The 230686-nt window shown below is 34.3% G+C and carries 197 protein-coding genes and 1 tRNA gene (1 of these 198 cut by a window edge); 132 read left to right on the forward strand and 66 right to left on the reverse strand.

What is annotated here, in order from left to right:
- Window positions 1-827: 827 nt before the first annotated feature.
- Together IWX80_RS00005 and IWX80_RS00010 are read right to left on the reverse strand one after the other, a co-directional pair.
- Entirely contained in the window at window positions 828-1400 is a 573-nt protein-coding gene (locus IWX80_RS00005; protein ID WP_196851628.1) for a DNA polymerase ligase N-terminal domain-containing protein, read from the reverse strand.
- Between the two features lie 48 nt (window positions 1401-1448).
- Window positions 1449-1814 (reverse strand): hypothetical protein, encoded by a 366-nt coding sequence (locus tag IWX80_RS00010; protein ID WP_196851629.1) that lies wholly within the window; start codon window positions 1812-1814, stop codon window positions 1449-1451.
- Between the two features lie 163 nt (window positions 1815-1977).
- On the opposite strand from IWX80_RS00010, the gene IWX80_RS00015 reads away from it, so the two are divergent.
- From IWX80_RS00015 to IWX80_RS00045, 7 genes are all read left to right on the forward strand, one after another.
- Window positions 1978-2238 (forward strand): heavy-metal-associated domain-containing protein, encoded by a 261-nt coding sequence (locus IWX80_RS00015; RefSeq protein ID WP_196851630.1) that lies wholly within the window; start codon window positions 1978-1980, stop codon window positions 2236-2238.
- 96 nt (window positions 2239-2334) lie between these two features.
- Window positions 2335-2718 (forward strand): hypothetical protein, encoded by a 384-nt coding sequence (locus tag IWX80_RS00020; protein WP_196851631.1) that lies wholly within the window; start codon window positions 2335-2337, stop codon window positions 2716-2718.
- A gap of 84 nt (window positions 2719-2802) precedes the next feature.
- Window positions 2803-3135, forward strand: a complete 333-nt coding sequence (locus tag IWX80_RS00025) for an ArsR/SmtB family transcription factor (RefSeq protein WP_196851632.1) — start codon at window positions 2803-2805, stop codon at window positions 3133-3135.
- A 19-nt stretch (window positions 3136-3154) separates the two neighbouring features.
- Entirely contained in the window at window positions 3155-3625 is a 471-nt protein-coding gene (locus tag IWX80_RS00030; protein WP_196851633.1) for a DUF6428 family protein, read from the forward strand.
- A gap of 15 nt (window positions 3626-3640) precedes the next feature.
- Window positions 3641-4273, forward strand: coding sequence for an arsenate-mycothiol transferase ArsC (locus IWX80_RS00035; protein WP_196851634.1), 633 nt, complete (start codon window positions 3641-3643; stop codon window positions 4271-4273).
- A gap of 2 nt (window positions 4274-4275) precedes the next feature.
- On the forward strand, window positions 4276-5328 hold the full coding sequence (gene arsB / locus IWX80_RS00040) for an ACR3 family arsenite efflux transporter (RefSeq protein WP_196851635.1): 1053 nt from the start codon (window positions 4276-4278) through the stop codon (window positions 5326-5328).
- A gap of 7 nt (window positions 5329-5335) precedes the next feature.
- Window positions 5336-6394 carry an ArsO family NAD(P)H-dependent flavin-containing monooxygenase gene (locus IWX80_RS00045; protein WP_196851636.1) on the forward strand — a complete coding sequence of 353 codons (1059 nt, stop codon included), beginning with the start codon at window positions 5336-5338 and terminating at the stop codon, window positions 6392-6394.
- A 46-nt stretch (window positions 6395-6440) separates the two neighbouring features.
- Here IWX80_RS00045 and IWX80_RS00050 read toward each other — a convergent pair whose 3' ends face one another.
- Window positions 6441-7736 carry a TIGR00341 family protein gene (locus IWX80_RS00050; protein WP_196851637.1) on the reverse strand — a complete coding sequence of 432 codons (1296 nt, stop codon included), beginning with the start codon at window positions 7734-7736 and terminating at the stop codon, window positions 6441-6443.
- Between the two features lie 426 nt (window positions 7737-8162).
- Here IWX80_RS00050 and IWX80_RS00055 point away from each other — a divergent pair, with 426 nt between their 5' ends.
- Both IWX80_RS00055 and IWX80_RS00060 read left to right on the forward strand, forming a co-directional pair.
- Window positions 8163-11150 (forward strand): SusC/RagA family TonB-linked outer membrane protein, encoded by a 2988-nt coding sequence (locus IWX80_RS00055; protein ID WP_196851638.1) that lies wholly within the window; start codon window positions 8163-8165, stop codon window positions 11148-11150.
- Between the two features lie 11 nt (window positions 11151-11161).
- Complete coding sequence (locus IWX80_RS00060) at window positions 11162-12553, forward strand: RagB/SusD family nutrient uptake outer membrane protein (protein WP_196851639.1); 1392 nt, start codon at window positions 11162-11164, stop codon at window positions 12551-12553.
- Between the two features lie 87 nt (window positions 12554-12640).
- Here IWX80_RS00060 and IWX80_RS00065 read toward each other — a convergent pair whose 3' ends face one another.
- Complete coding sequence (locus IWX80_RS00065; protein ID WP_196851640.1) at window positions 12641-13603, reverse strand: arginase; 963 nt, start codon at window positions 13601-13603, stop codon at window positions 12641-12643.
- Window positions 13603-14886, reverse strand: a complete 1284-nt coding sequence (gene rocD / locus IWX80_RS00070) for an ornithine--oxo-acid transaminase (RefSeq protein WP_196851641.1) — start codon at window positions 14884-14886, stop codon at window positions 13603-13605. The genes IWX80_RS00065 and rocD overlap by 1 nt, the downstream gene beginning before the upstream one ends.
- A 233-nt stretch (window positions 14887-15119) precedes the next feature.
- Between rocD and IWX80_RS00075 the strand changes: the two genes are divergently transcribed.
- The 6 genes from IWX80_RS00075 to IWX80_RS00100 all read left to right on the forward strand — a co-directional run bounded on the left by IWX80_RS00075 (window position 15120) and on the right by IWX80_RS00100 (window position 21698).
- Window positions 15120-15572 (forward strand): Lrp/AsnC family transcriptional regulator, encoded by a 453-nt coding sequence (locus tag IWX80_RS00075; RefSeq protein WP_196851642.1) that lies wholly within the window; start codon window positions 15120-15122, stop codon window positions 15570-15572.
- A 42-nt stretch (window positions 15573-15614) separates the two neighbouring features.
- Window positions 15615-16478, forward strand: coding sequence for a cyanophycinase (locus IWX80_RS00080; protein WP_196851643.1), 864 nt, complete (start codon window positions 15615-15617; stop codon window positions 16476-16478).
- 2 nt (window positions 16479-16480) lie between these two features.
- Window positions 16481-18682 carry a penicillin acylase family protein gene (locus IWX80_RS00085; RefSeq protein WP_334682169.1) on the forward strand — a complete coding sequence of 734 codons (2202 nt, stop codon included), beginning with the start codon at window positions 16481-16483 and terminating at the stop codon, window positions 18680-18682.
- A gap of 112 nt (window positions 18683-18794) precedes the next feature.
- Complete coding sequence (locus IWX80_RS00090) at window positions 18795-19565, forward strand: dienelactone hydrolase family protein (RefSeq protein WP_196851644.1); 771 nt, start codon at window positions 18795-18797, stop codon at window positions 19563-19565.
- 101 nt (window positions 19566-19666) lie between these two features.
- Window positions 19667-20680: a DUF3667 domain-containing protein gene (locus tag IWX80_RS00095; RefSeq protein ID WP_196851645.1), complete on the forward strand. Its 1014-nt coding sequence runs from the start codon at window positions 19667-19669 to the stop codon at window positions 20678-20680.
- A gap of 4 nt (window positions 20681-20684) precedes the next feature.
- Window positions 20685-21698 (forward strand): M28 family metallopeptidase, encoded by a 1014-nt coding sequence (locus IWX80_RS00100; protein ID WP_196851646.1) that lies wholly within the window; start codon window positions 20685-20687, stop codon window positions 21696-21698.
- Between the two features lie 188 nt (window positions 21699-21886).
- On the opposite strand, the gene IWX80_RS00105 is transcribed toward IWX80_RS00100, so the two are convergent.
- From IWX80_RS00105 to IWX80_RS00125, 5 genes are all read right to left on the reverse strand, one after another.
- Window positions 21887-23083 (reverse strand): PAS domain-containing sensor histidine kinase, encoded by a 1197-nt coding sequence (locus IWX80_RS00105; RefSeq protein ID WP_196851647.1) that lies wholly within the window; start codon window positions 23081-23083, stop codon window positions 21887-21889.
- 307 nt (window positions 23084-23390) lie between these two features.
- A tRNA-His gene (locus IWX80_RS00110) sits at window positions 23391-23466 on the reverse strand.
- 74 nt (window positions 23467-23540) lie between these two features.
- Complete coding sequence (bshB1, locus tag IWX80_RS00115) at window positions 23541-24257, reverse strand: bacillithiol biosynthesis deacetylase BshB1 (RefSeq protein WP_196851648.1); 717 nt, start codon at window positions 24255-24257, stop codon at window positions 23541-23543.
- Window positions 24258-24302: 45 nt separating this feature from the next.
- Complete coding sequence (locus IWX80_RS00120) at window positions 24303-25373, reverse strand: isochorismate synthase (protein ID WP_196851649.1); 1071 nt, start codon at window positions 25371-25373, stop codon at window positions 24303-24305.
- A gap of 125 nt (window positions 25374-25498) precedes the next feature.
- The gene (locus tag IWX80_RS00125) at window positions 25499-25936 is read right to left on the reverse strand and encodes a PaaI family thioesterase (RefSeq protein WP_196851650.1); all 438 of its coding nucleotides are present in this window, start codon (window positions 25934-25936) and stop codon (window positions 25499-25501) included.
- 115 nt (window positions 25937-26051) lie between these two features.
- On the opposite strand from IWX80_RS00125, the gene IWX80_RS00130 reads away from it, so the two are divergent.
- The 6 genes from IWX80_RS00130 (at window position 26052) to IWX80_RS00155 (ending at window position 39239) form a co-directional block, all read left to right on the forward strand.
- Window positions 26052-27578, forward strand: a complete 1527-nt coding sequence (locus IWX80_RS00130; RefSeq protein WP_196851651.1) for a hypothetical protein — start codon at window positions 26052-26054, stop codon at window positions 27576-27578.
- Window positions 27579-27736: 158 nt separating this feature from the next.
- On the forward strand, window positions 27737-29575 hold the full coding sequence (locus tag IWX80_RS00135; protein ID WP_196851652.1) for an endonuclease: 1839 nt from the start codon (window positions 27737-27739) through the stop codon (window positions 29573-29575).
- A gap of 294 nt (window positions 29576-29869) precedes the next feature.
- Window positions 29870-32425, forward strand: coding sequence for an endonuclease (locus IWX80_RS00140; protein WP_196851653.1), 2556 nt, complete (start codon window positions 29870-29872; stop codon window positions 32423-32425).
- A 92-nt stretch (window positions 32426-32517) separates the two neighbouring features.
- Window positions 32518-36192: a phosphoribosylformylglycinamidine synthase gene (purL, locus tag IWX80_RS00145; protein ID WP_196851654.1), complete on the forward strand. Its 3675-nt coding sequence runs from the start codon at window positions 32518-32520 to the stop codon at window positions 36190-36192.
- Between the two features lie 197 nt (window positions 36193-36389).
- On the forward strand, window positions 36390-38165 hold the full coding sequence (locus IWX80_RS00150; RefSeq protein WP_196851655.1) for an AMP-dependent synthetase/ligase: 1776 nt from the start codon (window positions 36390-36392) through the stop codon (window positions 38163-38165).
- A gap of 21 nt (window positions 38166-38186) precedes the next feature.
- A complete protein-coding gene (locus tag IWX80_RS00155) occupies window positions 38187-39239 on the forward strand; it encodes a proline iminopeptidase-family hydrolase (protein WP_196851656.1) in 1053 nt (350 codons plus the stop codon).
- Between the two features lie 84 nt (window positions 39240-39323).
- Here IWX80_RS00155 and IWX80_RS00160 read toward each other — a convergent pair whose 3' ends face one another.
- Genes IWX80_RS00160 through IWX80_RS00170 form a run of 3 tightly spaced genes read right to left on the reverse strand, consistent with a single transcriptional unit; the run spans window position 39324 to window position 43093 of the window.
- Window positions 39324-41366, reverse strand: a complete 2043-nt coding sequence (locus tag IWX80_RS00160; RefSeq protein WP_196851657.1) for a DUF3732 domain-containing protein — start codon at window positions 41364-41366, stop codon at window positions 39324-39326.
- 3 nt (window positions 41367-41369) lie between these two features.
- Window positions 41370-41867, reverse strand: coding sequence for a three component ABC system middle component (locus IWX80_RS00165; RefSeq protein ID WP_196851658.1), 498 nt, complete (start codon window positions 41865-41867; stop codon window positions 41370-41372).
- Between the two features lie 2 nt (window positions 41868-41869).
- Window positions 41870-43093, reverse strand: coding sequence for an ABC-three component system protein (locus IWX80_RS00170; protein WP_196851659.1), 1224 nt, complete (start codon window positions 43091-43093; stop codon window positions 41870-41872).
- Between the two features lie 389 nt (window positions 43094-43482).
- Here IWX80_RS00170 and IWX80_RS00175 point away from each other — a divergent pair, with 389 nt between their 5' ends.
- The 5 genes from IWX80_RS00175 (at window position 43483) to IWX80_RS00195 (ending at window position 50004) form a co-directional block, all read left to right on the forward strand.
- A complete protein-coding gene (locus IWX80_RS00175) occupies window positions 43483-43992 on the forward strand; it encodes a MarR family winged helix-turn-helix transcriptional regulator (RefSeq protein WP_196851660.1) in 510 nt (169 codons plus the stop codon).
- Window positions 43993-44034: 42 nt separating this feature from the next.
- Entirely contained in the window at window positions 44035-46425 is a 2391-nt protein-coding gene (locus IWX80_RS00180; protein ID WP_196851661.1) for a 3-hydroxyacyl-CoA dehydrogenase/enoyl-CoA hydratase family protein, read from the forward strand.
- 62 nt (window positions 46426-46487) lie between these two features.
- Window positions 46488-46844, forward strand: coding sequence for a four helix bundle protein (locus IWX80_RS00185; protein ID WP_196851662.1), 357 nt, complete (start codon window positions 46488-46490; stop codon window positions 46842-46844).
- Between the two features lie 107 nt (window positions 46845-46951).
- Entirely contained in the window at window positions 46952-48133 is a 1182-nt protein-coding gene (locus tag IWX80_RS00190) for an acetyl-CoA C-acyltransferase (RefSeq protein ID WP_113667108.1), read from the forward strand.
- 65 nt (window positions 48134-48198) lie between these two features.
- The gene (locus tag IWX80_RS00195; protein WP_196851663.1) at window positions 48199-50004 is read left to right on the forward strand and encodes an acyl-CoA dehydrogenase family protein; all 1806 of its coding nucleotides are present in this window, start codon (window positions 48199-48201) and stop codon (window positions 50002-50004) included.
- Between the two features lie 84 nt (window positions 50005-50088).
- Here IWX80_RS00195 and IWX80_RS00200 read toward each other — a convergent pair whose 3' ends face one another.
- Window positions 50089-50517, reverse strand: coding sequence for an META domain-containing protein (locus IWX80_RS00200; protein ID WP_196851664.1), 429 nt, complete (start codon window positions 50515-50517; stop codon window positions 50089-50091).
- Between the two features lie 54 nt (window positions 50518-50571).
- Window positions 50572-51519, reverse strand: a complete 948-nt coding sequence (locus tag IWX80_RS00205; RefSeq protein ID WP_113633620.1) for a YihY/virulence factor BrkB family protein — start codon at window positions 51517-51519, stop codon at window positions 50572-50574.
- A 435-nt stretch (window positions 51520-51954) separates the two neighbouring features.
- On the opposite strand from IWX80_RS00205, the gene IWX80_RS00210 reads away from it, so the two are divergent.
- Both IWX80_RS00210 and IWX80_RS00215 read left to right on the forward strand, forming a co-directional pair.
- On the forward strand, window positions 51955-52599 hold the full coding sequence (locus IWX80_RS00210) for a superoxide dismutase (protein ID WP_334682285.1): 645 nt from the start codon (window positions 51955-51957) through the stop codon (window positions 52597-52599).
- A gap of 226 nt (window positions 52600-52825) precedes the next feature.
- A complete protein-coding gene (locus tag IWX80_RS00215; RefSeq protein ID WP_196851666.1) occupies window positions 52826-54025 on the forward strand; it encodes an LETM1-related biofilm-associated protein in 1200 nt (399 codons plus the stop codon).
- Between the two features lie 171 nt (window positions 54026-54196).
- Here the strand turns inward: IWX80_RS00215 and rho are convergent, their stop codons facing one another.
- Entirely contained in the window at window positions 54197-55966 is a 1770-nt protein-coding gene (rho, locus tag IWX80_RS00220) for a transcription termination factor Rho (protein ID WP_196851667.1), read from the reverse strand.
- A 182-nt stretch (window positions 55967-56148) separates the two neighbouring features.
- Between rho and IWX80_RS00225 the strand changes: the two genes are divergently transcribed.
- The 3 genes from IWX80_RS00225 (at window position 56149) to IWX80_RS00235 (ending at window position 59196) form a co-directional block, all read left to right on the forward strand.
- On the forward strand, window positions 56149-56562 hold the full coding sequence (locus IWX80_RS00225) for a DUF4293 family protein (protein WP_196851668.1): 414 nt from the start codon (window positions 56149-56151) through the stop codon (window positions 56560-56562).
- A 166-nt stretch (window positions 56563-56728) separates the two neighbouring features.
- Window positions 56729-57391 carry a response regulator gene (locus IWX80_RS00230; protein ID WP_113633284.1) on the forward strand — a complete coding sequence of 221 codons (663 nt, stop codon included), beginning with the start codon at window positions 56729-56731 and terminating at the stop codon, window positions 57389-57391.
- A gap of 77 nt (window positions 57392-57468) precedes the next feature.
- Window positions 57469-59196, forward strand: a complete 1728-nt coding sequence (locus IWX80_RS00235) for a tetratricopeptide repeat-containing sensor histidine kinase (RefSeq protein ID WP_196851669.1) — start codon at window positions 57469-57471, stop codon at window positions 59194-59196.
- Here the strand turns inward: IWX80_RS00235 and IWX80_RS00240 are convergent.
- Entirely contained in the window at window positions 59171-59668 is a 498-nt protein-coding gene (locus IWX80_RS00240) for a metallophosphoesterase family protein (protein WP_196851670.1), read from the reverse strand. The two genes, IWX80_RS00235 and IWX80_RS00240, sit on opposite strands and share 26 nt — an antisense overlap.
- A 246-nt stretch (window positions 59669-59914) precedes the next feature.
- Between IWX80_RS00240 and truA the strand changes: the two genes are divergently transcribed.
- From truA to IWX80_RS00305, 13 genes are all read left to right on the forward strand, one after another.
- Entirely contained in the window at window positions 59915-60649 is a 735-nt protein-coding gene (gene truA, locus IWX80_RS00245) for a tRNA pseudouridine(38-40) synthase TruA (protein ID WP_196851671.1), read from the forward strand.
- A 63-nt stretch (window positions 60650-60712) separates the two neighbouring features.
- On the forward strand, window positions 60713-62467 hold the full coding sequence (locus tag IWX80_RS00250) for an ABC transporter ATP-binding protein (RefSeq protein ID WP_196851672.1): 1755 nt from the start codon (window positions 60713-60715) through the stop codon (window positions 62465-62467).
- 406 nt (window positions 62468-62873) lie between these two features.
- Window positions 62874-64262, forward strand: a complete 1389-nt coding sequence (lpdA, locus tag IWX80_RS00255) for a dihydrolipoyl dehydrogenase (protein ID WP_196851673.1) — start codon at window positions 62874-62876, stop codon at window positions 64260-64262.
- 240 nt (window positions 64263-64502) lie between these two features.
- Complete coding sequence (locus tag IWX80_RS00260) at window positions 64503-65288, forward strand: hypothetical protein (RefSeq protein ID WP_196851674.1); 786 nt, start codon at window positions 64503-64505, stop codon at window positions 65286-65288.
- Between the two features lie 316 nt (window positions 65289-65604).
- On the forward strand, window positions 65605-66441 hold the full coding sequence (locus IWX80_RS00265) for a serine O-acetyltransferase (RefSeq protein ID WP_196851675.1): 837 nt from the start codon (window positions 65605-65607) through the stop codon (window positions 66439-66441).
- Window positions 66442-66446: 5 nt separating this feature from the next.
- Window positions 66447-67361, forward strand: a complete 915-nt coding sequence (gene cysK, locus IWX80_RS00270; RefSeq protein WP_196851676.1) for a cysteine synthase A — start codon at window positions 66447-66449, stop codon at window positions 67359-67361.
- Between the two features lie 417 nt (window positions 67362-67778).
- Window positions 67779-69629, forward strand: coding sequence for an AIPR family protein (locus IWX80_RS00275; protein ID WP_196851677.1), 1851 nt, complete (start codon window positions 67779-67781; stop codon window positions 69627-69629).
- Window positions 69630-69831: 202 nt separating this feature from the next.
- Window positions 69832-70290 (forward strand): SRPBCC domain-containing protein, encoded by a 459-nt coding sequence (locus tag IWX80_RS00280; RefSeq protein ID WP_196851678.1) that lies wholly within the window; start codon window positions 69832-69834, stop codon window positions 70288-70290.
- A gap of 410 nt (window positions 70291-70700) precedes the next feature.
- The gene (locus IWX80_RS00285; RefSeq protein ID WP_121364846.1) at window positions 70701-71285 is read left to right on the forward strand and encodes a fasciclin domain-containing protein; all 585 of its coding nucleotides are present in this window, start codon (window positions 70701-70703) and stop codon (window positions 71283-71285) included.
- A 356-nt stretch (window positions 71286-71641) separates the two neighbouring features.
- A complete protein-coding gene (locus IWX80_RS00290; protein ID WP_196851679.1) occupies window positions 71642-72316 on the forward strand; it encodes a hypothetical protein in 675 nt (224 codons plus the stop codon).
- A gap of 169 nt (window positions 72317-72485) precedes the next feature.
- On the forward strand, window positions 72486-72932 hold the full coding sequence (locus tag IWX80_RS00295) for an endo-arabinase (protein WP_196851680.1): 447 nt from the start codon (window positions 72486-72488) through the stop codon (window positions 72930-72932).
- A gap of 92 nt (window positions 72933-73024) precedes the next feature.
- Complete coding sequence (locus IWX80_RS00300) at window positions 73025-73423, forward strand: hypothetical protein (RefSeq protein ID WP_196851681.1); 399 nt, start codon at window positions 73025-73027, stop codon at window positions 73421-73423.
- Window positions 73424-73493: 70 nt separating this feature from the next.
- The gene (locus tag IWX80_RS00305; RefSeq protein WP_334682170.1) at window positions 73494-74366 is read left to right on the forward strand and encodes an HAEPLYID family protein; all 873 of its coding nucleotides are present in this window, start codon (window positions 73494-73496) and stop codon (window positions 74364-74366) included.
- A 129-nt stretch (window positions 74367-74495) separates the two neighbouring features.
- On the opposite strand, the gene IWX80_RS00310 is transcribed toward IWX80_RS00305, so the two are convergent.
- The 6 genes from IWX80_RS00310 to IWX80_RS00335 form a co-directional block, all read right to left on the reverse strand.
- Entirely contained in the window at window positions 74496-74861 is a 366-nt protein-coding gene (locus IWX80_RS00310) for a response regulator transcription factor (RefSeq protein ID WP_196851682.1), read from the reverse strand.
- A 153-nt stretch (window positions 74862-75014) separates the two neighbouring features.
- Window positions 75015-77366, reverse strand: a complete 2352-nt coding sequence (locus IWX80_RS00315) for a response regulator (RefSeq protein WP_196851683.1) — start codon at window positions 77364-77366, stop codon at window positions 75015-75017.
- A 9-nt stretch (window positions 77367-77375) separates the two neighbouring features.
- Entirely contained in the window at window positions 77376-77798 is a 423-nt protein-coding gene (locus IWX80_RS00320) for a response regulator (protein ID WP_196851684.1), read from the reverse strand.
- 21 nt (window positions 77799-77819) lie between these two features.
- Window positions 77820-78230, reverse strand: a complete 411-nt coding sequence (locus tag IWX80_RS00325) for a response regulator (protein WP_113633301.1) — start codon at window positions 78228-78230, stop codon at window positions 77820-77822.
- Window positions 78231-78234: 4 nt separating this feature from the next.
- On the reverse strand, window positions 78235-78963 hold the full coding sequence (locus IWX80_RS00330) for a sensor histidine kinase (protein WP_196851685.1): 729 nt from the start codon (window positions 78961-78963) through the stop codon (window positions 78235-78237).
- 6 nt (window positions 78964-78969) lie between these two features.
- Complete coding sequence (locus tag IWX80_RS00335; RefSeq protein WP_196851686.1) at window positions 78970-81288, reverse strand: PAS domain S-box protein; 2319 nt, start codon at window positions 81286-81288, stop codon at window positions 78970-78972.
- 688 nt (window positions 81289-81976) lie between these two features.
- Here IWX80_RS00335 and ppsA point away from each other — a divergent pair.
- The 26 genes from ppsA to IWX80_RS00465 all read left to right on the forward strand — a co-directional run bounded on the left by ppsA (window position 81977) and on the right by IWX80_RS00465 (window position 111036).
- Window positions 81977-84397, forward strand: a complete 2421-nt coding sequence (ppsA, locus tag IWX80_RS00340; RefSeq protein ID WP_196851687.1) for a phosphoenolpyruvate synthase — start codon at window positions 81977-81979, stop codon at window positions 84395-84397.
- A gap of 12 nt (window positions 84398-84409) precedes the next feature.
- A complete protein-coding gene (locus IWX80_RS00345; protein WP_196851688.1) occupies window positions 84410-85165 on the forward strand; it encodes an SDR family oxidoreductase in 756 nt (251 codons plus the stop codon).
- Window positions 85166-85195: 30 nt separating this feature from the next.
- Window positions 85196-85654 (forward strand): OsmC family protein, encoded by a 459-nt coding sequence (locus tag IWX80_RS00350; protein ID WP_196851689.1) that lies wholly within the window; start codon window positions 85196-85198, stop codon window positions 85652-85654.
- Window positions 85655-85711: 57 nt separating this feature from the next.
- Complete coding sequence (gene acsA / locus IWX80_RS00355) at window positions 85712-87445, forward strand: acetate--CoA ligase (protein ID WP_196851690.1); 1734 nt, start codon at window positions 85712-85714, stop codon at window positions 87443-87445.
- A 46-nt stretch (window positions 87446-87491) separates the two neighbouring features.
- Window positions 87492-89009, forward strand: coding sequence for a Do family serine endopeptidase (locus IWX80_RS00360; RefSeq protein ID WP_196851691.1), 1518 nt, complete (start codon window positions 87492-87494; stop codon window positions 89007-89009).
- Between the two features lie 11 nt (window positions 89010-89020).
- A complete protein-coding gene (gene pdhA, locus IWX80_RS00365) occupies window positions 89021-90016 on the forward strand; it encodes a pyruvate dehydrogenase (acetyl-transferring) E1 component subunit alpha (protein ID WP_196851692.1) in 996 nt (331 codons plus the stop codon).
- Between the two features lie 12 nt (window positions 90017-90028).
- On the forward strand, window positions 90029-90289 hold the full coding sequence (locus tag IWX80_RS00370) for a zinc ribbon domain-containing protein (protein WP_196851693.1): 261 nt from the start codon (window positions 90029-90031) through the stop codon (window positions 90287-90289).
- 148 nt (window positions 90290-90437) lie between these two features.
- Complete coding sequence (locus IWX80_RS00375) at window positions 90438-90710, forward strand: zinc ribbon domain-containing protein (RefSeq protein ID WP_196851694.1); 273 nt, start codon at window positions 90438-90440, stop codon at window positions 90708-90710.
- A gap of 19 nt (window positions 90711-90729) precedes the next feature.
- On the forward strand, window positions 90730-91728 hold the full coding sequence (locus IWX80_RS00380) for an alpha-ketoacid dehydrogenase subunit beta (RefSeq protein WP_196851695.1): 999 nt from the start codon (window positions 90730-90732) through the stop codon (window positions 91726-91728).
- Window positions 91721-92890 (forward strand): dihydrolipoamide acetyltransferase family protein, encoded by a 1170-nt coding sequence (locus IWX80_RS00385; RefSeq protein ID WP_196851696.1) that lies wholly within the window; start codon window positions 91721-91723, stop codon window positions 92888-92890. Before IWX80_RS00380 ends, IWX80_RS00385 begins: the two co-directional genes overlap by 8 nt.
- Window positions 92887-93132 carry an acyl carrier protein gene (locus IWX80_RS00390; protein ID WP_196851697.1) on the forward strand — a complete coding sequence of 82 codons (246 nt, stop codon included), beginning with the start codon at window positions 92887-92889 and terminating at the stop codon, window positions 93130-93132. The genes IWX80_RS00385 and IWX80_RS00390 overlap by 4 nt, the downstream gene beginning before the upstream one ends.
- 1 nt (window position 93133) lies before the next feature.
- A complete protein-coding gene (locus tag IWX80_RS00395) occupies window positions 93134-94123 on the forward strand; it encodes an NAD(P)-dependent oxidoreductase (protein ID WP_196851698.1) in 990 nt (329 codons plus the stop codon).
- Window positions 94124-94202: 79 nt separating this feature from the next.
- Window positions 94203-95306: a site-2 protease family protein gene (locus IWX80_RS00400; RefSeq protein WP_196851699.1), complete on the forward strand. Its 1104-nt coding sequence runs from the start codon at window positions 94203-94205 to the stop codon at window positions 95304-95306.
- The gene (locus IWX80_RS00405) at window positions 95293-96447 is read left to right on the forward strand and encodes a phospholipase D-like domain-containing protein (protein WP_196851700.1); all 1155 of its coding nucleotides are present in this window, start codon (window positions 95293-95295) and stop codon (window positions 96445-96447) included. Before IWX80_RS00400 ends, IWX80_RS00405 begins: the two co-directional genes overlap by 14 nt.
- A gap of 494 nt (window positions 96448-96941) precedes the next feature.
- Complete coding sequence (locus IWX80_RS00410) at window positions 96942-98003, forward strand: reverse transcriptase domain-containing protein (protein WP_196851701.1); 1062 nt, start codon at window positions 96942-96944, stop codon at window positions 98001-98003.
- Window positions 98004-98220: 217 nt separating this feature from the next.
- The gene (locus tag IWX80_RS00415; protein ID WP_196851702.1) at window positions 98221-98793 is read left to right on the forward strand and encodes a YceI family protein; all 573 of its coding nucleotides are present in this window, start codon (window positions 98221-98223) and stop codon (window positions 98791-98793) included.
- 75 nt (window positions 98794-98868) lie between these two features.
- On the forward strand, window positions 98869-99789 hold the full coding sequence (locus IWX80_RS00420; RefSeq protein WP_196851703.1) for a DnaJ C-terminal domain-containing protein: 921 nt from the start codon (window positions 98869-98871) through the stop codon (window positions 99787-99789).
- A 2-nt stretch (window positions 99790-99791) separates the two neighbouring features.
- Complete coding sequence (locus IWX80_RS00425) at window positions 99792-100079, forward strand: chaperone modulator CbpM (protein ID WP_334682171.1); 288 nt, start codon at window positions 99792-99794, stop codon at window positions 100077-100079.
- 157 nt (window positions 100080-100236) lie between these two features.
- A complete protein-coding gene (locus IWX80_RS00430; RefSeq protein WP_196851705.1) occupies window positions 100237-101070 on the forward strand; it encodes a universal stress protein in 834 nt (277 codons plus the stop codon).
- Window positions 101071-101217: 147 nt separating this feature from the next.
- The gene (locus IWX80_RS00435) at window positions 101218-102216 is read left to right on the forward strand and encodes a sodium:calcium antiporter (RefSeq protein ID WP_196851706.1); all 999 of its coding nucleotides are present in this window, start codon (window positions 101218-101220) and stop codon (window positions 102214-102216) included.
- Window positions 102217-102228: 12 nt separating this feature from the next.
- Window positions 102229-104811 carry a cation-translocating P-type ATPase gene (locus tag IWX80_RS00440; RefSeq protein ID WP_196851707.1) on the forward strand — a complete coding sequence of 861 codons (2583 nt, stop codon included), beginning with the start codon at window positions 102229-102231 and terminating at the stop codon, window positions 104809-104811.
- 315 nt (window positions 104812-105126) lie between these two features.
- Window positions 105127-105909: an MlaE family ABC transporter permease gene (locus tag IWX80_RS00445; RefSeq protein ID WP_113633317.1), complete on the forward strand. Its 783-nt coding sequence runs from the start codon at window positions 105127-105129 to the stop codon at window positions 105907-105909.
- Window positions 105910-105914: 5 nt separating this feature from the next.
- Window positions 105915-106667, forward strand: coding sequence for an ABC transporter ATP-binding protein (locus IWX80_RS00450; RefSeq protein ID WP_121364987.1), 753 nt, complete (start codon window positions 105915-105917; stop codon window positions 106665-106667).
- Between the two features lie 9 nt (window positions 106668-106676).
- Window positions 106677-107669, forward strand: a complete 993-nt coding sequence (locus IWX80_RS00455) for an MlaD family protein (protein WP_196851708.1) — start codon at window positions 106677-106679, stop codon at window positions 107667-107669.
- A 50-nt stretch (window positions 107670-107719) separates the two neighbouring features.
- A complete protein-coding gene (locus IWX80_RS00460; protein WP_196851709.1) occupies window positions 107720-108757 on the forward strand; it encodes a pesticidal protein Cry7Aa in 1038 nt (345 codons plus the stop codon).
- An 11-nt stretch (window positions 108758-108768) separates the two neighbouring features.
- Entirely contained in the window at window positions 108769-111036 is a 2268-nt protein-coding gene (locus IWX80_RS00465) for a glycosyltransferase (RefSeq protein WP_196851710.1), read from the forward strand.
- Window positions 111037-111071: 35 nt separating this feature from the next.
- Here the strand turns inward: IWX80_RS00465 and IWX80_RS00470 are convergent, their stop codons facing one another.
- Window positions 111072-112196 (reverse strand): cysteine desulfurase family protein, encoded by a 1125-nt coding sequence (locus tag IWX80_RS00470; protein WP_196851711.1) that lies wholly within the window; start codon window positions 112194-112196, stop codon window positions 111072-111074.
- Window positions 112197-112215: 19 nt separating this feature from the next.
- Window positions 112216-113133, reverse strand: a complete 918-nt coding sequence (locus IWX80_RS00475; RefSeq protein WP_196851712.1) for an EamA family transporter — start codon at window positions 113131-113133, stop codon at window positions 112216-112218.
- A 196-nt stretch (window positions 113134-113329) separates the two neighbouring features.
- Here IWX80_RS00475 and IWX80_RS00480 point away from each other — a divergent pair, with 196 nt between their 5' ends.
- Window positions 113330-114274, forward strand: coding sequence for a hypothetical protein (locus tag IWX80_RS00480; RefSeq protein WP_196851713.1), 945 nt, complete (start codon window positions 113330-113332; stop codon window positions 114272-114274).
- Window positions 114275-114414: 140 nt separating this feature from the next.
- On the opposite strand, the gene IWX80_RS00485 is transcribed toward IWX80_RS00480, so the two are convergent.
- Together IWX80_RS00485 and IWX80_RS00490 are read right to left on the reverse strand one after the other, a co-directional pair.
- Window positions 114415-114966, reverse strand: a complete 552-nt coding sequence (locus IWX80_RS00485; protein WP_196851714.1) for a Smr/MutS family protein — start codon at window positions 114964-114966, stop codon at window positions 114415-114417.
- The gene (locus IWX80_RS00490; RefSeq protein WP_113633325.1) at window positions 114959-115141 is read right to left on the reverse strand and encodes a hypothetical protein; all 183 of its coding nucleotides are present in this window, start codon (window positions 115139-115141) and stop codon (window positions 114959-114961) included. Before IWX80_RS00490 ends, IWX80_RS00485 begins: the two co-directional genes overlap by 8 nt.
- A 101-nt stretch (window positions 115142-115242) precedes the next feature.
- On the opposite strand from IWX80_RS00490, the gene IWX80_RS00495 reads away from it, so the two are divergent.
- Window positions 115243-115521: a DUF2752 domain-containing protein gene (locus IWX80_RS00495; RefSeq protein ID WP_196851715.1), complete on the forward strand. Its 279-nt coding sequence runs from the start codon at window positions 115243-115245 to the stop codon at window positions 115519-115521.
- Window positions 115522-115556: 35 nt separating this feature from the next.
- Here the strand turns inward: IWX80_RS00495 and IWX80_RS00500 are convergent, their stop codons facing one another.
- Window positions 115557-116255, reverse strand: coding sequence for a DUF1003 domain-containing protein (locus IWX80_RS00500; protein ID WP_196851716.1), 699 nt, complete (start codon window positions 116253-116255; stop codon window positions 115557-115559).
- A gap of 392 nt (window positions 116256-116647) precedes the next feature.
- On the opposite strand from IWX80_RS00500, the gene cysM reads away from it, so the two are divergent.
- Window positions 116648-117535, forward strand: a complete 888-nt coding sequence (cysM, locus tag IWX80_RS00505; protein ID WP_196851717.1) for a cysteine synthase CysM — start codon at window positions 116648-116650, stop codon at window positions 117533-117535.
- A gap of 122 nt (window positions 117536-117657) precedes the next feature.
- Window positions 117658-118350, forward strand: coding sequence for an SGNH/GDSL hydrolase family protein (locus IWX80_RS00510; protein WP_334682172.1), 693 nt, complete (start codon window positions 117658-117660; stop codon window positions 118348-118350).
- Window positions 118351-118418: 68 nt separating this feature from the next.
- On the opposite strand, the gene IWX80_RS00515 is transcribed toward IWX80_RS00510, so the two are convergent.
- Window positions 118419-118829: an OsmC family peroxiredoxin gene (locus tag IWX80_RS00515; protein ID WP_196851718.1), complete on the reverse strand. Its 411-nt coding sequence runs from the start codon at window positions 118827-118829 to the stop codon at window positions 118419-118421.
- A gap of 278 nt (window positions 118830-119107) precedes the next feature.
- Here IWX80_RS00515 and IWX80_RS00520 point away from each other — a divergent pair, with 278 nt between their 5' ends.
- Window positions 119108-120415, forward strand: coding sequence for a CPBP family intramembrane glutamic endopeptidase (locus IWX80_RS00520; protein WP_196851719.1), 1308 nt, complete (start codon window positions 119108-119110; stop codon window positions 120413-120415).
- 157 nt (window positions 120416-120572) lie between these two features.
- On the opposite strand, the gene IWX80_RS00525 is transcribed toward IWX80_RS00520, so the two are convergent.
- A complete protein-coding gene (locus IWX80_RS00525) occupies window positions 120573-120800 on the reverse strand; it encodes a hypothetical protein (protein WP_196851720.1) in 228 nt (75 codons plus the stop codon).
- Between the two features lie 302 nt (window positions 120801-121102).
- On the opposite strand from IWX80_RS00525, the gene rlmD reads away from it, so the two are divergent.
- The 3 genes from rlmD to IWX80_RS00540 all read left to right on the forward strand — a co-directional run bounded on the left by rlmD (window position 121103) and on the right by IWX80_RS00540 (window position 123913).
- A complete protein-coding gene (gene rlmD / locus IWX80_RS00530) occupies window positions 121103-122518 on the forward strand; it encodes a 23S rRNA (uracil(1939)-C(5))-methyltransferase RlmD (RefSeq protein WP_196851721.1) in 1416 nt (471 codons plus the stop codon).
- Between the two features lie 80 nt (window positions 122519-122598).
- Window positions 122599-123120 (forward strand): DUF6452 family protein, encoded by a 522-nt coding sequence (locus IWX80_RS00535; protein WP_196851722.1) that lies wholly within the window; start codon window positions 122599-122601, stop codon window positions 123118-123120.
- The gene (locus IWX80_RS00540; protein WP_196851723.1) at window positions 123092-123913 is read left to right on the forward strand and encodes a DUF6048 family protein; all 822 of its coding nucleotides are present in this window, start codon (window positions 123092-123094) and stop codon (window positions 123911-123913) included. Before IWX80_RS00535 ends, IWX80_RS00540 begins: the two co-directional genes overlap by 29 nt.
- 94 nt (window positions 123914-124007) lie before the next feature.
- Here IWX80_RS00540 and IWX80_RS00545 read toward each other — a convergent pair whose 3' ends face one another.
- Together IWX80_RS00545 and IWX80_RS00550 are read right to left on the reverse strand one after the other, a co-directional pair.
- Window positions 124008-124244 carry a hypothetical protein gene (locus tag IWX80_RS00545; protein ID WP_196851724.1) on the reverse strand — a complete coding sequence of 79 codons (237 nt, stop codon included), beginning with the start codon at window positions 124242-124244 and terminating at the stop codon, window positions 124008-124010.
- 51 nt (window positions 124245-124295) lie between these two features.
- A complete protein-coding gene (locus tag IWX80_RS00550) occupies window positions 124296-125471 on the reverse strand; it encodes a THUMP domain-containing class I SAM-dependent RNA methyltransferase (protein WP_113633334.1) in 1176 nt (391 codons plus the stop codon).
- Window positions 125472-125566: 95 nt separating this feature from the next.
- Here IWX80_RS00550 and IWX80_RS00555 point away from each other — a divergent pair, with 95 nt between their 5' ends.
- Complete coding sequence (locus IWX80_RS00555) at window positions 125567-126331, forward strand: class I SAM-dependent methyltransferase (protein ID WP_196851725.1); 765 nt, start codon at window positions 125567-125569, stop codon at window positions 126329-126331.
- A gap of 92 nt (window positions 126332-126423) precedes the next feature.
- Window positions 126424-127092, forward strand: a complete 669-nt coding sequence (locus IWX80_RS00560; RefSeq protein ID WP_196851726.1) for a ZIP family metal transporter — start codon at window positions 126424-126426, stop codon at window positions 127090-127092.
- Between the two features lie 57 nt (window positions 127093-127149).
- Here the strand turns inward: IWX80_RS00560 and IWX80_RS00565 are convergent, their stop codons facing one another.
- Complete coding sequence (locus tag IWX80_RS00565; protein ID WP_196851727.1) at window positions 127150-129540, reverse strand: TonB-dependent receptor domain-containing protein; 2391 nt, start codon at window positions 129538-129540, stop codon at window positions 127150-127152.
- A gap of 156 nt (window positions 129541-129696) precedes the next feature.
- Window positions 129697-130839, reverse strand: coding sequence for a helix-turn-helix domain-containing protein (locus tag IWX80_RS00570; protein ID WP_196851728.1), 1143 nt, complete (start codon window positions 130837-130839; stop codon window positions 129697-129699).
- A 213-nt stretch (window positions 130840-131052) separates the two neighbouring features.
- Here IWX80_RS00570 and murQ point away from each other — a divergent pair, with 213 nt between their 5' ends.
- From murQ to IWX80_RS00595, 5 genes are all read left to right on the forward strand, one after another.
- Window positions 131053-131868 (forward strand): N-acetylmuramic acid 6-phosphate etherase, encoded by an 816-nt coding sequence (gene murQ, locus IWX80_RS00575; protein ID WP_196851729.1) that lies wholly within the window; start codon window positions 131053-131055, stop codon window positions 131866-131868.
- A gap of 73 nt (window positions 131869-131941) precedes the next feature.
- Entirely contained in the window at window positions 131942-132163 is a 222-nt protein-coding gene (locus IWX80_RS00580; RefSeq protein ID WP_113666818.1) for a DUF6095 family protein, read from the forward strand.
- Window positions 132163-132735, forward strand: coding sequence for a pentapeptide repeat-containing protein (locus IWX80_RS00585; protein ID WP_196851730.1), 573 nt, complete (start codon window positions 132163-132165; stop codon window positions 132733-132735). Before IWX80_RS00580 ends, IWX80_RS00585 begins: the two co-directional genes overlap by 1 nt.
- Window positions 132736-132814: 79 nt before the next feature.
- Window positions 132815-133189 carry a DNA topoisomerase IV gene (locus IWX80_RS00590; protein ID WP_196851731.1) on the forward strand — a complete coding sequence of 125 codons (375 nt, stop codon included), beginning with the start codon at window positions 132815-132817 and terminating at the stop codon, window positions 133187-133189.
- A gap of 25 nt (window positions 133190-133214) precedes the next feature.
- Complete coding sequence (locus IWX80_RS00595; protein ID WP_196851732.1) at window positions 133215-133985, forward strand: TerC family protein; 771 nt, start codon at window positions 133215-133217, stop codon at window positions 133983-133985.
- A 45-nt stretch (window positions 133986-134030) separates the two neighbouring features.
- Here the strand turns inward: IWX80_RS00595 and IWX80_RS00600 are convergent, their stop codons facing one another.
- The 6 genes from IWX80_RS00600 to ychF form a co-directional block, all read right to left on the reverse strand.
- Complete coding sequence (locus IWX80_RS00600) at window positions 134031-136724, reverse strand: DNA gyrase/topoisomerase IV subunit A (protein ID WP_196851733.1); 2694 nt, start codon at window positions 136722-136724, stop codon at window positions 134031-134033.
- Window positions 136724-137851: a PDDEXK nuclease domain-containing protein gene (locus tag IWX80_RS00605; RefSeq protein WP_196851734.1), complete on the reverse strand. Its 1128-nt coding sequence runs from the start codon at window positions 137849-137851 to the stop codon at window positions 136724-136726. The genes IWX80_RS00600 and IWX80_RS00605 overlap by 1 nt, the downstream gene beginning before the upstream one ends.
- A 50-nt stretch (window positions 137852-137901) precedes the next feature.
- Window positions 137902-138087, reverse strand: coding sequence for a hypothetical protein (locus IWX80_RS00610; protein ID WP_196851735.1), 186 nt, complete (start codon window positions 138085-138087; stop codon window positions 137902-137904).
- Between the two features lie 11 nt (window positions 138088-138098).
- Entirely contained in the window at window positions 138099-139961 is a 1863-nt protein-coding gene (locus tag IWX80_RS00615) for a DNA topoisomerase IV subunit B (protein ID WP_196851736.1), read from the reverse strand.
- Between the two features lie 129 nt (window positions 139962-140090).
- Window positions 140091-140612, reverse strand: a complete 522-nt coding sequence (locus tag IWX80_RS00620) for an NADPH-dependent FMN reductase (RefSeq protein WP_196851737.1) — start codon at window positions 140610-140612, stop codon at window positions 140091-140093.
- A 334-nt stretch (window positions 140613-140946) separates the two neighbouring features.
- Entirely contained in the window at window positions 140947-142041 is a 1095-nt protein-coding gene (gene ychF / locus IWX80_RS00625) for a redox-regulated ATPase YchF (protein WP_113633349.1), read from the reverse strand.
- Between the two features lie 290 nt (window positions 142042-142331).
- Between ychF and IWX80_RS00630 the strand changes: the two genes are divergently transcribed.
- Complete coding sequence (locus tag IWX80_RS00630) at window positions 142332-145049, forward strand: TonB-dependent receptor (protein ID WP_196851738.1); 2718 nt, start codon at window positions 142332-142334, stop codon at window positions 145047-145049.
- Between the two features lie 202 nt (window positions 145050-145251).
- Here IWX80_RS00630 and IWX80_RS00635 read toward each other — a convergent pair whose 3' ends face one another.
- Window positions 145252-145602 carry a 4Fe-4S dicluster domain-containing protein gene (locus IWX80_RS00635; protein ID WP_091171992.1) on the reverse strand — a complete coding sequence of 117 codons (351 nt, stop codon included), beginning with the start codon at window positions 145600-145602 and terminating at the stop codon, window positions 145252-145254.
- Between the two features lie 138 nt (window positions 145603-145740).
- Between IWX80_RS00635 and IWX80_RS00640 the strand changes: the two genes are divergently transcribed.
- From IWX80_RS00640 to IWX80_RS00660, 5 genes are all read left to right on the forward strand, one after another.
- Window positions 145741-146799, forward strand: coding sequence for an acyl-CoA reductase (locus tag IWX80_RS00640; RefSeq protein WP_196851739.1), 1059 nt, complete (start codon window positions 145741-145743; stop codon window positions 146797-146799).
- A 93-nt stretch (window positions 146800-146892) separates the two neighbouring features.
- Window positions 146893-147963, forward strand: a complete 1071-nt coding sequence (serC, locus tag IWX80_RS00645; RefSeq protein ID WP_196851740.1) for a 3-phosphoserine/phosphohydroxythreonine transaminase — start codon at window positions 146893-146895, stop codon at window positions 147961-147963.
- 113 nt (window positions 147964-148076) lie between these two features.
- Entirely contained in the window at window positions 148077-149027 is a 951-nt protein-coding gene (locus tag IWX80_RS00650) for a D-2-hydroxyacid dehydrogenase (RefSeq protein WP_196851741.1), read from the forward strand.
- Window positions 149028-149145: 118 nt separating this feature from the next.
- Entirely contained in the window at window positions 149146-149580 is a 435-nt protein-coding gene (locus IWX80_RS00655) for a DUF6146 family protein (RefSeq protein ID WP_196851742.1), read from the forward strand.
- A 32-nt stretch (window positions 149581-149612) separates the two neighbouring features.
- Complete coding sequence (locus IWX80_RS00660; RefSeq protein ID WP_196851743.1) at window positions 149613-149915, forward strand: DUF6787 family protein; 303 nt, start codon at window positions 149613-149615, stop codon at window positions 149913-149915.
- 16 nt (window positions 149916-149931) lie between these two features.
- On the opposite strand, the gene IWX80_RS00665 is transcribed toward IWX80_RS00660, so the two are convergent.
- Both IWX80_RS00665 and msrA read right to left on the reverse strand, forming a co-directional pair.
- On the reverse strand, window positions 149932-150231 hold the full coding sequence (locus IWX80_RS00665) for a hypothetical protein (protein WP_196851744.1): 300 nt from the start codon (window positions 150229-150231) through the stop codon (window positions 149932-149934).
- Window positions 150232-150278: 47 nt separating this feature from the next.
- On the reverse strand, window positions 150279-150827 hold the full coding sequence (msrA, locus tag IWX80_RS00670) for a peptide-methionine (S)-S-oxide reductase MsrA (RefSeq protein WP_121364984.1): 549 nt from the start codon (window positions 150825-150827) through the stop codon (window positions 150279-150281).
- Window positions 150828-151074: 247 nt separating this feature from the next.
- Here msrA and IWX80_RS00675 point away from each other — a divergent pair, with 247 nt between their 5' ends.
- From IWX80_RS00675 to IWX80_RS00740, 14 genes are all read left to right on the forward strand, one after another.
- Window positions 151075-151737: an ABC transporter ATP-binding protein gene (locus tag IWX80_RS00675; RefSeq protein ID WP_196851745.1), complete on the forward strand. Its 663-nt coding sequence runs from the start codon at window positions 151075-151077 to the stop codon at window positions 151735-151737.
- A 139-nt stretch (window positions 151738-151876) separates the two neighbouring features.
- Window positions 151877-152641: a TIGR02757 family protein gene (locus IWX80_RS00680; RefSeq protein WP_196851746.1), complete on the forward strand. Its 765-nt coding sequence runs from the start codon at window positions 151877-151879 to the stop codon at window positions 152639-152641.
- A 123-nt stretch (window positions 152642-152764) separates the two neighbouring features.
- Window positions 152765-153076: a hypothetical protein gene (locus IWX80_RS00685; protein WP_196851747.1), complete on the forward strand. Its 312-nt coding sequence runs from the start codon at window positions 152765-152767 to the stop codon at window positions 153074-153076.
- A gap of 332 nt (window positions 153077-153408) precedes the next feature.
- Window positions 153409-153777: a response regulator transcription factor gene (locus IWX80_RS00690; protein ID WP_113633359.1), complete on the forward strand. Its 369-nt coding sequence runs from the start codon at window positions 153409-153411 to the stop codon at window positions 153775-153777.
- A gap of 25 nt (window positions 153778-153802) precedes the next feature.
- Window positions 153803-154906 carry a hypothetical protein gene (locus tag IWX80_RS00695; protein ID WP_196851748.1) on the forward strand — a complete coding sequence of 368 codons (1104 nt, stop codon included), beginning with the start codon at window positions 153803-153805 and terminating at the stop codon, window positions 154904-154906.
- Between the two features lie 2 nt (window positions 154907-154908).
- Entirely contained in the window at window positions 154909-156339 is a 1431-nt protein-coding gene (locus tag IWX80_RS00700; RefSeq protein WP_196851749.1) for a glycosyltransferase family 2 protein, read from the forward strand.
- Window positions 156340-156358: 19 nt separating this feature from the next.
- The gene (locus IWX80_RS00705; protein ID WP_196851750.1) at window positions 156359-158749 is read left to right on the forward strand and encodes a sulfatase-like hydrolase/transferase; all 2391 of its coding nucleotides are present in this window, start codon (window positions 156359-156361) and stop codon (window positions 158747-158749) included.
- Window positions 158746-160011 (forward strand): YaiO family outer membrane beta-barrel protein, encoded by a 1266-nt coding sequence (locus IWX80_RS00710; RefSeq protein ID WP_196851751.1) that lies wholly within the window; start codon window positions 158746-158748, stop codon window positions 160009-160011. The genes IWX80_RS00705 and IWX80_RS00710 overlap by 4 nt, the downstream gene beginning before the upstream one ends.
- 329 nt (window positions 160012-160340) lie before the next feature.
- Window positions 160341-161402, forward strand: a complete 1062-nt coding sequence (locus IWX80_RS00715) for a HEAT repeat domain-containing protein (protein ID WP_196851752.1) — start codon at window positions 160341-160343, stop codon at window positions 161400-161402.
- Window positions 161402-162844, forward strand: coding sequence for a glycosyltransferase family 2 protein (locus IWX80_RS00720; protein WP_196851753.1), 1443 nt, complete (start codon window positions 161402-161404; stop codon window positions 162842-162844). The genes IWX80_RS00715 and IWX80_RS00720 overlap by 1 nt, the downstream gene beginning before the upstream one ends.
- Complete coding sequence (locus IWX80_RS00725; protein WP_196851754.1) at window positions 162841-164112, forward strand: YaiO family outer membrane beta-barrel protein; 1272 nt, start codon at window positions 162841-162843, stop codon at window positions 164110-164112. Before IWX80_RS00720 ends, IWX80_RS00725 begins: the two co-directional genes overlap by 4 nt.
- A gap of 69 nt (window positions 164113-164181) precedes the next feature.
- Complete coding sequence (locus tag IWX80_RS00730) at window positions 164182-166353, forward strand: DUF4838 domain-containing protein (RefSeq protein ID WP_334682173.1); 2172 nt, start codon at window positions 164182-164184, stop codon at window positions 166351-166353.
- Between the two features lie 10 nt (window positions 166354-166363).
- Window positions 166364-166735, forward strand: a complete 372-nt coding sequence (locus IWX80_RS00735) for a response regulator transcription factor (protein WP_196851755.1) — start codon at window positions 166364-166366, stop codon at window positions 166733-166735.
- An 88-nt stretch (window positions 166736-166823) separates the two neighbouring features.
- Entirely contained in the window at window positions 166824-168176 is a 1353-nt protein-coding gene (locus tag IWX80_RS00740; RefSeq protein WP_196851756.1) for a DEAD/DEAH box helicase, read from the forward strand.
- A gap of 60 nt (window positions 168177-168236) precedes the next feature.
- Here IWX80_RS00740 and IWX80_RS00745 read toward each other — a convergent pair whose 3' ends face one another.
- Window positions 168237-169349, reverse strand: a complete 1113-nt coding sequence (locus IWX80_RS00745) for a lactonase family protein (RefSeq protein ID WP_196851757.1) — start codon at window positions 169347-169349, stop codon at window positions 168237-168239.
- A gap of 182 nt (window positions 169350-169531) precedes the next feature.
- Between IWX80_RS00745 and IWX80_RS00750 the strand changes: the two genes are divergently transcribed.
- The 4 genes from IWX80_RS00750 (at window position 169532) to IWX80_RS00765 (ending at window position 173813) form a co-directional block, all read left to right on the forward strand.
- Window positions 169532-171460, forward strand: a complete 1929-nt coding sequence (locus IWX80_RS00750) for a BatA domain-containing protein (RefSeq protein WP_196851758.1) — start codon at window positions 169532-169534, stop codon at window positions 171458-171460.
- A gap of 104 nt (window positions 171461-171564) precedes the next feature.
- Window positions 171565-172818 carry a dihydroorotase gene (locus IWX80_RS00755; protein ID WP_196851759.1) on the forward strand — a complete coding sequence of 418 codons (1254 nt, stop codon included), beginning with the start codon at window positions 171565-171567 and terminating at the stop codon, window positions 172816-172818.
- A gap of 4 nt (window positions 172819-172822) precedes the next feature.
- The gene (locus IWX80_RS00760; RefSeq protein WP_196851760.1) at window positions 172823-173161 is read left to right on the forward strand and encodes a hypothetical protein; all 339 of its coding nucleotides are present in this window, start codon (window positions 172823-172825) and stop codon (window positions 173159-173161) included.
- A 4-nt stretch (window positions 173162-173165) separates the two neighbouring features.
- On the forward strand, window positions 173166-173813 hold the full coding sequence (locus IWX80_RS00765) for an alpha/beta hydrolase (RefSeq protein ID WP_196851761.1): 648 nt from the start codon (window positions 173166-173168) through the stop codon (window positions 173811-173813).
- Window positions 173814-173871: 58 nt separating this feature from the next.
- Here IWX80_RS00765 and IWX80_RS00770 read toward each other — a convergent pair whose 3' ends face one another.
- Complete coding sequence (locus tag IWX80_RS00770) at window positions 173872-174372, reverse strand: hypothetical protein (protein ID WP_196851762.1); 501 nt, start codon at window positions 174370-174372, stop codon at window positions 173872-173874.
- An 11-nt stretch (window positions 174373-174383) separates the two neighbouring features.
- Window positions 174384-175148: an MBL fold metallo-hydrolase gene (locus IWX80_RS00775; protein ID WP_196851763.1), complete on the reverse strand. Its 765-nt coding sequence runs from the start codon at window positions 175146-175148 to the stop codon at window positions 174384-174386.
- A 94-nt stretch (window positions 175149-175242) separates the two neighbouring features.
- On the opposite strand from IWX80_RS00775, the gene IWX80_RS00780 reads away from it, so the two are divergent.
- Window positions 175243-176703 carry a TonB-dependent receptor gene (locus IWX80_RS00780; RefSeq protein WP_113633376.1) on the forward strand — a complete coding sequence of 487 codons (1461 nt, stop codon included), beginning with the start codon at window positions 175243-175245 and terminating at the stop codon, window positions 176701-176703.
- A 148-nt stretch (window positions 176704-176851) separates the two neighbouring features.
- Here IWX80_RS00780 and bcp read toward each other — a convergent pair whose 3' ends face one another.
- Window positions 176852-177304 (reverse strand): thioredoxin-dependent thiol peroxidase, encoded by a 453-nt coding sequence (gene bcp / locus IWX80_RS00785; protein WP_113633377.1) that lies wholly within the window; start codon window positions 177302-177304, stop codon window positions 176852-176854.
- A gap of 88 nt (window positions 177305-177392) precedes the next feature.
- Here bcp and IWX80_RS00790 point away from each other — a divergent pair, with 88 nt between their 5' ends.
- Window positions 177393-178043, forward strand: coding sequence for an endonuclease III domain-containing protein (locus IWX80_RS00790; RefSeq protein WP_196851764.1), 651 nt, complete (start codon window positions 177393-177395; stop codon window positions 178041-178043).
- Window positions 178044-178149: 106 nt separating this feature from the next.
- Here IWX80_RS00790 and IWX80_RS00795 read toward each other — a convergent pair whose 3' ends face one another.
- From IWX80_RS00795 to IWX80_RS00835, 9 genes are all read right to left on the reverse strand, one after another.
- Entirely contained in the window at window positions 178150-178293 is a 144-nt protein-coding gene (locus IWX80_RS00795) for a hypothetical protein (protein WP_165151563.1), read from the reverse strand.
- Window positions 178294-178345: 52 nt separating this feature from the next.
- Entirely contained in the window at window positions 178346-178930 is a 585-nt protein-coding gene (locus tag IWX80_RS00800; RefSeq protein WP_091171946.1) for an RNA polymerase sigma factor, read from the reverse strand.
- A gap of 341 nt (window positions 178931-179271) precedes the next feature.
- Window positions 179272-180027: a glycoside hydrolase family 16 protein gene (locus IWX80_RS00805; protein ID WP_196851765.1), complete on the reverse strand. Its 756-nt coding sequence runs from the start codon at window positions 180025-180027 to the stop codon at window positions 179272-179274.
- Window positions 180028-180033: 6 nt separating this feature from the next.
- Window positions 180034-182334: a beta-glucosidase BglX gene (gene bglX / locus IWX80_RS00810; protein WP_196851766.1), complete on the reverse strand. Its 2301-nt coding sequence runs from the start codon at window positions 182332-182334 to the stop codon at window positions 180034-180036.
- A 67-nt stretch (window positions 182335-182401) separates the two neighbouring features.
- Window positions 182402-184045, reverse strand: a complete 1644-nt coding sequence (locus IWX80_RS00815) for a family 16 glycosylhydrolase (protein WP_196851767.1) — start codon at window positions 184043-184045, stop codon at window positions 182402-182404.
- 90 nt (window positions 184046-184135) lie between these two features.
- Window positions 184136-185731, reverse strand: coding sequence for a PKD domain-containing protein (locus IWX80_RS00820; RefSeq protein ID WP_196851768.1), 1596 nt, complete (start codon window positions 185729-185731; stop codon window positions 184136-184138).
- A gap of 19 nt (window positions 185732-185750) precedes the next feature.
- Window positions 185751-187229 (reverse strand): RagB/SusD family nutrient uptake outer membrane protein, encoded by a 1479-nt coding sequence (locus IWX80_RS00825; RefSeq protein WP_196851769.1) that lies wholly within the window; start codon window positions 187227-187229, stop codon window positions 185751-185753.
- Between the two features lie 11 nt (window positions 187230-187240).
- Entirely contained in the window at window positions 187241-190300 is a 3060-nt protein-coding gene (locus tag IWX80_RS00830) for a SusC/RagA family TonB-linked outer membrane protein (protein WP_196851770.1), read from the reverse strand.
- A gap of 236 nt (window positions 190301-190536) precedes the next feature.
- Window positions 190537-193338, reverse strand: coding sequence for a triple tyrosine motif-containing protein (locus IWX80_RS00835; protein WP_196851771.1), 2802 nt, complete (start codon window positions 193336-193338; stop codon window positions 190537-190539).
- A 187-nt stretch (window positions 193339-193525) separates the two neighbouring features.
- On the opposite strand from IWX80_RS00835, the gene uvrA reads away from it, so the two are divergent.
- Window positions 193526-196321, forward strand: coding sequence for an excinuclease ABC subunit UvrA (gene uvrA, locus IWX80_RS00840; protein WP_196851772.1), 2796 nt, complete (start codon window positions 193526-193528; stop codon window positions 196319-196321).
- Between the two features lie 3 nt (window positions 196322-196324).
- Here uvrA and IWX80_RS00845 read toward each other — a convergent pair whose 3' ends face one another.
- From IWX80_RS00845 to IWX80_RS00865, 5 genes are all read right to left on the reverse strand, one after another.
- The gene (locus tag IWX80_RS00845; protein WP_196851773.1) at window positions 196325-196633 is read right to left on the reverse strand and encodes a hypothetical protein; all 309 of its coding nucleotides are present in this window, start codon (window positions 196631-196633) and stop codon (window positions 196325-196327) included.
- A gap of 176 nt (window positions 196634-196809) precedes the next feature.
- A complete protein-coding gene (locus tag IWX80_RS00850; RefSeq protein ID WP_196851774.1) occupies window positions 196810-198279 on the reverse strand; it encodes a lipopolysaccharide biosynthesis protein in 1470 nt (489 codons plus the stop codon).
- 36 nt (window positions 198280-198315) lie between these two features.
- Window positions 198316-199608, reverse strand: a complete 1293-nt coding sequence (locus IWX80_RS00855; protein WP_196851775.1) for a glycosyltransferase family 4 protein — start codon at window positions 199606-199608, stop codon at window positions 198316-198318.
- 65 nt (window positions 199609-199673) lie between these two features.
- The gene (locus IWX80_RS00860; RefSeq protein WP_196851776.1) at window positions 199674-202082 is read right to left on the reverse strand and encodes a YfhO family protein; all 2409 of its coding nucleotides are present in this window, start codon (window positions 202080-202082) and stop codon (window positions 199674-199676) included.
- Between the two features lie 48 nt (window positions 202083-202130).
- Window positions 202131-202412, reverse strand: a complete 282-nt coding sequence (locus IWX80_RS00865; RefSeq protein ID WP_196851777.1) for a DUF4834 family protein — start codon at window positions 202410-202412, stop codon at window positions 202131-202133.
- Between the two features lie 124 nt (window positions 202413-202536).
- Between IWX80_RS00865 and IWX80_RS00870 the strand changes: the two genes are divergently transcribed.
- Together IWX80_RS00870 and IWX80_RS00875 are read left to right on the forward strand one after the other, a co-directional pair.
- Window positions 202537-203472: a transporter gene (locus tag IWX80_RS00870; RefSeq protein ID WP_334682174.1), complete on the forward strand. Its 936-nt coding sequence runs from the start codon at window positions 202537-202539 to the stop codon at window positions 203470-203472.
- A gap of 21 nt (window positions 203473-203493) precedes the next feature.
- Window positions 203494-204612, forward strand: a complete 1119-nt coding sequence (locus IWX80_RS00875; RefSeq protein ID WP_196851778.1) for a GTP cyclohydrolase — start codon at window positions 203494-203496, stop codon at window positions 204610-204612.
- A gap of 89 nt (window positions 204613-204701) precedes the next feature.
- On the opposite strand, the gene IWX80_RS00880 is transcribed toward IWX80_RS00875, so the two are convergent.
- Window positions 204702-205172: a hypothetical protein gene (locus IWX80_RS00880; RefSeq protein ID WP_196851779.1), complete on the reverse strand. Its 471-nt coding sequence runs from the start codon at window positions 205170-205172 to the stop codon at window positions 204702-204704.
- A 110-nt stretch (window positions 205173-205282) separates the two neighbouring features.
- A complete protein-coding gene (locus IWX80_RS00885) occupies window positions 205283-206545 on the reverse strand; it encodes an aminotransferase class I/II-fold pyridoxal phosphate-dependent enzyme (protein WP_121364754.1) in 1263 nt (420 codons plus the stop codon).
- Between the two features lie 287 nt (window positions 206546-206832).
- Here IWX80_RS00885 and IWX80_RS00890 point away from each other — a divergent pair, with 287 nt between their 5' ends.
- From IWX80_RS00890 to IWX80_RS00905, 4 genes are all read left to right on the forward strand, one after another.
- Window positions 206833-208116 carry a DUF2157 domain-containing protein gene (locus tag IWX80_RS00890; RefSeq protein ID WP_196851780.1) on the forward strand — a complete coding sequence of 428 codons (1284 nt, stop codon included), beginning with the start codon at window positions 206833-206835 and terminating at the stop codon, window positions 208114-208116.
- The gene (locus IWX80_RS00895; RefSeq protein ID WP_196851781.1) at window positions 208106-208666 is read left to right on the forward strand and encodes a GDYXXLXY domain-containing protein; all 561 of its coding nucleotides are present in this window, start codon (window positions 208106-208108) and stop codon (window positions 208664-208666) included. The genes IWX80_RS00890 and IWX80_RS00895 overlap by 11 nt, the downstream gene beginning before the upstream one ends.
- 62 nt (window positions 208667-208728) lie before the next feature.
- Window positions 208729-209514, forward strand: coding sequence for an NYN domain-containing protein (locus IWX80_RS00900; RefSeq protein WP_196851782.1), 786 nt, complete (start codon window positions 208729-208731; stop codon window positions 209512-209514).
- 44 nt (window positions 209515-209558) lie between these two features.
- Complete coding sequence (locus tag IWX80_RS00905) at window positions 209559-210071, forward strand: hypothetical protein (RefSeq protein ID WP_196851783.1); 513 nt, start codon at window positions 209559-209561, stop codon at window positions 210069-210071.
- A gap of 28 nt (window positions 210072-210099) precedes the next feature.
- On the opposite strand, the gene IWX80_RS00910 is transcribed toward IWX80_RS00905, so the two are convergent.
- Window positions 210100-212478, reverse strand: a complete 2379-nt coding sequence (locus tag IWX80_RS00910; protein ID WP_196851784.1) for a hybrid sensor histidine kinase/response regulator — start codon at window positions 212476-212478, stop codon at window positions 210100-210102.
- A 181-nt stretch (window positions 212479-212659) separates the two neighbouring features.
- Between IWX80_RS00910 and IWX80_RS00915 the strand changes: the two genes are divergently transcribed.
- The 5 genes from IWX80_RS00915 to IWX80_RS00935 all read left to right on the forward strand — a co-directional run bounded on the left by IWX80_RS00915 (window position 212660) and on the right by IWX80_RS00935 (window position 219429).
- Complete coding sequence (locus IWX80_RS00915) at window positions 212660-214168, forward strand: FMN-binding glutamate synthase family protein (protein ID WP_196851785.1); 1509 nt, start codon at window positions 212660-212662, stop codon at window positions 214166-214168.
- A 1224-nt stretch (window positions 214169-215392) separates the two neighbouring features.
- Window positions 215393-215971 (forward strand): non-canonical purine NTP diphosphatase, encoded by a 579-nt coding sequence (locus tag IWX80_RS00920; RefSeq protein ID WP_196851786.1) that lies wholly within the window; start codon window positions 215393-215395, stop codon window positions 215969-215971.
- A 201-nt stretch (window positions 215972-216172) separates the two neighbouring features.
- On the forward strand, window positions 216173-218116 hold the full coding sequence (locus IWX80_RS00925; RefSeq protein WP_196851787.1) for a DEAD/DEAH box helicase: 1944 nt from the start codon (window positions 216173-216175) through the stop codon (window positions 218114-218116).
- An 88-nt stretch (window positions 218117-218204) separates the two neighbouring features.
- Complete coding sequence (locus tag IWX80_RS00930; protein ID WP_196851788.1) at window positions 218205-218972, forward strand: carboxypeptidase-like regulatory domain-containing protein; 768 nt, start codon at window positions 218205-218207, stop codon at window positions 218970-218972.
- 118 nt (window positions 218973-219090) lie between these two features.
- Window positions 219091-219429: a DHCW motif cupin fold protein gene (locus IWX80_RS00935; RefSeq protein ID WP_196851789.1), complete on the forward strand. Its 339-nt coding sequence runs from the start codon at window positions 219091-219093 to the stop codon at window positions 219427-219429.
- Between the two features lie 284 nt (window positions 219430-219713).
- Here IWX80_RS00935 and IWX80_RS00940 read toward each other — a convergent pair whose 3' ends face one another.
- On the reverse strand, window positions 219714-221177 hold the full coding sequence (locus IWX80_RS00940; protein WP_196851790.1) for an aminoacyl-histidine dipeptidase: 1464 nt from the start codon (window positions 221175-221177) through the stop codon (window positions 219714-219716).
- A gap of 109 nt (window positions 221178-221286) precedes the next feature.
- Between IWX80_RS00940 and IWX80_RS00945 the strand changes: the two genes are divergently transcribed.
- Window positions 221287-222348 (forward strand): DUF3810 domain-containing protein, encoded by a 1062-nt coding sequence (locus tag IWX80_RS00945; RefSeq protein ID WP_196851791.1) that lies wholly within the window; start codon window positions 221287-221289, stop codon window positions 222346-222348.
- Window positions 222349-222408: 60 nt separating this feature from the next.
- Here the strand turns inward: IWX80_RS00945 and IWX80_RS00950 are convergent, their stop codons facing one another.
- A complete protein-coding gene (locus IWX80_RS00950) occupies window positions 222409-223713 on the reverse strand; it encodes an NAD(P)/FAD-dependent oxidoreductase (protein ID WP_196851792.1) in 1305 nt (434 codons plus the stop codon).
- A 355-nt stretch (window positions 223714-224068) separates the two neighbouring features.
- Between IWX80_RS00950 and IWX80_RS00955 the strand changes: the two genes are divergently transcribed.
- From IWX80_RS00955 to IWX80_RS00990, 8 genes are all read left to right on the forward strand, one after another.
- The gene (locus IWX80_RS00955; RefSeq protein ID WP_091171887.1) at window positions 224069-224572 is read left to right on the forward strand and encodes an RNA polymerase sigma factor; all 504 of its coding nucleotides are present in this window, start codon (window positions 224069-224071) and stop codon (window positions 224570-224572) included.
- The gene (locus IWX80_RS00960; protein WP_196851793.1) at window positions 224569-225201 is read left to right on the forward strand and encodes a hypothetical protein; all 633 of its coding nucleotides are present in this window, start codon (window positions 224569-224571) and stop codon (window positions 225199-225201) included. The genes IWX80_RS00955 and IWX80_RS00960 overlap by 4 nt, the downstream gene beginning before the upstream one ends.
- Window positions 225202-225437: 236 nt before the next feature.
- Entirely contained in the window at window positions 225438-227384 is a 1947-nt protein-coding gene (thrS, locus tag IWX80_RS00965) for a threonine--tRNA ligase (RefSeq protein ID WP_196851794.1), read from the forward strand.
- A gap of 16 nt (window positions 227385-227400) precedes the next feature.
- Window positions 227401-227958, forward strand: a complete 558-nt coding sequence (gene infC / locus IWX80_RS00970) for a translation initiation factor IF-3 (protein WP_379852977.1) — start codon at window positions 227401-227403, stop codon at window positions 227956-227958.
- Between the two features lie 106 nt (window positions 227959-228064).
- Window positions 228065-228262, forward strand: coding sequence for a 50S ribosomal protein L35 (gene rpmI / locus IWX80_RS00975; protein WP_022827375.1), 198 nt, complete (start codon window positions 228065-228067; stop codon window positions 228260-228262).
- Between the two features lie 172 nt (window positions 228263-228434).
- Entirely contained in the window at window positions 228435-228779 is a 345-nt protein-coding gene (gene rplT, locus IWX80_RS00980; protein ID WP_035633036.1) for a 50S ribosomal protein L20, read from the forward strand.
- Between the two features lie 246 nt (window positions 228780-229025).
- Window positions 229026-230648, forward strand: coding sequence for a tetratricopeptide repeat-containing sensor histidine kinase (locus IWX80_RS00985; RefSeq protein WP_196851795.1), 1623 nt, complete (start codon window positions 229026-229028; stop codon window positions 230646-230648).
- A 10-nt stretch (window positions 230649-230658) separates the two neighbouring features.
- Window positions 230659-230686 carry the 5' end (the start) of a response regulator gene (locus IWX80_RS00990; protein ID WP_196851796.1) on the forward strand. The gene runs 641 nt beyond the window's last position, so 28 of the gene's 669 nt are visible here — the first part of the coding sequence; it begins with the start codon at window positions 230659-230661; its stop codon lies off the right edge, out of view.

The following is a 230686-nucleotide window of genomic DNA, read 5'->3' on the forward strand; positions in this document are numbered from 1 at the left end:
GTGCAAAAGTACAACTTTCTTTTTAAATGGCAAGAAAAATTTGAAGTTTTTTTTAAGATAAATTTTATCTCGTTTACTTCTCTTTTCTTATCAATCTCTCAAGGAACTTTGCGCGTTTTGCGGGGTGCAAAGGTAACATCCGTTTTCTAATCTCACAAGCTTTTTGAAATCTTTTTTAGAAAATATTTTTTCTGTTTTGATTAACTTTGCTTGCCAGTATTTGAAAGAACGTCTGCGTTGTTGCGGGTGCAAAAGTAGCTCCTTTATTCGCTTTTACAAGCTTTTTCAAACCTTTTTTTTGATGTTTTCTTAACCCAATATTTAACTCGCTGAAAACGTGAATTTTGAAAGTAAATTATTTACCTCTCCCCGGCCCTCTCCAAAGGAGAGGGTGACGAAATGGACAAAAACTATGGATGTCTTTATATATAAGTGAACTTGTTCTTTCGAAATTCACACCTTATGCCCATTTTTACAGCTTACGCATTCGATTTGCATACTTGAAAAAGTCATCGGTTACTATCATTAGAACAAAAGCAAAAGATTTAAACCAGTTAAAATGATTTATCCTCTACCATACATATAGAAGGGCAATGCTTTTCTATTCCATGCCATGTATAAGGTATCATAATATACATCAAAACAACAAAAAACTCCTGATTACCTAAGTTTGCGTTAGGGATAGCAGTGGAAAGCCCGCAGCCCCGCCTTTTTTTGGCGGGACGAGGACTTGTAGCGGATAGCCCGACTCATTATATAAAGAAAGGCGGTTATCTTTTTTTTGATAAACGCCTTTCTTTACATAATGAGGAACGCCCAAATGGATTTTATTTCTGCAGATTTTCGATTGTCCTATTAGAAATTACGGATTTATCTTGAAGTAAGATATCCTCATTGCCCGCATATTTATCTTTTGACTTTATTAAAAGCCAACTGTTTTCCTGTTTCGTTTTAAGTTTCACCAATGCGAACTCGCCTTTGAGTTTTTTTCCATTAAGAATAAAGCTAAGATGTCCTTTTTGCAAATTGGATTTTGCTTTGCTTTCAAGTTTATCTGACGGATCTTCATCAGCTAATGCATATGTTCCGTTATCCCACACAATAACATTTCCCGCACCATAATTACCTTCAGGAATTGTACCTTCAAAATCTTTATAAGTATATGGATGATCTTCTACCATGATAGCCAATCTTTTTTCAGCTGGATTCATAGAAGGCCCTTTGGGTACAGCCCAACTTTTTAATACACCATCCATTTCCAATCGGAAATCATAATGCAAATGTGAAGCAGCATGTTTGTGCACCACGAAAATCAATTCGGATGCTGTTTTCTTAATTTCTCCTACCGGTTCAAAAGTAGCTTCGAAATTGCGTTTTTGATTGTATTCCTTTAAAGACATTATAATACGATTAGCATTTACATAACAGAATCCCGATTAAATCAACTCTCAAATCTTATTTCCTGTATTTTCCTCTAAATCATTATGGTCATCACCTCCTATACTGTAATGATTATTTTCCTCGTCTTCATTTCCGGAGTTTTCTTGTTCATCATCCAATTCTGAACCCGGAATGTCTAGATCAGCCCCGGATACGTCTTCATCAAAATCTTTCTGATTCAATTCTGTGGTATTATTAATTTCAACTGGGATCTTATTTTTAGACACATCTTCTGGATCTAGCTCTGATTCCTTTTTTAATTGACTATAAATATCTTCATTTGGAGGATATAAAAGAGAATCTGGGATTGTACTTTTATCTTTCTTACCCGGTTTTCTTTTATCAAAATTTAATTTATCGTTTTTATTATTCATTTTACACTTATTTAACTGATTTACAATACACTAAGTTAATCAATTTTAAATAAAAGCGCCCTGATTTTTTAAATTATTCAATATAAATAACTAACTTTAAACTACTTAACTACTATTCAAACAAATATATCATACCAATTCCTAATTTTTAAAAAACAAAATCATGAGCTTACTAACAGAAAATGTAATTCCCGGAAATCATGGTAAAATATTTGGAACAAATGCTATCGAGGATTTAGATTTATTAGCAATAAAATCCAGTCTTTTAGAATTAGACGGTATAAAAAAAGTCATTTTTAATACTGATATTTTCCCCCGAGAATTTACGGTTCACACTTCCAAAATAGTTTCTATCGGTGATATTGAAAACAAAGTTAAGTCAGCAGGATTTCATGCCATTCCAAAAGATTTATTTGAGCTTTAACTTTTAAATATAAAAAATTCAAAGCTTTGCCTTTTACAATCTTTATAAAAATAAACACAAATTCAATTCATATCAAATTATTAAAACACAACGAAAATGGAAACTAAAAAAACAATTTATCAGTTACACGAAGAACACAAAACGTGGCTAAACAAACTTTTATTCTATAAAGATGAGCTCAAAATTATGACTGATCGAATTATCGAAGTTGCAGAAAAGAATACTTCAAATGAAGTCCGTTCCTTAGCAGATCATTTTCAAAATCAGTTAATCATTCAAAAGGAACAAATTGATATTTTAAATCATGATATTAAAAGCCACGAATCGTATCTTCAAAAAGCCGTGCAAAAAAATCCAAACACTATTGAACATGAAAAATTTTCAGACCATATAAACCATCGAGAAAGTATCGCCGTTTTTGAAAAGCTATTTAGAGAATTAAGAGAAGAGTTGATTGATTTTCTATCGAAATGGATGTAAATTTTAAAGACTTTTAAAAATTTACTATCCTAGATTTGCTTTTTAAATACCTATATCGTAATATTGCAATATAAATATATAACGATGGGAATTACTAAATCAGAGCATTTCACAGATGAGCAAAACGAATTGGCAACTTTGGCAAAAGCCATAGGTCATCCAGCCCGAATTGCCATTATTCAGCACCTCATCAAAGTAAACAGTTGTGTGTGCGGCGATATTGTAAACGAACTACCTCTCGCCCAACCTACTGTTTCGCAACATTTGAAAGAACTAAAAAATGCCGGACTTATAAAAGGCAATTTTGAAGGAAATGCCATTTGCTATTGCCTCAACGAAGAAGGTTTCAATAAAATAAAGGGCTTTTTTCAGCATATCAATAGCTATTTAGAAAACAAGAAAAATCAATGTTGTTAATTTTTAAATTACAAGAATCATGAAATTATCAGAAATTAAAAAAGAGTTAAGCACGTTAGAAAATGTTGCTTTTGTATTACCAAACGGTACTTATGTCCCAGAACATTTCCACGTAACTGAAGTGGGTCTAATCACCAAAAACTTCATTGATTGCGGTGGAAAAGTTCGAAAAGAAACTGTGGTAAACTTTCAATTATGGGATGCCAATGACTTTGAACACCGTCTAAAACCTCAAAAACTTTTGAATATAATTGAATTATCTGAAAAAATATTGGGTATTGAAGATTATGAAGTTGAAGTAGAATTTCAAGCAGAAACTATTGGCAAATACGACATTGGTTTCAACGGAACAGCATTTACGCTACTTAACAAACAAACGGCCTGTTTGGCAGAAGACCAATGTGGAATTCCAGCAGAAAAACAAAAAGTAAAATTATCTGAAATTCCAAGTCAAACCAATAGCTGCACTCCTGGTGGAGGCTGTTGCTAATTTTAAAACTATAAAATGACTTTAACCAAAACCATTCTATTTCCAGAAATTGCAAAAACAATTTCTTGTTTTAATTTCGAAAATATTTCTGCTGAACGCAAAATTGTTTTGCAACCGCTTGTTGATTTTATTCAAGCAAAAGCATCGAATCAGCAAGAAATTCGGTTGAACTTGATTTGCACCCACAATTCGAGAAGAAGCCATTTATCGCAAGTTTGGGCACAAACTGCAGCGGCACATTTCAATATTAAAAATATATTTTGCTATTCTGGCGGTACCGAAGCAACGGCTTTGTTTCCAATGGCAGCAAAAACATTGGAGCAATCTGGCTTTAAAATCAAAACCATTGCAGCGGGAACCAATCCTATTTATGCCATAAAATATGCAGAGAACGAGCATCCAATCATTGGTTTTTCCAAAACGTATGATGATGATTTTAATCCAAAAAGTGAATTTGCAGCAATTATGACATGTTCCCAAGCGGATGGTGGCTGTCCATTTATTGCTGGAGCTGAAAAGCGAATTCCAATCACTTTTGAAGATCCAAAAGCATTTGACAATACGCCGCAACAAGCAGAAAAATATCAGGAACGCAGTTTGCAAATTGCAACTGAAATGTTCTATGTATTCTCCCAAATAAAATCATAATAATGGCTTCTAAAAAAAGATTAAATTTCCTCGATAGTTACTTGACACTTTGGATATTTCTGGCAATGGCGATTGGAGTTTCCATTGGCTATTTTATCCCTTCCAGCAGCGGCTTTATCAATTCGTTTTCAAGCGGAACGACCAATGTTCCTCTGGCAATTGGATTGATATTAATGATGTATCCGCCTTTGACTAAAATTGATTTTTCGAAAACCCCATTAATGTTTGAAAAGCCAAAATTACTGACCGCCTCTTTCTTTCTCACCTGGATTGTTGGTCCATTTTTAATGTTTTCATTGGCAACATTTTTTTTAAAAGACTATCCGGAATACATGATGGGTTTAATCATAATTGGGATTGCTCCTTGCATTGCAATGGTAATTGTCTGGAATGAATTAGCTGAGGGAAACAGAGAATTAACGGCGGGCTTAATCGGGATTAATAGTTTGCTTCAAGTGTTTTTCTTTAGTTTATATGCTTATTTTTATCTGGAAATCATGTTGCCGTTATTCGGAATAAAAGGCTTGGAATTAAATATTACCATTGCTGAAATTGCTGCAACAGTCGGAATTTATTTAGGAATTCCATTTGCATTAGCCGTAATTAGTCGTTATGCCATCAAGAAATTCATTGGAGACAAATGGTTCAATCAAAAGTTTATTCCTTTTGTTTCTCCAATTACTTTGATTGCGTTGCTTTTTACAATCGTCGTCATGTTCAGTTTGAAAGGGGAAATGATTGTTGATTTACCACTAGATGTCATTAGAATTGCCATTCCACTTGTCATTTTCTTCACCATTATGTTTTTCCTGATGTTTTTTGTTTCTAAAAAAATCGGAGCCAATTATAGAGATGCCGTTGCACTTTCATTCACTGCTTCGGGAAATAATTTCGAATTAGCAATTGCAGTTTCCATTGGCGTTTTCGGAATCAATAGCGGACAAGCATTTGCAGGAGTTATTGGGCCATTAGTAGAAGTTCCTGCTTTGATAATTCTGGTAAATGTGGCTTTTTGGTTAAGAAAAAAATATTACACCCCAACAAACTTAAAGTAAAATTCCAATGCAAAAAATTCTGGATGTTATTGTTATTGGTGGCGGACAAAGCGGATTGGCTTGCGGATATTATTTACGACGCCATAAACTCAACTTTCAAATCTTGGATAAAGAAGAAAAGTGCGGCGGCGCTTGGCTTCATGCTTGGGACAGTCTGACGCTTTTTTCTCCTGCCGAACATAGTTCTTTGCCGGGTTGGCTGATGCCAAAATCTGAAAATCTGTTTCCTTTAAAACAAGAAGTAATCGATTATTTATGCCAATATGAAAAACGTTATGAATTGCCAATAGAGCGCTCCATAACTGTAGAAAACATAACTTCTGAAAATAAAGTATTCAAAGTTTACACCAATAAAGGAATCTATTTTTCAAAAACTATTATTGCCGCAGCGGGAACTTGGAACAATCCTTATATTCCAAAGATTAAAGGAATAGAAACTTTCAAAGGAATTCAAATCCATTCTGCTAATTACAAAAATCCGGAAGAGTTTAGGAATTTAAAAGTTCTAGTTGTAGGCGAAGGAAATTCAGGTGCGCAAATTGTATCAGAAGTTTCTAAAGTTACCACCGTGAAATGGTCTACCAGAAAACCACCACACTATTTACCGGATGAAGTGGACGGGTTTTATCTTTTCAACGTAGCAACCGCCAAATACAATGCTGAAAAAGAAGGGAAACCATTTAATGCCGCCAATTATGATTTGGGAAATATTGTAATGGTGCCACCAGTGAAAGAAGCTCGATCCAGAGGAGTTTTGACTTCAAGTGGCGGTTTTGAAAGCATGTACGAAAAAGGTGTGATTTGGTCTGACGGAACCAAAGAAGATTTTGATGCGATAATCTGGTGTACGGGTTTTGGTTACGCTACGTCTTTTTTGAAAAATATTGTTTCAGCAGATGAACGCGGCATCGTAAAAACCGAAGAAAGCAAAGCAACTGAAATTTCCGGATTGTGGCTGGCGGGTTACGGCAGTTGGACGGGTTACGCATCAGCAACTTTAATTGGAATAAACAGAAATGCCAAACAAACCTGTAACGAAATCATAGAATATCTACAGCAAATCTAAATCCGTTTATCATAAAAATTAGTTCATTCCAATAGTTTAAACGAATTTATTGTCTTTTATAAATTTCAACAACATCCGTTTTGAATTTGTTCTTTAGCCATGCAGTCAATTTTTGTTTTTCGGCAGTATTGATATCTTTTTTACTTTCATAAAGCACAACCGTAATCACTTTTTTGGTGGTTTTATTTTCATTGAACACATGATTCGCAATAGCAATATTCTCAATCTCAGGAAACAGTATTCGTGTTTCATTCAGAATAGCATTGTTATCGAATTTTAAAGAAGTAATTTGACTTTGTAGCTTGGCGATAATCAAATCTTTCTCACTCATCGTTTTATTGTTGAACGTGATTTCATTCAAAATATCCTGCTTTAAATCTGTTGTATCTTGAATAATATTTAAAACCGTATTATTCAATTCATATGTTTTCAATTTTCCGTTAAGTTCTTTTATTTCGTCCTTATCCAACCTTTTTCGTAAAAAAGCAATATCTATTTTTTTTGGGTTTGACGTAAACTGCGTTTTTTTGTACAGAACAGTAAATCCCTTATCAATAAACTCTACTTTTAAAAATTGTTCTACTTTTTGCTTGTATTTTTTTTCTTGAAAAAGCTGATAAGCAAAGAAAACACTTGGGACAATCAAAGCTAAAGTCAAAAAAGAAATTATATACTTCACTCGCTTTTCTGTCTTTGCATTGGTTTGTTTAACAATTGGATATTTTAAATATTTGACAATTATGAACGTTGCAATACAGATAAAAACACAATTAATAGTATACAAATACATAGCACCAAAAAAGAATTTAAAATTCCCCAAGGCTAATCCATAACCCGCCGTACACAAAGGTGGCATTAAAGCCGTTGCGATTGCAACTCCGGGAATAGGATTTCCTTTATCTACCCTTGTAATGGCTATTACACCAACTAATCCTCCAAAAAAAGCAATGAAAATATCGTAAATATTAGGTGATGTTCTAGCCAAAAGTTCCGACTGTGTATCTTTGAAAGGGCTTAAATAAAAGTAAACAGTGGAAACCACCAAACTCACTACCGTGGCGATAAGTAAATTTTTAAGCGATCTTTTTAGCAGATTAAAATCATAAATTCCCAAACCAAAACCCGCTCCAACAATTGGTCCCATCAAAGGTGAAATTAGCATAGCTCCAATAATTACCGCAGTAGAATTTACATTCAAACCAACAGAAGCCACTACAATAGCACAAGCTAAAATCCACAAGTTGGATCCCCTAAAAGAGATGTTTGATGTTACATTGTCTAAGACTTTCTTTTTGTCTTCTTCTCCGCTATGTAGGTCAATAAAATTTACTACTTTATTCATGCTTGTTTGTTTTTATTACTTTTCAAGATTAATTGTTTAATCCTAATTTAATGGCCGTAATGATTAGTCAAGTCAGCAAGATAAACAATTTTGAAGTAATTAAAGGTTTCAAAATTCATCTATTAAAATATTTAAGCTTAAAAATTTTCATCTAAATCCTGATCCTAATAGTCCGTCAAAAACATAGTAAAAGCTTTTTTTAATTCTTCGCATTGATTTTAAGTATGATTTTCTGAAAGGCAGATGACATATCAGATACCATATCAAATTTAGAAAACAGCTATTTTTATGGATTTAATTTTTTTATCGATTAAATTTTAAATTATCAGTAATAAAATAACATTCAAACATTTTTATTAAACATAATACATCATAATTAACATTTTATTTAGATATTTGACACAACTAATCTTAAATAATCCAAAAATGAAAATTAAATTCAAACATTTTTTGAGTTTACTAATTGTACTCTCCGTACAATTGACATTTGCTCAAGAAAGTACAGTGTCAGGTAAAGTTACCGACATGGGCGGCCTTCCCGTTCCAGGTGCTAATATTGTAGTAAAAGGAACTACTACCAGCGCACAAACAGGTTTTGATGGTGATTTTACCATTAACGCGAAAAAAGGTCAAATTTTAATTGTCAGTTTTATAGGAATGAAAACGGTAGAAATTCCTGCATCTTCTGCAATGCTGATAAAGTTAAGTGATGCCTCCAATCAATTAGAAACTGTAGTTGTTGTGGGTTATGGAACCCAAAGCAAAAAGAAACTAACGGATAATATTGCTCGTGTAACAGCAAAAGACATCCAACAAATTCCTGTATCAAATGTGCAAAATGCTTTAGTTGGTAAATTAGCGGGTGTTCAAATCACGCAGACCAATGGTAAAGTTGATGGAGGAATAAATATTCGTGTACGCGGTGCTGCCAGTATTAGTGCGGGAACACAACCGCTTTATGTATTGGATGGAATTCCTTTAGTAACTACAAATGAATCCAGTAACGGTGCACCAACCAACCCGCTGCTAACCTTAAGCCCAAACGAAATTGAATCTATTGATGTACTAAAAGATGCATCATCAGCGGCAATTTATGGAGCCAGAGGTGCTAATGGTGTGGTATTGATTACAACTAAACGAGGAAAAGAAGGCAAAGGAACTTTCTCTATCAACCTCTCTCAAGGAGTTAGCCAGGCTACTAATAAAAGAAAATGGTTGAATGCAGACCAATACATAGAATTATTTACAGAAGCTTCCATTAATGGACTTGGTGATGCGGTGGAAGCCGAAGATACTTTCGATTTCTTGGCTCAAGGTACAGATTGGAGAAACAGAGAAGTAGACACCGATTGGCAGGATACTGCATTTCAAGACGGATTCAATACTGATGCTGATTTTTCAGTATCTGGAGGAGATGCTAATACTCGCTATTTCTTTTCTGGAGCTTACAACAATACGACAGGAATCATCAATAGTAATGCATTAGAGAGAGTAACTGCACGTACAAATGTTTCGCATAAGGTTTCAGACCGATTCACTGCAGGTATGAATTTAAGTTTCTCCAGATCAGAAATTAGTCGTGTTCAGGATGACAACTCTTTCACAACTCCTTTACAAGCTGTAGCGCAATCTCCACTGTCTCCTGATCGTTTTGAAGATGGAACGGCTAATCCAAATACGTTGTATGCTAATTATTTATTAGCCATTGACAATTCATTTTGGAAAACATTAATGAGAAGGGTTACCGGAAAAGTGTACGGAGAATTTAAAATTATTCCTTCCTTAAAGGCTAATTCTGATTTTTCTTATGATCTTTTATCACAAACAGAAGATGCTTGGTACGGTAAAGATTCTCCTTTTATGGCTACCGATGGTGAAGCTTACGCCACTTCTGTAAATAATGAGACCTATATTTTCAGTAATTATTTGACCTTTGACAAAACCTTTGGAGAGAAACATGACATAAATGCTGTTGCAGGTATGGAATTCAATAAATTCAATCGCAGGTTTCAAAGTGTGACCAGTATTTATTTTCCCAATGACTCATTCCAAACCGTAGATGGTGGAGCTGAAGTATCTGCAGGATCTGGAAATGAAACGGATTATACCTTTGTTTCTCAATTTGGCCGAATCACCTATTCATTCGATGATAAATATATTTTCAAAGCAAGTATTCGTCGTGATGGCTCTTCTCGTTTTGGTAAAAATGAACGATTTGGAACTTTCCCAGCCTTCTCAGCTGGTTGGATTATTTCAGAAGAAAGCTTCTTAAAAGACAATGCTACTTTGACTTTTTTAAAATTAAAAGGAAGTTGGGGTAAATTAGGAAATGCCGAATTAGGAAATTTTGCTTCTCGCCAATTGTACGGTTCAAATCCTTATAACTTAAAATCAGGACTTTCGTTCACGCAAGCCGGAAATGATAATCTTACTTGGGAAAAATCTACGCAAATCGATTTTGGTGTTGAATTTGGTTTATTAAACCGAATCAGCGTTGAAGCAGATTATTACAAAAAAAATACTGATGGATTATTGTTTAGCGTACCACTAGCTTTAAGTTCTGGTGCAACTTCCATTAATCAAAATATTGGTGAAGTTCAAAGTAGTGGTGTCGAATTTACTTTAAACACAAAAAATATTGATTCTGATAAACTAAAATGGAATACCAGCTTAAATATTACCACAAATCAATCTGAAGTAATATCGATGCCAAACAATAACAAAGACATCATTGGTACATTTACTATTAACAGAGTTGGAGAAAATATATCTTCATTTTTCTTGGCAGAATATGCCGGAGTTGATCCTGCTAACGGTGACGCTTTATATGTAAAAAACACTCTTCTTGCTGATGGATCTTTAGACAAATCAACTACAAATGATTATGCCGAGGCGTCAAGAGTTGTTTCAGGAAATCCATTCCCAACCTTGATGGCTGGTATGACTAACACTATTAATTATAAAGGGATTGATTTTTCTTTTACTTTCCAAGGAGAATGGGGTGCCAGTATTTACAACTCAGCTGGTAAATACCAATCTGTAGCTGCTGATTATTTTGACAACCAAACTGTTGATCAATTGGATCGTTGGCAAAATCCTGGAGATATCACTAATGTTCCTCAAGCCAGATTATACGGCAGTAACGGAACTGGGGAATCTACACGATTTTTAGATAAATCTGATTTTGTACGTTTAAGAAATCTAACCATAGGATATTCACTTTCTGGGAATGCTATTAAAGAACTTGGAATGAGCAGCGTTCGTCTTTACGCAACGGGTGTCAACTTGCTTACATTCACCAACTATTCTGGATATGACCCAGAAGCAAGAAGAGATGATACAGGTATTGGAGAAGAATTTTATTCTGCACCACCTGCAAGAACAATTGCTTTAGGAGTAAATATTAATTTTTAAAAATTAAAAAAATGAAATCAAATAAATTAATCTTATTTATTCTTTTCGCTACTTTTTTTGCAAGTTGTGATAATGAATTAGAAATTGATCCGAAACAAAATGAGGATGCAACAGTAACATTAAGTACTGAATCTGGCATCATTAACATATTAACAGGCGCGTATGCTATTGCAGCTGACGGCGATGTGTACGGAGGTCGAATACTGACTTCTGCAGATTTATTAGCACAAACCGGCGTAACTGCAACTACTGATTTTAGATGGAGAGGAACCTTTGGCGAATGCCGACAACTGTATTCTAAGAGTATTCTTGTCAACAATGCGTTTGTTCAACAAATCTATGCCAGAAATTATCAAATAATCAATGCAGCCAACACTGTTATTGAAAATATAGATAAAGTTCAAGATACTGAGAGACAAACAACAATGATTGCCGAAGCGAATTTCCTAAGGTCAATGGCGTACTTTGATTTGGTTCGTTTCTTTGCAAAACCATACGAAGCAGGTCAGGCAAATCCACAATTAGGTGTGGTTATACGACCAAATGCCATCTATGATTTTACTATTGATTTAGCAAAAGAAAGAAGTAGTGTTGACGAAGTGTATGCGGTAATAATTGCAGGTTTGAACCTAGCCTATAATGACCTTCCGGAAGACAATAGTTTTTATGCTAATAAATATGCTGCCAAAGCTTTATTAGCAAGAGTTTATCTTCAACAAGGCAATTATCCCGCGGCAAGAGATGCGGCTCATGATGTAATTGAAAATAGCGGACGCAGTTTATCTGCGAGATATGCTAATGCTTTCAATCATGATGAAAACCAAAGCGAGGATATTTTTGCAATCCAGATCACAAAACAAACTGGAGAAAATGAAATGACCAATTTATATGCTTCTGAAAATAACGGTGGTCGTGGTGGCGATATCGAAATCAGATCTACTTATTTAGCTAAATTTACAGATCCTGCTGATGAAAGACGCAACTTTAATTACATCAACCCGGACAATGGCAGAAGATTAACTTCTAAATATACCAATCAATTTGGAGATGTTCCGTTAATTCGTTTGGCTGAAATGTATCTAATCAGAGCAGAAGCTAATTTTAGAGCTGGAACTTTTGTAGGAAACACACCGTTAGCTGATATTAATTTGTTGAGAACACGTGCTAATGCTACAAACTTCCTTACGGTAAACTTAGCAACAATTTTAAGAGAACGCGAATTAGAATTAGCGATGGAAGGTTTTGCTATCCATGATTTAAAAAGAACAAAAGCTTCAATTGATGTTTTTGCTGATGGAACAGAATTAATTCCATATAATGACAACAGTTTGGTATTCCCTATTCCTTTAAGAGAAATGGATACCAACAGTAAAATCAGTCAAAATCCTGGATACGGAGGATAATTAAACTTCATTTATCAGATAAAACCATTACCTAAAAAAGCCCGAAATCAATTTTAGATTTCGGGCTTTTTTATACATTTTAAAAAATTATTCAGTAGGAATAATAAGCTCCGCGGTAATCGCTTCTAAAACTTCAAAAGCCGTTTCTGCCATTTTATTTCCTTTGGTATCCAATAAAGGATTAATCTCAACAAACTCGATACAAACTACCTTTTTGGTTTGGATAATTTGATTGATAATTGCAATAATTTCATACTGATCGAAACCTTTTGGAACCGGAGTTCCCGTTCCATAGGAAATCATATCGCAATCCATAGAATCCACATCAAAAGAAATATACAAAACTTCACAATGCGATAATTTTGACAATGCTTCAGTAACACATTTATGTAAACCTCGGTAACGCACTTCGTCTACTTTATAATTTTTGATATGCAATTTTTCAATTTGCTTATCTTCCTCTTCTTCGGTATCACGAACACCAAAATAAATCAGATTTTCGGCTAAAACTTTCGGTCCTTGATAACCTATATTTTTCATGTCCTCCCAATGCTGTTGGGTTTCAGCTGGGACTTCGTTATTCTGACAACTCAAATTATCATCACCAAGCGCAGCAGATAAAGGCATTCCGTGAATATTTCCAGATGGCGAAGTGTAAGGAGAATGCAAATCAGCATGGGCATCAATCCAAAACACACCAATATTTTGCTCCGGATACGCCGCTTTGATTCCACTTAAAGTTCCTAATGCCGAAGAATGATCTCCCGATAATACTATTGGAAAATAATTCCCTTCTATATTTTTTTTGACCGCATTACAAACTCGGGTGCATTGCTCAACAACGTGCTCAATCCTTTTGGCCGAGGAACTGCGATTTTTATCATAAATCGATTCGTTATGCGTTTTTACATCTTCAAACTCAAATTGATTAAAATAATCACTGTTTTGATTTATTGCAGCAATTTCGACAGCATCAATTCCTAAATCGGAGCCACGTGTACCTGCTCCAATATCGGATCGGTTTTTTATTAATTTTATCGTTTTTCCCATTATCTGAAATCGTTTAAAGCTCTTTCAATAATAGCCAAACATTCGTGTATTTGAGATTCCGTAATTACTAATGGCGGTGCAAATCGAATTTTGTTTCCGTGTGTTGGTTTTGCCAATAATCCATAATCTCTGAATTTCATACAAATATCCCAAGCTAAATCAGATTCTTCATCACTGTTGACAACTATGGCATTCAATAATCCTTTTCCTCTCACCAATGTAATTAATGGATTTCTGGAAGCAATCTCATTCAGTCCCGTTCTTAAAACCTCTCCTAAGTAAGCTGCATTTTGCGCCAAATTTTCATCTTTTACTACTTCAAGTGCAGCAATAGCAACGGCAGCGGCAATTGGATTTCCTCCAAAAGTAGAACCATGTTGTCCCGGTTTGATAACATTCATAATGTGATCATTCGCTAAAACTGCCGAAACAGGATACACACCACCAGAAATTGCTTTTCCAAGAATTAAGATATCTGGTTTCACTTCAGGAGTATTTTCACAACCTTTTTTACAATCGCAATTTCCGCAAGTGGCCAATAATCTTCCCGTGCGCGCAATTCCTGTTTGCACTTCATCCGCAATAAATAAAACATTATGTGCTTCACAAAGCGCTTTGGCTCTAGCCAAATAACCTTCAGATGGAACATAAACTCCTGCTTCACCTTGAATAGGCTCTACTAAAAATCCTGCTATATTTTTTGTTGATTTTAAAACATTTTCTAAAGCTTCAATATCGTCGTATGCTATTTTTATAAATCCTTCTGTAAAAGGTCCAAAGCTTTTGCGTGCATTTTCATCATTCGAAAATGAAATGATTGTTGTTGTTCTTCCGTGGAAATTGTTTTCACAAACGATAATTTGTGCTTGATTTTCAGGAATTCCTTTAACTTCATAAGCCCATTTTCTACATAACTTCAAAGCCGTTTCTACTGCTTCTGCACCAGTATTCATGGGTAATACTTTATCAAAATCAAAATACTTGGTCACATATTCCTCAAAAGGTCCTAATTGATCATTGTGAAAAGCACGCGAAGTTAACGTCAATGTTTGCGCTTGTTTAATCATAGCGCCCACAATTTTTGGATGACAATGTCCTTGATTTACGGCAGAATATGCCGATAAAAAATCGTAATATTTTGTTCCGTCGACATCCCAGATATAAACGCCTTCGCCTCTTTCCAAAACTACAGGTAATGGATGGTAATTGTGAGCTCCGTATTGATTCTCTTTTGCTATCAACGCTTCAGATTTTGAAGAAAGGTTTTGTTCTGTATGTGTCATGATGTTTCGGATTTACTATTTGAAAGCACAAAATTACTACATTTTTTTAATTTACCAATAAAAATAAATATTTTGACTTTTAAAAAGCATTTATTTAAAAATATTTACCTAATTTAGATTAAAAATAAGTCATTTTATAAATTCCCGATTCAATCTACAAATGAATTTTGAAATAAATAAAAATAAGTACTTTTATACAAACAGAAAAAGCATCATTATTCAATTAAACCAACATGGAAATACTGGACGAATTCGATATTAATATTATTAAAGAGTTAGAAAAAGATGGAAGAATGGCGTATTCAGCCATTGCAGCTAATTTAAAAATATCAAATACGATGGTGCATCAGCGCATCAACAGATTAATGGATCAAGGAATACTTACCGGAATAAAACCTATAATCAATGAAAAAAAAGTAGGATATGATTGGGGATCTTTTACGGGAATCACGTTGAATAAAGATCAGGATTCGGATCGAATTATTGAAGAGCTTAAAAAAATACCTGAAATAACTGAGTGTTATTTCATTACCGGCTCGTTTACCCTTTACATAAAAATTATTGCCAAAGACCACGAACACATGCGCAAAGTCCTTTATGAAAAAATTGATACTATTCCCGGTATTGCCAAAACAGATTCTATAATTGAATTGGGTTGTGCTTTCAAAAGAAATGTTTCTCTGTAATCTTCATTTAAATAATGAATTAACTTCCAAAAAAAATAACCGATGATAAAGACGAACCATTCCCCAATCTATTTCAAATTTTTTATTGCCATGCTTGCATTCCTATTTTGTGGCAGTTTACAAGCTCAAAATACGAAAGGAAAGTTATTCATCATTGGTGGTGGACATCGATCTGATGCATTGATGACGCAATTAGTAACACTGGCGGATTTGGGGAAAAAAGATTATGTGGTTGTGTTACCAATGTCAACCGAAGAACCGGATAGTGCTTATATTTATTTCAAAAAGCAATTCGAAAAACTGACTCCAAATCCAATTGTAATGTTAAATTTTGACAATACAACAGCTTTTAATAAAGTGCTGAACGATTCCTTGCAAAATGCCAAACTAATTTTCATTAGCGGAGGCGATCAATCCCGGTTTATGAATGTCGTTAAAAACACTCCTACATTTACAGCAATTCACCACGCTTACAAAAACGGAAGCACAATTGCTGGCACCAGCGCCGGAGCGGCAGTAATGTGTGAGCACATGATTACGGGAAATCAGAAATTAGAAACCAAATACACCGAAACTTTCAACAATATCAGATACGATAATCTGGAAACAACTATCGGTTTGGGACTTGTAAGAAACGTGATTATCGACCAACATTTTCTAAAAAGAAGCCGCTACAACCGTTTACTCTCTGCTTTGATTGAATTTCCAACTCACATAGGAATTGGAATCGACGAGAGTACTGCGCTGATTGTTCGCAATAAAGAAATAGAAATTGTTGGCGAAAGCGAAGTTATTGTGGTCAAAAAACCGAAAGGAATCGCTAAAGCCAAAAAAGAGAATTTAGTAAGTATCAAAAGCTTAGAAATGGCTGTGTATCACGAAGGTCAAAAATTTAAAATTCAATAAAAATGAAATATTTTAAGAATCATTTTCCGCTAATAATGCTAGTTTTTTGTTTTAGTTTCTCGATGTTTTCACAAAAAATATCAAACCAAGAAATAGAACGATTAAAAAAACTCTCGCAACAAGTCACCATCATCAGAGACAATTGGGGAATCCCACACGTATATGGAAAAACCGATGCTGATGCCGTTTTTGGAATGTTATATGCCCAATGTGAAGACGATTTCAAACGCGTAGAAATGAATTACATTGAAAAACTCGGGCGACTCTCGGAAATCAAAGGACAGTCGGTTTTATATAATGATTTGGAAATTAAACTTTTGATGGACACCGAAGAAGCTAAAGCCGATTATAAAAAAGCGGCACCTTGGTTAAAAAAATTATTGAATAGTTATGCTGACGGAATCAACTTTTACCTGCACAATCACCCCGAAGTAAAACCCGCTTTATTGACTCATTTTGAACCGTGGTTTCCGTTACTTTGGACCGATGGAAGCATTGGAGCCATAAGCACCGCTGATCTTTCAACAGGAGAATTGAAAGCTTTTTATTCTGGAAATACCGATGAAGTGTCTTACATAGAACGCGAAAAAGATGTGCAAACCGGATCAAACGGATTTGCAATTGCTCCATCAAAAACGGCATCGGGAAACTCTATTTTATACATTAATCCACATACTTCATTTTATTATAGGCCAGAAATACAAATGAGCAGCGAAGAAGGATTGAACGCTTACGGAGCAGTGACTTGGGGACAATTTTTCATTTACCAAGGATTTAATGAGAATTGCGGCTGGATGCATACCTCTTCAAATGTGGATGTAGCGGATATGTATGCCGAGAAAATCGTGAGCAAAAACAACAAATTATTTTACGAATACGATAATAAGTTGGTTCCGGTTATCGAGAAAAAAATAACCCTCAAGTATCTGGAAAACGGGAAATTGATTCCTAAAACATTCAACACCTATCATACCAATCACGGTCCGATTATGGCCAAAAGAGATGGAAAATGGATTAGCTTAAAATCTAATAATCGTTCGATGAAAAGTTTGGAGCAAAGTTGGATACGAACAAAATCGAAAAATTTTGAAGAGTATAAAAAAGCGATGGATTTGAAAGCCAATACCTCTAACAATACCGTTTATGCTGATAAAGAAGGAAATATTGCCTACTGGCACGGGAATTTCGTTCCTATTCGGGATAAGAAACTGAACTGGTCAAAAGTGATTGACGGCACAACACCAGCAACACAATGGAAAGGATTGCACGAAGTTTCAGAAACGGTACATTCCTATAATCCTATAAACGGTTGGTTACAAAACTGCAATTCTACACCTTACACCGTAGCGGGTGACAATAGTCCAAAAGAAGAAAACTACTTGCAGTACATGGCGCCTGATGGTGAAAGTTTCAGAGGATTAAATGCCGTTCGATTACTGAGCAAAGGTGATAAATATACCTTAGACAAAGTAATTGCAGTCGGTTACGACACGAAACTGACGGCTTTCGAATTTCTGATTCCAGCGTTAATTTCCAGTTTCGAAAAAAATATAAGCGTTGAAGATCCGCTTTACGCAGAACTTTTAGAGCCAATAACGCTACTAAAAAATTGGGATTATTACTCCAAAGAAAATTCTGTGGCTACAACTCTGGCTGTGGAATGGGCTTATAAATTAGATCCAATTATTCAAAAAGTGTATACTGATGAAGGAGAACTCGACCAAGTGGAAAACACCATTAATTTTACAAAAAATGCTTTTCCGGATCAACTAATTCCGCAATTGCAAATGGTGGTCAACGATTTGAAAATTAAATTTGGAACCTGGCAGATTCCTTGGGGAGAAATCAATCGTTTCCAGAGAACTTCCGGTGACATTAATTTGATATATAATGATGCTCTTGAAAGTTTGCCCATAGGTTACGGACCGGCACTTTGGGGAAGTTTACCCGCTTACAAAAGCAATTACCAAAAAGATACTAAAAAACGATATGGAACAAACGGCAACAGTTTTGTGTGCGCAGTTGAATTTGGACCAAAAATAAAAGCCAAATCAATACTTGCAGGCGGAAACAGCGGTGATCCAAAATCAAAACATTTTTACGACCAAGCTGAAATGTATCGAAAAGGGCAGTTCAAAGACGTTTTGTTCTACAAAGATGATGTCCAAAAAAATGCCGAAAAAACCTATCATCCGGGAGAATAATAACTCCTCGGTTCATTATAAGAATTAAAAATACTGTTATCAATTAAAAAAATCACAGTTATAATTTCAGAATAAATTAATTGAGATATTTGTAAAAATAAAAACAATCAATATGAAAAATATTTTCTTTGCCTTATTAGGATTTCTTTTGTTTTCCAATGGCGCTTTTGCACAATTGAAAGCAGTTAAATACACAGACGGAAATCAAAAATTAAACGGACTATCAATTGCGCCAAAAAAAGGAAGCAAAACTAAACCTGGAATCTTGATTCTTCCTGCTTGGAAAGGTATTGATAACCACTCCAAACAATCAGCAGAAAAACTATCAAAAATGGGTTATTATGCATTTGTAGCTGATATTTATGGTGAAGGAAACTACCCAACAAACACTCAAGAAGCCGGAAAGCAAGCTGGTTTTTACAAAACTAATTTTTCTGATTATCAAAGACGCATTCAATTAGCTTGGGACCAATTAGTGAAAGCAGGGGCAAATCCGGACAATATTGTAGTAATTGGGTATTGCTTTGGAGGAACAGGAGCACTTGAAGCAGCAAGAGCAGGAATGAAAATCCAAGGAGCAGTTTCTTTTCACGGTGGTTTAGGTCGTGATGCTTCGAGAGTAAACAATCCAATCACTGCAGAAATTTTAGTTTTGCATGGCGCTGATGACACGTATGTGCCAGCTGCGGAAGTAGCCGCTTTTCAACAAGAAATGAGAGATACAAAAGCAGATTGGGAAATGATCTATTACGCAAATTCCGTACACGCTTTCACTGAAATTGAAGCTGGGAATGATAATTCTAAAGGTGCTGCTTACAACGAGAAAGCTGCAAAACGTTCTTGGGAACGCATGAATTCTTTCTTAAAAGAAGTTTTGAAATAATTGAGAAAATATATTTTTTTCAAAAACAGTATAAGTTCCATTTTTTTGTTAGTTTTATCTATTGAAATTTAACAGAAATCTAGAATTTATACTGTTTTTTTATGTCAAAAAGTAAAATCAGAACCGACAAAACCTGCCTCAATTGCAGGTACGTGGTTGAAAATAGATTTTGTCCGAATTGTGGACAAGAAAATACCGATACCCGAAAAACGTTTCACCACCTCTTTATCCACTTTTTTGAGGACTTGACACATTATGAAAATGCTTTTTGGCGCACCATAAAAAATCTTTTATTCAAGCCCGCAGCACTAACCAAAGAATACCTTTCCGGAAAAAGATTGTCTTATTTAGCTCCTGTTCGGCTTTATATTTTTATCAGTTTTATCACGTTTTTAATAGTTGCAATTTTCCCCAATACCGTTAATTCTTCAGATAGCACTCCAAAAAAGGAATCAACTATAACCACAAAAAACAAATCATTCCAGAGTACGATTTCCAAAAATGATTCTATAAAAAATCATCAAACTGAAGTCGAAGAACAAAATCAAATATTCAATTTTGGATACGAATCTGTAGAACAATTAGACTCCATCCAAAAACATGCACCCGAATCTGAAAAATTATCCGATTTTAATTATTGGATGAATAAAAAAATTCAAATCGTTAAAGAAAACAACACACAAAGTGAAATTATTGAAAAATTCATAAGCTCCTTTACCCACAATTTGCCGAAAGTTCTGTTTGTATTCATGCCTCTTTTCGCTTTTTTTCTTTGGCTATTCCATAATAAAAAACATTGGTACTACTTTGATCACGGCATTTTTACCTTACATTACTTTTCATTTTTATTGTTGATTTTTCTGCTTTTGTTTCTCATTAACAAAGCGTTGTCCGCTTTTACAGAATCAAGTTTTGTTACTTTTATTCAGATTGTAGTTAATTTTATTGGTATCGGATGGATGATTTATTATTTTTATCCCGCGCACCATCGTTTTTATGGCGAAACGCGCTTGATATCTTTTATAAAATGTAGCCTGTTATTTTTTATAAACTTTATTCTTATCATAATTATTTTATCAATTTTTGCTATTTACACCTTTATTAATTTACATTAAAAAAATGAAAAAAATCCCTTTATTAGGTTTAATGGTTGTTTTGACCGTAAGCTGCACCACTCAAAAAGCGAGTGTTACTCATGTCGACCCAACAAAATACATGAATACAATTACCGCTGATGAACTAAAAACACACCTTTACATTGTTGCTTCAGACGAAATGGAAGGCCGTGAAACCGGTTCAGCTGGTCAGAAAAAAGCAGGTGTTTATCTCATCAATGAGTATAAGAAAAACGGCATCAGCTTCCCGAAAGGCGCATCTGACTTTTACCAAAAAGTTCCCGCAGCTTTCCTGAATGCGAAACGAAATGAAAACTTACCCGATTCTGAAAACGTTTGGGCTTACATAGAAGGATCTGAAAAACCAAATGAAGTCTTGGTGATTTCAGCTCATTACGATCACGTAGGGACAAAAAACGGTGAAATTTACAATGGTGCCGATGATGATGGTTCCGGAACTGTTGCATTATTAGAAATTGCTCAGGCATTCCAAATGGCAAAAAAAGCAGGACATGGCCCAAAACGTTCTATCTTGTTTCTACATGTAACTGGCGAAGAACACGGATTACACGGAAGCCGCTATTACTCGGAAAATCCGTTGTTTCCGTTAGCGAACACTATTACTGATATCAATATTGACATGATTGGACGTCGTGATGAAGCGCATGCTGGCAGCAACAATTATGTATACGTTATTGGAGCAAACCGATTATCAACTGATTTAGATAATATTTGCACGATTGCAAACACTAAATACACCCAATTAGAGCTGGATTACAAATACAATGACCCAAAAGATCCAAACCATTTCTATGAGCGTTCTGATCATTACAACTTTGCTAAACACGGTATTCCATCGGTATTCCTTTTCAACGGAGTGCATGCTGATTACCACAAACCTACGGATAGTCCAGACAAAATTGAATACGATGCGTTAACCAAAAGAGCAAAATTTGCATTTGTAACCGCTTGGGAATTGGCAAACCGTACCGAAAGACCTATTGTTGATAAAAAATAGTTTTCTTCTTTGGGCACATCCACACTTTCACTAGCGTTACAGTGTGGTCGGGCTATACGTTACAATCTTTATTATCTCGTTAAAAAACGAGATAATAAAGGATTTCCACTCCTATCCCTTGTGCAAAACAAAACCTCATAAAAAAAGAGCTTTGAAATACTTCAAAGCTCTTTTTTATTCTTCATTTATTAAACTCTTTCGTCAAATTGTATTTTATCCGCGCTATCAATTTTATACAAAGGTTTTTCAAGAGGTAAAGTAAAGTAAAAAGAGGTGCCTTTTCCTTCTTCACTTTCAACCCATATTTCTCCATCATTTCTTTCTAAAAATCCTTTCACCAATAACAGTCCAATTCCGGCACCTTTGTTATCTTTCCTAGCTTTAGAAAGTGTACTCATTTGCGGGGTAAAAAGTGTTTTTTGAACATCCTTAGACATTCCAATTCCACTATCTTTTATCTGAATTATAATTATTTCAGCTTCAATTTTCGCTAAAACCGAAATTTCGCCTTCAGGCAAAGAATGCTTTATTGCATTAGAAAGTATATTTTGAAAAACCGATATTAACATTTTTCCATCTGCAAACACAGTCGTATCGGGTATGATTTCATTATTGAGTTTAATCGCATTCAAAGAAGCCATTTCGTGCAATGATTCAAAAACCTTTTCTACATAATCAAACAGCACAATTTTTGTTGGTGAAAATACCTCCGATGCATATTTGATTCTAGCCCATTCTACTAGATTATCCAGCATGTTCAACTCATCAACAGCTGTTTTCTGAAGTAAATCAAGCATTTCTTTTGCTTTACTGGATTCTAATCTGTCGAGATTTTTTTTCAAATATTCCGCCGTTCCTATAATTCCGGATAAAGGACTTCTTAAATCGTGGGAAACAATGGCAAGCACATTCTCTTTGTGTGTATTTAAATCTTCCAGTTCTTTTATATATTTTTTTATAGCATCCTCCGATTTTTTTCGCTCCGTAAGATCTCGCAGAATTTTAACGTATCCTAACATCTCTCCTTCACTTCCAATAAGCGGAAAAACCAAACCATAAGCATAAAATTCGCTCCTATCTTTACAAATATGCAATCTGTTGTCTGTTGCTCTTCCTTCTTTTAATGCTGTTTGGATTTCTTTTTGCGGAATACCATTATTTATATCTTCTTCCGTGAAAATCACATCAAAAGGCTTTCCTATAATTTCATCTGTTTCATATCCAAATATTTTTGTTGAACCTGAACTCCAGCTGTTAATTATAAATTCATTGTCAAGAGTAAAAATCGAATAATCTTGTAAACTATCTATTATCTGGCTATAAAACTCAGCGGTTGGAATGTAATTACTTTTAAGAATTTTAGAATTGATTTTCTCGTTTTCCATTAAATTATATAAATAATATTTAAAATTTTGAAAGCTTATTTTCGATTGATTTAACTATACAATGCGTTCAAAGATACACAAAAGGAATCATTTTTCTGAAAAACAAATACAATTAGCACTACCCGACGAATTGAAACAGTATAAGCTTTTCCATATTTGTGTGAATCAAAATTCTGTAAATCTGCTTTAGTTGTTCACTGACACTTCACCCTTTTACAATATTCAAGCCAATAAAAATCGTAGCATAATTTCACGAGACTTTATTCCACAAAAAAAGCCTCGAATTTCTTCGAAGCTTTTGCTTTCTGGGTGGGAGACGGGGCTCGAACCCGCGACCCTCGGTACCACAAACCGATGCTCTAACCAACTGAGCTACAACCACCATTTGCTTAGCGGTGGCAAATATACGACATAAGTTTACTTCTGCAAATATTTTTTTCAAAAAATTACATGAAATTTACATCAAATCTGCTAAGCTATTGACTGCCAAATATCTTTCTACAGTAAAACCTTCTGCATGATCTACACCTGTGAGCCTTCCTAAATCCCTGGAACGGTAATTCAGGCTTTCCAAGAAGTTTTTACTTGAAATTGGCGACTCCGGTTCTTTAGAATTTGCATCATAAAACTGTGAACTGTACGCCAAAATAGATTCAATTTTTTTATCGGTGAAACCAGTAATGTCAACTACAAAATCTGGTTCTATATTTTTCCACTGTATGTAATGATACACTAATTTTGGTCGCCAAGCCTTTTGTTGTTCTCCTTCTAATGAAGTTTCAATCTTAATTAATCCAGACAAAAAACAAGCATCAGAAACTAATTTACTTCCCTTTGCATGATCAATGTGTCGGTCATCAATAGCATTACACAAAACAATTTCCGGTTGGTACTTGCGAATCATTTTTATGATTTCTAATTGATGCTTTTCGTCATTGACAAAAAACCCATCACGCATTTCCAGATTCTCACGTGCTGAAACTCCTAGAATTTTTGCAGCAGCATTGGCTTCCTGATCCCTGATTTCCGCTGAACCACGAGTTCCTAATTCACCACGCGTCAAATCTATAATTCCCACTGTTTTCCCTAAAGAAATTTCTTTTAAAATGGTTCCTGCACAACCCAATTCCACATCATCAGGATGCGCACCAAAAGCAAGTATATCTAATTTCATCTAAAATTCGTTTAATGTTTTTTTTTAATTTTTAAGTTGCGAATACTACTTCAAATCCAATATTTTCTTCATAGTCATTGATTTATTGACACTTTCCTTCCATTCGTTTTCAGGAATACTGTCCTTTGTAATACCACAACCCATATATAAATGCGCTTGATTATCTTTGATTTGCATACATCGCAAATTCACATACAAATCTGATTTTATTTCTCCTTTATTAAATCCTTCTTTGTTTAATTCGCCTAAAAAACCGGTGTAATATTCACGGTCATAACCCTCATTTTCCAAAATAAAATTTTTAGCAACCTCTTTTGGTAATCCACACACAGCGGGTGTTGGATGCAAAACAGAAACAACTTCCTTCAAACTTGAATTGTGATTAATAACCCCTTCAATATCGGTTTTAATATGTGCTAAAGTTCCCGCTTGCGCAGTATAAGGGCTTGAAACGGAAACTTCTGAAGTCAATTCCTTTAGATTATCCAAAATAAAATCGGTAACAAATTGCTGCTCTTCCATTTCTTTTTTCTCCCAGACAACTTCTTTATCACCTTGAAGTTTTTGCGTTCCGGCTAATGACATTGTATAAAAAGTATTCGTATTAGCCTTTAGTAATCGCTCCGGTGTAGCGCCAATCCATAAACCTATTTTTGGGTGAAACCAGCAATAGCAGAAAGCGGTGGGATAATTTTGAATTAATTTTTCGAAAATTGAAACTAAATCAAAATTTGACAAACCAACAATTTCTTTTCGTGACAAGACCACTTTTTTCAAAGTCCCTTTTGCAATAGCATCAATTCCTTTTTGGACAAGACTTTCAAAATGTTCTTTCGCTTGAATGTCTTCTGAAGCTATGAAATCTGAATCCTCATTTTCCTTTGAAGAAGTAATCAGGGTTTCCCATTTTACCGATTGATTTCTAGGAATCAGTATCATCTGACTTCCTTCAAAAGGAGCAAAAACAAATCCCGTCTCTTCAAAATTCTCAGCAAAATATACGTGGTCGTTATTTTGAAAAAAACCTATTAATTTGATGTTATTTGGTTTTCGGTATAATACAAAAGGTAGATTCTGAGCTTTTTGTTGCTTTACTTTTATAAAAAAATCGATCATATATAATGTATTAAAATATAAATTCCACTAAACCTAAAGGCATTTTGATTTGCTTAACAGTATCGAAACCATCTTGGTCAATTTGACTGAAACTGATTTTTGGCTTTAGCTAAAATTAAATTCAATTATTTATTTTCGCTTTTTCTTTTTGGTAAAACCATATTCGTCAGCTTGCAAAGTGAAATTAAGTTGTTGTTTTCATCCGTAATTCGTATTTCCCAAAGATGAATGCTTCGGCCCTTGTGGACAATCTTAGCGGTTGCTGTTACAATTCCATCCCGTTTTGCTTTCAAGTGATTGGCTGAGATTTCAATTCCGCGGACTTCGCTTACTTCTGAATTTACATAAATCATAGAGGCGGCGCTGCCCACACTTTCTGCTAAAGCCACCGATGCACCGCCATGCAATAATCCCATTGGTTGATGCACGGAAGGATTCACAGGCATTGTAGCAACCAGAAAATCTTCTCCTGCGTCCGTATATTTAATATTCAACGTTTCCATCAAGGTGTTTTTAGAAACGTGATTACAATAATGAAGTATTTTTTCTTTGTCGAATGTCATGTTTTTGTCTTTAAAAATGTAAAAATAATTAAAAGATAAGTCACATAACAGTAAATACAACTGTTATTCTGATTTCGAAATAGATTTTTCCTATTTTTACAAAAAATATAACCAAATGCGTCCCAAAATAGTATTGTTTTTTATTGGAATGATATTGACTATCTGTTCCTGCCGTTCTGATTTTGAGACCGTAGCCAGCACAGGAGATTTAGAATTTTCCAAGGACACGATTTATCTTGACACTGTTTTCTCTAACATTGGTTCCAGCACATACCGACTCAAAGTGTACAACAAAAGTAAAAATGACATTACGATTCCAAGCATTAAATTAGGGAAAGGTTTGAGTTCAAAATATCGAATCTCTGTTGACGGAATGCAGGGAACAGACGGGAAAATTTTTAACAATGTGGATCTTTTAGCCAAAGACAGTTTGTATATTTTCATAGAAACTACTGCTAATACTGCTGATGCTAGCCCAAGCGATTTTTTGTACACCGATCAAATTCAGTTTGACAGTGGCGAAAATCTTCAAAATGTAGAACTGGTAACACTTATACAAGATGCTGTTTTCCTGTATCCAAAGCGTTTTGCTGATGGAACTACTGAAACACTTCCTATTGGAAACGAAAAAATTGATGGATTTTATCTAGATGAAAATGATCCTGTCAATGGAAACGAATTGCAGTTTACAAATGACAAACCCTATGTAATTTATGGCTACGCAGCAGTTCCTTCAAATAGAACAGCCACTTTTGAAGCAGGAACCCGAGTCCATTTTCATGCTAATTCTGGACTTATTGTAGCCAATAATGCCTCAATCAATATTAATGGAACTCGATCACAAACGGATAAACTAGAAAACGAAGTCATTTTTGAAGGAGATCGTTTAGAACCTGATTTTTCGGATGTTCCCGGACAATGGGGAACCATTTGGCTGACTGATGGTAGCACGAATAATACCCTGAATCACGTCACTATTAAAAATGCAACGATTGGATTGTTAATTCAAAACAATGACGGCAAGAATGTTTTTGTCAAAAACACCCAAATCTACAACAGCAGCAACTACGGAATTTTGGCGCAGACCGCAAAAATAAATGGCGAAAATGTAGTCATTAATAATGCCGGATTAGCCAGTTTAGCCTGTACTTATGGTGGGAATTATAGTTTTACTCATTCCACTTTCAATAATAATTGGAACAGCTCGCAACAGGTGGCCGTTTTAGTAAGTAATTATATTTTGGGAGCAATTCCGGAAGCGAAAGATTTAACCGCAGCCACGTTTAACAATTGCATTATTTATGGTTCTTATTCCAATGAAATGAGTTTAACCAAAAAAACGGGAGCCGCTTTTGAATACCAATTCAACAATTGCCTTATTAAATTTGATAACGTATCCAATCAATTTACGACCAATCCCGATTATCAATTCAATACGGATACCGCACATTACAATGCTATAATTTTGAATAAAGATCCAAAATTCTTCAATATTTCACAGAACAAATTTAATATCGATGAAACTTCCGCCGCTTTCGCAAAAGGGAATTCGGGGTATCTGATTCCACTTGATATTATAGGAAACACTAGAACTTTACCACCTGATTTAGGTGCTTACCAAAACAAAGCTTTTCCAAAATAAACAACTCTGAATTAGCGCATCCTAACTATTTAAAAATAAAAAAGAATCTTTATCGAATTAAACATTTAGTAACTTCCAATATCAATTTAAATAGTAGTTTTGTCAAAATTTCAATCCATAAATCAAATTAATTTTAAACTAAGTAATCCAATTAAAGTATGAAACAAATCTACTCGCTACTCTTTTTATTTCTTTTCGTTGCAGGTTTTGCGCAAGCGCCAGATGGCTACTATGCAAATGCCACAGGGACTGGATACACGTTGAAAACTCAATTGTACAACATTATCAAAGACCATACAGTACAAACGTACGGAGGATTGTATGTTACTTATGAAACGTCAGATATTGATAATTTCTTTGAAAACGACGGTTCTGTACTGGACATGTATTCGGAGAATCCATCAGGAACAGATCCTTACATTTACACTATAGCAACTACGCAAAGATGCGGAAACTATACTAATGAAGGAGATTGCTACAATAGAGAACACATTATACCACAATCAGTGTTCAATGAACAATCACCAATGGTTTCTGATGCACATTTCATCACTCCTACAGATGGAAAAGTGAACGGGATTCGGTCTAATTATCCACATTCTGTAGTAGCAACTGCTACTCAAACTACTTTAAACGGAAGTAAACTTGGAGCCAGTACCACAGCAGGTTATTCAGGTCCTGTTTTTGAACCAATTGATGAATTCAAAGGGGATATTGCCAGAATGTACTTCTATTTTGCAACTCGATATGAAAATACAGTTGCGGGATACAATTACCCAATGTTCAATAATTCTACGGGGAAAGTATTTACCACAGCATTTTTAAATCAATTACTGGCTTGGCACAATCAAGATCCGGTTAGTGCTAGAGAAATTGCTCGTAACAACGCAATTTATGCGCGTCAAAACAACAGGAATCCTTACATTGACAATCCAAGTTATGTAGCAGCCGTTTGGACTACACAACCTGCAGATACAGAAGCTCCAACCGCCGCAACAAATTTGGCGGTAACTACTACTACATCAAACGCTATAACATTAACCTGGACAGCCGCTACAGATAATATTGCTGTTACTGGCTATGACTTGTATGTTGATAACACTTTAAAATCTACTCATACTGGACTTACTGCAACTGTTTCTGGTTTATTAGCTTCCACTAGCTACAACTTTTACTTAATTGCAAGAGATGATGAAAGAAATTCATCTGTAGCAAGTGCAATAGTAACCGGAACAACAACTGCTACCCCAACAAGTGGATCGGGAGCTACAGAGTTATTCTTTTCAGAATATGTTGAAGGAAGCGGATTTAACAAAGCGTTAGAAATTGCTAACTTTACTGGAGCAGCAGTTAATTTAACAGGTTATTCAATAAGAAAACAATCAAATGGAGCTGGAGCTTGGAGTGCAGGACTTAATCTAACAGGAACACTAAACTCAGGTGCTGTATTTGTGTTAGTAGATCCACAAATGGCTACAACTTGTTACCCAGTGGCAAATGCCAATCTATCATCAGCTCAAGAAGCATATAATGGAAATGATCCTATGGGATTATTTAAAAACGGAGTATTAATCGATATAATAGGAACATTTGATGGAGGAACAGCAATGTTTGGAGAAAATGTAACATTAAGAAGAAAATCGAGTATTACAGGTCCAAACACTACTTTTAATAAAGCTGGTGAGTGGGATTCATTTGCTAGTAATACTTGTGATGGAATTGGTAGTCATTCATTGGCAACCCTTTCTAATGTTGATTTTGATACAAATGAATTCAATATCTATCCAAATCCATCCAATGGGAATGTCAAAATAAATTTTGAAAATTCAAATGAAAAATATTCTGTTCAAGTTTTTTCAGTATTAGGACAAAAAGTTTTTGAAAAAGAATACACAAACAATTCTTCTGCTACTGTCAACAATCTTCAAAAAGGAGTTTACTTAGTTAAAATAACAACCGACACAAAATCAGTTACTAAAAAACTTATTGTAAACTAATTACAACTGAATTATTTATTTAAAGCGGCATTTATTGCCGCTTTTTTTGTTTACAATTATTCAATAAGAAATACTTCTAAATACCAATACAAATAGATTCCTTTTAATATAAGAATAAAACTACTTTCATTAAAATGTTAATAATTTTGTTAAGAAAATCATAATTACCTTCATAATTTCTTAACACTAAACATATTAAAAGTTATAAATTTGCGCGTCTTCAGTATTTTAAAATTTACAAATTAAGCTTTGAAAATCTGAGATTAACCCCAAAAACCAAAACAAATTTAAATTATGAAAAAAATCTACTCTGCCTTATTATTGCTATTCGTCACCGTTGGTATTGCCCAAATACCCAGTGGCTATTACACTACCGCAACAGGAACTGGCTACGCCTTAAAAACACAATTATACAACATTATCAAAGGCCACACTGATAACGGATATGCTGGTTTATACACCATATATCAAACATCGGACAGGGATTATTACTTTGAAAATGACGGTACAATTTTAGACATGTATTCTGAAAATCCTGCCGCAACAGATCCTTACAATTACTCCGCGGGAACAACCCAAAGATGTGGAACGTACAGTGTGGAAGGCGATTGTTACAACAGAGAGCACATAATTCCGCAATCTACTTTTAATTCTGCAGCACCAATGGTATCGGATGCACATTTCATCACACCAACAGACGGCAAAGTGAACGGACAACGTTCTAGTTATCCCCACGGAAATGTAGCAACAGCATCTTGGACCTCTTTAAACGGAAGTAAACTTGGATCCAGTGGAACTGCCGGATACACTGGAACAACTTTCGAACCTCTCAACGAATTCAAAGGTGACATTGCGAGAATGTATTTTTATTTCGCCACACGATACGAAAATACTGTCGCTGGATATCCATATGCTATGTTCAATGGAACTAGCAATCAAGTTTTTACCACTGCTTTTTTAAACTTATTGATTACTTGGCATAATCAAGATCCGGTTAGTAACAGAGAAATTGCTCGTAACAATGCAATTTATAATTCTCAAAACAATAGGAATCCATACATTGATCATCCAGAATATGTACAAGCAATTTGGAACCCAACAGCTGATGCACAAGCGCCTACTACTCCAACGAATTTGTTAGCTAGCGGAACAACATCAAACTCCGTTTCATTAAGCTGGACGGGTTCAACTGATAATATTGGAGTGACCGGATATAATGTTTACATGAACAGCGCTTTAAAAACGACTGTTACGGGAACAACAGCTACAATCACTGGATTAACAGCTGCAACAGCTTATTCGTTTTATGTTGTCGCTAAAGATGCGGCAGGAAATTCTTCGGCTTCAAGTAATGTAGTAAATGCTACAACTGCTGCCGGAACATCAATTACGTATTGTGCTTCTCAAGGAAACAGCACCGCAGATGAAAAAATAGGAAAAGTCGTTTTTGGTTCCATAAATAACACCAGTACAGGAACTGCCGGTTATGAAAATTTCACTGCTATAACTACAAATGTAACTTCAGGATCTGCAAATACCATTACGATAACACCATCATGGACAGCTACAGCATTCAGCGAAGGATACGCCGTTTGGATTGATTATAACAAAAACGGATTATTTACAGATGCAGGAGAATTGGCTTGGTCAAAAACTAGTTCAACAACGACTCCGGCAACAGGAACAATCACGATACCAGCTTCGGCGACATTAGGAACTACGAGAATGAGAGTTTCAATGAAATACAATGCCATTCCAACTTCGTGTGAAGCGATCCCGTATGGTCAAGTAGAAGATTATACTGTAAATATAGTTGCCGGAACTGCGGATACAACAGCTCCATCTGCACCTACAACTTTGACAGCATCAGGAACAACTCAAACTACAACTACTTTATCTTGGAATGCTGCATCTGATAATGTTGGAGTAACCGGATACAACGTGTATAGAGGAACTACATTGTTAGCTACTGTTTCAACGACATCGTATAATGTTACGGGATTAACTGCTGCAACAGCTTATACTTTTTCAGTAAAAGCTAAAGATGCAGCCGGAAATGTTTCTGCTTCAAGCAATGTTGTCAGTGTTACTACAACTAGCGGTAGTTCCACTGCAACGGATTTATTGTTTTCAGAATATATTGAAGGTTCTTCGAATAATAAAGCGTTAGAAATTTCAAATGCAACTGGTACTGCAATAAACTTATCGATTTACAGTATCAAAAAACAAAGCAATGGTGCCGGTGCTTGGAGTACAGGATTATCGTTAACAGGAACTTTGAATAACGGAAGTAAATTCACTATTGTAAATAGCTTGATGGCATCTACTTGCTATCCTATAAGCTCGGCTAATCTTTCTACATCAGCTGGTGAAATGACTTTTAATGGAAATGATGCTGTAGGTTTATTCAAAAATGGCGTTTTAATTGACATCATTGGAACTTTTAACGGCGGAACAGCAAATTTTGCAGCTGATGAAACCATCCGAAGAAAAGCAACCGTTACCTCTCCTACGACTACTTTCAATAAAACAACCCAATGGGATTCATTTGCATCAGACACTTGTAACAATTTAGGAAGCCGTATGGTTGCAAAAGAGTCTAAAATTGAAACAGTTTTAGATATTAATGATATTGCTATCTATCCAAATCCATCCAATGGAACTTTCTCTGTCAATAATTCGAATAAAATGTATTCTATTGAAATTTATTCTATCATTGGTCAGAAAATTTACAGCGAAGAAAACAGCACCAAATCAGAAATTACGCTTCCAAACATTGCTAAAGGAACGTACTTAGTTCGTGTTAGCATCGATTCGGATTCAGTCATAAAGAAATTAATAATCAACTAATTCAAAAAGCGGCAAATTTGCCGCTTTTTTTATAGCCAAAATTTAATCTTAATTGTCTAAATTTGCACCGCAATACAACAAACTACATAACAATGATCCATTTCTTTGAAAACCAAAGCAAAACTGTTTTTGCCGTACACACGCAAAACGAAATTTCGGCTCAAGACATTTCAAAACTTAACTGGCTTTTTGCCGACTCAAATAAAATAGAAAAATCCGTACTGACGGATTTTTTTGTTGGTCCTCGCGCCACTATGATAACGCCTTGGAGCACTAATGCTGTAGAAATCACCCAAAACATGGGAATATCCGGCATCATTAGAATTGAAGAATTTCATAAAGCAACAGCTGATTTTTCGGATTTTGACCCGATGCTTTCGCAAAAATACAGCGAACTAAATCAAGATATTTTCACTATCAAAGTATTACCAGAAGCCATTTTGGACATCGACGATATTGCTGCTTATAACAAACAAGAAGGATTGTCTTTAAGTCCGGACGAAGTGGAATATTTAGATAATCTAGCGATTAAATTAGGACGAAAACTAACGGATTCTGAGATTTTTGGTTTTTCACAAGCCAATTCAGAACACTGTCGTCATAAGATTTTCAACGGAAAATTCATCATTGACGGTGAAGAAAAAGAATCTTCTTTATTCAAATTAATCAAAAAAACATCTCAGGAAAACCCTAACGATATCGTTTCGGCTTATAAAGACAACGTTGCTTTTGTAAAAGGGCCACGTGTACAACAATTTGCTCCAAAAAGTGCTGATAAACCTGATTTTTATGAAGTAAAAGAATTTGATTCGGTTATTTCATTAAAAGCAGAAACGCATAATTTCCCAACAACAGTAGAGCCTTTCAATGGTGCTGCAACTGGTTCTGGTGGAGAAATTCGGGATCGTTTAGCAGGTGGACAAGGTTCTTTACCAATGGCTGGAACTGCAGTTTACATGACATCATATTCTCGTTTAGAAGGCCCATTCGACTCCGCTCAGGGTAGCAGACCGTGGGAAAATGGTATGACCGAAAGAAAATGGTTGTATCAAACGCCAATGGATATTTTGATTAAAGCGTCAAACGGAGCTTCTGATTTTGGAAATAAATTTGGACAACCGTTGATTACAGGTTCTATCCTGACTTTTGAACACGAAGAGGACGCTCGCAAACTAGGTTTCGACAAAGTGATCATGCAAGCGGGTGGAATTGGTTACGGAAAATTAGATCAAGCAATTAAGAAAAAACCACAAACAGGTGATAAAATTGTTATCCTTGGTGGTGAAAATTATAGAATTGGAATGGGTGGAGCTGCAGTTTCTTCAGCAGATACCGGAGCTTTCAGTTCAGGAATTGAATTGAATGCCATCCAACGTTCGAACCCGGAAATGCAAAAACGTGCTGCCAATGCCATTCGTGGTTTGGTAGAAAGCGATATTAATCCAATTGTCTCGATTCACGATCACGGAGCTGGAGGACATTTAAACTGTCTTTCGGAATTAGTGGAAGATACCGGTGGATTAATTGATTTAGACAAATTGCCTGTGGGAGACCCTACCCTTTCGGCAAAAGAAATAATTGGTAACGAATCTCAAGAACGAATGGGATTGGTTATCGCCAAAGAAAACATTGATTTATTGCAAAAAATTGCTGACCGTGAGCGTTCTCCAATGTACCAAGTGGGAGACGTAACCGGAGATCACCGCTTTACTTTCGAATCAAAATCAACTGGTGCTAAACCTATGGATTTTGCGTTGGAAGACTTTTTTGGAAGTTCTCCAAAAGTGGTCATGACGGACAAAACAATCGAAAGAAATTATACTGATTTAACATACGATAAGAAAAACATTTCAACTTACTTAGAGCAAGTTCTTCAACTGGAAGCAGTAGCTTGTAAAGACTGGTTGACCAACAAAGTAGACCGTTGTGTGGGTGGTAAAGTGGCCAAACAACAATGTGCGGGTCCATTACAATTGCCATTGAACAATTGTGGTGTAATGGCCTTAGATTACCAAGGAATACAAGGAATTGCCACTGCGATTGGGCACTCGCCTATCGCTTCATTAATTGATCCGGTGGCAGGAACAAGAACTGCTATTGCTGAGTCTTTATCAAACATTGTTTGGGCACCAATAAAAGACGGATTAAAAGGAATTTCACTTTCGGCAAACTGGATGTGGGCTTGCAAAAACGAAGGAGAAGACGCTCGCTTATACGCTGCAGTTGAAGCTTGTTCGGATTTTGCAATCGAATTGGGAATCAACATTCCAACCGGAAAAGACTCCCTTTCAATGAAACAAAAATATCCAAATGAAGAAGTAATCGCACCGGGAACGGTAATTATTTCGGCAGGTGGAAATTGTACGGACATTAGAAAAGTAGTAGAGCCTGTTTTACAAAAAGACGGTGGCTCTATTTATTACATCAATTTGTCACAAGACAACTTTAAATTAGGCGGTTCTTCGTTTGCACAAACGTTGAATACTATTGGAAAAGAAGTGCCAACGATTAAAGACGCTGCATTTTTCAAAAGAGCGTTCAATACCGTTCAAGAATTAATTTTAGAAAACAATATCCTTGCAGGACACGATATAGGAAGTGGTGGTTTGATCACGACTTTATTAGAAATGTGTTTTGCAGATGTGAATTTGGGAGCAAAAATAGATTTCTCTACTTTCGAAGAAAAAGACTTGGTTAAAATCCTATTTTCTGAAAATATTGGAATTGTTATTCAAGCGAAATCAGATACTGAAGTGGAATCCAAATTAAAAGAAAATAACGTTTCTTTCTATAAAATAGGGACTGCTACGAATGAAGAAACTTTAGACCTTGGACTTTCGACTTTTGAAATAAAAGAATACAGAGATATTTGGTTCAAGACTTCGTTTTTATTAGACCAAAAACAATCGAAGAACGGAACGGCTCAAGCGCGTTTTTACAATTATAAAAACCAAGCTTTAAATTATACTTTCCCTGCACATTTCACAGGAAAATTACCTGTCATCTCGAGCGCAGTCGAGAGACCAAAAGCAGCTATCATCCGTGAAAAAGGAAGTAACTCGGAGCGTGAGATGGCGAATGCGATGTACTTAGCCGGTTTTGATGTAAAAGACGTTCATATGACCGATTTGATTTCAGGACGTGAAACTTTGGAAGACATTCAGTTCATTGGAGCTGTTGGTGGATTCTCTAATTCAGATGTATTGGGTTCTGCCAAAGGTTGGGCCGGTGCATTTTTATACAATGAAAAAGCAAAAACAGCTTTAGACAATTTCTTTAAAAGAGAAGATACGTTGTCTGTTGGAATTTGTAATGGTTGTCAATTGTTCATGGAATTGGAAGTGATTAATCCGGAGCATGAATTACACGGAAAAATGTTGCATAACGAGAGTCATAAACACGAAAGTATTTTTACATCGGTTACCGTACAGGAAAACAATTCGGTGATGCTTTCTTCATTAGCAGGAAGTACTCTTGGAGTTTGGGTTTCGCATGGTGAAGGAAAATTTAACTTACCAATGGGTGAAGAAAATTACAATATTGTTTCTAAATATGCCTATGAAGGCTATCCTGCTAATCCAAACGGTTCACATTTTGATGTGGCGATGCTTTGCGACAAAACAGGACGTCACTTAGTGATGATGCCACACATTGAGCGTTCTACATTTCAATGGAACTGGGCACATTATCCAAAAGACAGAAACGATGAAGTTTCGCCCTGGCATGAAGCTTTTGTCAATGCCAGAAAATGGATGGACAAAAAATAATTTTTTGATTATAATATTGAAAGCGTTCTTGAAAAAGAGCGCTTTTTTTGTTCTAATCTAATACTAAAATTTCACTTCAAGAAAACGATTTCGTTGATAATCAACAATGCGTTCAAAATTTTGCGATATAATTTCCAATTTTTAAAATTTATCCCTATTTTTTTTTTAATTTGCAAGCAAATCCAATATTATCCATAATGATAAATATCACCCGCCTCTTCGATTTCCCTTATTATCAGCAAGAAAAATACAATAACATTCCGGATGCTTTAGTAAGCAAACAGAATGATGTCTGGGTAAAAACATCGACCCAAGAATATATAGCTAAAGCAAATGCCATTTCGAGAGCACTACTCCGATTGGGCGTTCAAAAAGACGATAAAATTGCCATCATTTCCTCTAATAACAGAACCGAATGGAATATTATGGATATTGGTGTGCTGCAAACCGGAGCGCAAACTGTTCCCATTTACCCGACTATTTCCGAAGAAGATTATGAATACATTTTGAACCATTCCGGTTCTATATATTGTTTCGTATCGGATGTTGAAGTACTTCGAAAAGTAAACCTAATCAAACATAAAGTTCCTACGCTTAAGGAAGTGTATTCGTTCAACGAAATTGAAGGTTGTACCAACTGGAATGATTTGTTGGTTCTTGGTGTAGACACCGGAAATCAAGACGAAGTGGAACAACGCAAAAACAATGTAAAAACGGAAGATTTAGCGACTATTATTTATACTTCGGGAACAACAGGAAGACCAAAAGGAGTTATGCTTTCGCACAAAAATATTGTGTCAAATGTATTGGACAGTGCTTCTAGAATTCCGTTTGAAGCCGGAAAAAGCCGCGCATTGAGCTTCCTACCTATTTGCCATATTTTCGAAAGAATGATTTTGTATTTATACCAATATTATGGTGTTTCCATTTATTTTGGAGAATCCATTGAAAAAATCAGTGACAACATCAAGGAAGTGAAACCAACAGTAATTACAGCTGTTCCAAGACTTTTAGAAAAAGTATATGATAAAATTTATGCCAAAGGAACGGAGTTAACCGGCATCAAAAAGAAATTATTCTTTTGGGCGATTGACTTAGGTTTAATCTATGAGCCGTATGGCAAAAATGGATTTTGGTACGAATTCCAACTTAAAATTGCGCGCAAACTGATTTTCAGCAAATGGAAAGAAGGTTTGGGCGGAAACCTCGATTTAATGGTTTCCGGAAGTGCTGCTTTGCAACCAAGATTAGCCCGCATTTTTGCCGCTGCAGAAATTCCGGTTATGGAAGGCTACGGATTAACTGAAACTTCTCCCGTAATCTCTGTAAATGACATCAGAAATGGTGGTTTCAGAGTAGGAACTGTGGGTAAAGTAATCGATAATGTAGAAGTTATTATTGCTGAAGACGGCGAAATCCTTTGCAAAGGGCCTAACGTAATGATGGGGTATTACAAAGACGAAAAACTGACAAACGAAGTAATCACGGACGGCTTTTTCCACACGGGAGATATTGGAATTTTTGACGAAGACGGTTTCTTGAAAATCACCGATCGTAAGAAAGAAATGTTCAAAACCTCAGGTGGAAAATACATAGCGCCACAATTAATTGAAAATACGATGAAGCAATCGCGTTTCATTGAACAAATCATGGTTATTGGTGACGGACAAAAAATGCCGGCAGCCTTTATTCAGCCAAGTTTTGATTTCATCAAAGAATGGGCCGTTATACACGGAATCAACATTGGACAAAGTAATGAAGAAATAATTGCCAACGAAAAAGTAATCGAAAGAATCCAGTTGGAAGTGGACAATCTAAACGAAAAATTCGGAAACTGGGAGAAAATAAAACGTTTTGAGTTAACACCGGATTTATGGTCTGTAGAAGGCGGACAACTTACCCCAACCCTGAAACTGAAACGAAAAATAGTAATGGAAAAATACATTGATTTATTCCATAAAATCTACAACTAGCCGTTATAAAACCGTTCCGTTATGAAAGTAAAAATCTTAATTTGCTCCGTTATCAGTGTGTTCTTTTTTTCTAATTGTCAGGAAAAACCAAAGGAAGATTCCATAAAAGCAAATTATTTAGATTTCTCCAAACGGGACGACCAACTCACGGGCGGTATCAAAATGATTCCGATTCAAACACCAAAAGGCACGTTTAAAGTCTGGACCAAACGAGTGGGCAACAATCCTAAAATAAAAGTGTTGTTGCTACACGGCGGTCCCGGTTTGACACATGAATTGTACGAGGCCTTTGACGGTTATTTCCCTAACGAAAGCATTGAATACATTTATTACGACCAGTTGGGCTCGTATTACAGCGACCAACCCAATGACAATAGTTTGTGGACTAATGAACGTTTTGTGGAGGAAGTCGAACAAGTACGCATCGCATTAGGATTGGACAATTCTAATTTTTACCTGATGGGACAATCTTGGGGCGGAATCCTGGCAATGGAATACGCTTTGAAATACCAAAAAAACCTGAAAGGCTTGATTATCTCGAATATGATGGCGAGTGCTCAGGAATATAACGCTTACGCAAAAGACGTTCTGGCACCGCAAATGGATCCTAAAATCCTAAAGCAATTGCAGGATATCGAAAAAAATAATGATTTTGATAATCCAAAATACAGCGAATTACTGTTCAAACATTACTACACGGAACACATTTTGAGAATGCCTCTCGAAGAATGGCCGGAATCCATCAACAGATGTTTCAAGCACATTAATCCTAATGTATATGTGTTTATGCAAGGCCACAGTGAATTTGGCATCACTGGAAATGCAACCCTTAAAAATTGGGATGTCAAAGCTAGACTAAAAAACCTTACGGTTCCTACATTGAGTATTGGTTCTAAATACGACACGATGGATCCCGAACACATGAAATGGATTGCAAACGAAGTCCAAAACGGACGTTTCTTATTTTGCCCTAACGGAAGCCACCTTTCGCAATACGATGACCCAAAAACCTATTTTCCAGGCGTGATTAAGTTCTTGAAAGATGTGGATAATGGGGAGTTTAAAAAGTCTTAGAAAAAATATTTAGTTTACAAAAAACCACGAATTGATTTTCGTAGTTTTTTGGTTTTATTTAGTCGCTATTGACCTAAATTATACTCAATCAATTAACCAACTTTTAGGAATTAGTGCCTTATAATCTTCGCTATAATTCCCATCATTCTCTTTTCCCCGCCATTCATCTACTACGTTTATATTATTAATTCCTGACCATGTTTCTTGTGGAGCATGTTCAAGAATAATTATCTGAATTTCATTATTTGTTCTTTCCATAAATGTTGAACATACTTCAAAGATATTTCTTGTATTTTCCAAATCTTCAGAATCTTTTTCTTCAAGTTTTTCTCCATTTTCTTGTTTTTTCTTGAGTATTTCAGGATAATAAACCTGACTAGGTTGATCTAAAACTAAAAAAGATGGTACATAGTTAAGTTTTCCCGTTTCTTTAAGTTTGTAAAAATACTCATGAAGACCCAACATTGTCGCCATGTGATAACACATATAATTAGATCCGCTGCCTATTTTATTTAGGAAAGTAATTGATTTATTTTTTTCATCTTTAATTTTAATACCTAAATATTTTTCAGGATCTATTAATACGTCACAATGATTTTTGTGTTCAATAGGTAATAAATCTACATACGTTTTAATTGATTTTGTGACTTTAGAAAGTATATGGTCTTTATCATACTTTAATTTCAATTTATTTAATTCAGTTCTTTTTTTATTAAGTTCTTCTTCAAGCTTTTGTAATTTTTTTATTAGTGCACTATCCGGGGTAATTAAATTCTGAATAAAATTTGAAACCTTCCCTACAAACTCATATATTTTTTGATAAATAAATTGTTCCTCTTTAGTATCCGCAAGGAGGATACCAATGTTTTTATCAAATTCTTCAATAATTATTTCTTGCTCTTTAATATTCTTTTTAAGAATACTTTTTTCTTTTTCGAATGACAAATCGTTTGATTTATCAACTCCCATTAGCTTTGAATTTATTTCTCTAGCCTCTTTTAACCTTTGCAACTCAACTAAAGCTTTGTCTGATTTGGAATCACAAAACGGACAAATATCTGTTCCTTTTCTATTGAGAAACCAATCGATTGGTTTTAATCGATCTTTTATTTCAACATATACATTTTCTAAATATTCTTTTTTTGTATTTTCAAATTTTAGAATCTTAGTAAATTCCATTTTCTTTGAATTTAACTCTCTCGATAAACTTACTCTACTGTTCTCTAACTCTTCTATTTTTTCAGAAAATCTAAGCGAGTTTCCTCCCTTAAATAAAATATTTTTCTTAACATCTGATATAATCCCCTCTAATTCCGCCTTAATTAAATCGACATTTGATAAGCTTATATCAATATCTCTATTTGTTAATCCAAGCTTAATTGATTCAATGTAATATTCATATAAATCGGATTGCCAATTCTCATATCTAACTTTTATATCTTCAATTTTTCCGGATAATTTACCCCAATCATTTTCTAAATTTTTAATTTCTTCTTCAAGTAATAACATCTCGTATGACTTGTAACCCAACACCAACGGAAATAATTTTTTTAATCGGTTTTGATGATAAAAATCATCTGTATTAAAAAATATTGTATTCCCATTTGCAATTATACTTTGTGATTGAAATTGGAATGCCGTAGTATCTCTAAAGCCAACTGTAATACCTTCTTCTTTATTAGCAATTAAATCGTCTAAATTTTGAAAATTTCCATATGAGTTTAATTTATTTTTTATACTCTCTCTATTATGACTAAATTCTTCTTTATTTAATATCCATGCATTGGTCTTTAACTGCTCATACTCACCAAGCTTATCAATTTCAATAAAATACATATTAGTTGAATTCTGTCCAGAATTTCTAGGGCTATCTCTACCAATAAAAAAATCTTGTCCATCAATGCTTATTTTTAAAGCAAATACATCAACAAGGTTTCTTATTTCACCAATCGGAATTCCACATTCAGTATTACCTAAACAATAATCTATTATTTCTATAATTGAAGATTTTCCTCTTTTACTATATCCTGTAATTATATTAATTTTACTGCCATCAAAAGTTAAATTTCTTGGCTTTAACTTTTTATTTACAGGATATAATAGAATATTTTTTATAATTAATTTCATAATTTAAAATCTGATATTAAGGTCAATTTGTAGCATTTTCTCATCTCTTTTAGCAAAAATATTACCTAATCTTTTAGAATATATCTGAATATCCTTTATGGTGCCATTACTAAATTTGAGTAGTTGTGAGAAATCTTTATTGCAATCAGGATTTAATTCAATAGTATAATTTTCTTTATTTAAAATAAATATTAACTTACTAAATCCAAGGTTTAAACTATCATAAGTTTGTTCTCTCATTTTAGTTGCTCTTTCTTGTAATCCTAAAGTTAACTCCTTATTTTCTTCAATTGAAGTATATAACTTCTGTTTAATTGAGCTTAAAGATTTATAATCAAAGATTATTGGCAAAACAAAAAAAAGATAATCAAGCCTTGGATAGCTTTGTTTTTCTAATTTATGCTTTGCAACGTTATTATATCCCAATATAAAGCTATGAATTGCAATAACTCCTAATGAAGAATTTTGTAAAATATCAAATAAATTTAATTCTCTTTTCATATCTATTTATATAATTTTTCCCAATCTGGTCTCCAACCAATTTTAGGACTATTTGATAATCTTAAAAAAGTACCATTTTGAATATATCTATTTGAATCATTAAATTTTTCAGAATCTTGAAACTCCAATATTACATCTTGCATTATTTCATCATATATATTACAAGCTACTATACTTAACTCTTCATTACTGTGTGCTTCAATGTTTTTCCGAATATGTTTTTTCTTAATGTTATTCCATTTATCTTCACACCTGTCTTCAAAATCTTTAAAATCATATTTAGTCAAAAAAGTACCGTTCTTATTAGTTATTAAATAAGCAATTTCGATATCAGCAAGAATGAAATCAATTATCGCGTCTTTTATTATCTCGTCATTAAATGGTCTCTCAATTTCCTGTAATTGTTTTATGAATAATTGATTTCTATTTACTTCCCCTATATTTATAAAATTGTTTGTTTGAATCTGTTTCTTAGTCCTAAAAATACCTTCAACTAATGTATGATCACTAACTATTAATCTAAATTTCTTCTCAAATTGTTTCTTTGAAAATACTGCATCTTTTTGATTTTTCCAACTTTCCTTGCTTGAATCCGTAATCCAACCTAAGAAAATTTGATAAATAAAATCTTTTTTTTCATTAGACTCTAATGTTCCCATATTAATTTTATTTAAAAACTCTTCTTTAGTTTCTATAGATTCTCTAAATTTAAAATTTTCAATAATAATTTTCAGCTCTATAGGATTTGCTAATACATTGCCAATTCTATCAATTGTCTTTTTCATAGTATGACCTTTACCTTTTTTATGTATTTTTTTTTGATATTCAACCTCTTGTTTTTGCTTTAAATATTTAATTTCCATAAGAACTTCATCATAAGGCTGTTGATTAAAAATTCTAATAATTGAATTGCTAGGTACTTTTTTATTAGTTATTGCTATAAATTCATTTTTTTCTTTCAATATTCCCGATTTAATTTTACTTATCCAAATATTCATTGTTTTCCAGAGATCTTCAGAAGTGCTGCCAAAATTTGTACCAGATAAAGTAATGCTATGCTTAGCCTGAATTGTACAGATATATGTACCATTTTCATCTTCCTTAGCAATATCATCCATTTTCTCTATTGAAATTGATTCATCTATCCCAATTTGAGCTAATTCCAATAATGCAATTTCAAACTGAAAAATAATACCCGCACTTGGTCCCTTCGCAGAATCTAACATATTTAAACAAATTATTTATTTATTTTCACTTTTCTTGTTCTCAAATATAACTATAATAAACTACTTACAATTACGTAAATCCATAATCCCAACAATTAAACTAAAATCCCCAATCATTCTCCTTAGCACGATTCGCGTAAGGGATGGAAGTGGCATCCTTTTATGAATTCCCAATCCCGAAGCCTCGGGATGGGGATTTATAAAAGATACAACGAACAGCCCGACCCGGAGGGAAACGCCCAAAACAATTAATTACTCTTAAAAAACGGTATAATCTCCTCTATTTCAGCGGGGATTTTTTATATTTAATGCTTTTTAACAAAAAAATATTTTAATATATTATGCATGCATAGTATTTTTTATTATATTTGAAATCGATATAGTTACTTATGAAAGATAAAACGATAGATTATATTTTACGTGCCACCTGGCAAGCAGTGGCCAGAATGTATAATGAAGAAGCATCGAAATACGATGCTAGCATGGCTACTGGTTTCGCTTTATTGAGTATTGATAAGGAAGGTGGAACGCCATCGACCTCGTTAGGTCCAAAAATGGGAATGGAAGCTACGAGCCTGACCAGAACCCTGAAATCTATGGAGGAAAAAGGCTTAATCATTCGCAAGAAAAACCCTGTGGATGGCCGTGGGGTTTTGATTTACCTGACGGATTTTGGTAAAGAAAAAAGAGAATTATCAAAAAATACGGTGTTGAAATTTAATGAAACGGTCAAACAAACTATTTCGGCAGAGAAGCTGCAGCACTTTATAGAAGTTGCGGAAACCATCAATGAATTAATTCAAGACAAAAATATATTTACACATACGAGCGTCAGCGAACTGGCGGAACAAACTGAAAAAACAGATAATGATACCGCTAAAATTGATTCCCATCAATAAAATAGCGCTGTTGTTTTCTAATGAAAATCAAATATTATTTATATGAAACGCACAATTAAAAAAGTTGCAGTAATTGGATCCGGAATTATGGGTTCAGGAATTGCCTGCCATTTTGCTAACATTGGAGTTGAAGTCCTATTATTAGACATTGTTCCAAGAGAACTTACCGAAGCGGAAGCTAAAAAAGGACTAACTTTAGAAAGCAAAATCGTTAGAAACCGATTGGTAAATGAGCATTTGGCCAATTCCCTGAAATCGAAACCCTCTCCTATTTACAGTCAAAAATTTGCCAGCAGAATCACAACTGGAAATACTACTGATGACATGGCGAAAATCGCTACTGTGGATTGGATTATTGAGGTTGTAGTGGAACGTTTGGACATCAAGAAAATGGTTTTTGAACAAATTGAGAAATTCAGAAAACCGGGAACTTTAGTAACTTCAAACACGTCTGGAATTCCAATTCACTTTATGAGTGAAGGAAGAAGCGAAGATTTCCAAAAGCATTTCTGCGGGACACACTTTTTTAACCCTGCGCGTTATTTGAAATTATTCGAAATCATTCCTGGACCACAAACAGCAACGGAAGTTTTGGATTTCTTAACTGATTATGGTTCAAAATTCTTAGGAAAAACTTCGGTCGTAGCCAAAGATACTCCGGCGTTTATTGGGAATAGAATCGGTATTTACGGGATTCAAAGTTTATTTCATTTGGTAAAAGAAATGGGACTGACGATTGAAGAAGTGGATAAATTGACTGGTCCAGTTATTGGTCGTCCAAAATCGGCTACTTTCAGAACGGTTGACGTAGTTGGATTGGATACTTTGGTACACGTTGCCAACGGAATCTACGAAAACTGCCCGAATGATGAGCAACACGAGTTGTTCAAACTTCCGGACTTCGTCAACAAAATGATGGAGAATAAATGGTTGGGAAGCAAAACGGGTCAAGGTTTTTATAAAAAAGTTGACAAGGATATTTTGTCTTTGGATTTAGATACTTTGGAATACCGTGCTGCTAAAAAAGCTTCTTTCGCTACTTTGGAACTGACAAAAACGATTGATAAACCAATTGACCGTTTTAAAGTTTTGGTAAAAGGAAAAGACAAAGCGGGAGAATTTTATAGAAAAAGTTTTTCTGGCATGTTTGCTTATGTTTCCAACAGAATTCCTGAAATATCAGATGAATTATACAAGATTGACGATGCAATGAAAGCCGGTTTTGGATGGGAAAATGGTCCTTTCGAAATTTGGGATGCCATCGGTGTCGAAAAAGGAATCGAAATAATGAAAGCAGAAGGTCTTGAGCCAGCTGCTTGGGTTACTGAAATGTTAGCTTCGGGAAGTACTAGTTTTTATTCTATAAAAGAAGGAGCCACTTTTTTCTACAATATCCCTACAAAATCACAAACTAAAGTTCCAGGTCAGGATGCCTTTATTATCCTGAACAACATTCGCGAAAGCAAAAAAGTGTGGAGCAATAGTGGAGCGATTATACAAGACTTAGGAGACGGAATCTTGAATTTAGAATTCCAATCTAAAATGAATACTATTGGTGGTGATGTTTTGGCAGCTATCAATAAAGCGATTGACTTATCTGAAAAAGAATATCAAGGATTGGTTATTGGAAATCAAGCAGCGAATTTCTCTGTTGGAGCTAATATCGGAATGATATTCATGATGGCAGTCGAGCAAGAATACGATGAGCTGAATATGGCTATCAAAATGTTCCAAGACACGATGATGCGCGTACGTTACTCCGGAATTCCAGTTGTGGTTGCGCCACACGGAATGACTTTTGGCGGTGGATGCGAAATGAGTTTGCATGCTGACAAAGTTGTTGCTGCAGCGGAAACGTATATGGGATTGGTAGAATTTGGTGTTGGGGTAATTCCTGGCGGTGGAGGATCGAAAGAAATGGCATTGCGTGCAGCTGATTTATTTCATAAAAATGATGTTGAGCTGAATGTTCTTCAAGAATATTTCTTGACAATCGCTATGGCAAAAGTATCTACTTCAGGTTACGAAGCTTTTGACACGGGACTTTTACAACAAGGAAAAGATATTATTGTGGTGAATAAAGACCGTCAGATTGCGGAAGCGAAGAAACATGCCTTACTTATGGCCGAAGCGGGGTACACACAACCAATTCGCAGAAGCGATGTTAAAGTTCTTGGAAAACAAGCTTTGGGAATGTTCTTAGTAGGAACAGACCAAATGGAAGCCGGAAAATATATCTCGGAACACGACAAGAAAATTGCTAATAAACTAGCGTATGTTATGGCTGGTGGTGATTTATCTGAACCAACTTTAGTAACCGAACAATATTTATTGGATTTGGAACGTGAAGCTTTCTTGTCATTGTGTACCGAAAGAAAAACATTGGAGAGAATCCAGTTTATGTTAACCAAAGGGAAACCGCTTCGCAATTAGAAATTTGAGTATTAAGATTTGAGTATTAAGTATCAAGAGTAAGTAATTAAAGTAAAACAATTATGCACCAATTTGAAAAGTTAAAAATCTGGCAAAAGGCAATGGACATTACTGAAAATGTTTACCGTGCTTGCATTACTCTACCTCAAGAAGAAAAATTCAATCTTACAAGTCAAATGAAAAGATGTTCTGTTTCAATACCTTCAAATATTGCTGAAGGATCTGGAAGAAATTCTAAAAATGAATTTGCACATTTTTTAGGAATTGCAAATGGTTCAACTTTTGAATTGATCACTCAATTAATGATTTCTAAACGTCTTGGATTAATAGATGAAGTAATAATTACACCAATAATAAATGAATTAGTCGAAGTGAGTAATATGAATTTCGCACTTCAAAAAACACTGAAAAACCAATAATTAGAAAGAAAAAGTATTAAGGAAATAGAATTAAGTATTAGTCCAAAAAGTCTAAACTACTTCCAAAATCTTAATACTTAATACTTAAATCTTAATACATTTTAGAAATGAAAACAGCCTATATAGTAAAAGCATACAGAACAGCCGTGGGGAAAGCTCCAAAAGGCGTGTTCAGATTTAAACGTCCTGATGAATTGGCAGCAGAAACGATTCAGTTTATGATGAATGAGTTACCTGATTTTGATAAAAAACGTATTGACGACGTGATGGTAGGAAATGCGATGCCAGAAGCAGAACAAGGATTAAACGTGGGACGATTGATCTCTTTGATGGGATTGAAAATCGAAGATGTTCCGGGTGTAACCGTAAATCGTTATTGCGCGTCAGGATTAGAAACTATTGGTATGGCTACAGCCAAAATCCAGTCGGGAATGGCAGATTGTATTATTGCCGGTGGTGCTGAAAGCATGAGCTTTATTCCAATGGGAGGTTACAAACCAACTCCGGATTATGCTGTTGCAAAAGCGGGTAACGAAGATTACTATTGGGGAATGGGATTAACTGCAGAAGCGGTTGCCAAACAATTCAATGTATCTCGTGCCGACCAAGATGAGTTTGCGTACCAATCACACATGAAAGCCCTTAAAGCACAAGCTGAAGGCAAATTTGACAAACAAATAGTCCCGATTACTGTTGAACAAACGTTTATCAATGAAAATGGTAAAAAAGAAACTAAATCATATATCGTTAATAAAGATGAAGGTCCTAGAGCAGGGACTTCTGTAGAAGCTTTGGCAGGTTTAAGACCGGTTTTTGAAGCGAACGGAAGCGTAACTGCAGGAAACTCTTCTCAAATGAGTGATGGAGCAGCATTTGTTCTAATCATGAGCGAAGAAATGGTAAAAGAATTGAACCTTACTCCTATTGCTCGTTTGGTAAACTTTGCATCAGCTGGGGTGGAACCAAGAATCATGGGAATTGGACCGGTAAAAGCAATCCCAAAAGCATTGAAACAAGCTGGATTAACATTGAATGATATTGATTTAATTGAGTTAAACGAAGCGTTCGCCTCACAAGCATTAGCAGTAACGAGAGAATTAAACCTAAATCCTGATATTATCAATGTCAATGGTGGAGCGATTGCATTAGGTCATCCACTGGGTTGTACCGGAGCAAAATTGTCTGTTCAACTATTCGACGAGATGCAACGCAGAGGAAGCAAATACGGAATTGTGAGTATGTGTGTGGGAACTGGGCAAGGTTCAGCAGGAATTTACGAACTTTTGTAATCATAGATTTCCATGCGTTAATTTAGGATTTAGAACATTAACAACAACATCAAAAAAATAAAAAAATGGCAGATACAATTGAAAAAAACGTAACCCGTGGCGGTCAGTTTTTGGTTAAAGAAACAAAATGCGAAGATATCTTCACTCCAGAGGATTTTTCAGAAGAGCAATTAATGATGCGTGACTCTGTAAAAGAGTTTGTAGATAAAGAATTGTGGGCGCACAAAGATCGTTTTGAGAAAAAGGATTATGCGTATACAGAAGAAACCATGAGAAAAGCAGGAGACTTAGGACTTTTAGGAGTTGCAGTTCCTGAGGCTTACGGTGGATTAGGAATGGGATTTGTTTCCACAATGTTGGTTTGTGATTATATTTCGGGAGCAACGGGTTCGTTCTCAACTGCTTTTGGAGCACATACCGGTATTGGAACGATGCCAATTACTTTATACGGAACAGAAGAACAAAAACAAAAATACGTTCCTAAATTAGCTTCAGGCGAATGGTTTGGTGCGTATTGTTTGACAGAACCAGGCGCAGGATCTGATGCTAACTCTGGAAAAACAAAAGCAGTTCTATCTGAAGATGGAACACATTACAAAATCACAGGACAAAAAATGTGGATTTCAAATGCAGGATTTTGTTCTTTGTTTATCGTTTTCGCCCGTATTGGCGATGACAAAAATATCACTGGTTTTATCCTTGAAAACACTCCAGATAACGGAATTTCAATGGGTGAAGAGGAGCATAAATTAGGAATTCGTGCTTCTTCTACACGTCAGGTTTTCTTCAGCGAAACGAAAGTTCCTGTTGAAAACATGTTGTCAGAAAGAGGAAACGGTTTCAAAATTGCCATGAACGCTTTGAACGTAGGTCGTATCAAATTGGCAGCAGCTTGTTTGGATGCACAAAGAAGAGTGATTACAGGTTCAGTGAAATATGCTAATGAAAGAATCCAATTCAATACAGCGATTTCTCAGTTTGGTGCTATTCGTTCAAAACTAGCAGAAATGGCTACTAGTTGTTATGCTGGAGAAAGTGCTTCTTATAGAGCTGCAAAAGATATTGAAGATAGAATTATTGCTCGTGAAGCTGAAGGAGTTTCACATCAAGAAGCAGAATTAAAAGGAGTTGAGGAATATGCAATCGAGTGTTCTATCCTAAAAGTAGCGGTTTCTGAAGATGTACAAAACTGTGCCGATGAAGGAATTCAAATTTTTGGTGGAATGGGATTCTCAGAAGATACTCCTATGGAAAGTGCTTGGAGAGATGCGCGTATTGCACGTATTTACGAAGGAACAAACGAAATCAACAGAATGCTTTCTGTAGGAATGTTGATCAAAAAAGCGATGAAAGGTCATGTTGATTTATTAGGACCTGCAATGAAAGTTTCTGAAGAATTAATGGGAATTCCATCTTTTGACACACCTGACTACTCTGAATTATTTGCTGAGGAAAAAGAAATCGTTAGAAATTTAAAGAAATCATTCTTAATGGTTGCAGGAAGTGCTGTTCAAAAATTTGGCGCAGACCTAGACGCTCACCAACAGTTATTGATGGCAGCTTCAGACATGCTAATCGAAGTATATATGGCAGAAAGTACCATCTTGCGTACTGAAAAACTAGCTAAAAAAGAAGGAGAAGATAAAGTGCAAGAGCAAATTGCAATGGCAAAATTGTATTTGTACAAAGCGGTAGATATTGTGAATCAAAAAGGAAAAGAAAGCATTATTTCTTTTGCCGAAGGCGATGAACAACGTATGATGCTAATGGGATTACGTCGTTTTACAAAATACACCAATATGCCAAATGTAGTGGCATTAAGAGAAACAATTACAGCAAAATTAGTAGCTGAAAATGAATATTGTTTCTAATAAAAATTAGTTTTTAGTTTTTTTTTTAAACCGCCTTGTTCCTGAAAACAAGGCGGTTTTTTTATTTCTACAAAAGTTTATAATCTATTTTTTCTCAAAACGCATCATTACAACTTCTCCCATTATGAAATTCAGCGTTTTTCCATCTTCAGAAACAGAATAAGAATCTATTTTTTGAAGGGTATTCATGTAAACATTCTCCCCTTCTCCCGGACAAAACATTTTAGTTATCATCATTGGTTCTTTGAAATTGATTTTACTACCATCAACATTTAATTTCCCAGCATAACTATTACAACTGTTTTTTCCGGAAACGCTTGTATCTTTTAAGTTAAAAGTGATGGTTGGTTTATTGTCTGGATACAATCCAGAAAAGGCGATTCGTGGTCCTGATATAAAATTCAATTCCCAAGCACCTTGCAATGCAGCTTTTTGACTATTAGCCGTTTTTAAGGAATTACAAGAAATAAGTACCGAACAAAATAGGGTCAGTGATAAAATTATTTTTTTCATTTGTTTTATTTTAATATTTATATAGAATTTGTTTATTGACCAAAATTAAATTTCTTATTTTTCATCTTCAGGAATGACATCGGTCTTTTTCTTCTTTATCTCTGTAACCTCTACTTTTATTCCAACAGCATAAGCATTTGGAATAATTTTTTTTCCATGGGCATTGGCATACACTTTAGTAAATTCGGCTCCAAAATATAAGATTATAGCTGAATAATAAACCCAAATTAAAATAATGATTACGGATCCGGCCGCACCGTAAACAGTAGCAACGGTTGAGCTTCCTAAATAAAAACCAATAGCAAATTTCCCTATCATAAAGAAAAAAGAAGTAAAACTGGAACCTATTAATGCATCTCGCCAAGCAATATGTCCATCAGGCAACGTTTTAAAAATAATAGCAAACAAAATAGTTGTAGTTACAAATAATATTAAAATATTAAAAACATAAAATATGTAAACCGTTGTATCTGGAAAATAAACTAACAATCGCGTATTGACAACGTCCATTACCGTATTGACCATTAAACTCACCATAAGCAAAAAACCAACAGAAGCGATCATAGAAAACGACATTAGTCTGTTTTGAACGAATTTCACAATTCCTTTATTCGGTTTTGCTTTTAATCCCCAAATAGAATTAATAGAACTTTGTATTTCAGCAAATACACCCGAAGCTCCTACTAATAACATAATTCCTCCCAGTATTGTTGCAAATGTAACGCTGTCAGACAATTCAATATTCTTGATGGTTTCCTGAATTTGGATAGCAGCTTCGTTACCTACCATTCCGTTAATTTGACCAAAAAATCTTCCTGTAACAGCTTCTCTTCCAAAGAAAAAACTAAAAATAGATAAAATAATAATTAATAATGGAGGTAATGAAAAGATAGTATAATAAGAAAGTGACGCACTTAATTTAAATCCGTTATCATCATCAAATTCATTATAAGTTCGCTTTAATAAACCCCAACTCAAAACTGCTATTTCTTTATGTTTCATTTCTGTAACTATTTTTAATATTTTATTTTCAATAAAAAACCTAACTCTTACACTTGTTTTTAATAATTGAAAAGTATGGTTAACACCTTGAATTATCTCCAATGGTATTGCTTTCAAAATTACAAAGATATTATTTACCAAATAGAAATAGATTTTATAAAATTCCTTTGCTCTTTGTATATCCTAAACATAATAGAAGCAAAAACCTAACCAAATTTTAAGTCTTTATTAACCCATTCCTATCATTTAATGTTTAAATTTATATTCTATTTTAATAACCTTTTTAGGATAAATTTTCAAATTATGGAAAATAACAATACACGAAGAAATTTTTTAAAACAAACAGCAATACTTTCAACAGGAACAATTATTGGTTCTAGCTTATTTAATTCAGTATTAGCTGCTGAAAACAATTTGAAAACTGAAAATCAAGTCTTGGAATCGGAAAATTTCGACTTTCAAGGAAACTACAGCCTTCCAAAATTACCGTATTCGTATGATGCTTTAGAGCCACATATTGATAAAGCTACAATGGAAATTCATCATAGTAAGCATCATCAAGCTTATGTGACGAATTTGAATAAAGCCATAGAAACTTTGGACAAAAATTTAGTGGAACATTCAAAATCATTAGAAAATATCTTTGAAAAAATGTCCAAATTCCCTGAAGCGATTCGTAATAATGGTGGTGGGCATTACAATCACAGTTTGTTCTGGAGTTTAATGAAACCAAACGGAGGTGGTACTCCAAAAGGCAAACTAGGAGATGCTATAATGAGTACTTTTGGTTCTTTTGACGAATTCAAAAAGCAATTTAGTGATGCGTCCATGAAACGATTTGGTTCAGGTTGGGCTTGGTTAGTGGTACAAGAAGGAAAATTAGTAATAGGTTCTACAGCAAACCAAGACAATCCATTGATGCGATTAAGAGGAAAAGGACTAAAAGGAAAACCTGTTTTAGCATTGGACGTTTGGGAACACGCGTATTATCTTAAAAATCAAAACCGACGAGCGGATTATATTGCTTCTTTTTGGAATGTTGTCAATTGGGATGAAGCAGAAAAATTATTCAATTCATAAAAAATACCTAAACAAAAGCCCTGAATTATACATCTATATTTCAGGGTTTTTGCTTTTAAAAAACGAAAATATAGCCTCATAAATTCCTATGATTATCCGCAATAAATTATTCCTCTTCAAAATCTAAAAAAACAGCGCTACTTAAATGTAATATATGTGTTAAACTAAAATACACCCGTTAAAACTACCGCAAAAAAGTATAGCTTTGTACCTTCAAAATAAAGCAATGATTAACCCTTCAGCATCCGGTTGGATAGATAAATTTTTTATTGAACAAAAATTTTCAAAAGATACTGTTTCTAAAACTACTGATGTTTTTTATCAAAAAGTGAGAGATACAGGATTTATTTATGGACATATAATTGCTTTTGAAACCGCAACTACGATACAAACGAAAGGTTGGTTCAAAGAAGAGATTTCAAAAGTTGCGCTTTTGAACACTTTATATCAAGTTTTTTGTTTGACTAATGAAGATATCAGTCCCGAGAATTTTATTGAACAAGGAAATGCTTTTTATAATCAAATGAATCCTCAAGGATTTAATTTATTTAAAAAAATTCTTCCGAAAAACTCTCCCGCTTTAACTTTAGAAAAAATCATTGATGAACGTGTACAGACAAATGACAGCATCATCAGCAAAAGTTTCTCTCATCTGGTAACAAACGCTTTATTATTCATTGATGTGCTCGCTTTTCGTCAATATTTGATTCACGGTGAAATTCCAGAGAAATATCTAAAAAAGATTGAAGAAACGGTCGTTAATATTGTAACACTTGCGTTAAAAATCAAGTCGAAAAAATCACAATATGATGATTTATTAATCAAACTTTTTGAGGCTTCAATTCGCTATAGCAAATTCTCTAAAGTTGCTGTTCAAAGTTTGGAAACGTTGCATTTAGATTACTTTACAAATGAATTGGAAAAATACTATTTGATAGATATTGCCGGAATGGCTTTGTGGAGCGATGGAAAAGTAGAAAATGACGAGAGGTATTTTTTGCATTCGTTGGCTGAAATTGTATCGGTTTCAGATACTTTTGTTGACGAAAGTATCAATAGTACCAATGATTTTATTACTACACACAAAAAAGAAATTCCTTATTTCAATTACTCAAATCCTGTCAAACATTTTTATGATCAAACTACACAAAGCGTGGTTACACTCATTGGCAGGAATAAAAACCGATTGATTAAGGAAATTGTGCAAAGCAAAGAATTGATGGTGCTCCTCGCCTATTCCACTCGCAGAGATTTGGACGAAAAAGAAAAGAAAAAAGTCAAAAAACAATTACTGGAGATTTGTAAAACCATTCCGTCACTAACCATTTTTCTGCTTCCTGGCGGCAGTTTATTGTTGCCTATTTTAATTAAATTTATACCTACGTTATTGCCTTCTGCTTTTAATGAAAATCTGGATACTGAATAAATAAGCAGCATAAAATATGCAGTCTGAATATTTATCATCAAAATTTACATTGTAAAATTTATTTACACAAAAAAAGTCCTCGAAATTTCGAGGACTTTTTTTATATCATTATTTTTCAGTTTAATATTTTCTAACTTTAAACCTTAAACCAAAGAAACTTTAAACTTTCTTTTAATCATTCATCGAGATTAAAAACTCTTCATTATTTTTGGTTTTCTTGAAACGATCATTAATGAAATCCATTGCTTCCACTGGGTTCATATCAGAAAGGTATTTTCTCATAATCCACATGCGTTGCAATGTTTTTTGGTCTAATAACATATCATCACGTCGTGTACTTGAAGAAGTCAAATCGATTGCAGGGAAAATACGTTTGTTGGCAATTTTTCTATCCAATTGTAATTCCATATTACCAGTACCTTTAAATTCTTCGAAAATAACTTCATCCATTTTCGATCCAGTTTCTGTCAATGCAGTAGCAATAATACTCAATGAACCACCGTTTTCCACATTACGTGCCGCTCCAAAGAAACGTTTCGGTTTTTGCAATGCATTTGCATCCACACCACCACTTAATACTTTACCTGAAGCAGGCTGAACCGTATTATACGCTCTGGCCAAACGTGTAATGGAATCCAATAGAATTACCACATCGTGACCACATTCTACCAATCGTTTTGCTTTTTCAAGAACGATATTTGCAATTTTCACATGCTCTTGTGGTTCTCTGTCAAATGTTGAAGCAATTACTTCGCCACGCACACTACGCTGCATGTCTGTAACCTCTTCCGGACGTTCATCAATCAATAAAACAATCAAATACACTTCAGGATGATTCGCCGCAATTGCATTGGCAATTTCCTTCAGCAACATGGTTTTACCTGTTTTAGGTTGCGCCACAATCATACCACGTTGTCCTTTACCTATTGGCGAAAACAAATCGATAATTCTGGTTGAAATCGTGCTTTGTTTTTCGGCCAATTTAAATTTTTCAGATGGAAAAACCGGCGTTAAATGTTCGAATGAAACTCTGTCACGAACAACTTGGGGATCGTGTCCGTTTATTTTTAAAACTCTAACTAATGGGAAAAATTTCTCTCCTTCTTTTGGCGGACGAACCACACCTTTTACGGTATCTCCTGTTTTAAGACCAAACAATCTGATTTGTGAAGTCGATAAATAAATATCATCTGGCGAAGCCAAATAATTGTAATCTGAAGAACGTAAGAAACCATACCCATCAGGCATCATTTCCAGAACTCCTTCACTTTCTATAATTCCGTCAAATTCAAAGTCAGAAGCAGCGAAATTGCTTTTCTTATTTTTGAAATTTGGATTTTGATTTCCATTTCCGTTCCCATTTCCGTTAGGATTTGGATTCAGCTTATGTAATTGATTTGGATTTATTTTTTTGACAGGAACAACAACCTCACTTTTTTCTTCAGTGGAAGTTTCTGCTGTAGCCTCATTTTCTTTTGCAGTCTCTTTTACTTCTCCTTTATCCTTTTTCAAGGCTATTTTTTTCTCGTAAGCTGATTTATTAAACTTAATCACCTTGTCTGCTTTTTTCTCACTAACCACAGGCCCTTGAACCGAAACTGTTTCTTGTTCTTTTGGCATTTCTTCCAAAGAAGAACTATTTTCAACAGGAGTACTTTCTTCTACATTACTATCTTCGTTTTCAAAAAGAGATTTTTTTACCACTTTTTGAAAAGCAGCTTTTTTTACAGGAACAATTCTAGCTCTTTTCGGTTTATCGTCTTCAAGATTACTTTCTGTTTTTGTATCTAAAGTAGATTCCGCGGTAGCCACCTGATGCTCTAAAATCTGACCGATTAAAGTCTCTTTTTTTACACCGTTAAATTTTATGGTTTTAGCTGTTTTAGCTATTTCTTGAAGCTCAGAAAGCTTCATTTCTTTTAATGCAGAAATATCAAACATGAATGTTCTATGAGTTTAATTAATTTTTGGAAATAATGTAAAAGATAGGTAGTGAACTTTAAATTGAATCAACCGCAGTATGAAGTGCTTACGGAATTATGATGCAATAATACGAATAAAATTTAATCAGACAATAGTATTTTTAAAAAAGAAAATATATTTTTGTAAAACATATTTAACAAATGATACAAAGAATTCAGACCATTTATTTACTACTTGCTTTTGTAGTTACCGGCATCTTACTATTTTTTATTCCGTTATGGACTATGAGCGATGGTAAAGAGTTTTATTTCATGCAAAGTCAGGTGTATACCATACTATTAGGATTGAGTACTACGCTGACGTTGTTAAGTGTTGTTTCTTATAAAAAAAGACAAAATCAATTTGTTATTGGCAGATTGAATATCATATTAAATTTGATTTTATTAGGATTGTTTGTTTATCGTTCACTAAATCTATCTGGAGAAACACCTGCTGTTTCTGAGAAAGGTATTGGGATGTTTCTACCTGTAATTGCTATCGTGTTATTAGTCTTGGCTAATAAGGCCATCAAAAAGGATGAAGATCTTGTAAAATCTGTGGACAGATTGAGGTAAACCTATAAATTTTAGTTTATTAGTGCGAAGGAAACCCGAATGTAACAATTCGGGTTTTTTTGTGGATTTTACTATTATTTATTTTAACAGTAAAAAACAATAATAAAGACTTAACAAACTAACAATCTGTTGTTTTTTTTATAAATTTGGCAATAATAATCCCGATATGTTAAACAAAATACGAATTCATCTTGCTGACGACCATCAAATCCTTATTGACGGCATCAGAACCTTACTACATACCAATCCTAGATTTGAAGTGGTGGGTTTTTCCATTAATGGTACCGATTTATATGATGAAGTAATCAATAACAAATCGGATATCCTAATTCTGGATATTAACATGCCGGAAAAAGATGGAATTGAAGTCATTAAAGAGTTTGCTGAAAAAGGATTTCCCTGTAAAATTATTATTTTATCGAGCCACGATGATTTGAGAATAATAAAAGAAGTCATGAAATTAGGCAGCAGCGGTTATTTGACAAAAAAATGTGCCGGTGAAAATATCGTCGAAGCAATTCAAGCTGTTTACAATGGTGAAGAATATTTTTGTAAATCGGTTCGTGAAAAAATATTCAATACCGCAACTAAGGATAATCCAAAATTAAACAAGCCTGACTTAAAAGGAAACTTAGCTTTAACCGACAGAGAACTAGAAATCATCACTTTGATCTCACTTGAATTCAGTGGAAAAGAAATTAGCGATCAGTTATTCATTAGCGTAAATACAGTGGAAACACATCGAAAAAACATAATGAAAAAATTGGATGCAAAAAACTCCATAAGTCTCGTAAAATATGCCATTAAACATCAGTTAATTAAATCCTGAGTTAGTAATCTAAGTGTGGTTCATTTTCAAAAAACACCTGTAACAAAGTAATAAAACCCAATAAAATAAAAGTATCTATGTCATACAGACAAATTGTTATCGTATTGCTTGTATTACTTAGTTGTTCCACAAATACAGTTTTCGCACACAAAAAAAAGCCGACAAAAAAAGAAGTTACCACACTTTCTAACGAAGCTATTCTGCTAATGAAAGAAGGCAATTACGAAAAATCACTCATAAAGTCACGACTTGCTTTAAGTCAGGCTATTCGTCTAAAAGACAATAATCTCATTGCGGGTTCGTATAACACTATTGCTGCAAATTTTGATCAATTATCTGAATTTGACAAAGCATTTTATTATTATCATAAAGGCTTGACCTATGCCAACAAAACCAATAATGATGTTTTAAAAAACTGGCTCAACAATAATTTAGGGAACATTTACTGCTTTGACAAAAAGCAATATGAAAAAGGAATTTATTACTATAAAAAATCGTTAGAATACAGTACAAGAATCAAGGACTCTGCACAAATTGTTTTTACAAAGCTCAATTTGACATGGGCGTATTTTGATATTGGCCGTTATGAGGAAGGACTTCCCTACCTGAAATACATCAATAAACATCATGAAAAACATGGCGATACCTCAACTATTGTTGCACTAAATATGCTCAATGGGATGTATTATAATTATAAAAATGACCCTGAAAAAGCAACGTTCTTTTTTGAAAATGCAATAAAACATGGAAATGAAGGAAACGAAAAATCGGATTTGTCGTATTCACACCATGAGTATTCTAAGTTTTTATTAAAAAATGGAGATTATAAAAATGCTTATAAAAATCTCGCTATTTTTAATGCCATAACGGATGAATTAAACGACGAAGAAAAACTCAACAAAGCCAATGTTGCCGGTATAAATCTTGAAATTGACGAATACAAACGAGAAATTGACAAAATAGAAAGTGAGTTTAAAACCAAAGAATATGTGTTGTTACAAGAGCAATCCAGAAACAAAAAAATTGTAATTGTATTAAGTGCGATCCTATTATTATTGTTCCTGCTTTTTTACCTTTATTCCCAAAATGCGCAACTTAAACAAAAAAACAAACTGAAAGATTTGCGTAGTAAAGCTCAGGAGAACATGATTAATGCGTCTATAAACGGACAGGAATTAGAACGAAAAAAAATCGCTGCTTTTTTACATGATAATATCAGCGCTTTACTGTCATCCGCAGGATTACATTTGCATGCCTACACGTCACAAAACCAGTCCTATCCGCAAGAAATAATAAAAACAAAAGCAATTCTGGAAGAAGCGCACGATCAGGTTCGGGATTTGTCACACGAACTGATGCCTTCACTTTTGGCACGATTTGGATTATTTGATGCCTTGGATGATTTGTGTGAAAAAAATTCTAATTCGATTCTGCACTTTGAGTACGCCAGTTCCATAAACAGAAAAACGCGTTATGATGAAGATTTTGAAATGAAAATTTATTTTATCATCATGGAACTTCTCAATAACATCATAAAACACAGTGATGCAAGTCAGTCTAAATTAAGTATAGATGAAAATAACGAATCCCTGAAAATAACGCTTATGGATAATGGAAAAGGATTTGATTCTAGCAAATTTCATGTTCTGGAAGGTTTTGGTCTGAACCAAATCAAAGCACGTATCAATAATTTAAAGGGAAATATTTACTTCAACTCAAAACTAAACGCTGGAACAACCATCACTATTGAAGTCCCAATTACGTATCCAAAAAAGGCAACTACACCCGTTTTTCCATCTCAATAATTTCCATATCCTTAATTTTATCACCTTCAATAACAAATCGTAACATCGTGCGTACTTGGTGAAAACCACTTTTTCCGGCAGCTCCAGGATTCATGTGCAATAAATTATGTTTCTTATCAAAGATGACTTTCAAGATGTGCGAATGTCCACAAATAAATAATTTTGGAGGATTCGATTCCATTTCTACTTTAATATTCGGATTATATTTCCCAGGATAACCGCCAATATGCGTAATCCAAACATCAACTTCTTCACACATAAAACGATTGTGCAACGGAAATTCCAATCTGGCTGTGGCATCATCAATATTTCCATACACACAACGCAACGGTTTTAGCTTTTTTATCGCATCCGTAACCGCCAAATCACCTATATCGCCCGCATGCCAAACCTCGTCAGCCTGAGCAACATATTTCAAAATCGTATCATCAATATGGCTGTGCGTATCAGAAAGCAGAAGTATTTTTTTCATATTTATAGTGTCATTACGAGGTACGAAGTAATCTGGAGCAAGTTCCTGCTATCCGTTACAATCTTTATTGTTTTTGGCAGCAAAACAATAAAGGATTTTCACTTTTATCAGGGCTAGGATTTTGCGGTAAAAATAAACATTCGGATTCCAAATAAAAAATGAAATCGAAACTTAACAAAGTTTGCGCCTTGGCAACTTCGTGGCAAAAAAATTAATAAGTATCTTTGTGGCTTCAAAAAAATTCACTTGAGATATTTCATCAAATTAGCATACAACGGAACCCATTATCACGGCTGGCAATACCAACCCAATGCTGCTTCCGTTCAGGAAACAATGAACAAAGCGTTTTCGGTGCTATTGAATACAACCATCAATCTTATGGGAGCCGGAAGAACAGACTCCGGAGTTCATGCGAAAGAGATGTTTGCTCATTTTGATTTTGAAAACCCGTTGGATATTCCCAGTTTAGTGCACAAACTCAACTCTTATTTACCCAAAGACATTGTTATTTATGACATTATACTGGTTCACGATGAAGCGCATACTCGTTTTGATGCCACAAAAAGAACCTACGAATACCACATCAATACGTTCAAAGATGTTTTTTCGCAAGAGCAAAGTTGGTATTTCCATCAAAAGTTAGATATCAATTTGATGAATGAGGCGGCGCAACTACTATTCAATCATACTGATTTTCAGTGTTTTTCAAAAGTAAATACAGATGTAAATACTTTTGACTGTACGATTTTTGAAGCCTATTGGAAGCAAGAAAAAGGCAATTTGATTTTCACCATTTCGGCCAACCGTTTTTTACGCAATATGGTGCGTGCCATAGTGGGAACATTAGTAAACATAGGATTACACAAAATTACATTGGCTGATTTTACTGCCATCATAGAAAGTAAAAACCGAGATAAGGCTGGTTTTTCGGTTCCGGCGCATGGTTTGTATTTAACCAAAATAGAATACGATTATTTATAGCTTCAGGCTGTAAGCTTTACGCATTATGCATAAAGCCGAAAGTATAAGGCTTAAAGAAAAATTATGAAAGCAAAAGCATTTGATACCAGATTATTCAAACGAATATTAAAATTTACCAAACCCTATCAATGGCGTTTTAATGGCGTGATTATTTTCGCCATTTCACTATCTATTTTTGCGGCATTACGTCCGTATTTATTGAAACAAACCGTCGATGGTTACATTGCAACCCAAGACCAACAAGGATTATTGATGTATGTAATCTTGATGGGAATTGTACTTTTACTAGAGGTATTTTCGCAATTTTACTTTGTTTATTGGGCGAATTGGCTCGGTCAGGACATTGTAAAAGACATTCGAACAAAACTGTTTCAACACATTCTAAGTTTCCGAATGAAATATTTTGATCACGTTCCTGTGGGCCAACTCGTAACACGTTCGGTTTCGGATATTGAATCGATAGCCCGAATTTTTAGTCAGGGATTATTTATGATTATCAGTGACTTGATGAAAATGGTTGTCGTACTGGCTTTTATGTTTTACATGAACTGGAAACTGACTTGGATTGTGATTGTTGCGATGCCAATTCTGGTTTTCTTCACCCGAATTTTCCAAAAGAAAATGCAAGTCGCTTTTGAAGAAGTACGAACCCAAATCGCCAATATGAATTCCTTTGTGCAAGAACGCGTTACGGGAATGAAGATTGTCCAACTTTTTAACCGTGAAAAAATTGAGTACGAAAAATTCAAAAGTATCAACGACAAGCACAAAAAAGCATGGATAAAAACCATTCTTTATAACTCCATCTTCTTCCCTATCGCGGATATTATTTCGTCTTTAACGCTTGGTTTTATTGTGTTATATGGCGGAATCAAGATATTAAACGGGGATAATTTCACCACTTTTGGAGATTTATTTTCATACACCATGTTCATCGGAATGCTGTTCAATCCCTTGCGTCAAATTGCGGATAAATTCAACGAGATGCAACTGGGAATGATTGCGGCGAACCGTGTTTTTGACATTTTGGATACCGAAGATCAAATTCAGGATACCGGAACTATCGAAGCTCCGATTTTTAAAGGAGATATCAAGTTCAAAAAAGTTCGTTTTGGATATATTCCGGATGAAGAAGTGATAAAAGGAATTGATTTAGAGGTGAGTGCCGGGCAAACTATTGCTATTGTAGGCTCTACAGGTGCAGGAAAATCTACGATTATTAACTTGCTGAATCGTTTTTACGAAATCAACAGCGGTTCTATTTATATTGACAATCACAATATTGAGAATTACACTTTGGATTCTTTACGCAAACAAATTGCGGTTGTTTTGCAGGATGTATTCCTTTTTGCCGATACTATTTTCAATAACATCACTTTGAATAATTCTGAAATTAGTCGCGAACAAGTTTTGGCTGCAGCCAAAAAAATAGGCGTGCATGAATTCATCATGAGTTTACCGGATAATTATGATTTTGACGTTAAGGAACGTGGCGTTATGCTTTCTTCCGGTCAACGCCAGCTGATTGCTTTCTTGAGAGCGTATGTGAGCAATCCAAGTATTTTGATTCTGGACGAAGCGACTTCCTCAATCGATACGTATTCTGAAGAATTGATTCAGCGCGCAACGGAAACTATTACCAAAGGCAGAACATCTATTGTGATTGCGCACCGCTTGGCAACGATTGTTAATGCTGATAAAATTGTGGTAATGGATAAAGGTTTAATCGTAGAACAAGGAACGCATCAGGAATTAATCAACCGTGAAAGTGGGTATTACAAGAATTTGTACGATTCACAGTTTTCAGTAGCGAATTAGTTTTTTGCTGAAAAGGAAATAGAGGAAACAGAGGCACTGAGAAGCAAAGGTTTCAAGGTTAAAATCAGTTTTAATCCGCTGAATCCGTGTCATTCGCGTCCCATTTTTCAACAATGAGACTAAGAGAATTAAGAGTGAAATCTGTTGAATTTATGTCCATAAATTTCACTTTACTTTTTTATAAAGATGCAGCAGTTAAAAAAAATCTAGATTTACACATTTGCAATTCGTTTAAAACAAAGGTATTTTTCTGAAAATTGGTTAGTTTGCCACTTTATTACTTTGAAACTTTCTCAAAACAGAATAAATCCTTAAATTCGCCCAATCAATTAAACAAGAGAAACACAAAAAATGAAATGAGTTTTTACGAATTCATTTTTACAAAAATTTAAATAAAAATAAAAAAATGAAATACGATATTATAGTTTTAGGAAGTGGTCCAGGTGGTTATGTTACAGCTATTAGAGCATCACAATTAGGCTTTAAAGTAGCCGTAATAGAAAAAGAAAACTTAGGCGGTGTATGCTTGAACTGGGGTTGTATCCCAACAAAAGCGTTATTAAAATCAGCTCAGGTTTTTGATTACCTTAAGCACGCTTCTGATTATGGATTGACTGTTTCATCTTTTGACAAAGACTTCCCTGCTGTGGTACAACGTAGCCGTTCAGTAGCTGACGGAATGAGCAAAGGTGTTCAATTTTTGATGAAAAAAAATAAAATCGACGTTATTGATGGTTTTGGAAAACTAAAACCAGGAAAGAAAATTGATGTTACTGATAAAGATTCAAAAGTTACTGAATATGAAGCAGATCATATCATTATTGCAACTGGAGCACGTTCTCGTGAGTTGCCAAACTTGCCTCAAGATGGTGTAAAAGTGATTGGTTACAGACAAGCAATGACGTTACCAACACAACCAAAATCGATGATTATTGTTGGTTCTGGAGCGATAGGAATTGAATTTGCACATTTCTACAACTCAATGGGAACTGAGGTAACTATTGTAGAATTTATGCCAAATGTAGTTCCAGTTGAAGACGAGGACATTTCGAAACAAATGGAACGTTCTTTGAAAAAAGCAGGTATCAAAATCATGACAAATTCTTCTGTTGAGAGAATTGATACTACTGGAGCAGGTGTTAAAGCATTTGTGAAAACAGCAAAAGGAGAAGAAGTATTAGAAGCAGAAATTTTACTTTCAGCAGTTGGAATCAAAACTAACATTGAAAACATAGGATTAGAAGAAGTGGGAATTGCTACTGACAAAGATAAAATTTTGGTAAATGCATACAACCAAACGAACATTCCCGGTTATTACGCTATTGGTGATGTAACGCCAGGACAAGCATTAGCGCACGTAGCTTCTGCTGAAGGAATCAATTGTGTGGAGAAAATCGCAGGATTACACGTAGAACCTATCGATTACGGAAACGTACCGGGTTGTACCTATGCTACTCCAGAAATTGCTTCAGTAGGTTTGACTGAAAAACAAGCTAAAGAAAAAGGATACGAATTGAAAATTGGTAAATTCCCGTTCTCAGCTTCAGGAAAAGCAAAAGCTGCAGGAACACCGGATGGTTTTGTAAAAGTAATCTTTGATGCTAAATACGGTGAATGGTTAGGATGCCACATGATTGGTGCCGGAGTTACTGATATGATTGCTGAGGCAGTTGTAGCGCGTAAACTGGAAACTACAGGACACGAAATTCTAAAATCAATTCACCCACACCCAACCATGAGTGAGGCTGTTATGGAAGCTGTTGCTGATGCGTATGGTGAAGTAATTCACTTATAGATTTCAGAATTTAGAATTAAGATTTCAGATTATATATTAATCCGATTTGTGAAAGCAAATCGGATTTTTTTATGTCCTTAATGCATTCGCCAAGAGATAAAGTAGTTATAAGAATTATGAAACTTTTATACAGAATTACGTAACAAAAATTTTCTGTCTAATTCCGTAATTTGAATAAATCAAAATAGTTAAAATAAACGGATTCAATTTTCTTTTTGTAATTATTTAAATCGCTGCCTTATGAAAAATATTTACCTAAACACCGGAACACTAAATGAAGTTTTTAATGAACTTGAAACTTCTTTTGACGGCGTATTAAATTCAAGTAACAACGAATTTAAATTAGCCTTAGATACTGATTTCATTAAGGGAAATATCAATGCGGTTACTTTTATAAACGGAATTACATCCTTTCAGGTAAACATGACATTTTTGGATGACATCGCATTAAGCATCGAATCACCAAGTAAATCGTCTATTTTATTTGCGTATTGCACCGAAGGATATTTCAAACATAGTGTTGGTATTTCTGGACCTAAATCTACGCTTAGAAAACATCATTCAGCAGTAGTAACCAGCACAGCAAGCGTAAATACTATCTTGCATTTCAAAAAAAATTCAGCTATCCAATTCTCTTTGATACAAGTGGAAACTGCAGATTCAGTGCATAGTATCAATGATCCATTGATATCCCATTTGAAAAAGACGTTTTTAAATAACCAATCCAATTTTAATTATCAAGGTCTACAAAATATAAAAATTGCTAAAAAATTTAGTCAGATGAGTTCAATTTCTGACAAAGGAATGATCTGTCACGTACAGAAAAAAGATATTATACAGTCCATCCTTAACATGGAAATTGACAATCATACCGACACTTTAATTAGAATAAAACGCGCGATCAAACGTTCGACTGTGAATCATATTAATGACTTGAAAACAAAATACAGTGTTATCAAAAATTACGCAGCGGATTCCATTTACAGTAAAGTAATCACCTCAAAAAACCGAATCTTTATTAAGTAAGCACCAAGAAAGATATAGTGTCACAATTATTAAAAGAGTTTTTTCCAAAAATTGGAAAGATTAAAAATATTTTTAAAGCTCTTTAAATTAATTAATCTGTGCGAATCTGTGAAATCTGTGGCTAAAAATGAAGAGCTTTATCAAAATAATAATCGGATTTTTTATCGAAACATTTTCAACACAAAACATCCATTTTGTGGGAATTTAACATATTAACATTTATTTACAAAGCAGCATTATGAACCTATTCAATTCTGCTCTATATTTGTATTTCGAGCCTTTTTTCTCGTTTAATTCTGATTTTATTCCATTATAAATGAATACTGAAACCAACCGTTTTTCAAACACATTACACGAAAACCAAAATAAAAATTGGGTAAGAGCCATCGATTCTTCTAAAATTATCACTTGGATTGATGATTTATTCAAAATATTATTCCCCGAAAAAGCTTTGGAAACCATCCAAATCGAATTGCTTTTGGACCAAAACAAAGCCAATTTTATTGCCATTCTTTCTGAGATTGTAAAAGACAAAACGGCAAATGAAATTCTGGATGACGCCGAATCTTTTTATACCGGACTTCCTAAACTATATGATTCGATGCAAAAAGATGCACAAGCCATATTAGATACAGATCCTGCAGCTGATTGCATTCAGGAAATTATCAATTCCTATCCCGGTTTTTTTGCCATAGAAGTCTATCGTATTGCCAATGCAATTGCTTCCCGAACTACGTGCTTGTTGCCGCGAATTCTCACTGAATATGCACATAGCAAAACCGGAATCGACATTCACCCCAGTGCCACCATCGACGTCCCTTTTATGATTGATCATGGAACCGGAATTGTCATTGGCGAAACTACAATCATCGGGAAGTATGTCAGCATTTATCAAGGAGTGACATTGGGAGCGTTGCAAGTTGAGAAAAGCATGCAAGAAAAAAAACGCCACCCTACCGTAGAAGATCATGTGATTATTTATGCCAATGCCACTATTTTAGGAGGAAGCACCATCATAGGAAACCATAGTATTGTAGGCGGAAACACGTTTATCACTAAGAGTGTGAATCCATATTCATTTGTGATGCAATCCAATAAAAATACAGTTTTAAACCAACAGGAAATAAAAGATATTAATTTTTTCTCTATATAAATACTATGAAATACAACAACATACTCGAAACAATAGGCAACACGCCACACGTAAAAATCAATCGCTTATTTGGTGCCAACCACAATGTTTGGATCAAACTGGAACGTGCTAATCCCGGAGCCAGCATCAAGGACCGAATCGCTCTTGCGATGATTGAAGATGCCGAAACTAAAGGATTATTGAAAGCTGGAGGCACTATCATTGAAGCAACATCCGGAAATACAGGAATTGGTCTCGCAATGGTCGCGGCCGTAAAAGGCTATAAATTAATACTGGTAATGCCAGAATCGATGTCGATAGAAAGACGCCGACTCATGAGCCTTTATGGTGCCGAATTTGTCTTGACGCCCCGCGAAAAAGGAATGAAAGGCGCATTGGAGAAAGCACAGGAATTAGTTGCCGAAATGCCAAATGCCTGGTCACCGCTTCAATTTGAAAATCCTGCCAATATCGAAATTCATAAAACAACCACCGCGCAGGAAATCATAAAAGCGTTCCCTGACGGACTGGATTATTTGATAACCGGAGTAGGAACCGGCGGTCACATCACGGGTTGTGCCGAAATATTGAAACAACATTTCTCCAACCTGAAAGTGTATGCTGTAGAACCTGAAGCCTCACCCGTTATCAGTGGAGGTTCACCGGCTCCCCACCCTATTCAAGGAATTGGAGCAGGATTCATCCCTGCAAACCTGCACACGGATTTACTGGACGGAACCATCCAAGTGAGCAAAGACGAAGCATTTGCATACGCCCAAAGAGCAGCCAAAGAAGAAGGAATGTTCATAGGAATCTCATCTGGAGCATCACTAGCTGCTGTAGCCAAAAAACTATCCGAAATCCCTGAAAACGCCAAAGTGCTGACTTTTTGTTACGATACCGGAGAGCATTACTTAAGCATCGAAGGCTTATTTGTATAAACCAAAATCCCCTTTTACTACGAACCGATTTGTGAAAACAAGTCGGTTTTTTTATGGCGTTTGTTTTTTGGGCGTGTCCTTGTTGCAGTGCTATTGTATAAATCACATTATTTAGTGCAGCAACAAGGTCAGGCTATCCGTTATAATCTTTTATTGCGTTGCGCTTCATAAAAGGATTTTCACTGCCATCCTTCACGCAAAATAGGAACAACAACAACTAGAATCTTCCCATTAATATTCAAAAAGCATCCAGATAATAAAAAGTTCTTTTAATGATTTGTAAGAAAATTTTAATATATTTGAAAGAAATAAAGTCTGACCGCTATCAAACCTATCTCTCTAAATTTAGGGTGATAGGTCTGATTTTATGAGACCTATATATAAGTTAGGTACAATACTCACGAAAATCTCTATAAAATGACCAACGAAACATTTTACGACATAATTGACCACGAAATTTTGGGACTTAACAAAGCATTTAAAAATAATGACTTTTTGAAAAGACTTAAGACAGAAGATGGACAAAAATCTTTTGGTTTTTTATTGTGGTTTCTTAAAAACTATTTACCCAAAGCTGATCTCGCCGAATATGATGATTTAATTACAGAAGGAGAAGATGACAATTCTTGCGATCTAATCTTCAGTAATAACGATCATGAAGGTAAAGAAGTTTATTATGTAGTTCAAGCCAAATGGTTTAGAAAAACAAACATTAATAAGACAAACGAAATGTCAAAAGAAATCAGAGCTTGTCTTACTGATTTTAGACTAATTCTTTCAGGAAAAAAAACAGATAATAACAACAATGAAAAGTTTAATTCCCAATACGAGAAGTTCATTAAACATAAAAAGAACAATGGTATAATTAAATTTTTGTTTGTGTCCTTGTGTCAAGGAGTTGAAAGTATTAATGAGCATATTTCAGACTTTGTTACCGAATTAATTTCATTTGAATTATTAGATTTAAATAAACTAAAACAAAATCACATAGAGATAGTATATAAAGAAGTTAGAACTCACAATCCAATTGAAACACCTTATATTCCAAACTCGGAATTTGATTTAACCTTTGAAGAGAAAAAAGCAATTAAGATTCCACAAAATTTACCGCATGAATCTTATATTTTTCTAGTTAAACCAATTGAAATTTATAGATTATTTTCAAATTATGGTTTTTCGTTATTTTATAAGAACATTCGAAATCCACTACCTAAATCTTTTTTTAATACTGAAATTTCAAACACGATTAAAAACAACCCACTTAATTTTTGGTATTTCAACAATGGTATAACAGCAATAACTGATAGCATAAAGCCATTTGATTCAGACAATGGCAAAGTAACACTTAAAGGAATTCAAGTAATAAATGGTGCTCAAACTGTATTTAGCATTTATGATGCATATCAGTTTTCTTCTGAAACAGTGCGTAAATCAATGAATGATAATGCTCTTATTTCATTGAGAGTTTTAAAAACAGGTGGAAAAGATTTTGATTTAAATGTTACAAGATACACTAATTCTCAAAATCCAATTAATGATAGAGATTTTCATTCCAACGATGAAATCCAACAGAAATTACAAAAACTATTTTACAAGGAAACAAGCGTTTGGTACGAAACCCGAAGAGGCGAATACCGAAAAAAAATAAGAGGTGTTTCAATAATTCCAAATGAAACTTTTGCACAGACATATTTAGCTTATTTTTTGCAAGATCCTTTCAATGCCAAACAGAACAAAAAAAATATTTTTAAATCTTCAATTATATTCCCAAGCATTGGTTTATATGAAAAAATTTTTAATGAAGATACAGACTATGTTGAAATGTATATTTCTTATTACGTTTTTCTACTTGTAGAAAGAAAACGAATGGAAACAAAAAATAAATCAATACTAATAAAAGGTGTTAGTCAAGAAGATTTGACCGCGGAACAAAAAATACTTTTAAGTTATTCATTTGTTCAGTACGCCTCTTTTGATATTTTAGCATTATTTCATTATACTTTTATTACAATAAATTCAGATAATATTAAAGGTGCAAAAGGTAAGTTGCGAAATGATATTGAAGGAAGCAATAGCAAAACAATTTTATACTATAATTTTATTTTGAAAACTTTAGATAATTTAATGAAAGATGAATTAACTAAAAACAATTCACTTGTTTATTCTGTTTGGTATAAAAGCAAAGAAAGTTACGGACAAATGAAAGATAAAATTGCAACCGAAATTAATAAACTAACCCAAATTGAAAAGCAAAATTTGAAATACTAGGAAGTACTGTGCCTAACAGCCGTTTGGCAAGATTGCGAATTTTGTGGTAAATTCACGTTTGCGTTCCGCAAGAAATTTTATCTTATTGGAAAATAAACGGTTACGAAGTTCGCAACCTCGCCAAGCGGCGGAACGTTAAACGACTGCTAAATATCACATAAAATACAATTCTAAAGATTAATCTAAACAAATATTTAATACTATGAAAAAGTTACAATTCAAAGTAAGCATCAATGCACCTGTAACTAAGGTATATGATTTTATGCTTGGTATTAACAGTAAGTCAACTTATGAGCAATGGACGTCTTTGTTTAACCCAACATCTACCTATGAAGGCAGTTGGGACAAGGGAAATAAAATTCTATTTATTGGAATAGATGAGAAAGGAGAAAAGGGCGGGATGGTTTCCAAGATAGCTGAAAACATTCTCAACCGCTTTGTTTCTATTCAACATTATGGTCTTATAAAAGCTGATAAGGAAATTACAGAGGGACCAGAAGTAGAAAAATGGGCAAACGGATTCGAAAACTATACTTTCGAAGAAAACAACGGGACAACAACCGTTATTGTTGACTTAGATACCACAGAAGATTTTTTAGATTATATGAATCAGACCTACCCAAAAGCACTCGACAAGTTGAAAGAACTTTGTGAAAAATAATAATTTCAAGAATATCTTAAAAAAGACAAAGAAATAAACACAGCCTTTAACAATTAAAATTTCGTTGCGTGCGTAGCAAGAACAATGAAACTCCAGTTGAACAACCTGTCCCATTTTTTCGGGATAACCTGTCACATGCAGCCACTATGGAGTTTTCATAAAATTATGAATGAGAATATCAAGAGGATTCAGTATCCTCTTTTTTTTCGAAGTATTTTTATTTTGATATTTTTTTTGGTCACTTTTAAACGTTCTAATCTCATTTTAAATTATTAAGAAGAACCATATTCAGTGCTCCAAATCAATGTTTATTTTATTAATTGTTTAATTATTTGTTAAATAAATTAAACAAACAATATAAATGTGTATCTTTGAATATCTTAATTTAATTTAAACTTAAAATATTGACTATGAAATTAGTAAAAACAATTGGTGCATTTGCATTGTTAGGAGTAATCGCTACTTCTTGTGGAGAGAAAAAAACAGCTGAATCAACAGACATGGCTGACACAACAACTGTAGTAGTAGATACAATGGCTGTTGCTGAAACACCAAACATTGTAGGTGTAGCTTCAGGAAATGCAGATTTCTCAACATTGGTAACAGCTGTTAAAGCAGCAGGATTAGTGGAAACATTAAGCGGTGATGGACCTTTTACAGTTTTCGCACCGAACAACGCAGCGTTTGATAAACTTCCTGCAGGAACTGTAGACGGGTTATTGAAACCAGAAAGTCTTGACAAATTGAAAGCTGTTTTGACGTATCACGTAGTTTCAGGGAAATTTGATGCTGCAACTGTAATTGATGCAATCAACAAAAACAACGGAAAATACACTGTTACAACTGTTCAAGGTGGTACTATTGTTTTGAGCTTGAAAGACGGAAAAGTGATGTTGACAGATGCTAATGGTGGAACTGCAACAGTAGTTCTTGCTGATGTAGCTGCTTCAAATGGAGTAATTCATGCAATTGATACTGTGGTTATGCCTAAATAAGGTTTTAACTTTTAAATTTTAGAAACCGTTGCAGCAATGCAACGGTTTTTTTATGCGGTGTCACGAACAAATAACTTTTATTTTTTGTACAGACAATAGCTTTAATTAACTTTGAAATGTAAACGTGTCAAATAATTATTGAAAACAGCAATTATTTGTTGTCATTGTCCCGGAAATAGCAAAAGTTACAGGACACGAATACTTCAAAAAAGTTAACCACTAATTACATTAATTTTCACTAATTTTTTAAATAAAATAAGAATTCGTGGCTGAAACAATCAGCTGCAATTTCCAGAAATTCCTAATATTTAAAATGGTTATTTTAAAACTAAACAAACTCAGCTAAAAAACATAATATGAAATCCTATATCCTTTTAATTCTTCTTTCCGTAATCGTAATCGGTTGTCAGAACAAAGACAATAATACATCTAAAATTCCAGTAACACCCACTATACAGGACACCGTTTCCAATATGGAAGAAAGCAAAGAAAAGATTCCAGATAGCATAGCAATTGTCGAAAGTAAAAGCACGCACGGATTGATATTGACCTCTAATGCGTTACAAGTTATAAATAAAAATACGGGTTCTACCTCGGAAATCCCTTTTGGCAAACCATTGGACCAAATGATTGAAATCATTAATAATGTTCTCCAATCTAAACCAACAACTATTGGGATAAATAATGAATGTGGTGCCGGACCTTTAAAAATGGCATCTTGGAATAATGGTTTGACAGTGGTATTTCAGAATAAAAAATCTGAATCTAAAACATCCGAAACCAATTGGCAATTTGCGGGTTGGTTCGTGGGAAACAATTCTAAAAATTCAAAAGAAATCTCAACAATGGCTGGAATCGGCATAGGATCCACAAGATCCGAAATGGAAAGCGCCTATGTTCTATCTATTTCTAAAACCAGTTTAGGATACGAGTTTTCGACTTCCTCCGGATTGTTTGGTATTTTTGACGGGCCAAAAAAAGAAGCTAAAATTACAAGTTTATGGAGCGGACTTAGTTGTAATTTCAGATAATTCTGCATCAAAAATGACCGTTGTTTCATGACCTTAGAATTATATAAATTATAACCGAAAATAGAATATATTTACTTTAAAGTAAGTTTTACAAACGTATTTTGAAGTTGTATCAATCCTTTTATTTAAAAAACTAACCGAAACTATAACCATTAACCACAACAATACTATGAAATGGAAATTATCTTTTTACCTTATTTTCAGTACAATGCTTTTGACTTACGGTCAAAAAAAAGATGAATCTGCCAAAATAATAAGCCTTTTGGAAAAAGAATCGGCAACATGGAGATCCGGAGACGGAAAAGGCCATGCCGATTGCTGGCACATACAACCATACAGCCGAATTTTGATTTCAACCGGAAACGGAACAGCGCTTGATATTCCACCTGCGGCAATGAAAAACACAGATGCAGCATCGATGGGAAATGGCGGTTTTTCTGTAAATACAAATTACAAAATGAGTATTCAAAAAAACAGTGCTTGGGTAAGTCACGACGAAGTGTCAACCTCAAAAGACGGAATAAAAAGTTACTCTTATGAAATTCGGCTTTTAGAGAAAATCAAAGGGGAATGGAAATTAGTAGGGCAATCCATACATGTTTACAAACCAGAATAGTAAGCCTCATCTGTTGTGAATTTAGATAAATTTTAATTTTTTTTAACGTAAAATTACAAACAGTATCGCAGAATTAGATGTACTTATGCAAAATGATTACAGCAACAAGAAATTCTTTATTAGTCCGATATTTTTGGGGATTTATGTCCTTATATCTGCTAAATTGTTGTGTTGATTCTCCAGACGTACAGTCTAATTATTTCCCTGAAAACCTAACCTACAATGATCAAGAAAGTGTTATTGAAATAATAGTAGAGAAATTGTTGGGATTCGAAAATGCAATTCCTGAGTATGATGATACTGACACTAACGAAAATATCTTGGGAAAAAGTACTTTTAACTTAGACCTTTTTGTTTTACCAAGCATGCATTTTTACATCAACCAAAAATTTTTAGTTCTTAAAAACCTGGATTTGGCGGGACAAAATCCAATTATTTTGATCCCTTTTTTTGAAATCAACACTCCTCCTCCCGAAGTTTTATTTGTTTAAATGATATCTCCTCTATTTTCATAAGAAAGTAAAGGATTACCCTTTTTTAATAAAAATAAAACAAATAAAGATGACTACCCACTGTTTAAAAACAAAGGTATGGACCTTGTTATTAATAACACTTACCGTTTATACCACTCACGCACAAACAAATACAAATCAAAGTAATACTATAAAAGATAGCCTTTACATTCAAAAAGTTGAAGGTAAAAAAGACAGACCCAAAGTCTTGCACGCCGAACCTCTATATATTGATTTGATTAGAGATCTAGGCGCCAGAAAAGGGGAACGCGAATGGAATGTAGGACTAGGATTAACAGACAACATTACGCATGATGAATATACTGCATTAATAGAATATGAATGGGCGCCAATTGACAGATTAGGACTTGAAGTCGAATTACCTTTTTCAATATATTACCCTACTATCAGTGATGCTGCGACTCCAGGAAGTAGCCTACACAGTATAAAACTCGCAGCACAATATACTTTTTTTGTATCCGAAAAAAAGAAGCTGTCCATGGCAGTTGGTTATATTCATGAATTCCAATTAACCGATTTTAAAAATTACCAAAATGATACTTTTTTTACTGGAAATGTTTACAATCCATTTGTGGTAGTTGCAAAACGCTGGGGTCAAAATTTCCATACACTTTTATATACTGGTCCGCAATTTTCAACTCGTTATACCGATAATACACAACGAACAGATTGGCAAATCAACTCTAATTTTCATTATATGATTCCGGGAAGCAGAAATTTTATTGGGATTGAGTTTAACAAAGAACTCAAAAAAAGCGATTTTGATATGACTATTCGGCCACAAATGCGAGTGGAAGTAACAGAACATTTACTTGTGGGAATCGTCACTGGAATTCCTATAAAAAGAGAAAATGAAAGGTTTAGCACTTTTTTGCGATTAATCTACGAACCGTCACATTAGAAAAACTGTTTAACTCCTATTAAAAATAGAAACCTCGCCAATATAACATTGAGCGAGGTTTTTTTTGCGATTAGATATAATTTAAACTTCAAGTATTTAATACCGATTTAAATCTAAAAATATATTTTACTATTTCCTAAGCAAAAGACGCTTCACTCTAACGGACAATTCATTAGGACTAAAAGGCTTTGTTATGAAATCATCTGCTCCAAGCTCAAAGGCCTCCAAAACCGTTTTCTCCAATCCTACAGCTGAAAGAATGATAATTGGGATATCTAATTTGAGTTCTATTTTTACTTTATTTACAATATCTAATCCCGTTATGAAAGGCATCATAATATCAGAAATTATTAAATCTGGATTTTCTGAAACTATTTTGTCTAAAGCAACCTGTCCATTTGGACATAAGATCACGTGATATCCTTCTTTAACCAATCTGAATTCCATGGTTTTCAACATCATCTCGTCATCCTCAGCAATTAATATCTTCTTCATACAAATGGTTTTATAGGTTCATAATTATAACAATTCTACTAATTATTTGATTATCTATTAAAAGCAAATATCTTAAATTATTATTTTTTTTTAAAATTATCCAGATAAATAGAATATGCTTTTTTACCAAAAAATTAAGTTCAATCAAGAAAATTAATATTCTTCCACTAATTCCAGTTCTTTGATGGCCAACTGACAAATTTCATTTAAATACACAACTTCCTCTTTTCTTTTTTCACTCAAAGGATTTGTTTCAATTTCATTTTCGATAATCGCAATACTGTCCGAAGCCTTTGTTATTCCCAATAAACTGATGGAAGATTTTAGTTTATGAATCTCTTCTTTCAATGTTTTGATATCATCATTTTTGTTCGATTTAAGAATTATTGCCATAGTTTCAGGCGTGTTTTCTAAAAAAATGGAAATCATGTTTTTTATGAAAGAATCATCTCCTTCTGCAAAATCCTTCAAATATTTAAAATTAATGAGTTTTTCTGTTGTCATTTCTGGTGTTGGTAATTCAGGAGATTTTATCGTATTTCCTTTATTTTTATTCAAATTCTGATATAATTTCTCCAATAATACATTGAAATCATACGGTTTCGATAAGTAATCGTTCATTCCGTTTTGCAAACATCTTTTCTCTTCTTCCAATGTAGCATGAGCTGTCAAAGCGATAATAGGAACTGCAGATTTGTCTCCCATTTTGGTTCGAATGTGATACGTAAGCTCATTTCCATCCATTTCCGGCATTTGGATGTCCATCAAAATAATATCGTAATCGTTATTCGTGATCTTTTCAATCGCTATTTTTCCGTTATCGGCAATATCAATTTGTTTGTCCCATTTTCCAAAAACTTTCACTGCAAGAAGCTGATTCAATTCATTATCTTCCACTAAAAGTATTTTTATGTCTTTCAAAAAATCAGGAGCGATTGCTACATTTTTTAATTTAGTGTTATTTGCGGTTCCTTTTTGAGCTTTTTTATATTCTAACGAGAAAGAGAATTCACTTCCTTTAGATACAACACTTTCAACAGTAATTTTTCCGCCCTGCAACTCCACCAATTTTCTCGTTATAGTAAGACCAAGTCCGGTTCCTCCATATTTTCTGGTAGTTTCATTTGAAGCTTGATTGAAACTTTCAAATATGGAATCTATTTTATCTTTTGGAATACCAATTCCGGTATCAATTACTGAAAATTTTATTAATGAATCGGTTTCGGTTTCCAGCATTTCAGTAACGACCACTTCTACATATCCTTTTTCAGTAAATTTCAGAGCATTCCCAACCAAGTTCACTAAAATTTGAGATAATTTTGTAGGGTCTCCAATTAAATTGTCATTTATATCTGGATCAATATCGTAGAGCAATTTTATTTTTTTCTCTTTTGCATTTGGACATAGCAATTCAATTACAGAATTGACTGTTTTTGACAAAGAAAAATCTACGGCTTCAAAAGTAACTTTATTAGCTTCAATTTTTGAGAAATCAAGAATATCATTGATAATAAACATTAAGTTATGGCTGGCTTTTTTTATCGCTTCTACACTCTGTTTCTGGTCATTATCAAGATTTGTGCTTTCAAGAATTCTGGCAAATCCTATAATTCCATTCATAGGAGTCCGAATTTCATGGCTCATATTAGTAAGAAACTGCTCTTTTATAACAACCGCTTTCTCCGCTAATTCTTTCGCTTTTATCAACTCTGCTTCGGTACGTTTTTGCTCACTGATATCTTGAATGGTTCCCAAAATTTTACAAGGTTTGCCAGTTTCGTCATTCAAGCATTTGATGAATACACTGATATGTTTTAAAGTTCCTTTTTTACTGGTGATGCTGTGCTGGAACTGTACTTCTGCATTTGTATTTTTTACATGTTCGAGATTATCTTCATAAAGAGCTAAATCTTCGGCATCAGTAAAACATGATTTAAAAAAATCAATGGAAGCAATCGCCTGATTTTCTACTTCAAAAATAGTAAAGAATTCATCTGAAAAATACGCTTCGTTATTACTTAAATTAATTTCCCAGCTTCCTATTTTAGCGAGTTTTTGTGCTTCCAGAAGTCGGTTAGCATTTACTTTCAAAGCTAATTCAGTATCTTTTCGGAGCTTTATACTTTCATGTAATTTCATTGCATTCCTTATACTTTGTGAAACTCCATCAGGAGTTAACAAGGTTTTTGGAATATAATCTGAAGCTCCACTTAATATGGCCTGACTGGCAATTTTTTCGTCACCTTGTGAGGTTACAAAAATGATTGGTGTTTCAATTCCTGCCGTTCTTACTTTTTTCAAAAAAGAAATTCCATCCGTATCCGGCATCAAATAATCTAAAAAGATTAAGTCATAATACATTGATTCAATCTTTTCCATGCCTTCTTTTGCTGAAAACACACTATCTACCTCAGCAATCATACCAGATTGAGATATGGAACGACTGATGGTAATAGAGTCGATTTTATCATCATCGATTATTAATATTTTTAAAACAAGGGCCATAATATGCTGTTATTTTTGACTTGAAAATTCGATAATATTCCAATAATCATTCAATACTGAAAGAAAATAATTCAATTTGTGACTTTCAAATGACAATGGAATATAACCGGCAATATTCAGGTCCAAAGCTGCTGCTTTATTTATATCTTCTTCCGAATCTGTAATTACAAAGATTAAAATCGATTTCAAATCCGGATGATTTCGTATTGCATTCAATAAATTTATTCCTTTTTTCTTTGTTCTGTTCACATCAATCAGTACGATTTTAGGGACAGGATTCATTTTATGAGTTCCATCTAACATTAACCATGCCTCATTTTCGTTTTCTGCTGAAAATAAAGTATGCTTACTATCAATTTCTAAAAAAGACTTTTTGATATTTTCAATTGTGGTCTTTCTATCATCAACCAGCAAGATGTTTGCGTTTCTCATAATCAAAACAATTTAAATAAATTACATTTCACATAATTGCCAGAAATTTTTGAGCGTAGCCACTGAAGTCAGGAATTTTTCGAAAGAAAGCGGTTTAAGAATGTAACCGGCAACATTCAAATTATAAGCATTGATCTTGTCACTGTCCTCGTTTGAAGTGGTCATCACAAAAACCGATATGTTTTTAAGTTTCTCGTTTTCCCTCATGATTTTCAAAAACTCGATTCCATTCATTTTTGGCATATTAATATCCAAAATAATGATTTTAGGCAAAGGAATTATCTTATCATCGAGCATTTCAAGTGCTTCTACTCCGTTTCCAGCAACAAAAAGCGGATTCATAATATTGTTTTTAGAGAATGCTCTTTTTACATTCATCACGTCTACTTCATCGTCTTCGACTAATAAAATATTTACCAATTTTTGGTTCATAATATTAATTTTTTAATGTTATTATTTTGGGCCAATTTATTGTAAAAACCGAACCGCTGCTTAATCCCGGAGCATATTCTAATTTCCCTCCAACCAATTTCATGATTTTACAACTTATGGCTAATCCTGCTCCAGTTGTATCCAATTCGTCCTTAGAATTAACGGTATAAAAAATAGAGAATATTTTATGAATTGCCTGTTCCGGTATTCCCGGTCCGTTATCGCTGATTTTTATTTCATAATCATTCTCATTTTCGATGACATCAACAGATACCTTTCTATTTTCCTGATGATTAAAACGCACGGCATTATCAAGAACGCTCATTATTACTTTTTGCATTTTCAATCCTAAAGTAAAAAAATTCTCCTGCTGGAGATCAGCCTTAAATTGAAAATCTACATTTGCTGTGTCATCAAATAAAGAGATGCAATTCGCAATCATTTTAGGAATATTCAATTCGTAAAATTCCAATTCTGTTCGTTCAACCCGAGAAAGTTCAAGTAAGGCATTCATCATGTTTTCAAGACGTTTTACCCTATTTTTCAACAATCCTAAGTTAGTCAAAACATCTTGGTTAACAACACTTCCCAGATCTTCTTCAATCCAGGTTGTTATATTTGATATCGCTCTCATTGGTGACTTTATATCGTGTGAAACAATATAAATAAACTCTGCAAATTCTTTTTTAAGGGCTACCAATTCTTCTTGGCACTTTTTTTCAGATTCCTCCATTTTGATTTATTTAGGGACGGTAAAAATGAAACTACACCCTTTATTTTGTTCAGATTCAATATGAATTGTTCCTCCTATTTCTTCAATAATTTTTTTGACAATAGATAATCCAATTCCGGTACTCTCTTTTACATCGCGCGCTTCAATGGTTTGAAAAACTTTAAATACTTTTTTGTGGTACTCTTCCGCAATCCCAGGACCGTTATCTTTGATACTAAATTGGTGAAAACCGGATATTGATTTATAATGACATCCTATCTTTCCCAAAGGTTTATCGTTGTATTTTACAGCATTACTAATCAAGTTACTAAAAACCTGTTGCAACAATATTAGTTCTGATACAATAACCGGAAGATTGTCGTCAATAGTAACTTCAAACCCTTCCATTGGAACAATCGAGTCTACTATTTGACTTAGCATCACTTTCAAATCAATAGTTTCTTTCTCAATTTCAACCCGTCCAATACGCGAGTATTCTAAAACTCCATTAATTAAATTTTCCATTCGCAGCACACGACCGCGCAGTAAATCAAAGTTTGCGCTTACCTCTTTTGGCATATTCGGCATATCTTCAACAATCCATTCCGAAAGATTATTAATTGCCCTGAGCGGAGCTTTCAAATCATGCGAAACTACGTAAGCAAACTGGTCGAGTTCTTTATTCTTTTTTTCAAGATTAAGTAACGCATAATTTAGGTTTTCCTCTGCGTTTTTTTGGTCTGTTATATCAGTACTTATTGAAATATATTGATAGGGTTTATTTTTTTCGTCCAAGAAAGGAACAATAGTGGCTTTCTCCCAGTAGTAAGAACCATCTTTCTTTAAATTTCGCGTTTCTCCTTTCCAAATATCTCCCTTAACAATAGTTCGCAAAATGTTTTTAGCAAATTCTTTAGGAAAATGTCCCGTAATGCTGCGTTGATCTTTACCTATAAGTTCGTCCTTGGCATACTTAGAAATGGTACAGAAATTATCATTCACATACGTCAGAATTCCCTTTTGATCTGAAATAGATACAATTGCAGATTCATCTAGAGCCGATCGGATATCGCTAATTTCTTTCGATTTTTGAATAATTTTCTTTTCGGCCATCGTTATTTCAGTGATGTCCTGTATAATCCCTTTTAATTCTGTAACCTCGCCATTTTCATTTTTAAAAGGCTGGCCAATCTCTAATATGTGTTTGACGCGTTGATCCGGAAATACAATTCGGTATTTGATTTTAAAATCTTTTCCCGTTTTATTCACATTCCTGCTGACTTTATCCAGCTTTGCTAAATCATCCTTATGAACTCTACTCCTATAAGCTTCATACAATTGATCCGTTGGCAATTTCTCTAATTCAAAAATACGATAATGACCTTCCGACCAAATGAGGTTATTGGTAAGCAAATCAAATTTCCAACTTCCAATTTTTGCAATACTTTGCGATTCATCCAGTAACCTGTTCCCGTCTATTAAGCTTTGTTCTGCCTCTTTCTCTTTTGTTACATTTCTGGCTATGCAATACAAATTTCCAGTGACAGGATCTGGAGAGGTATTCCAGCTTAATACAACATATTTCCCATTTTTACAGAGATATCTGTTTTCAAAACTAATGGTCATTTCCCCGTTAGATAGTTTTTCTACTTCATTGTACGTTGAAGCCAAATCATCAGGATGAACAAAATTCACAAAGGGACTTCCTTCCAGTTCCTCCTGAGAATAACCTAAAACGGATGTAAATGCAGGATTTACTTTGTAAAATAATCCATCCACATTTGCAATACAAACCAAATCTTTAGAGAGTTTTATAAAATTCTGAAACTCTCTCTGCGATTTATTAAGATCTAAATTTTTCTTACGAGCATCCAGCAACAACACAACCTGATTGGCCAGTAATTGCAATGCATTTTTTTGTTCTTCAGTAAGTATTTTGGGTTTTGTATCAATAACACAAAGTGATCCCAAATTAAAACCATTTGCGTCCTTAAGCGGTGCCCCAGCATAAAACCGGATATTGGCAGATCCCGTAACGAAAGGACTATCGGCAAAATTTTCGTTTTCTAAAGTATTACTGACCTCGAAAACACTATCACCCATAATAGTATACTGGCAAAAAGAATCATCTCTCGAAGTTTCTGTAACGTCTATTCCAATGGTAGATTTAAGCCACTGTCGTTGATCATCAATTAAGCTTACTAAGGCAATAGGAGTTCCACAAATGTAGGAGGCAAGCTGGGTTATAGCATCATACTCTTTTTCTGGTAATGAATCCAGTACCGAATATTCTTTCAGCGCTTTTAGTCTTTCTACTTCATTCTCCGGTTTCGGATATATTTTCATCAAAATGGGACTTTCATTAGTAGTACTGGTAAAGAATAATAATTTCTGGCGGTCGAATGATTATTTTTTTCAATTTTCACTAATGACCTTACCGTAATTCTATTAAAATACTAATATGTTTCATCACAAAAATAAAATTAAATTTGGATTAAACAGAAGTTTCACAACTTAAAATTACGTAATCCCGCAAAGATTTATATGTCTTTTTTTCCGTTTTTTGTTTCTAATAAAGTTTAAAATAGTGACCACAAACTTATTTTGAAGTGTTTTTCAAAATCTTAAATCTGATTTATTAAATTTCAACTAATAAATACTCCAATAAAAAATTCCAACTTTTTACCTGAAAAAAACTTCAATCATTCCATCTTTTTAATAAAAAATAAAAATTTATTAAATGTATTCGACAAAAGACACATTATGCTGATAAACAGTATTTTACAAAATAAAATAATAATTATTTTTCAAAATTTAAAAAAATAATTAATTAAATTTACACTATTGGTTTTGTCAAGCAAAAACTCCTACTTAATTGTATATCAAACTAATAAAAACGATTTGTAAATTTCAAACCTACAATTGAAATAAAAAATTAACAATCGGATTAACGTAATTGCCCCATTCCTATTTTATAATGTTACGATTTTGACGGACTCAAATAAGGGTCTGTAACAACTTAAAAAAATACGAAATGGCACAGTTCAAATACATCCTATTTTTCAATCAAATTAGTATTGAATCTCTTGGGGAAGTTGGAGGCAAGAATGCCTCATTGGGCGAAATGTACAATCAGCTCAACCCAATTGGCATAAGTATTCCAAATGGTTTTGCAATTACCGCAGAAGGATATCGACTCTTCCGTAAAGAAAATAATCTGGAGCAAACGCTTCAAGAATTGCTACTTTCATTAGATACCAAAGAGTATTCGAATCTTTCTGCTATTGGAGAAAAAGCCAGAAACCTAATTATATCTGCAACTATTCCCTCCGAAATTCGGGACGAAATAAAAACAGCCTATCAATTACTCAGCGAACAATGTGGCATAAATAATCTTGATGTAGCAGTCCGCAGCAGCGCCACTGCGGAGGATTTACCAACCGCCAGTTTTGCCGGAAGAATGGAATCTTTTCTAAATATCAACGGCGAACAGCAATTGCTAGAAGCCATTCGGAGATGCTACGCTTCCTTATTTACAGACCGCGCAATAAAATATCGTTACGATATGAATTTTGAAAAAATAGATATCGCTATTTCCGTTGGCGTACAACAAATGGTTCGCAGTGACAAAGCGTCTTCGGGCGTGGCTTTTACCATAGATCCGGACAGCGGTTTCGAAAACACAATCATCATCAACGGATGCTGGGGACTGGGCGAAAATATTGTTCAAGGTACCATCACGCCCGATGAATGGATGATTTTTAAACCCACTTTACAAAACCCGGATTTGAATCCCATGCTAAAAAAACAGTGCGGTAGAAAAGAGTTCACGATGATTTACTCGGACAAATCCGAAAGTTCATCCGCAGAAAATACCATCGTAAATACGGAAACAACTTTAGAAAAACAGAACCAATTTTCCTTAACCAATCAAGAAGTCATTCAACTGTCCCGATGGTGCGCTAAAATTGAAAAACATTATCAAAAACCAATGGATATCGAATGGGCAAAAGACGGTTTGAATAACCAATTGTACATTGTTCAGGCCCGTCCGGAAACCGTTCACGGCAAATCAAACAAACAAGTTCGGGAAATATATAAACTCCAGGAAAAAAGTACACTTTTGACCAAAGGAATTGCTCTTGGTGATAAAATTGCGTCCGGAAAAGCCCGAATTCTAAACAATCCTCAAGAAGGTGCTTTGTTGCAAAACGGAGAAATCATTGTCACTGATTTAACAAATCCAGATTGGGATCCCATCATGAAAAGAGCTTCGGCAATTATCACCAATAAAGGCGGGCGCACCAGCCATGCCGCCATTGTAGCACGTGAACTGGGAACTGTTGCCGTTGTAGGATGCGGAAATGCTACTTCGACTATAAAAAATGGACAGGAAATCACCGTTTCCTGCGCCGAGGGCAAAGAAGGGAATATTTACGATGGGAAATTAAAATGGGAAATAACAGAACAGGATTTCAGTACTCTCAAAATGCCAAACACAGACCCGATGCTGATTCTTGCTGATCCTGAAAGAGCTTTTGAATTAAGTCATTATCCCAATCAGGGTGTGGGTTTAATGCGAATGGAATTTGCGATTTCCAATACCATCAAAATCCATCCTTTAGCGTTATGTGAACCTGAAAATATAACTGATTCAAATATCAAATCTGAAATAGCCAGATTGACAAAAGACTATGATGACCCCAAAAAATATTTCATTGATAAACTCGCCGAAGCGGTAGCGATTGTTGCTGCAGCATTTTATCCAAAAGAGGTAATTGTTCGAATGAGTGATTTTAAAAGTAACGAATACGCCAACCTCATCGGAGGGAAATATTTTGAACCAGACGAGGAAAATCCGATGATTGGATTTCGTGGTGCTTCGCGTTATTACAGTAATTTTTATCGAAAAGGTTTCGCCTTAGAATGCGAAGCGATGAAAAAAGTACGCAACGAAATGGGACTTCACAATGTAAAACTGATGATTCCGTTTTGCCGCACATTCGAAGAAGGAGAAAATGTACTGGCCGAAATGGCTAAAAATGGTTTGGTACAAGGCATCAACGGATTACAGGTTTATGTCATGATTGAAATCCCAAGCAATGTATTGATGGCGGATGATTTTGCTAAACTCTTCGATGGTTTTTCTATTGGGTCCAATGATTTAACGCAACTCACTTTGGGGCTGGATCGCGATTCGGCTTTAGTGAGTTACTTATTCAACGAAGAAAATCCTGCTGTCAAAGCACTGATAAAAGAGACAATTCGGGTGGCCAAGCGCTACGAAATAAAAGTGGGATTGTGTGGACAAGCACCCAGCGACATCCCAGAATTCGCTACCTTTTTAGTAAATGAAGGGATTGACAGTATCTCGTTTAACCCAGATGCATTGATAAAGGGAATCGAAAATATTTTGGAAGCAGAACAAAAAACAAAAAGGAAAATCATAATCTAAGAAAACCAAACCATGGAAACAACATTCAAGAATAAAGTAGCATTAGTAACCGGAGGTTCATCAGGAATTGGCAGAGCCACAGCACTTGCTTTCGCAAAAAAAGGAGCCAAAGTAGCCGTTGCGGACTGGAAAGAAAATGATGAAATGGTAGACCTCATCAAAGAATTGGGCAGTGAAGCTATTTTTATCAAATGCGATGTCTCAAAAACCGATGACGTAAAAGCGATGGTGGCGCAAACTATTGCCGCATTTGGCCGATTGGATTATGCGTTCAACAATGCCGGAATCGAGGGTTCTTCTGCTGCTACCCAAGATTGTTCCGAGGAAAACTGGGACAAAACCATTGGTGTAAACCTGAAAGGAGTTTGGCTGTGCATGAAATATGAAATCCCGGAAATACTCAAACAAGGAAAAGGAGCCATCGTCAACTGCGCTTCGGTAGCAGGATTGGTAGGTTTTGCAGGGCTACCGGCTTATGTAGCGTCTAAACACGGAATTGTTGGACTGACAAAAACCACTGCTTTAGAATGTGCTACACAAGGAATCCGAGTAAATGTGGTTTGTCCCGGTGTAATTCAAACACCAATGATTGATCGATTGACCGGAAAAACAAAAGAAGGTATCGAACGATTTAAAGGCTTTGAACCTATTGGACGTTTTGGTCTTCCGGAAGAAATAGCCAATGCCGTGGTGTGGATGTGCTCTGATGAAGCCTCATTTGTAACAGGACATGTGATGGCTGTAGACGGCGGATTTACAGCTCAGTAATTAAAAAAATAACCAAAAAACCATATTAAGATGCACACGTACGAAGTCAACCTAAAATGGACCGGTAACACGAAAGGGCTTTTGAGTTCTCCGGTTTTACCACAGAATATTGAAGTCACCACACCACCGGATTTCCCAAAAGGAATGCAAGGAATCTGGTCGCCGGAACACTTATTTATCGCATCAATCAACAGTTGCGTCATGAGTACTTTTTTGAATATCGCTGAAAATTCTAAACTGCATTTTATCAGTTTTGAATGCAAGTCTTCTTGTACCGTTGATTTAGTAGAAGGTGCTTATTTGATTACCGAAGTCTTCTTACATCCTAAAGTGGTCATTCCCTATTCCCAAAAACCAGACCGGGCAAAACGGATTGTGGAAATGAGTGAAAAGGCGTGTTTGGTTTCCAATACACTAAAAATACCCGTACGATTGGAGCCCGAAATAATTGTGGAGAAAAGTCTGATTCCTATTGGTGAATCTTTTTGACGAATACAAAACAGAAAATTTTTATTCGAACCCATCATTTTTTAAACGTTCTACGCCATGATTTCCATCAAAAATAAAACCACGCACCACCTTTTGGACTATGAAAAAGTGCAAGCTACTTTCTCGTGGGGAAATGTTGCCCGGGAATTAGATGGTCTTCCTAACGGAAAAGGGCTGAATATAGCGCATGAAGCGGTTGACCGTCATGCACAAACGCATCTGAAAAATACGGTGGCATTGCGTTTTATTCGAAAAGACAACCGTTTACAGGAATTCACGTATGCAGAATTGCAAAAACAAACCTCAAAATTTGCCAATGTACTTCAAAAATTGAAAATCCAGAAAGGGGAACGCGTTTTTTCTTTTGCTGGCAGGATTCCGGTACTATACATCACCGCTTTGGGAACCATGAAATACACCGGAGTATTTTGTCCATTGTTTTCTGTCTTTGGCCCTGAGCCAGTTTATCAAAGACTCAGCAAAGGCGATGCAACTGTTTTGGTAACCACCTCTATTTTATTCGAACAAAAAATAAAACAAATCCTGGAAAAACTTCCTTCGCTCCGCTATATCATTCTTACCGATGCAACGGAACATGTTTCTAAAAAAATACGCTCTTTTTCCAAACTCATGGACGAGGCTGAAACGGAATTTATCATTCCGGAAACCAATCTGGAAGACCCCGCTTTATTGCATTTTACCAGTGGAACAACCGGAATGCCAAAAGGCGTACTTCACGTTCACCAAGCCGTACTCACGCATTACATAACAGGAAAATATGTGCTCGATTTTCATGAAGGTGACCACTATTGGTGTACCGCGGATCCGGGTTGGGTTACCGGCACTTCGTACGGCATTATTGCTCCGCTGCTTCATGGAATCACAAGCATTATTGATGAAGCGGAATTTGATGCTTCCCGATGGTATTCGCTCCTTGAAACACATAAAATAAACATTTGGTACACCGCTCCCACGGCTATCAGGCGACTAATGCGGATGGATATAAAACCCAAAAACATATATAATCTCGAAAATCTCAGGTTGATACTGAGTGTGGGCGAACCGCTTCATGCTGAAGCCGTGATTTGGGGACAGGGAAATTTTGATATTCCCATTTTAGACAATTGGTGGCAAACCGAAACGGGAGGAATTATGATTGCCAATTATCCGTCGATGCCTGTAAAACCGGGTTCGATGGGAAAACCGATGCCCGGAGTAGAAATTGCGATTGCAGCAATAAATGACGAACAACTGACACTTATCACTAAACCTGATATTCACGGCCATTTGGTTTTAAAGAAAGGATTTCCGTCGCTGTTTCGGGGATATATCCATGAAGAAGAACGCTATAAAAAATGCTTCATTGGCGATTGGTATCTCAGCGGCGATCTAGCCAAGAAAGATGCAGATGGGTATTTTTGGTTTATCGGTCGGGCCGATGATATTATCAAAACTTCCGGACACATGGTCGGTCCGTTTGAAGTCGAAAGCACGCTGATGCGCCATCCTGATGTGGCGGAAGCTGCTGTGATTGGAATACCGGAACCCACCATTGGAGAATTGGTAAAAGCCTTTGTCGTACTCAAAACCGGAAAAGAGTCTAATGAGACAACCAAAATGGATATTATGGCTTTCGCCCGAAAAGAAATGGGTCCGGCGGTGGCTCCAAAAGAAATTGAATTTGTGGAAAATATTCCCAAAACTCGCAGCGGAAAAATTTTAAGGCGATTACTAAAAGCCCGAGAACTGGGTTTGCCCGAAGGAGATATTTCAACATTGGAATCCTCTTAAAATAAAATTAGCATCAAAAATTAATTCTTACTAATGAATTTCAGCCATGATACCTTTCCAAAAAATAAAACTACAAAACCAAACCGTTTTTCTGTTTGTACTTCTTATGCTATTTCATGGATGCGAAGCTCAAAATAAGAATAATGAAACGGACATAGAATCCATCCAGAAAAGCGCCGCCCTTGTTCCCGAAAAAATTTCCTATTCAGGCAATGTCGATTTCAGAATGGCAGCCAAAATAGCTACGCCTGGAGTTGTTCATATCAAGTGCAGTTTCAAACCACAAACCCTTCAATACGAGGGTGAAGATAAATTTTATAACATTCCGGACCCACTCAAAGATTTTTTTAGGGACGATCCTTTTTTCAGGGAATTTAGGTTTCAACTACCGCAGTCACCGCAATACAATTCCGAAACTGTGGTCGGGAGCGGATCTGGGGTAATTCTGACTCCTGACGGGTATATTATTACCAACAATCATGTGGTGAAAAATGCCGATGAAATAAATATCACTTTATTCGACGGACGATCCTATCCGGCAAAAGTTATCGGAAATGATCCTCAAACTGATCTTGCTCTCCTTAAAATCAAAGAAAGCAACCTTTCATTTATACGCTACGGTGACAGTGATACTATTGAAGTGGGAGAATGGGTTGTTGCAGTAGGAAATCCATTTAATCTGGCATCGACGGTAACGGCAGGAATTGTCAGTGCTAAAGCCCGAAACATCAACATTCTCAGCGATCAAGGCGCCATAGAATCCTTCATACAAACTGATGCAGCGGTAAATCCAGGGAACAGTGGCGGCGCATTAGTAACACTGGAAGGAAAACTCATTGGTATAAATACCGCAATAGCAACGCCAACAGGAGTCTATGCTGGATATGCGTTTGCAATTCCTGTAGATATTGTAAAAAAAGTAGCGGATGATCTAATGAATTTTGGCTCCGTTCGCAGGGGAATTTTAGGAATAAGCATTCGCGATCTGAACAGCACATTGGCGAAGGAAATAAAAATCAACCGTGCCAATGGCGTTTATATTGACAGCGTCACTGTAAATGGTGCAGCGAAAGAAGCAGGTGTAAAAGAGAAAGATGTCATCATCAGCATTGATAATATAGAAACCGCTTCGGCTTCAAAATTACAGGAAATCATCATGCGAAAACGTCCGGGTGAAAAAGTAAAAATCACACTCATCAGAAACGGTAATGAGAAAAAAGAACTGATTGCCACACTGAAAAAACAGGAAGCAACCCCAGAACTTACAAAAAGTAAAAATATAGAATTACTGAAAGATTTGGGAGTTGAGTTGAGTCCAATTACTAAGGAAGACCAAAAAATGTATAATGTAAAAAACGGACTCAAAATCACCAAACTATTTGATGGAAAAATAAAAAGATTCACCGGTATACGTAACGGATTCGTAATTACATCAGTCAATAACAGGGCAGTTTCATCAGTTCAATCCTTCATGGATGCCGTTGCAGCACAAGAACGCGGCATCATGCTCGAAGGAAAATATGCCGGCGATCCTACGTATTACTATTATGCTTTTGGATTATAAAACTATAAAAAATGGTACAATCAACGACAGAACCACAACCGATGGATGCCAAAAGAGGATTACTTTTTTTGTATCAAATGCTGCTCATAAGACGCTTTGAGGAAAAAGCAGCAGAGCAATATACGAAAGCGAAAATTCGTGGTTTTCTGCATTTGTACATTGGCGAAGAAGCGGTTGCTGTAGGCGTAATTCAGGCGCTGAGGGAAGATGATAATTTATTGTGTACGTATCGGGAACACGGTCATGCATTAGCTAGAGGTATTGATCCTGATAGTATCATGGCCGAAATGTATGGTAAAATGCAAGGCTGCTGCCGAGGTCGTGGAGGCTCGATGCATTTGTTCGATGTGGCAAACCGATTTTATGGTGGCAATGCGATTGTGTCCGGCCATCTTCCGCTTGCTGTTGGGATGGCTTTGGCAGCCAAAAAACAAAAGAAAACGAACCTTACGTGTTGCTTTTTTGGAGAAGGAGCAGCTGCCGAAGGTACCTTTCACGAAAGCCTAAATTTAGCGGCAATTTGGGAAGTTCCTGTTTTGTTTGTTTGTGAAAACAACTTGTATGCGATGGGAACTGCCATAAAATATTCGCATGCAGTAACAGAACTGGAAAAAAAAGGAGCTGCTTATGGGATTGAATCTGTTGCCGTAGATGGAATGGATTTGTTGGCTGTGATTGCTGCTGCAAATATTGCTACCGCGAAAGTAAGAAGCAGTGGAAAGCCATATTTATTAGTTTGCAATACGTATCGTTTTCGGGCGCACTCGATGTTTGATGCAGAATTATATCGGGATAAAAAAGAAGTCGAAGAATGGAAAAAAAGAGATCCTATTCCACAATTCGAACAGTTTCTTTTGCAAAAGCAATGGATAACAGATGAAGAAATTGCTGCTTTTGAAAGTAAAATTGAAAAAAAAATAGCTATCGCAGTCGATTTTGCGGAAGCAGGAACATGGGAGCCATTAAACCAACTAACAAAATTTGTTTACAGTGAAACGGGAAGTTAAAAATTTAGAATCATGGAAAATAAAATAATCTGTCAAAGTTGTGGCATGCCACTAGACACCGAAGCTGTGAAAGGAACGGAGAAAAACGGTTTAAAAAGCAATGAATATTGCAAATACTGTTATGAAAACGGCGCTTTTACGCATCCAAAAATGAATTTGGAAGAAATGAAAACTAACGTGAAAAATCAAATGAAAAAATTAGAGCTGCATGAATATGCAATTCAAAAAGCGGTAAACATACTACCAGCATTAAAACGTTGGAAAAGTAATTAACCCAGAAGTTAAAAGTAAAATCCAGAACGGAGTTCCTTTTGCGGAAGCCGGAATCTGGTCCTTATGAGCCCATTGACAAAATGGTGTACACGAAAAATAAATTAGAGACTACATAAAGAAAGAAAACTAACTATTTAAATCAACACACATGGAAAATACACATTTTTGTCAAAGTTGCGGAATGCCACTAACTACAGAAGACGCGAAAGGAACCGAAAATAACGGCCTAAAAACAAATGATTATTGCCGGTATTGTTATGAAGACAGTCACTTCAAAAACCCGGATATGAATTTGGAAGAAATGAAAGATGCAGTAAAAATGCATATGGAGAAAAAAAAGCTTCCTGCATATATGGTTCAAAAAGCGTTGAATATTTTACCCGCATTGAAACGTTGGAAAAACAAACAATTTGTTATTTAATCCCTAATCGATTGGCATCATGGACAACAGTATCAGCACAATAACCCTTACGTATCGCGAGGCTTTAAAACAAGGCCTTCGGGATGCATTGCAAAATGACGAAAAAGTCTTTTTGATGGGCGAAGATGTGGGCCGTTACGGAGGCGCTTTTGCGGTAAGCAAAGGATTATTGCAGGAGTTTGGTGCGGATCGCATTATGGATGTCCCACTATCTGAAGCAGGTTTTGTCGGAGCCGGAATCGGGGCGGCTATGGCGGGAATGAAACCCATTATTGAGGTAATGACCGTCAACTTCAGTTTGTTGGCCATGGACCAAATTGTGAATAATGCGGCGACTTTGTTGCACATGTCAGGCGGCCAAATCCATGTCCCAATGGTTATCCGGATGGGTTGCGGAATTGGCCGTCAACTGGCAGCGCAACATTCGCACAGTTGGGAACCGTTTTATGCACACATTCCGGGATTAATTGTTTTATCAGTTGGAACACATGAGGATGCACGAGGAATGTTACGTGCTGCTTTGCAAAGTCCGGATCCTGTCTTGTTATTTGAATACACGCTGATGCTTAATCTCGAAAAAGAAATTGCTGCAGATATAGGATTTATAGATATTTTAAAAGCCAAAGTGTTGCGCGAAGGATCTGCTATCACAATTATCACATATGGAACGGGCGTTTATAAAAGTCTGGAAGCTGCCACCGAATTAGCTTTGGTGGGAATCGATGCCGAAGTTATTGATGTGCGTGTGTTACGACCTTTGGATGAACGTACATTTCTGGAATCGGTTGCAAAAACGCATCGGGTTTTGATTGTTGAAGATGCATGGCGTTCGGTCAGTATCTCATCAGAAATTAGTGCACGAATTATGGAAAAGGCATTTTATGATTTGGATGCTCCAGTACAGCGATTGTGCGGTGTCGAAGTTCCCATTCCCTACCCTGCCCATCTGGAAGAAGCTGCGATTCCGCAGAAAAATGATATTGTAAATGCAGTAAAAAAAATGATCCGTCATGATTGAATTTCAAATGCCAAATTTAGGTGCTGATATGGAAGCCGGAACTCTCATCGAATGGAAGAAAAAACCAGGCGATACGGTACACCGTGGCGATATCATTGCCGAAGTAGAAACACAAAAAGGGCTGATCGAAATTGAGGTTTTTGATGAAGGAACAATCGGAGAATTATTGATACAGGAAGGAACCAAAGTCCCTGTGGGAACGGTAATGGCATTGATTCATCCCAGCGCAGCGGCATTGGAAACCAAAAAAGGAAAAGCATCATCAGAAAAGCCAATTGCCTTACAACCTATAGAAGAAAAAACAGCAGTGTTTTCAATAAAAGCTTCCCCACTGGCAAGGCGAATTGCTGCAGAAAATCATATTGATCTTTCGCAAATAAAAGGAACGGGGGAAGATGGCGTGATTACAAAAGATGATGTGGAACAAGCATTGGCAACTCAAAAAGAGCAACTTCCAAAAGTGGAAAAATTTCCTCCTGATGACGCAAAAACACTCGCACAAATTGAGGCGGTTCGTACAGCAATAGCGTCGGCAATGAGTAAATCGAAACGAGAAATTCCACATTATTACCTAGAGAAAAAAATAGATATAACAAAATCAATTGATTGGCTGATAGCCAAAAATAAGGAAAAATCAGTTCAAGAAAGATTACTTCCCGTTGTGCTGCTCATCAAAGCAACTGCAAAAGCGCTGACTGATTTTCCGGAATTGAATGCGGTTTGGCAAAACGGTTTACAGCTAAAAAAAGAAATTCATATTGGTTTTGTGGTTTCGCTGCGCAACGGAGGAATTATAGTTCCCGCGATTCACAATACAGATTTAAAAAATCTAGATGAAATCATGGCTTCTTTAAATGATATTATTCCCAGAGCTCGCGCCTTGAAACTACGCAGTTCAGAATTGAGTGACGCTACAATTACGGTAACTAACATTGGCGATGGTGGCGCCGATACCATTTTTGGGGTGATTTATCCGCCACAGGTTGCGATAATTGGTTTCGGAAATATTTCAGAACAACCCTTTGCGGAGAAAGGAATGTTAGGAATTCGAACTTCAATTTTCGCAACTTTGGCGGGGGATCATCGTGCCACCGATGGATTAACCGGTAGCCGCTTTCTATTAGCCTTGAACAACCATTTACAAAATCCTGAAGCGTTATGAATGAAGAAGAAATCAAAGAAATTGTTTTTCAATTGTTGAAAAAAATTGCACCTGATACGGAACCATCAACATTAAAACCGGATGAAAACATCAGAGAAACGCTCAATATTGATTCGTTTGATTCGCTGCAATTTATAGTTGCGCTGAACAAAAAAAGAGGAATCGAAATTCCGGAAGAAGATTATGGAAAAATAGCCACATTAAAGGCACTAACAGCTTACATTAAAAATAAAAAACCATAAAATGAAAGTATTAGTCTACAGCATCTTTGGCTTTGATAAGCCATTTATGGAAAAAGCGGCCCATGGAAATCATGAATTGGTTTTTACGGAGCAGCATTTGAATGAAAACACGGCGCATCTAGCCCAAGGATTTGATGCTGTCTCGCTTTTCACTTCAGATGTGGCTTCAGAAACAGTTTTGCAAAAACTCTATACCTGCGGTGTGAAATATATTGCGTTGCGTGCTGTACACTCCGATTTAATTGATGTTCCAAGAGCAAAATCCATGGCGATGAAGGTGGCGAATGTTCCGGTTTATTCTCCTTATTCGGTTGCTGAACATGCTGTTGGTTTGGTATTGGCACTGAACAGGAAACTGGTTTTAGGACAGCGATTAATGGACATTGGAGATTACCGAATGGATCATTTGGTTGGTTTTGATTTGCATGGGAAAACAGTGGGAATCATTGGAACCGGAAAAATAGGTGCTGCTTTTGCACGGATTATGCATGGCTTTGGTTGCAAAATTGTTGCGTTTGATAGCGAAGAAAACAAGAAACTGATGAATGAAATCCCAATTTCATATAAGACTCTGGAGGAAGTTTGTGCCGCTTCAGATGTATTGTCTGTAAATGCAGCTTGGAACGAATCATCCTATCCTTGGTTTGACAAAAATACCTTTTCATTATGCAAAAAAGGAATGATTTTCATTAATACTGCAGATGGAAAATTGGTAAATACCGAAGATTTAATAGAAGCAATAGATAACAAAATCCTTGCTGCTGTTGGTTTAGACGTATATGAAAAAGAAAATTCTATACTTTTTCAGGATCATACGGAAACTCCTATTTCAGACACCTTATTTTTGAAACTACGCTCCTATCACAATGTCATGATTACCGGACATCAAGGTTTTTTGACTAATGAAACGCTTGCAGGAATTGCCCATACTACGATTGCCAATTTAAATGCTTGGGCGTATAATGGCATTTCTGAAAATGAAATAAGTTGATAAAATATGCTGTTTGTTTTCAGGTTTAAATAGAATTCTCGAGATTATTTTTCAAAATAAACTACTAAAAAAACACCAAATGAAAGGCTCCTTTAAACTCGGAAAAATAGCAGATATAGGTATTTTTGTTCACTGGACATTCTCGTTACTGATTCTGTTTATCATTTTCATTAATTACCGATCAGGTCAAAGTGCGACTCAGATAGTATGGTCAGTTGTGTTTATTTTGAGTATTTTTATCACCGTTGTAATGCATGAATTGGGTCATGCTTTGGCAGCAAAAAGATACCATATAATTACCAAAGACATCACACTGTTACCTATTGGCGGTTTAGCCCGACTCGAAAAAATTCCTGAAAAACCCATCGAAGAGTTAATCGTGGCTATTGCAGGACCTTTGGTCAACATAACTTTAGCATTTATTACCGGAATTTTTATCACTATTCCTGATACTTCGGAACAACTAATGGCCGAATTAGAAACAGGCGTAAATGCCAATAATTTCTTTCTGAATTTCTTTTTAGTGAATTTTTGGCTGGCACTTTTTAATTTGATACCAGCGTTTCCAATGGATGGTGGCCGAATTTTACGTGCCTTGTTATCCTTCAGAATGCAGCGAAATATAGCTACCCGCATTTCGGCACGGATTGGTCAATTTCTTGCTTTGGGATTTATACTTTTTGGTTTTTTTACCTCCCCTATTTTAGTTTTTATTGGTATTTTTGTTATCATAGGTGCTCAGGTTGAAGCGGATTACACCGAATCGAAATTCATACTGAAAGGGTTTAAAGTCCATGACGTCGTGATGAAAGACTATCCAAAAATTGATGCCAATGAAACCGTAAAAACTGCCGTTGCATCAGTTTTAGACAGTCAAAATAAGAATTTCCTAATAACCGAAGCAGGAACTCCGGTGGGAACTCTGAACCGTGACCAAATCATAATGGCGCTTACAAATAAAGGAGAAGACGAATTTATTTATAATGTGATGGATCGGAATTTAATTTTTCTAGATGCAAATTCGCTTCTGGAAAATGTTTTTGAACTCATACAGCTCAATAAATCAAGGTTAATGCTTGTCATGGAAAACAATGAAGTTGCCGGAACTTTGGATATCGAAAATTTAATGGAGTTCATTTTGATTAATGAGGTTACTACAAATAAAGCACATGATAAAAAGTAACGATAGCTTTACTAATGCCAAAAACTTAGAGCTAGTGTACAGTGGCGAAGATTATTTTGCCCGTTTAGAAACTATCATCCGGGAAGCACAATCTCAAATACAGCTGCAAATGTATCTTTTTGAAAATGATGCAACGGGAAAAAGAATCGTCAACGCACTAAAAGAAGCTGCGCTCCGCAAAGTTGAAATTTATGTACTCTTAGATGGTTTGGGTTCTTTAACCTTTCCGGCAGAGCTAATCAAGGAACTGAAATATAGTGGTGTAAATATTCGTTTTTTTGCGCCTTTATTTTCATCTTACACCTTTTATCTTGGACGAAGATTGCATCGTAAAGTTATTGTCGCTGACGCAAAAGTTGCGCTGGTGGGCGGCATAAATATAGCGGACAAATACCACGGTTCTGCCACCCAGAAACCTTGGCTGGACTATGCGGTTCAATTAAACGGGGAAATTGCAAAACCGCTTCAACAGCTTTGCCACGATATTTATTTTAAGAAAAGACACTTTAAGAATAAACAAATAAAATCCGCATACCGAATCCAACAAGACACTTCCGTTCGCATCCTCCAGAATGACTGGTTGAAAGGGAAAAACGAAATATGTGACGGTTATATAAAATCCATACGGCATGCCAAAAAAGAAATCATCATCGTAGGCAGTTATTTTCTTCCCGGAATTCGAATCATTCGAGCCTTAAAAAAAGCGTCTAAAAATAAGGTAGTCATCAAATTGATTCTCTCCGGAAAATCAGATCTCCCGCTGACAAGACGGGCAACTTGCTTTTTGTATGGCAAACTGCTCAGTTATAACATTGAATTGTATGAATGGAACAAATCCATTTTACACGGAAAAGTAGCTGTAGTAGATGGCAATTGGTCCACAATTGGTTCTTTTAACCTGAATAATTTGAGTTCTTACGGAAGTCTGGAAATGAATGTCGAAATCCAATCAAAATCCTTTTCAGCACATTTTCATGCGCACCTAAACGAAATTATTTCGCAATGTCAACGCATCACTTTGGAATCATTGAAAACAAAAACCACTTTAATGACAAAATTGATAAACTTAGTTTCGTATGCTATCACAAGAATCGTAGAATTAGTAGTCACTTACACGCCTTATAAACGGTTCTATAATTGAAAAAGCAATACATTCATTCCTATTAAAACTTATCAAATTTATAAAGAAGCATTTTTTAAAAATAAAAACTAAAAAATTTAATATTTTATGCGGTTACTACATTTTTTTTTGTAAATTTATAAATGTAATTACCTAGTAAATAAGTAGTTATAAATATTGGATGTTGATTTTAATTTTTTAAAAATGGAACCATACCGAATTAAAACCCAAAAAAAAGAGGATTGGATCCAAAAGGATTTTGAAAGACAAATCCCTAAATTGGACTGTAAAAAAATATTTGTGCCTAATCAGGATGAACTGTTTTTTTAATTCATTTTTAAAAGAAATTTGTTAGCTTAGGCTAGCGACGGAGCCGTGAGTCACTGTTCTGTAATTGAATGTTCTTTCAAGCACCAGGTTTAAAAGATTCTCCGCAGAGCTCCGAACTTTTAAACCGGTATTCTTAATTGGGGTTAGGGACGCAAAAGTCCCTATCCCATTAATGACTTAACCCTATGGATTTTAACCATTACAAAGAAGCTTTTATTAAGGAATCGCGAAAAATGGGCTTTTCGCTACCTAATATTCAGCGTTGTCTGGATTATGCCGAAGTTTTATTTTCGCATCAAGTCCCGGTAATTTACAATCCTTCGCATTTATCAGCACTTGTGGGATATAAAAAAGAATACTTGAAAAAAGCATCGCTGTTTCCTAACTATTTTTATCGTGATTTTGAAGTCGCAAAAAAAAATGGCAGCAAACGACTGATTTCTGAACCACTGCCTAGTTTGAAAGAAATCCAAATCTGGATTCTCAGAAATATACTGTATAAAGTACCCATCAGTCCTTTTGCGAAAGCCTACAAACCAACCGTAACCCTGCTGGAAAACCTAAGATTTCATAAAAATCAACCCAAGATTTTCACGCTGGATTTAGAAAATTTCTTTCCTTCAATATCAGTTGAAGTTGTTGAAGCAGAATTTCTGGAATTGGGATATTCTAAAATAGTATCCAAATTACTTTCCAGATTATGCACCAGAAATGGAAATCTACCGCAAGGTGCGCCTACCAGCCCCTATCTTTCCAATCTGATTTTTAAACAGGCTGATGCCGAAATTGCTTCGTATTGCAAAGATTATAAAATTCGTTATACGCGATATGCGGACGATATGAGTTTTTCAGGAGATTTTGACCATGAGGAATTGCTAAAAAAAGTAACAGAAACGGTTGAAAAACTAAACCTGCACATCAATGCCAAAAAGACCAAACTGATGACGCCAAATATGCGGCAAACGGTTACTGGAGTTGTGGTGAATCAAAAACCGCAAGTAATTTTCCATAAACGCAATGAACTAAGACAAGCCTTATATTACATTCAGAAATTTGGTTTTGAAGAACATAAAATCTTCAAAAAAATTAATCAGAACAATTATTTGGAGCATTTGCTGGGGAAAATAAATTTTGTACTCCAAATCAATCCAAAAGACGCGGAATTTATAAAGTATAAAGCTGTGCTTTTCGATTTGAAACACAAACAAGATTTAATGGCGATAGAAAACGAATTATTTCCTATTTAAATTGTAAAAAATAATTTAGAACAAGCTCCATTTTGGGGCTTTTAATTTTCATAACTAACTGTTATAAAACAAGTTATTATTATTTTATGACCTAAAAATTGATTAAATTTGGTAAATACATTCATTGAGAATTATAATTCTGCTTATCGCAAAAAATTCCGTCTAAACTTCGTAATTACTTATTAGAGAATCTTTTTAAAATTAAATTAAATAAGCCATGAAAAACATCGCTACCATCATTACTACATTATTTTTATCCACTTTTCTGTTTTCACAAACAACATGGAAAGCTGATCCGATGCATTCTAAATTAACTTTTAGCACGGTACACAATGGAATTTCTGATATTACAGGATTGTTCAAAACATTTGAAATTAGAGCAATTACGACCAAAACTGATTTCAGTGATGCTGTTTTTGAACTTTCAACTGATGTTGCGTCCATCAATACCGAAGTGGAAATGCGAGATAAGCATTTACGAAGTGACGAATTTTTTGATGTAGAAAAATATCCTAAAATGACTTTCAAAAGTACGTCGATACAAAAAACAGAGAAAGATAAATACAAACTAACGGGTCAACTTACCCTGCACGGAATAACGAAACCGGTAATCATCACCATGTGGTATAGAGGAACTATTGAAAATCCTCAATCAAAAGCACCAACAGCTGGTTTTAAATTTAGTACTGTCATAAAACGTTCTGATTTTAATATAGGTCCAAAATTCCCTGAGCCAATGATTAGTGATGAAGTAAAAATTAAGGCTGACAGTGAATTTATAAAACAATAAGTATCGAAAAATCATTTTTTATATTTCCAGATACTACAAACCTAACCGAATAACCACAACATAAAAATAATCACAATGGCATTCATAGACTATTACAAAATTCTTGAAGTGGACAAAAAAGCGACAGAAGCCGAGATTAAAAAGGCGTATCGCAAACTTGCGCGTAAATATCATCCCGATTTAAATCCAAATGATAAAGAAGCCGAGAGAAAATTCAAGGAAATCAATGAAGCAAATGAAGTCTTGAGCCATGCGGAGAATCGTAAGAAATATGATGATTACGGCGAAAATTGGCAACATGCGGAAGAATTTGAAAAATCAAAACAGCAACGTCAATACCACGGAAATGGACAACAAGGAGGTTTTGGCGGTGGCGGATTCGGTGGTGGTGGGTTCAGTGGTGGAGGTGATTTTTCTGATTTTTTTGAATCGATGTTTGGTGGTCGAGCCTCTGGTGGCGGTGGCCGGAGAAGTGCGCAGTTCAAAGGACAGGATTTTAATGCTGAACTGCATCTGGAACTTAAAGATGTCTACACGACTCACAAACGCACATTGACTATCAATGGCAAAAACATTCGTATTACCATTCCAGCCGGAGTCGAAAACGGCCAACAAATAAAAATCAGCGGTATGGGTGGCGAAGGCTCCGGTGGCGGTCCCAAAGGCGATTTATACATCACGTTCACGGTCGAAAATCACACGAAATTTAAACTAGATAAGCACAACCTTTACGCAACAGTGGACTTGGATTTGTATACTGCGTTATTGGGCGGCGAGATTACCGCAGACACTTTTGACGGGAAAGTAAAACTGACCGTAAAACCTGGAACCCAGAATGGAACTAAAGTCAAATTGAAAGGAAAAGGATTTCCAGTGTATAAAAAAGAAGGAGAATTTGGTGATTTGTACCTAACTTATCAAATACAAATCCCCACCAATCTTTCTGAAAAAGAAAAAGAACTATTCACGGAACTCGCTACACTAAGAAAATCATGAACATGGAAAATCTGATCCCGATACCTGAATTGTGCATTCATTATACTGTGGAAATGTCTTTTTTTACTAAACTCAGCGAAATGGGTTTGCTCGAAATAAAAACGATTGAATCCAAGCAATATATTGATTCAGATGCAATTTATGAAATCGAAAAAATGATTCGCATGCATCAGGAATTAGACGTAAACATAGCAGGAATTGATGTCGTGTTTAATTTGTTACAAAAGATTGATGGATTGCAAAATGAATTGACCGCACTCAAAAACAGATTGCGTTTGTACGAAAGTTAACAACAGCCCCAATTGAATCTGCCCTTAAAAAGTTATGGTTTACAATCTTTAGAAAAGAGAACGTTTCACTGCTTTTTAGTAATGCTATTATTTCTGGAACCTAAAAAATTTCAAAATTGATACTTTATGACATTGCTAACGTATAAATTTTATAGCTATGAAAACAATACTTGTACCCACAGACTTCTCCATTGCGGCAGATTCCGCCATTCATTACGCTATCAAGATGGCTTTATTTTGGGATGCTTCATTGATTTTGTACCACAGTTTTATTCCATTCGAAAGTGGTTTTTATCTGCTTTCATTGAGTGAGCAAGAAAATATGGAAGCCCATAAAAAATTAACGGACAGACTTACAACAATAAAGAATTCCATTGTAAATAAAAACCCAAATCTTTCTGTTTCGATTCACGTAGATCAGGGTCCGGAAGGCATTAAGATTATTGATTTTTGCAAAAAAAGTAAATCAGACTTGATTGTGATGGGTACCAAAGGCGCCAGTGGTTTGAAAGAAAAACTCATAGGAAGTTTTACCGCCGAAGTTATGACTAATGCGCCTTGTCCGGTCTTAGCTATTCCAAAAAAGTATAAATTCAAAGTCCCTGAAAAAATTACTTACGCCACTAATTATAATAAAAAAGACAAAAAGGTACTGCAATCGCTATTAGAGTTTAATAGGCTTTTCAATGCTAAAATCACAATTTTACACATCGATTGGGGAATCACTTTTTTTACAGCGGATGAAGATTATGAACACTATAAAAAAACAATCCAAAATCATTTTAAAGATTTTGAATTCACTTTTAATCATACTGTTGGAAAGGATGTTTCGAAAACTATTTTGGAGGAAACCTTACTGGACAAGACGGATATAATAGTAATGAATCCATTGAAAAGAAAAGGAATCTGGAATCGTATTTTTTACAGAAGTGTAACCAAAAAAATAGCGTATCACATTCCTGTTCCTTTATTAAGCATCCCAACCAAATAATATCTTTTCACTCCCCAAACTGCTCAATAGTTATAGCTAACGAGTAGAAATAATTTAATAAAAGTACCTACTAAAAAAATTTTATTCCTTCTGATTTATAATAATTAATCAGGAAAACCAAAGACACTAACGAAGTAATTGTTTTATATGAATACTTTATATCTGGATAGTATTGGGTTTCTAATTGCAACAGCGATAATCGTAACAACTGGTTCCAGACTTTCCAAATATGGAGATTTATTGGCTGATATGCTGGGCTGGGGAAAAATGTTTATGGGTCTTATCCTGATGGCATCTGTAACTTCTATGCCTGAACTAATGAACGGAATAAGCGCAGTTGTTATTCTAGATGCTCCTGACCTTGCCGTTGGCGATGTTGTGGGAAGTTGCGCTTTCAACATCCTTATTATTTCCATTATGGATTTTTTTTACGATCATAAAAAACCATTAACATCCGTTGCACAACCGGGCCATATAATTGCGGCCTCTTTTGGAATCATACTGTTATGCTTAGTTGCTTTTGCTATTTTGATGCCTAATTTTTTTGGAACTATTCTTTGGATTGGAGAATTCAGTATTCTATTTCTGATATTTTACCTCGTAGCCATTCGTGTTATTTTCCTTTATGACAAAAAAGAAAATAATCATCGGGAAGCACAAAAAGATACTTACACTTTAACCTTAAAACAAGTGGTTCTACGTTATGCTTTGAACGCAATCATTTTGATGGGTGCTGCTATGCTATTGCCTTATTTTGGCGAACACCTTGCAGAAGCCAGCGGATTGGGACAAAGTTTCTTTGGTACATTATTCATTGCGGCTTCCACATCACTTCCGGAAGTAGTTGTATCTATTGCCGCCATCCGCATGGGAACTATCGACTTGGCGATTGGTAATATTTTTGGAAGTAATATTTTTAACATTGCCATTCTTGCGCTTGACGATATACTGTATACCAAAGGACCTATTTTTCAATTTACAAGTCCCAATCATATTATTCCCGTCCTTGGCACCATTATTATTACAGCAATAGGAATTATCGGAATTGTTTTTAAAGAAGAAAAAAAATGGAAACTCGCCATTGATACTGCATTAATTGCTGTCGTTTATGTACTCATGATGGGGCTTTTATATTACAAAAAATAAAAAAATAAAGCGATGAACTGGCATTTACTCCCACTTTCCGAAATTACCCAGTTGTTGCAAACAACTCCAAACGGTATTGATGAAATTACGGTATCAGAACGTATGTGCGAACATGGGAAAAATGAAATTGAAGACACGAAAAAGAAAAGTATTTTACAAATGATCCTTTCTCAGTTATCTGATTTCATGATTCTGATTCTGATCGCGGCCGCAATAATTTCGGGAATAATAGGCGATGTAACGGACACGATTATTATTCTTGCCATCATTATTATCAATGCCATTGTGGGATTCATTCAGGAATATCGAGCCGAAAAAGCGATGGAAGCATTGAAAAATATGGTTGCAAACCATGCGCGCATTATGCGCGAAGGAAAAATGATTGACATTCCGGCTTCGGATCTGGTTCCGGGCGATGTTGTAGTACTCGAAGCAGGCAATGTTATTCCTGCAGATATTCGTTTTTTTGAAACCCATCAAATAAAAGTGGACGAATCAGCGCTTACCGGGGAATCCAACAATGTAGAAAAAAATACAGAGGAACTTCCAGAAGGAAATTATGCTCTAGGCGACCAAACCAATATGGGCTACAAAGGCACTTCGATTACAAACGGAAGAGCACTTGGTTATGTTGTGGCCACAGGAATGCATACTGAACTGGGACATATCGCTAAAATGATACAAACGGATGAAACTACAACACCGCTGCAAAAAAGATTAGCTGCTTTTGGCAAACGTTTGTCTGCTGTTATTCTAATCATCTGCACTGTCATATTCTTTATCGGATGGTTGCGGGGAGAATCTGTAATGACGATGTTGATTACTTCCATTTCCCTTGCTGTTGCTGCAATTCCTGAGGCTTTACCAGCATTAGTGACTATCGCTTTGGCTTTTGGTGCCAAGAAATTAGCCAAAAATAATGCGCTTATTCGCAAATTACCCGCTGTGGAAACGCTGGGGTCCGTAACCTATATCTGTTCTGATAAAACAGGAACTCTCACGCTGAATAAAATGACCGTACAGGAAATTTTTGAAACTTCAGATACAAAATACAATGCCGCTTTTGAAGAAAAAAACCGACTGCTTCACGCCATAGCTTTAAATAACGATGTCTCGAAAGGCGAAAACGGAAAATGGCTGGGCGATTCAACTGAAGTCGCATTAGTGCAATACGCTTTCGATAAAAATTTAAACCGTGCAGATTTAGAAGTTGCATTTCCACGAATAGCAGAATTGCCTTTTGATTCCAAAAGAAAATGCATGACAACCCTGCATCAAACTAAAAATGCTGATAATGAAGTGATCGCCATTACAAAAGGAGCGGTCGATGTGCTATTTCATAAACTGAGTGCCGAGCAGCAATCACATATTCCCGAATTGGAACGCAAAGTAAACGAAATGGCAGAAAAAGGCTATCGGGTTTTAGGATATGCCATGAAAACGCTCTCTTCTTTACCAGAAAATTTAGATTCAGAAACAATTGAAACAGAACTAACGCTTATTGGTTTTGTTGGGATGATTGATCCGCCACGCGAGGAAGCAAAACAAGCGGTTTCGGAATGCAAAGAAGCGGGTATTATTCCCGTGATGATTACCGGCGATCATAAACTCACCGCAAAAGCCATTGCCGAAAAACTAGGAATAATTTCTTCCGAGGAAGATATGGTGCTGACGGGTTCTAAATTATCCGCATTAACACAAACAGAATTTGTAAAAATTGTGGAGAAAGTTCGCGTGTATGCCCGTGTCAATCCCGAACAGAAATTAAGAATCATTAATGCGCTGCAGTCTAAAAATCATTTTGTGGCAATGACTGGCGACGGTGTGAATGATGCGCCAGCACTAAAAAACGCTGATATTGGAATCGCTATGGGAATCAACGGCACCGAAGTTTCTAAAGAAGCGTCGCACCTGATTTTACTGGATGATAATTTTGCCACAATTGTAGTTGCAGTCAAACATGGCAGAAAAATATTCGATAATATCCTGAAATTCATCAAATACATCATGACCGGAAATTCAGGCGAAATCTGGGCGATATTTTTGGCGCCATTTTTTGGTTTACCCATTCCGTTATTGGCCATTCATATTCTTTGGATCAATCTAGTGACAGATGGTTTACCAGGATTAGCCTTGGCCTCCGAGCCATCAGAAATAAATATTATGAAACGCCCGCCTAGAAATCCAATTGAAAGTATTTTTTCAAATGGTATGGCGGTTCACATATTGTGGGTGGGGTTTTTAATGGGTGTCGTCACAATAGGAATGCAGGCTTATGCCATACATGTGGCAAACTCACATTGGCAAACTATGGCATTTACGGTACTTTGCTTCAGTCAATTGGGACATGTAATGGTGATCCGTTCCGGACAGGATTCAATTTTTAAAATTGGTTTTTTCTCCAATAAATCTATGATTGGCGCTTTATTAATAACAGTTTCGCTACAACTTATGATTGTTTACACGCCTTTTTTTAATGAAATTTTCAAAACACAACCACTTACTTTATATGAGTTGCTGCTAACCTTAGCTGTGTCAAGTATTGTTTTTTGGGCGGTAGAAATCGAGAAGTGGATTAAAAACAGAAAAAGATAAGACTAGCGGAAATATAAAAAATAAATATACGATTTACCGTATATCAATAATTAACAATGTCATCTTCCTAAAGCTCAGATTGATTCACCTTTCTTTTTTATCAAAAATTACTTCTACACATCCCATTTTACAATCCTAATTATTCGCCCGAATAAAAATAACGATTACAAAAATGCTGTTATTTTTTAAAATTGATATTTTCTCGATAAAACCGTCAATATAATAGGCAAACAACACTTTTTGCAGTGCTGATAATCAGATAAATAACTATATATTTGAGTAGCTGTTTTCTGTTAAAAACTAATTCATTTGCTTATGGATACATTTTCAAAAATAAGGGAATTATTCAAAGCTTTTTTACTCGAAATTGGCGAACTCTCCTACTTTGCTGGACGTTTTTTTCAAGAAACTTTCAAACGTCCAATGGAGTTTAAAGAGTTTTTGCGACAATGCTTTAATATGGGAAATCGTTCCTTGCTTCTGGTTGCGGTTACGGGATTTATTATTGGATTGGTATTCACCCTGCAGTCGCGTCCCACACTGCAGGAGTTTGGCGCTGTTTCCTGGATGCCATCAATGGTTAGTATTTCACTGATTCGAGAAATTGGTCCTATCATAACGGCATTGATTTGTGCGGGACGCATTGGTTCTGGTATTGGCGCTGAATTAGGTTCGATGCGGGTTACGGAACAAATTGATGCCATGGAAGTTTCCGGTACTAATCCGTTCAAATATTTAGTAGTGACCCGAGTTTTGGCTACCACTTTTATGTTACCCGTTTTAGTTTTTTTTGGCGATGCTATTGCAATTTTTGGTTCTTTTCTGGTCGAAAATATAAAAGGAAATGTCTCTTTTTTATTGTATTACAACAAGGTTTTCGATGCCTTGGAATTTGGTGATTTGATACCTGCAACCATCAAAACGTTCTTTTTTGGTTTTGCCATTGGATTAGTAGGTTGTTTCAAAGGATATTATTGCAAAAAAGGAACAGCAGGTGTAGGTTTAGCAGCTAATTCTGCGGTGGTTTTCACCTCGATGTTGCTGTTTATTATTGATTTTATTGCTGTTTTTGTTACTGATATATTTTATGATTTATGACGATTATGAGTATCCCGAAACCCAATCAAAACCGAATTATAGAAATCAAAGACTTGCGAAAAAGTTATGGTGACAATCATGTTTTGGATGGTTTTAATATGGTGCTGAATGAAGGGGAAAATCTGGTGATTATGGGGAAATCCGGTTCCGGTAAATCAGTGATGATCAAATGCTTGATTGGACTAGAGCAGCCGGACAGTGGTTCTATCATTGTGATGGGCAAAGATATTACCCAACTTAATCGCGAAGAACTAGACGATTTACGGACAGAAGTTGGATTCCTTTTTCAGGGAAGCGCGCTCTATGATTCGATGACCGTCAGGGAAAATCTGGAATTTCCGCTGCGTCGTCACAAAAAAAAGTTTGGAGTCATTAAAGATACCACGCCATTAGTGATGGAAGCTTTGGAAAACGTAGGACTGGCTCAAACCATCAATTTAATGCCGGAAGAACTATCGGGTGGAATGAAACGCCGAATAGCTTTGGCCAGAACATTGATTTTGCAACCCAAAATAATTTTATATGACGAGCCTACAACAGGATTAGATCCCATTACTGCAAAAGAAATTTTGCTCTTGATGATGACTATCCAACAAAAATACAACACCTCGGCAATAATTATCACGCACGATGTGGATTGTGCGAGGGTGATTTCGAACCGAATGATTTTATTGGTTGACGGCATCAATTATATCGAAGGCACTTTTGAGGAATTATCCGTTTCAACTGATCCAAAAGTGCAAGCTTTCTTTAAATAAGAATAAAAAATGGAAAAAACGGCATCACAAAAATTGCGTCTAGGACTTTTTGTAATAATCGGGTTAACGCTGTTTATACTCGCGGTGTATTTCATTGGCGATAAGCAACAAATGTTTGGAAAAACCAATCAGTTATCAGCAGTTTTTAATAATGTGAGCGGCCTGCAACTGGGAAACAATGTACGCTATTCCGGTATAAATGTGGGAACGGTTAGCAGCATTACAATGATTAATGACACGGCAATAAAAGTCGATATGCTGATTGACAAAACCATTTTTCCGCATATCAGGAAAAATGCCATTGCCACAATAGGTTCTGATGGTTTGGTAGGCAATATGATTATTAATATTATTCCCGGTAAGGAAAAAGCAACCTCAATATCGCCCGGAGATGAGATTCGTACATTAAGTCGAATTCGCACCGATGATATGCTGAATACCCTTGGCAAAACCAATAAAAATGCGGCACTACTGACATCCGATTTACTTAAAATCACGAATGAAATTAATCAGGGAACTGGAACCGTGGGCTTGCTAATTAAGGATTCTAACTTGGCAAATGATTTGAAACAAACCGTTCACTATTTGAAAATTACAGGGCAAGGAAGTTCACAATCAATCACGAAAATCAACCAACTCCTTTCATCATTAGAAAATAAAGACAATGTAATCGGTGTTTTAAAAGATACGGCTGTTGCCAATAATCTTAGAAAAATAGTACTGAATTTAAAGCAAACCAGTACACAAATAGATAACGTTGTCAACAATCTCGATACTACAATTGTAAATATAAAAAACGGTAAAGGAGCAGTAAATTATCTTTCTAATGACCCCGAATTAGTTCGAAAAATAGATTCAACGATGACAAATGTTAACGAGGCAAGTTTGCGTTTGAATGAAAATCTAGAAGCTTTGAAACATAATTTTTTACTACGGGGATATTTTAGAAAACAAGAAAAAGCAAAATTGAAACAAGAAAAGAAAGCGGAAGAACAAAAATAGTTTTTTGGATATTAATTTGATTTTAGAACTACATAAAAGACGATTACAACATGGTTACAATAGAAAAATTAGGAATAATTCTAAGTCCTACCGACCATCCGTTTGAAAATAATGGCGTGTTCAATCCCGGAATTTATCAGGAAGGAAATACCATTCATGTTTTATACCGAGCGGTAGAACATGGCAATTATTCTACGATAGGTTACGCCAAGTTAGATGGTCCCATGAAAGTAACAGAACGCCATGAAAAACCATTAATTATTAGAGATTTTGATTATGAAAAACACGGTGTGGAAGATGCGCGTATTGTAAAAATTGAGGATACCTATTACATTACCTATACCGCTTATGACGGAGTCAATGCGATGGGAGCGCTTGCCACTTCAAAGGATCTAATTCATTTTGAAAAGCACGGTGTCATAACTCCACATGTTAATTATCAAGAATATGAAAATTTTGTAAACTACTGTGACAGTAATAAACTGAATCCAAAATACCATCAATATTACAATCTTTTTGCGCAAATAGGATTGGTTGCCGATGAGTTCAGATTGCTTCGGGATAAAGATGTGGTGTTGTTTCCAAGGAAAATAAACGGAAAGTTTATGCTGTTGCATCGGATTTGGCCGGGAATTCAGATTGCCGAATTTACCGATTTCAAGAATTTAACAGAGTCATTTTGGAAAGAATATCTCATTAATTTGGTGGATCATATTGTACTGGATCCCAAAGATATATATGAAGTCAATTACATTGGCGCTGGCGGTCCGCCTATAGAGACCGAAGACGGCTGGTTGATTATTTACCATGGAGTACAAGAAACAATTAAAGGGAAAATATATCATGCTAAAGCCGCATTATTACAATTAGATAATCCGAAAATTGAGATTGCCAGATTGCCATTTCCGTTATTTTCACCAACAAAACAATGGGAAATTGAGGGAGAAGTGAGCAATATTGTTTTTCCAACGGGACATGCTTTATTTGGGAATGACCTTTACATTTATTACGGTGTGGCTGATAAACACATTGCAGTTGCAAAATTAGAACTAAGCGAATTACTTCTCGAATTGAGAAAACAACCTTAAAAAATAACGCTATGAAAATCGAGAAAGGAATTAAAATGCTTCTTGTAAGCTCCTACCCGCCCAGAGAATGCGGAATAGCAACTTTTACAAATGATATTGTAAATGCATTGGATGTTGTCTTTGGTGACACGCTTCCTGTTGAAGTATGCGCACTGCAAACCAGAGAGCAGGATTTCCAATATCCTGAAGAAGTGAGCTATGTTCTGCCGGTAGATTCTTTGGTTCATTATAGGTTGGTTGCCGAGAAAATAAATGAACGAAACGATATTGGATTGGTTTGTATTCAGCATGAATTTGGTCTTTTTAGAGGGGAATATGGCGATCATATTCTTTCCTTTATTCTGGCACTTAACAAACCCATTGTCACCGTTTTCCATACGGTGCTGCCTAATCCGGATGAAAAAAGAAAAAAAGTAGTCTATGCACTTACTGATTTATCGGACAAAGTGGTGGTACTGACCAAAAAATCAAAAGAAATTTTGACTGATTATTACAATTGTCCTCTTTCTAAATGTATGATTATTCCTCATGGTAATCATACCGTGCTTTGGGAACAAAAAAAAGTTCTTAAAAATAAATATGGCTTTAAAGATAAAGTGGTATTATCAACCTTTGGATTGATTAGTGAAAATAAAGGAATTGAAAACGTATTATGCGCTTTACCAGAAATCGTAGCTCAACATCCTGAAGTAATTTATCTTGTTATAGGGAAAACTCATCCTGAAGTTATAAAAAGAGAGGGTGAAAAATACCGCAATTTGCTTACCGCTACAGTAAAAAAACTCGGTCTGGAAAACAATGTGATTTTCGTCAATGAGTATCTTCAATTGGACCAATTACTGGAATTTTTAACGTTATCCGAAATTTATTTATTTTCGTCCAAAGATCCCAATCAAGCTGTAAGCGGAACTTTTGCGTATGCAATGAGCAGCGGCTGCGCAGTAATTTCTACACCGATACCGCATGCCGTCGAATCGTTAGGAAACGGCAATGGAATCCTATTAAAAAGTTTCGATAATCCTGAAGAATTTAAGGAAGCAATTCTTTTTCTCATCGAAAATAAAGAGCAACGAATAGCAATGGGAAGAAATGCTTTTTCTATGGCTCGTGCTACAAACTGGGAGAATATCGCCATACAATACCGCCTTTTATTTGACCAATTAACGAATAGAGAGGATGATTTGAGATTCAATTTTCCTCCAATAAAGTTAGACCATATCAAAAAACTGACTACCGATTTTGGAATTCTTCAGTTTTCCAAATTCAGTCAGCCTGACCCTGAATCTGGCTATACACTAGATGATAATGCCAGAGCATTAATCAATATGGTCCTGTACAACAAAGCTTTTCCCGATAAGGAAAATTTAAAATTAGCGAATACTTATTTGAATTTTATTGAAGGAATACAGCAACACGATGGTTGGTTTGATAATTATAAAGATTACAACAAGAAATTGACCAAGCAAAACGAAGAGGTAAATTTGGAAGATGCAAATGGTAGAGCGTTATGGAGTCTTGGAACAGTGATTTCTCACAGACAAAACTTACCGCTGGACATGATTTGCCAAGCAGTAAAATGCTGGGATAAAGCCATCAAAAAAATTGATAATTTTAAATCTCCAAGAGCCATAGCTTACGCATTAAAAGGACTTTATCTTTACCATGAAATGTATGAAGACGGGGAAGTAAAAAAACATATCGAGAATCTTGCCGATGAACTGTTGCGTCATTATAAAATCAATTCGGCTGAGAATTGGTGTTGGTATGAAGATTACATGACGTATGCTAATAATGTCCTGCCAGAAGCTATGATGTACAGTTATCTAGTCACCAAAAATCCGAAATATAAAAAAATTGCTGTAATTACGTTCGACTTTTTGCTTTCTCATTATTTCATGAAAGGGCAGTTGAAGGTTATCTCTAATCGAGGTTGGTTTAAGAAGCAAAATGAAAGGGTTTTCTATGGCGAACAACCTATTGAAGTGGCTACAACCATTATTGCACTTGATTTATTTTATGAAGTAACGCAAAATAAAAAATATAAAGACCAATTAAAACTTGCTTTCATCTGGTTTTTAGGGAACAATCATTTAAAACAGATCATGTACAATCCGGAAAATGGTGCTTCCTATGATGGCTTGGAGGACAAACACATCAATATCAATCAGGGAGCTGAATCTACTTTGTGTTTTTTTAAAGCGCGATTAATCATGGAAAAATATATGGAAAAACCATCTAATCAAACAAAAATATCCAAAACGAAGTCCTTAATTACTTAAATTCCACTAAAAAATCTGCTTTTCAGCAGATTTTTTTATATCGTTTTCAATGCTTCAATAAGCATATCAATATCCTCTTTTGTATTGAAATGACTAAACGAAATTCGCAAACTTGGTTTTTTTAAATCTTCATTCGAAAGCATTTCGGCTAAAACATGTGAAGGTTTGATACTTCCGGATTGACAGGCACTTCCGCGGGAAACTGCAATTCCTTTCATGTCTAAATGAAATAAAATCATAGCAGTTTTATCCGCTGTAAAAGGCAATAAAACATTCAAAACCGTATAAAATCCATCAGAAGTTCCATTGATTTCAAAAGCTGGAAATTCGATTTCAAGTTGAGTAATAAGATAGTTTCGCAATTCAGTAATATGTTCTCTCTCCGTTTCTAAATTGCTGTATGAAAGTTCTAAAGCTTTAGCCATTCCGGCAATTTGATGTAAAGCCTCAGTTCCCGCACGCAATCCTTTTTCCTGTTCTCCGCCAAAAAATAGCGGTTGCAATCCGGAATTTTTTCGGATGAAAGCAAAACCAGCTCCTTTTGGTCCGTGAAATTTATGCGCACTGGCCACAATAAAATCGACAGGAATTGTTTGTAAATCAATAGTTGCTTTCCCAATAGACTGCACCGTATCCGAATGAAATAAAACATTATGTTCTTGACAAATACGTCCTATTCGCTCTAAATCTAATACGGTTCCTGTTTCATTATTCACGTGCATCAAGCTGACTAATGTTTTCTTTTCCTGCGACAATAATTCTACTAAATCTGTGATATCGATTTCACCATTTGGTTTTATCGCAACATAATCAACCTGAATACTGTACTCTTTTTCTAATGCTAAAGCGGTATATAAAACCGCATGATGCTCAATTTTACTGGTAATAATTCTCTTTACTTTCAAATCCTTAACCGCAGAACGAAGAATCCAATTATTAGCTTCAGTTCCGCAAGACGTAAAAATTATTTCTTGAGCCGTAGCGTTCAAATTTTTAGCAATTGATTTTCTGGAAAGCTCCAAAATATTTTTTGCAGAACGCCCTAAACTATGTGTTGACGATGGATTTCCGTACTCTTCAGTTAAAACTTTAGTCATTTCCTGAATCACTTCTGGACGAAGAGCTGTGGTTGAGGCGTTATCTAGATATACTTTTTTCATTTTTTAAAATATAAAATTATTAAAACCCTTTGATTTCTGTTGGTATCTCTTTCGTTTTTTTGGAGAAGAGAATTCTTTCATTGAAGACAACTATCGAAACCAAAATTAGAAAATAAGAAAACAATTGAAGGAAACTTACTTGCTCATTGTAATAAAATATGGCCAGTAAAAAATTAATAATCGGGTTAATATAAATCATAATTCCCACTGCGGAAGAGTTAATTCCTTTGAGCGCATAGAGATTTAAAAACAGTGGAATAATAGTAAAAAACACCACAATCATGAACATACAAGTGTAAAATAGAGGTTCAGTAGGGATAGCTCCGCTGTATTTTGGATAAAAAGGAATCAAAACAAGCGCTGTAAAAATCAATTGAATCGTCAGCCCCAGAAATTTATCTAAATCGTTGTTTTTTCGTTGACTCACTAAATAGAGTGCGTAAGTAGCCGCTGTAATAAGGCTATAAAAAATATCTTGAAAATGGTTGAATGATAACAAAATACAACTAAAAAAACTGATTGAAACAGCAACCCACTGCCATTTACTTAATGTTTCTTTCAACATAAAAAAGGCAAATACAGTAGTCACAATTGGGCAAATCAGATAGGCTAAAGATGCCGCATTAACACTGACATGATTCATCACATAAATGTAAACAAACCAGTTTGAGGAAAGAAATACGCCACCGCCAAGTGTCAATAACACAACATTTTTTTGTTGTTTTGAAGAGATATTTTTGAAATGATTCCAATTTTGTCGCATTACCTTTCTACGAAAGACAACATTGATTAATACCATCGTAATCACACTAAAAAATACCCGATAAAACAAAATATCCAAAGAAGGATAATTATGCAACGGTTTCAAAGCAAAACTAAAAAATCCCCATACAAAAAAAGCTAAAAAAGCAGCCGAATAATATTTGTTAAGCCTCATGACCAGTATTAAATTAGTGCAAAGATAACGAATTCCAGTGGCTTTGAACGACAGCTATGCTGACAACTCCGGGCGGTTATTTAAATCTATAACATTTCGATAGAAAACCCAAAATCCTGTTAAATAATCTATTTTTAAACGGTTATGTATTTGGAACAAATTAAAAATTCTATTTTTGTTAGAAATATTATAAAAAATGAAAAGAGTCCTTAGCTTGTTGGTTTTTTCCATGTTCTTAAATGGGTGTGATGATGGTGATTTAATTCAGGAAGACATCAATTTTGAAGATGTTACCGCACAAAAATGCACTACAAACAACATCATTTACAAACTAAAAGACAGTGAAGCGCTTATTTTTGAAGCTACAGGAGTTACGTTCCCTACCGAAACTACTTCTCAAGAATTAAACATCAGCAGTGCCAATCGCGTGATTTACCGCTTTTATAATGGTACCGTTAGTGCATCAACAATTTGCGAATCAATACCGCCTGCAACTCCTATTGTCACAGGACAATGGACCGCTACAGGTGGAAATATAGTGATAAACACTACCGCTGTTAAAACAACGAATGAAACAGATAACAGCACAAAAATTACAGGTTATAATCACAATATCACTTTCAAAAATATCACTTTTGACAAAGGAACTGGAACACAAGTTTACGAAACATTCGCTTTTGGAGACTATTTGATTTCGGCAACTCCTTTACCATTAGCATTCAATAAAACCCTTGAACAATGTCCTTCTTCTAAGCAATTATACGATTACAATAGTAGCGAAGCGCTGATTCTTGATGTGGATTCTGCTTTGATTGTTAATGAAGCAACACCACTAAATGTACCAAGAACAGGATTGATAAGCGATACAAAAAACAAACTTACCTACCGATTATTCTCTGGTTTAGTAACTGGTGCATATTTTTGTAACACCACTTTTCCAGCAACTCCCGCAGTGACCGAAGAATGGATCGCAGTAGCTGGAGTTGCAAATATCAGTGGTATAGTTGAAGTAACAACTACTGCTTTTGGTAATGGTTTTAAGCACACCGTTGTCCTGAAAAAAGTCAAAATGAAGAAAGGAAACAGCGATTTTATTTTGGGTGATAATTACATTTACGGTGAATTATTGACCACAAATTAAAGATCGAAAAGACATAAAAATCGACCGCTAAAACATTTGTTTTTTAGTTCAAAAAGAGACCCATTTTTAAATGAATTTCAATTAAAAAATTCATTTAAAAATGGGTCTCTTTTTTTATTTTTTAAAGCTAAAACAAAAACTTACATGGCACTTTGCTTAATGAAAACTTCCGTTGCGCCTTGTCCATATTTTTGATAATTGCCTTCTTGAAAAGCGATGTTATCGTATCGTCCCAATAAGAAATCCAACTCCGCTTTCAGCACTCCTTCGCCAACTCCATGAATAAAAACAATCTTCGGAATTCTATTGCGAATGGCAAATTCTATGTGTCGTTTTGCCGTTTCTGTCTGCAATGTCAGAATATCATAATTTGACATTCCGCGTTTATTTGGCACCAGTTTTTCAATGTGTAAATCAAACTCCGGAGCGGGAATTTCGTGCTTTGATTTCTTTTCTTTTACAAAACTTCGTGCTTTTGGAATCTCTTTTTCCTTAGAAACCTCACTTACATTTATTCTTCTGATAGAATCAAGTAAGTTACTGGAATCGTTTACTTTAATTAGCTCTTTGACAAAAAATGTCATCATGAATCCATCCTCAGTTTCTATAGTTACTTGCTGTTCTTTTACTGAAAGTACTACTCCATTTATGGCTTCATCCAGCACTGAAACCTTATCTCCTTTGTTAAACATTTTCGTCTTCTTTATCTTGATTTTTACTTGGTGTTTTGGCACTCAATTGCATCATTCCAATCATAAATATTACAATTGCAACGACCATGATATACACATTTTTTTCGGCACTCACCTGCTCATACAAAGCAACAATGATAGCGACAATCATTATGGGAATTATAAATTTTTTCATCTTTTAAAATATCAGATTCCAAAAGTAATGAATTTAAAATTGCATCAATTATTATGACAAACCTTTCTTATTTTTTCGTACAATTGTAAAAAGAAAAACCATTGGATTTAGAAAAATATATGCTGCCGTGTTTAAGTAAAACACTCTTCGGAATGGAGTGTTTGGGCTGTGGTTTTCAGAGGGGATTTTTATTGCTTTTGCAAGGTGATTTCGAAGGTGCTTTTAAGATGTATCCGGCGATTTTTACCACCCTTTTATTTCTGGGAATTTTGGGTTTTAATTATATTGATAAAAACAGGAATTATAAAAAACTCATCATTGGCTCCGCAATCTTAAATGGTGTTTTTATGATTGCGGGCTATTATTTCAAACACTATTAACGGGTTCCCTTTTTTAACTTTTTAGAACCAAAAAATTATTTGATGCGTGTCAAAATATCATTCATCATTTCGATTTGCACTTTTTGGATTTGTATTAATTCTTCTTGTTGATGCATTATTAAATGATCCAATTTTTCATGAAGCATTCTAATTTCAAGTTCGGATTTCAGATTGATCATATAATCTTTTTTAGCTCTCTCGCGGTCTTTTTCTTCCTGACGATTTTGGCTCATCATAATTACCGGCGCTTGAAGTGCGGCAAGGCAAGACAAAATTAAATTCAACAAAATAAACGGATACGGATCAAATCCTTTATTCAAGAGAATATAGATATTAGCCAAAATCCACAACAGAATAAACACCCCGAAAAAAATGATAAATTTCCAGCTTCCGCCAAAAGCAGCTACTTTATCCGCCACTATTTGCCCAAAGGTTCGAATACCGGCTTCATCTTCTACAGTACTCACTAAGGATTTATCCTCGTTTAGCGAACCAATAACTCTGGTTTCCAGATTGGTCAACTCCCCTATTTCAACTAATAAATAATTCGAAATGTATTTCTCCCGATACATGTTGAGTTCACTAATCGACAAGAATTTATCGGCATCAAAATCAGGATAATCATTTTGGATAAGCGCCAATATTGGATTTCGAATGGTTTTAGCAGATACTTTATCCGAAATTGGGAATTCCTTTTTGGAAATATCACTTATAAAGGTTGCATTACTTTTCATGGATTGTTATTTATTGGCTAATTTAAAAAACACTTTCATCAAAACTACTAATCGGTTTCTGTAGATTGAAAATAAAAAAATGAAACCGCTCTTTCATCACAAAAATTTAAAACAATAAATTCTGTAGCATTTAAACAGTATAAATTTAACAAAAGTGTCGCAATAACCAAGATAGCTTTGTACATAAGAAAGAAATAATTCGAATTAGTTCAATATCTTTGTGATTCGTTTTAAAACCCATGAAAATGTCACTAAACTTCGAAAACATTCCTTTCTATTGCTGTTGTTGCTGTTTTTAAAATTCACTTAGTATAAACAGTTTTCAAAAAAATTCTTATTGTAATTAAATCCAAAATTGGGTAATTACAATTCAAACAATAGAAATCGACAGCATGAAATCATACAAAATATTAGACTTAATAGGAAATACACCTTTAGTTGAATCTACTCATTTGATACAAAATAAAAACGTAAAACTTTTACTAAAGCTGGAAGGAAATAATCCCGGAGGAAGCGTAAAAGATCGTGCAGCGTACAATATGATTAAATCCGCGCTGGACAGAGGTGACATAAAGAAAGGCGATAAACTTATTGAGGCAACAAGTGGCAACACCGGAATTGCTCTGGCGATGATTGCCCAATTATTCAATATCGAAATTGAATTGATTTTACCAGAAGATTCCACTATAGAACGTACGCAAAGCATGCGTGCTTATGGCGCAACCGTAATTTTGACACCCGCAGCAACCGGAATAATTGGTTCCAGAGATTATGCAGATAAAAAAGTAGCCGAAGGCGGATATATTATGCTCAATCAGTTTGCAAACGACGACAACTGGAAAGCACATTACAATACCACTGGACCCGAAATATGGAATGACACCGAAGGAACTGTAACCCATTTTGTCTCAGCGATGGGAACAACGGGGACAATTATTGGAACTTCCACCTACTTGAAAGAAATGAATCCTGCTATCCAAATTGTAGGCGCACAACCCAGCGAGGGCTCACAAATTCCTGGAATCAGAAAATGGCCTCAAGAATATTTGCCAAAGATTTTTGATGCCAAGAAAGTAGATACAATCATTGAAGTTTCCGAAGAAGAAGCACGAGCGATGACCAAACGTTTAGCGCTGGAAGAAGGCGTTTTTGCGGGAATGAGCAGTGGTGGTTCAGTAGCAGCTGCAATAAAAATAGCTGAGAAATTAGAATCAGGAGTGATTGTCGCTATCATTTGCGACCGAGGCGATCGGTATTTGTCTTCTGATTTGTTTGACTAAATTGAAACAAAATTAAAAAGCAACCTTCCTTTTCTGTATCTTTCGGATAGGAATGGAAGGTTGTTTCATTTTATTTCGGCATCCCATTTTTTCTGTTTTCAAAATTTAAAATCAGGTTCCAAATGAAAAATATCAAATTAATTTACAGTATACTATTTTTATCAATTGTTATGGCAGGAAAAGCACAGGCGCAAGATTGGCCGAATTTAAATAAATATCAAGAACAAAATGCGCAACTAAAACCAACGACACCCGGAGATAAAAGAATAGTTTTTATGGGCGATTCCATAACCGAATTTTGGAGTGTAACAGATTCAGAATATTTTGCCGGAAAACCATACGTTAATCGAGGTATCAGCGGTCAAACAACTCCTCAGATGCTCATCCGTTTTAGAGCGGATGTCATTGCATTAAAACCAGCCGTTGTAGTTGTCTTGGCAGGAATAAATGACATTGCCGGCAATACGGGTCCCGCAACATTAGATATGATTGCAAATAATATCTTCTCGATGACCGAATTGGCAAAAGCAAACAACATTAAAGTCATTTTATGTTCAGTATTGCCAGCATATGATTTCTCTTGGAAACCCGATCAAAATCCGGCTGAAAAAGTGGTCGCTTTAAATAAAATGATAAAAAATTACGCTGACGCCAATGACATTCTTTATCTTGATTACTTCTCGGCTATGAAAGATGATCGTAACGGATTGAAAACTACTTATTCCGAAGACGGAGTACATCCCAACAAATTAGGATATCAGGTAATGGCTCCGTTAGCTGAAAAAGCAATCACGGAAGTTTTAGCTAAGAAATAATCTACTATACAGAAACAAAAAGGCTCGATTTAAACTAAATCGAGCCTTTTTGTTTTATAAATTCGTGTTTATGCTAAAGTTGCTGTACTTGAAATTGCTGCATTCAACACTTTAGAAACCGGACAATTTTTCTCTGCTTTGTTTACCAATTGCTGAAAAGCATCCTCTGTTATTTCTTTAACTTTTGCTTGAACAGTTAAGTGTGATGTTACAATTGTTCCATCCACAAAATCAATATCACATTTCGTTTCGATACTTTCAATTTCAAAACCTTCTTCACTTATGTAAGCAGAAAGTTGCATCGTAAAACAGCCTGCGTGAGCCGCTGCGATCAATTCTTCAGGATTGGTTCCAACTCCTTCTTCAAAACGGGATTTGAACGAATATTGCGTATCTTTTAATGTGGTAGTTTGTGTGGTAAGTTTTCCGGCTCCTTCTTTCAGTGAACCATTCCAGACTGCGGTTGCATTTCTTTTCATATTTTTCAGTTTTCTGTTTTCTCAAATTTAGTTCTTTTATCAAAAAATACTTTCAAACAAATGATAATTTAACTAAAATTTAAAGTTCGTTTTGCTACTGAAACTCTTATCATCACTCTCAACTGAAATTATATTACGTGTTCGAAAAAAATCTGATTCTAAGAATTTTAAGTTAAGTTTAAAAACAATATTTATGTTACTTTTCTTATTTAATTCATTATGTTTGTAGCTAAAGAGTTTGAAAACAAAAGCTAAAAACTAAAATATTAAAATTAAATATGAGCAACAATACTATGCTGGACAACCTAAAACAAACTTTTACTAATTTAATCTCTTTTTTAAAAAACCCAAGAGATGAAGCGGGACCCGAATTATCAGTAGCTCAAAAATTTAATACTGTTATCTCTTTATTGATAATTGAAATTCCTCTTATGGCAGTTTTGATACTTCTGATAAGTGGCTTGGAAACATTGGGGCTTGTTGATCCAGACAACCACAAAATTCTGGACATGATCAAGTCCTATCCAGTTGTATTGCTATTAGTATTAACCGTTGTAATTGGTCCTTTAATTGAAGAATTTATATTTAGGCTGTATCTGCGTTATAAAAATAATTATGCGCTGCATTTTTTAATTTCAATAGTTTCCCTCACGGGTGTTCGAAATGAACAAAAAGCAGAAACTTTTTTTATTTCTCTTTGGAAAAAAAGATACAAGTTCATATTCTATTTTTCTGCTATAATTTTTGGGTTAATCCACATCAGTAATTTTGAATTTTCGTATACAATTTTACTTTTATCACCAATCTTAGTAGCACCACAAATAATATTAGGTCTGATTATTGGGTATTCAAGAGTTCGCATGGGATTTATTTCAGGATTACTGCTACATTCACTTCATAATGCTTTTTTTATCGGTATTCCTTTATTTTTCATGTTAAACGATACGGAAAAATTAAACGCTGAAACCAGTTCATTTGCTATTAAAATAGAAGAAACTAACGACATTTCTATTCCAAGCACCTTAAAAAATTACCCGGACAGCCTTGTTTATAAAAATGTAAGTATGAAAACTACCCTAACCTATTTATTGAATACAAATGAAATATTACTAAACACCAATGACACCGTAATGTTAGACAAAACGTTGCACTTAAACTTCAAAAACAAATCGAAAGACAGTTCTCAAACTAAAAGTATTGCCTTGAATCAATTGGCAAAAAGCTATGATTTTAAAATCAAAAAAAGCACAATCCCAACTGAAGTTTGGAATTTAGAAGTTGTAAATCCAGCCTTATTATCAAAATATAAATCAAACAATAACGCTTTCGGAAACATGATTACTATCAATTCAGAAGAAATCATAATCGAAAAAGCAAAAATTAGTGCGCTCGTCAATGCTTTAATTCCAAAAAGTAATAAAATGATTTTGGATAAAACAGGTAGCGACGACAATTACAATTTAACTCTAAAAACTAAGGATTTTGAAAGTATAAAAAAGGAATTAAAAGAAAAATATGGACTTTCCTTAGTCAAACAAAAAATAAATTTAGAACATTTTACGGTTGAATTTCAAAAGCCAGAATAATCGAGAACCTATAACAAACGTAAGATTAGCAATTTTCTAAGTTTTTAAATATTCGTAAATAATTAAAATTAAAAAATCGGCATAAAATAAACCTTATCGAAGGTTAATTTATGCCGGTTTTTATTAATTACTCATCGTAAAAGAGTATCATTTGTAATTAGTTACTACTTTTACCTCTTACAAGAGCTACTATAATTATTATAAAAACTGCAGCACCTAAAACCATAATCCATGGCTCTGCGTACCAGTCACTTCCTCCTTTATCTACATTCAAATTCACATCGACCGTTTTATCTTGTGCCCAAATAAGACTTTGAGAAAATAAAAGTGTAATTAATAATAAAGACTTTTTGAAAGTTGTGCTAATGTTTTGTAATTGTTTCATGTTGAATAGTTTTAAATTTATACTAAAATTATGTTAATCATTTCGTTATGTCAAATATATTGATACTTTAAAAACGAAATGTTATTCAATTAAACAAAAAAATTGCATAATTCACATTTTTAAAATTTCATATATAAAAGCATTTTAGATGAGTTAGTGTTTACATTTATTAACTAAAGCACGGTAGTACAACAACGCACTTGCAGCGAAAAGCAGAACTAGCATCAAATAAAAAACATCTAAAAGTGAAAATATTTCACAATTTGAATTTATAAAACCATTCAAACACTTATTTTTGCGCTATGGCTAAGAAAAATACAGACAAAGTTGTCTTTCATCAAATAAAAGTCCTTGATGCTGGTGCAAAAGGCGTTTCGGTAGCAAAGGCTCCCGATGGAAAAGTAGTTTTTATCCCGAATGTGGTTCCGGGTGATGTGGTTGATGTGCAGACTTTCAAGAAGCGCAAAGCTTATTACGAAGGAAAAGCAGTTCATTTTCATGAATATTCAGAGCATCGTGTAGAACCTATTTGCGAGCATTTTGGTGTTTGTGGAGGTTGTAAATGGCAGAATATGAAATACAGCCAACAGTTGTATTACAAGCAAAATGAGGTAAAAAACCATTTGCAACGCATTGGAAAAATAGAACTTCCAGAATTTGAACCAATTTTAGGTTCGGAAAAACAGTTTTTTTACAGAAACAAAATGGAATTTTCGTTTTCGAACAGCCGTTGGTTGACCGAAAAAGAAATTGACAGTACCGAAGATTTAGGAAATAGAAACGCACTTGGTTTCCACATTCCAAAAATGTGGGACAAAATTCTGGACATTAATAAGTGTCATTTGCAGGAAGATCCATCAAACGCAATTAGAAACGAAGTGAGAGATTTTGCTAATGCAAATGGACTGACTTTCTTTAATCCAAGAGCGCATGAAGGTTTATTGAGAACTTTGATGTTGCGTACAGCTTCGACTGGTGAAATCATGGTTTTGATTCAGTTTTTCGAAAATGACAAAGCCAACAGAGAATTGATTCTAGATCATCTTTACGAGAAATTTCCGCAAATTACTTCGCTACAATACGTAGTAAACAATAAAGCGAACGATACTTTATACGATACTGATATTAAATTATACAAAGGAAGAGATTACATTTTAGAAGAAATGGAAGGTTTAAAATTTAGTATTAATGCAAAATCTTTTTACCAAACCAACTCGGATCAAGCGTATGAATTGTATAAAATAGCGCGTGATTTTGCTGGATTGACAGGAAATGAAATTGTGTATGATTTATACACAGGAACTGGGACGATTGCGCAGTTTGTTTCGAAAAAAGCAAAAAAAGTAATTGGTGTAGAAAGTGTTCCTGATGCGATTAAAGACGCCAAAGCAAATGCGGTGCGCAATGAAATTACCAATTGTGAGTTCTTTGTAGGAGATATGAAAGTGGTATTCAATGATGATTTCATCGCTCAACACGGTCATCCTGATGTAATTATCACGGATCCGCCAAGAGACGGAATGCACAAAGATGTAATTGAACAGATTATGAAAATTGCTCCTGAAAAAGTGGTTTATGTAAGTTGCAATTCGGCTACACAAGCACGTGATTTGGCATTAATGGACGAAAAATATAAAGTGACTCGTGTGCGTCCCGTAGATATGTTTCCGCAAACGCATCACGTGGAAAATGTTGTACTTTTGGAAAGAAGGAAATAGTAGTCAGTTTGCAGTTTTTAGTATTCAGTGCGAATTTTACTGAATACTAAAACTGAACACTGAACACTGAATATTATTATATGAAAAAAACATTTTTATTATTGTTGCTTTTTGCTTTCACTCTCTCCAGCTGTGAGAAAGATGACATTTGCGATGCAAATACTCCCACAACGCCACGATTAGTAATAGAATTTTATGATTTTTTGAATCCTTCTGTTTTAAAAAACGTATCTAATCTGAAAGTTGTTGGCGAAGGAATGACCGATGGAATCCTTTTTAACGGCAGCCAAACGACTAGTGGAAATACTATTTCTATTCCGTTAAAAACTGTTGGAACAAGTACGACCTATAGTTTCACATTAAATTCAGGAAATCCTAATCCTATATTGATTGACGAAGACATCATAAAATTTGATTACACCACACAGGAACTTTTTGTTTCCAGAGCGTGTGGTTACAAAACAATTTTTACATTAGACCCCACAAATCCATATACACATACTGATGCGACAGCTGCAAATCAAAAATGGATAAAATTTATATCGGTTGAAAAAAGTAACATCGAAAACGAAAATGAAACACACATTAAGATCTTTTTTTAGTATTTGTCTCGTATTGTCGTTGACTTTGGTACAGGCTCAGGAAACTACTCCTGTCAAAAGTGATCCAAAAACTGCCAAAACAGAACAGATTATTCCTGAAGCGCCATTGCCATTAGTCAAAATTAGTCCTGAAATTATAAAGAACGATTCGATTCCTGTAAAGACAGATCGTTATGGCGTACGTGTGGGTGTCGATTTATATAAACTGACGCGCGCTCTTTATGACAAAGATTACAAGGGAATTGAGTTGGTGGGAGATTATCGATTGACTAAAAAATATTTTTTGGCTGCTGAACTTGGGAATGAAAATAAAACGACAGATGATGACCGTGTCAATTTCACCACCAAAGGTTCCTATATAAAAGCGGGTTTTGATTATAATGCATATGAAAACTGGCTGGATATGGAAAATATTATTTCTATAGGAATGCGTTACGGTTTCAGTACTTTTAATCAACAATTAAATAGTTATCGGATTTACAATGCGAATCCGTATTTTGGAGAAGTTCCTCTAATTCCTTCCGGTAAAAAGTTTGATGGCTTATCCGCGAGCTGGATTGAAGTTGTGGCTGGAGTAAAAGCCAAAGTATTTGATAATGTGTTTGTAGGTTTCAGTCTTCGATTGAACCGATTGGTAACTAATAAAGAACCGGAAAATTTCTCTAACTTATATATTCCCGGATTCAACAGAACTTATGATGGTAGTTTTGGAGTCGGATTCAATTATACGGTAACTTATTTTGTTCCTATTTATAAGAAGAAAGTAAAGCCTGTTGCAGTTCCAAAAAAGTAGAAAAAAATAACCGCCAATTTGCTAATTTTTATTTTTGGTAAAAATTAGCAAATTAGCGGTCAATATTTTAAAATAATATCTTAGGATTTCTAAGCTATCCTATTTCCTTAATTCCTTTCATGAAAATCCACTTCATGAATAATTTCTCTCCATCTTTGGTTTTTATCGCATGAAATTTTGGTGACAAAAGTGTTCCTATAACAAATGCGGTTAACGGAATCCCAAATCCCCTTAAATTAGTGTAATGTTCCACTAAATACCTGGCAGAAATAAATAATATTGCAAAACATCCCAGTTGGTAAAGGAATGCTCGTATTTGTAATTTGGTCATTTTTTTTAAGTCTTAAAGTTTTAAAGTCGAAAGTGAAAAATTCAATATTGCTTATTCAGCACTATCAGTTGTTACCTGAAACTTCGTTCTTTTACTTCCTTCGTACATTTCGTATTTTACCAAACGTGCTTCTAAACCAGCATTAAAAAGTTTGATTTTTCTAGAAGGTTTTAGTCCAACATATTTCAGTGCTTCCAAGTTCGCTGTAATCATCCAAGCATTCGTTCCAGGATAATTTTTCTTCAAAGTATCACCAATATTTTTGTAGAATTCTTCCATGTGAATGTCCAAACGCTCATCATACGGCGGGTTGAAAACAATATGCAGTTTCCCTTCCGAAGTTTTTTCAGTATCAAAAAAGTTCTGTTCTTCAATAGAAATATACTCGTCAAGATTGGCATTTTTGATATTGTCTTTGGCTTTTTGAACCGCACTTGGTGCTTTATCGTATCCTTTTATGGTGTAATGAAACTCACGAACACGTTTCAATAAACTGTCCGAGATATTATCAAACAAATCATTGTCCCAATCGTTCCATTTTTCAAAAGCAAATTCCTTACGATTGATATTTGCCGGAATATTACAGGCAATCATGGCTGCTTCGGCTAAGAATGTTCCCGAACCACACATTGGATCCAAGAAATCCGTTTGTCCGTCCCAACCAGAAAGCAATAGAATTCCTGCTGCCAAAACCTCATTTATAGGAGCAATATTGGTTGCAGTCCTGTATCCACGTTGATTCAATGCATTTCCTGAAGTATCCAGTGCCACTGAAACTTGGTCCTTATCAATATGAATGTTGATTCTTAAATCAGGATGTATTTTATCAATGCTTGGTCGTTGCCCAGTTCTTTCTCTAAACTGATCTACAATTGCATCTTTACATTTTTGGGAAACAAATTCCGAGTGATTAAAATATTCCGAATGCACCGTTGTATCAATCACAAATGTCTGATTGGCATTCAATAATTTAGACCAGTTCATGCTCGAAATTCCTTTGTATAAAGCCTGTTCGTTATTGGCCTTGAAAAAATAAATAGGTTTCAGGATTTTTAAAGCGGTACGCAAAGACAAATTCGCTTTGTACATAAAGCCTTTATCGCCTTTAAAACTTACCATTCTTACCCCTTGCTCCACATCTTGCGCGCCAAGGTTTTGCAACTCTTTTGCTAATATTTCTTCAAAACCAAAAAAGGTTTTGGCAACCATTTTATAATTATTTTCCATTTGCCCCTTTTGCCCACTAAAGCGGGAATTGTTATCGTTATATTCGGCAAAAATACACTAAATTTGCATCAATCGAATTAATTGAAAAATAATAAATGTCCGAATCTAGCAAATCCTCTACCGATAATCAACCGCAAACACCTGTAAACTGGTACAGTTCGTGGTTTGACACTCCTTATTACCACATACTTTACAAGGACCGAAACTATAGAGAAGCCCAGATTTTCATGGACAATCTTACCCATTATCTGAACCTTCCTGAAAAGGCAACATTATTGGATTTAGCCTGCGGAAAAGGCCGTCATTCTATTTATTTAAATCAATTAGGTTTTACGGTTCTTGGGGCAGATTTATCCGAAAACAGTATTGCCGAAGCTACTAAAAATACGAATGAAACCCTTCATTTCAAAGTGCACGATATGCGCGAACCTTTTGAAGAAAAATTTGATGCCATTTTCAATCTATTTACCAGCTTTGGCTATTTCGAAAATGACGAAGACAATCTGACCACGCTAAAAGCCATCAAAGACAGCCTTTCGGAATATGGTTTTGCCGTAATTGACTTTATGAATGTTGCCCAAGTTCTCGAAACATTAGTTCCCGAAGAAACAAAAACAGTTGATGGAATCGATTTTCATATCAAACGTTATTTAAAAGAAGGTCATATCTATAAGGAAATTGACTTTGAAGACAAAGGTCAAAAATTTCATTTTACCGAAAAAGTAAAAGCCTTAACGCTTAAAGATTTTGAGGAATTAATGGAAGAAGCAGGAATTTATCTGTTGGATATTTTTGGCGACTACAAATTAAAAAAATTCCATAAAACGGAAAGCGAACGTCTAATCATGATTTTTAAATAATTGTTGGGTTAGTCGGCTAATCGAAAAAAAAATAAACCGTGAAGCAGATTTACGGTTAAACGAACATACAAATAAACGGTTAAGCAAATAACATGAATTACCTTTTACCTTTACTTTCCGTAATTATAGGATATAGTATCGCATTGGTTTTAAAACCAAAAAACAAAACGAATCTCAAATTGCTACTAGCTTTTAGTGGTTCTTTTTTACTTTCCTTAACGGTAATGCATTTATTACCTGAAATTTACGAAAGTGCAAACCCAAACATTGGACTCTTTATCATGCTGGGGATATTATTCCAAATCATATTGGAATTTTTCTCTAAAGGTGCTGAACATGGGCATGTTCACGGGCATCCTACAATGACCCAAATACCGTGGTTGCTATTCATCAGTTTATGTATTCATGCATTCTTGGAAGGATTTCCAGTGAGTCATCACCATGATTTAGCAATCGGAATTGCTATCCATCATTTACCAATAGCCATAATCCTGACCACCTTTTTTATCAATGCCGGTCTGAACAAAAAAGCCATTTTTATTTTCATGATAACCTTTGCAGTCATGACACCGCTTGGTACCATTTTATCTGATTATTTGCCAGTATTAAACGTGTATTACACTGAAATTACCGCCATAGTAATAGGAATATTATTTCATATTTCATCCACCATTATTTTCGAAAGCAGTGAAGGACACAAGTTCAACATTGCCAAAGTTTCTATGATTGTCATAGGAATTGCGTTGGCCTATTTTTTATAATTTTATAAAGTTAAGAAACAGAAATAAAGAGATTTCTGTTTCCCAACTTTCAATTTTCTAATTACCTCCAGTTCTTTTATTCTCCTCCTTATTTCCAAAATCACGCTGTTGTACATTGATCTTTTTGTTTCCAAAATTATAAACCACAGATAAACGTTCAAATCGATTACTTTCTTTCTGCTCATATACCTGTTTCACACCGTTTATAACTGAAGTAAAATCTTTTAAATAAGAGGTATTAAAAATATCATTTGCCAAAAAGGCAATCTGCATGGTTTTATTAAACAAATCCTGTTTGAAGCCAATATCAAAACTTGAGGCATATCCTACTTCATATAAACCGCTCTTAAAAGGAGTTGTATACGTAAAATCGATTTGCAATTTTGTCGTTTTACCGAATAAAAAAGTATTATTTGTCGAAAAATCAATTTGTAAACTGTTTGATGGTGTGGCATCTATATCTTTAATAAATTCTGTTTTTGCTCCCAAAAGGTACAATGAATTTTCACTAGACCACCAATCTGCAAAACTTGTGGAGTAACTTTCCCCTATTCCATAATTTAAGTTTTTAAAATAATTCTCACGGGTTACAATCTGCGTATTGGTTTCCGGATTTGAGGTAAACAAAACACCATAACCGTTTGTAATTGCATTGACAAAAATACTTGTTCTCAAAACTTCTTTATAAGAATGTGACAACTCAAAATTATCACTAAATGAAGGTCTTAAAAACGGATTTCCTTCGGAATAACTATTGCTGTTGATGTAAATTCTGAACGGATTTAATAAGTCAAAACGTGGTCTGTTGATTCTTTTTCCATAATTCAAACTAAAAGTATTGTTTTCGTTTTTCTTGTAAGAAGCATAAAACGTTGGAAATAATTTCAAATAATTATTTTCCGTTTCCTGATTCATTGTTTCAGACAATCCATTTGTTTGAGTGTTCTCCAATCTTAATCCCATTTGGAAATTCCATTTTTCATTGAGTTTTTTATCCGCATTTACATAAAATGCCTGATTATTTTCAGTGTATTTAAATCGGTTGGATTGGTTCGAATCTAATTCCGGAGTTCCTGAAATTGTACTGAAATAAAGTACATCACTTACACTATTTGTAAAACTCATTTTTGCACCATAAGACAAATTCAGCGCTGGAAACGGATGTTCCATATCTGCCTTAAAACTCCAATTGTCAATATCCTGATTCGAAATGTTTCTTCCCGACTGATTTATATCAACAAATGTCATATCTGGTGTAAAATTATTAGCGACAAAGTTTCTATCGAATTTTGAACTGTAATTAAAATAGTCCACATCAAAAGATAACTTCCTTTTTAAGGAATCTAGTTTGGTAATCAAATGTGCATTATACGTTTGATTTTTTGATCCTTTATCAGTGAAGCTATTGTTCAGTGTAACATTATCCAATTCATTTTGAGTATTATAATCCTCAATTCTAATATCCGATTTAAAATCAGGGTTATTTCTATCGTTTAAATATTGAAATCCAATAGTAGTACGTTCAGAAAGATCATAATCTAAAGCAAATTTCCCGGAAAGATTTTCAGTTTTTACCTTTGTCACACTTTTCATATGGGAAAGTCCATCAGGAAAATACATTTTTAAATCATCTGTAGCATTCAAATAACCTGTTTTTGCATTAATGCTAGCAGAAAATCTAAACTTGTTTTTATTGTAAAAAAAGTTATCTCTTAAAGTATAAATACTATATTTATTTTGATCATAAGAAACTGTAGTCGTGTTTTTCCAGGAATCACGAACTCCTTTTTTCATAATAATATTAACCAATCCACCAGTTCCTTCGGCATCATATTTTGCCGGCGGATTGCTGATAATTTCAATATTTTTAATATCACCAGCCGAAATTGATTTCAAAAAATTATTCAGTTCCTCACCTACTAATTCAATCATTCGTCCATCTATCATAACACGGGAAGTTCCTTTCCCTAATATATTAATTGTATTATTCTGAACGACAACTCCGGGAGCCGTATTAATAGCGCTTAAAGCATCTCCGCCAACTGTTGCAACATTGTTTTCAAGATTATAAACCAAACGATCCGTTTTCTGTTCGATTGTTTTCTTTTTAGATTGAATGATTACCTCTTTTAAATTGGTTGCGCTTTCTTTTAAAATGATTATTCCTAAATCAGTATTATTTTCTATTGTAAACTCTTTTTCATAATCTGTAAATTCTAAAAGGGTGATTCCAATTCTATAAGATCCTTTTTTAAGATTGATTTCAAAACTACCGTCTTGTTTAGAGGTTGAACCGTCTATAATTTTTCCTTCTGAATTCGATATGGAAACATCTGCCCATTCTAATGGAATTGTTTCGCTTGCTATTTTTCCTTTTAATATAAATGATGCTTGTGCTAAACAAAATAAGGGCAATAATAAAAAGATAAGGAGATTTGCTTTTTTCATGATTTCTAATTTTAAAACTTGTTTCGATTAATTTGAAGCAAAGTTGCCTTAGAAATTTTCAGAATTCGACCGACAAAAAAAAGTCGAACCAATTTCTATTCAGAAAATCAGTTCGACTTTATCAGGTATGAAGTACGACTTTTTACAAACCACTTATTATAAGGTGTTTCTATAAGCAGTAGGTGTTAAATTAGTGTGTTTTTTAAAAGAGGTATTAAAAGAAGATTTGGAGTTAAAACCAACTTCATATAAAATTTCCAGAACGGTAAGCTGACTTCTAGCCTGATCTTTCAAAATACCCATTGCTTTTTGAATACGATATTCATTGACAAAATCAAAAAAGTGCTGGTCCATATGATGATTAATTAAAACTGATAACTCTCGAACCGGAATATCAATTTGATTGGCAAGCTCCTGAATGGTAAGTGACGGATCAAGAAAAGGCTCTTTCTCTGCCATATATTGTTTCAATGTCGAAATTTGACTGGAAATAGCATCATCTTGAACATCTTTAGATTCAGTTTTTTCTTCTACTGCAGGCAGAATATCTTTTGTCAATCGTAATTTAGAATTAATTCCCCTAAAAAGTTCCGGATGATTCAATGCTTTCATTACTAACCAACAGGTAATAAATAAAGCTACACTTCCTACTACTACATTTAACCAAAGAAACATTTGTCTGTAATCGCTGTACCGTAGCAGGTTTTTTAATGCAACCAAACAGTGTGCGATTAGAAAAACAGTAGTCATCTGAAAAAGATACTTGTATGTTGAAGTACTTGGATTGGTATAGTTTTCCAGATAAATTTCTCTGTATTTCTTCAAAATTAAAAATGCGCCAACAATATAAAACACATATTGAAATTCAATTAAAATCTGGATTAAGTAAATTTCAGGCATATGATCAAGATCTCCGGATAAGAGTTTCATATCTGCATCACTGGCTAAATAAAGTCTTGGAAGAAAAACTAAATTAACTAGTATAATAGGAAGTAAATGCACTAAATGCTTCCACTTTAATTTAAAATCAGAATAACAAACTGATAAAACATAAAGATAAAATAAGGGAATTGCCAACAAACAGATTGTCCATCTAAAAATTAACAAATCAATATAATCCTGAATATAATTAGTAACAAAAAAACCACTAAGATCAATAGCAGAAACAATAAAAAACCAGGCAAATAAACGGTTGGCCAATTTATTTTCAGTTTTAACAGTCAGTAAAAAAAATGCCATCAATAAAGACACAAAAACCGAAATCCGTGCAATCCCTTGCAATAAGATTATTCTATCCATTTATTTTTTAATATTTAACAAATATAATATTTTAGTTCATCTAACAAAGATTCAATACCCTTTCTCCACATGAGAAATTAAAAACTGAAAAAAGTAAATCAACATACATCAAATTTAAAGAAAATAGACCGTGAAAATCCTGAAACTAAAAATAGAAAATTTCGAGATTGTGATAAAAAAGGTTAATTTTGGACTTGTCCAATTATACGAAAAATGACCTTCACAAAAACCACCGAACAATCCTCAAAATACGAACATTTAGAAAAAATGTCAGTTCAAGAATTGTTATCTAATATCAATCAAGAAGACAAAACTGTTCCGCTTGCCGTAGAAAAAGCATTACCACAAATAGAAACTTTAGTGACTGAAATCGTTGCCAAAATGAAACTCGGCGGACGATTATTCTACATTGGTGCAGGAACATCAGGACGTATTGGAATACTAGATGCTTCGGAATGTCCGCCAACCTTTGGCGTTCCTTTCGATTTAGTAATTGGCCTTATTGCTGGTGGAGATAGTGCCATTCGCAAAGCCGTAGAAAATGCAGAAGACAATGCTACTCAAGCTTGGATTGATTTGAAAGATTTCAATGTAAATGAAAATGATGTCGTAATCGGAATTGCCGCTTCAGGAACAACACCTTATGTTATTGGAGGATTAGAAGCTTGTAACGAAAATAATATTACCACAGGAAGTATTTCTTGTAATGCAGGAAGTCCGCTTTCGCAAAAGGCAAAATTCCCTATTGAAGTAGTTGTAGGACCTGAATTTGTAACGGGAAGTTCCCGAATGAAAGCAGGAACAGCTCAGAAACTGGTACTCAACATGATATCAACCGCAACCATGATTCAACTGGGGAAAGTGAAAGGCAGCAAAATGGTAGATATGCAACTCAGCAACAGCAAACTCGTGGATCGCGGCGTGAAAATGATTATGGAAGAAATTCCAGTTTCCTACGAACAAGCCGCTGAATTATTAAAAAAGCACGGAAGCGTAAGAAAAGCTGTTGATAATTTTACAGCTCAATAAACAGATTTCAGAATACAGGCGAATGTTTTTGAGTATATCAACAAATGCCGAACCTTAAACTTTAAACAAAACAATGGCAACCAACAAAGAACTATTATCTAAAGGAATCAAATATTTATCAGGAGCTTTACCGCTGATCTTCATAGGTCCTACCTTGATATATAATGCCTTTATGAACAAACAAAATGTGTGGCATTATTTGGTTTTAGCGATAGGAATTGTTGCTTGTATTGCTGCCATGTATTTGATGTTTTTGGGGTTAAAAACAATTATGAAAAGCTTATTTAACGACTAATGGAAAACCTAATTCACGTTCAAAAAACATTTGAAAAAATCGTTTACGTCGATAAAAAAGTAAACAATAGAGAATTTGAGGATTGCATTTTTAAAAACTGTGATTTATCAAATAGTGATTTCTCGTACAGCACATTTATGGATTGTGAATTTATTGATTGCAATTTGGCTATGACTAAATTATCCGGGACAAGTTTAAAAGGGATTCAATTTAAAAACTGCAAATTGCTGGGAATTCAATTTGAAGAATGTGATGATTTCTTGTTTAATGTCAGTTTTCAAGAATGCGTTTTGGATTATTCTTCATTTGCCAATAAAAAAATGCCGAAGACAAAATTCAATTCCTGTTCATTACGAGAAGTAAGCTTTGTTGGAACCAATCTTACAAGCGCCGTTTTTGACAATAGTAATTTAGATGGTGCTATTTTCAATAATACACAATTAGCTGGTGCCGATTTTTCAAAAGCTACTGATTTTAAAATTGATCCCGAATTCAATCCGATGAAAAAAGCAAAATTTTCGACACAAGGAATTATTGGACTTTTAGATAAATACAATATTAAAATTGTGTAATTAGATTTCTAACTACAAGCCTTCGATTGAATCAGTAAAATTGATTTACTTTATAAAATTAAAAATAAACCTCTTACTAATGAAAAAAATAATATTCCTCCTCCCACTACTGCTACTAATGTCGTGTTATGATGCGGAGCGCAATTGCAAAGACTTCAAAACCGGAAAATTCAAGTTTGAATATGAAGTTGACGGTGTGAAAAAAACCACTCTTTTTGAACGTAATGACAGTATTGAAATAGAAACTTTTGAAGGCAAAACTGATACAGCTTCAATTCGATGGGTAAATGATTGTGAATATGTGTTACAAAAAATACATCCTAAAAATATGGCTGAGGAAAAAGCTATTGGTATGAAAATTTTGACAACCTCAAAAAATTCCTATACCTTTGAATTTGGAATGGTTGGATCAGATGCCAAACAAAAAGGAACTGTTACCAAAATTGCCGATTAAAAATTATAATTTATAACTGAATAAAATGGAAGTATTTTTAAATCCCGACGCTTGGATCGCCCTTTTAACATTGACATTTCTGGAGATTGTATTGGGAATCGACAATATCATTTTCATATCAATTGCTACAGGAAAATTACCTGTTGAACAACGCAAAAGAGCCACTAAAATAGGAATGTTCCTTGCCATGTTCATGAGAATTGCACTTTTGTTTGGTATCAATCTGTTGATACAAATGAAAGAACCTTGGTTTAATATTGATTTGAGTTGGTTTTCAGCTGGAATTACGGGTCAGAGTCTTATATTATTAGGTGGTGGATTATTCTTAATTTACAAGAGTACGAATGAAATCAGAGAGAAAGTTGATGAAAAAGGACATGAAGAAAAGGAATTAGGTAAGACGGCAACTAAATCATTTCAAAATGTACTTCTCCAAATTATCATGATTGATTTAGTTTTCTCTTTTGATAGTATTCTTACCGCGGTAGGAATGACAAACGGTGTGGAGGGCGCTTTGTACATTATGATTACAGCTGTCGTAATCTCAGTTTTAGTAATGATGCAATTTGCTGTTCCTGTTGGGAATTTTGTCAATAAACATCCTTCTATACAGATTCTGGGATTATCCTTTTTGATTCTTATTGGGATGATGCTACTGACTGAAAGTGCCCATTTATCAAATGCTTTAATCTTCGGAAGTCATGTTTCGCCAGTTCCAAAAGGATATTTATATTTTGCAATTTCATTCTCATTATTAGTTGAAGTGCTGAATATGAAAATGAAGAAAAATAAATAATCAAAACCTTGTTTAAATACAGAAGCTCCTTTTCAGGAGCTTCTTTTATTCTAAACTTAAAGTAATCTGACCATCATCATCTAATTGAATGGTAGCATCATCAGCATCCGTTTCTCCTTTCACTTCTAAATCCTCAGCAATTACCTCAACCGGAACTTCATAAGCCAAAGGCTCTAATAGATTTACTTGTTTCAACTTATCAGCTGTCAATTGATTTCCTAACGCTTTAAATCCTTTCAAGGCAATAAAGGATTCAATGTCCACCGTCATATTTTCTTTCTGTACACCTTTTACTTTTGTAAAAACTAGTTCCGCAACTGGACGATAATCTGTTGATACAATTTCAAGATGTGAATTAGCATGTTCAGTGATAAAACTTTCTTCTTTATTCTCCGTTTCCACTAAAAAACGTTTGATATAATACCGCTCTTTTTCTCCATCATAATAAATCGCAGAAATTGGTTTTTTAGGAATCCATTTTTCTAAAACTACCATATCTTCATCAAAATGCGTAGACAATTCTGGCGTAATTACTTTCGCTTTCCCCGATTGCGAGATGATTAAAATCTTATCACTTGGTCTGAATTCACCCAACAATTCTCCTCTTCCATCTACATTCAATCGTTGAACAGTATCATCAAACCAAACTTTTCTTGGTAATAAAGTAGAAATTCCTTTCTCCTTCAATTCTATTTTTTTAATTGGGTATTTAGTTACCAAATTCCCTTTGGAAGCACGTCCTTTTATCGCTAAACTGGCAAAATCAATATCGAATTTTAGTTTTTTCACACTTCCGACCTGACGTAATAATATTGTAATTACTTCTGCTTCTCCATTGGGATTACAAGAAAAATACAATACTTGAGAACCAGCAGTTTCATTGGTTAAATCGTATGCTTTGTCTCGGGTAACTCCCGAAACATTGAATCGTTTGATATAAGAAGGCCCAGATTTTCCATCGCGGTAAATCATATTATAAATGGTACGCTTATCACTTTTGTCAAAAATAGCAATATGAATAATGTCTTTACCAACGAAGGTTTTAGCATCTACTTTGGTAATCATCATTTTTCCGTCACGAAGAAAAACAATTACATCGTCAATATCAGAACAATCCGTAACGTACTCGTCTTTTTTCAAGCTCGTACCTACAAAACCTTCTTCTTTATTTACGTATAATTTAGTGTTTCTTAAAACTACTTTCGTCGCTTCGATATCATCAAAAATACGAAGCTCTGTTTGGCGTTCCCGTCCTTTTCCGTACTTCTCTTTTAATTTGGTAAAATAAGCAATAGCAAAATCAATCAGATGTTCTAAATTGTGTTTTACTTGTTCGATATCACCTTCCAATGATTCAATTTTATCCTGCGCTTTATTACTGTCAAATTTGGAAATACGCATGATTCGAATATCCAATAAACGTAGAATATCTTCTTCGGTAACAGCGCGTTTTAAGTGTTTCGTATGTGGTTTCAAACCATCATCAACGGCCTTAATTACCGATTCTCGAGTCGTCATTTCTTCAATGTCCCGGTATATTTTATTTTCGATAAAAATACGTTCCAAAGAAAGAAAATGCCATTGTTCTTCGAGTTCACTCAATTGAATTTCAAGTTCACTTTTCAGTAATTCAACGGTTCTGTTCGTTGATATTTTCAACATTTCAGAAACCCCAATGAATAACGGTTTGTTGTCTTCAATTACACAACCCAATGGTGCCACCGAAGTTTCGCAAGCTGTAAAAGCAAATAATGCATCAATAGTTTTATCAGGGGAAACACCTGGAAAAAGATGAATTAATATCTCAACCTCAGCAGCAGTGTTATCTTCAATTTTCTTGATTTTGATTTTACCTTTCTCATTCGCTTTCAAAATACTGTCAATCAAAGTCGTCGTATTGGTCGAAAACGGTATTTGGGTAATCACCAATGTATTTTTGTCCAGCTGACCAATTTTGGCACGAACCCGAACACGTCCGCCGCGCAATCCGTCATTATAATTAGACACATCGGCAATTCCTTGCGTCATGAAATCCGGATATAGTGTAAAAGGTTTCCCTTTTAATATTTTTATCGAAGAATCTATTAATTCATTGAAATTATGAGGTAAAACTTTGGTCGAAAGACCTACAGCAATACCTTCGGCTCCTTGTGCCAAAAGTAACGGGAACTTCACCGGAAGATTGTTTGGTTCCGCACGTCTTCCATCGTAAGAAACTCCCCAATCAGTAATTTTTGGACTGTAAATAACTTCCAAAGCAAATTTAGACAAACGCGCTTCAATGTAACGAGAAGCCGCAGCACCATCACCTGTTAGGATATTTCCCCAGTTTCCCTGACAGTCAATCAGTAATTCTTTTTGTCCAATTTGCACCATCGCATCACCAATACTCTGATCTCCGTGAGGATGATACTGCATGGTGTGTCCAACAACATTAGCCACTTTATTATAACGGCCGTCATCTAATTCTTTTAGAGAGTGCATGATACGACGTTGCACGGGTTTAAACCCGTCTTCAATCGCCGGAACGGCACGCTCCAGAATTACATACGAAGCATAATCCAGAAACCAGTCCTTATACATTCCCGTAACTTTGGTAATGGTATCGTTTCCATCTTCTTGATTATCGTAAAAATGTTGGCTTCCAGAAGAAATTATATCTTCAAAACCTTCAGCACCATTTGTATTTTCGTCTTCTTGACCTTCCGGTAATATGTTTTCGTCTTCTTCGTCTTTCATTATATTGATTCCGAAATTAATTGTATTAAATCTTCTCTGCTTGGCAGAATCGTTTTGTATTTGCTAGCAAAAATTTGCTCATTATTTTCAGGTAAAGTATATTCTACAACCAAATCACTTTTGTTTTGGCACAATACAATTCCTATGGTTTTATTCTCATCTTCCAAACGCATTTCTCTGTCGTAATAATTGACATACATTTGCATTTGCCCTAAATCCTGATGTTTTAATTCGCCTATTTTCAAGTCAATAAGTACAAAACATTTAAGAATTCGGTTATAAAAAACCAAATCGATTCGAAAATGTTTATCGTCAAAAGTAATTCTATTTTGTCTGGCGACAAAAGTAAATCCGTGACCTAATTCTAATAAAAAATGTTCTAGTTTATTGATAATTTCCTCCTCTAATTCCGACTCGGAATACTGATGTAATTCTGGTAAACCTAAAAATTCTAAAATATAAGGGTCTTTAATAAGGTCTTTTGGTTTCTCTATAATCTGTCCTTGTTCCGAAAGTTTCAAAACTCCTGCTGCATCTCGACTTAAAGCCAATCGCGTATAAAGAGCTGAATCATATTGTCGTTTTAATTCCCGAACACTCCAGTTGTATTTCTCAGATTCTATTTCGTAGAAACGTCTTTCTTTGTCATCGTCAATTCGCATTAAGAATGAATAATGAGACCATGTCAATTTAAAAAATGAAATCAGCGATTGCATTTTTTGATTTTCAGAAAACCCAGTCAGTGGTTGAGGGATCTTAATATTCAATTCCCCATTCAGTGACTGGGATTTTTGAATTTGTAAAATCCGAGACACTGTCTCGGAAATTGAGTAAGTTAAATAAAACTTTCTTATATTCTCTAAATTAGCTACAGAAAACCCTTTTCCAAACTCAATAGTCAACTGCTGAGAAAGTCCTTTTAGTAGTTGTTTTCCATATTCTGCTCGTTCTTTTCCGCTTTGCTCTTCTTCCACAATCATTCTTCCTATTTCAAAATAGGTATACACCATTGTTGAATTTACAGTACGTAAAACCTGTTGACGGGCATTTTGCAATAGCGCGACTACTTGAGAAAATAAAATTTTATTTTGAGAATTATCTGAAACTGTATTTTCTTCGTCTTTCATTAAATATATTCTATTGAATAGTAGTCAACTTTAATTTTTCGTTAAAAATGCTAAAAAGAATATTTTTCTTTACAAACATGCTCTTCATTTGCAACCTCAATTCCATTTGTATCCAACTCTTTCTTTATAACGATATCACATTCTTTATGATCATTACTACTTTTAATAAAAAAAATAGTTGAAAAACTAATGACAAATAGTAAAGCGATAAGAATTAGTGTTCTTGTTGTAACCATTTTATAATTATTTAAACTTTCTCAATTACATCTAATTCCACTTTCAAATTCTTGATGATAAATTCTTGTCTGTCGGGAGTATTTTTACCCATATAAAAAGAAAGCAATTGTTCTATCGAAGTGTTTTTGTCCATCATAATAGGATCAAGACGAATGGTTTCTCCAATAAAATTCTTGAACTCATCCGGAGAAATCTCTCCTAATCCCTTAAAGCGGGTGATTTCCGGTTTTGGTTTTAGTTTTTCAATAGCATCTTTACGTTCGTCGTCAGAATAGCAATAGATTGTTTCTTTCTTGTTTCGAACCCTGAAAAGTGGCGTTTGCAAAATATACAAATGTCCTTCTTTTATCAATTCAGGGAAAAATTGCAGAAAGAACGTAATCAATAGCAATCGAATGTGCATTCCATCGACATCGGCATCAGTTGCAATTACAATGTTATTGTAACGTAATTTTTCTAACCCGTCTTCAATATCCAAAGCAGCTTGCAATAAATTGAATTCTTCATTTTCATAAACAATTTTCTTGCTCATTCCATACGAATTCAAAGGCTTACCACGTAAACTAAAAACCGCTTGCGTATTTACATCACGTGATTTGGTAATCGACCCAGAAGCTGAATCTCCCTCCGTAATAAAAAGCGTGCTTTCTAAATTTTTAGGATTTTTAGTATCCGGAAGATGCGCCCTACAATCTCTTAATTTCTTATTGTGTAAGTTCGCTTTTTTGGCACGATCAGTGGCTAGTTTCCTGATTCCAGATAATTCTTTTCGCTCTCTTTCGGCTTGAAGAATTTTGCGTAATAATGCGTCTGAAGTTGCAGGATTCTTATGTAAATAATTATCCAACTTCGTTTTCACAAAATCGTTTACAAAAGTACGCACCGAAGGTGTTCCCGGTTCTGAACCCATATCAGTCGAACCTAACTTAGTTTTGGTTTGCGATTCAAAAACCGGCTCCATTACTTTGATACTTATCGCTGTAACAATCGATTTTCGAACATCTGAAGCTTCGAAACTTTTATTATAAAACTCCCGAATCGTTTTTACAATTGCTTCCCGATATGCCGCTAAGTGTGTTCCTCCTTGTGTGGTGTTTTGTCCATTTACAAACGAATGATACTCCTCGCTGTACTGTGTTTTACTGTGTGTTAAAGCAATCTCGATATCCTCGCCTTTCAAATGTATGATTGGATATTCTAGATCTTCGGCGTGAATGGTTGCCTCTAATAAATCTTTTAGCCCGTTTTCAGAGTAGTATTTTTCTCCATTAAAAATGATTGTCAAACCATTGTTTAGGTAACAATAGTTTTTAACCATTTTGATAATATATTCAAAACGGAATTTGTAATTTTTGAAAATGGTTTCATCGGGCGTAAAAGTAACTTTCGTTCCTTTTCTTTTAGTAGTATCAATTATATCTTCTTCTAAAATCAAATTTCCGGCGGAAAATTCAGCCGCCTTTTGCTTCTCATCACGAACGGATTCCACACGAAAATAATCTGACAAAGCGTTGACAGCTTTAGTTCCGACGCCATTTAAACCAACCGATTTTTGGAAAGCTTTAGAATCATACTTTCCTCCTGTATTCATTTTCGATACTACATCAACAACTTTCCCAAGGGGAATTCCACGTCCATAATCACGAACCGTAACTGTTCTATCTCTAATGGTTACTTCGATGGTTTTTCCAGCTCCCATAGCAAATTCATCGATACAGTTATCGAGTACTTCTTTAACCAAAATATAAATACCATCATCCGGAGAAGAGCCATCACCCAATTTCCCAATGTACATTCCGGGACGCATGCGAATATGTTCTTTCCAGTCGAGCGACCGAATATTATCTTCGGTATATTGATTTTGTTCGGACATTGTAAAATTTGTGGATTTTGTGCTAATGTAGTGTAATTCGATAAAATTTAAAAGAGGAATCAGCCAAAGTTATCAAGAATGATATTGACATTTTCTATTGAAAGTTTTAAAGATTGAAAAATTAAAAGATTAAAAATTTTTGATGATTTCTTTCAGTTGATTATCCAATTCAGGATTGGAAATTTTTCCTTTTTCTACATCAAAATTAATATCAAAACTAGGCAATGAGAAACTTGCTTTTACATTTCCTCCATAAAAAGGAAAAGCATTTTTTGCAATTCCTAAAACACTTGCTCCACCTTTGGCTCCTGGCGAAGTTGCCATCAATAACATTGGTTTTTCCTGAAAAACCTTAGCATTTATTCTAGTACACCAGTCAAAAATATTTTTGAAAGCCGCTGAATAATTACCATTATTTTCCGCCATTGAAACTACCAAAACATCAGCAGTAGCAATTTTAGCCAGAAATGCTTTTGCTAATTCAAGTTGTCCCATTTCTTTTTCGATATCTACCGTGAAAATTGGCATTTGAAAATCGTTTAAGTCCAAAACCTCCACTTCGGCATTTTCAAATAAATTGGCCGCGTAAGTCGCTAATTTTTTATTGATTGAGTTTTTGCTGGGGCTTGCGCCAAAAGCTATTATTTTCATGAGAATTAGTTTTTTTTTAAAAGTACTAAAAATTGGCTCCGCTGCAAAATATTTAGTCGGAGATTCACCCATTCTGAAAACGAATATGAAAGTGCAAAATCTGATATTAACAAAATCGATTTTACCCCAGATTGCAACGGAAAGCATTTTTTTGATCAATATCATTTTTTATTGACATAAAAGAGCGACCAAAGGAAGCTTCTTTTTTGTCTTATAAAAAAGAGATTGATGGAAAAATCTTGTAGTGGAAAGCTGGAATAGGTCCATAAAAAAACTGTCCAATTGCTTGAACAGTTTTCTCTATTTTCTTTAGTCTATTTTCTTTAATCTAATATTAAACGTTGAATCTAAAGTGCATCACATCTCCATCTTTTACGATGTATTCTTTTCCTTCTACTTTGAATTTTCCAGCTTCTTTACATTTGGCTTCAGAACCGTAATGAACGAAATCTTCGTAAGCAATAACTTCAGCGCGGATAAATCCTTTTTCGAAATCAGTGTGAATCACTCCCGCAGCTTGTGGCGCAGTTGATCCAACATTGATGGTCCAAGCACGAACTTCTTTGACACCGGCGGTAAAATAGGTTTGCTGCTTCAATAATTTATAAGCGGCACGAATTAAAACCGAAGCTCCTGGCTCTGTCAATCCCATATCCTCAAGAAAAACTTGACGCTCTTCATAGCTTTCTAATTCGGTAATATCAGCTTCCGCACCTACAGAAAGCACGATAACTTCTGCATCTTCATCTTTTACCAATTCACGAACTTGGTCTACATATTTATTTCCGTTAACTGCTGAATTTTCATCCACATTACAAACGTACAATACTGGTTTTGCGGTAATCAATTGGAAACCTTCCATCAAAACTTCTTCGTCATTGTTTTGTGGAGTAATCGTTCTAGCAGATTTTGCCTGAAGTAATGTTTCTCTAATTCTGTTCAACAACGCTTCCTCAACGATTGCTTCTTTATTACCAGTTTTGGCTGCACGCTTTACTTTTTCTAAACGTTTTTCAACATTTTCCAAATCTTTCAACTGCAACTCAATATCAATTGTTTCTTTATCTCGAATAGGGTTTACATTTCCGTCAACGTGAACAATGTTGTCATTATCAAAACAACGCAAAACATGAATAATCGCATTACATTCTCTGATATTTCCAAGGAATTGGTTTCCTAAACCTTCGCCTTTACTAGCTCCTTTTACCAACCCTGCAATATCAACAATATCAACAGTAGCCATTTGTACACGTTCTGGTTTTACTAATTCTTCCAATTTTTCTATTCTGGAATCCGGAACATTTACAACTCCTATATTAGGTTCGATAGTACAAAAAGGAAAGTTGGCACTTTGCGCTTTTGCATTGGATAAACAATTGAATAATGTTGATTTTCCAACATTTGGTAATCCTACAATTCCTGCTTTCATATGTAGATAATATTTGTTTTTTAATGGAATATTGTATCGTATTCTTTCTGTATTTTAAACAGAATTCGTACTACTTTTTTCTGCAAATAACACGCTAAGTTTAAATATAACGTTTGCTCTAAAAGTTTGCAAATATAAGATTTTATAAATGTTTTAAATAATTAAAAACTATACATTAAATAGGTCTAATATGTTTTTTATAAAAAAATAAAAAAAATACTAATTTTATGTTAAAAAAAATTATATTGCGTATTATTTCAAACCAAACCAAAAATTAAACACAACTTATTATGAAAAAATTCGCATTATTATTAATCCTCTTAAACGTCTCGTTTATTTTTGCTCAAAAGCAAGTCTCGGGCGTAGTAAAAGACAACACTGGCAATGTTTTACCAGGAGTAAACATTGTTGAAAAAGGAACTCAAAACGGAGTTTCGACTGACATGGACGGAATGTATATCATTAAAGTAAAAGAAGGTGCTACTTTGGTTTTTAGCTATGTTGGTTTTTCTAAATTAGAAAGAGCAGCTACTGATGCGGTTATCAATGTAGTTTTATCCGAAGAAGGCGGGCAAAATCTTGACGAAGTTGTAGTTACAGGAACTAGAACGGCTCCAAGAAGTAATACAACATCAGCGTTGCCTATTGATGTATTGTCGGCAAAAGATTTAAATTCAACCGGACAAGCTTCATTTGACAAAGCACTACAATACAAAATTCCATCGTTTAATACGGTTCAAACTCCAGTAAATGATGCAACTTCATTATTAGATCCTTATGAAATCCGAAACATGGGGCCAAGTAGAACTTTAATTCTTATCAACGGAAAACGTAAAAACATGAGTTCTTTGCTTTACACGCAAACTTCTCCGGGACGTGGTGAAACGGGTTCAGACATTTCTGCAATTCCTACTGACGCTATTGAAAGAGTAGAAATACTTCGTGATGGAGCATCGGCTCAATATGGTTCTGATGCGATTGCCGGAGTTATGAATATTATATTAAAAAAGAATACTAATTACGGATCTGTAACATTAAGAACTGGTGTTACATCTGAAGGAGATGGTGAAATGTTAGGTGTGAGTTTAAACAATGGATCAACTGTTGGTGATAGAGGATTTGTAAATTACACGATAGATTTCTCTAAAGTTAACTTGGCTAATAGACCCGGAAAAGTTGATGCAGCTGCTGAAGCTAATGGAAACACAGGTTTTGGTGCTCCTTTAGCAGATGTTCAAGTCTTTCTTGCAAAATATCCTGATGCTGGAAATATTAATGGTTCACCAGAAACTGCCGCTGCAAAATTCTTAGTAAATGGTGGAATTAATTACACAGAAAACACTCAATTATATTACAATGCTGCTTATGTGTACAAGAAGGTAAACTCATTTGCAAACTACAGAACTCCTTATTGGAGAACATTAGATGAATTTCCTTATTTATTAGATTTATTTGGAGACGGAACAAATCCAAGTTCTTATGTAGGTTATGTTCCTACTTTTACAGGAGATTTGAATGATTATAATGCTACAGTTGGTTATAAAGCTACAAAGAATGACTGGAATACAGATGTGAGTATAACAACAGGCGGTAACAAGCAAAGTTATACTGTTGATAATTCTCATAATAGATCTGTGGATTCTAATGGAGATTTCGTTTATGGCGGTTTAAGCCCAATTTCATTCAGACCAGGTGGAACATCGTTCAATCATATCGTTGGTAACTTGGACATTTCAAAAGCAGTTTCTGATAAAATTAGTATTGGTTTTGGATCTGAATTTAGAACAGAAAATTTTGAAATTATTGCTGGAGATGAAGCATCGTATTTTGGTGTTGGTGCAGATTCATTCCAAGGAAATACTCCTGAGAATTCAGGAAAATTTAATCGTTACAATTTAGGTGGCTATTTTGATGTTGCATATGATGTAACCGAGGATTTCTTGGTTAACGGTACAGTACGTTATGAAGATTATAGTGATTTTGGAGGAGCAACAGTTTGGAAAGTAAGTTCAAGATATAAATTTTTAGATGACAAAATTACTTTAAGAGGTTCGCTTTCAACTGGTTTTAGAGCGCCGTCATTACACCAAATTTATACTCAAAAATCACAATCCTCTTTCGAAGCTGGTGGAGCTATTGTTGTAACAGGATTGATAAACAATGTTTCATCTGCAGCAAGACAAAACGGAATACCAAAATTAGATGCGGAAAAATCGAACAACTTAACTTTAGGTTTTGGATTAAAACCTTCTAAAGATTTCACTTTTACTTTAGATTACTACAACATTAAAGTAAAAGACAGAGTATTGCTAAGTAATGAAATCGCTTTTGAACTTAATGATGATGGAGAACCAACTAACAAACAAAGTTTTTTTGTAAATGGTATGGATACTAAAACTTCTGGACTTGATGTAGTTGCCAATTATAGAAATATTGAATTAGGTTCTGGAACATTAGGTTTTAATTTCTCTGGAAATTATACGTTTGTAAATGAAAGAGATGGAGCAGTAAAAGATCCTCAAAGTGTTAAAAACTTATCCGGAGCTTTAGCGAATCAAACTATTATTGATGCAACTCAAGAAGCGTTACTTTTCACATCAAGACCAAAATTCAAATACATTTTGGGAGGAGATTACGAAGTTGGTAAATTTGGTTTTTCTTTGAATAATACTGTTTTTGGACCAACAAAATTCAAAAATGCAGGTATGAGCGATGATTTAAGAATCGAATTTTTAACAAAAGTTGTTACTGATTTGGGAGTTACATTCTCTGCAACTGAGAAATTAACACTTTCTTTAAATGTGAATAACTTGTTGAATGTACTTCCTGAATGGAATTTTAAAGCTGAAAATGCTGCTGGAACTGCACTTATTAATGATGCCGTTGCAATCAAAGAACAATCTGACTTGATCACTTTCAACCAACGTTATTCTCAAATGACTTATGATGGTTATCACTTCAGCCAATTAGGAACTATGTTTAATTTATCATTGAACTATAAATTCTAATTCAGTTATCGAATAATTTTAAAAGGCTGTCAATGACAGCCTTTTTTTTGTTTCGTTTATTCTTTGAAAAATTGAATAATTACTGCGCAGCTATAATTGACGAAAAAAATTTACTGACGATGCGTTTAATATTTTGATAATAAAACAAAAAAAATCCCGAGCTTACACTCAGGATTCAAGTTTGTTAATATCCTAATATTTATTATTCGTTGTGTAAAAACGCTTGTCTGTTCAACAAAGTCTCTTCACTTTCCACGTGATTGTCATCCGGAATACAACAGTCTACAGGACATACAGCCGCACATTGTGGCTCATCATGAAAACCTTTACATTCGGTACATTTTCCTGGTACAATGTAATACACCTCGTCAGAAATTGGAGTTTGAGCTTCATCAGAATCAATTTCGGTACCATCAGGCAAAATCACTTTTCCTTTTAGTTTTGTTCCGTCTTTGTATCTCCAATCGTCTGCTCCTTCATATATTGCTGTATTTGGGCACTCGGGTTCACAAGCACCACAATTGATACATTCGTCTGTTATTATAATTGCCATCTTTTTAATTTAGGATATTAAGGAAATAAGATTTTGGATTTAAGATTCTCATATCTTTCCTCTTTAATCTTTTAACTATACGTTTTATAGCTTATTTTTGTGCAAAATTACAATCAAAACTATTCATAAGCAAACATTATGACATTAGAAACAAAAAAAAGTGTTTTTGTTGGATTAGGAAAATTTTTAAGTCAGTTTTCCGAAAATAACACTTTAAAAAATCCGGCTGTTTTGCACAACGAAACGTTTTTTGATGCTTTTGTTGACTTGATACATTTATCGCAATCACATAATGGTTGGTATACTCCTGAAAACGTCTATTTCTCCATACAATCATGGGCAGAAGCATTAACAGAAGAAAACCTGAATCAATGGCTTTCAAGTTATACAATTCCAATTCAAGAGCCTAAAAAAGTCGCTTTAATACTTGCAGGTAATATTCCGTTGGTGGGTTTTCACGATTTCCTTTCGGTTTTGATTACAGGAAATACTGTTTTGATAAAAACATCCTCAAACGATCAGCATTTGTTACCTTTTTTAGCGAAATACATCATTGCTGTTCAACCAGAATTAGCTGGGAATATTACTTTTGTAGAGGGAAAATTAGAAAATTTTGATGCTGTTATTGCTACAGGAAGCAACAATACAGCCCGTTATTTTGAATATTATTTTAAAGACAAACCATCCATTATTCGAAAAAGCAGGAATTCAGTAGCAGTTTTGACCGGAAAAGAAACCAAAGAACAACTTACCGCTTTGGGCGAAGATATTTTTCGCTATTTTGGATTGGGTTGCCGCAATGTTTCTAAACTTTTTGTGCCAAAAGGATATTCCTTTGTTCCGTTTTTTGAAGCGATATTTGCCTACCAAGACGTCATTCATTACGAAAAATACGCAAACAATTACGATTATAACAAAGCCGTTTTCCTGATGAGTAATTTCAAATTATTGGACAATGGATTTTTGACTTTAAAAGAAGATCAAAGTCATGCCTCACCTATTTCGAGTGTTTTTTATGAGTTTTACGAGGATATAAACGAATTAAAAACAAGATTGGAGTCGGAAAGTGAGCTATTACAATGTATTGTTGCTGATGAGACTATAGAAAACAGCGTGGGGTTTGGAGAAACTCAAAATCCCCGATTATGGAATTACGCGGATAACGTCGATACTATTTCGTTTTTGTTAACAATATAGTTGAAAAAAGTGCAATTATTTCGAATTAATTAACGCTTTTTAAACTCCTATTGTCGAAATTTGCACTTTAATTTTTTGGACATAAACTACACCATGAAAAAACACAACTACAGCGCAGGACCTTGTATTTTACCGCAAGAAGTTTTTGAAAAATCAGCACAAGCAATTTTAAATTTTAATAATTCCGGGTTATCTCTTTTAGAAATTTCGCATAGAAGTAAAGACTTCGTTGCCGTTATGGATGAAGCTAGAGCAATCGTTCTGGAACTTTTAGGCCTTGAAGGCAAAGGCTACAGTGCCTTATTTCTTGCTGGCGGAGCGAGTTTAGAATTTATTATGGCTCCTTATAACCTGATGAAAGAGGGCGGGAAAGCGGCTTATCTTGATACAGGAACTTGGGCAGCAGCAGCTATAAAAGAAGCCAAACTTTTTGGCGAAACTGTGGTTGTCGCTTCTTCAAAAGAAGAAAACTACAATCATATTCCAAAAGGATATACTGTTCCTTCAGATGCTGATTATTTCCATTGCACGAGTAACAATACTATTTTTGGTACACAAATGAAGGAATTTCCATCAGTTGAAATACCACTTGTATGTGATATGAGTTCTGATATATTTTCAAGAGAATTGGATTTTTCTAAATTTGATTTGATTTATGCAGGAGCACAAAAAAATATGGGACCAGCAGGAACTACGTTGATTGTTGTAAAAGAAGAAATTTTAGGTAAAAGTGGTAGAATAATCCCAAGTATGTTGGATTATGCTAAACATATCAAAGCAGAAAGTATGTATAATACACCACCTGTTTTCCCTGTTTACGCCTCATTATTGACCTTACAGTGGTTGAAAAACCTTGGTGGAATTGCTGCTATTGAAAAAATAAACAATGCCAAAGCGGCGTTGCTTTATGGAGAAATAGACAGAAACCCTCTATTCAAAGGAGCTGCAGCTGTTGAAGACCGTTCGAACATGAATGCTACTTTCTTATTAAATGATGAAGCACATGCTGAAACATTTGATGCAATGTGGAAAGCTGCGGGAATTTCAGGTTTGCCGGGTCACCGTTCTGTAGGTGGTTACAGAGCTTCTATGTACAATGCGCTTCCGTTAGAAAGTGTTCAGGTATTAGTAGATGTTATGCAGGCTTTGGAAAAAGCAATTTAAAATTAAAATATTGAATGATTTAAAGATTTGAAAAATCAATTTTTAATCAATCACTACATTAAACAACACAGATTGAATCTTTAAATTTTTCAATCTTTAAATATAAAATACAAATGAAAGTATTAGCCAATGACGGAATTTCTAAAAGTGGAATTCTAGCTTTAGAAAAAGGTGGATTTGAAGTGATAACAACAAAAGTAGCGCAAGAACAAGTGGCTAACTTTGTTAATGAAAATAATGTAAGTGTAGTTTTGGTAAGAAGTGCGACTAAAGTTCGTAAAGATATCATTGACGCTTGCCCAGGATTAAAAATTATAGGTCGTGGTGGTGTAGGAATGGATAATATTGATGTGGATTATGCTAAAAGCAAAGGAATTCACGTAATCAATACTCCGGCTTCATCCTCAGAATCAGTGGCAGAATTAGTTTTTGCACACTTATTTTCTGGTGTTCGTTTCTTGCATGATTCGAACAGAAATATGCCGCTTGAAGGCGATACCAACTTTGATGGTTTGAAGAAAGCCTACGCAAACGGAATTGAATTAAGAGGAAAAACACTTGGAATAGTTGGAATTGGCCGTATTGGTCAGGCTACTGCTAAAATGGCGCTAGGACTAGGAATGAAAGTTATCGCTGCCGATAGTTTTATCCCGCAAGTGGATGTTAAAGTGGAATTTTTTGACGGACAATCCATCACGACTACAATCGCTTCACAATCATTGGAATCTTTATTCAAAGAAGCTGATTTCATTACATTACACGTCCCTGCGCAAGATGGTTATATCATTGGTGAAAAAGAATTGGCAATCATGAAAAATGGTGTGGGAATTGTAAACTGTGCGCGTGGCGGAGTTATTGACGAAGTGGCATTAGTAAAAGCATTAGACAGCGGAAAAGTATTATTTGCAGGGTTAGACGTTTTTGAAAACGAACCAACTCCTGAAATGGCTATTTTGATGAACCATAAAATCTCGTTGACACCACATATTGGTGCTGCAACTGGAGAAGCGCAAGACAGAATTGGTACTGAATTAGCTTCACAAATTATTAGTTTGCTAAGTTAATTTTTTCATTTTCAAATATTTAACGAGAGGCTGTTTGATAAAAACAGCCTCTTTTTTTTGTTAAAACAATACCAGTCAATCATTTGTTTTTGTAACTTTATAGTTCAATTTTTCCGTCATGAAAAACATTTACTACACTATAATCGTCCTTTTTTGTGTGTTTTTGAGTTGTACAACTTCAAAAACTGCATTTCCAAGTACTGAAAAATCTGTTGCTGCTCAAGGTGATACAGTCCGAATTGCTAATGATGAACTGGAATATGAGGTGATAATTATTGATCCCGGTTTTAATAGCTGGCTTAATTCAAGAGCATTGCCACGTGGCTATCATTCACAATCCTTTTTGGAAACCAAAAACCAACTATATGTGACGGAATGGAACAGTCGGGTTTTGCAACCGCAACGATATGACCCCAATTTATATGAAATGACGATCAATTATGACCCTAATATTGATTATGGGTATGAGGTAAATTATTTGATTTACAATTACATGATTTATTTTCAAAACACTTACAAACAAAAACTTTTTGGTTTTGTCCCCATCAGATAATGTCACTATATTTGTATTCATTATAAATAAAAATGAACAAACTGAAACAACGTTGGGGAATTGACAGCAATTTTCAACTTACCATCATATTTATTGTTTTTGCAATAACCGGATCCGCTTCGGCATGGCTTTCTAAACCTTTTTGTTTTTGGCTAGGAATTACAAAAGAAGATTTAGGCTATTGGTTTACTCCAATTAGATTAATTCTAATCTTTCCAATTTATCAAGTCTTATTAGTATTGATAGGATTTTTGTTTGGACAGTTTAAATTCTTTTGGGCTTTTGAAAAAAAAATGCTGAAACGTATGGGACTAGGATTTCTTTTTAACGACTAACAAAAAATGCCTCGAATTACGAGGCATCTTTGTTTTTAATTACATAATTATAAATCCAGGTTAAGGTAAACGTTGGAATAAAATCCGAAAATGGTAAAATTTCTTCCAGAAATGTAACTACTCCTCCTACTCTTCCTATTGTGCCTTTATACATCCAAGTCATTAAAAAACCGGCTAAAGGAGCCCAGATTACATCTGAAAATTCACCGATGAAAGGAACGGTGAACGAAAGCATTCCAATGGCATCAAATAGAATTCCCAATACCAGGTTTCTGATTTTGTTATTTACTGCACTAACGGACACTTGTTCTGTCATAGTATTTAGATTATTATTTTCCAGAATACGTACAAATCTAATGCCAATTATTTTTTGAGCTTATCCTGATATAATTTTTTCAATTTATCAATTTTGGGTGTGATCACATAACTACAATATCCTTGCGTTTTATTCTGATTGTAGTAGTTTTGATGATAATCTTCGGCTACATAAAACTTAGACGCAGCAGAAATCTTAGTGACAATTGGTTTTCCAAACGTATTCTCAGTAGTCATCAAAGCGATATAATCTTCGGACAATTGTTTTTGGAATGGATTGTGATAAAAAATTTCACTACGATATTGCGTTCCAATATCATTTCCTTGGCGGTTCAATGTCGTAGGGTCGTGTGTAGCAAAGAATATTTCTAATAGTTCCCCAAAACTTATTTTATTGGGATCAAACGTAATCTCAATCGCTTCGGCATGACCAGTATCACCAGTACTTATTTCCTGATAAGTAGGATTCACAGTGTTACCACCTATATATCCTGAAACTACCTTACTTACACCGTCCAGTTCTAAAAAAACTGCTTCAGTACACCAAAAACAACCTCCCGCAAAGGTTGCAACTTCCATTCCGTTTTGTATTTCCATATTTTTTGTTTCTATACTTTTTGGCAAAGTAATATTCTTTTCTTTTGCACAAAATGAAAAAGGCAATAGCGCCAAAAAAATCCCAATTATTTTTTTCATAATTTGTATGATTTAGAATCAAATTTATTCAATAAATCGTTGTGAATATTCTCTGTTAACTAAAGTTTATAGTTTGTCAAAGGAAAATAATTGGAGTTCCAATTCATAATCATTAAAATCTTTGTTTCTTTGTAAAAACAGTTTCAAAATGATACAAGCCAAAAATCTACATAAATATTACGATCAACTGCATGTGTTGAAAGGAGTTGATTTACATATTCAAAAAGGAGAAATAGTCTCTATAGTAGGTGCTTCCGGTGCAGGAAAAACAACACTTTTACAAATTCTTGGAACTTTAGACAAGCCAACCGTTGAAAACGGAATTGAGTTGCGCATCAATAATGAAGACATTCTGACGATGAATGACAAAACCTTATCGAAATTCAGAAACTTGAATTTAGGTTTCATTTTTCAATTTCATCAATTATTACCAGAATTTACTGCCCTGGAAAATGTGTGCATTCCCGCTTTCATTGCCAATAAACCCAAAGATGAGACTGAGACTGAAGCCAAAAAATTATTAACCTACCTTGGTCTTTCACACCGAATGAATCACAAACCCAACGAACTTTCGGGTGGAGAACAGCAACGTGTGGCAGTGGCCAGAGCGCTGATTAATAAACCAGCTATCATTTTTGCTGATGAGCCTTCGGGAAATCTCGACACGGCTTCTGCAGAGAACCTGCATCAATTATTTTTCAAACTGCGCGATGAATTGGGGCAAACTTTTGTCATTGTGACACACAACGAGGAATTAGCGAACATGGCCGACAGAAAACTAATAATGGTAGACGGTCTTATTAGTAATTAGGAGCTATTTCCAGCTATACACTCTATCTTTTTATTTTTAAAGAAAAAATAAAAAGGATGCCGTTTCTATCTGGGCTATACCTTGCAACAACAAGCTGTATTTCCTAAAATAAATTAGTACTCAAAGTCATCAATCGAAAATGAATCCATCAGAACTTAAAGATTTCCTTGACGAAAAAGTCCTGCAATACAACACACTCGACTTTATCGAAAGTGATCCAGTACAAATTCCACATTTATTTTCACAAAAAGAAGATATTGAAATTGCCGGTTTTTTGAGCGCTACCATTGCTTGGGGAAATCGGACGATGATTATCAAAAATTCGCATCGAATGATGGATTTGATGGGAAATGCGCCGTTTGATTTTGTCATGTCACATACTGAAAATGATTTGGAACGATTGGAAACTTTTGTTCACCGCACGTTCAACGGAATAGATTTTACTAGTTTTATTAGAAGTTTACAACACATCTACAGCAATCATGGCGGTCTAGAATCGGTTTTCAATAAACATCAGGAAACCCATTCGATGCAAAAAAGCATCCATGAATTCAAGAAAATATTCTTCGAAATTCCACACCAGTACAGAACCCAAAAGCACATATCAGATCCGCTGAATAATTGCGCTGCAAAAAGGATCAACATGTATCTGAGATGGATGATTCGTCAAGACAATAAAGGCGTCGATTTAGGAATTTGGAAGAGCATTTCGCCAGCTTCGTTATCATGTCCTTTAGACGTACATTCTGGAAATGTAGCACGAAAATTAGGCATTTTGACACGGAAAAAAAATGATGGAAAAGCCTTGTCAGAATTGGATATAAAACTTCGTGAATTAGATAGTATAGATCCTGTTAAATACGATTTTGCTTTATTTGGATTAGGTGTTTTCGAGGGATTTTAACTTCCCTAAAAGTAAATTTATTGTTTGTATAATTTTTATTTATATATTTAGACCGGAAGTTGTTATAGAATAGTCCCCGCTGTTTTATTTACGACAAATGCCCTTACAAAAATTGAACTTAAAATGAACAAAAACATGAAAACCTACTTGAGTGTTTTGCTGCGAAATAATATTGACATCAATACTATTTTCCGAACTAAATTAGCATTTTTTAGTGTCCTGAAAAATGGTAAACCTGAATTTAATTCTACAAATAATCTCTTTTATATATTCAAATTATCCAATGATTTGATTCGGTATTTTGCCAAACATCATTCGCTTTTTTACTTTCCTAGCTTTCAGTTGTTACGATATCGTAATGATAATGATTTTGGAAACAAAGACGAAATTAATGATTTATTCAAAAGAAATTTTTCTTTGAACTGCGTGTATTAGTTCAAAACAAAATTTATAATGAAGTCTTCAACACAATGGGTATAATCTTTGCGTGTTACTTTAACAATTTACTTAAACCCACAAGTTGTAAATAACTTCATTAATTAATTAAAAGTCAGAAACTATTGTTGCTGACTTTTCGTAAGTATAGATGTTAGATCAATCATTCCTATTTGGTATTCCTAAATAGAACAAATTAGAGATTCAATCCATGATGAACAAATTACTAAAAGAGAAACTACAAAATAAAATTGCAGAGCTTACAAACTTCTACCAATCAATTTTTATTTATATATCATTTACTTTTTTACCAAAACTAAAATTAATGCACCATGAGTGATGCCAAAAAAATTGTCTTAGCAGAAGATAATTCTATTTTTTTGCTATTGCTAAAATTCAGATTGGAAAAAGAGGGATATAAAATCCTGACTGCAGTGGATGGAAAAGAAGCAATTGACTTAATCGAAGAACACAGTCCAGAATTAATTTTGACTGACATTATGATGCCATTCATCAGCGGTTTAGAGGTCATCAGTCATGTAAGGAACAAATTGAACATGAAAACTCCAATCATCGTTTTTTCATCAGCTGGTCAAGAGGAAATAGTCCTTAAAGCATTTGATTTAGGAGCTACTGACTTTATGAGTAAACCTTTAAGTCCCAATGAACTTGTCATTAGAGTAAAAAGATTATTGCGTTAATAGTTCAAATTGCCCAGATTATTTTATGAATATAAATTACTTTTTGATTGATTATTTTAATGAATCACCATCTATTATTCAAGTAGCATGGAGTATTAGTGTTGTGTTTTTTATAATTATCATTCCATTAATTCTTTATCTAAAATTTCTGAGGGCACATTTAAGAAAAAAAGAAAGGATAACAGCTGAATTAGAAAATGATTATGAATCTTCTCTTATTAATTATTTGTATTCTGGAAATGAAGAAGAGGAAATCAGCGCAGAGCAACAAGTAATTATCAATCAATTAAAAGAATGTATTAAAGACCCTTTTAGAAGAAAAATTTTAATTGGTGTTTTGCTGAAGTTAAAAAATGAAATTTCAGGGGAAATTGCTGAATCTATTCAGAAACTCTATTTTCATACGGGTCTTGTCCATTTTGCTTTATCACGATTAAAACATGAAAAGTGGTTTGTAATTGCGAAAGGAATCCGGGAATTAAAGCAATTCCATGTGAAGGAAGCACATGATGAAGTTATTGTTCACATCAATCATCCCAGACGTGAGGTCCGAAAAGAAATGCAATTGTACATGGTCAATTTATTTTATTTTGAAGGACTGGATTTTTTAGATGTTTTAGAAACGCCATTATCAGAGTGGGACCAGATTCAATTATTAGAAGTATTACAACGAATGGAAAACCAAAATATTTCCAACATCAAATCTTGGTTGAATTCTTCTAATGATTCCGTTATCATTTTTGCTTTGAAACTTGCTAAAATCTACAATCAGTTCGAAGCAAAAGACGAACTCATTAATTTGTTATACCACATTAATAAAAAAATCAGACTGGAATCAATACATGTATTAAGTTATTTAAATGCTTTGGAAGCCAAAGAAATTTTGAAAAATAATATAGAAGAACGTAGTCCGGAGGAGCAAATTGCTTTTTTTAAAATGATGGAGGATTTGTATGAACAAACGGACGAATCTTTTGTAGTGAAATACATCCATCACGAAATTTTTGAAATTAAGGTCTCTACTTTAAAAATTTTAAAAGTACTCAACAGAGAAAGATTCAATCTTCTTAAGTTTGAGTCTTCAGAGCCTAAATTTTTGAGAATCGTAAATTTTATCGAAAATAATTAAATATGGGAGCAACTACGTATCAAATTATTCTTGAGATAATTCATTATTTATTTTTTATTTACAGTATTGCGGCAATAGGATCTTATCTTGTACTTGCAGCAATTTCTGCTGTGGAAACGGTTGAATACAAACGGAAAAATAGCTTTGTTAATTACAAAGAAATAATGTCCTCAAACATTTCACCTTCTATTTCCATCATAGCACCAGCGTATAATGAAAGTTTGAATATCGTTGAAAACGTGCGTTCCTTATTGTCTAATCATTATGTAAATTATGATGTAATTATAGTAAATGACGGAAGCAAAGATGACAGCTTAGAAAAACTGATTGAAGTTTATGACTTGGTACAAATAGATTACCTAATCAACGAACAAATTCCGACCAAACCTCTCAGAAAAGGGATTTACAAATCAACAAATCCCGCATTTGAAAAATTGATTATTGTAGATAAAGAAAACGGAGGAAAATCTGACGCTTTGAACATGGGACTTAATATAAGCAACAGTAAATATGTAGCTTGTATAGATGTTGATTGTTTACTATTAGAAGATTCACTTCAAAAAATGATAAAACCATTTCTGGAAACGACTGGCAAAAGAGTTATTGCTGCCGGTGGAGTGATTAGAATTTCGAATTCCTGCGTTGTAAAAGACGGTAAATTACATGACGTTAATTTTCCTAAAAAACTATTAGAGCAAGGACAAATTCTAGAATACATTCGTGCTTTCTTATTAGGAAGAATGGCTTGGAGCAGACTCAATGGTTTGTTGGTTATTTCTGGAGCTTTTGGTCTTTTTGATAAAAAAATTGCAATTCGGGTTGGCGGTTACGACACTAAAACTGTAGGCGAAGATATGGAGCTTGTAGTCAGAATGAGAGGCCACATGGAAGAGCTGAAAAAAAAATACAAAGTAGCCTATATTCCTGATCCGTTGTGCTGGACCGAAGCTCCTGATAATTATAAAATATTTATTTCTCAAAGAAACAGATGGACTCGCGGAACAATAGAAACCTTGAGAAGACATAGAAAAATTGGGTTTAATCCAAAATATAAAGCCCTTGGAATGCTAAGTTATCCGTATTGGTTTTTTTTCGAAAGATTGGCTCCGGTAATCGAAGTAGTTGGTCTGTTTTATTTTGGAATCCTTATTTTATTTAATTTTGTGCGATGGGATTATTCCTTTGCCTTTATTACTTTAGCTTACTTATTTACCGTTTTCTTTTCGCTGATAGCCTTAATTACCGAAGAATTAACGTACCATCAGTATAAAAAGAAAGGAACGGGTTTTCGTTTATTACGGATTGCTTTTTTAGAACCAATTGTTACACATCCCTTTATTTTATATGCCGCAATTCGAGGAAATATAGATTACTATTTTAACAAAAAGAAGAAATGGGGAGAAATGACCAGAAAAGGAATGACAAAAGCATAAAACAATAAACCACCGATAAATGGAAATAAAATTTACTTATAAAGACATTTTAGAATACCTATATGCAACGATTTCGTTAATCCTTGTTTTTTGCTTATTAAGCTTAATTGAAGTATTCAAAAATTTTGACACACTACCATTCGCCTATAAAATATTAAATGATTTTTTCACGGGAACAGTAATCGGATTATTGTTTTTTCCGTTGTATTTAGTATTAAAATACCTCAAAAATTCTTTAGGAATAATTGTCATCAAAGTACTATTTTCGGTTATTGCACTCATTCAACTTGGATTAATAGGATACAGCCTGACAACTCATATCAATCTTGGCGCAGATCTTTTGGGGTATTCTTTGAGTGATATGTACACTACTGTGACTGCATCTTTGTCCATTTCATTCCTTTTATTTTTACCTTTTATTATTTTGCCTCTTGTCTATTTAGGACTCAATTGGTTGTTACATTTCTTTGGACATAAAATCAACCCTAAAATTTTACTTGTAGTTATATTTTTCTTTGGGAGTTTGACCTTAGTACTCGCAGGAAGCCATAAGCCTGCTACTCAAAACAAATTAAATTTTTTGTTGAGTGACATTATCCGAGCTGAAAATGATAAATCTTTGGCTTCTCAAGGGAATACTACTTTTAAAAAGGAATATCCTTTAGAACAATCCGCATTAAATACTAAGGATGTTCTGGCTCCATTTTTCAATATTAGTAAAGAAAAACCAAATGTTGTTTTTATAATTGTTGAAGGATTGGGAAGTGATTTTACGGATGATGGTGACTATAATGGTTTCACGCCTTATCTGGATTCCTTGACATCGAAATCGCTGTACTGGGAAAACTTTGTAAGTAATGCTGGCCGAACATTTGGCGCATTACCTTCTTTAATAGGTTCATTACCGTTTGGCGAAAACGGTTTCATGGAATTGAATCCTTTACCCAAACACAATTCACTTATCAGTATTCTGAAATCAAATGGTTACACTACTAATTATTTTTGTGGTGATGAATCCAGTTTTGATAGAAAAAGTAATTTCTTAGAATACAATGGTATTGATAAAATTATTGATATCAATAAATTTGGTCCTGGATATGTTAAAACAAAAGAGAATGCCGGTGGTTTTTCTTGGGGTTATCCGGATGCCGAAATATATCGTAAAACATTAGCTGAATTAAAAGATAATAAGCAACCCAGATTGGATATTATAATGACGCTTACTAATCACGAACCCTTTGATTTCCCTTCTAAAAAAGCGTATTTAGAAAAAGTAGAAGGCATTTTAAAAACCAAATCATATTTCGAAAAAAACAAACTGAATGAATATAAAGACATATTTGCTTGTTTGCTGTACACCGATAATTCTATCCAAAATTTCATGGAAGCCTATGCTAAGCGACCTGATTATGCCAACACCATTTTTATAATCACAGGTGATCACAGGCTAATTCCGGTTCCGCAAAAAGATAATTTATCGCGTTTTCATGTTCCCTTTTACATTTATAGCCCGATGCTAAAGAAAACGGCAAAATTCAAATCCATTTCTTCGCATAGTGATGTAACGCCTAGTTTAGTTTCTTTTTTAACCAATAATTACAAATTCAATCCATTAGAAAAAACAACCTGGCTTGGTCAGGGACTGGACACTGTAAGACAATTTAGAAACGTTCACAGTATTCCGTTGATGCGATATAAAGGAAGTATCAATGATTATATTTATAAAGATTATTTCTATTCGGATGGAAATATGTTCAAAATTGATGAAAATTTCAATCTGAGTGAAACGGACAATGATATGACGGAAACAGTAAGCAGTTCTTTTATGGATTTTAAAAAATTAAATGCTTATTTGACTACAAAAAATAAAATTACTAATGCTGCCTCCAGTTTTAATAAACCTACCTATACATTTACTGAAGAAGAATTCTCGACCATTAAAAAACTAACAAAAGGACTGGATCGCGATCAGATTTTCTTTTTGGCAAGAGATTTAGCATTCAAAAAAGAGCGGGAAAAATCACGATTATTATGCAATTATATTTTGAATGACCTTCCTAACTATGGAGACGTTAGAACATTGAAAGGCAGAACATTAGCTTGGGATGGTGATTATAAAAATGCAGAAAAAGAATTATTGGAAGTAATCAGCAGAACCCCTTTTTATGGGGATTCCTATTTAGCACTGATGGATGTGTATTGGTGGTCAGGCCAAAATAAAAAAGCAGTAGCTATTGGCAAACAAGCATTAGGGAATCAAATAAATGATGCGGAATTGGGTTATAAACTGGCTCAAGCATACAATAGAATGCAGAATTTTAAAGATTCAAACAGAATGATAGATAGCCTTCTGGCATTATATCCTAAAAATAAAGAATACTCAAATTTTAAAAAATCCTTAAAAAAATGATGGCAAAAATAATTATAAAACTAACTTTTCTAGTCGTATTTTTTGGTAGCTTTCAAATGTCAGGACAAGAAATTAAATTTGATGGCGATCCAGACGCTTCTTTCGAAAATGCCCGTAATTTAGCTTTTAACCTACAACGGAAACAAGCGCAGGATACCTTATTATTTATCCTGACAAAATATCCTGATTATCATGATATAAGATCATTTTTGGCAACAACATATTCATGGGACGGTGAATATAAAAAAGCCAGAAAAGAATTTAATTATGTTCTCGAGAAAGACAAAGAAAATAAACCAACTTGGATAGCTGCCATCAAAAATGAATTGTGGGCTGATTTGCCGTATGCCGCAATAGATATGACAAATAACGCTTTAAAAACATTTCCTGATGACTCCGAGCTGCTGTTATTGAAAGCTAGTGCGCAAGAAAACACAAATAATCCGCTAGAAGCATTAAGCACAATTGAGTTAGCATTAGAGAAAAATCCTGACGATCAGAAAGCCAAAGATTATAAAGCAACTTTAAACAATGGCTTGAGCAGAAATGCCATTGGAATAACGGCATCGGTAGATCTTTATTCCGATGTTTTTGATCCAATGCAATATTATGCATTGATGTACAGGAGACAAACTAAATATGGAAGCATTATAGGAAGAGTAAATTATAACAGGAGATTCAACGAAAATGGACTGCAATATGAAGTGGATTTATATCCAAAAATTGCCAAAGGGCTTTATGCGTATGTAAATGTTGGGATTGCGAATACTTTCCTGTTTCCTGACATAAAATATGGCGCTGAATTATTCAAATCATTGCCTAAAAGCTTCGAAGTTTCATTAGGATTCCGAACCTTAAAGTACAGTACTACAACTAATATTTACACAGGATCAATAGGCTGGTACACAGGAAACAGTTATTTATCGTTCCGTCCTTATTTTACTCCGGGAGAAACAGGAACCAGCAAATCCGGAACTTTCACGTACCGAAAATACCGAAGCGATGCTGATAACTATTTAGGTGTAGCTGTCAGTGTGGGGTTTTCTCCGGAAATTAATCAATTCAACATCAACGAAAACGCGGCAAAATTCGTTGATTTAGAATCTCAAAGAATCAATATGGGTTATTATTTTACCTCTGCAAATAAACAAAACGCTTGGGGAGCACAATTTGCAGTCTCACACCAAGAAATAATATTTGATCAAGGGAATTTCTTTTGGATTTATTCATTAGCGCTTTCATGGGAATTGAAATTTAAATAAAAAATAGACTTCTAATTTGACTTTTTAAATCCTTCTTTTGTACACTCAAAGGAAGGATTTTTTATTTACAATGAATTATACTAAGTATAGGTTTTAGCACGAAATTAGTATTAAAAATTGAATACAAAATTCAGTTTTAAGATTTGTTAAAAAGCAATTCCTCTCCCAAATTTTAAACTACAGAATTTTATAAAAAAAGCAAATTCTGTTGAAAATAAAACTACTTTTTTGGGTTTAGGTCTTTTTAAAGGATTTAATTGTACTACGTCGAAAATATTTCTTTACCCTTTATTTTATTTGTAATATTATATTATAAAATACTGCTAATCATGGACTTAATAACTAACTACCTGCAATATTACATTATTCCATTCCTATTGTTTTCTACCTTATTATTGACAATTTTTTTATTGTTAAAAAGAATACGCTACGAACACAACAAACCGCGCAGAGAAGCAATAAGCAATAAAGCAGAGACTTTTTTGACGGAAATCATTCTCTCAGATCGGAACGACAAAAAATTCAGGACTAAACTATCTCTCTTTAAACAAAAAATACCGCTGCATAAAACCTGGTGCAAAGAAATGATCATCAATGACATGATTCGTTTTAAGCACAGTTTAAAAGGAAAAGCAGCGGAACAAATCAATGTTTTTTACCAAGCTTTGAATCTTGATAAATACTCCGCACGATTAATCCGTGATTTTAGAAGTTTTTATAAATGCGAGGGCTTTTATCATTTTCAGGCTTTAGATTATAAAAAAGGAAGTGCTTTGATAAAACCTTATCTGAGACACCCAAATATTGTGATTCGGTCTAATGCTAACATGGCTTACATTTCCTTATCCGAAAATCACATGGAAAGTTTGAAAGAACAATCGTCCGCTATATCGCATCTGAACATGATAAAAATAATGGATGTTTTACATGAAAAAAAAATAGCTATTCCTAAAAATATTGATGAATGGATTGAAACAGAAAACAAGTCAGTCACGAAATTAGGGCTAAAAATAATGGTGTACTACAATTATAGAAAACAGGCCAAAGGAATTATTGCATTACTTTACAATGATGATGATACTTTAAAAAAAGAGGCAATTATAGCGATTCGAGAGCTGTTTCTGACAGAGGCTAAAACGGATTTGATACAACTTTTCAATAAAGTATCTCCCGATATTCAATTAGAAATTCTAGAAACACTAATGGTTATAGGTGATGAAAGTATAGTTCCTTTTTTAGAAAATACAATTCGGAAAGCGACCAATAAAGATGTAAAACTAAAAGCGGTTGCATGCCTGAACGAAATAGACAAAACAGAACTGGATTTAGTAGCAACTAATGATTTTGATATTACAAAAATGACAAAGCATGTCAGAGAAATATACTTATAATGATAAACAGTCTCACATATCAGCTTATCCATTATTATGAAATATTCATTTCACTTTTCTCACTTACCTATATTTTATTCTACGTTGTTCTGTCCATTCTTTCCTATTTTGCTATACTAAAACATCTTAGGTATCAAAAATATATTTCGGAAGATATTCTTACAAGATCAAATCATTTGCTAGGCGTATCCATTGTTGCGCCCGCTTTTAATGAGGGAGTGAGCATCGTTTATAATGTAAAATCATTATTGTCACTGACGTATCCAAAATATGAAATCATTATTGTCAATGATGGAAGTACAGATGACACGTTAACCAAATTGATCACGGAATTTGAATTAGTAAAAATTGATTTCTATTATCAGGAAAAAATTGTGACCAAACCCGTTCGGGGACATTATAAATCTACTAATCCCATATATTCTAAACTTATGGTCGTGGATAAAGAAAACGGAAAAAGTAAAGCGGATGGATCCAATGCAGGAATAAATTCGTCACAATACCCTTTGTTTCTCTGTACTGATGTCGATTGTATTCTCAAAAGAGATACAATACTAAAATTAGCAAAGCCATTTATGGAAAATGAAACCCGAGTAATTGCAACGGGTGCCGGAATCAGAATATCGAATTCCTGTGAGGTAAAAGATGGATTTTTACATAAAGTGCATTTCCCTAAAGACTGGTATCCCAGATTTCAGGAATTAGAATATGTTCGCTCGTTTCTTTTTGGCAGAATGGCTTGGAGCCAAATCAACGGTTTACTTTTAGTTTCTGGCGGATTAGGAATGTTTGACAAAGAAATAGCCATTAAAGTAGGCGGTTATTGGCATAAATCGTTAGGCGAAGATATGGAACTGATCACCCGAATGAGAAAGCACATGCATGAAAACAAGCAAAAATTCTTAATTAAATACATTCCGGAATCTTTGTGCTGGACTGAGGTTCCAGAAACAAGAGAAGTATTGCTAAGACAACGCACCAGATGGGCCAGAGGACTTGTTCAAACGCTGTTCCTGCATCGAAAAATGTTTTTAAATCCCAAATATGGTAAAACAGCATTCTTGATTTTGCCCTTTTTCTTTGTGTTCGAATTCTTAGTACCAATAGTTGAATTACTTGGAGTGATAGCACTGATTGTAGGATTTTTGAACCACTCCATAAATATCGAATATCTGGTCACTATGGGCTTGTTTGTCTATATATTTTATTTACTGATTACGCTGATATCCATCCTAATTGATGATTTATTGTACAAAAGCTATGCTAATTACAAAGAATTAACAATCTTAATTTTCATGGCCATTATAGAACCATTTGTATACCATCCTTTGAATGTTTACGCATCATTAAAGGGTTATTGGTTCTTTTTTAGACAAACAGAACAAAAATGGGGCGTTATGATTCGAAAAGGATTTGCAACAACTGAAAAAGTAACATCATGATTCTAAACAAAATTTTGAATACAGCCAGTTTTTTAATTTTTTTATTGTTTCTGTCTACCCCAGATTTATCAGCTCAAAAAATTGATTCTGATAGTCTGCTCACGGTTATTATAAAAGACATGCAAACCAACAAAAACTATGAAAAAAACATTGAAAGAGCTTTATTAGGAAAAAAAATTGCACCTGCGTATTTAGACTACTATTTACTTTTGGGAAGAAACTATGATTTACTTCAAAAAAGAGACAGCGCTAGGTATTATTACAACTATTATATTGAAAAAAATCCCGACAATGAAGACACTTTCAACTATTTAATCAATCTTGAATTAGAAGATAAAAATTACAATAACGCTTTAGTTACAATAGACCAAGCCATTGCGAAACATCCTGAAAATAAAAACTTCGAACAAAAAAAACTCACTGTATACCAATTACAAAAGGATAGAAAAAAAGAATATGAATATTTAAAAACATTACAAGCAAAAAATCCAAATGATGATGCCGTAACACAACTTATTTATCAGCTGGAATCAAAGCTCAAATCAGATCGAGCAGGTATCAATTACAGTTTTACCACTTTCGACAGAAAGGGCTATGGCCCTTGGCATTTACTGGGTTTTCAATACATAAGGGAGCGTCAGTGGGGTTCTTTGATTGGACGAATTAATTATGCTGATCGCTTGTCATCTGGGCAAAGTATTGCAAATGGAATTCAATATGAAGCCGAATCGTATTTTTTTACCGGCAAAAACAATTATTCCTATGTGAGCGCAGCATTCAGTAACGATCTTGTTTTTCCAAAAATAAGACTGGGGTATTCTTTTTATCAGAATTTTAAAAAAGGTTGGGAAGGCGATTTAGGTCTCCGTTATTTAAAAACCCAAGATGGCACTGAATTTAATACTGTAGTTATTGGTCTCGGGAAATACATAGCATCCTACTGGATTAATCTGAGAACTTTTATTCAAAAAGACCAACAAGAGTACTATCCTGCAGTAACCTTGACTATGCGGTATTATTTTGATACCCGATTTGATTACGTAACTTTAACCTCTGGTTATGGTTCTTCTCCAGAAGAGCGAACTACTTTAGGACAATTCAAAGAGCGAATTTCACTAGATTCGTATCGCATAGGTGCCGGATATTACAACATGTTCAACAATCATTACATTATAGGAATTCAACTCACCTATAATCAACAAGAATACGTTCGAAACTTAACACAAAATGAATTGGAGCTATCGTTAATGTTCCAATATAAATTCTAGAATATGTTTAATAAACAGCTGAACTTGATTTACTTTCTGTTTTTTTTGGTTCTTTTTAACTTCAAAACTATGGCTCAATCTAACATTATTATTGAGAATAAACCTGGGGAGGAAAATGCTATTCAATTCATGAGCGAAAATGCAAAACCAGCTGCAAATATTTTAAAAAAGTATTTAGACAAAAGCTTTTCCAATCCTTTTATCATTCAAGGCAATAGCGAAAATAATGGAAAATTGAAAGCAGCTATTCATCTCGAAATTACAAATTCGAAAAATAAAAAGGACAAAAATAATTTTAGCATAAAAAGTAATGATACCGCTATTTTTTTGGCTGCAGCCAATGAAAAACTGCTTCGATACGCCGTTTATACTTTACTTGAAAATTGGGGATTTAGAAAATTTACTTCGAAAGATCTTTATATTCCAAAATTAAATCGTGTTGTTTTCCCAAAAAATACAACTCAAATACATAATCCTTCATTTGAATATCGGGTACTTTTTTATCCAGATGCTTTTGATGATGATTTCCGCGATTGGCATAAATTAGATTGGCATTTGGACGATTTCAGTATTTGGGGTCACTCATTTAATACACTTTTACCAGCAAAAGAATTTTTCAAAACAAATTCTGAATTTTTTGCTTTATACGAAGGGAAACGAAGACCGGAATCGCTTTGTATGACTAACGAAACTGTCGTTAATAAGGTCATAAAAAAAATGACTCAAATTATTGCTGACAATCCAAAAGCATCATTTATATCAGTCAGTCAAAATGATGATGCCGTATACTGTGAGTGCGATAAATGCAAATCATTGAATGAAAAACATGGAGGACCGCAAGGCTCTCTTTACTTTTTCATGAATAAAATTGCAAAACATTTTCCGAAAACAAAAATTGCAACACTGGCGTATCAACACACCTACAAAGCACCTACTAATCTAAAAATTCAATCTAATATTTATACTTTATTTTGCCCTATCGAATTGAACAGAGGAAAATCGATACAGAACGATCCTGCAAACAAATCCTTTATCAAAATATTACAAAACTGGGGCAAAACGGCTTCCAACTTGTATTTATGGGATTATACGGTGCAATTTTCAAACTATTTATCTCCATTTCCTAACATCAATACCTTTTCAGATAATTATAAACTTTTCAAACAAAATAATGTCAAAGGATTATTTGTTCAAGGTTACGCTGATGTTCCCGGAGATTTTTCGGAACTAAGACAATATCTTTTAGCCAAATTATTATGGAATGCCGAAATAGATATCGAAGCAACCACCGATGATTTTTTAAGAGGTTTTTACGGAAATGCGGCGTCCTCAATTAAAGAATATTTAAATCTCTTGTCCAAAAACCAAGAAAATTCGAATCGTACATTAGACATTTATTCTGGACCTATTCAAAGTAGAAATACCTTTCTATCTCCAAAAGCGATGGATGAATACGACCAATTACTAGATGAAGCTTCCGTATCCGTGAATGAAGATCCTGTTTTATATTCCCGAGTAAAAAAATTACGTCTTGCATTAGAATATGTGTTTTTTGAGCAATCAAAGTATTACGGCAAAGAACAACACGGGATGTTCATCGTCAATGCAAATGGTGAAAAGCAAGTAAAACCCGGCCTCAATGAAAGAGTGTCGAAATTTGCTGAGGCATGCAATGAATTTGGAATTTACGAACTGAGCGAAGACGGATTATCACCTGACCAATATTACAAGAATTGGTTGGAAATAACTAAAAATACGGCAACACATCTTGGAGAAAAACTAGAAATTAATTTTCTGACACCGCCAGCAACAGAATACTCAGGAAAAGGAAGTGCTGGACTTGTTGATGGAATAAATGGCCACAAAGATTACAACATCAACTGGATAGGATGGTATGGAAACAATCCTGAAATAGAGATATTTACAAAAAATTTAGATTTTAATCTTATAAAGATGCACTTTTTAGATAATCAAAGAAATTGGATTTTTCTACCACAAAAAATCACAATATTTGGATATAAAAACAAAAAATGGAACCTGATAACTGAAAAAAAATTCGTAAATTTAGTAGAAAATTATGAAGTAAAAACTAATGAAATAGAGATTACGGATAAAAGTTTCAGCACTTTTGAAAAAATAAAATTGGTCGTACAGAATCAGGAAGATTTACCAAGTTGGAGAAAACGGAAAAACAAAAAACCGATGGTAATGATTGATGAGATTGAACTTTACAACAAATAAAATAGCTCAAATGAACAGCGATAAAAAAATACTAATTATTGAAGATGATGAGTTAATGATTAAGATCCTCACATTCATACTAAATAAAGAAGGATATCAGTTGAGCGTAATTAGAGACGGTCTGAGTGCTATTGAACAATTACACACCATAAATCCTGATATGGTAATCACTGATTTATTATTGCCGTATAAATCAGGATTAGAAGTAATTAGCTTTGTAAAAAGTAATTACGAAAATAAAGCTATAATTGCGTTATCTGCTTTGGGCGAAGAGGAACATTCTGTTAGCGAAGCATTTAAACTTGGCGCCGATGATTTCATTGCAAAACCTTTTAATCCAAACGAATTAGTATTACGAGTGAAGCGATTACTAAATCATTAATTCAAATATGATCCTGAAATAGCGCCAGAAAAATGTTGATTTTGAGCATTACTTTCAAAAAGACTATCTTTGCAAAAAATTTAAGCAAATGACTACTTTTGAGCAATTCAACCTTCCGAAATCCGTACAAAAAGCGATTGATGATTTAGGATTCACTACTCCCACTCCAATTCAGGAAAAAACTTTTTCTGTGATCATGTCCGGAAGAGATATGATGGGAATCGCTCAAACTGGTACCGGTAAAACATTTGCTTACCTATTGCCTTTGTTAAAACTATATAAATTCACTCCCGGACATACTCCAAAAATAGTAATTCTGGTTCCTACACGTGAACTTGTTGTTCAAGTTGTGGAAGAAGTTGAAAAACTGACAAAATACATGTCGGTTCGAACTATTGGAATTTTTGGTGGTGTAAATATTAATACTCAAAAAACGACCGTTTATCAAGGATGCGACATACTTGTGGGAACTCCAGGAAGAATCATGGACTTAACACTGGACAATGTCATTCGTTTTGAAGAGATGCAAAAACTGGTAATCGATGAGTTTGATGAAATGCTAAATTTAGGATTTCGTACGCAATTGACCGCTATCTTAGCGATGATGCCAAAAAAACGTCAAAACATCCTTTTTTCGGCTACGATGACGGATGAAGTAGATGCAATTTTGAATGATTATTTTGATTATCCAGAAGAAGTTACGCTTTCCGCTTCAGGAACACCGTTGGAAAATATCAAACAATTGTCCTATCAAGTTCCTAATTTCAATACCAAAATAAACCTTCTGAAACACTTGTTACAAAATAACGAGGACATGAGTCGTGTTCTAGTATTTGTCAATAATAAAAAGATTTCGGATATGGTTCTAGAGCGAATCGAAGAAGATTTTGACGGTCAGTTTGGAGTAATTCACTCTAATAAATCACAAAATTATCGTTTGAGTACGATGGCTTTGTTCCAAGAAGGAAATTTACGTGGTTTGATTACTACTGACATTATGGCCAGAGGTTTAGACATTTCAAATATTACACACGTAATCAATTTTGAAATGCCAGAAATGCCAGAATTATATATGCACAGAATCGGTAGAACTGGTCGTGCTGATGCTTCAGGAACCGCCATAAGTTTTATTGCGCCTCGTGAAGAAGAGTTCAAAGTAGAGGTCGAAGTACTGATGAATATGGAATTGCCAATTGAGCCTTTCCCGGAAACCGTTGAAGTTTCATCCAAATTAATCGAACCTGAAAAAGACAGACAACCGATTAAGTTTTTGATGAAAAAACAGAAACTTGACGGAGATGGCGCTTTTCAAGAGAAAAGTAAAAAGAACAAGAAAGTCAATTTAGGTGGACCTGGTGTTACCAAAAAGAAAACACATGGTTCTGTAAATAGAAACATGCTAAAAACCAGAGACAAAAAGAGAAAAGACAAGAACAAATAGTAAAGTAAAAAAGGCTAAAAATAACAATTATTTTTAGCCTTTTTTCTTGAATCATACTATTTAATTCTTTGTGAAAACCAAACAAACTGGAGAGCATAATGCTATTTTTTTTCCAGTATCAATTAGTAATCCGGTCTTTTTACTTCTTTTAAAAATTACCACGTCATTGGTATATTGATGTGCTACCAAAAGAAAATTACCCGTTGGATCAATCGCAAAATTTCTAGGTCCTTTTCCTAAAGTACTGGTTTGTCCTTTCAATAGTAATTTTCCGTTTTTTAGAATTTTAAAAATTGTAATGTTATTGGCTTCACCGCGATTAGTCGCATATAAAAACTTCCCATCAGGCGAAATATGGATATCTGCGGAACTGAACGTTCCTTTGAAATCTTTAGCTAAAATAGTCGTTTCATCAATCTTCTTTAATATTCCGTTTGAGTAACTAAATACCGTTAACGCACCGTCGAGTTCTTGTAATAGGTAAACAAACTTTCCATTTTTACTGAATGTCAAATGTCTGGGACCACTACCCGATTTTACTGAAATACTATCTTTCAGTTCTAAAACAGTATGTTCAGCATTAGTATTATAGCCATAGGAATACACTTTATCATTCCCTAAATTATTGGACAAAACAAACTTTTTATCTGGGGAAAAATGAACCATATGCACATGAGGACCTTCTTGTCTTTGCTTGTTAATTCCTTTTCCGTAATGCTGGATTACTTGCTTTGCTGCAGTAAGACTTCCATCATTATTTTTACCAAAAATGGAAATATTCCCACCAGAATAATTGGCAACAATTACATTTTTATCATCGTTTATAATGTAACAAGGATCAGCACCTTTTGAACTTTGCTTGTTGATTAAGTCTAATTTTCCGCTTGCTGGATTATAACTAAAAGAACTTACCGTACTTTCGGCACCAAATTCATTTACAGAATAAACAAAATTATTATCTTTTGAAACCGTCAAATAACTTGGATTTATAACTTTTTCACTCGCATTTTTAAAACTGAAATCACCTGTCTTTGAATCAAAATCATATACATAAATTCCTTTGCTATCACAGCTTTGAGTGTAGGTTCCAATGAGTAAATTGAATTTATTTTTTTGTGCCTGAACACTTGTAAAAATGAAAATTAATAGAACAATAGCAAACGGCTTTTTCATGTTTTTAAATTTTATTGAAAAGCTAAAATACACATTATATCCATAATGAATGTCAATTGTTTATTCCTATGAAAAATTATAACAACTTCAACTAAAACTGTCAACAAATTTGTATTTTTGACTAATAAAATTCAATGAACACCGTTGAAAATAAAATCCAGTGAAGTAAACTCAACCTCAGAATGCATTTTAAACATCCCGAAATTTTATACTTTCTGTTCTTGTTGATTGTTCCAATTTTGGTTCATTTATTTCAATTACGCCGTTTCAAAAAAGAATATTTCACTAATGTTCGTTTCTTAAAAGCACTTTCGATTCAAACCAGAAAAAGCTCTAAAATCAAGAAATGGCTGCTTCTCGCCTGTCGATTATTGCTATTAACTTGTATTATTATAGCATTTGCACAGCCTTTTTTTGAATCCAAAGACAATAAAAATGCCAACAATGAATTGTATATTATTTTGGACAATTCTTTTAGTATGCAAGCCAAAGGCAAAAAAGGCGAATTGCTAAAACGAGCTGTTCAGGAACTACTAGAAGAAACTCCGGAAAACGTCAATTTTTCTTTGCTCACCAATTCCGAAAATTATTGGAACACAGATATAAAATCGGTTCGTGGTGCTTTGCAAAATCTGAAATACAGCGCAACTCCGTTCCAATTGGATAATATAATGGCAAAAATAAAAGCGCATAAATCGGCTTTTAAAAAAGATATCGTTGTCATTACCGATGCTGCAGGTCTTGATGAAAAACAATTGAAAAATAGTGATGCAACTGATTCGCCCTTATTTATAATCCCAAAAGCAGAACAAAAAAACAATGTTTCTATTGACAGCGTTTTCATCAATAAAACATTAGAAAATTTCTATGAAATTAGTGTGCAAATATCCGGTTATGGAGATGATTTCAAACCGATTCCAATTTCTCTATACAATGAAAATAAGCTTATTGCTAAAACGATAGTAACTTTAGAAACAAAGAAAAAAAACCTCAATTTTACGATTCCAAAACAAGCTTTTCATGGCTATTTTTCGATAGCTGATAATGGTTTGTCTTATGATAACACCTTGTATTTTAGTATTTCTAAAACTAAGAAAACCAATATTATCAGCATTGGAGAACCGGCAAAAAGCAACTTCCTTTCCCGAATTTACACCAGTGAAGAATTCAATTTTAACAATTATACTTTAAGCGCATTAGACTACAATAAACTGGAAGATCAAGATGCGATTATTTTAAACGAATTAGATGAAATTCCGCAAGCTTTGGCGACCACTTTGAAATCTTTTGTAGAGAAAGGCGGCAATGTAATTGTGATTCCTTCGGTGATAAATTCCATTACCAATATGAATTCTTTCGTATCGAATTTTGGAAACCTGAGATTCAATTCTTTAGAAAATAGAGAAAAGCTGATTACTAAAATCAATTTTAGTCATCCAATATTCAATAGCGTTTTTGAAAATAAAGTGACTAATTTTCAATATCCAAAAACAAAAAAATCGTTCGTATTATCAAGTTCAAGTCCTGCTGCTTTATCTTATGAAGACCAAAGTGTTTTCTTGACATCGATAGCAAATTCGGTTTCAGCGGTTGCTGTTTTTGCAGCTCCTATCAACATCGAAAATTCAAATTTCCAGCAATCTCCATTAATTGTGCCTACATTCTACAAGATGGCAATGAACAATCAAAACAATGGCGTAAATGCTTTGATAATTGGAAATAACAACCCACACTTAACAGAAGCATCGCTAAACAAAGACGCTATTTTAACGGTAAAAGGCTTAGACGAACAATTCATTCCTATCCAACAAATTCTGAATAATAAAGTCAAAATGACTTTCAATGATTATCCGGAACAAGCTGGAAACTTTACCATTTTCAATAAAAAAGAATGGGTTGAAAACATCAGTTTTAATTACAACAGAACTGAAAGTGATTTGGCTTCAGCCAATGACAATATTCTTTCTGACTATAAAACAATCGAATCAATCCAATCGCTATTTGATACTTTACAAACTGACAGAACTGACAATCAAATTTGGAAATGGTTTGTTATCTTTGCACTGTTATTTCTGATTAGCGAAATGGCAATTATACGATTCGTAAAGTAAATAACGGAGGTTAAATACTTGAAAAATCAATGTGAAATTTGTCTGGAAAAGTTAATACAGTAATCCGAATTCCATATCCCATAAAAAACAAATATTATCTACATATGAAATTAATCATCAGAGGCGCCAAAATTATCGATTCAAAAAGTCCTTTTCATAATAAGACTGCAGATATTTTAATTGTTGATGGTTTTATAAAAAAAATTGGAACAGCGCTTCCAAATCCTGATAAAGCAGACGAATTACAACTAGATAATTTGCATGTTTCACAAGGCTGGTTTGACAGCAGTGTTTCTCTAGGAGAACCTGGTTTCGAAGACCGAGAAACCATTTCAAACGGACTTACTGTTGCTGCAAAAAGTGGTTTTACGGCAATCGCTTTACAACCCAACTCCTTCCCTATTATTGACAATCAATCCCAAGTGAATTTTGTCTTGAATAAAGCACAAGGATTTGCCACTCAACTGTATCCTATTGGCGCTTTGAGCAAAGAAAGTGCAGGAAAAGATATGGCTGAATTATATGATATGAAAAAAGCCGGAGCAGTTGCTTTTGGAGATTATAATAAAAGTTTAGATAATGCTAATTTGCTAAAAATCGCATTACAATACGTTCAGGATTTCGATGGTTTGATTCTCTCATTTTGCCAAGACGAAAATATAAAAGGAAACGGAGTAGCGAATGAAGGTATTGTTTCTACCCGATTAGGCTTGAAAGGAATTCCAAATCTTGCCGAAGAATTACAAATCGCAAGAAATTTATTCCTGTTAGAATACACTGGAGGAAAACTTCACATTCCGACAATTTCAACTAAAAAATCAGTTCAATTAATCAAAGAGGCTAAAGCGAATGGACTACATGTAACCTGTAGTGCTGCTGTGCATCATTTGGTTCTAACCGATGAAAAACTGGAAGGTTTTGACACCCGTTATAAAGTTTCGCCACCACTTAGAACTGAAACCGACAGAAAAGCATTGCTGAAAGGAATAAAAGACGGAACTATTGATATGATTACATCCGACCATAATCCGATGGACATTGAACACAAAAAAATGGAATTTGATGGTGCCAAAAATGGAACGATTGGATTAGAAAGTGCTTTCGGTGCTTTGATGAACGTATTACCACTAGAAACTGTAATAGATAAACTAACCTCCGGAAAAACAACTTTTGGCATCGAAACAGAAACGATTAATGAAGGTTCAAAAGCAAACATTACCATATTTAATCCGGAACCAAAAAGCATTTTTACAAAATCTTCCATTTTATCAAAATCAAAAAATTCTGCTTTTTTAGGTACTGAAATAAAAGGAAAAGTATACGGAATTGTGAATCAAGGAAAATTAATTTTAGCATAGAAAAATGAATACTAGTAATAATAATAATTCAGAATCTGGAAAAACTGCCGCGATTACCAGTTATATCTTGGGAATTGGCGTTTTTATAGCGATGTCCATGAACTCCGAAGACAAAAATGCATTTGCTTCCTTTCACATTCGTCAAGGATTGGGAATCACCTTAACTTTTATATCATTGGGATTAATCATTAGCAATTTTGACAGCTTAATGATTTCAGCTCCAATGTGGATTTTTGTGTCCGTATTGTGGTCTTATGGCATTTTCAATGCTATAAAAGGAGAAACAAAACCCGTTCCTTTATTGGGAACATTTTTTCAAAAATGGCTTAAAAACATATCATAATTAGATGAATTTATCTTTAGAATACAAAATACGCGAACCTAAAATAAAATTAGACAAAAATCCACTGATCCTTTTATTGCATGGATATGGCAGCAATGAAGAAGATTTATTTTCATTTGCCACTGAACTTCCGGATGAATACTATATCATTTCAGCACGCGCACCTTACAATATGCAATACGGGGCTTTTGCTTGGTACGCCATCAACTTTGATGCAGACGAAAACAAATTTTCTGACCACGACCAAGCTAAAATTTCAAGAGATTTAATTGCTGGATTTATTGATGAGTTAATTGCCAATTATCCAATTGATGAGAAACAAATTGCTTTAGTTGGCTTTAGCCAAGGCGCTATTTTGAGTTATGCAGTTGCACTTTCATATCCTGAAAAAGTTCAGAAAGTAGTTGCTATGAGTGGGTATTTGAATTTAGAAATTGTCGCTGAGGATTATCTCAAAAACAACTTTACTAGCCTGAAAATATTTGCTTCACACGGAACGGTAGATCAGGTAATTCCAGTAGAATGGGCGAGAAAAACGCCTTCAGTATTAGAGAATTTAGGAATAAATATAACTTACAAAGAATATCCAATTGGTCATGGAGTTGCTCCACAGAACTTTTATGACTTCAAAAATTGGCTTCAGGAAAAATAATTTTCAGTAATCAGTCGCAGTTGTCAGGGTATACTATCTGAAAACTGCGACTGCTTATTTATTTCTGATACAACAACGATTGATTCACTTCAAATGAAATGCTTTCATCAGGATTGACAAAATATTTCAACAAAACTTCGCCCCAAATTTCACCATCACTATAATCCGCAATAATCCATCTGTGGTTTAGTATTTTCACTTTGTTAATAATAAATTTATTAGTCCCAATTTGGTCTTGACCGGTGTAAGGATTTCCTTTTGGATTAGCGTTAAAATCCATTAATTTTTCAGTAACAACAGGAATTAATTTTTCAAATTGAATCATTTTATCTCCATTTCCTGAATCAAAATAATTTTGGGCATTTTCATTCTTTTCTAAAGAAAAATAGTTGGCATCCACTAATTGATTCGAAACTAAGTTTAAACTGTCTCTTAATTTTTTTGTGGTTTTATCGTATCTATTTTGTTCAAAAGTTACCTGTTTGCTTAAGAACATGTAGGTAAAAACAGTTGAAAGCACAGCCAAAATAGTTAGATAAAGGAATAATGATTTTTTCATTTTAAATAAAATTAAATTGTAATTTCTAAATTATCGTAGGCCAGAAAAACGTTATCAGGAAGATTTTTTTGAACTTCTTCATGATATCCCATAATATGACTAATATGAGTGAGATACGCTTTTTTGGGTTGCACCAAAGTTATAAAATCCAAGGCTTCTTTCAAATTGAAATGCGTATCATGAGGTTCTTCCCGCAAAGCATTTATAACCAATACTTTTAGATTTTTCAACTTGGCAATTTCACTATTTTCTATAGTTTTCACATCTGTTAAATAGGCAAAATCATCAATTCGGTAACCAAAAACCTGAAGATTTCCATGCATCACATTTATAGGAACAGCTTTTTTATTTCCAATAGAAAAGGATTGATTATTGACCACTTCGATTGTTTCCACAGATGGCGCACCGGGATATTTATTGACTGTTTCAAAAACGTAATCAAAACGTTTTCTCAAATTATGAATCACTCTTTGGTGTGCATAAATTGGGATTTCTCCTTGCTTAAAATTAAAAGGACGAATATCATCAATTCCTGCAGTGTGATCTGAGTGTTCGTGGGTAAAAAGAATTCCGTCTACTTTCTGACAATTTGACGAGAGCATTTGTTGTCTGAAATCAGGTCCGCAATCGATAACGTAAGAGTAATTTTCCCAAGAAATCCATACTGAAACTCGTAGTCTTTTATCTTTAAAATCAGTGCTTTTACAAACGGGATGATTACTCCCGATAACAGGAATCCCTTGTGACGTACCAGTTCCTAAAAAATATACCTTCAACTTTCTTTATTTTATTTGCAAAAATAGGGTTAATTCTCTTTCATTAGAAACCTATTTCATTAACTTTGCAAAATATTAGCCATATTAAAAGAAAATGGATACAGAAATAAAATTAAAAGGTGATAAAATCATCCAACAAATCCCTTCAATTAAAGATAAAGCACTTCGTATCAATTTGAACGAAAATATTTATGGAACTTTTGCTGAAATTGGAGCTGGACAGGAAACTGTAAGACATTTTTTTAGATCTGGTGGTTCTTCCGGAACAATCGCAAAAGCAATGTCAGCCTATGACAAAGATTTTAGTGATGCCGTTTATGGTATTGAAGAAGATGGCCGTTATGTCACTGAAAGCCGACTTAAAAAAATGCTTTCTCATGAAGTTAACCTAATAGAAAAAAGACTAAGTAGAGAAAAACATCCTAACAAAATGTTTTTTAGTTATGCCAATACCGTTGCCACTATTGATTTTGCCAAACAATTTAAAGGACACGGCTGGGTTGGAATAAGTTACCAAATTGAACCAGACGAAGATTACAACGAAATCATTCTTCACATTCGTTTTAAAGAAACTGATGTTCGATTGCAACAGGAAACTCTTGGAATCCTTGGTGTAAATTTAATTTATGGCGCTTACTACAAATACAATGATCCTAAACGTCTTTTGCGTTATTTATACGACCATTTAGACAAAGATCAATTAGAAATTGATACGATAAATTTCTCTGGTCCCCGTTTTGCTGATGTAGACAATCGTTTGATGAGTTTACAATTAGTCAAAAACGGAATGACTGATGCGGTAATGTTTAATCCTGATGGAAAAAACATACTTCCTGCAGCTATATTATATAAAAAGAACATACTTGCTTTTAGAGGAAGTTTTCGTCCGGTTACAAAAGTAAACATGGACATGTATGAAAAATCATTGAAAATGTTCTTGAACGAGAATAAAGTAAATGCCGAAAATACACTGGTAGTTTTTGAAATCACACTTTCAAATTTACGTTCCGATGGTGAGATTGATGAAAGAGATTTCATGGATCGAGCTGAATTATTGTGTTCTCTTGGACAAACAGTAATGATTTCAAACTTTCAGGAATACTATAAAGTCGTGGAGTATTTTGCGAATTATACTAAAGCCAGAATGGGATTAGCCATGGGCGTAAATAATTTAATAGATATTTTTGACGAAAAATATTACCGTCATTTAAGTGGTGGAATTCTGGAAGCTTTTGGAAAATTATTCTACCGCGATATGAAAGTATTCTTGTATCCAATGATTGGTGAAAATGGAGAAATTATTACATCCGAGAATTTGAAAGTACACCCAAGAATGAAAGAACTTTATAAATTCTTTAAATTCAATGGTAAAGTAGTCGATATTGACGATTATGACCCTTCCATTTTAGAAGTTTTCTCCCGTGAAGTTTTGAATATGATTAATCATGGAAAACCAGGTTGGGAACAAATGCTTCCTTCCGGTATTGCTGAAATAATTAAAGAGCACAGACTTTTTGGATTTGATCCAAATAAAGTCTTGAACGAAAGCAACTAGTACATTAAAATTATAAAAAAAGTCCAGAATTGCGGTAAATTATAAACTCAACTCTGGACTTTTCTTTGCATTTAAAATCTGATTTCAGTTTTTAGAAACGTATTTTAAATTAAACCGGTAACTGAATACCAAAACGCAACACTAATACTTATTTAAGTATTTGAGCAGCATGCGCCTTCGTTTTTACATCAGAAATCACTTCTTCGATAATTCCTTTTTCATCAATTACAAAAGTGGTTCTGTGGATTCCATCATATTCTTTACCCATGAATTTTTTAGGTCCCCAAACACCAAAAGCCTGAATTACAGATTTATCTTCATCAGCAAGTAATGGAAAAGGAAATTCATACTTGTCTTTGAATTTCGCTTGAGCTTTAGCTGAATCAGCACTTACACCTAACAACGCATAATTATTAGCTTGAAATCGTTCAAAATTATCTCTTAAATCACAAGCTTCAGCAGTACATCCCGGCGTATTTGCTTTTGGATAAAAGAAAACTACTAATTTTTTTCCTGAATAATCTGCTAATTGATGTGATTTCCCGTCTTGATCTACGCCTGAAAAATTAGGTGCTTTATCTCCTTTTTTTAATGTTGTCATTATTTGTATTTTTTACTTATTTGAATTGAATTTGAATATTGCTATTGCCATTGAAATTGTTTTTCTTTACAATCAAATTTAATGAATAATGAATAAACAAGAACGTGTAACTTTTGTTATAAATACGTTAAAAGAATTATACCCTACGATTCCAATTCCGCTGGACCATAAAGATCCATATACATTATTGATCGCTGTTCTGTTATCAGCACAATGTACAGATGTGCGAGTAAATCAGATTACGCCTTTGCTTTTTGCAAAAGCTGATAATCCGTACGATATGATCAAAATGTCTGTGGAGGAAATAAAGGAAATTATTCGTCCGTGTGGCTTATCGCCAATGAAATCAAAAGGAATTCATGGTTTATCACATATTTTAATTGACAAACACGGCGGAAAAGTACCTGAAAGTTTTGAATTTCTTGAAGAATTACCGGCCGTAGGACATAAAACAGCCAGTGTCGTCATGTCACAAGCATTTGGTGTTCCTGCGTTTCCTGTGGATACGCACATTCACCGCTTGATGTACCGCTGGAATTTAACCAATGGAAAAAACGTAGTCCAAACGGAGAAAGATGCCAAACGTCTTTTTCCTGAGGAAATTTGGAATGACTTGCATCTTCAGATTATTTGGTACGGAAGAGAATATTCTCCAGCTCGTGGATGGGACTTAGAAAAAGATATAATTACGAAAACGATTGGCAGAAAAACCGTACTTGACGCTTATTATAAAAAATAAATTATCTAAACACAAAAAACCGCTGATTCCCATTAAGAATCAGCGGTTTTTTTTAGTTAATACTTATTAGAAAAGTTAAACTGATTTTTCATCAATCAAAACAATTCTAATTCGATATAATTTCGAAACTTTTATTATCTACTTTTATTATGGTTAACGCTTTGGAATAGCCTAATAAAAAAGAAATTGTTTCTTTACTTGGTTTCATCGTTTGGTAAACTAATGATTTTTTTGAGTAAGTTTTTGCCATAAAGTAATACATATTTGTTTTCTATTACAACGCAGCAAATTTCAAGATATTGTTAATTGGTTAAAACAATTTGGTGTTTATCAATTACTTTTCTCAAATTCATCAAAGCATAACGCATTCTTCCTAAGGCGGTATTGATGCTTACTCCGGTAGATTCCGAAATTTCCTTGAAACTCATATCTTGGTACATTCGCATCACCAAAACTTCTTTTTGATCCGCTGGAAGTTCTTCAATTAATTTTTTCAAATCCATTTCGACTTGTTCCGAAATTATTTTATTTTCTATCGTCAAGGAATCATCAGACATAATTGAGAAAATAGAAAATTCCTCTGTTTCTCTGAACATGGGCATTTTTTTCGTTTTACGGTAATGATCAACCACCAGATTATGGGAAATACGCATTACCCATGGCAAGAATTTACCTTCTTCATTATAGGAGTTTGATTTCAAAGTCTTAATCACTTTGATAAAAGTATCTTGAAAAATATCGTTGGTAATATCTCTGTCGGGGATTTTAGAATAAATGAATCCATAGATTTTTGATTCATGCCTTTTTATTAGTTTAGCTAAGGCATCCTCATTACCTGCGACATATTCCTTAACTAATGACGCGTCTGGGAGTTGTATATTAACCATAATAATACTTTTTAGTTTTAATTAAAATTGGAGAGTTTTCTCTAAAAAGTAGTTTTCTATTATAGGCTAAATTGGATTAGGTTCGTTAAGTTTTCAAATTTAACTAAATATTATTTTAACATGCAAGTAAAATTAATGAAAATTAACATATCATGAATAAAATTTGTTAAAATTTTTCTTCTTTTTTTCACATTTATTATACAAATAGCATGCCGTTGAACAAAAAGAATAGTTTATGTCAAGGAATTCTTAAAAATATAAAAACTAAAATAAAGTCTGATTGTTAATGGATTAGAATCAAACTTTATTTTAGTTTTAACTATACTACTGATTATCTACGATTATTGGTAGACTCTGACGTAATCAACTATGAACTCTTGCGGTAAAATATTGTCATCAACTTCTGGCCCACCAAAGTTTCCTCCTATTGCCATATTAATGATAAAATAAAAAGGCTGATTATAAGGCCAAATTGCCTCTGTTTTATTTTCAGGCTGAAACGTATACACTAAAGTATCATCTATAAAAAAATCGATTTTGTCTTTCGTCCATTCCATAGCGTAAATGTGAAAACCTTCCTCAATATCATCAAATCTTGTTTTCTTGGTATTTATCGTATTTCCATGGCTGTCCTGCGTGTGCAAAGAAGTAAAAACCATATTTGGCTCTTTCCCAACATATTCTAAAATATCGATTTCACCACATTTTGGCCAGCCAACTTCATTTATATTAGAACCTAACATCCACAAAGCAGGCCAAACTCCTTGACCAACTGGCAACTTTGCTCTGGCCTCAAAACGACCGTATTGAAACTCTTTTTTACCTTTGGTAGTAATGCGTGTCGAAGTGTATTTATCACCTTCTTTTTTACCTGTAATGACCAACTTGTTTTTAGCAAGCTTGTGATTTTGTTTCGTGTACAATTGTCGTTCGTTATTTCCCCAACCGCAATTAGGACAACCATCGCCAAGTTCAAAATTCCAACTCTTTTCGTTTAACCTTTTACCGTTGAAATTTTCTTCCCAAACCAGTTTTCGTTTGTTCTGCTGTGCAAAAGAAAAATTGACCACAAGCAATAATACTAGTATTTTTTTCATTTTATTTTAATTTGAATATTGAAAATCACCTTCCAACTTTGTTACTGAACTGCCTCCAATGAATACTTTAAAATCTCCAGCTTCTGCTTCCCATTTTCTATTGGCTGTAAAATACTCAATTGTTTTTTCATCGATTGTAAATACCACTTTTTTAGTTTCGTTAGGCTGCAATTCGATCATTTCAAATCCTTTCAGCTCTCTTACCGGACGCGTTATACTTCCTATCAAATCTCTAATATATAATTGAACGACTTCTTTTCCGGTAACTTTTCCAGTATTTTTTAAATTTACAGAAACTTCAATTTTACCATTTTTAGCAAATGTTTTGGATGATAATTGCAAATCGGAATATTCAAATTTAGAGTAACTTAAACCGTGACCAAAAGGATACAAAGGCGTATTTTTTTCATCGATATAATGCGACCAAAACACACTTTCGGGTTCATTCATAACTGGCCTTCCCGTATTTTTATAATTGTAATAAATAGGAATCTGACCTACATTTCTAGGAAAAGTCATTGGCAATTTTCCACTGGGGTTGTAATCGCCGTATAAAACCTGCGCAATTGCATTACCGCTTTGTGTTCCTAAATGCCAACCTTCAACTATTGCAGGAATATTTTCATCGGCCCAAGGAATTGCTAATGGACGACCATTATTTAAAACCAAAACAACATTAGGATTGACCTTATAAACTGCTTCCAATAATTCTTGCTGAACGCCCGGCAAACCAATATCGGTTCTGCTTCTTCCCTCACCTGATTGCAAACCGTGTTCTCCCAAAACCATAACTACCACGTCAGCTTTTTTTGCAGCTGCAATAGCTTCTGCAAATCCACTCTTATCCGTCGTATTGATTTTAGTTTCCCAAATGAACTGCGTTCTTCCTTCAGTTACATCAGCTCCTTTTGCATAAGTAAGTTGATTACCCGAATATTTTTGTAATCCTTCCAAAACCGAAACCGCTGAGTTATCATCAGCTGCGATTCTCCAACTTCCCAATGGACTCGTTTTATCATTTGCCAAAGCACCAATTAATGCAATTTTTTGACCTGATTTTTTAAGAGGCAATAATTCCTTTTCATTTTTTAAAAGCACGATAGACTTTTTGGCCATATCCAAAACTCCTTCATGAAAGGCCGCTTTTCCTACTGTTGCTAATTCTCGATTTTCATCACAATATTTGTATGGATCGTCAAACAAACCCAATTCGAATTTTACTTTCAATATTCGTCTTGCAGCATCATCAATAACACTTTCTTTGACTTTACCTTCTTTAACTAATGCCACTAAATGTTCCACATACGCACTGGATTCCATATCCATATCTGAACCTGCATTAATCGCTATTTCAGCTGCCTGTTTACTGTCCTTAGCAAAACCGTGCGGAATCATTTCATTGATAGAACCCCAATCCGAAACTACAAAACCATCAAATTTCCAATCTCTTTTTAAAACTTCTCTTTGTAAATAGGCATTTCCTGTTGCGGGAATTCCATTTAGTTCATTGAAAGAGTTCATAAACGTTCGTACACCTGCATCTACAGCCGCTTTAAAAGGTGGAAAAATGGTATTCTGCAACACCGTTTCACTTATATCAACCGTATTATAATCTCTTCCTGATTCGGCAAAAGCATATCCTGCAAAATGTTTGGCGCAAGCCAAAATAGTATTCACAGCGGCTAAATCTTCGCCTTGAAAACCTTGCACACGGGCTACCGCAATTTTACTTCCTAAAAAAGGATCCTCACCGGCACCTTCCATAACTCGTCCCCAGCGAGCGTCTCTGGAAATATCAACCATAGGTGCAAAAGTCCAGTTCAGTCCCACGGCAGCGGCTTCTTCAGCAGCTATTGCAGCCGACTTTTTCATCGCATCTAAATCCCAACTTGCTGCTTCAGCGAGCGGAATAGGACTAATCGTTTTATAACCGTGAATAACATCAAATCCAAAAAGCAAAGGGATCCCTAATCGGGTTTGTTCCACCGCTATTTTTTGCAGCGCTTTTACATCTTTAACACCTTTTACATTCAGCATCGATCCTACTAAACCTTTTTTCAAGTCCTCGTATTTTTTAGCTGCTTGACCTTCTTTTGGTGTCGGACCTGTGATATCCCAAAAACCATTGTACTGATTGAGTTGCCCTACTTTTTCTTCGAGAGTCATCAATCGGAGAACCGAATCCACTTTAGTCTCTAAAACATTTTCTTTAGAATATGAAACAGGAGATTTCAAGATTTTATTACTGCAACCTGCAACTATTAGAGCTGCTATAGCAAATGATGCTAACAGGGATTTATTTTTCATCTTTATCCATTTTATTATATTTAAAAGGCCGAAATAAATTCCGACCTTTTTATATTAATTCCTTATTTTATTGATAAATCCTCACATAATCAATCTCCATTGAAGATTGTGTAAAAGCAGGATCAATAGCTCCACCAAAAGTTCCTCCCATTGCCACGTTCAAAATCATGAAAAAATCACTATTGAAAGGTACTGAACTACTGTTGGTAAACGAATGGAATAACTTATCATCTACAAAAAACTGAATCGAAGTAGGACTCCAAATTGTTTTATAAACATGAAATTCTGTCGATGCATTTGCTATAGTTGTTTTTGCGGTGTTTGCATTGCCACCATTATTACCTGGATAATGTAGTGAACCATGTATAACATTTTGATCATTTCCTCTGTGCTCCATGAAATCAATTTCACCACATTTTGGCCATGCATTTGTTTTATAATCTTGTCCTAAAGACCAAATCGCTGGCCAAGTTCCACCACCAACTGGAAGTTTAGCTCTTACTTCAATCTTACCATAGGTGAATTCATATTTATCCTCTGTCTTTAATCGTGATGAAGTGTAACCTGTCCCTACCTTTTTAGCAGTAATTTTTAGATTTCCACCTTGAACAATCACATTATCAGCAGCACTTGTATAGGTTTGAGCTTCGCCATTACCCCAACCGCCAGCGCCAAGATCATAACCCCATTTTGTAGGATCTGGAGCACCGTCAGTATTGAATTCATCCGAAAATTTCAAAACAGTATAATTTGCTGTAGGAGGAGGTGTTACAACTGCACCGGGAGGCGAAGTGGTGAACGTATGGTACCATGCTAAAAATGGATTTCCAGATTGAATCACACGTACGACCATTCTATTATCAGTAATTGATAAGATTTCGTAAGAACTTGTTCCCACAAAGTAACCCATAAAACCACCATCTGCAAAATTCATTGTAGTTCCTCTAGTTTGTGTAGCGCTATCCGGATTCTTAGTTATAAATGAATCTGACTTGCTCAAAGTAACAGTTTTAGCACCGCTGGTGTTTAAGTCATAGCAAGCATCATCGCCACCGCCTTTGAAAGCACCATTATAATATGTTTGTCCTTTGTTATCCAATTCAAATTTCATTTGTTGGCCTACTATAGAAAAAGTCATTACGCTATTGTATAAACACGTAGCTGATTTTTCATTTGCTTTAGCAGAATAAAAATCAGGGTAATAATTTTTAGTTCCAAAAGTAGGATCGGACCATGCAACGTTTGGACCAACACCCAAATGACCATCTTCGGATTGTGCCCAGTACCATTTTTTGGACGCACCACCAGTTAAGAATTGCACCGCTTGCTCATCTTTAAAATCACTAAAAACGGTTACTTCCAGAGTCATATTAGTAGCAACTCCTCCCGCTCCTGAAGCAATTACAGTCACTGTATATGTATTTGTCCCTGGTGTAGCAAAGGTGTTTTCAAGAATCCCACTTGGAGAATTCTGAGAAGTTCCATCGCTGAAAATGTACTTATACGAAATTGCATTTTCTGCCGTGCTGGTAAATTTAACTTTCCCAGAACCATCTCCGTTTGGCAAAGCTGCTGTTTTACCTACTATTTCTGCCGTTACCTGAAGATTGGTTGGCGTGTCTAACGCTCCAAAACCCAAATTATCTTCCTGACAATTGACCATCAAAAGAAGGACAAAAACAGATACTATGTTTATTATTATTTTTTTCATTTTTACTATTTTTTAAAAAATATAACTGTGATACTCGTTGTATACCAATTCATTTTAAATTCATAATTAGTTGCTAACACTTATCTTTCATTAATTATGAAAATAAACATTGTCAATATAAACGGTGTTATTTCCAGCAGGCGCACCCACATAAATTAACTGTGCAATGTGTGCTCTGGTTGTTAATCCTGTAAAAGAACTCAACGGAATATCTAAGCTTACCCAAGATCCTTTCGCTGGCGATGAAATAGTAATTTCATGCTCAACGTCATCACCTCCGCCAAAAGCTCCATTAGCACCAAAATCGACTAATTTTATTTTGAACTGTGTGAAATCTGACGACCAAACGTCAGTATGAAAATGAGTCATTGCAGTAGCATTTATAGGAGTTGAAGTCGCTTCGATACCAACAAAATCCAATGCACTGTATTTTTTAGTCGCATTTCCATTAATACTCAAATCCGTCAATGTAGCACTTGACCAAGAAGTTCTCCAAGTGTTGACAGGAACATTAGTATAAGCGTCGCTGAACATAGAAATCACTTTAGATGCCGCTACAGTTGGAGTTGGCGCTGCGGTGATAGAACCGGCTTTATTATAAAAGAAAACGTTATCAACATAAACCGTAGTATTTCCAGAAGGAGCACCAACTAAAATTAATTGAGCAATATGAGAACGCGTTGTAAGTCCAGTGAAGTCGCTTAATGGAAGATCTAAACTTACCCATTTTTCCTTTTCAGGATTTGCAATCGTGATTTCATGTTCTTTATCATCTCCACCACCAAAGGCTCCATTAGCTCCAAAATCGACTAATTTAACTTTAAACTCTGTTAAATCTGATGACCAAATATCAATATGGAAAAAGGTCATTGCAGACGCGTTTATTGGACTTGTTGTTGCTTCAATACCTACAAAATTTAAGGCACTGTACTTTTTTGCTTTGTTACCACTAATATCAATTTCTTCCAGATTTGCCTGTGACCAAGATGTTCTCCACGTATCAACAGCAACATTTGTATAACTATCGCTAAACATAGAAATCACGTTCGCAGCAGGAATCGTTGGAATTGGAGCAGCAAATAAATTAGTTACCGTTACACTTTGCGTTTTTTGCGTTGTAGCAACTCCACCACTTAAGGCAACCACTTTTACTTGATACGTTCCCGGATTTAAATACGTGTGCGTAATCACTTCACCTTCCATGAAATCTACAGGAACTTCATTCGCTACATCTCCAAAATAAACTTGAAAGAAAGTTTCTAATTCTGCTTTAGCGGTTACATTAATCGAAAGATTGCTTCCTATTGTTATAGCCGGTTCAAAATTTGTTGGTGCTAAAAATGAAACTGTTACCTCTTGAATAGTTTCTGTTTTTTTCCCATTTATAGTTACTCCTACAATTTTTGCCTGAAATTTACCCTCTTTATATTTATGGGTAATGGTACCACCTGGGTTTACAAAAACAGGCGCTGTAGTGGAATCACCAAAATAAATTTCGAACTGAGTAACTCCTTCGCCACGAGGTAAAAAGGTAACATTTCCTGAGTTATCTTGTGTAATGGTAGTCAGAGCAGATATATTTGAAGGTGCATTTACACCATCCAGATCTACGTCATTATTTTCGTCTGAACATCCCAAAAAGATAGTTAGAACAAAAAGACTTAGTATTAATTTTAAGTTTTTCATATTTAAATAATATTAGTTTTTAGTATCCAGGATTTTGTGGCCAATTTCCATTTGCAAATTGAATTTCCTCAATAGGAATTGGAAACAATTCATTTTTGTTGGCTGTAAATCCAGTAATTTCCTGAGCTGCTTTACCAGTTCGTACTAAATCGAAGAAACGGTGTCCTTCACCAACTAATTCCACTCTTCTTTCTGCTAAAATAAAGTCAGTCAAAGCCGCTCCAGAAGAAGAGATATCATGATTCAAATCACCAAAAGCGCGTCTTCTAACTTGGTTCAAATAACCTCTTGCTTTTGCATCATCTATTCCACCGCGATTGTAAGCCTCAGCTGCCATCAATAGAACATCTGCATAACGAATCGCTCTGTAATTATTAGGATTTGTAAGGTTTAAATCACCTTGCGCTAAGGCACTTCTTTTTCTTGGAATGTATTTTCTGTTGAAAAAACCAGTGTGTTCGTATCCTTTTCCAAAAGTTGCACCTGAAGCTGCTGCCCAAGCCTCGATATCTAATATAGCAACCGCTTCTCTTCTGTCTCCTGCTTCAAATGCGTTTACGACTTTCTGAGTTGGAACATTAAAACTAAATCCTGACGTAAATAAATCGCCTGAATAATTTCTTGGCCCACTAAAACCAACCGCTACATTTCCTTCGCTACATTGGAGACATCCAAAACCTGCTCCTTCAACATCTGTGTATTGTACTTCAAAAACCGATTCTGAACCATTTTCTCCAGCATTTTCAAAAATAGTATTGTAATCTGAAACTAATGAATAGGTTGATGATCCAATTAAACTTTCGAAGGTTGTTGCTGCTTGCGCATATTTATTTTGGTACAAATAAGCCTTTCCTAATAACGCTAAAGCTGCGCCTTTGGTCGCTCTTCCTTTTTGTGCTGCTGTTGCAGATAAGTTTTCGGAAGCAAAGATTAAATCTGCCTCAATAGAAGCGTATACTTCTGAAACGGATGAACGCGGAATTATTTTCTCGTCACCAGGACTGAATCTTGCATCCCCTTTCAATGGGATTCCACCAAACCATTTTACTAATTCAAAATGATAATAAGCCCTAAGAAAACGAGCTTCACCAATGACTTGATTCTTTCCTTCAAAATCAGTTTTGTCTTTGAATTCCAAAATATAATTGGCTCTTTGAACTCCAGCGAACATCCAGTCCCACAAGTTTTTTAAATTGCTGTTGACTGGCGTATGTATCATATCATCAATTTGCTGAAAACCTGGAGTATCTGATTGACTTTCGCCTCCGGCCAAAGTATTGTCAGAAGCTATTTCTCCCAAAAGTGAATTAAGATATGTGGTTTGCAACAAATCATACGCTGCAATTAAAGCATTGTCATAATCTGATTTCGAATTAAAATAATTCTCAGAATCAATCGAATATTCTATAGGTCGATCCACAAAATCATCGCTGCAAGAAATGGTTACCGTTGAGAAGATTGTTAAGGATATGAGGGTAATAAATAGATACTTTTTCATTTTAATACGAATTAAAAATTAATGTTTAAACCTAACAAATAGGTTCTTGGGATTGGATAAAAACCATAGTCAATTCCCCCTCCAATTGGAGCTCCATTTGAAGCACCCGGATCAAAACCTTTATATTTTGTAAACGTGTACAAGTTATTTACACCTGCATACAATCGTAGTTTTGTGATTCCTGCTTTCTCAGAGTATTTAGAATTTATTGAATATCCCAATTGCATATTTTGGATTCTCAAATAAGAAGCATCTTCAACAAAATAACTGGAGAAAGTAGAATTTCCCGTAGCACTTGTAGTTACTCTTGGTGTAGAATTAGTACTTCCCTCGCCAGTCCAACGGTCCAAAACATAATTTAGACGATTGACATCTGTAAGGTTTCTTTCATAATTTCGTACCATATCATTTCCTACAGAAGCAAAAGTATAGACTGCAAAATCAAAGCTTTTGTAGTTCATTTGTAAATTGAATCCCATTGTAGCATCAGGAATTGGATCTCCTATGTTCGTTCTGTCACTCGCATTAAGAACTCCGTCTCCGTTTACATCTACAAAACGTAGATCACCTGGACTCGCATCAGCACCTAACGATAATTGAGATGGATGTGCATCAACTTCTGCTTGATTTTGAAAAATTCCATCAGTTTTATATCCATAAAAATAACCTATCGGCAATCCTACTTCCATTCTTGAAGGTGCTTGTTGGCCTACGCCAAAGGAACCTCCTTCAATATATCCTATTCCGTTGTTTACCTCTAACACTTCATTTTTAAGGAAAGTAACATTATATCCTACGCTCATCGAAAAATTCTCCGAAAATTTATTTTTGTAATCAATAGCAAACTCTAAACCTGAATTTCTAACTGTTCCCGCATTTACCGTTGGAGAACCTGCACCTGGAGCTGCAGTTCCGTTGATTCCTGAAACCGGTATAAATGGAATTAGCAAGTCAGCACGCGTATCTATGAAATAATCCGCAACGATAGACACTTTATTTTGTGCCAATTTAAGATCTAAACCAACGTCAAATTTTCTGGCTTCTTCCCATTTCAAATTTGTATTTGGAATCTGACCTGTAGCTAAACCATTTACTAAGGCATCATCAAAAACATAGGTAGCTTCCCCATTTAATTGAGATACATAACCATTATTAGGAATCTGGTCATTTCCTAAAGTACCATAACTTCCTCTTAATTTCATGAAGTTGATTACTTTATCTTCTCCAAAAAAGCCTTCATCTGAAATTACCCAACCTGCCGTAAAAGATGGGAAATAACCCACTTTGTTTCCAGGTCCAAATTTTGTAGATGCATCGCGGCGTATCATTGCAGAAAAAAGATATTTCCCTTTGAAATCATATTGAGCTCTTGCAAAATAAGAAAGTCTTCTTTCATCATAATTATAAGCACTGTTTGGAACCGTTTCAGAAATTCCTCTGGTAAGTGCTATATCAGCAAATTCCCATGAATTATAAGGAACATCAAATCCAGTTGCAAATAATCCGTTTCCGTATTGTTTGAAGATAGTATTTCCTACTGTAGCCACAACATTATGGTTTTCTCCAATTTTCTTCGTGTAAGTTCCAAATAAATCAAATGAGTAGTCATTATCATTGATGGTGCTTTGAGAAACCGAACTTCTCAATACATCAAATACTTTATCCGAAGGATTTATCCAATACAAAATTTGCTTTGCAAACGATTTAGACTCGCTGTTTGACGTATTAAAACCAATAGAACTCGAAATCGTAAAATCTTTGAAAACCTTGTAATCCAATCCAAAATTACCATTGACTTTCTTAAAGTTGTAGTCATTATAAGTATTGGCAATTTGTGCCAATGGATTTATAATTTCTATTCCTAATCCTGTATTTGTAGGCACTTTTGTAAAATCACCATTAGCATCATAAGGCGTTAGCGTCGATGGCGTGTTCAAAGCATTAAACAAAATAGAACCCAAACCACCTTCGTTTAATGATTTTCTATTAAAATAAGTATAGATTACGTTTGTTTTCAGTTTCAATTTATCGGTAACATCAGCCCCTACAGAAACTCTTGCTGTATTTCTTAAAAAACCAGATTTACTTTCTCCAATAATTCCTTCCTGATCTAAATGAGAACCACTGACCGCATAGGTAATTTTATCAGATCCACCAGAAAAAGAGATGTCATGATTGATAATAGGTACACTGGTACTGAAAACTTCATTTTGCCAGTTTGTTCCTTTACCTAAACCAGAAACATTAGGAAAAGGAATTGCATTCCCGCCATTAGCATAACTTTCATTCAACAATAAAGCGTATTCAGTAGCATTCAACATTGGTAATGTTCTTGATGTTTCCTGAAAACCTGTATACGTATTGTAACTAATTTTTGATTTCGAATTCTTTTTACCCGATTTTGTCGTGATAAGAATAATTCCATTAGCACCAATAGTACCATAAATAGCCGCCTGAGCATCTTTCAAAACGGTGATAGACTCAACATCATTTGGATTCAATAACCCAAGTTCACCTATATATCCGTCGATAATAGTAGTAGGTCTATTTTCACCATTAGTTGCAATACCCCTGATACGAATATCCAAAGCAGCACCTGGAGCACCTGAAGTTGTTGTAACATTGACCCCAGAAACAGTTCCCTGTAAGGCTTGTTCAATTTTTACTGGTTTTAAAGCCTCTAAAGTTTTGCTATCCACAACAGAAACCGCTCCTGTTACTTCACGCTTTTTCTGACTTCCGTAACCAATTACTACAACTTCATCCAAAACTTTAGAATCTTCCTGAAGTGAAATAGAAAGAGTATTGCTGCTAGAAACTACTTTATATTCTAAATTTTTGAATCCTAAGTACGAAAAAACTAGAGTTGAGCCAGATGAAACTCCTTTTAGGGAAAAACGACCATCCATATCTGTCGCTGTTCCAATTGTTGAATTTTTAACTTGAACATTTACTCCTGGTATCGGTAAACCAGAACCTGCTTCTTTAACAACTCCTCCTACATCATATCCTTGGGCGAAACCAAAAGAGGACAGAAATAGAAAAAGGATTAGTAGATAGTTTGACTTCATAATTTATGTTTTTTGTGAATGATAAAATTAATCGGAACAACTAATAATAAATCAAAAAGAACCTCAACAAAAAACATACAATGCAAAAAATTCACTGTTTAATTTACAATACTTAAAAAAGCATTGAAAATTAAGAAGAAATTATGATATCCACTTTTTCAATAAAACAAAAAAACCACAACAATAACGTTAATGTTGTGGTAATGTATAGTTCGTTTTGATAAAATTGAAGAAAACTATACAGCTAATATGTACTCAACAAGCCCCTGTTCATGCGACAATTCCATTTTTTTACGCAAACGATATCTTTTTATTTCAACACTTCGTACTGAAATATTTAACAAAGGCGCTACTTCTTTGGAAGAAAGATTCAATCTCAAGTAAGCACATAATCTCAAATCGTTTGGCGTTAAGGATGGGTGAGCCACTTTCATCTTTTTCAAAAAGTCTTTATCGGCATTGTCAAAAGCTTCCTTAAAAACATTCCAACTATCGCCTTCTGTAATGTTCTTGTTAATTGTAGAAATAACAGATTTAATACTTCTGTTACCATCATCGGGAGTTTTCTTCAAATCGTCTTTTATGAAAGCCAGCAACTCATTTTTACTATTCAAACTCATCGTCGAAACAGCTAATTCTCTATTTTTAGTATCTACATCTTGCGAAAGTTGTTCGTTTCTGATGCGCATTAATTCCTGCTCATTCTCCAATTCTTTAATTTCCAATAACAGATTATTCTCTTCTATCAGTTTTTCTTTTTGTTTTTGATAGTAACTTTTATATGCCTTATGGATAAATCGAGCCATTATAATCATAAAAATTAAATATACTAACAACGCAATATGTGTTAAATAACATGGTTTTTCAACAGTAAAAGAATATACCGCTATATCTTCAAGAGTAGAATTAGCAAATTTAGCTCTAACCTTAAATTTATAGTCTCCAGGAGGTAGATTTTTGAAATTTACCGTTGATTTCGCACTCCATTCGCTCCAATCGTCTTGAAATCCTTCTAATAAATATTGAAATTCAGCATTGATGTATTTATTAAATTCTGGAACCGTATAATTGATAGTAATATTATTTTCATCATACTTAAAACTTCCTTCTTCCTGAATGGAACGATTTTCGAAACTTTCATTCAACTTATTTGTAATAATAGCGGAAATAGAGACATTATGATTTTTAAAACTCAACTCGTTAAGATTTAAAATATAATATCCGTCAGTAGTTCCAATCAAATAATTAGAATTAGAAATTTGAGTAATATTTTCATAGCCCAACATAGAATTCGTTAAGGATGCGGGAATAGGAATCACGTTTTGCTTCAGCTGATTACTTAATTTACTCAATGAAAAATAATGGATATAATTTTTTGAAAACAACCATATTTTGTTGGAATTATCCACAATCAATTTTCCAGAAGTATATTCATCTTTTTCAAAAACAGCACTTAGTAAAGCATCTTTACTGAATTGCTTTGTCTTTTCATTCAATTTAAAAATACCTTCTTTATTTGCATAATAAATACTATTATTAAACTTTGTTAAACTGGCATTTTTCCCTTTTGTGGGTGTTTTATATTTTACAAAAGGTTTTGTTTTTAACAATTTACTGTCTAATTCAAGTCGGTAAACTCCTTTGTATTCATGACTTACAAACACATTTAAGTCGTTTGTAATTTCAAAATATTTAGCAGAATAATCAAATCCGGCAATTTTATTTCTAAAAGCCCATTGATTATTAGTTTTTGCCAAAACTGAAATTCCGTAGTAATTCCCTTGAAGCAATAGCCCTTTTTGATTTGGTACCGTTTCAAATTTCCAAGTTCCTGATGCAGAAAATATATTTCTCGCTACAGCATTTTCAATTACAAATGTCCCCGAATCGTGACCGCAAAAAAGTGTTCCATCGTGTTCAAACAATGACCAAACCTGTCCTTTGGTTCCTGTGACAAATTTGAATTCATCATTAGTCAGGTAGCTTTTATAAAATAAGCCTTGATTTGTTCCTACATATAAATTGCCGTTGTACAGTTTTGAAGTGTACACCGTGCCTAAAATTCCTGTGTCATCAACAAAATTTTGTATTGGAGATTGAAGGTTTATGCAATTGATTCCGTTGTCTAATCCCACCCAAAGATTTTTATCAGCATCTTCATATAAAGAAAGTGCGGTATTGTTACTCAACCCTTTATTTTGAGTGATGTGATATTTAATTTTTCCGCTATTGTTTAAAATAAATATCCCATTAGAAACGGTTCCCAAAGCAAAACTCCCGTCCGAAAGCAATTGACTGCTATACACACTACTCGCTGCCAATTCCGAGTCAACATCAGTAGAAAATTTAGTTAATGAACTTCCTATGAGTTTATAAAATCCATTCTGCTGTGTTTGTATCAAAAGCCCTTCATCAATCGCAAAAACATTGACAATTTTATTACTTTGCAAAATTGGATTATTAGAAACTAACCGTGCTTTTCCGCTTTCTATTTCAAAAAGTCCTTCATTGATTGTTTGAAAGTAAATCGCGTTTTTTGTTCGAAATGATTTGGTTATATTATTTTTGGGAGTAATAATTTTGAAACCACCCGTTTTAGAATCGTAAATATAAATTCTGTTCAAGGATTGAAAAATTACCCATTGATCATAATTTAATATGTTCCAAAATTGTTCATCATCAAGAATCTTATTTTTTAAAGTTTTGCTTAGAGAAGTGTATTTTAATTTTCCATTTGCTTTTCGTGTCCAAAAACCAAATTCCATATAACAACCCGTGAAAATTTTATTTCCAATTACTTTCACGGAACGAACAATCGTTTCATTTGGCGATGGATATAACTCCCAATTAGATCCATTAAACTCTAATAAACCTTCATTGTTTGCAAAAAAAACATAATGATTTTGATCTTGCGAAATCATCCAGTTTTGGTTTCCCGCACCGTAAGTAGTAGACGTATATTTTACAATTGGCGGTAACTCTTGCGAAAACGCACAAAAAGAAAATAAAAAAAGAATGAAGTAAAGTTTTGTTTTCAAAGGGTCTTGTTGTTAATTTTTTTTCAAAAATAAACCTAAAATTAGTATTTATTTACGGGATAGAAAACATAAAAACCATACAACAAGGAAAAAGAGATTTCAGACGGCCTTTTAAACATTATTTGTGAGTTGTTCAATCCCTTTTCTCTGTTGAAAATTGATTACTTTTGTAAAAATTATTATTTTTATGCAAGTTGACCTTTCGAAATTAGATCCAAAGAAAAATATCATCATAAAAGGCGCACAAGTACATAACTTAAAAAATGTAGATGTTGCCATTCCCCGAAATAAATTAGTGGTTATCACAGGACTTTCCGGTTCTGGAAAATCGAGTTTGGCTTTTGATACTTTATATGCCGAAGGTCAGCGTCGTTACGTAGAAAGCTTATCGTCCTATGCGAGACAATTTCTTGGACGATTGGACAAACCAAAAGTGGAATACATTAAGGGAATTGCTCCTGCGATTGCAATCGAACAAAAGGTAAATACTACAAATGCACGTTCTACTGTAGGAACCTCAACAGAAATATACGATTATGTCAAATTGCTTTTTGCCAGAATAGGACGTACTTATTCCCCTATTTCCGGTCGTGAAGTCAAAAAAAACACGGTTACTGATGTGGTTTCCGATGTAAAAACGTTTGAATTAGACAGTAAATGGCTACTTCTTGCGCCGATTCATTTGGAAGAAGGACGAAAATTGGAAGACAAACTGAAAGTACTTTTACAACAAGGATTTGCCCGAATATTAGTGAATAATGAAATGGTCCGTTTGGACGATTTACCGGATTCATTAGATAAAAAAGAAATTTTCTTAATCATTGACAGAATTGTCATTAATCACGATACATCAGGCGAAGAAGAATTTTATAATCGATTGGCTGATGCGGTGCAAACTGCTTTCTTTGAAGGAAAAGGAATTTGCCATTTACAGGAATTGAACTCCGATAAAAAGTATTCCTATTCCAATAATTTTAAATTAGACGGCATTACATTTCTGGAACCAAACGTTCATTTATTCAGTTTCAACAATCCGTATGGAGCGTGTCCCGTTTGTGAAGGTTATGGAAATATTATTGGAATTGATGCCGAATTAGTGGTGCCAAATACCACTTTATCCGTTTTTGAAAATGCAATTTTTCCTTGGAGAGGCGAAAGCATGAGTTGGTATAAAGATGAACTGGTCAACAAGGCGTACAAATTTGATTTCCCGATACACAAACCGTATTACCAATTATCTGAAGATCAAAAAGAGCTAATCTGGAATGGAAATAGCTATTTTCAAGGATTAAATGATTTCTTCAAAGAATTGGAGGAAAAGAATTATAAAATACAAAACAGAGTCATGCTTTCGCGTTATAGAGGCAAAACTAAATGTCATTCCTGTAAAGGAAAACGTTTAAGAGTTGAAGCTTCCTACGTAAAAATAAATGAAAAAACAGTTTCTGATTTAGTTGATTTGCCTATCAAACATTTGGTTACCTTTTTCAAAAACATTGATTTAGATGTTTATGAAAAACAAATTGCGAAACGCTTATTAGTGGAAATCAACAACCGTTTGTCATTTCTAACCGAAGTAGGACTAGATTATCTGACATTAAACAGGAATTCAGCAACGCTTTCGGGAGGAGAATCGCAGCGTATCAATTTAGCGACTTCACTTGGAAGCAGTTTAGTTGGTTCTATGTATATTCTGGATGAGCCAAGTATTGGTTTACACCCAAAAGATACCGAACGCTTGATAAAAGTTTTGCTTTCCTTACGAGATTTAGGAAACACGGTAATCGTGGTAGAACACGATGAAGATATTATGAAAGCTGCTGATATGATTATAGATATTGGTCCAGAAGCGGGAACTTTAGGCGGGAATTTAGTCGCTCAAGGAACCTATGACGAGATATTAAAATCAACTTCACTTACTGCAAAATATTTGAACGGAGATTTGGAAATTACCGTTCCTAAAAAACGAAGATTATTCAAGAATTTTATAGAAATAAAAGGAGCTCGAGAAAACAATCTTCAAAATATTGATGTTACTTTTCCATTGGATGTATTAACAGTAATTACTGGAGTTTCTGGAAGCGGAAAAAGTACATTGGTAAAGAAAATCCTTTTTCCGGCCATGCAAAAAAAACTGGAAAACGTGGGCGAAAAAGCAGGACAGTTTACTGAAATGACTGGTTCTTTTTCGCAAATTAAACATATTGAATACGTAGATCAAAACCCAATAGGAAGAAGTTCCCGTTCTAATCCTGTGACCTATATTAAAGCGTATGACGATATTCGGGAATTGTATGCCAAGGAAAAATTATCAAAAATAAGAGGCTATCAAGCCAAACATTTCTCTTTTAATGTTGATGGTGGAAGATGTGAAACCTGCAAAGGAGAAGGATCTATAAACGTAGAAATGGTTTTCATGGCCGATGTGCAATTACCTTGTGAAACCTGCAATGGGAAACGCTTTAAGAAAGAAGTACTGGAAGTCGCTTATGAAGGTAAAAACATTCACGATATTCTTACGATGACTATTGACGATGCCATTGCGTTTTTCATTGCGAACAAACAAACTAAAATCACTCAGAAACTACAGCCGTTGCAAGATGTGGGATTGGGTTATGTTCAGTTAGGACAATCCTCTTCTACCCTTTCCGGAGGAGAAGCGCAACGCATAAAACTAGCTTCCTTCCTGGTTAAAGGATCAACAAAAGACAAAGCCTTATTTGTTTTTGACGAACCTACAACCGGATTACATTTTCATGACATCAAGAAACTACTGGCTTCCTTTGATGCATTAATTGACAAAGGACATTCGATTATTGTTATCGAACACAACCTTGATTTGATAAAATGCGCGGATTGGATTATTGATTTAGGACCTGAAGGAGGAGAAAACGGAGGAAAATTGCTTGCTGTAGGAACTCCGGAACAGGTTGTAAAAATAAAGGAATCTGTTACAGGAAAATATTTAAAGGATAAATTATAAATATTACCCCATATAACATTTCTCTTCAAATGGATTTCCGTCTTCATCAATTGCTATTAGTATTTTTTTAGCTTTTGATGAAACTTGTGTAATATATATCCAGGCTATTGACCAAAGTCCAAGGGTAGCACAAAAGATGCAAAAATTAAAAACATGGTCTACCTTCTTTTTCTTTTTTAGTAATACCGCATAAGGCAATTTATCATTTCGTTCTAAAACTACAAATCCATTATTGGTTTTATCATTTAGAATAGATGTAAATTTAATTAAATCAGCATCATTTGCATTTTTTGGGGAAGAACTATTTTTCATTATGATTCGTCTATTTTTTGTTGTTATACTTTTAAATAACTTTTACAAAAATAATAGCAAAATTAAAATTCTACAATACCCACTTTTAGTGATATTTCAAATATTTAAATAAAAAAGACTTTTCCTAAATAAAAGAAAATCAAAGAGTTATTTTCTTTAAGAATCAAAGAAAAATACTAAGACTTAATTTTTAATTTCCTAAAAACAACATCAATAGCTTGATTGATTTCGACAGAAATAACCAATTTGTAATTAATATAAACGTACAAAAGGGTTATTAAAACCGATTTCAGTGCAATATTAATCATAGGAATAAAAGGAAATTCCCAGAAGTAAAACATCAAAAACAACAACAGTGTTATTGCCAGAGAATACAATGTTTGTTTTGTAAATGGATATAAATGCAATCGTTTCACCACAAAAAGCAACTTGGCAATACTGTATAAAGTTATCGATAATAAAGTAGCAAATGCCGACCCCATAATACCGTAAAGAGGAATAAATATTGCATTAAAACCAATCGCAACAACTACTAGGAAAACCCCTAAAAATAGTACTGCCCGATAATACTTTGTATTAAAAATAATAGCATTGTTATTCCCTAATATTAAATCAAAATATTTAGATAATCCAATCATAAACACAACTAAAATTCCGCCGCTGTATTCTTTAGGAACAATTTCATACAACTGATTGATATTGACAAAAATGCCCAACATCACAAAGCCACCAACGACTTGTAAATTTATTGACGTCTTTTTGTACAAAACATTCAACTCCTCGAATTTGTTATCATGCATCAGTTTTGCAGTAATAGGATAAACAATTTGATGCATCGCCCGACTTGGGACTGATATTACCAAAGCAATAAAGGTTGCAATTGAATAATAGGCTATATTTTCGATAACCATATACTGATTCAGCATTATTTTGTCACCATCCAAAAGCAAATTAGCCACACTGCCAGATAAAATAATATAAAAAGTATACTCCATCAAACCTTTTACGTTATGCGGAATTGCAAATTGAAAACTTGGTCTTTTGATATAGAAAGCATATCCCATTGTAATAATCAGTGCCAAAAAATAAATACCAGCCGTAATGTAAACAAAATCTACAACCGTTATCCATTTATAATAAACACCAATCAACGCCAATAACGAAAACAACCTCAATCCTACTTCTTTGACAAAATTCCCAAAAACCGAATGCATGTGAACTCTGGCCCAAGCGTAAAAAATTTCGAAATAAGCCATACACAATCCGATAAATGGAATCAGCCAAATAAAATCCTTGACCACCGGATTTTTCTTTGAAACAAAGAATAAAATATCATCGAAGAAAATATATCCAATCAAAATTAAAGGAATCGATAAAAGTAACGGAAACAAAACGGTAAAAGATAAAAAACGAGATCGCTCTTCATCCGTTTCATATTGTGAATAAAATTTTACTAACGTATTTTGCATTCCTATTGCAAATAAAGGCATGATAACATTGGCAACAGAAAGTATATAATTTGTTAAAGCATAATAGGTAGCGCCCAAAAAAATAGGGTACAAATACAACGTATTTATGGCACCAATTCCAAAACCCAAATAGGTAATTATCGTATTCTTTAATGATTGATTTAATACTATTCCCATTATTTTATCATTGCGAGGTAAGAAGAAACCACGCTTTTAATTTAAACTTTTAAGCAATTCAACCAATTGTTTGGTTAGATTTCTTCTGGAATAGTTTTGTAAACCAACTCCATTAGATTGTAATTTCCCTTCCAAAAACTGATTATAAAAGTCCAAAATTACACTTTTAAGTTTCACTTTCTCCGAATAATCAAAAAATACGCCTGTATTGGTATTCGTAATAATTTCTGCAAAGTCAGAATCCTTTGGTCCAATGGCAATAATTGGTCGGTTTGAAACCATATATTCAAATAGTTTCCCTGGAATGATGCTTTTAGTATCTTCAGAATTGATTTCGATAAGTAATAGGACCTGCGACTTTCTTTGGTATGCAATGGCTTCTGCATGAGAAATATAACCCAAATTATTCAAATACGGTTTTAACCCAAATTGAGAAATGGTTTCTAAAACTTCCTGACTAACCGCTCCAATAAGTTTTATTTCTAAATGCGATTTGAAATCAGGAATCTCATTTGTCAGTTCAATTAAACTTTCCCATAAAATCGAAGGATTTCTTTCGGAAAGAAAAGAACCAATATGTGCTAAACTAAATTTAGTATCTAATGTTTGTTTTTCGACCTGTTCCGTATCGTACCCATTCGTTATTACCGCAATTGGTTTACTGGTAATCGCTTGAAATTCAGTTTTGGTAGTTTTACTGGTGACTATAATTGTGTCCGCTGTATTCAAAACCTGATGCTCTAATGCTTTGTGTTTTTTAGCAGCAAAACTGGATAGTCTCAATGATTTATGATAACCAATAGTAGTCCACGGATCACGGAAATCGGCAAACCACTTCAAATCTAATTTTTGTTTTAATTCTAATCCAATAAGATGCAGACTATGCGGTGGTCCGGAAGTTATAATAGTATCGATATCATTGTCTAAAATATATTTCTCCAAATAAGCAACCGATGGTTTTACCCAAAAAACGCGCGCATCCGGAATAAAAAGATTCCCGCGAATCCAAAGAAAGGTTTTGTCCAGAAAAGATTGCTTTTTCTGATTTGGAATAATTCCTGAACTGATTTTTTTGGTCTTATTTTTCGAAAGAAAAGAAGCCAATTGATAGGGTTCAAATATTTTCTGTTTCAAAATAATCGCTTTATCCGAAACTTCTTTAACCAAATTTTCATCAATAATAGGATATGTAGGATTCTCCGGAATATAAACAATAGGCTGAACGCCAAAGTCTGGTAAATATTTAACAAACTTAAGCCAACGCTGCACACCTGGCCCGCCAGCCGGTGGCCAATAATAGGTAATTATTAAAATTTTGTTTGGTTTCAAGTTCAAGGATTTGCTTTTAATACGATAATTTAAAATCTAAAATCAAAATTCGTTAATTAACAATCTTAAATCTTTTTCTTTCTTTCGAAATAAATCCCGCCAACTAAAAGCAACAGCATTCCTACTGAACTAATCAAAGTTATGGTGCTTCCGGTTTTTACGACTTGCGGCTCAAACTTAAATTCTATCGTGTGTTTTCCTGCCGGGATTTGCAATCCTCTTAAAACGTAATCAACTCTAATGTGATCTGATTTTTTACCATCGATATATGCATTCCAGCCTTTTCCATAATACATTTCGGAGAAAACGGCTAAACCTTCTTTTGCGTTTTCCGAAGTATATTTTAAATAATTAGGTTTATAGTTTTCTAAAGTTATAGTCGCTGAACTGTCTTTGGCGAAAGCCGTATTTTTAATTTCAAAATCTTTACTATTTACAACCGCCATATTTTTAGAATCCAAACTATCCAACGCTTTCATCTCTTCGTCAGCAGAATTGACCAATTTTACTTTGCTTACAAACCAAGCATTTCCGTTGGCATTTGGGTTTGAAGTTGGAAATTCTTTTCCTTCTTTATTAGTTTGAATCACATATTTTACGTCCAGCATATTAAGGATTTCCATATTGTTATTGGCAATTTGGTAATCAAATAATTGCTGCATTCTTCTTGGTTTTACGGCACTGTAGCCACCAATTGATTTATGAAAATAAGAAGCTCTAGCACTGGATAAATTCCCTGAAACCTCAAATACTCTATAATGTGAGGTATCTTTTAGAATCTCAACATCCGAAGGCGACTCTTGAAAAGGTACTTCAACTTGACTTCCGCTAACAAAATCTTTACCTGAAACGTAGTTTTTATCTACAAAAAACAAATCAGAAACCATCAATAATCCTACGATTATAATAGCCGTATTTTGGGCAAATCTGTCCTTAATTGCTAACCACAAAACTCCTGCAGTTACCAAGATAAAAAAAGCGGAGCGCAATAAATCAGCGCTATACAAACTCATCCTGTCTTGTTTTAATGCATTTACAAAATCCGGACCGTACGTTTCTTGAAAATAAGCATCATTTCCACCAGAGAAACTGAATAAGCTTTTGCTAAAGAACAAGATTACAATGACTCCAAAACCCAAAATAGCTGTTTCATACAAGGCTTTCCATTGTAATTTTTTATCCAATTGAAAGAAAGACTGTAATCCCATAATAGCCAAAACTGGAAAACACAATTCAAGTATAACTTGGATGGAAGATACCGCTCTGAACTTATTGTACATTGGAACATAATCGATAAAAAAGTCTGTCAATAAAGGGAAATTTTTTCCCCATGAAAGTACTAATGCAACGACAGCTCCCGAAAGAAATACATATTTTATTTTGCGTTTATCAATGAATAAAGCCAAGATTCCCAAGAAGAAAACTACCACTCCTATATACGCCGGAGCCGCAACAATAGGCTGATCGCCCCAGTAAGTTGGCATTCCTGAAACAAAATCAACAGCTTGGTCTTCCGGCACGCCCTGACCAATCATAAATTCGAACATATTGCTATTCCTCCCTACAGCTTCATTATTAGAACCACCAAAAAGTCGAGGTGCTATAAGATTGAAACTTTCGGTTATTCCATAACTGTATTCCGTAATGTAATCATGCGTCAGCGCACTGCTATTTGTATTTTTTGAACCATCAGGATTGAAACTCAATTCGCTTTTTCCACGTGTACTGAAATCTGCATATTCCGCTGTGGCCAATAAATTAGTTGCATTTGCACCAAGCGAAAAAATTCCTGCAACCGCTAACGTCCCAAAAGAATACAACAGCGATTTATATTCCTTTTCTTTGATTTGCTGATAGATAAAATACCCTGAAAGAATCAATAAGAAAATCAATAAATAATATGTCATTTGGAAGTGATTCGCATTGATTTCTAGTGCTGTCGCAAAAAGCGTAATCAAACCTCCCAAAATATATTTTTTTTGAAACACCAGAATAAATCCGGCAATAACGAGCGGCATATACGCAATTGCATGCGCTTTGGCATTGTGACCAACTCCAAGAATAATAATTAAATAAGTAGATAAACCAAAGGCTAATGCACCAAAAAAAGCTTTCAAAGGATCCACTTTTAAAACGAGCATCAAACCATAAAACCCAAGAAAATACAAAAATAAGTAATCTGCTGGACGAGGTAAAAATCGCAAAGCATCATCTAAAGTGCCAATGTAATCGTGTGGGTACTTTGCTCCTAATTGATACGTCGGCATTCCACCAAAAGCTGAATTAGTCCAATAAGGTTCTATATGATCCGTGGCTCTAAAGTCATTTTGCTCTTTGGCCATTCCGGTATATTGCACAATATCCGATTGAAAAATTTGTTTTCCTTGTAATACAGGATAAAAATAAAGAACAGAAACGAGTACAAAACCAAGTATGGCAAGGGCGTGCGGATAGAACTTATTTATTATTTTCAATTTAAAAAAGTTTGGATTAGAATAAAAAACGTGCAAATAACGACAAATTTAATCTATTTCTTCGTAATCAACGTAATCTCCCACTTTTTTGGTTTCGCGTGGGTTTTTAGCATTTGCGGTATTGTATATTACTTCATCCTTACTTTGTGTTTTTTTCCAAGTATTGTCTTGCGCATATTGCTGTTGCTTCTGCATATTTTCACCTGCTTTTTGGACTACTTTTTTAACAATTAATGGCAAAAATAATTTCGCTAAAAATCTAAAAATATAGTAGAAAGCGATCATATAAAATATTGCTTTTATAAAACCAATGAAAGAAGCTGTTTGCATATAAGTGTAATTTTTTTCAAAATTAATAAATCAACCGTTCAAAATTAAAATATCTCTCTTAAATAAATAATAAAATATAGTACATTTGAAAAGCGTTATTACTTTTTAACTCAAAAAAAATAATATGTCCAAAATCAAAATCTCACTTATCGCTGCAGTTTTAATGATTCCTGGTATTCATTATGGCCAACATACTGATCAAATAAATTCGAACAGACCTGGAGAAACGATGTCGGCTTTCGCAGTTGGAAAATCAGTAATACAGCTAGAAACAGGCGTTTATGGTATCAAACAAAATCATAGTTTGTTGAATTATGATGCCAATGGTTTTGGAATTGACGCCACCTTACGATGGGGATTATTCATGGAAAAATTAGAATTGATTGCCGACATACAATACCAAAACGAGAAATACACAACCTTATTCAATAGTTCAAAAAGAGCAGACTTCAAGCAAACAGTTTTAGGAGCTAAATATTTGATTTACGATCCTTTTAAAAATTACGAGAAAAAAGTTAATATTTACAGCTGGAAAGCCAACAGAGCTTTCAATTGGCGCCAACTAGTTCCAGCAGTTTCTGTATTTGCCGGAGCCAATTTCACCATGGCAGACAATCCGTATTCCTTTTCTGCGGAATCCAGTATCTCCCCAAAAATAATACTGATAACTCAGAACCATTTGGGTGACGGAAGATGGGTTTTTGTAACTAATATCATAGCCGATTATATAACCACTGATTTCCCAAGTTATGGTTATGTATTGACATTAACCCGAGGATTTAATGATAAATGGTCCGGTTTCGTGGAAAATCAAGGCTTTAAAAGTGATTTTTACAGCGATGCAATTGTTAGAGGAGGCGCCGCTTATTTATTGAATAAAGACATGCAAATTGATGCTTCGATTAGTACAAGTTTGAAAGATACACCTTCTGCCCTGTATGGCGGAATTGGTTTTTCATGGCGTTACGATGCTAATTATAAAGAAGTACGCATAAATATAGACTCCGGTGATTCTGGAAAAAAAGCCGAGAAAAGAGCAAAAAAGACTAAAAAAGGATAAACATAGAATTTCAAAAAAAGAATGATTACAATACAAGAAGCAAAAACAAAAAGTGAATTAACTGAATTCGTCAAATTCCCTTTTTCACTATACAAAAACAATAAAAACTGGGTTCCGCCACTAATTAGAGAAGAAGTTGAAGGATTTGATAAAACTAAAAATCCCGCTTTCGAAACTGCTGAAGCGTATTTTTATATAGCTAAAAGAAATAACGAAATAGTAGGAAGAATTGCTGCAATTATCAATTGGAGTGAAGTAAAAGACCAACAAAAAATGAAAGTTCGTTTTGGCTGGTTTGATGTTGTAGATGATATTGAAGTGACCAAAGCACTTTTAGAAAAAGTGTATGAATTAGGTCGAAAAAATAATTTAGAATATGTTGAAGGTCCGATGGGATTTTCAAACTTGGATAAAGTTGGTGTGCTTACCGAAGGTTTTGATGAGATGGGAACGATGATTACGTGGTACAATAATGCGTATTATGCAACTCATTTTGAACAATTGGGTTATGTTAAAGAAAAAGAATATATCGAAAGTAAATTTCCTTTTTCAAACGTAAAACCAGAATTTTTTGAAAAAGCAAATGATTTGGTGAAAAGAAGATATCAACTAAACCCGCTTAATTTTAAAACCACCAAAGAAGTAATGCCGCATGTAGATAAAATGTTTGATTTATTCAATAAATCTTATGCTTCCTTATCTTCGTTTGTAGCTATTTCAGACACACAAAAAGAATATTTCAAGAAAAAATACATCAGTTTCATCAATCCTGAGTTTATCAAATTTGTGGAAGACAAAGACCATAATATAGTTGCTTTCAGTATTGTTATGCCTTCTTTTTCTGAGGCGATACAAAAGGCAAAAGGAAAATTATTCCCGTTTGGATTCCTTCATTTGCTTAGAGCAAAAAAACAAAGTAAGGACGTGATTTTTTACCTTATTGGCGTGCTGCCCGAATACCAAAATAAAGCGGTTACAGCCATTATATTTAAAGAATATTACGAAACTTTTAGAGAAAAAGGTATCATCAATTGTTTCAGAACTCCTGAATTAGCTGATAACGCTGCAAGCATCAATTTATGGAAACATTTTGATCCTCAGATTCACAAACGCAGGTGTACTTATAGAAAAGAATTATAAGAAAATTGCATTTTTCAGCAAAACTAAAAATCCATCAACGTCATGCTGATGGATTTTGTATTTTTAAATATCACATGTTTTTAATACAATCACATTTTACAATCTACTTTTGACAAAACTACATTTCCATCAAATTTTAATTGTTTTTTATCCTTGAAAGTCACTTTTCCTTTATTGTCATCAACAACATCTCCAAAACCTTCAACGTAAGAATCACCTTTTTTCAAAAAAGCAACTTCGCGCACTGAAGAAGTTCCTTCGGACATGAAAGTATAATCTGCAAAAAGCGTATCACCTTTCAGCTCCCCAACAAGTGTTCCTTTATTTTTATCTTTCTCATAAAAATTATAACTTAAGTTTCCTGAGGAAAGCTGACCATTTTTTATATTCAAAGTCAATGAAATAGTGTCTTTTTTAAGGATTCCACGGTAACATTCTTGCGATTCTGGTTCTTCTACAACAATTTTTTCTGAAGCACCAGGTTCTTCCGTTTTCATTTCTTTTTTACAAGAAACAAAAACAGTCATAAAAACGGCACCCAATAAAATTACTTTTTTCATATATTTCAATTTTAGTTTACTAAATATACGACTTCTTGATGGAATACAATTCAAAAAAAAATCCATCAGTCCGAAGACTGATGGATTTGTATATAAACTTTATTTCTTAATTATGCATCTAAATCAACCGTAGTTCTGCTTGCGATTTCTTTGTACGTTCCATTTTCAAGTTTCTCACGAATGGCTTCAAAAGCAGTTAATGTTTCATCAACATCTGATAAAGTATGAGACGTTGTAGGAATCATTCTCAACAAGATAATTCCTTTTGGAATTACAGGATAAATCACAATCGATAAGAAAATCCCGTAGTTTTCTCTTAAATCATTTACCATAATCATTGCTTCTGGTACACTTCCTTCAAGGTAAACTGGAGTTACGCAAGTATTTGTATCTCCAATATTGAAATTACGCTCTCTCAATCCGTTTTGCAACGCATTTACATTTTCCCATAATTTATCTTTTAATTCTGGGTGATTACGCAACAATTCTAATCTTTTCAAAGATCCAATTGTTTGAATCATTGGCAATGCTTTTGCAAACATTTGAGAACGTAAATTGTATTTCAAATAATCAATAATGTCTTTGTCAGCAGCTATAAAAGCACCAATGTTAGCCATTGATTTAGCAAAAGTAGAGAAATATACATCAATACCATCTTGGCAACCTTGCTCCTCACCTGCTCCGGCACCTGTTTTTCCAAGTGTTCCAAAACCATGCGCGTCATCAACCAACAAACGGAAATTAAATTTTTCCTTCATGGCAACAATTTCCTTCAATTTTCCTTGTTGGCCACGCATTCCAAAAACACCTTCTGTAATAAAAAGAATTCCTCCTCCAGTTACTTCAGCTAATTTTGTAGCACGTTCCAAGTTTTTTTCCATACTGGCCAGATCATTATGACGGTATGTAAAACGTTTTCCCATGTGCAAGCGAACTCCGTCAATAATACAAGCATGCGCATCTACATCATATACAATTACATCATTTTTAGTAACCAAAGCGTCAATTGTTGACATAATTCCTTGGTATCCAAAATTCAATAAATATGCCGACTCTTTCATTACAAAAGCAGCCAATTCATTCTCTAATTGCTCATGATATTTAGTGTGACCGCTCATCATACGTGCTCCCATTGGGTAAGCCGCACCGTATTGTGCTGCTGCTTCCGTATCTGCCTTACGCACTTCCGGGTGATTAGCAAGACCTAAATAGTCATTCAAACTCCAATTCAAAATATCTTTTCCACCAAACTGCATTCTTGGACCCAACTCACCTTCCAATTTAGGAAAAACGAAATAACCTTCAGCTTGTGAAGCCCATTTTCCTAATGGTCCTTTATTGTTTTGAATCCTTTCGAATAAATCTTTTACCATAATATATCAAGTAATAATTTTAATTTTAAGAAGTTGCAAAAATAATTATTTAAATTTTATAATGGACTTGAAAGCAAATTTATTTTTCAGGCTTTATGTTATTGTCTCTCTGGAACTAATTTCCACTTTATAATATATGATTTGTGAGACTATGAAATAGTGCGTAATTTCTTGGCATGGTAACGAAAAATGAACTAATGTTACTTAAAAAGGATTATACTAAAGCGGAAGCTTCCAGTGGTTTTCAATGATAAACATTGTATATTTGATTCATAGAAACATAGTTTATGTCTGACAAAATAGCAAATGAACTGGAAGAACTACTCCAAGCGAATGTAGTGACTACAGAAACCGCCGAAAAAATACGCGAATATTTCCACCAAAAAAAAGAAGAAAATCACAACAGACTCTCTTCTATTTTTGGAATTTTGGGAGCTATACTTGTTGGACTAGGAATTATTCTTGTTTTCGCTCACAATTGGGACAATCTTTCCCGATTAACTAAAATAATCCTGTCGTTCCTTCCGCTTCTTATAGGTCAATTATTATGTGGTTATTCTATTTTAAAAAAACCTGAAAGCACTGTTTGGAAAGAAACTTCGTCCGCTTTTTTATTCTTTGCCATTGGCGCAAGCATTTCATTAGTCGCTCAGGTTTATAATATTCCGGGAGATATTAATTCCTTTATTATTTCTTGGATGCTATTGAGTTTACCACTGGTTTATCTGCTTCAATCCTCTATCGTTTCACTTTTATATATTGCAGGAATTACGTATTATGGCTGTAATGCTAATTACTTTACCTATCCAAGTATTCATTCTTATTTGTATTGGTTGCTGCTTTTAGGAATCGCTCCACATTATTATCAGCTTGTAAAAACCAAAACAATAAGCAACTTTACATTGTTTCACAACTGGTTTATTTCTTTATCAATTGTAATTTGCCTCGGTACTATCGCCGATAAAAATGGACATTTACTGTATTTGAGTTATATGAGTTTGTTCACGATTTTTTATTTCATTGGAAAAACGTCATTCTTTGACAAACAAAATTTAAAAAACAACAGCTTTCTGATTATTGGAAAACTAGGAATACTTTATCTGTTGCTGCTTTATAGTTTTAAATGGTTTTGGGATAAATCTTTTTACAAAACGGATTCAATTTCAGAAACATTGCTATCGATAGAATTCATAATTGCTTTACTACTGACAGTCCTTGCTGCAATACTATTTTACAAGAAAAACAGTAAAACAAATTTTAAGGAAATTCCTCTTTTAGAACTTGTATTCTTGATGAATATATTTCCTCTTATTAGCGGCTATGAGTTTTCAATAGTGGCCAATGCAATCGTATTATTCATTGGCATCTTCGAGGTCAAACGAGGCATTAAATTAAATCATCTGGGAATATTAAATTTTGGATTACTCCTTATTACTATTCTTATTACGTGTCGTTTTTTTGATACGGATTTAAGTTTTGTCATTCGAGGGATTCTATTTATAACGATTGGTTTAGGATTCTTCTTGGCTAATTATTTCATCCTTAAAAAAAGAAATAGAAATGAAAAGTAAGAAAATCACACTCCTAATTTTCATATTGGTTGTTATAGCTCAATTTTACGTTCCATTGCAAATGATATTCGATCAGGAAGATATCATAAAAACTGGAACCGAATTCAAATTCAAGACGGCTCCAATAGATCCTTACGATCCGTTTAGAGGGAAATACATTACTTTATTTTTTAAAGAAAGAGAAATCACGGTGCAAAACAATCATAAATGGCGTAGCGGTGAAACGGTTTTTACAACACTCAATACTGACAAAAATGGGTTCGCCAAAGTCCGTTCTATTTCTAAAATTAGACCAAAAAATAACGAATCGTATATTAAAACGAAAATTAGTTTAGGATATCCAAACTCCAAAATAATAATTGACTTTCCTTTCAATCGGTATTATATGAATGAAGATATTGCGCAAAAAGCCGAGAAAATCTATCAGGAATTCTCTATCAAAAAGAAAAACGAAACGTACGCTTTAGTATCTGTAAAAAATGGAGAAGCGGTGCTGAAAGATGTTCGTATCAATGAAGTTTCCATTAAAGATTTGGCATCCAAAAAATAAAAAAATACAATTCAAAAGAATAATCTGTACCTTTCAAGTACGAAAATTAACAACATTACAAAATGTCACAAGATACTATAGAATTAAAATTAGCCGTTCTCATTGATGCTGACAATGTTCCATACAGCAATGTCAAAGGGATGATGGAAGAAATTGCTAAATTTGGTACACCAACCACCAAACGGATTTACGCCGATTGGACTAAACCAAATGCTGGCGGCTGGAAAAGTGTTTTGCTGGAACACGCCATTACTCCTATTCAACAATATAGCTATACCGTTGGAAAAAACTCTTCGGATTCAGCGATGATTATTGACGCTATGGATTTATTGTATTCTGATAAAGTAGATGGTTTTTGTATTGTTTCCAGTGATTCTGATTTTACGCGTTTAGCCATTCGATTGAGAGAATCCGGAATGAAAGTCATTGGAATAGGCGAACAAAAAACACCAAACTCATTCATTGTAGCTTGCGACCGTTTCATCTACATCGAAGTTTTAGATGGCGCCATTAAGAAAAAAGCAAAAAAACGTACTTCAGACACTAAAAAACCTGTTGGAAAACCTATTGAAAAACCCGTTGAAAAATCATTAAACAAAATAGATTCAGATACAATAGAGCTTATTGAAACCTCCATAGAAGACATCTGTGATGATGATGGCTGGGCATTTCTAGGAGATGTGGGAAACATGATTGTAAAGAGAAAACCAGAATTCGATCCAAGAAATTATGGTTTTGCTAAACTTACTCCTATGCTCAAATCATTGACTGATATATTAGAAATCGACGAAAGAGATTCTGATAAAAAAGGAATCAAACACGTTTATGTGCGATTGCGTTTTAGTTAACATTCCAGCTGGATTACCTTAAAACAAGGATTTAAAAAATACAAATGGACAACGAAATTTTATTTAGCGAAAGACAACGTTTTAAGCAGTGGTGGGTTTGGATAATTTTAATTGGAATAAACGCACTATTTCTTTTTGGAGTTTACAAACAACTCATCAACGGTCAGCAGTTTGGTGATAAACCAATGAGCGCCACGGGACTACTACTCACGGCAGGATTAACAGTATTAATTACATTGCTTTTTGCTAGTTTTCGGCTTGACACGATTATCAAAAAAGATGGGATTTACGTTCGTTTTTTTCCGTTTCATTTAAGTTTCAAAAAGTATACTTGGAATACAATTTCAAAATCATTCGTCAGACAATATGCTGCAATCTCAGAATACGGTGGCTGGGGCATCCGATTTAATTTGTTTGGCAATGGAAAAGCCTACAATGTTTCCGGCAACAAAGGACTCCAACTTGAATTTAACAACAACGAAAAATTGCTAATAGGAACCTGCAAACCGGCAGAATTAACGCAGACATTAAATACGTTAGGTCAATTAAAACAATAAATTTTTTGAAAAATTACACTTGGAAACTCTAAACTAATTTTTTCACTATTTCATATAGAGTTTCTTTCTTAATTGGTTTAGACAAATAATCATTCATCCCAATTTCTTTGACACGATTTTTAGTCGTTTCCATAACATCAGCAGTAACTGCAATAATAGGAATGTTAGTATTTTGTGCGCCAGCTTCACCTTTTCTAATGGCAATTGTCGCTTCGTAACCATCCATAATGGGCATTTGCAAGTCCATTAATACGATATCAAATTGATTTATTTTCATTGCTTCTAATGCTTCTTGACCATTATTAACATATATAACGCTGGTATTCAACCATTTTTTGGTAATCATTTTTATCACCATTTGGTTGATTGGATTGTCTTCAACTACTAAAATAGATTTTCCTTCTAAATCGTAAATAACCGGTTTAGCCAGCTCAATTTTTTTCTTCTCCGCTGATATATCAAAATCAATTGTAATAACGCAAGTTGTTCCTTCATTGAGATTACTTTCCATTTCAATGGTTCCGTTTTGCATATCGACCAAAGTTTTTACGATGTAAAGCCCTAATCCAAGTCCGCCAAATTTTCGTTTATTATCAATATTATTCTGAGAAAAAGAATCGAAAATACGCTCCATTTTGTCTTTTGAAATTCCAACACCCGAATCCGAAACTGTCAAAATTAAACTGGCTTTATTGTTAGGTTTAAGTTCACTATCAATATTAAACTTTACAAATCCTGTCGAAGTGAATTTAATGGCATTATTCAACACATTATTAATAATCTGATGAAGTCGTACAACGTCCCCAATTAAAAAATCTGGAATTGCATCTGATTTGGAAAACTCAAATTTCAATCCTTTTTCTTTAGCAATATTGGTGGCATTATTCTTTAAATTTTCCAAAACGCGTTCAGGATCAAATTGTTTTTTTTCCAATTTTAATTCTCCTTTCTCAATTTTAGAAAAGTCCAAGATATCATTCACAGAACTCAATAAACTATGAGACGAATATTTTATGATTTGGCAATTTTTTCTGATTTTATCATCCTGAACTTCATTAGAAATAGAATCAATTAAATTCATAATTGCGTTCAGTGGCGTTCGTAATTCATGACTGATATTAGACAAAAAATAGGATTTTAATTCATTCATTTCCTGTGATCGGATTAAAGCCAGACGATTAAGTTCATCTTTCTCATTTTTCAAATTTCTAATTAAATTAGACATCGAAAGTGAAAGAAAGATAACTTCTAAACCTGTTCCTATTTTAGAACTGTTTTGTGTGAAAAAATTGTTAGGCAATAATCCAAAATTATATAAAATAAATATTCCGAATCCTATAATTAGAAATGAAATACCCGCAGTAAAAAAAGAATCAACTGGCTTTTTTTTGTAATAAAGGTATATTATCGTGTAAACAATCAACAGCAAAAACACTAGTGTAAGCACATTGATTGATATATAAGAAAACAGCAAAATTGATGGGATAAAAATGATGCAAAACAGTAAGAAAAATAATAACACGTAAGCTATATTAAACAGCAGATAAATTTTCTTACTGTTTACTTTAACTTTTAAATACAGTTCGCTGTATTTACCCGACAAAAAGACAGCAATTATTGCAATAAATAATACGCTGTGGTTCGAAAACCATCCCGCAAATGGTGTAACATATTTATAGAAAAAACCATCTAAAGCAAATTGCAATAAACCTACAAATAAAACATACAAACTATAATATAAAAATATCCTTTCCTTTAAGGCAAAAAAGAAGAAAAAATAGATAATTGAAGTAATCAATAAAATGCCATAAAAAATTCCAAAAAACAATTGTTCCTTCGAAATGATTTGAATGAATTTTTGTGATGTATAAAGCATTACAGGAATTTTTATTACTTCACCATCGCTTTTGAGATGCAGAAATAATTGCAAATTGGCTTTTGGAGCTATTTTAATTTTAAAAATATTTTTGCGATTATCAAAACTACGTTTAGAATAATCCAGATTATCACCACTAATCTTAGTTGTTATTTTACCTGAAACAACATCAACGATATACAATTCTACAATATCTGTTATTGGCCTGGCCGTTTCCAGATAATAATTCATTCTTAAGTTCGTAGGATTCTGTATTTGTGTTTTCGACCAAAAATTATTTTGAGTAAAACCTAAATCATCATTATCCGTTTGAAGTTTTCTAGGATTTAAGGTGTTGTAATTTGCAATAACATACTTTATATCCAAACTTCTTTGCCCTACATCTGCAATTTTGGTGTAGTTGTGTAAAGAAATTTCTTGAGGTATTGCATCGGTTTTAAATACATATTGTGAATAAGTGCTTGAAAAAAACAGGATAAAAAATAATAATTTCAAAGGAGCACAAATCTGTTTACATATTTTATGATTCATGTTTAATAATTTATGATTAAGCAAAATATATACGGTAAAAAAAAATCTTTGGTTTTAGAAACAGCTTCCAAATTAAAAATTATTTTTTTGGTGAATTAAAACAATTACTTTTAAATAACAGTGACAAAAGTCCAAAATATTTAATAATAATAGTATTTTACGGGCTGAAACAACTTTTACAATGAGACAAAAATTTTTCTTTATCGGAATATCCGCACTACTTACTACAGCTGTCATTTATTTCTTTTTCCAAAAAGGGCTGCTGCTAATGCTGCTATTGATTTTGCTATTAGTTGTTGGTTTTGCCAATACTATGCAGCACAAACATGCTATTTTAAGAAATTTTCCTGTTTTAGGTTATTTCAGGTATCTATTTGAAATGATAGCGCCTGAGATTCAACAATATTTCATAGAACGCTCCACTGACGGCAAACCTTTTTCAAGAAACGAACGTTCCCTTGTATATCAAAGAGCCAAAAATATTGATTCGACAACACCGTTTGGAACACAACTTAATCTGAATGACCCACATTATGAAGGAATAAAACATTCTATTTTCCCGGCAACAGTCAATGAAGAACTTCCTCGTGTTATAATTGGCGGACCAGATTGTACCCAACCATACTCAGCCTCGTTATTAAACATTTCGGCAATGAGTTTTGGTTCATTAAGCGAAAATGCAATAGTAGCACTCAACAAAGGTGCTCAACAAGGAAAATTCTATCACAATACCGGAGAAGGAGGACTAACTGAATTCCATCAACAAGGAGGTGATATATGCTGGCAAATAGGGACAGGATATTTTGGTTGTCGTGATGACAGGGGTGGTTTTGATGGAGGAAGATTTGCTGAAAAAGCTAATCTACCAGAAGTAAAAATGATAGAAATCAAGTTATCACAAGGTGCAAAACCAGGTCACGGAGGTGTTTTGCCTGCTGCAAAAAACACAATGCAAATTGCTAAAATAAGAGGTGTTTTACCTCATACAACAATTCTTTCGCCACCAAGTCATTCGGCTTTTCAAGACATTAAAGGTTTAATTGATTTCATAGCAACATTACGTAAGTTATCTAATGGAAAGCCAATTGGTTTTAAATTATGCATTGGAGAGACTCGGGAATTCGAAATGATTTGCCAAGAAATGATTATGCAAAACTGCTATCCCGATTTTATCACTATTGATGGTGCCGAAGGAGGAACAGGCGCTGCACCATTAGAATTTGCTGATGGCGTAGGAATGCCATTAGAACCAGGACTTATTTTTGTAAATAAAACGTTAGTCCGTTTTGGAATTAGGGACAAAATCCGCATTATTAGCAGTGGCAAAATCATCTCAGGATATTCAATACTAAGAGCAGTTGCTCTAGGTGCTGACATTTGTAACAGTGCGCGTGGTTTTATGTTTTCTTTGGGTTGTATCCAAGCCTTGCGATGCAACAATAATGAATGTCCTACGGGAGTTGCAACGCAAAATAAAATGCTGATGAAAGGATTAGTGGTGACTGATAAAGCGGAACGCGTTTTTCATTTTCACAAAAATACTTTACATTCTGCCAATGAACTTCTTGCAGCCGCAGGCAAAAAAAGCTTCGATGAAGTAGATATCAATATTTTTATGCGCGGGGATGAATTTACTCATTTATCTGATTTATATTTTCCTGATAACTTAAAAAGTGTCACCAAACATTAAACTTAATCCCAAAAAAAAGGAGGACTTTTACAGCCCTCCAATTGTTGATTCTGATTTACCATTATCAACTCATACTTTTATGTATAGCTGATTATTGAATGACCGGATCTTATTGCAAGATGGATAACTCAAGTAATTAATCAAAACCACATATAAATTTAAGATTTTAAAATACATAAATAATTAAAAATCAATATTTTAACACGTAATTAACGTATTACTATCAGTTTCTATATAAAGAGGAAATTTTAATTTAAACAATAAAAAAAAGGAGGACCTTGAGAGTCCTCCAATTGTCGATTCTGATTTACCAATACTAACTCATACCGTTACTGATAGAGTCAATTATGAGTTATCAATCTCATTATAAGATTAACATCCCAAGTAATTAATCAGAATCACATTCAAATATACAACTATTTTTAATTAAACTAATTGAAAATCAATATTTTAACTTTTATTTAAATTATTAAATTAATGTTTTTTTTGTTTCCTTTATTTGATTTTGAAAATTTGATTTTGAAAAGAAATCTGAAAACATAGCTTTTTAAACTGTTTCAATAAAAATTTAATATGAGAATGTTATTTAGGGTAATAAACAAAAAAAGGAGGCCTTTTTAAAGGGCCTCCAGATATGGACTTTGGTTTGTTGTTATCGGTATATATCTTTCGACACTACTAACTATTAAATACTCTTCTCTTTGCAGATGGATATATTCAACAATAAACCAAAACCATACCCAAAGATACAACTATTTTTAAACATAAAAAACTAACGCACAGTAGTCTAACTAATTATTAACATACTGATTTTTAATTACATAGAAGCTTTTTAACCACTGTGTATTTTCTAAAACTGTTTCAGAAAATATTTTGCAAAAAAAGGAGGTCTCATAAAAGACCTCCAATTGTTAGTTTCGATTTACCATTATCAACGCTACCGTTCAGTATAATTGAGTATCTGAATATTATCACCACAAACTGGTAAATTATTCAAGTGATCAATCAAAACCACATTCAAAGATACAATTATAAAACATTTAAATTACTGAATATCAATATTTTAACTAAAATTTAATATGTTCATTTAAACGTAATTCTTCTCATTTTGAGAAACTTACCCCTTCAACACCTTGCAAAATATATAATCGCATAAATAAAAAATTGTTTGGCACTATCCTTAATTAGCAGAAAATGTATATTTGAAAATTAAAACTAAAAAAAATGCAAATCGTTTTCGCTTCTAATAATAAAAATAAAATCCACGAGTTACAAAGCATCCTTCCTGAATCTATCACCATTGTTAGCTTAGAGAGCATTGGCTGTTTTGAAGATATTCCAGAAACAGCTGACACTATTGAAGGCAATGCTATCCAAAAAGCAAATTATGTTACGCAAAAATACGGATTTGATTGTTTTGCTGATGACACAGGACTTGAAGTGGTTGCTTTGAATGGTGAACCAGGAGTTTTCTCCGCACGTTATGCTGGCGAACAACGCAATGCAGATGATAATATGAATAAATTATTAGTTAATCTATCCGTTAAAAATAATAGAGCAGCCCAATTTAAAACCGTGATTGCGTTAAATTTAAAAGGAGAGCAACATCTTTTTACAGGAATTGCAAAAGGTGAGATTACTTTGGAAAAAATTGGAACTCAAGGTTTTGGCTACGATCCTATTTTTCAGCCAGAAGGATTTACTGAAACATTCGCCCAATTATCATTAGACGTAAAAAATAAAATAAGTCATAGAGGAAAGGCAACACAAGAATTGATCGCTTTTTTGAAAAAGTCTAAATAATGATTGAATACAACATTTTATAACAAAAAATTATATTTCAAGTCATAATTTCACACACAATTGCCTAATCCGGAACCTGAAATTTGTAATTAAAAATATAACTTTCTGATAATCAAATTATAATAAATCATTAAATCTTAAAATAGCATTAGTTTATATGAATTATAAACAGTAATTTTGCACCCTATTTTAAAAATACATATGAATAAATTTGAACAATTAGGATTGAGTGAATCGTTACTGAAGGCGATTTTAGATCTAGGATTTGAAAATCCGACCGAAGTACAGGAGAAAGCGATTCCCCTATTATTGGAAAAAGATACAGATATGGTTGCGTTGGCTCAGACAGGGACAGGGAAAACGGCAGCTTTTGGTTTTCCAGTTATTCAGAAAATTGATGTCAACAACAGAAACACACAGGCATTAATTTTATCTCCAACACGCGAACTTTGTTTGCAGATTACCAACGAAATTAAAAACTACTCTAAATACGAAAAAGGTATTAATGTGGTAGCAGTTTACGGTGGAGCTAGCATTACAGAACAAGCGAGAGACATAAAGAGAGGCGCGCAAATTATTGTGGCAACTCCAGGAAGAATGCAAGACATGATTAATAGAGGTTTGGTAAACATTTCTCAAATCAACTATTGTATTCTTGACGAAGCTGACGAAATGTTGAACATGGGTTTCTACGAAGATATCGTAAACATCCTTTCTACTACGCCAGACGAAAAAAACACATGGTTATTCTCTGCAACAATGCCTGCTGAAGTAGCACGTATTGGAAAACAATTCATGACTGACCCAATTGAAATTACAGTTGGAGCTAAAAATTCAGGTTCTGCTACCGTTTCTCACGAATTTTACCTTGTAAATGCACGTGACCGTTACGAAGCTTTGAAACGTTTAGCTGATTCTAACCCAGACATTTTCTCAGTAGTTTTTTGCCGTACCAAAAGAGATACGCAAGCTGTTGCTGAAAAACTGGTTGAAGATGGATATAGCGCTGCCGCATTGCACGGAGATTTATCTCAAGCGCAACGTGATGGTGTAATGAAATCTTTTAGAGGAAGACAAATTCAAATGCTTGTAGCGACTGACGTAGCTGCTCGTGGAATTGACGTTGATAACATTACTCACGTAGTAAACTATCAATTACCTGACGAAATCGAAACGTACAATCACCGTTCAGGTCGTACTGGTCGTGCTGGAAAATTAGGTACATCTATTGTAATTGTAACTAAAAGTGAATTGCGTAAGATTTCTTCAATTGAAAGAATCATCAAGCAAAAATTTGAAGAAAAAACAATCCCATCTGGAATTGAAATCTGCGAAATCCAATTATTACACTTAGCAACTAAAATTAAAGATACGGAAGTTGATCATGAAATTGACACTTACCTTCCTGCAATTAATAGCGTACTTGAAGATTTATCTAAAGAAGAATTAATCAAGAAAATGGTATCGGTTGAATTTAACCGTTTTATCAATTACTACAAGAAAACAAGAGATATTTCTAATCAATCTTCAGGTTCTGAAAGACGTGAGCGTGACGATAGAGATGGTGCTCCAAGAGAAAATAACAATGGTGGTGCAACAAGATATTTTGTGAACATAGGTTCAAGAGATAACTTTGATTGGATGTCATTGAAAGATTACTTGAAAGAAACATTAGACTTAGGTCGTGATGACGTTTTCAAAGTAGATGTAAAAGAAGGTTTCTCTTTCTTTAACACTGATCCTGAGCATACTGATAAAGTAATGGAAATATTGAACAACGTACAATTAGAAGGACGTAGAATCAATGTTGAAATTTCTAAAAACGATGGTGGCGGAAGACGTGACCATAACGGAAGAAGTTCTGGTGGAAGTTTTGGTGGCGGAAGAAGTTCAGCTCCAAGAAGAGAAGGTAGTTTTGCACCAAGAAGAGAAGGTTCTGGTGGAGGTGGTTTCAGAAGCGACAGAAATTCAGCTCCTAGAGAAGGTGGATTTGGTGGAAGAAGCGATTCTAGAAGTGCTGCTCCAAGAAGAGAAGGTGGTTTTTCATCTGACAGACCTAGAACTGAAGGTTCGTCTGATAGAGCACCTAGACGTTCTGAAAGCTTTGGTGATTCACCAAGACCAAGAAGACCAAGAAGAGACTAACATTCATTGTTAATTTTCTTATAATTATATACTGGAACTACAAAATATTTAATCCTGTTTTATTACTTTTAAAGTCTTAAATCAGTTTATGAAATATTTTGTAGTTTTCTTTTTTTTAGTACTGTCCGTAAGCGCTTTTGCGCAAGTTAAAGAAGCCTCCCAAAAAGTTGATGGTATCATCATCAGCAATACTACCAGACAACCTTTATCTAGCGTAAATATCATTAACATCAATAAAGTTAGAGGTGCGACAACCGATTCAGGAGGATTTTTTGAGATAGACGTTCAAGTAAACGACACACTTCACATCACTAGTCTGGGATTTCAATCCCTTCGCGTTAGGGTAACTAATGATTGGATCAAAAATAAAAGCACTAAAATACAACTTACCGAAAAAGCTATTGCATTAGAAGAAGTCGTAATAAGACCATTTAATCTTACCGGATATCTTGAAGTAGATACCAAAATTATTCCCGTAAAAGAAAACTATCGTTACAGTATTTCAGGTTTAACACAAGGATATGAAGCGGGTGAATATTCTCCAAATGCCTTTGGAAGAGTTCTTGGTTCTATCTTTAATCCAGCGGATATGTTGTATAACTTCTTTGGAAACAATCCAAAAGAGCTCAAAAAACTCAAAGAAATGAAGAAAGATGATACGGTGCGTAATCTTCTGGAATCAAAATTTGACAGAGAAACTATAGCCGTACTTTTAGGTATTGACAAAAATGAAATCCCAGAAATTCTTCAACGTTGCAACTACTCGGAATCATTTATAAAAACAGCCAACGACTTACAGATTATGGACGCTATCAGCGGCTGTTATGAAGAATATAAAGTTTTAAAGAAAAAATAAAATCTATTTTTAAGATTTACAAATTAAAAAATTCCTCAATTCTAAAAGAAATTGGGGAATTTTATTTTGGAGTGATACCATTTAAATCAAAATTTCAACAATTTAAAAAGTAAAATATATGTCTAATATACCTTTTCAAACTATTGATTGGGATTCAATAGAAAAAACCGAACATATCGGCACAACAGGAATTGCGCATTGGCAAACAAAACAATTAGATGGACTTAGAATTCGCAAAGTAACGTATTCCAAAGGGTATCTAGCAGACCACTGGTGTCAGAAAGGCCATATTGTACATTGTCTTGAAGGAGATTTTATTAGTGAATTAGAATCTGGAGAAAAAGTTCTACTTTCTAAAGGAATGACTTATATAGTCTCAGACAATGAAAGTTCGCATCGGTCTATAGAAGCTAATGGCGTTGAATTATTAATCATCGATGGGGATTTTTTAAAATAATATTTAAAACAAATCAAAAATATTATATACATTTACCTGAATCAAGAATTAAAAACATAACCTAAATATCTATATCATGGCAAAAAGTCAAGACGCAAAAAAAACTGCGAAAAAAGAGCCTTTGAAAACGGCTAAAGAAAAGAAAGAAGAAAAGAGAGACAAGAAGAACGCTCCGAAAAGAGACTAATAATTAATGGTCAGTGTTCAGTTTAAAAAGAAGTGTTCAGTTATAAATACTGACTCCTAAACAACTGAACACTGACCATTTTTTCAATAACTGAATACTATTTCACCGGAATATTCGCTAAAATTTCCAACACAAATTTCCAGAATTTCTGAGAAGAAGAAATACTAGCTCTTTCATCAGGGGAATGTGCACCGTGAATCGTTGGTCCAAAAGAAATCATATCCATATCTGGATAATTAGTTCCTAGAATTCCACATTCTAATCCTGCGTGACACGCAACTACTTTTGGTTTTTCACCGTTTTGTTTTTCGTAAATTGGAACTAAAACATCCAAGATCTCTGATTCTGAATTTGGTGTCCAACCAGGATATGAACCTGAAAATTCCACTTCACAACCCATTAATTCAAAAGCAGATCGCAACGCATTAGCCAAATCAAATTTAGATGTTTCAACAGAAGACCGCGTTAAACATTGTACTGAAAGTTGTCCGTCTCCAACAATTACTTTGGCAATGTTATTTGATGTTTCTACTAAATCGTCAAAATCAGCACTCATTCTGTATACTCCGTTGTGAGCAGTATACATCGATCTTACAAAGTAAAACTGAGCAATTGTAGGCATTACTTTATCAGGAGTTGCCTCCATTTTCTCAAAAACAACTTCTAAATTTGGTTCCGTTGTTTTAAACTCTGTTTTGATTTCATTTACAATTTGCTGCATGTCAAAAACGAAAGCTTCATCATACACTTCTGCAATAATTACTTTTGCCTGACTTTCACGAGGAATCGCATTACGTAAACTTCCTCCTTTTATTTCAGAAATCTGCAAACCAAAATTATCAAAACCATCAAACAATAATCGGTTCATTATTTTATTGGCGTTACCCAAACCTTTGTGAATATCCATTCCAGAATGTCCACCTTTCAATCCTTTTACGGTAATCGTATATCCTACTGATCCTTCCGGAGTTCCTTCTTCATCATACTCAGCAGAAGCCGTCACATCAATTCCTCCAGCACAACCAATGTCGATTTCATCATCTTCTTCAGTATCCATATTCAAAAGGATTTGACCTTGCAAAATACCTCCTTTTAAGTTCAACGCTCCTGTCATTCCTGTTTCTTCGTCAATGGTAAACAAAGCTTCAATAGCAGGATGCGGAATATCAGTACTTTCTAAAATTGCCATGATAGCCGCAACTCCAAGACCGTTATCAGCACCAAGAGTGGTTCCGCGAGCACGTACCCAATCCCCATCTACATACATATCGATTCCTTGTGTATCAAAATCAAAAACGGTATCCGAATTTTTTTGATGCACCATATCCAAATGTCCTTGAAGCACGATTGCTTTTCGGTTTTCCATTCCAGCAGTTGCCGGTTTGCGGATGATTACGTTGCGAATTTCATCTTCGAAAGTCTCTAATCCAAGGCTTTCGCCAAAGTTTTTCATGAACGCAATCACACGCTCTTCTTTTTTAGAAGGGCGAGGTACAGCATTCAAATCGGCAAACTTGTTCCAAAGAGCTTTTGGTTCCAGATTTCTTATTTCCTGACTCATTTATTTTTGTTTGAGGTTTAACATTTACAAGTCCCAAAGTTACAAAGTTTAAATTCGGTATGATAGTAATTGATATTGTAATTATATTTACATTTCCAAAATTCAAACATTGAAAACAAAATATTTCCTTTCCTCCTTCCTATTAATCCAAATTCTGCTTTTGCAAATAATTCCCTTTTACCCGGAACAGATAGAAGACTGGTACAGCAATGGTTTTTATCCGATACTTTCGTTGTTTTCAAGAAGTGTTTTGGGTGGAATTCCTTTTTCTGTGGGTGACTTTCTCTATTTCATTCTTATTTTATTTATTTTAAAATGGATTTGGAACAAACGAAAAACTTGGAAATCCGAATGGAAAGACACTATTTTGAGTATACTGAGTTTTGTTTCTGTTTTTTACTTTTTGTTCCATGTCCTTTGGGCGCTAAATTATTACCGTGAACCGCTTTTTGAAAAAATGGAAATTCAAAAAGACTATTCGGATGCTGATTTATTGGCTTTCACTAAAAAAATAATTGCTAAAACCAATGATGTTCATTACCAAATCACAAAAAACGACAGCTTGAAAGTGGCATTTCCTTATTCACAAGAACAGGTTTTTGAAATGAGTCTGAATGGATACAAAAACTTATCTGTTGAACATCCTTATTTCTCCTATTCAAAGCTAAGCACCAAGAAATCACTGATTAGTTTGCCTTTGACCTATATGGGTTTTGGAGGTTATCTCAATCCGTTTACCAATGAAGCGCAGGTTAATTATTTGGGTCCAATGTACAGTTTCTCTATGACCACGAATCATGAAATGGCGCATCAGATGGGTTACGCAAGTGAAAGTGAATGCAACTTTATTGGGTTTTTAGCTTCTGTAAAAAATGATGATTTATACATTCAATATTCAGGTTACAGCATGGCTTTACGCTATTGTTTAGGGAATTGGCAAGCACGAGACGAGGCTATTTTTAAAGAATTATTAAAAACTGTAAATCCCGGTATTTTGAAAAATTATAAAGAAAGTGAACATTTCTGGAAGCAATACGAAACGATTATCGACAAAGGTTTCCATGCTTTTTACGACCAATTCCTGAAAGTAAACCAACAAAAAGACGGCATGGAAGGCTACAGCAAATTTGTGAATTTGATGGTGAATTATTACAAAGAAAAAGAGTTATAAATGATGAGTCATGAACAAGACCTTAAAACTTATCATTCATAACTCATAACTCATCATTTTCTATACTTCATCACTCGTAAAAGTAGTGAAACTTTTCTTTTTGTAAGGTCTAATGATTAATCTTCCTTCCCGATCAAAACGGATGTAATTGTAGACCCAATTCAGGAATACGACGGCTTTATTTTTGAATCCAATAAGGGAAAACAAGTGTACAAACATCCAGACAAACCAAGCGAAAACGCCACTGAAATGGTATTTTGGCAAATCGACAACCGCTTTATTTCTTCCTATGGTTGCCATCGAGCCTTTGTCGTTGTATTCGAAAGCTTCCATGGAATTGTTTTCAATTAATTTTATTAAGTTTTCACCCAATAATTCCCCTTGCTGCATGGCGGGTTGCGCCATCATGGGATGTCCTTGGGGATAAGTTTCGGATTCCATGGAAGCAATATCGCCTACTGCAAAAATGTTTTCATAACCCGCTACTTGATTAAATTCATTGACACGTATACGTTCTACTTTTTCAACCAAAGATTTTGCATCCAATCCCGCAACAATTGCTCCTTGAACACCTGCTGTCCAGATTACGGTGGCTGTTTCAAAGGTTAAATCGGAATTTGTGGTTATCGTGCGACCATCGTAATTAGTTACTCGGACGTTTTTCCAGATTTTCACACCCAAACTCGTTAGAAATTTTTCGGCAGCTTGAGAGGATTTCTCACTCATCGTATTCAGTATTCTATCGCCACTTTGAATCAAGTTGATTTCCATTTTGGCAATATCAAGATCGGGATAATCTTTTTGCAGAATCGCTTTTTTCATTTCGGCCAAAGCTCCTGCAAGCTCTACTCCTGTTGGTCCGCCACCTACAAGTACAAAATTGATAAGGCTATTTTGTTCGGCCACATCAATGGTTAAAACGGCTTGCTCAAAATTTTCGAGAATCAGACTTCTAATATTCAGCGATTGCGGTATGGTTTTCATGGCCATACTGTTGCGCTCGATTTCTTTGTTGCCAAAATAATTCGTTTTGGAACCCGTGGCAATCACCAGATAATCATAACTCAATTCACCAATTTCAGTGATAATTTTTTGATTTTTAGTGTCTATTTCCTGAACGTTGGTGAGCCTAAAATAAACGTCATCGTATTCCTGAATTACTTTTCGGATGGGATATGCTATGGAACCGGCTTCAAGACCGCCTGTAGCAACTTGATATAATAAAGGTTGGAAAGTATGGTAATTGTGTTTGTCTAGAAGAACAACTTGAACTTTTTTATTTTTTAGTTTTTTGGCTAATGCGATTCCCGCGAAACCTCCGCCAATTATTACTATTCTGGGTAAAGTTGAATTTGGAATGTTCATGTTTTTATAAAAAAGATTCAAAGTTGCTAAGAATCAAAGATACAAAGTTTTCTATTGTTGAATTTCATCAAATAGTATCGAAATTATTGTTTTCTTTGGAAATGATCTTCTAAAAAATAAACGTGTAAATTAGCCCCGATGGTAATGGAAATCCTTTCTAGTCCTGAACTTGTTTCAGGATCCTGAAACAAGTTCAGGACTAGAAAGATTGCAATGTACAGCGGGACGAGTCTTAATTATGAAATGATTAGTGTTGTGCTCCTGATTGCTTCGTACCTAGCAATGACAAGTTTGAGAAGTATTATTTTATTCCTTAATTTGTAACAAAAACCATTTTTGACTTACTAACGTATATATGAGTGATAATCTAGAACATTCTTTTGTTAAGCAGTTGCAGGAAAATCAGAATATAATCCACAAGATTTGTAGGTTGTATACTAACGGCGACGATGCTCACAAGGATTTGTTTCAGGAAATTACGATTCAGTTGTGGAAGGCTTTTCCAAAATTCAGGGGTGACAGCAAATTTTCTACTTGGGCATATCGAGTCGCATTAAATACGGCGATTACTTTGTACCGAAAAACAAAAAGATCCATAAATACTATCGAATTTGAAGGACGACAACATTTCCTGAATGATGTGGAATATGATTATGAAGAAGAGGAACAATTAAAATTAATGTACAAAGCGGTTTACCAGTTGAATGATATTGAAAAGGCGTTGATATTTATGTATCTGGAAGATAAGGATTACCAGGAAATATCAGAAACACTGGGAATTAGCGAAGTAAATGCAAGGGTGAAAATGAATAGAATAAAAGGAAAATTAAAGAAAATATTAAATCCATTAGGAATATGAAAGAGCTGGATTTATTAAAAAAAGACTGGCAGAAGAGTGATAACTCTTTTGAGCAGGTATCGGAAATCGAGATTTATAAAATGATTCATAAAAAATCATCTTCGATTGTGAAATGGATTTTGATTATAAGCATTTTGGAGGTATTGTTATGGACCTGTCTTAGCGTTTGCTTTGACTCTAATGAGTATTTAGAAAAAATAAAACATGCAGAATTAATTGGCTATTTTGAAGTCTTAAACTACTTTAACTACGCTGTTATTTTGATTTTTATTTATTTGTTTTACAAAAACTATATTCTAATTTCGACCACAGCATCAACCAAGCAATTGATGCAAGACATCCTCAAAACCCGGAAAACGGTTCAATATTATGTTTGGTATAATTTAGCGATGCTTGTTTTTAGTTTGATCATTGGTTTTATAATTGCTTTTGCTTATAATCCTGAAATGGATACTTTGAAAAATCAAATTAATGGCAACAGTAAAGTTATGGCTATAACCATAGCCGTCTTAAGTATTTTTAGCATTGCATTATTCGGTTTATTATGGCTGTTTTACAGAGTATTATACGGCACTTTATTGCGTAAATTATATGCCAATTATAAAGAATTAAAGAAAATCGATTTATAAAAACTCGTTCTTTTTCCTAAAAAAAGGAACTACTTGACACCTTGCATTTGAAACAAGAAAGATTATTTAATCTATTTTCAGATTATGTTTGGCGCATAATTGACCAAAAATATTTTTTAATACGGCACTGATTCTTACAAACCCTTTAGATTATTAGTTTTAGACTAACAAACCTTACATATATATTGTTTGTGTTTTTGTAATGGTCTATATTTGCATTCTTAAAATATCAAACAATGATTAAGATTACTTTGCCCGACGGGTCAATTAGAGAGTTTGCTCCTGAAGTAACTCCGATGGATGTTGCAAAAAACATCAGTGAAGGATTTGCCAGAAATGTGATTTCTGCATCTTTTAATGGTACAACTATTGAAACAACTACTCCTTTGACGACGGACGGAAATCTTACTTTATATACCTGGAATGATGCTGATGGAAAGAAAGCTTTCTGGCATTCGACTTCACATGTTATGGCACAAGTTCTTGAAGAAATGTATCCTGGGATTAAATTAACACTTGGACCAGCTATTTCTAATGGATTTTATTACGATGTAGATTTTGAAGATCATAAAATCACCGATGCTGATTTCAAAAAAATTGAAGACAGAGTTCTTGAAATATCAAGAGGAAAACATGAGTTTAAATTACGTCCAGTTTCTAAAGCTGATGCATTAGAATTATACAAAGACAACGTTTACAAAACCGAATTAATTTCGAATCTTGAGGACGGAACGATTACTTTTTGTGATCATTCTACTTTCACTGACTTATGTCGTGGTGGCCATATTCCTAACACAGGAATAATCAAAGCCATGAAAGTTATGAGTGTGGCCGGAGCCTACTGGCGTGGTGACGAAAAAAACAAACAATTGACTCGTGTTTACGGAACATCATTCCCAAAACAAAAAGAACTTACAGAATACTTAGAGTTACTGGAAGAAGCAAAACGTCGCGACCATAGAAAATTAGGTAAAGAACTGGAGCTTTTTGCTTTCTCACAAAAAGTAGGAGCTGGTTTACCATTGTGGTTACCAAAAGGTGCTGCATTAAGAGATCGTCTTGAGCAATTTTTGAAAAAAGCACAAAAGAAAGCGGGTTACGAGCAAGTAGTTACGCCACATATTGGTCAGAAAGAATTGTATGTAACTTCTGGACATTATGCAAAATACGGTGCCGATAGCTTCCAACCGATAAACACTCCCGCTGAAGGAGAAGAGTTTTTGTTGAAACCTATGAACTGTCCGCATCACTGTGAAATTTACAACGTAAGACCTTGGTCCTACAAAGATTTACCAAAACGCTATGCTGAATTTGGAACGGTTTACAGATACGAACAAAGTGGTGAATTACACGGTTTAACTCGTGTAAGAGGTTTTACTCAGGATGATGCACACATTTTTTGTACTCCTGAACAACTGGATGAAGAGTTCAAAAAAGTAATTGACTTGGTACTTTATGTATTTGGTTCATTAGGATTTGAAAACTTTACAGCTCAAATTTCATTGAGAGATAAGGAAAATCGTGATAAGTACATTGGTACAGATGAAAACTGGGAAAAAGCTGAAAATGCAATTATCAATGCCGCTGCCGATAAAGGTTTAAATACTGTAGTTGAATATGGTGAAGCAGCTTTTTATGGTCCAAAATTGGATTTCATGGTAAAAGATGCTTTGGGAAGACAATGGCAATTAGGAACGATTCAGGTAGATTATAACTTGCCGGAACGATTTGATTTGACATACAAAGGATCTGACAATGAACTGCACAGACCGGTCATGATTCACCGTGCCCCTTTTGGATCTATGGAACGTTTTATAGCTATATTATTAGAGCACACAGCAGGAAATTTCCCACTTTGGTTAATTCCTGAACAAGCTATAATATTGTCTTTGAGCGAGAAATATGAAATATATGCGAAAAAAGTTTTAGATTTGCTAGAAAATCACGAAATTCGCGCCCTAATCGACAATAGAAACGAGACAATCGGGAAGAAAATTAGAGATGCCGAAATGCAAAAAACACCGTTTATGTTGATTGTAGGTGAGGAAGAAGAGAAAAATGGTACGATCTCTATCCGTCGTCATGGACAAGAAGGAAAAGGAAATATCACCGTTACAATAGAAGAATTTGTTGCTATTGTAAACGAAGAAATCAGCAAAACATTAAAAGTATTTACAGTTTAACTTAAATTATAAAGTCATAGCAATAAGAAGCAACAGAGGTTATCAACCTCGCGTAGAAAAAAAGGATGCACACAGAATAAATAACCTTATTCGTGGTGTACAAGAAGTAAGACTTGTAGGTGAAAATATCGAACCTGGAGTTTTTAAACTTTCGGAAGCTTTACGATTAGCGGATCAATTTGAACTGGATTTAGTAGAAATTTCTCCTAATGCAGAACCTCCAGTTTGTAAAATAATGGATTACAAAAAATTTGTTTACGAGCAAAAGAAACGTGATAAAATCCTAAAGGCGAAATCTACGCAAGTAGTCGTTAAGGAAATTCGTTTTGGACCTCAAACAGATGAGCATGATTATGAGTTTAAAAGAAAGAATGCTGAAAAATTCTTAAAAGAAGGCGCGAAACTAAAAGCGTTCGTATTCTTTAAAGGGCGTTCAATCATTTACAAAGATCAAGGTCAAATCTTATTATTAAGATTAGCAACAGATCTTGAAGAATTTGGTAAAGTAGAAGCGATGCCAGTTCTGGAAGGAAAGAGAATGATTATGTTCATTGCTCCGAAGAAGAAAAAATAGTATTCAGTTTACAGTGCTCAGTGAACAGTTTTATAACTTTAAACCTGAAACTTTAAACTTGAAATAAAGATAAGTAAGTAAGAATAAATTAAAATACTAGGAAAAAATGCCTAAAATGAAAACCAAATCTAGCGCCAAGAAACGTTTTAAAGTTACTGGTTCTGGAAAGATTAAAAGAAAGCATGCTTTTAAAAGTCATATCTTGACTAAAAAATCTAAAAAACGTAAATTAGCTTTGACACATTCAGCGCTAGTTCACAAAACAGATATGAAAAGCATCAAACAACAATTAAGAATTATTTAATTAAGTCTTAAAGTTGCAAAGTCAAAGGTCTTAAAGACTTTCGGCATTCAACTTTAAATACTTTTGACTAAATAGTCTTTAGGTTAAAACAATTTAAAAATAACCTTGGAGTATGGCCATTAAGTGCTTTTGATTAAATTCAAGCCGCCTGCTACAAAAAAACAATAAAATTATGCCAAGATCGGTAAATTCAGTTGCTAAAAGAGCAAGAAGAAAAAAAATAATGAAGCAAGCCAAAGGTTTCTTTGGTAGACGTAAAAACGTTTGGACAGTTGCTAAGAATGCGGTAGAGAAAGCAATGTGCTACGCTTACCGTGATAGAAAGGTGAACAAAAGAAATTTCCGTGCATTATGGATTCAACGTATCAACGCTGGAGCTAGATTGGAAGGAATGTCTTATTCACAATTCATGGGTAAAGTAAAAGCTAACGGAATCGAATTGAACCGTAAAGTTCTTGCAGATTTAGCAATGAATCACCCAGAAGCTTTCAAAGCAGTACTTAATAAAGTAAAATAAACGTTTTATCAACTCAATTTAGATTACTTACTTATATAAAAACCTCAATCGAAAGATTGGGGTTTTTTGTTTTAAAGGCCATTTAAAAATTAATAAATTATAGCAATCCACTAAACACTGTTTTAATATTAATTTCAGTAATTTCGCGCAATGATGATTAGAAAATTACAGATCCCGGTTTACATTTTAATTTTAATGCTAAGTTTTTTTCTACAGTGTTGTGAGAAAAAAAGCCTGGATAGTAACATGAAACAGCATAATACAATTGAAATCGATAAACTTCTAAATTTAGCTGATAAATATTTTGAAAAATCAGAATATGACAGTTCATATTACTACTTTAATAAAGCAAAATCAGCTTGTGACACTACAACCGATGTATCAAAAATTATATACTCAATATCAAATCTAGCTACTATTCAACAAAATTTAGGAGATTATTCGGGGAGCGAAACTACAGCTATGGAAGCAATGCCCATTTTACAAAGAACCTCAAATCCTAAATACAAGTGGAATATTTACACTATATTAGGAATCAATTATTTAAACACTAATAATGCAAAATATGCTTTATTTTATTTTAATAAAGCCTTAAATTTAAAGACAGATGAATCTAGAAAGATAGGGTCTACCAATAATATTGCATTAGTGTATATTGAAAATGAAGATTATTATAAAGCAATAAAAATACTTTCCACTTTAAAATTAAACGAAGAGGTGAGAAATGATTGGGAAACCTATTCAGATATAATAAATAACCTAGGTTATTGTTATAGCAAAATAGGAAGTACAAAAGCAATTGTTTACTTAAACAAATCTTTAAATATAAATTTAAAGAAAAAAAATGACTGGGGTTTGATTTCAAGTTATTATAATCTTGCATCGTTTCATACTAAAAATAATCTAGCACTAAGCAATAATTATGCAAAAATAGCATATAAAAAAGCTACAAAACTAAAGAGTGTGGATTCAAGACTAGGCTGTTTAAAACTATTAATACAAAATACGTCAGGCGATGAACTAAAAAAATATTCTCTCACATATCTTAATATTAATGACAGTATTACTAAAGTCCGACAAAAGGCCAAAAATCAATTTGCTAAAATAAAATACGATTTTAAGAAAGAGAAAGATGAAAATATAAAATTAAAAATTCAGCAAGCAAATCAACAAAAACAACAAGTACATAGAGATCAATTTGTATATTTTGCTTTAGTAATTCTTATTTTGTTGAGCGTCATTATTGCAAATTATCTTGCGGCCAAAAATAAACGAGAAAAAATTAAAGCATCTTACAACACCGAAACTCGGATATCTAAAAAACTTCATGACGAATTGGCCAATGATGTTTATCAAACTATGGCTTTCGCCGAAACTCAAGATCTATCAACTACTCAAAATAAAGAAATTTTAATTTCCAGTTTAGACACCATTTATACTCGTACCAGAAACATTTCAAGAGAAAATAGCAACATCGATACCGGACTCGCATTTATATCTCATTTAAAAGATATGATGTCCGGTTTTAATACACAAATGGTCAATGTACTTATAAATGGTGTGGATACGATAAAGTGGACTGCGTTAGAAAACCATAAAAAAATCATTGTGTATCGGGTAGTTCAAGAATTACTGGTGAACATGAAAAAACATAGTAAATGCAGTTTAGTAGTATTAACTTTCAAAAAAAATGAAAATAAATTACAAATTGATTACACTGATAACGGGGTTGGAATAGGAAATTCTGAATTAATTTCTAAAAATGGGCTACTCAATGTGGAAAACCGTATTCATGCTGTAAAAGGAACTATTACTTTTGACACTAAATCCAATAAAGGATTTAGAGTAAGTTTAGATTTCCCAATATAACCTGTAGCTTATGTTTAATAAAGTATTGATTGCCGAGG

The sequence above is a fragment of the Flavobacterium sp. CAN_S2 genome, assembly GCF_015752255.1.
In the GTDB taxonomy this organism is placed as follows: Bacteria; Bacteroidota; Bacteroidia; order Flavobacteriales; family Flavobacteriaceae; genus Flavobacterium.

What these genes read in the sequence shown, in the direction of transcription:
- IWX80_RS00765 (WP_196851761.1), top strand. Translation starts at nt 173,166, where the DNA reads ATGAATTTATCTTTAGAATACAAAATACGCGAACCTAAAATAAAATTA.
- IWX80_RS00760 (WP_196851760.1), top strand. Translation starts at nt 172,823, where the DNA reads ATGAATACTAGTAATAATAATAATTCAGAATCTGGAAAAACTGCCGCG.
- IWX80_RS00820 (WP_196851768.1), bottom strand. Translation starts at nt 185,731, where the DNA reads ATGAAAAACTTAAAATTAATACTAAGTCTTTTTGTTCTAACTATCTTT.
- IWX80_RS00190 (WP_113667108.1), top strand. Translation starts at nt 46,952, where the DNA reads ATGAAAACAGCCTATATAGTAAAAGCATACAGAACAGCCGTGGGGAAA.
- IWX80_RS00395 (WP_196851698.1), top strand. Translation starts at nt 93,134, where the DNA reads ATGAAAGTATTAGTCTACAGCATCTTTGGCTTTGATAAGCCATTTATG.
- IWX80_RS00715 (WP_196851752.1), top strand. Translation starts at nt 160,341, where the DNA reads ATGGACTTAATAACTAACTACCTGCAATATTACATTATTCCATTCCTA.
- IWX80_RS00910 (WP_196851784.1), bottom strand. Translation starts at nt 212,478, where the DNA reads ATGAATCATAAAATATGTAAACAGATTTGTGCTCCTTTGAAATTATTA.
- IWX80_RS00410 (WP_196851701.1), top strand. Translation starts at nt 96,942, where the DNA reads ATGGATTTTAACCATTACAAAGAAGCTTTTATTAAGGAATCGCGAAAA.
- IWX80_RS00185 (WP_196851662.1), top strand. Translation starts at nt 46,488, where the DNA reads ATGCACCAATTTGAAAAGTTAAAAATCTGGCAAAAGGCAATGGACATT.
- IWX80_RS00580 (WP_113666818.1), top strand. Translation starts at nt 131,942, where the DNA reads ATGGCAACCAACAAAGAACTATTATCTAAAGGAATCAAATATTTATCA.
- IWX80_RS00015 (WP_196851630.1), top strand. Translation starts at nt 1,978, where the DNA reads ATGAGCTTACTAACAGAAAATGTAATTCCCGGAAATCATGGTAAAATA.
- IWX80_RS00900 (WP_196851782.1), top strand. Translation starts at nt 208,729, where the DNA reads ATGTCACAAGATACTATAGAATTAAAATTAGCCGTTCTCATTGATGCT.
- ychF (WP_113633349.1), bottom strand. Translation starts at nt 142,041, where the DNA reads ATGAAAGCAGGAATTGTAGGATTACCAAATGTTGGAAAATCAACATTA.
- IWX80_RS00440 (WP_196851707.1), top strand. Translation starts at nt 102,229, where the DNA reads ATGAACTGGCATTTACTCCCACTTTCCGAAATTACCCAGTTGTTGCAA.
- IWX80_RS00520 (WP_196851719.1), top strand. Translation starts at nt 119,108, where the DNA reads ATGAGCAACAATACTATGCTGGACAACCTAAAACAAACTTTTACTAAT.
- cysK (WP_196851676.1), top strand. Translation starts at nt 66,447, where the DNA reads ATGAAATACAACAACATACTCGAAACAATAGGCAACACGCCACACGTA.
- IWX80_RS00655 (WP_196851742.1), top strand. Translation starts at nt 149,146, where the DNA reads ATGAAAAACATTTACTACACTATAATCGTCCTTTTTTGTGTGTTTTTG.
- IWX80_RS00550 (WP_113633334.1), bottom strand. Translation starts at nt 125,471, where the DNA reads ATGGAAAATAATTATAAAATGGTTGCCAAAACCTTTTTTGGTTTTGAA.
- IWX80_RS00770 (WP_196851762.1), bottom strand. Translation starts at nt 174,372, where the DNA reads ATGAAAAAATCATTATTCCTTTATCTAACTATTTTGGCTGTGCTTTCA.
- IWX80_RS00320 (WP_196851684.1), bottom strand. Translation starts at nt 77,798, where the DNA reads ATGAGAAACGCAAACATCTTGCTGGTTGATGATAGAAAGACCACAATT.
- IWX80_RS00885 (WP_121364754.1), bottom strand. Translation starts at nt 206,545, where the DNA reads ATGGTAAAAGATTTATTCGAAAGGATTCAAAACAATAAAGGACCATTA.
- lpdA (WP_196851673.1), top strand. Translation starts at nt 62,874, where the DNA reads ATGAAATACGATATTATAGTTTTAGGAAGTGGTCCAGGTGGTTATGTT.
- IWX80_RS00915 (WP_196851785.1), top strand. Translation starts at nt 212,660, where the DNA reads ATGAGACAAAAATTTTTCTTTATCGGAATATCCGCACTACTTACTACA.
- IWX80_RS00740 (WP_196851756.1), top strand. Translation starts at nt 166,824, where the DNA reads ATGACTACTTTTGAGCAATTCAACCTTCCGAAATCCGTACAAAAAGCG.
- IWX80_RS00685 (WP_196851747.1), top strand. Translation starts at nt 152,765, where the DNA reads ATGAACAAAAACATGAAAACCTACTTGAGTGTTTTGCTGCGAAATAAT.
- bshB1 (WP_196851648.1), bottom strand. Translation starts at nt 24,257, where the DNA reads ATGAAATTAGATATACTTGCTTTTGGTGCGCATCCTGATGATGTGGAA.
- ppsA (WP_196851687.1), top strand. Translation starts at nt 81,977, where the DNA reads ATGGCACAGTTCAAATACATCCTATTTTTCAATCAAATTAGTATTGAA.
- IWX80_RS00600 (WP_196851733.1), bottom strand. Translation starts at nt 136,724, where the DNA reads ATGAAAGACGAAGAAGACGAAAACATATTACCGGAAGGTCAAGAAGAC.
- IWX80_RS00895 (WP_196851781.1), top strand. Translation starts at nt 208,106, where the DNA reads ATGAAAAGTAAGAAAATCACACTCCTAATTTTCATATTGGTTGTTATA.
- rpmI (WP_022827375.1), top strand. Translation starts at nt 228,065, where the DNA reads ATGCCTAAAATGAAAACCAAATCTAGCGCCAAGAAACGTTTTAAAGTT.
- IWX80_RS00595 (WP_196851732.1), top strand. Translation starts at nt 133,215, where the DNA reads ATGGAAGTATTTTTAAATCCCGACGCTTGGATCGCCCTTTTAACATTG.
- IWX80_RS00875 (WP_196851778.1), top strand. Translation starts at nt 203,494, where the DNA reads ATGATTACAATACAAGAAGCAAAAACAAAAAGTGAATTAACTGAATTC.
- rplT (WP_035633036.1), top strand. Translation starts at nt 228,435, where the DNA reads ATGCCAAGATCGGTAAATTCAGTTGCTAAAAGAGCAAGAAGAAAAAAA.
- IWX80_RS00825 (WP_196851769.1), bottom strand. Translation starts at nt 187,229, where the DNA reads ATGAAAAAGTATCTATTTATTACCCTCATATCCTTAACAATCTTCTCA.
- IWX80_RS00405 (WP_196851700.1), top strand. Translation starts at nt 95,293, where the DNA reads ATGATAAAAAGTAACGATAGCTTTACTAATGCCAAAAACTTAGAGCTA.
- IWX80_RS00905 (WP_196851783.1), top strand. Translation starts at nt 209,559, where the DNA reads ATGGACAACGAAATTTTATTTAGCGAAAGACAACGTTTTAAGCAGTGG.
- serC (WP_196851740.1), top strand. Translation starts at nt 146,893, where the DNA reads ATGAAAAAACACAACTACAGCGCAGGACCTTGTATTTTACCGCAAGAA.
- IWX80_RS00225 (WP_196851668.1), top strand. Translation starts at nt 56,149, where the DNA reads ATGATACAAAGAATTCAGACCATTTATTTACTACTTGCTTTTGTAGTT.
- IWX80_RS00940 (WP_196851790.1), bottom strand. Translation starts at nt 221,177, where the DNA reads ATGAGTCAGGAAATAAGAAATCTGGAACCAAAAGCTCTTTGGAACAAG.
- IWX80_RS00675 (WP_196851745.1), top strand. Translation starts at nt 151,075, where the DNA reads ATGATACAAGCCAAAAATCTACATAAATATTACGATCAACTGCATGTG.
- IWX80_RS00045 (WP_196851636.1), top strand. Translation starts at nt 5,336, where the DNA reads ATGCAAAAAATTCTGGATGTTATTGTTATTGGTGGCGGACAAAGCGGA.
- IWX80_RS00030 (WP_196851633.1), top strand. Translation starts at nt 3,155, where the DNA reads ATGAAATTATCAGAAATTAAAAAAGAGTTAAGCACGTTAGAAAATGTT.
- IWX80_RS00610 (WP_196851735.1), bottom strand. Translation starts at nt 138,087, where the DNA reads ATGGTTACAACAAGAACACTAATTCTTATCGCTTTACTATTTGTCATT.
- IWX80_RS00375 (WP_196851694.1), top strand. Translation starts at nt 90,438, where the DNA reads ATGGAAAATACACATTTTTGTCAAAGTTGCGGAATGCCACTAACTACA.
- IWX80_RS00350 (WP_196851689.1), top strand. Translation starts at nt 85,196, where the DNA reads ATGCACACGTACGAAGTCAACCTAAAATGGACCGGTAACACGAAAGGG.
- IWX80_RS00690 (WP_113633359.1), top strand. Translation starts at nt 153,409, where the DNA reads ATGAGTGATGCCAAAAAAATTGTCTTAGCAGAAGATAATTCTATTTTT.
- IWX80_RS00055 (WP_196851638.1), top strand. Translation starts at nt 8,163, where the DNA reads ATGAAAATTAAATTCAAACATTTTTTGAGTTTACTAATTGTACTCTCC.
- IWX80_RS00880 (WP_196851779.1), bottom strand. Translation starts at nt 205,172, where the DNA reads ATGAAAAAAGTAATTTTATTGGGTGCCGTTTTTATGACTGTTTTTGTT.
- IWX80_RS00240 (WP_196851670.1), bottom strand. Translation starts at nt 59,668, where the DNA reads ATGAAAAAAATACTTCTGCTTTCTGATACGCACAGCCATATTGATGAT.
- IWX80_RS00745 (WP_196851757.1), bottom strand. Translation starts at nt 169,349, where the DNA reads ATGAAAAAGCCGTTTGCTATTGTTCTATTAATTTTCATTTTTACAAGT.
- IWX80_RS00420 (WP_196851703.1), top strand. Translation starts at nt 98,869, where the DNA reads ATGGCATTCATAGACTATTACAAAATTCTTGAAGTGGACAAAAAAGCG.
- IWX80_RS00380 (WP_196851695.1), top strand. Translation starts at nt 90,730, where the DNA reads ATGGACAACAGTATCAGCACAATAACCCTTACGTATCGCGAGGCTTTA.
- IWX80_RS00050 (WP_196851637.1), bottom strand. Translation starts at nt 7,736, where the DNA reads ATGAATAAAGTAGTAAATTTTATTGACCTACATAGCGGAGAAGAAGAC.
- IWX80_RS00710 (WP_196851751.1), top strand. Translation starts at nt 158,746, where the DNA reads ATGATGGCAAAAATAATTATAAAACTAACTTTTCTAGTCGTATTTTTT.
- IWX80_RS00615 (WP_196851736.1), bottom strand. Translation starts at nt 139,961, where the DNA reads ATGTCCGAACAAAATCAATATACCGAAGATAATATTCGGTCGCTCGAC.
- IWX80_RS00165 (WP_196851658.1), bottom strand. Translation starts at nt 41,867, where the DNA reads ATGAAAAGAGAATTAAATTTATTTGATATTTTACAAAATTCTTCATTA.
- IWX80_RS00570 (WP_196851728.1), bottom strand. Translation starts at nt 130,839, where the DNA reads ATGGATAGAATAATCTTATTGCAAGGGATTGCACGGATTTCGGTTTTT.
- acsA (WP_196851690.1), top strand. Translation starts at nt 85,712, where the DNA reads ATGATTTCCATCAAAAATAAAACCACGCACCACCTTTTGGACTATGAA.
- IWX80_RS00250 (WP_196851672.1), top strand. Translation starts at nt 60,713, where the DNA reads ATGAAAGCAAAAGCATTTGATACCAGATTATTCAAACGAATATTAAAA.
- IWX80_RS00805 (WP_196851765.1), bottom strand. Translation starts at nt 180,027, where the DNA reads ATGAAAAAAATACTAGTATTATTGCTTGTGGTCAATTTTTCTTTTGCA.
- IWX80_RS00230 (WP_113633284.1), top strand. Translation starts at nt 56,729, where the DNA reads ATGTTAAACAAAATACGAATTCATCTTGCTGACGACCATCAAATCCTT.
- IWX80_RS00750 (WP_196851758.1), top strand. Translation starts at nt 169,532, where the DNA reads ATGCATTTTAAACATCCCGAAATTTTATACTTTCTGTTCTTGTTGATT.
- IWX80_RS00865 (WP_196851777.1), bottom strand. Translation starts at nt 202,412, where the DNA reads ATGCAAACAGCTTCTTTCATTGGTTTTATAAAAGCAATATTTTATATG.
- msrA (WP_121364984.1), bottom strand. Translation starts at nt 150,827, where the DNA reads ATGGAAATACAAAACGGAATGGAAGTTGCAACCTTTGCGGGAGGTTGT.
- IWX80_RS00280 (WP_196851678.1), top strand. Translation starts at nt 69,832, where the DNA reads ATGAAAAAGTTACAATTCAAAGTAAGCATCAATGCACCTGTAACTAAG.
- bglX (WP_196851766.1), bottom strand. Translation starts at nt 182,334, where the DNA reads ATGAAAAATAAATCCCTGTTAGCATCATTTGCTATAGCAGCTCTAATA.
- IWX80_RS00800 (WP_091171946.1), bottom strand. Translation starts at nt 178,930, where the DNA reads ATGGTTAATATACAACTCCCAGACGCGTCATTAGTTAAGGAATATGTC.
- IWX80_RS00660 (WP_196851743.1), top strand. Translation starts at nt 149,613, where the DNA reads ATGAACAAACTGAAACAACGTTGGGGAATTGACAGCAATTTTCAACTT.
- IWX80_RS00135 (WP_196851652.1), top strand. Translation starts at nt 27,737, where the DNA reads ATGAAACAAATCTACTCGCTACTCTTTTTATTTCTTTTCGTTGCAGGT.
- IWX80_RS00025 (WP_196851632.1), top strand. Translation starts at nt 2,803, where the DNA reads ATGGGAATTACTAAATCAGAGCATTTCACAGATGAGCAAAACGAATTG.
- IWX80_RS00310 (WP_196851682.1), bottom strand. Translation starts at nt 74,861, where the DNA reads ATGAAGAAGATATTAATTGCTGAGGATGACGAGATGATGTTGAAAACC.
- IWX80_RS00665 (WP_196851744.1), bottom strand. Translation starts at nt 150,231, where the DNA reads ATGACAGAACAAGTGTCCGTTAGTGCAGTAAATAACAAAATCAGAAAC.
- IWX80_RS00450 (WP_121364987.1), top strand. Translation starts at nt 105,915, where the DNA reads ATGAGTATCCCGAAACCCAATCAAAACCGAATTATAGAAATCAAAGAC.
- IWX80_RS00400 (WP_196851699.1), top strand. Translation starts at nt 94,203, where the DNA reads ATGAAAGGCTCCTTTAAACTCGGAAAAATAGCAGATATAGGTATTTTT.
- IWX80_RS00125 (WP_196851650.1), bottom strand. Translation starts at nt 25,936, where the DNA reads ATGACATTCGACAAAGAAAAAATACTTCATTATTGTAATCACGTTTCT.
- IWX80_RS00035 (WP_196851634.1), top strand. Translation starts at nt 3,641, where the DNA reads ATGACTTTAACCAAAACCATTCTATTTCCAGAAATTGCAAAAACAATT.
- IWX80_RS00590 (WP_196851731.1), top strand. Translation starts at nt 132,815, where the DNA reads ATGAAAAAAATAATATTCCTCCTCCCACTACTGCTACTAATGTCGTGT.
- IWX80_RS00525 (WP_196851720.1), bottom strand. Translation starts at nt 120,800, where the DNA reads ATGAAACAATTACAAAACATTAGCACAACTTTCAAAAAGTCTTTATTA.
- IWX80_RS00295 (WP_196851680.1), top strand. Translation starts at nt 72,486, where the DNA reads ATGAAATGGAAATTATCTTTTTACCTTATTTTCAGTACAATGCTTTTG.
- arsB (WP_196851635.1), top strand. Translation starts at nt 4,276, where the DNA reads ATGGCTTCTAAAAAAAGATTAAATTTCCTCGATAGTTACTTGACACTT.
- rlmD (WP_196851721.1), top strand. Translation starts at nt 121,103, where the DNA reads ATGGCTAAGAAAAATACAGACAAAGTTGTCTTTCATCAAATAAAAGTC.
- IWX80_RS00985 (WP_196851795.1), top strand. Translation starts at nt 229,026, where the DNA reads ATGAAACAGCATAATACAATTGAAATCGATAAACTTCTAAATTTAGCT.
- IWX80_RS00635 (WP_091171992.1), bottom strand. Translation starts at nt 145,602, where the DNA reads ATGGCAATTATAATAACAGACGAATGTATCAATTGTGGTGCTTGTGAA.
- IWX80_RS00850 (WP_196851774.1), bottom strand. Translation starts at nt 198,279, where the DNA reads ATGGGAATAGTATTAAATCAATCATTAAAGAATACGATAATTACCTAT.
- IWX80_RS00020 (WP_196851631.1), top strand. Translation starts at nt 2,335, where the DNA reads ATGGAAACTAAAAAAACAATTTATCAGTTACACGAAGAACACAAAACG.
- IWX80_RS00075 (WP_196851642.1), top strand. Translation starts at nt 15,120, where the DNA reads ATGGAAATACTGGACGAATTCGATATTAATATTATTAAAGAGTTAGAA.
- IWX80_RS00695 (WP_196851748.1), top strand. Translation starts at nt 153,803, where the DNA reads ATGAATATAAATTACTTTTTGATTGATTATTTTAATGAATCACCATCT.
- IWX80_RS00515 (WP_196851718.1), bottom strand. Translation starts at nt 118,829, where the DNA reads ATGAAAAGAAATGCAACCGCAGTCTGGAATGGTTCACTGAAAGAAGGA.
- IWX80_RS00500 (WP_196851716.1), bottom strand. Translation starts at nt 116,255, where the DNA reads ATGAAAAGTAATGCAACCTTTATAAGTGATATTTCCAAAAAGGAATTC.
- IWX80_RS00095 (WP_196851645.1), top strand. Translation starts at nt 19,667, where the DNA reads ATGTCAAAAAGTAAAATCAGAACCGACAAAACCTGCCTCAATTGCAGG.
- IWX80_RS00120 (WP_196851649.1), bottom strand. Translation starts at nt 25,373, where the DNA reads ATGATCGATTTTTTTATAAAAGTAAAGCAACAAAAAGCTCAGAATCTA.
- IWX80_RS00925 (WP_196851787.1), top strand. Translation starts at nt 216,173, where the DNA reads ATGAATAAATTTGAACAATTAGGATTGAGTGAATCGTTACTGAAGGCG.
- IWX80_RS00815 (WP_196851767.1), bottom strand. Translation starts at nt 184,045, where the DNA reads ATGAAAAAAATAATAATAAACATAGTATCTGTTTTTGTCCTTCTTTTG.
- IWX80_RS00455 (WP_196851708.1), top strand. Translation starts at nt 106,677, where the DNA reads ATGGAAAAAACGGCATCACAAAAATTGCGTCTAGGACTTTTTGTAATA.
- murQ (WP_196851729.1), top strand. Translation starts at nt 131,053, where the DNA reads ATGACCTTCACAAAAACCACCGAACAATCCTCAAAATACGAACATTTA.
- IWX80_RS00130 (WP_196851651.1), top strand. Translation starts at nt 26,052, where the DNA reads ATGCGTCCCAAAATAGTATTGTTTTTTATTGGAATGATATTGACTATC.
- IWX80_RS00585 (WP_196851730.1), top strand. Translation starts at nt 132,163, where the DNA reads ATGGAAAACCTAATTCACGTTCAAAAAACATTTGAAAAAATCGTTTAC.
- IWX80_RS00155 (WP_196851656.1), top strand. Translation starts at nt 38,187, where the DNA reads ATGAAAGTAAAAATCTTAATTTGCTCCGTTATCAGTGTGTTCTTTTTT.
- IWX80_RS00870 (WP_334682174.1), top strand. Translation starts at nt 202,537, where the DNA reads ATGTCCAAAATCAAAATCTCACTTATCGCTGCAGTTTTAATGATTCCT.
- IWX80_RS00100 (WP_196851646.1), top strand. Translation starts at nt 20,685, where the DNA reads ATGAAAAAAATCCCTTTATTAGGTTTAATGGTTGTTTTGACCGTAAGC.
- IWX80_RS00200 (WP_196851664.1), bottom strand. Translation starts at nt 50,517, where the DNA reads ATGAAAAAAATAATTTTATCACTGACCCTATTTTGTTCGGTACTTATT.
- IWX80_RS00385 (WP_196851696.1), top strand. Translation starts at nt 91,721, where the DNA reads ATGATTGAATTTCAAATGCCAAATTTAGGTGCTGATATGGAAGCCGGA.
- IWX80_RS00830 (WP_196851770.1), bottom strand. Translation starts at nt 190,300, where the DNA reads ATGAAGTCAAACTATCTACTAATCCTTTTTCTATTTCTGTCCTCTTTT.
- IWX80_RS00300 (WP_196851681.1), top strand. Translation starts at nt 73,025, where the DNA reads ATGATTACAGCAACAAGAAATTCTTTATTAGTCCGATATTTTTGGGGA.
- rho (WP_196851667.1), bottom strand. Translation starts at nt 55,966, where the DNA reads ATGTTTGATATTTCTGCATTAAAAGAAATGAAGCTTTCTGAGCTTCAA.
- IWX80_RS00175 (WP_196851660.1), top strand. Translation starts at nt 43,483, where the DNA reads ATGAAAGATAAAACGATAGATTATATTTTACGTGCCACCTGGCAAGCA.
- IWX80_RS00205 (WP_113633620.1), bottom strand. Translation starts at nt 51,519, where the DNA reads ATGAAACATAAAGAAATAGCAGTTTTGAGTTGGGGTTTATTAAAGCGA.
- IWX80_RS00780 (WP_113633376.1), top strand. Translation starts at nt 175,243, where the DNA reads ATGGATACAGAAATAAAATTAAAAGGTGATAAAATCATCCAACAAATC.
- IWX80_RS00325 (WP_113633301.1), bottom strand. Translation starts at nt 78,230, where the DNA reads ATGAACCAAAAATTGGTAAATATTTTATTAGTCGAAGACGATGAAGTA.
- IWX80_RS00425 (WP_334682171.1), top strand. Translation starts at nt 99,792, where the DNA reads ATGGAAAATCTGATCCCGATACCTGAATTGTGCATTCATTATACTGTG.
- IWX80_RS00605 (WP_196851734.1), bottom strand. Translation starts at nt 137,851, where the DNA reads ATGAAAGACGAAGAAAATACAGTTTCAGATAATTCTCAAAATAAAATT.
- IWX80_RS00435 (WP_196851706.1), top strand. Translation starts at nt 101,218, where the DNA reads ATGAATACTTTATATCTGGATAGTATTGGGTTTCTAATTGCAACAGCG.
- IWX80_RS00260 (WP_196851674.1), top strand. Translation starts at nt 64,503, where the DNA reads ATGAAAAATATTTACCTAAACACCGGAACACTAAATGAAGTTTTTAAT.
- IWX80_RS00445 (WP_113633317.1), top strand. Translation starts at nt 105,127, where the DNA reads ATGGATACATTTTCAAAAATAAGGGAATTATTCAAAGCTTTTTTACTC.
- IWX80_RS00285 (WP_121364846.1), top strand. Translation starts at nt 70,701, where the DNA reads ATGAAATTAGTAAAAACAATTGGTGCATTTGCATTGTTAGGAGTAATC.
- IWX80_RS00560 (WP_196851726.1), top strand. Translation starts at nt 126,424, where the DNA reads ATGAATTACCTTTTACCTTTACTTTCCGTAATTATAGGATATAGTATC.
- IWX80_RS00565 (WP_196851727.1), bottom strand. Translation starts at nt 129,540, where the DNA reads ATGAAAAAAGCAAATCTCCTTATCTTTTTATTATTGCCCTTATTTTGT.
- IWX80_RS00090 (WP_196851644.1), top strand. Translation starts at nt 18,795, where the DNA reads ATGAAAAATATTTTCTTTGCCTTATTAGGATTTCTTTTGTTTTCCAAT.
- IWX80_RS00460 (WP_196851709.1), top strand. Translation starts at nt 107,720, where the DNA reads ATGGTTACAATAGAAAAATTAGGAATAATTCTAAGTCCTACCGACCAT.
- IWX80_RS00555 (WP_196851725.1), top strand. Translation starts at nt 125,567, where the DNA reads ATGTCCGAATCTAGCAAATCCTCTACCGATAATCAACCGCAAACACCT.
- IWX80_RS00935 (WP_196851789.1), top strand. Translation starts at nt 219,091, where the DNA reads ATGTCTAATATACCTTTTCAAACTATTGATTGGGATTCAATAGAAAAA.
- IWX80_RS00470 (WP_196851711.1), bottom strand. Translation starts at nt 112,196, where the DNA reads ATGAAAAAAGTATATCTAGATAACGCCTCAACCACAGCTCTTCGTCCA.
- IWX80_RS00005 (WP_196851628.1), bottom strand. Translation starts at nt 1,400, where the DNA reads ATGTCTTTAAAGGAATACAATCAAAAACGCAATTTCGAAGCTACTTTT.
- IWX80_RS00795 (WP_165151563.1), bottom strand. Translation starts at nt 178,293, where the DNA reads ATGGCAAAAACTTACTCAAAAAAATCATTAGTTTACCAAACGATGAAA.
- purL (WP_196851654.1), top strand. Translation starts at nt 32,518, where the DNA reads ATGATCCATTTCTTTGAAAACCAAAGCAAAACTGTTTTTGCCGTACAC.
- IWX80_RS00195 (WP_196851663.1), top strand. Translation starts at nt 48,199, where the DNA reads ATGGCAGATACAATTGAAAAAAACGTAACCCGTGGCGGTCAGTTTTTG.
- IWX80_RS00390 (WP_196851697.1), top strand. Translation starts at nt 92,887, where the DNA reads ATGAATGAAGAAGAAATCAAAGAAATTGTTTTTCAATTGTTGAAAAAA.
- IWX80_RS00330 (WP_196851685.1), bottom strand. Translation starts at nt 78,963, where the DNA reads ATGGAGGAATCTGAAAAAAAGTGCCAAGAAGAATTGGTAGCCCTTAAA.
- IWX80_RS00510 (WP_334682172.1), top strand. Translation starts at nt 117,658, where the DNA reads ATGAAAAATATCAAATTAATTTACAGTATACTATTTTTATCAATTGTT.
- IWX80_RS00950 (WP_196851792.1), bottom strand. Translation starts at nt 223,713, where the DNA reads ATGAACATTCCAAATTCAACTTTACCCAGAATAGTAATAATTGGCGGA.
- IWX80_RS00010 (WP_196851629.1), bottom strand. Translation starts at nt 1,814, where the DNA reads ATGAATAATAAAAACGATAAATTAAATTTTGATAAAAGAAAACCGGGT.
- IWX80_RS00370 (WP_196851693.1), top strand. Translation starts at nt 90,029, where the DNA reads ATGGAAAATAAAATAATCTGTCAAAGTTGTGGCATGCCACTAGACACC.
- IWX80_RS00620 (WP_196851737.1), bottom strand. Translation starts at nt 140,612, where the DNA reads ATGAAAATAATAGCTTTTGGCGCAAGCCCCAGCAAAAACTCAATCAAT.
- IWX80_RS00485 (WP_196851714.1), bottom strand. Translation starts at nt 114,966, where the DNA reads ATGTTTAACAAAGGAGATAAGGTTTCAGTGCTGGATGAAGCCATAAAT.
- IWX80_RS00415 (WP_196851702.1), top strand. Translation starts at nt 98,221, where the DNA reads ATGAAAAACATCGCTACCATCATTACTACATTATTTTTATCCACTTTT.
- IWX80_RS00480 (WP_196851713.1), top strand. Translation starts at nt 113,330, where the DNA reads ATGAAAAGAGTCCTTAGCTTGTTGGTTTTTTCCATGTTCTTAAATGGG.
- IWX80_RS00735 (WP_196851755.1), top strand. Translation starts at nt 166,364, where the DNA reads ATGAACAGCGATAAAAAAATACTAATTATTGAAGATGATGAGTTAATG.
- IWX80_RS00215 (WP_196851666.1), top strand. Translation starts at nt 52,826, where the DNA reads ATGATTAACCCTTCAGCATCCGGTTGGATAGATAAATTTTTTATTGAA.
- IWX80_RS00705 (WP_196851750.1), top strand. Translation starts at nt 156,359, where the DNA reads ATGGAAATAAAATTTACTTATAAAGACATTTTAGAATACCTATATGCA.
- IWX80_RS00235 (WP_196851669.1), top strand. Translation starts at nt 57,469, where the DNA reads ATGTCATACAGACAAATTGTTATCGTATTGCTTGTATTACTTAGTTGT.
- IWX80_RS00960 (WP_196851793.1), top strand. Translation starts at nt 224,569, where the DNA reads ATGAAAGAGCTGGATTTATTAAAAAAAGACTGGCAGAAGAGTGATAAC.
- IWX80_RS00955 (WP_091171887.1), top strand. Translation starts at nt 224,069, where the DNA reads ATGAGTGATAATCTAGAACATTCTTTTGTTAAGCAGTTGCAGGAAAAT.
- IWX80_RS00265 (WP_196851675.1), top strand. Translation starts at nt 65,605, where the DNA reads ATGAATACTGAAACCAACCGTTTTTCAAACACATTACACGAAAACCAA.
- IWX80_RS00680 (WP_196851746.1), top strand. Translation starts at nt 151,877, where the DNA reads ATGAATCCATCAGAACTTAAAGATTTCCTTGACGAAAAAGTCCTGCAA.
- IWX80_RS00725 (WP_196851754.1), top strand. Translation starts at nt 162,841, where the DNA reads ATGATTCTAAACAAAATTTTGAATACAGCCAGTTTTTTAATTTTTTTA.
- IWX80_RS00085 (WP_334682169.1), top strand. Translation starts at nt 16,481, where the DNA reads ATGAAATATTTTAAGAATCATTTTCCGCTAATAATGCTAGTTTTTTGT.
- IWX80_RS00540 (WP_196851723.1), top strand. Translation starts at nt 123,092, where the DNA reads ATGAAACACACATTAAGATCTTTTTTTAGTATTTGTCTCGTATTGTCG.
- IWX80_RS00650 (WP_196851741.1), top strand. Translation starts at nt 148,077, where the DNA reads ATGAAAGTATTAGCCAATGACGGAATTTCTAAAAGTGGAATTCTAGCT.
- IWX80_RS00275 (WP_196851677.1), top strand. Translation starts at nt 67,779, where the DNA reads ATGACCAACGAAACATTTTACGACATAATTGACCACGAAATTTTGGGA.
- IWX80_RS00290 (WP_196851679.1), top strand. Translation starts at nt 71,642, where the DNA reads ATGAAATCCTATATCCTTTTAATTCTTCTTTCCGTAATCGTAATCGGT.
- IWX80_RS00535 (WP_196851722.1), top strand. Translation starts at nt 122,599, where the DNA reads ATGAAAAAAACATTTTTATTATTGTTGCTTTTTGCTTTCACTCTCTCC.
- IWX80_RS00150 (WP_196851655.1), top strand. Translation starts at nt 36,390, where the DNA reads ATGATAAATATCACCCGCCTCTTCGATTTCCCTTATTATCAGCAAGAA.
- IWX80_RS00490 (WP_113633325.1), bottom strand. Translation starts at nt 115,141, where the DNA reads ATGAAAAAATTTATAATTCCCATAATGATTGTCGCTATCATTGTTGCT.
- IWX80_RS00060 (WP_196851639.1), top strand. Translation starts at nt 11,162, where the DNA reads ATGAAATCAAATAAATTAATCTTATTTATTCTTTTCGCTACTTTTTTT.
- IWX80_RS00700 (WP_196851749.1), top strand. Translation starts at nt 154,909, where the DNA reads ATGGGAGCAACTACGTATCAAATTATTCTTGAGATAATTCATTATTTA.
- IWX80_RS00890 (WP_196851780.1), top strand. Translation starts at nt 206,833, where the DNA reads ATGTCTGACAAAATAGCAAATGAACTGGAAGAACTACTCCAAGCGAAT.
- IWX80_RS00065 (WP_196851640.1), bottom strand. Translation starts at nt 13,603, where the DNA reads ATGGGAAAAACGATAAAATTAATAAAAAACCGATCCGATATTGGAGCA.
- IWX80_RS00630 (WP_196851738.1), top strand. Translation starts at nt 142,332, where the DNA reads ATGAAAAAATTCGCATTATTATTAATCCTCTTAAACGTCTCGTTTATT.
- IWX80_RS00720 (WP_196851753.1), top strand. Translation starts at nt 161,402, where the DNA reads ATGATAAACAGTCTCACATATCAGCTTATCCATTATTATGAAATATTC.
- IWX80_RS00930 (WP_196851788.1), top strand. Translation starts at nt 218,205, where the DNA reads ATGAAATATTTTGTAGTTTTCTTTTTTTTAGTACTGTCCGTAAGCGCT.
- IWX80_RS00345 (WP_196851688.1), top strand. Translation starts at nt 84,410, where the DNA reads ATGGAAACAACATTCAAGAATAAAGTAGCATTAGTAACCGGAGGTTCA.
- IWX80_RS00465 (WP_196851710.1), top strand. Translation starts at nt 108,769, where the DNA reads ATGAAAATCGAGAAAGGAATTAAAATGCTTCTTGTAAGCTCCTACCCG.
- IWX80_RS00105 (WP_196851647.1), bottom strand. Translation starts at nt 23,083, where the DNA reads ATGGAAAACGAGAAAATCAATTCTAAAATTCTTAAAAGTAATTACATT.
- thrS (WP_196851794.1), top strand. Translation starts at nt 225,438, where the DNA reads ATGATTAAGATTACTTTGCCCGACGGGTCAATTAGAGAGTTTGCTCCT.
- IWX80_RS00640 (WP_196851739.1), top strand. Translation starts at nt 145,741, where the DNA reads ATGACATTAGAAACAAAAAAAAGTGTTTTTGTTGGATTAGGAAAATTT.
- IWX80_RS00080 (WP_196851643.1), top strand. Translation starts at nt 15,615, where the DNA reads ATGATAAAGACGAACCATTCCCCAATCTATTTCAAATTTTTTATTGCC.
- IWX80_RS00730 (WP_334682173.1), top strand. Translation starts at nt 164,182, where the DNA reads ATGGCTCAATCTAACATTATTATTGAGAATAAACCTGGGGAGGAAAAT.
- IWX80_RS00430 (WP_196851705.1), top strand. Translation starts at nt 100,237, where the DNA reads ATGAAAACAATACTTGTACCCACAGACTTCTCCATTGCGGCAGATTCC.
- cysM (WP_196851717.1), top strand. Translation starts at nt 116,648, where the DNA reads ATGAAATCATACAAAATATTAGACTTAATAGGAAATACACCTTTAGTT.
- IWX80_RS00140 (WP_196851653.1), top strand. Translation starts at nt 29,870, where the DNA reads ATGAAAAAAATCTACTCTGCCTTATTATTGCTATTCGTCACCGTTGGT.
- IWX80_RS00845 (WP_196851773.1), bottom strand. Translation starts at nt 196,633, where the DNA reads ATGAAAAATAGTTCTTCCCCAAAAAATGCAAATGATGCTGATTTAATT.
- IWX80_RS00170 (WP_196851659.1), bottom strand. Translation starts at nt 43,093, where the DNA reads ATGTTAGATTCTGCGAAGGGACCAAGTGCGGGTATTATTTTTCAGTTT.
- IWX80_RS00180 (WP_196851661.1), top strand. Translation starts at nt 44,035, where the DNA reads ATGAAACGCACAATTAAAAAAGTTGCAGTAATTGGATCCGGAATTATG.
- IWX80_RS00920 (WP_196851786.1), top strand. Translation starts at nt 215,393, where the DNA reads ATGCAAATCGTTTTCGCTTCTAATAATAAAAATAAAATCCACGAGTTA.
- rocD (WP_196851641.1), bottom strand. Translation starts at nt 14,886, where the DNA reads ATGACACATACAGAACAAAACCTTTCTTCAAAATCTGAAGCGTTGATA.
- IWX80_RS00160 (WP_196851657.1), bottom strand. Translation starts at nt 41,366, where the DNA reads ATGAAATTAATTATAAAAAATATTCTATTATATCCTGTAAATAAAAAG.
- IWX80_RS00360 (WP_196851691.1), top strand. Translation starts at nt 87,492, where the DNA reads ATGATACCTTTCCAAAAAATAAAACTACAAAACCAAACCGTTTTTCTG.
- IWX80_RS00790 (WP_196851764.1), top strand. Translation starts at nt 177,393, where the DNA reads ATGAATAAACAAGAACGTGTAACTTTTGTTATAAATACGTTAAAAGAA.
- IWX80_RS00545 (WP_196851724.1), bottom strand. Translation starts at nt 124,244, where the DNA reads ATGACCAAATTACAAATACGAGCATTCCTTTACCAACTGGGATGTTTT.
- pdhA (WP_196851692.1), top strand. Translation starts at nt 89,021, where the DNA reads ATGGTACAATCAACGACAGAACCACAACCGATGGATGCCAAAAGAGGA.
- bcp (WP_113633377.1), bottom strand. Translation starts at nt 177,304, where the DNA reads ATGACAACATTAAAAAAAGGAGATAAAGCACCTAATTTTTCAGGCGTA.
- IWX80_RS00335 (WP_196851686.1), bottom strand. Translation starts at nt 81,288, where the DNA reads ATGAAAATATATCCGAAACCGGAGAATGAAGTAGAAAGACTAAAAGCG.
- IWX80_RS00315 (WP_196851683.1), bottom strand. Translation starts at nt 77,366, where the DNA reads ATGGCCCTTGTTTTAAAAATATTAATAATCGATGATGATAAAATCGAC.
- IWX80_RS00475 (WP_196851712.1), bottom strand. Translation starts at nt 113,133, where the DNA reads ATGAGGCTTAACAAATATTATTCGGCTGCTTTTTTAGCTTTTTTTGTA.
- uvrA (WP_196851772.1), top strand. Translation starts at nt 193,526, where the DNA reads ATGCAAGTTGACCTTTCGAAATTAGATCCAAAGAAAAATATCATCATA.
- IWX80_RS00305 (WP_334682170.1), top strand. Translation starts at nt 73,494, where the DNA reads ATGACTACCCACTGTTTAAAAACAAAGGTATGGACCTTGTTATTAATA.
- IWX80_RS00755 (WP_196851759.1), top strand. Translation starts at nt 171,565, where the DNA reads ATGAAATTAATCATCAGAGGCGCCAAAATTATCGATTCAAAAAGTCCT.